The sequence below is a fragment of the Comamonas antarctica genome, assembly GCF_013363755.1.
Lineage (GTDB): Bacteria > Pseudomonadota > Gammaproteobacteria > Burkholderiales > Burkholderiaceae_C > Comamonas > Comamonas antarctica.
Window position 1 is genome coordinate 172,456 of sequence record NZ_CP054841.1, and the last position, 225,991, is coordinate 398,446.

General features: G+C 68.0%; 198 protein-coding genes and 2 pseudogenes (2 of these 200 running past the window's edge). 94 read left to right on the plus strand and 106 right to left on the minus strand.

Annotation, left to right across the window (positions count from 1 at the left end):
* On the plus strand, nucleotides 1-420 hold the 3' portion of the coding sequence (locus tag HUK68_RS20190; protein ID WP_175506048.1) for a Bug family tripartite tricarboxylate transporter substrate binding protein. The gene continues 567 nt to the left of window position 1, outside the view; 420 of the gene's 987 nt are visible here — the last part of the coding sequence; its start codon lies off the left edge, out of view; the stop codon is at nucleotides 418-420.
* A gap of 29 nt (nucleotides 421-449) precedes the next feature.
* Here HUK68_RS20190 and HUK68_RS20195 read toward each other — a convergent pair whose 3' ends face one another.
* Entirely contained in the window at nucleotides 450-1,655 is a 1,206-nt protein-coding gene (locus tag HUK68_RS20195) for a GAF domain-containing sensor histidine kinase (protein ID WP_244146406.1), read from the minus strand.
* A 361-nt stretch (nucleotides 1,656-2,016) separates the two neighbouring features.
* Here HUK68_RS20195 and HUK68_RS20200 point away from each other — a divergent pair, with 361 nt between their 5' ends.
* The 5 genes from HUK68_RS20200 to HUK68_RS20220 all read left to right on the plus strand — a co-directional run bounded on the left by HUK68_RS20200 (nucleotide 2,017) and on the right by HUK68_RS20220 (nucleotide 7,382).
* Nucleotides 2,017-2,829 (plus strand): ABC transporter ATP-binding protein, encoded by an 813-nt coding sequence (locus tag HUK68_RS20200; protein WP_175506050.1) that lies wholly within the window; start codon nucleotides 2,017-2,019, stop codon nucleotides 2,827-2,829.
* Between the two features lie 4 nt (nucleotides 2,830-2,833).
* A complete protein-coding gene (locus HUK68_RS20205; RefSeq protein WP_175506051.1) occupies nucleotides 2,834-3,709 on the plus strand; it encodes an ABC transporter permease in 876 nt (291 codons plus the stop codon).
* Nucleotides 3,710-3,729: 20 nt separating this feature from the next.
* Entirely contained in the window at nucleotides 3,730-4,719 is a 990-nt protein-coding gene (locus HUK68_RS20210) for an ABC transporter substrate-binding protein (protein WP_175506052.1), read from the plus strand.
* A 32-nt stretch (nucleotides 4,720-4,751) separates the two neighbouring features.
* Entirely contained in the window at nucleotides 4,752-6,104 is a 1,353-nt protein-coding gene (locus tag HUK68_RS20215) for an amidase (protein WP_175506053.1), read from the plus strand.
* Between the two features lie 333 nt (nucleotides 6,105-6,437).
* A complete protein-coding gene (locus HUK68_RS20220; protein ID WP_175506054.1) occupies nucleotides 6,438-7,382 on the plus strand; it encodes a SphA family protein in 945 nt (314 codons plus the stop codon).
* A 1-nt stretch (nucleotide 7,383) separates the two neighbouring features.
* Here HUK68_RS20220 and HUK68_RS20225 read toward each other — a convergent pair whose 3' ends face one another.
* A complete protein-coding gene (locus HUK68_RS20225; RefSeq protein WP_244146407.1) occupies nucleotides 7,384-7,878 on the minus strand; it encodes a GAF domain-containing protein in 495 nt (164 codons plus the stop codon).
* An 83-nt stretch (nucleotides 7,879-7,961) separates the two neighbouring features.
* On the minus strand, nucleotides 7,962-8,690 hold the full coding sequence (locus HUK68_RS20230) for an IclR family transcriptional regulator (protein WP_175506056.1): 729 nt from the start codon (nucleotides 8,688-8,690) through the stop codon (nucleotides 7,962-7,964).
* 115 nt (nucleotides 8,691-8,805) lie between these two features.
* Here HUK68_RS20230 and HUK68_RS20235 point away from each other — a divergent pair, with 115 nt between their 5' ends.
* The 5 genes from HUK68_RS20235 to HUK68_RS20255 are packed head-to-tail and all read left to right on the plus strand — an operon-like array spanning nucleotide 8,806 to nucleotide 15,074.
* Entirely contained in the window at nucleotides 8,806-9,597 is a 792-nt protein-coding gene (locus HUK68_RS20235; protein ID WP_175506057.1) for an enoyl-CoA hydratase, read from the plus strand.
* Complete coding sequence (locus HUK68_RS20240) at nucleotides 9,594-11,768, plus strand: acetate--CoA ligase family protein (protein WP_175506058.1); 2,175 nt, start codon at nucleotides 9,594-9,596, stop codon at nucleotides 11,766-11,768. Before HUK68_RS20235 ends, HUK68_RS20240 begins: the two co-directional genes overlap by 4 nt.
* Nucleotides 11,765-12,760 (plus strand): Bug family tripartite tricarboxylate transporter substrate binding protein, encoded by a 996-nt coding sequence (locus tag HUK68_RS20245; RefSeq protein ID WP_244146408.1) that lies wholly within the window; start codon nucleotides 11,765-11,767, stop codon nucleotides 12,758-12,760. Before HUK68_RS20240 ends, HUK68_RS20245 begins: the two co-directional genes overlap by 4 nt.
* Nucleotides 12,761-12,762: 2 nt before the next feature.
* Nucleotides 12,763-13,917 carry an acyl-CoA dehydrogenase family protein gene (locus tag HUK68_RS20250; RefSeq protein WP_175506059.1) on the plus strand — a complete coding sequence of 385 codons (1,155 nt, stop codon included), beginning with the start codon at nucleotides 12,763-12,765 and terminating at the stop codon, nucleotides 13,915-13,917.
* Complete coding sequence (locus HUK68_RS20255; RefSeq protein ID WP_175506060.1) at nucleotides 13,914-15,074, plus strand: acyl-CoA dehydrogenase family protein; 1,161 nt, start codon at nucleotides 13,914-13,916, stop codon at nucleotides 15,072-15,074. Before HUK68_RS20250 ends, HUK68_RS20255 begins: the two co-directional genes overlap by 4 nt.
* A 43-nt stretch (nucleotides 15,075-15,117) precedes the next feature.
* Here HUK68_RS20255 and HUK68_RS20260 read toward each other — a convergent pair whose 3' ends face one another.
* Nucleotides 15,118-17,037 (minus strand): FTR1 family protein, encoded by a 1,920-nt coding sequence (locus HUK68_RS20260; protein WP_434082475.1) that lies wholly within the window; start codon nucleotides 17,035-17,037, stop codon nucleotides 15,118-15,120.
* A 284-nt stretch (nucleotides 17,038-17,321) separates the two neighbouring features.
* Between HUK68_RS20260 and HUK68_RS20265 the strand changes: the two genes are divergently transcribed.
* Nucleotides 17,322-18,671 carry a chloride channel protein gene (locus HUK68_RS20265; protein ID WP_175506061.1) on the plus strand — a complete coding sequence of 450 codons (1,350 nt, stop codon included), beginning with the start codon at nucleotides 17,322-17,324 and terminating at the stop codon, nucleotides 18,669-18,671.
* 23 nt (nucleotides 18,672-18,694) lie between these two features.
* On the opposite strand, the gene HUK68_RS20270 is transcribed toward HUK68_RS20265, so the two are convergent.
* The 6 genes from HUK68_RS20270 to HUK68_RS20295 all read right to left on the minus strand — a co-directional run bounded on the left by HUK68_RS20270 (nucleotide 18,695) and on the right by HUK68_RS20295 (nucleotide 29,222).
* A complete protein-coding gene (locus tag HUK68_RS20270; protein ID WP_175506062.1) occupies nucleotides 18,695-21,439 on the minus strand; it encodes a bifunctional diguanylate cyclase/phosphodiesterase in 2,745 nt (914 codons plus the stop codon).
* 327 nt (nucleotides 21,440-21,766) lie between these two features.
* A complete protein-coding gene (locus tag HUK68_RS20275; protein WP_175506063.1) occupies nucleotides 21,767-22,177 on the minus strand; it encodes a lysozyme inhibitor LprI family protein in 411 nt (136 codons plus the stop codon).
* A gap of 49 nt (nucleotides 22,178-22,226) precedes the next feature.
* On the minus strand, nucleotides 22,227-23,813 hold the full coding sequence (locus HUK68_RS20280; protein ID WP_175506064.1) for a sensor domain-containing diguanylate cyclase: 1,587 nt from the start codon (nucleotides 23,811-23,813) through the stop codon (nucleotides 22,227-22,229).
* 84 nt (nucleotides 23,814-23,897) lie between these two features.
* Nucleotides 23,898-27,317, minus strand: coding sequence for an AAA family ATPase (locus HUK68_RS20285; protein ID WP_175506065.1), 3,420 nt, complete (start codon nucleotides 27,315-27,317; stop codon nucleotides 23,898-23,900).
* Complete coding sequence (gene sbcD, locus HUK68_RS20290) at nucleotides 27,314-28,555, minus strand: exonuclease subunit SbcD (RefSeq protein ID WP_175506066.1); 1,242 nt, start codon at nucleotides 28,553-28,555, stop codon at nucleotides 27,314-27,316. Before sbcD ends, HUK68_RS20285 begins: the two co-directional genes overlap by 4 nt.
* A 130-nt stretch (nucleotides 28,556-28,685) precedes the next feature.
* Nucleotides 28,686-29,222 carry a putative antibiotic biosynthesis monooxygenase gene (locus HUK68_RS20295; protein WP_175506067.1) on the minus strand — a complete coding sequence of 179 codons (537 nt, stop codon included), beginning with the start codon at nucleotides 29,220-29,222 and terminating at the stop codon, nucleotides 28,686-28,688.
* 101 nt (nucleotides 29,223-29,323) lie between these two features.
* Between HUK68_RS20295 and HUK68_RS20300 the strand changes: the two genes are divergently transcribed.
* Nucleotides 29,324-29,710 carry a YkvA family protein gene (locus HUK68_RS20300; protein WP_175506068.1) on the plus strand — a complete coding sequence of 129 codons (387 nt, stop codon included), beginning with the start codon at nucleotides 29,324-29,326 and terminating at the stop codon, nucleotides 29,708-29,710.
* A 31-nt stretch (nucleotides 29,711-29,741) separates the two neighbouring features.
* On the opposite strand, the gene HUK68_RS20305 is transcribed toward HUK68_RS20300, so the two are convergent.
* The gene (locus HUK68_RS20305) at nucleotides 29,742-30,695 is read right to left on the minus strand and encodes a DMT family transporter (protein ID WP_244146409.1); all 954 of its coding nucleotides are present in this window, start codon (nucleotides 30,693-30,695) and stop codon (nucleotides 29,742-29,744) included.
* A 38-nt stretch (nucleotides 30,696-30,733) separates the two neighbouring features.
* Entirely contained in the window at nucleotides 30,734-31,978 is a 1,245-nt protein-coding gene (locus HUK68_RS20310; protein WP_244146410.1) for an MFS transporter, read from the minus strand.
* A 128-nt stretch (nucleotides 31,979-32,106) separates the two neighbouring features.
* Here HUK68_RS20310 and HUK68_RS20315 point away from each other — a divergent pair, with 128 nt between their 5' ends.
* Nucleotides 32,107-32,997: a LysR family transcriptional regulator gene (locus tag HUK68_RS20315; protein WP_244146411.1), complete on the plus strand. Its 891-nt coding sequence runs from the start codon at nucleotides 32,107-32,109 to the stop codon at nucleotides 32,995-32,997.
* 30 nt (nucleotides 32,998-33,027) lie between these two features.
* Here the strand turns inward: HUK68_RS20315 and HUK68_RS20320 are convergent, their stop codons facing one another.
* The 4 genes from HUK68_RS20320 to HUK68_RS20335 all read right to left on the minus strand — a co-directional run bounded on the left by HUK68_RS20320 (nucleotide 33,028) and on the right by HUK68_RS20335 (nucleotide 37,388).
* Nucleotides 33,028-33,819: a YdcF family protein gene (locus HUK68_RS20320; RefSeq protein ID WP_175506070.1), complete on the minus strand. Its 792-nt coding sequence runs from the start codon at nucleotides 33,817-33,819 to the stop codon at nucleotides 33,028-33,030.
* Nucleotides 33,820-34,032: 213 nt separating this feature from the next.
* On the minus strand, nucleotides 34,033-36,618 hold the full coding sequence (locus HUK68_RS20325) for an excinuclease ABC subunit UvrA (RefSeq protein ID WP_175506071.1): 2,586 nt from the start codon (nucleotides 36,616-36,618) through the stop codon (nucleotides 34,033-34,035).
* Nucleotides 36,619-36,715: 97 nt separating this feature from the next.
* On the minus strand, nucleotides 36,716-37,045 hold the full coding sequence (gene mdtI / locus HUK68_RS20330) for a multidrug/spermidine efflux SMR transporter subunit MdtI (protein WP_175506072.1): 330 nt from the start codon (nucleotides 37,043-37,045) through the stop codon (nucleotides 36,716-36,718).
* Nucleotides 37,046-37,049: 4 nt separating this feature from the next.
* The gene (locus tag HUK68_RS20335; protein WP_244146412.1) at nucleotides 37,050-37,388 is read right to left on the minus strand and encodes a DMT family transporter; all 339 of its coding nucleotides are present in this window, start codon (nucleotides 37,386-37,388) and stop codon (nucleotides 37,050-37,052) included.
* Nucleotides 37,389-37,498: 110 nt separating this feature from the next.
* Here HUK68_RS20335 and HUK68_RS20340 point away from each other — a divergent pair, with 110 nt between their 5' ends.
* Together HUK68_RS20340 and HUK68_RS20345 are read left to right on the plus strand one after the other, a co-directional pair.
* Nucleotides 37,499-38,365 (plus strand): LysR family transcriptional regulator, encoded by an 867-nt coding sequence (locus HUK68_RS20340; RefSeq protein ID WP_175506073.1) that lies wholly within the window; start codon nucleotides 37,499-37,501, stop codon nucleotides 38,363-38,365.
* Between the two features lie 73 nt (nucleotides 38,366-38,438).
* Nucleotides 38,439-38,858 carry a hypothetical protein gene (locus HUK68_RS20345; RefSeq protein ID WP_175506074.1) on the plus strand — a complete coding sequence of 140 codons (420 nt, stop codon included), beginning with the start codon at nucleotides 38,439-38,441 and terminating at the stop codon, nucleotides 38,856-38,858.
* A 26-nt stretch (nucleotides 38,859-38,884) separates the two neighbouring features.
* On the opposite strand, the gene HUK68_RS20350 is transcribed toward HUK68_RS20345, so the two are convergent.
* A complete protein-coding gene (locus HUK68_RS20350; protein ID WP_434082476.1) occupies nucleotides 38,885-40,090 on the minus strand; it encodes an MFS transporter in 1,206 nt (401 codons plus the stop codon).
* Nucleotides 40,091-40,241: 151 nt separating this feature from the next.
* Between HUK68_RS20350 and HUK68_RS20355 the strand changes: the two genes are divergently transcribed.
* Entirely contained in the window at nucleotides 40,242-41,036 is a 795-nt protein-coding gene (locus HUK68_RS20355; protein WP_244146413.1) for an AraC family transcriptional regulator, read from the plus strand.
* On the opposite strand, the gene HUK68_RS20360 is transcribed toward HUK68_RS20355, so the two are convergent.
* Nucleotides 41,033-41,287: a calcium-binding protein gene (locus HUK68_RS20360; RefSeq protein ID WP_175506077.1), complete on the minus strand. Its 255-nt coding sequence runs from the start codon at nucleotides 41,285-41,287 to the stop codon at nucleotides 41,033-41,035. The two genes, HUK68_RS20355 and HUK68_RS20360, sit on opposite strands and share 4 nt — an antisense overlap.
* 232 nt (nucleotides 41,288-41,519) lie before the next feature.
* Here HUK68_RS20360 and paoA point away from each other — a divergent pair, with 232 nt between their 5' ends.
* From paoA to HUK68_RS20385, 5 genes are all read left to right on the plus strand, one after another.
* Complete coding sequence (paoA, locus tag HUK68_RS20365) at nucleotides 41,520-42,179, plus strand: aldehyde dehydrogenase iron-sulfur subunit PaoA (protein WP_175506078.1); 660 nt, start codon at nucleotides 41,520-41,522, stop codon at nucleotides 42,177-42,179.
* Nucleotides 42,176-43,132: an FAD binding domain-containing protein gene (locus HUK68_RS20370; RefSeq protein ID WP_175506079.1), complete on the plus strand. Its 957-nt coding sequence runs from the start codon at nucleotides 42,176-42,178 to the stop codon at nucleotides 43,130-43,132. Before paoA ends, HUK68_RS20370 begins: the two co-directional genes overlap by 4 nt.
* Nucleotides 43,129-45,315 carry an aldehyde oxidoreductase molybdenum-binding subunit PaoC gene (paoC, locus tag HUK68_RS20375; protein ID WP_175506080.1) on the plus strand — a complete coding sequence of 729 codons (2,187 nt, stop codon included), beginning with the start codon at nucleotides 43,129-43,131 and terminating at the stop codon, nucleotides 45,313-45,315. The genes HUK68_RS20370 and paoC overlap by 4 nt, the downstream gene beginning before the upstream one ends.
* 287 nt (nucleotides 45,316-45,602) lie before the next feature.
* Complete coding sequence (locus HUK68_RS20380; RefSeq protein WP_175506081.1) at nucleotides 45,603-46,892, plus strand: PQQ-dependent sugar dehydrogenase; 1,290 nt, start codon at nucleotides 45,603-45,605, stop codon at nucleotides 46,890-46,892.
* 41 nt (nucleotides 46,893-46,933) lie between these two features.
* Nucleotides 46,934-48,472, plus strand: a complete 1,539-nt coding sequence (locus HUK68_RS20385; protein ID WP_244146414.1) for a superoxide dismutase family protein — start codon at nucleotides 46,934-46,936, stop codon at nucleotides 48,470-48,472.
* Here HUK68_RS20385 and HUK68_RS20390 read toward each other — a convergent pair.
* Nucleotides 48,469-48,795: a hypothetical protein gene (locus HUK68_RS20390; protein ID WP_175506083.1), complete on the minus strand. Its 327-nt coding sequence runs from the start codon at nucleotides 48,793-48,795 to the stop codon at nucleotides 48,469-48,471. The genes HUK68_RS20385 and HUK68_RS20390 overlap by 4 nt on opposite strands.
* Before the next feature lie 130 nt (nucleotides 48,796-48,925).
* On the opposite strand from HUK68_RS20390, the gene HUK68_RS20395 reads away from it, so the two are divergent.
* Nucleotides 48,926-49,960, plus strand: a complete 1,035-nt coding sequence (locus HUK68_RS20395; protein ID WP_175506084.1) for an SDR family oxidoreductase — start codon at nucleotides 48,926-48,928, stop codon at nucleotides 49,958-49,960.
* 391 nt (nucleotides 49,961-50,351) lie between these two features.
* Here HUK68_RS20395 and HUK68_RS20400 read toward each other — a convergent pair whose 3' ends face one another.
* Nucleotides 50,352-50,825, minus strand: coding sequence for an Lrp/AsnC family transcriptional regulator (locus HUK68_RS20400; protein ID WP_175506085.1), 474 nt, complete (start codon nucleotides 50,823-50,825; stop codon nucleotides 50,352-50,354).
* A 147-nt stretch (nucleotides 50,826-50,972) separates the two neighbouring features.
* Between HUK68_RS20400 and rarD the strand changes: the two genes are divergently transcribed.
* Nucleotides 50,973-51,923 (plus strand): EamA family transporter RarD, encoded by a 951-nt coding sequence (rarD, locus tag HUK68_RS20405; RefSeq protein WP_175506086.1) that lies wholly within the window; start codon nucleotides 50,973-50,975, stop codon nucleotides 51,921-51,923.
* Here rarD and HUK68_RS20410 read toward each other — a convergent pair.
* Complete coding sequence (locus HUK68_RS20410; RefSeq protein ID WP_175506087.1) at nucleotides 51,855-52,163, minus strand: hypothetical protein; 309 nt, start codon at nucleotides 52,161-52,163, stop codon at nucleotides 51,855-51,857. The two genes, rarD and HUK68_RS20410, sit on opposite strands and share 69 nt — an antisense overlap.
* Nucleotides 52,164-52,298: 135 nt before the next feature.
* Here HUK68_RS20410 and ku point away from each other — a divergent pair, with 135 nt between their 5' ends.
* The 3 genes from ku to ligD all read left to right on the plus strand — a co-directional run bounded on the left by ku (nucleotide 52,299) and on the right by ligD (nucleotide 56,088).
* Nucleotides 52,299-53,216: a non-homologous end joining protein Ku gene (ku, locus tag HUK68_RS20415; RefSeq protein ID WP_175506088.1), complete on the plus strand. Its 918-nt coding sequence runs from the start codon at nucleotides 52,299-52,301 to the stop codon at nucleotides 53,214-53,216.
* A gap of 93 nt (nucleotides 53,217-53,309) precedes the next feature.
* On the plus strand, nucleotides 53,310-53,492 hold the full coding sequence (locus tag HUK68_RS20420) for a DUF3606 domain-containing protein (RefSeq protein ID WP_175506089.1): 183 nt from the start codon (nucleotides 53,310-53,312) through the stop codon (nucleotides 53,490-53,492).
* A 13-nt stretch (nucleotides 53,493-53,505) separates the two neighbouring features.
* Nucleotides 53,506-56,088, plus strand: a complete 2,583-nt coding sequence (gene ligD, locus HUK68_RS20425) for a DNA ligase D (protein ID WP_175506090.1) — start codon at nucleotides 53,506-53,508, stop codon at nucleotides 56,086-56,088.
* Here the strand turns inward: ligD and HUK68_RS20430 are convergent.
* Both HUK68_RS20430 and HUK68_RS20435 read right to left on the minus strand, forming a co-directional pair.
* Complete coding sequence (locus HUK68_RS20430) at nucleotides 56,081-57,403, minus strand: flavin monoamine oxidase family protein (protein WP_175506091.1); 1,323 nt, start codon at nucleotides 57,401-57,403, stop codon at nucleotides 56,081-56,083. The two genes, ligD and HUK68_RS20430, sit on opposite strands and share 8 nt — an antisense overlap.
* Before the next feature lie 112 nt (nucleotides 57,404-57,515).
* Nucleotides 57,516-58,439, minus strand: a complete 924-nt coding sequence (locus HUK68_RS20435; RefSeq protein WP_175506092.1) for a LysR family transcriptional regulator — start codon at nucleotides 58,437-58,439, stop codon at nucleotides 57,516-57,518.
* A gap of 129 nt (nucleotides 58,440-58,568) precedes the next feature.
* On the opposite strand from HUK68_RS20435, the gene HUK68_RS20440 reads away from it, so the two are divergent.
* On the plus strand, nucleotides 58,569-59,783 hold the full coding sequence (locus tag HUK68_RS20440) for an ABC transporter substrate-binding protein (RefSeq protein ID WP_175506093.1): 1,215 nt from the start codon (nucleotides 58,569-58,571) through the stop codon (nucleotides 59,781-59,783).
* A 35-nt stretch (nucleotides 59,784-59,818) separates the two neighbouring features.
* Complete coding sequence (locus tag HUK68_RS20445; RefSeq protein WP_175506094.1) at nucleotides 59,819-61,324, plus strand: CoA-acylating methylmalonate-semialdehyde dehydrogenase; 1,506 nt, start codon at nucleotides 59,819-59,821, stop codon at nucleotides 61,322-61,324.
* Nucleotides 61,325-61,336: 12 nt separating this feature from the next.
* Here HUK68_RS20445 and HUK68_RS20450 read toward each other — a convergent pair whose 3' ends face one another.
* Nucleotides 61,337-61,909 (minus strand): DNA-3-methyladenine glycosylase, encoded by a 573-nt coding sequence (locus HUK68_RS20450; protein WP_175506095.1) that lies wholly within the window; start codon nucleotides 61,907-61,909, stop codon nucleotides 61,337-61,339.
* A gap of 54 nt (nucleotides 61,910-61,963) precedes the next feature.
* Nucleotides 61,964-62,854 (minus strand): NAD(P)/FAD-dependent oxidoreductase, encoded by an 891-nt coding sequence (locus HUK68_RS20455; RefSeq protein WP_175506096.1) that lies wholly within the window; start codon nucleotides 62,852-62,854, stop codon nucleotides 61,964-61,966.
* Between the two features lie 99 nt (nucleotides 62,855-62,953).
* On the opposite strand from HUK68_RS20455, the gene HUK68_RS20460 reads away from it, so the two are divergent.
* Both HUK68_RS20460 and HUK68_RS20465 read left to right on the plus strand, forming a co-directional pair.
* Complete coding sequence (locus HUK68_RS20460; protein ID WP_175506097.1) at nucleotides 62,954-63,415, plus strand: Rrf2 family transcriptional regulator; 462 nt, start codon at nucleotides 62,954-62,956, stop codon at nucleotides 63,413-63,415.
* 89 nt (nucleotides 63,416-63,504) lie between these two features.
* Complete coding sequence (locus HUK68_RS20465) at nucleotides 63,505-63,798, plus strand: hypothetical protein (protein ID WP_175506098.1); 294 nt, start codon at nucleotides 63,505-63,507, stop codon at nucleotides 63,796-63,798.
* Here HUK68_RS20465 and HUK68_RS20470 read toward each other — a convergent pair.
* Together HUK68_RS20470 and HUK68_RS20475 are read right to left on the minus strand one after the other, a co-directional pair.
* Entirely contained in the window at nucleotides 63,776-64,999 is a 1,224-nt protein-coding gene (locus HUK68_RS20470; RefSeq protein WP_175506099.1) for an MFS transporter, read from the minus strand. The genes HUK68_RS20465 and HUK68_RS20470 overlap by 23 nt on opposite strands.
* Nucleotides 65,000-65,007: 8 nt before the next feature.
* A complete protein-coding gene (locus HUK68_RS20475) occupies nucleotides 65,008-66,096 on the minus strand; it encodes an alpha/beta hydrolase (protein WP_175506100.1) in 1,089 nt (362 codons plus the stop codon).
* A 102-nt stretch (nucleotides 66,097-66,198) separates the two neighbouring features.
* Between HUK68_RS20475 and HUK68_RS20480 the strand changes: the two genes are divergently transcribed.
* A complete protein-coding gene (locus tag HUK68_RS20480; RefSeq protein ID WP_175506101.1) occupies nucleotides 66,199-67,098 on the plus strand; it encodes a LysR family transcriptional regulator in 900 nt (299 codons plus the stop codon).
* 3 nt (nucleotides 67,099-67,101) lie between these two features.
* Here HUK68_RS20480 and HUK68_RS20485 read toward each other — a convergent pair whose 3' ends face one another.
* Complete coding sequence (locus tag HUK68_RS20485; protein WP_175506102.1) at nucleotides 67,102-67,440, minus strand: hypothetical protein; 339 nt, start codon at nucleotides 67,438-67,440, stop codon at nucleotides 67,102-67,104.
* Between the two features lie 89 nt (nucleotides 67,441-67,529).
* Entirely contained in the window at nucleotides 67,530-68,054 is a 525-nt protein-coding gene (locus HUK68_RS20490; RefSeq protein WP_175506103.1) for a phospholipase D family nuclease, read from the minus strand.
* Nucleotides 68,055-68,290: 236 nt separating this feature from the next.
* Here HUK68_RS20490 and imuA point away from each other — a divergent pair, with 236 nt between their 5' ends.
* From imuA to HUK68_RS20525, 7 genes are all read left to right on the plus strand, one after another.
* A complete protein-coding gene (imuA, locus tag HUK68_RS20495) occupies nucleotides 68,291-69,088 on the plus strand; it encodes a translesion DNA synthesis-associated protein ImuA (RefSeq protein WP_175506104.1) in 798 nt (265 codons plus the stop codon).
* The gene (locus tag HUK68_RS20500; RefSeq protein ID WP_244146415.1) at nucleotides 69,033-70,337 is read left to right on the plus strand and encodes a Y-family DNA polymerase; all 1,305 of its coding nucleotides are present in this window, start codon (nucleotides 69,033-69,035) and stop codon (nucleotides 70,335-70,337) included. The genes imuA and HUK68_RS20500 overlap by 56 nt, the downstream gene beginning before the upstream one ends.
* 9 nt (nucleotides 70,338-70,346) lie before the next feature.
* Nucleotides 70,347-73,460: an error-prone DNA polymerase gene (locus HUK68_RS20505; RefSeq protein WP_175506105.1), complete on the plus strand. Its 3,114-nt coding sequence runs from the start codon at nucleotides 70,347-70,349 to the stop codon at nucleotides 73,458-73,460.
* A 10-nt stretch (nucleotides 73,461-73,470) separates the two neighbouring features.
* Nucleotides 73,471-74,058, plus strand: a complete 588-nt coding sequence (locus tag HUK68_RS20510; RefSeq protein ID WP_175506106.1) for an alpha-ketoglutarate-dependent dioxygenase AlkB — start codon at nucleotides 73,471-73,473, stop codon at nucleotides 74,056-74,058.
* 95 nt (nucleotides 74,059-74,153) lie between these two features.
* Complete coding sequence (locus tag HUK68_RS20515) at nucleotides 74,154-74,612, plus strand: NUDIX hydrolase (RefSeq protein WP_175506435.1); 459 nt, start codon at nucleotides 74,154-74,156, stop codon at nucleotides 74,610-74,612.
* Between the two features lie 162 nt (nucleotides 74,613-74,774).
* Nucleotides 74,775-75,071, plus strand: a complete 297-nt coding sequence (locus HUK68_RS20520) for a helix-turn-helix transcriptional regulator (protein WP_175506107.1) — start codon at nucleotides 74,775-74,777, stop codon at nucleotides 75,069-75,071.
* The gene (locus HUK68_RS20525; RefSeq protein WP_175506108.1) at nucleotides 75,068-76,384 is read left to right on the plus strand and encodes a HipA domain-containing protein; all 1,317 of its coding nucleotides are present in this window, start codon (nucleotides 75,068-75,070) and stop codon (nucleotides 76,382-76,384) included. Before HUK68_RS20520 ends, HUK68_RS20525 begins: the two co-directional genes overlap by 4 nt.
* A 117-nt stretch (nucleotides 76,385-76,501) precedes the next feature.
* Here HUK68_RS20525 and HUK68_RS20530 read toward each other — a convergent pair whose 3' ends face one another.
* Both HUK68_RS20530 and HUK68_RS23455 read right to left on the minus strand, forming a co-directional pair.
* Complete coding sequence (locus HUK68_RS20530) at nucleotides 76,502-76,870, minus strand: GNAT family N-acetyltransferase (RefSeq protein ID WP_244146416.1); 369 nt, start codon at nucleotides 76,868-76,870, stop codon at nucleotides 76,502-76,504.
* Nucleotides 76,871-76,933: 63 nt separating this feature from the next.
* On the minus strand, nucleotides 76,934-77,056 hold the full coding sequence (locus HUK68_RS23455; RefSeq protein WP_279614324.1) for a hypothetical protein: 123 nt from the start codon (nucleotides 77,054-77,056) through the stop codon (nucleotides 76,934-76,936).
* 186 nt (nucleotides 77,057-77,242) lie between these two features.
* Here HUK68_RS23455 and HUK68_RS20535 point away from each other — a divergent pair, with 186 nt between their 5' ends.
* The 3 genes from HUK68_RS20535 (at nucleotide 77,243) to HUK68_RS20545 (ending at nucleotide 79,123) form a co-directional block, all read left to right on the plus strand.
* On the plus strand, nucleotides 77,243-77,395 hold the full coding sequence (locus HUK68_RS20535; protein WP_175506109.1) for a hypothetical protein: 153 nt from the start codon (nucleotides 77,243-77,245) through the stop codon (nucleotides 77,393-77,395).
* Nucleotides 77,396-77,814: 419 nt separating this feature from the next.
* Nucleotides 77,815-78,255: a hypothetical protein gene (locus tag HUK68_RS20540; RefSeq protein ID WP_175506110.1), complete on the plus strand. Its 441-nt coding sequence runs from the start codon at nucleotides 77,815-77,817 to the stop codon at nucleotides 78,253-78,255.
* A gap of 247 nt (nucleotides 78,256-78,502) precedes the next feature.
* On the plus strand, nucleotides 78,503-79,123 hold the full coding sequence (locus HUK68_RS20545; RefSeq protein ID WP_175506111.1) for a flavin reductase family protein: 621 nt from the start codon (nucleotides 78,503-78,505) through the stop codon (nucleotides 79,121-79,123).
* A gap of 93 nt (nucleotides 79,124-79,216) precedes the next feature.
* Here HUK68_RS20545 and HUK68_RS20550 read toward each other — a convergent pair whose 3' ends face one another.
* Nucleotides 79,217-80,446: an FAD-dependent monooxygenase gene (locus tag HUK68_RS20550; protein ID WP_175506112.1), complete on the minus strand. Its 1,230-nt coding sequence runs from the start codon at nucleotides 80,444-80,446 to the stop codon at nucleotides 79,217-79,219.
* A gap of 108 nt (nucleotides 80,447-80,554) precedes the next feature.
* Here HUK68_RS20550 and HUK68_RS20555 point away from each other — a divergent pair, with 108 nt between their 5' ends.
* On the plus strand, nucleotides 80,555-81,496 hold the full coding sequence (locus HUK68_RS20555; RefSeq protein ID WP_175506113.1) for a LysR family transcriptional regulator: 942 nt from the start codon (nucleotides 80,555-80,557) through the stop codon (nucleotides 81,494-81,496).
* 124 nt (nucleotides 81,497-81,620) lie between these two features.
* On the opposite strand, the gene HUK68_RS20560 is transcribed toward HUK68_RS20555, so the two are convergent.
* Nucleotides 81,621-82,088, minus strand: a complete 468-nt coding sequence (locus HUK68_RS20560) for a nuclear transport factor 2 family protein (protein WP_175506114.1) — start codon at nucleotides 82,086-82,088, stop codon at nucleotides 81,621-81,623.
* A gap of 85 nt (nucleotides 82,089-82,173) precedes the next feature.
* On the opposite strand from HUK68_RS20560, the gene HUK68_RS20565 reads away from it, so the two are divergent.
* Both HUK68_RS20565 and HUK68_RS20570 read left to right on the plus strand, forming a co-directional pair.
* Nucleotides 82,174-82,743 (plus strand): TetR/AcrR family transcriptional regulator, encoded by a 570-nt coding sequence (locus tag HUK68_RS20565; protein ID WP_175506115.1) that lies wholly within the window; start codon nucleotides 82,174-82,176, stop codon nucleotides 82,741-82,743.
* Nucleotides 82,744-82,858: 115 nt separating this feature from the next.
* Nucleotides 82,859-83,296, plus strand: a complete 438-nt coding sequence (locus HUK68_RS20570; RefSeq protein ID WP_175506116.1) for an acetyltransferase — start codon at nucleotides 82,859-82,861, stop codon at nucleotides 83,294-83,296.
* 558 nt (nucleotides 83,297-83,854) lie between these two features.
* On the opposite strand, the gene HUK68_RS20575 is transcribed toward HUK68_RS20570, so the two are convergent.
* Nucleotides 83,855-84,886, minus strand: a complete 1,032-nt coding sequence (locus HUK68_RS20575) for a zinc-dependent alcohol dehydrogenase family protein (RefSeq protein ID WP_244146417.1) — start codon at nucleotides 84,884-84,886, stop codon at nucleotides 83,855-83,857.
* Between the two features lie 182 nt (nucleotides 84,887-85,068).
* Nucleotides 85,069-85,833, minus strand: coding sequence for an SDR family NAD(P)-dependent oxidoreductase (locus tag HUK68_RS20580; protein WP_175506117.1), 765 nt, complete (start codon nucleotides 85,831-85,833; stop codon nucleotides 85,069-85,071).
* Between the two features lie 204 nt (nucleotides 85,834-86,037).
* Here HUK68_RS20580 and HUK68_RS20585 point away from each other — a divergent pair, with 204 nt between their 5' ends.
* Entirely contained in the window at nucleotides 86,038-86,925 is an 888-nt protein-coding gene (locus tag HUK68_RS20585; protein WP_175506118.1) for a LysR family transcriptional regulator, read from the plus strand.
* Between the two features lie 73 nt (nucleotides 86,926-86,998).
* Here HUK68_RS20585 and HUK68_RS20590 read toward each other — a convergent pair whose 3' ends face one another.
* Complete coding sequence (locus tag HUK68_RS20590) at nucleotides 86,999-87,892, minus strand: LysR family transcriptional regulator (RefSeq protein ID WP_175506119.1); 894 nt, start codon at nucleotides 87,890-87,892, stop codon at nucleotides 86,999-87,001.
* 171 nt (nucleotides 87,893-88,063) lie between these two features.
* Here HUK68_RS20590 and HUK68_RS20595 point away from each other — a divergent pair, with 171 nt between their 5' ends.
* The 7 genes and pseudogenes from HUK68_RS20595 (at nucleotide 88,064) to HUK68_RS20625 (ending at nucleotide 94,300) form a co-directional block, all read left to right on the plus strand.
* Nucleotides 88,064-89,026 carry a Bug family tripartite tricarboxylate transporter substrate binding protein gene (locus tag HUK68_RS20595; protein ID WP_175506120.1) on the plus strand — a complete coding sequence of 321 codons (963 nt, stop codon included), beginning with the start codon at nucleotides 88,064-88,066 and terminating at the stop codon, nucleotides 89,024-89,026.
* 2 nt (nucleotides 89,027-89,028) lie between these two features.
* Nucleotides 89,029-90,267, plus strand: a complete 1,239-nt coding sequence (locus tag HUK68_RS20600; protein WP_175506121.1) for a CaiB/BaiF CoA transferase family protein — start codon at nucleotides 89,029-89,031, stop codon at nucleotides 90,265-90,267.
* A gap of 13 nt (nucleotides 90,268-90,280) precedes the next feature.
* Entirely contained in the window at nucleotides 90,281-90,691 is a 411-nt protein-coding gene (locus HUK68_RS20605; protein WP_175506122.1) for a cupin domain-containing protein, read from the plus strand.
* Nucleotides 90,688-91,851 (plus strand): acyl-CoA dehydrogenase family protein, encoded by a 1,164-nt coding sequence (locus tag HUK68_RS20610; RefSeq protein WP_175506123.1) that lies wholly within the window; start codon nucleotides 90,688-90,690, stop codon nucleotides 91,849-91,851. The genes HUK68_RS20605 and HUK68_RS20610 overlap by 4 nt, the downstream gene beginning before the upstream one ends.
* A 285-nt stretch (nucleotides 91,852-92,136) precedes the next feature.
* A complete protein-coding gene (locus HUK68_RS20615) occupies nucleotides 92,137-92,934 on the plus strand; it encodes an enoyl-CoA hydratase/isomerase family protein (RefSeq protein ID WP_175506124.1) in 798 nt (265 codons plus the stop codon).
* Between the two features lie 261 nt (nucleotides 92,935-93,195).
* A pseudogene (locus HUK68_RS23530) lies at nucleotides 93,196-93,327 on the plus strand (ATP-binding protein); the annotation flags it as partial.
* Between the two features lie 85 nt (nucleotides 93,328-93,412).
* Complete coding sequence (locus HUK68_RS20625; RefSeq protein WP_175506125.1) at nucleotides 93,413-94,300, plus strand: SDR family oxidoreductase; 888 nt, start codon at nucleotides 93,413-93,415, stop codon at nucleotides 94,298-94,300.
* A gap of 22 nt (nucleotides 94,301-94,322) precedes the next feature.
* On the opposite strand, the gene HUK68_RS20630 is transcribed toward HUK68_RS20625, so the two are convergent.
* From HUK68_RS20630 to HUK68_RS20655, 6 genes are all read right to left on the minus strand, one after another.
* Entirely contained in the window at nucleotides 94,323-94,892 is a 570-nt protein-coding gene (locus tag HUK68_RS20630) for a DUF3299 domain-containing protein (RefSeq protein WP_175506126.1), read from the minus strand.
* 33 nt (nucleotides 94,893-94,925) lie between these two features.
* A complete protein-coding gene (locus HUK68_RS20635; RefSeq protein ID WP_175506127.1) occupies nucleotides 94,926-95,792 on the minus strand; it encodes a tetratricopeptide repeat protein in 867 nt (288 codons plus the stop codon).
* A gap of 75 nt (nucleotides 95,793-95,867) precedes the next feature.
* Nucleotides 95,868-98,240: an MBL fold metallo-hydrolase gene (locus tag HUK68_RS20640; RefSeq protein WP_175506128.1), complete on the minus strand. Its 2,373-nt coding sequence runs from the start codon at nucleotides 98,238-98,240 to the stop codon at nucleotides 95,868-95,870.
* Nucleotides 98,241-98,651: 411 nt separating this feature from the next.
* A complete protein-coding gene (gene fes / locus HUK68_RS20645) occupies nucleotides 98,652-100,334 on the minus strand; it encodes an enterochelin esterase (protein WP_175506129.1) in 1,683 nt (560 codons plus the stop codon).
* A 1-nt stretch (nucleotide 100,335) separates the two neighbouring features.
* Nucleotides 100,336-102,501: a TonB-dependent receptor gene (locus tag HUK68_RS20650; protein WP_175506130.1), complete on the minus strand. Its 2,166-nt coding sequence runs from the start codon at nucleotides 102,499-102,501 to the stop codon at nucleotides 100,336-100,338.
* 101 nt (nucleotides 102,502-102,602) lie between these two features.
* Nucleotides 102,603-103,598, minus strand: a complete 996-nt coding sequence (locus HUK68_RS20655) for an NAD(P)H-quinone oxidoreductase (RefSeq protein WP_175506131.1) — start codon at nucleotides 103,596-103,598, stop codon at nucleotides 102,603-102,605.
* 98 nt (nucleotides 103,599-103,696) lie between these two features.
* On the opposite strand from HUK68_RS20655, the gene HUK68_RS20660 reads away from it, so the two are divergent.
* Nucleotides 103,697-104,572 (plus strand): LysR family transcriptional regulator, encoded by an 876-nt coding sequence (locus tag HUK68_RS20660; RefSeq protein WP_175506132.1) that lies wholly within the window; start codon nucleotides 103,697-103,699, stop codon nucleotides 104,570-104,572.
* A 4-nt stretch (nucleotides 104,573-104,576) separates the two neighbouring features.
* Here the strand turns inward: HUK68_RS20660 and HUK68_RS20665 are convergent, their stop codons facing one another.
* A complete protein-coding gene (locus HUK68_RS20665; protein ID WP_175506133.1) occupies nucleotides 104,577-104,987 on the minus strand; it encodes a ribonuclease HI family protein in 411 nt (136 codons plus the stop codon).
* A gap of 134 nt (nucleotides 104,988-105,121) precedes the next feature.
* Here HUK68_RS20665 and HUK68_RS20670 point away from each other — a divergent pair, with 134 nt between their 5' ends.
* Together HUK68_RS20670 and HUK68_RS20675 are read left to right on the plus strand one after the other, a co-directional pair.
* On the plus strand, nucleotides 105,122-106,114 hold the full coding sequence (locus tag HUK68_RS20670; RefSeq protein WP_175506134.1) for an SDR family oxidoreductase: 993 nt from the start codon (nucleotides 105,122-105,124) through the stop codon (nucleotides 106,112-106,114).
* A gap of 234 nt (nucleotides 106,115-106,348) precedes the next feature.
* Nucleotides 106,349-106,951 (plus strand): TetR/AcrR family transcriptional regulator, encoded by a 603-nt coding sequence (locus tag HUK68_RS20675; RefSeq protein ID WP_175506135.1) that lies wholly within the window; start codon nucleotides 106,349-106,351, stop codon nucleotides 106,949-106,951.
* A gap of 260 nt (nucleotides 106,952-107,211) precedes the next feature.
* Here the strand turns inward: HUK68_RS20675 and HUK68_RS20680 are convergent, their stop codons facing one another.
* From HUK68_RS20680 to HUK68_RS20695, 5 genes are all read right to left on the minus strand, one after another.
* On the minus strand, nucleotides 107,212-108,069 hold the full coding sequence (locus HUK68_RS20680; protein WP_244146418.1) for a GGDEF domain-containing protein: 858 nt from the start codon (nucleotides 108,067-108,069) through the stop codon (nucleotides 107,212-107,214).
* The gene (locus HUK68_RS23340; protein WP_244146419.1) at nucleotides 108,069-108,434 is read right to left on the minus strand and encodes a hypothetical protein; all 366 of its coding nucleotides are present in this window, start codon (nucleotides 108,432-108,434) and stop codon (nucleotides 108,069-108,071) included. Before HUK68_RS23340 ends, HUK68_RS20680 begins: the two co-directional genes overlap by 1 nt.
* 182 nt (nucleotides 108,435-108,616) lie before the next feature.
* Nucleotides 108,617-109,270 (minus strand): hypothetical protein, encoded by a 654-nt coding sequence (locus HUK68_RS20685; RefSeq protein WP_175506136.1) that lies wholly within the window; start codon nucleotides 109,268-109,270, stop codon nucleotides 108,617-108,619.
* A 127-nt stretch (nucleotides 109,271-109,397) separates the two neighbouring features.
* Complete coding sequence (locus HUK68_RS20690; RefSeq protein ID WP_244146420.1) at nucleotides 109,398-109,967, minus strand: hypothetical protein; 570 nt, start codon at nucleotides 109,965-109,967, stop codon at nucleotides 109,398-109,400.
* Nucleotides 109,968-110,023: 56 nt separating this feature from the next.
* Nucleotides 110,024-110,365, minus strand: a complete 342-nt coding sequence (locus HUK68_RS20695) for a hypothetical protein (protein WP_175506137.1) — start codon at nucleotides 110,363-110,365, stop codon at nucleotides 110,024-110,026.
* A 386-nt stretch (nucleotides 110,366-110,751) separates the two neighbouring features.
* Between HUK68_RS20695 and HUK68_RS20700 the strand changes: the two genes are divergently transcribed.
* From HUK68_RS20700 to HUK68_RS20725, 6 genes are all read left to right on the plus strand, one after another.
* Entirely contained in the window at nucleotides 110,752-111,723 is a 972-nt protein-coding gene (locus tag HUK68_RS20700; protein WP_175506138.1) for a Bug family tripartite tricarboxylate transporter substrate binding protein, read from the plus strand.
* Between the two features lie 10 nt (nucleotides 111,724-111,733).
* Nucleotides 111,734-112,486: an SDR family NAD(P)-dependent oxidoreductase gene (locus HUK68_RS20705; RefSeq protein WP_244146421.1), complete on the plus strand. Its 753-nt coding sequence runs from the start codon at nucleotides 111,734-111,736 to the stop codon at nucleotides 112,484-112,486.
* Between the two features lie 20 nt (nucleotides 112,487-112,506).
* Nucleotides 112,507-113,709, plus strand: coding sequence for an acyl-CoA dehydrogenase family protein (locus tag HUK68_RS20710; RefSeq protein WP_175506139.1), 1,203 nt, complete (start codon nucleotides 112,507-112,509; stop codon nucleotides 113,707-113,709).
* 1 nt (nucleotide 113,710) lies between these two features.
* Nucleotides 113,711-114,760: an acyl-CoA dehydrogenase family protein gene (locus HUK68_RS20715; RefSeq protein ID WP_175506140.1), complete on the plus strand. Its 1,050-nt coding sequence runs from the start codon at nucleotides 113,711-113,713 to the stop codon at nucleotides 114,758-114,760.
* Between the two features lie 147 nt (nucleotides 114,761-114,907).
* Complete coding sequence (locus tag HUK68_RS20720) at nucleotides 114,908-117,001, plus strand: acetate--CoA ligase family protein (protein WP_175506141.1); 2,094 nt, start codon at nucleotides 114,908-114,910, stop codon at nucleotides 116,999-117,001.
* Between the two features lie 133 nt (nucleotides 117,002-117,134).
* On the plus strand, nucleotides 117,135-117,680 hold the full coding sequence (locus HUK68_RS20725; RefSeq protein ID WP_175506142.1) for a nuclear transport factor 2 family protein: 546 nt from the start codon (nucleotides 117,135-117,137) through the stop codon (nucleotides 117,678-117,680).
* A gap of 269 nt (nucleotides 117,681-117,949) precedes the next feature.
* On the opposite strand, the gene HUK68_RS20730 is transcribed toward HUK68_RS20725, so the two are convergent.
* The 10 genes from HUK68_RS20730 to HUK68_RS20775 all read right to left on the minus strand — a co-directional run bounded on the left by HUK68_RS20730 (nucleotide 117,950) and on the right by HUK68_RS20775 (nucleotide 128,487).
* Nucleotides 117,950-119,587, minus strand: a complete 1,638-nt coding sequence (locus HUK68_RS20730) for a flavin-containing monooxygenase (RefSeq protein ID WP_175506143.1) — start codon at nucleotides 119,585-119,587, stop codon at nucleotides 117,950-117,952.
* A 35-nt stretch (nucleotides 119,588-119,622) separates the two neighbouring features.
* Entirely contained in the window at nucleotides 119,623-120,420 is a 798-nt protein-coding gene (locus HUK68_RS20735) for an SDR family NAD(P)-dependent oxidoreductase (protein ID WP_244146422.1), read from the minus strand.
* Nucleotides 120,417-121,373, minus strand: coding sequence for a branched-chain amino acid ABC transporter permease (locus tag HUK68_RS20740; protein WP_175506144.1), 957 nt, complete (start codon nucleotides 121,371-121,373; stop codon nucleotides 120,417-120,419). The genes HUK68_RS20735 and HUK68_RS20740 overlap by 4 nt, the downstream gene beginning before the upstream one ends.
* On the minus strand, nucleotides 121,370-122,254 hold the full coding sequence (locus HUK68_RS20745) for a branched-chain amino acid ABC transporter permease (RefSeq protein WP_175506145.1): 885 nt from the start codon (nucleotides 122,252-122,254) through the stop codon (nucleotides 121,370-121,372). The genes HUK68_RS20740 and HUK68_RS20745 overlap by 4 nt, the downstream gene beginning before the upstream one ends.
* A gap of 63 nt (nucleotides 122,255-122,317) precedes the next feature.
* Entirely contained in the window at nucleotides 122,318-123,037 is a 720-nt protein-coding gene (locus HUK68_RS20750) for an ABC transporter ATP-binding protein (RefSeq protein WP_244146423.1), read from the minus strand.
* Nucleotides 123,030-123,782, minus strand: coding sequence for an ABC transporter ATP-binding protein (locus HUK68_RS20755; RefSeq protein ID WP_175506147.1), 753 nt, complete (start codon nucleotides 123,780-123,782; stop codon nucleotides 123,030-123,032). The genes HUK68_RS20750 and HUK68_RS20755 overlap by 8 nt, the downstream gene beginning before the upstream one ends.
* Nucleotides 123,783-123,791: 9 nt before the next feature.
* Nucleotides 123,792-124,544 carry an SDR family NAD(P)-dependent oxidoreductase gene (locus tag HUK68_RS20760; RefSeq protein WP_175506148.1) on the minus strand — a complete coding sequence of 251 codons (753 nt, stop codon included), beginning with the start codon at nucleotides 124,542-124,544 and terminating at the stop codon, nucleotides 123,792-123,794.
* A gap of 35 nt (nucleotides 124,545-124,579) precedes the next feature.
* Nucleotides 124,580-125,458 carry an SMP-30/gluconolactonase/LRE family protein gene (locus tag HUK68_RS20765; protein ID WP_175506149.1) on the minus strand — a complete coding sequence of 293 codons (879 nt, stop codon included), beginning with the start codon at nucleotides 125,456-125,458 and terminating at the stop codon, nucleotides 124,580-124,582.
* A gap of 92 nt (nucleotides 125,459-125,550) precedes the next feature.
* Entirely contained in the window at nucleotides 125,551-126,783 is a 1,233-nt protein-coding gene (locus tag HUK68_RS20770; RefSeq protein WP_175506150.1) for an ABC transporter substrate-binding protein, read from the minus strand.
* Nucleotides 126,784-126,840: 57 nt separating this feature from the next.
* Nucleotides 126,841-128,487, minus strand: a complete 1,647-nt coding sequence (locus HUK68_RS20775; RefSeq protein WP_175506441.1) for a long-chain fatty acid--CoA ligase — start codon at nucleotides 128,485-128,487, stop codon at nucleotides 126,841-126,843.
* 283 nt (nucleotides 128,488-128,770) lie between these two features.
* Here HUK68_RS20775 and HUK68_RS20780 point away from each other — a divergent pair, with 283 nt between their 5' ends.
* Nucleotides 128,771-129,544 (plus strand): enoyl-CoA hydratase/isomerase family protein, encoded by a 774-nt coding sequence (locus HUK68_RS20780; protein WP_175506151.1) that lies wholly within the window; start codon nucleotides 128,771-128,773, stop codon nucleotides 129,542-129,544.
* 1,007 nt (nucleotides 129,545-130,551) lie between these two features.
* On the opposite strand, the gene HUK68_RS20785 is transcribed toward HUK68_RS20780, so the two are convergent.
* From HUK68_RS20785 to HUK68_RS20815, 7 genes and pseudogenes are all read right to left on the minus strand, one after another.
* Entirely contained in the window at nucleotides 130,552-130,791 is a 240-nt protein-coding gene (locus HUK68_RS20785) for a hypothetical protein (RefSeq protein ID WP_175506152.1), read from the minus strand.
* A gap of 712 nt (nucleotides 130,792-131,503) precedes the next feature.
* Nucleotides 131,504-132,721: a porin gene (locus HUK68_RS20790; RefSeq protein WP_175506153.1), complete on the minus strand. Its 1,218-nt coding sequence runs from the start codon at nucleotides 132,719-132,721 to the stop codon at nucleotides 131,504-131,506.
* 231 nt (nucleotides 132,722-132,952) lie between these two features.
* A complete protein-coding gene (locus tag HUK68_RS20795) occupies nucleotides 132,953-134,185 on the minus strand; it encodes an acyl-CoA dehydrogenase family protein (protein ID WP_175506154.1) in 1,233 nt (410 codons plus the stop codon).
* Nucleotides 134,186-134,364: 179 nt separating this feature from the next.
* Nucleotides 134,365-136,782: a zincin-like metallopeptidase domain-containing protein gene (locus HUK68_RS20800; protein ID WP_175506155.1), complete on the minus strand. Its 2,418-nt coding sequence runs from the start codon at nucleotides 136,780-136,782 to the stop codon at nucleotides 134,365-134,367.
* A gap of 100 nt (nucleotides 136,783-136,882) precedes the next feature.
* Nucleotides 136,883-137,095: pseudogene (locus HUK68_RS20805) on the minus strand (hypothetical protein); the annotation flags it as partial.
* 5 nt (nucleotides 137,096-137,100) lie between these two features.
* A complete protein-coding gene (traF, locus tag HUK68_RS20810) occupies nucleotides 137,101-137,787 on the minus strand; it encodes a conjugative transfer signal peptidase TraF (RefSeq protein ID WP_350355245.1) in 687 nt (228 codons plus the stop codon).
* Nucleotides 137,784-139,751, minus strand: a complete 1,968-nt coding sequence (locus HUK68_RS20815) for a type IV secretory system conjugative DNA transfer family protein (protein WP_175506156.1) — start codon at nucleotides 139,749-139,751, stop codon at nucleotides 137,784-137,786. Before HUK68_RS20815 ends, traF begins: the two co-directional genes overlap by 4 nt.
* A 301-nt stretch (nucleotides 139,752-140,052) precedes the next feature.
* On the opposite strand from HUK68_RS20815, the gene HUK68_RS20820 reads away from it, so the two are divergent.
* The 3 genes from HUK68_RS20820 to HUK68_RS20830 all read left to right on the plus strand — a co-directional run bounded on the left by HUK68_RS20820 (nucleotide 140,053) and on the right by HUK68_RS20830 (nucleotide 142,630).
* On the plus strand, nucleotides 140,053-140,778 hold the full coding sequence (locus tag HUK68_RS20820; protein WP_175506157.1) for a nucleotide-binding protein: 726 nt from the start codon (nucleotides 140,053-140,055) through the stop codon (nucleotides 140,776-140,778).
* Complete coding sequence (locus HUK68_RS20825) at nucleotides 140,778-141,224, plus strand: conjugal transfer protein TraM (RefSeq protein ID WP_175506158.1); 447 nt, start codon at nucleotides 140,778-140,780, stop codon at nucleotides 141,222-141,224. The genes HUK68_RS20820 and HUK68_RS20825 overlap by 1 nt, the downstream gene beginning before the upstream one ends.
* A gap of 77 nt (nucleotides 141,225-141,301) precedes the next feature.
* Nucleotides 141,302-142,630 carry an MFS transporter gene (locus HUK68_RS20830; RefSeq protein WP_175506159.1) on the plus strand — a complete coding sequence of 443 codons (1,329 nt, stop codon included), beginning with the start codon at nucleotides 141,302-141,304 and terminating at the stop codon, nucleotides 142,628-142,630.
* Here the strand turns inward: HUK68_RS20830 and HUK68_RS20835 are convergent.
* Together HUK68_RS20835 and HUK68_RS20840 are read right to left on the minus strand one after the other, a co-directional pair.
* On the minus strand, nucleotides 142,627-143,433 hold the full coding sequence (locus HUK68_RS20835; protein WP_175506160.1) for an alpha/beta fold hydrolase: 807 nt from the start codon (nucleotides 143,431-143,433) through the stop codon (nucleotides 142,627-142,629). The two genes, HUK68_RS20830 and HUK68_RS20835, sit on opposite strands and share 4 nt — an antisense overlap.
* Before the next feature lie 113 nt (nucleotides 143,434-143,546).
* Entirely contained in the window at nucleotides 143,547-143,843 is a 297-nt protein-coding gene (locus HUK68_RS20840; protein ID WP_175505912.1) for a hypothetical protein, read from the minus strand.
* A gap of 321 nt (nucleotides 143,844-144,164) precedes the next feature.
* Between HUK68_RS20840 and HUK68_RS20845 the strand changes: the two genes are divergently transcribed.
* The 3 genes from HUK68_RS20845 to HUK68_RS20855 all read left to right on the plus strand — a co-directional run bounded on the left by HUK68_RS20845 (nucleotide 144,165) and on the right by HUK68_RS20855 (nucleotide 147,920).
* Nucleotides 144,165-144,701: a sugar dehydrogenase complex small subunit gene (locus HUK68_RS20845; protein WP_175506161.1), complete on the plus strand. Its 537-nt coding sequence runs from the start codon at nucleotides 144,165-144,167 to the stop codon at nucleotides 144,699-144,701.
* 97 nt (nucleotides 144,702-144,798) lie between these two features.
* On the plus strand, nucleotides 144,799-146,424 hold the full coding sequence (locus HUK68_RS20850; RefSeq protein WP_175506162.1) for a GMC family oxidoreductase: 1,626 nt from the start codon (nucleotides 144,799-144,801) through the stop codon (nucleotides 146,422-146,424).
* 14 nt (nucleotides 146,425-146,438) lie between these two features.
* Complete coding sequence (locus HUK68_RS20855) at nucleotides 146,439-147,920, plus strand: cytochrome c (RefSeq protein WP_175506163.1); 1,482 nt, start codon at nucleotides 146,439-146,441, stop codon at nucleotides 147,918-147,920.
* 46 nt (nucleotides 147,921-147,966) lie between these two features.
* On the opposite strand, the gene HUK68_RS23460 is transcribed toward HUK68_RS20855, so the two are convergent.
* Entirely contained in the window at nucleotides 147,967-149,655 is a 1,689-nt protein-coding gene (locus tag HUK68_RS23460) for a methyl-accepting chemotaxis protein (RefSeq protein ID WP_175506164.1), read from the minus strand.
* A gap of 391 nt (nucleotides 149,656-150,046) precedes the next feature.
* Between HUK68_RS23460 and HUK68_RS20865 the strand changes: the two genes are divergently transcribed.
* The 3 genes from HUK68_RS20865 (at nucleotide 150,047) to HUK68_RS20875 (ending at nucleotide 152,644) form a co-directional block, all read left to right on the plus strand.
* Complete coding sequence (locus HUK68_RS20865; RefSeq protein WP_175506165.1) at nucleotides 150,047-150,403, plus strand: Lrp/AsnC family transcriptional regulator; 357 nt, start codon at nucleotides 150,047-150,049, stop codon at nucleotides 150,401-150,403.
* A 250-nt stretch (nucleotides 150,404-150,653) separates the two neighbouring features.
* Nucleotides 150,654-151,703 carry an ornithine cyclodeaminase gene (gene ocd, locus HUK68_RS20870; RefSeq protein WP_175506166.1) on the plus strand — a complete coding sequence of 350 codons (1,050 nt, stop codon included), beginning with the start codon at nucleotides 150,654-150,656 and terminating at the stop codon, nucleotides 151,701-151,703.
* 11 nt (nucleotides 151,704-151,714) lie between these two features.
* Nucleotides 151,715-152,644, plus strand: coding sequence for an arginase (locus HUK68_RS20875; RefSeq protein WP_175506167.1), 930 nt, complete (start codon nucleotides 151,715-151,717; stop codon nucleotides 152,642-152,644).
* A 22-nt stretch (nucleotides 152,645-152,666) separates the two neighbouring features.
* Here HUK68_RS20875 and HUK68_RS20880 read toward each other — a convergent pair whose 3' ends face one another.
* On the minus strand, nucleotides 152,667-153,098 hold the full coding sequence (locus tag HUK68_RS20880; protein WP_175506168.1) for a DUF4148 domain-containing protein: 432 nt from the start codon (nucleotides 153,096-153,098) through the stop codon (nucleotides 152,667-152,669).
* Nucleotides 153,099-153,263: 165 nt separating this feature from the next.
* Between HUK68_RS20880 and HUK68_RS20885 the strand changes: the two genes are divergently transcribed.
* Nucleotides 153,264-154,202, plus strand: a complete 939-nt coding sequence (locus HUK68_RS20885; protein ID WP_175506169.1) for a LysR family transcriptional regulator — start codon at nucleotides 153,264-153,266, stop codon at nucleotides 154,200-154,202.
* Nucleotides 154,203-154,217: 15 nt separating this feature from the next.
* On the opposite strand, the gene HUK68_RS20890 is transcribed toward HUK68_RS20885, so the two are convergent.
* The gene (locus HUK68_RS20890; RefSeq protein WP_175506170.1) at nucleotides 154,218-154,637 is read right to left on the minus strand and encodes a Cd(II)/Pb(II)-responsive transcriptional regulator; all 420 of its coding nucleotides are present in this window, start codon (nucleotides 154,635-154,637) and stop codon (nucleotides 154,218-154,220) included.
* A gap of 91 nt (nucleotides 154,638-154,728) precedes the next feature.
* Between HUK68_RS20890 and HUK68_RS20895 the strand changes: the two genes are divergently transcribed.
* A complete protein-coding gene (locus HUK68_RS20895; RefSeq protein ID WP_175506171.1) occupies nucleotides 154,729-155,364 on the plus strand; it encodes a cation efflux transmembrane domain-containing protein in 636 nt (211 codons plus the stop codon).
* 7 nt (nucleotides 155,365-155,371) lie between these two features.
* Here HUK68_RS20895 and HUK68_RS20900 read toward each other — a convergent pair whose 3' ends face one another.
* Nucleotides 155,372-157,663: an FdhF/YdeP family oxidoreductase gene (locus HUK68_RS20900; protein WP_175506172.1), complete on the minus strand. Its 2,292-nt coding sequence runs from the start codon at nucleotides 157,661-157,663 to the stop codon at nucleotides 155,372-155,374.
* Nucleotides 157,664-157,941: 278 nt separating this feature from the next.
* On the opposite strand from HUK68_RS20900, the gene HUK68_RS20905 reads away from it, so the two are divergent.
* Complete coding sequence (locus HUK68_RS20905) at nucleotides 157,942-159,054, plus strand: S-(hydroxymethyl)glutathione dehydrogenase/class III alcohol dehydrogenase (RefSeq protein ID WP_175506173.1); 1,113 nt, start codon at nucleotides 157,942-157,944, stop codon at nucleotides 159,052-159,054.
* A gap of 58 nt (nucleotides 159,055-159,112) precedes the next feature.
* Here HUK68_RS20905 and HUK68_RS20910 read toward each other — a convergent pair whose 3' ends face one another.
* Complete coding sequence (locus HUK68_RS20910; RefSeq protein ID WP_175506174.1) at nucleotides 159,113-160,042, minus strand: LysR family transcriptional regulator; 930 nt, start codon at nucleotides 160,040-160,042, stop codon at nucleotides 159,113-159,115.
* Between the two features lie 99 nt (nucleotides 160,043-160,141).
* On the opposite strand from HUK68_RS20910, the gene HUK68_RS20915 reads away from it, so the two are divergent.
* The gene (locus HUK68_RS20915) at nucleotides 160,142-161,158 is read left to right on the plus strand and encodes a zinc-binding alcohol dehydrogenase family protein (protein WP_175506175.1); all 1,017 of its coding nucleotides are present in this window, start codon (nucleotides 160,142-160,144) and stop codon (nucleotides 161,156-161,158) included.
* Nucleotides 161,159-161,234: 76 nt separating this feature from the next.
* Here the strand turns inward: HUK68_RS20915 and HUK68_RS20920 are convergent, their stop codons facing one another.
* From HUK68_RS20920 to HUK68_RS20945, 6 genes are all read right to left on the minus strand, one after another.
* Nucleotides 161,235-161,717 (minus strand): GreA/GreB family elongation factor, encoded by a 483-nt coding sequence (locus HUK68_RS20920; protein ID WP_175506444.1) that lies wholly within the window; start codon nucleotides 161,715-161,717, stop codon nucleotides 161,235-161,237.
* 188 nt (nucleotides 161,718-161,905) lie between these two features.
* Nucleotides 161,906-164,413, minus strand: coding sequence for a TonB-dependent siderophore receptor (locus HUK68_RS20925; RefSeq protein ID WP_175506176.1), 2,508 nt, complete (start codon nucleotides 164,411-164,413; stop codon nucleotides 161,906-161,908).
* A gap of 102 nt (nucleotides 164,414-164,515) precedes the next feature.
* Nucleotides 164,516-165,487 carry a FecR domain-containing protein gene (locus tag HUK68_RS20930; RefSeq protein ID WP_175506177.1) on the minus strand — a complete coding sequence of 324 codons (972 nt, stop codon included), beginning with the start codon at nucleotides 165,485-165,487 and terminating at the stop codon, nucleotides 164,516-164,518.
* A gap of 8 nt (nucleotides 165,488-165,495) precedes the next feature.
* On the minus strand, nucleotides 165,496-166,005 hold the full coding sequence (locus HUK68_RS20935; RefSeq protein WP_175506178.1) for a sigma-70 family RNA polymerase sigma factor: 510 nt from the start codon (nucleotides 166,003-166,005) through the stop codon (nucleotides 165,496-165,498).
* A 118-nt stretch (nucleotides 166,006-166,123) separates the two neighbouring features.
* A complete protein-coding gene (locus tag HUK68_RS20940; RefSeq protein WP_175506179.1) occupies nucleotides 166,124-166,519 on the minus strand; it encodes a DoxX family protein in 396 nt (131 codons plus the stop codon).
* A gap of 85 nt (nucleotides 166,520-166,604) precedes the next feature.
* On the minus strand, nucleotides 166,605-166,835 hold the full coding sequence (locus HUK68_RS20945; protein ID WP_175506180.1) for a hypothetical protein: 231 nt from the start codon (nucleotides 166,833-166,835) through the stop codon (nucleotides 166,605-166,607).
* Nucleotides 166,836-167,003: 168 nt separating this feature from the next.
* Here HUK68_RS20945 and HUK68_RS20950 point away from each other — a divergent pair, with 168 nt between their 5' ends.
* A complete protein-coding gene (locus HUK68_RS20950) occupies nucleotides 167,004-168,386 on the plus strand; it encodes an aminotransferase-like domain-containing protein (protein ID WP_175506181.1) in 1,383 nt (460 codons plus the stop codon).
* A 105-nt stretch (nucleotides 168,387-168,491) separates the two neighbouring features.
* Here HUK68_RS20950 and HUK68_RS20955 read toward each other — a convergent pair whose 3' ends face one another.
* Together HUK68_RS20955 and pdxR are read right to left on the minus strand one after the other, a co-directional pair.
* Nucleotides 168,492-171,962, minus strand: a complete 3,471-nt coding sequence (locus HUK68_RS20955; RefSeq protein ID WP_175506182.1) for an autotransporter outer membrane beta-barrel domain-containing protein — start codon at nucleotides 171,960-171,962, stop codon at nucleotides 168,492-168,494.
* A 364-nt stretch (nucleotides 171,963-172,326) separates the two neighbouring features.
* A complete protein-coding gene (gene pdxR, locus HUK68_RS20960; RefSeq protein WP_175506183.1) occupies nucleotides 172,327-173,808 on the minus strand; it encodes a MocR-like pyridoxine biosynthesis transcription factor PdxR in 1,482 nt (493 codons plus the stop codon).
* A gap of 71 nt (nucleotides 173,809-173,879) precedes the next feature.
* Here pdxR and HUK68_RS20965 point away from each other — a divergent pair, with 71 nt between their 5' ends.
* Complete coding sequence (locus tag HUK68_RS20965; RefSeq protein ID WP_175506184.1) at nucleotides 173,880-174,521, plus strand: FMN-binding negative transcriptional regulator; 642 nt, start codon at nucleotides 173,880-173,882, stop codon at nucleotides 174,519-174,521.
* Here the strand turns inward: HUK68_RS20965 and HUK68_RS20970 are convergent.
* Nucleotides 174,502-174,816: a DMT family transporter gene (locus HUK68_RS20970; RefSeq protein ID WP_175506185.1), complete on the minus strand. Its 315-nt coding sequence runs from the start codon at nucleotides 174,814-174,816 to the stop codon at nucleotides 174,502-174,504. The two genes, HUK68_RS20965 and HUK68_RS20970, sit on opposite strands and share 20 nt — an antisense overlap.
* A 227-nt stretch (nucleotides 174,817-175,043) precedes the next feature.
* Between HUK68_RS20970 and HUK68_RS20975 the strand changes: the two genes are divergently transcribed.
* Together HUK68_RS20975 and HUK68_RS20980 are read left to right on the plus strand one after the other, a co-directional pair.
* Entirely contained in the window at nucleotides 175,044-176,993 is a 1,950-nt protein-coding gene (locus HUK68_RS20975; protein WP_175506186.1) for a S9 family peptidase, read from the plus strand.
* 313 nt (nucleotides 176,994-177,306) lie between these two features.
* Entirely contained in the window at nucleotides 177,307-177,705 is a 399-nt protein-coding gene (locus HUK68_RS20980; RefSeq protein ID WP_175506187.1) for a BLUF domain-containing protein, read from the plus strand.
* A gap of 134 nt (nucleotides 177,706-177,839) precedes the next feature.
* On the opposite strand, the gene pdeM is transcribed toward HUK68_RS20980, so the two are convergent.
* The 8 genes from pdeM to HUK68_RS21020 form a co-directional block, all read right to left on the minus strand.
* Nucleotides 177,840-178,532: a ligase-associated DNA damage response endonuclease PdeM gene (gene pdeM, locus HUK68_RS20985; protein ID WP_175506188.1), complete on the minus strand. Its 693-nt coding sequence runs from the start codon at nucleotides 178,530-178,532 to the stop codon at nucleotides 177,840-177,842.
* Nucleotides 178,529-181,228, minus strand: coding sequence for a ligase-associated DNA damage response DEXH box helicase (locus tag HUK68_RS20990; RefSeq protein ID WP_175506189.1), 2,700 nt, complete (start codon nucleotides 181,226-181,228; stop codon nucleotides 178,529-178,531). The genes pdeM and HUK68_RS20990 overlap by 4 nt, the downstream gene beginning before the upstream one ends.
* Nucleotides 181,228-182,877 carry an ATP-dependent DNA ligase gene (locus HUK68_RS20995; protein ID WP_175506190.1) on the minus strand — a complete coding sequence of 550 codons (1,650 nt, stop codon included), beginning with the start codon at nucleotides 182,875-182,877 and terminating at the stop codon, nucleotides 181,228-181,230. The genes HUK68_RS20990 and HUK68_RS20995 overlap by 1 nt, the downstream gene beginning before the upstream one ends.
* Nucleotides 182,874-183,941, minus strand: coding sequence for a ligase-associated DNA damage response exonuclease (locus HUK68_RS21000; RefSeq protein ID WP_175506191.1), 1,068 nt, complete (start codon nucleotides 183,939-183,941; stop codon nucleotides 182,874-182,876). The genes HUK68_RS20995 and HUK68_RS21000 overlap by 4 nt, the downstream gene beginning before the upstream one ends.
* 97 nt (nucleotides 183,942-184,038) lie before the next feature.
* A complete protein-coding gene (locus HUK68_RS21005) occupies nucleotides 184,039-185,106 on the minus strand; it encodes an NAD(P)-dependent alcohol dehydrogenase (protein WP_175506192.1) in 1,068 nt (355 codons plus the stop codon).
* Nucleotides 185,107-185,241: 135 nt separating this feature from the next.
* Nucleotides 185,242-186,435, minus strand: coding sequence for a GGDEF domain-containing protein (locus tag HUK68_RS21010; RefSeq protein WP_175506193.1), 1,194 nt, complete (start codon nucleotides 186,433-186,435; stop codon nucleotides 185,242-185,244).
* A gap of 287 nt (nucleotides 186,436-186,722) precedes the next feature.
* Entirely contained in the window at nucleotides 186,723-187,526 is an 804-nt protein-coding gene (locus tag HUK68_RS21015; protein ID WP_175506194.1) for a PhzF family phenazine biosynthesis protein, read from the minus strand.
* Nucleotides 187,527-187,619: 93 nt separating this feature from the next.
* Nucleotides 187,620-188,120: a pyridoxamine 5'-phosphate oxidase family protein gene (locus HUK68_RS21020; RefSeq protein ID WP_244146374.1), complete on the minus strand. Its 501-nt coding sequence runs from the start codon at nucleotides 188,118-188,120 to the stop codon at nucleotides 187,620-187,622.
* A 141-nt stretch (nucleotides 188,121-188,261) separates the two neighbouring features.
* Here HUK68_RS21020 and HUK68_RS21025 point away from each other — a divergent pair, with 141 nt between their 5' ends.
* On the plus strand, nucleotides 188,262-190,667 hold the full coding sequence (locus HUK68_RS21025) for a catalase (RefSeq protein ID WP_175506195.1): 2,406 nt from the start codon (nucleotides 188,262-188,264) through the stop codon (nucleotides 190,665-190,667).
* Nucleotides 190,668-190,772: 105 nt separating this feature from the next.
* On the opposite strand, the gene HUK68_RS21030 is transcribed toward HUK68_RS21025, so the two are convergent.
* Genes HUK68_RS21030 through HUK68_RS21040 form a run of 3 tightly spaced genes read right to left on the minus strand, consistent with a single transcriptional unit; the run spans nucleotide 190,773 to nucleotide 194,009 of the window.
* Nucleotides 190,773-191,747, minus strand: coding sequence for a tripartite tricarboxylate transporter substrate binding protein (locus HUK68_RS21030; RefSeq protein ID WP_175506196.1), 975 nt, complete (start codon nucleotides 191,745-191,747; stop codon nucleotides 190,773-190,775).
* A gap of 30 nt (nucleotides 191,748-191,777) precedes the next feature.
* Nucleotides 191,778-192,614, minus strand: a complete 837-nt coding sequence (locus HUK68_RS21035; RefSeq protein ID WP_175506197.1) for a DeoR/GlpR family DNA-binding transcription regulator — start codon at nucleotides 192,612-192,614, stop codon at nucleotides 191,778-191,780.
* A gap of 24 nt (nucleotides 192,615-192,638) precedes the next feature.
* Nucleotides 192,639-194,009 (minus strand): homoserine dehydrogenase, encoded by a 1,371-nt coding sequence (locus tag HUK68_RS21040; protein ID WP_175506198.1) that lies wholly within the window; start codon nucleotides 194,007-194,009, stop codon nucleotides 192,639-192,641.
* Between the two features lie 133 nt (nucleotides 194,010-194,142).
* On the opposite strand from HUK68_RS21040, the gene otnK reads away from it, so the two are divergent.
* A complete protein-coding gene (gene otnK, locus HUK68_RS21045) occupies nucleotides 194,143-195,429 on the plus strand; it encodes a 3-oxo-tetronate kinase (RefSeq protein WP_175506199.1) in 1,287 nt (428 codons plus the stop codon).
* On the plus strand, nucleotides 195,426-196,076 hold the full coding sequence (otnC, locus tag HUK68_RS21050; RefSeq protein WP_175506200.1) for a 3-oxo-tetronate 4-phosphate decarboxylase: 651 nt from the start codon (nucleotides 195,426-195,428) through the stop codon (nucleotides 196,074-196,076). The genes otnK and otnC overlap by 4 nt, the downstream gene beginning before the upstream one ends.
* A gap of 86 nt (nucleotides 196,077-196,162) precedes the next feature.
* Here the strand turns inward: otnC and HUK68_RS21055 are convergent, their stop codons facing one another.
* Together HUK68_RS21055 and HUK68_RS21060 are read right to left on the minus strand one after the other, a co-directional pair.
* On the minus strand, nucleotides 196,163-198,208 hold the full coding sequence (locus HUK68_RS21055; protein WP_175506201.1) for a gamma-glutamyltransferase family protein: 2,046 nt from the start codon (nucleotides 198,206-198,208) through the stop codon (nucleotides 196,163-196,165).
* Nucleotides 198,209-198,432: 224 nt separating this feature from the next.
* Nucleotides 198,433-199,680 (minus strand): Bcr/CflA family efflux MFS transporter, encoded by a 1,248-nt coding sequence (locus HUK68_RS21060; protein WP_175506202.1) that lies wholly within the window; start codon nucleotides 199,678-199,680, stop codon nucleotides 198,433-198,435.
* Nucleotides 199,681-199,873: 193 nt separating this feature from the next.
* Between HUK68_RS21060 and HUK68_RS21065 the strand changes: the two genes are divergently transcribed.
* The 7 genes from HUK68_RS21065 to HUK68_RS21095 all read left to right on the plus strand — a co-directional run bounded on the left by HUK68_RS21065 (nucleotide 199,874) and on the right by HUK68_RS21095 (nucleotide 207,902).
* Nucleotides 199,874-201,199, plus strand: coding sequence for an MATE family efflux transporter (locus HUK68_RS21065; RefSeq protein WP_175506446.1), 1,326 nt, complete (start codon nucleotides 199,874-199,876; stop codon nucleotides 201,197-201,199).
* A gap of 118 nt (nucleotides 201,200-201,317) precedes the next feature.
* Nucleotides 201,318-202,307 carry a TRAP transporter substrate-binding protein gene (locus HUK68_RS21070; RefSeq protein WP_175506203.1) on the plus strand — a complete coding sequence of 330 codons (990 nt, stop codon included), beginning with the start codon at nucleotides 201,318-201,320 and terminating at the stop codon, nucleotides 202,305-202,307.
* A gap of 275 nt (nucleotides 202,308-202,582) precedes the next feature.
* Complete coding sequence (locus HUK68_RS21075; RefSeq protein WP_175506204.1) at nucleotides 202,583-203,605, plus strand: porin; 1,023 nt, start codon at nucleotides 202,583-202,585, stop codon at nucleotides 203,603-203,605.
* Complete coding sequence (locus HUK68_RS21080; RefSeq protein ID WP_175506205.1) at nucleotides 203,605-204,672, plus strand: ABC transporter ATP-binding protein; 1,068 nt, start codon at nucleotides 203,605-203,607, stop codon at nucleotides 204,670-204,672. Before HUK68_RS21075 ends, HUK68_RS21080 begins: the two co-directional genes overlap by 1 nt.
* A gap of 35 nt (nucleotides 204,673-204,707) precedes the next feature.
* Complete coding sequence (locus tag HUK68_RS21085) at nucleotides 204,708-205,676, plus strand: ABC transporter substrate-binding protein (protein WP_175506206.1); 969 nt, start codon at nucleotides 204,708-204,710, stop codon at nucleotides 205,674-205,676.
* Entirely contained in the window at nucleotides 205,676-207,343 is a 1,668-nt protein-coding gene (locus HUK68_RS21090) for an ABC transporter permease (RefSeq protein WP_175506207.1), read from the plus strand. The genes HUK68_RS21085 and HUK68_RS21090 overlap by 1 nt, the downstream gene beginning before the upstream one ends.
* A 109-nt stretch (nucleotides 207,344-207,452) precedes the next feature.
* Nucleotides 207,453-207,902 carry a PaaI family thioesterase gene (locus HUK68_RS21095; protein ID WP_175506208.1) on the plus strand — a complete coding sequence of 150 codons (450 nt, stop codon included), beginning with the start codon at nucleotides 207,453-207,455 and terminating at the stop codon, nucleotides 207,900-207,902.
* A 19-nt stretch (nucleotides 207,903-207,921) separates the two neighbouring features.
* Here HUK68_RS21095 and ppk2 read toward each other — a convergent pair whose 3' ends face one another.
* Nucleotides 207,922-208,764: a polyphosphate kinase 2 gene (ppk2, locus tag HUK68_RS21100; protein WP_175506209.1), complete on the minus strand. Its 843-nt coding sequence runs from the start codon at nucleotides 208,762-208,764 to the stop codon at nucleotides 207,922-207,924.
* A 116-nt stretch (nucleotides 208,765-208,880) separates the two neighbouring features.
* Nucleotides 208,881-209,234: an H-NS histone family protein gene (locus tag HUK68_RS21105; protein ID WP_175506210.1), complete on the minus strand. Its 354-nt coding sequence runs from the start codon at nucleotides 209,232-209,234 to the stop codon at nucleotides 208,881-208,883.
* Between the two features lie 255 nt (nucleotides 209,235-209,489).
* Here HUK68_RS21105 and HUK68_RS21110 point away from each other — a divergent pair, with 255 nt between their 5' ends.
* Nucleotides 209,490-210,698, plus strand: a complete 1,209-nt coding sequence (locus HUK68_RS21110; protein ID WP_175506211.1) for a M20 family metallopeptidase — start codon at nucleotides 209,490-209,492, stop codon at nucleotides 210,696-210,698.
* Nucleotides 210,699-210,737: 39 nt separating this feature from the next.
* Complete coding sequence (locus tag HUK68_RS21115) at nucleotides 210,738-211,745, plus strand: tripartite tricarboxylate transporter substrate binding protein BugE (protein WP_175506212.1); 1,008 nt, start codon at nucleotides 210,738-210,740, stop codon at nucleotides 211,743-211,745.
* Nucleotides 211,746-211,767: 22 nt separating this feature from the next.
* On the opposite strand, the gene HUK68_RS21120 is transcribed toward HUK68_RS21115, so the two are convergent.
* The 5 genes from HUK68_RS21120 to HUK68_RS21140 are packed head-to-tail and all read right to left on the minus strand — an operon-like array spanning nucleotide 211,768 to nucleotide 216,810.
* Nucleotides 211,768-212,763, minus strand: coding sequence for a Bug family tripartite tricarboxylate transporter substrate binding protein (locus HUK68_RS21120; RefSeq protein ID WP_175506213.1), 996 nt, complete (start codon nucleotides 212,761-212,763; stop codon nucleotides 211,768-211,770).
* Nucleotides 212,764-212,795: 32 nt separating this feature from the next.
* The gene (locus tag HUK68_RS21125) at nucleotides 212,796-213,659 is read right to left on the minus strand and encodes an isocitrate lyase/PEP mutase family protein (protein WP_175506214.1); all 864 of its coding nucleotides are present in this window, start codon (nucleotides 213,657-213,659) and stop codon (nucleotides 212,796-212,798) included.
* A gap of 6 nt (nucleotides 213,660-213,665) precedes the next feature.
* Nucleotides 213,666-214,661, minus strand: coding sequence for a tripartite tricarboxylate transporter substrate binding protein (locus HUK68_RS21130; RefSeq protein WP_175506215.1), 996 nt, complete (start codon nucleotides 214,659-214,661; stop codon nucleotides 213,666-213,668).
* Nucleotides 214,662-214,699: 38 nt separating this feature from the next.
* Complete coding sequence (locus HUK68_RS21135; RefSeq protein WP_175506216.1) at nucleotides 214,700-215,614, minus strand: hydroxymethylglutaryl-CoA lyase; 915 nt, start codon at nucleotides 215,612-215,614, stop codon at nucleotides 214,700-214,702.
* On the minus strand, nucleotides 215,611-216,810 hold the full coding sequence (locus tag HUK68_RS21140; protein ID WP_175506217.1) for a CaiB/BaiF CoA transferase family protein: 1,200 nt from the start codon (nucleotides 216,808-216,810) through the stop codon (nucleotides 215,611-215,613). Before HUK68_RS21140 ends, HUK68_RS21135 begins: the two co-directional genes overlap by 4 nt.
* Before the next feature lie 164 nt (nucleotides 216,811-216,974).
* Between HUK68_RS21140 and prpR the strand changes: the two genes are divergently transcribed.
* On the plus strand, nucleotides 216,975-218,918 hold the full coding sequence (prpR, locus tag HUK68_RS21145; protein ID WP_244146375.1) for a propionate catabolism operon regulatory protein PrpR: 1,944 nt from the start codon (nucleotides 216,975-216,977) through the stop codon (nucleotides 218,916-218,918).
* 89 nt (nucleotides 218,919-219,007) lie between these two features.
* Nucleotides 219,008-220,732, plus strand: coding sequence for a tannase/feruloyl esterase family alpha/beta hydrolase (locus tag HUK68_RS21150; RefSeq protein ID WP_175506219.1), 1,725 nt, complete (start codon nucleotides 219,008-219,010; stop codon nucleotides 220,730-220,732).
* A 154-nt stretch (nucleotides 220,733-220,886) separates the two neighbouring features.
* On the opposite strand, the gene HUK68_RS21155 is transcribed toward HUK68_RS21150, so the two are convergent.
* From HUK68_RS21155 to HUK68_RS21175, 5 genes are all read right to left on the minus strand, one after another.
* Nucleotides 220,887-221,765 (minus strand): protein-L-isoaspartate O-methyltransferase family protein, encoded by an 879-nt coding sequence (locus HUK68_RS21155; RefSeq protein ID WP_175506220.1) that lies wholly within the window; start codon nucleotides 221,763-221,765, stop codon nucleotides 220,887-220,889.
* 881 nt (nucleotides 221,766-222,646) lie between these two features.
* Nucleotides 222,647-223,420: an enoyl-CoA hydratase gene (locus tag HUK68_RS21160; RefSeq protein WP_175506221.1), complete on the minus strand. Its 774-nt coding sequence runs from the start codon at nucleotides 223,418-223,420 to the stop codon at nucleotides 222,647-222,649.
* Nucleotides 223,421-223,430: 10 nt separating this feature from the next.
* Nucleotides 223,431-224,408 (minus strand): Bug family tripartite tricarboxylate transporter substrate binding protein, encoded by a 978-nt coding sequence (locus tag HUK68_RS21165; protein ID WP_175506222.1) that lies wholly within the window; start codon nucleotides 224,406-224,408, stop codon nucleotides 223,431-223,433.
* Between the two features lie 71 nt (nucleotides 224,409-224,479).
* Nucleotides 224,480-225,643, minus strand: coding sequence for a CaiB/BaiF CoA transferase family protein (locus tag HUK68_RS21170; RefSeq protein WP_175506223.1), 1,164 nt, complete (start codon nucleotides 225,641-225,643; stop codon nucleotides 224,480-224,482).
* 142 nt (nucleotides 225,644-225,785) lie between these two features.
* Nucleotides 225,786-225,991 carry the 3' portion of a LysR family transcriptional regulator gene (locus HUK68_RS21175; RefSeq protein ID WP_175506224.1) on the minus strand. It continues 712 nt past the right edge of the window, so 206 of the gene's 918 nt are visible here — the last part of the coding sequence; the start codon falls outside the window, past its right edge; its stop codon occupies nucleotides 225,786-225,788.

Consider the following 225,991-nt stretch of genomic DNA (forward strand, 5'->3'; position numbering starts at 1 on the left):
ATGCAGGACCTGATGGGCGGCGCCATCGAGATGGCGGTCGGCACGCTGGGCGTGATGCTGCCCTTCCACCGCAGCGGGCGCATGCATATCGTTGGCGTGGCAACGGCGCAGCGCCTCACGCTCGCTGCCGACATTCCCACCATTGCCGAATCCGCCGAGCTCGCCGCGCCCTTCGAGGCCAGCCTGTGGAATGTGGTGGCCGTGCCGCGCGGCACGCCCGCGGCAGTGAAAAAGGCGCTGGCCGACGCCACGCGCGTGGTGATGGGCACGCCGGCCATGGCCGCCACGCTGGCCGAACAGGGCATCTTTGCCGATCTGCATATCGGCGACGCCGCAGCTTCGGCGTATGTGAAGGCCGAAGCGGCCAAGTGGAAGCCGGTGGTGGCGCAGCTGGGCGGCGCGGGCGCCATCGGGCAGTGAACCAGCCGGGCAGCCCTGCCCTGCCGAGCTCACGCGATGGCCGTCACGCCCTTGCGCACCGGCAGGCGCGCGGTGAAACAGGTGCCGGCCTCGGCGGACGAGCTGACATGCAAGGTGCCGTCGTGCGCTTTCACGATCATCGCGCAGATATGCAGGCCCAGCCCCAGGCCGCCGCCGGGCTTGCTTTCCGCGGGGCGCCAGTAGGGCTCGAAGATTCTCGCCAGGCATGACGGGGCAATGGGGGTGCCGGCATTGCACACCGACAGCTCCAGCCAGTTGCCGTCCACCTTCGCATTCACCGTCACGGCCTGGGCGGGGTCGCCATAAGCCAGGGCGTTGCCCAGCAGATTCGACACCAGTTGCTGCACCCGGCCCAGATCGCACTCCACCGCCTCGCCGACAGCGTAGTTCTCGATGATGTTCCACGCGGCATGGGAGTCCCTGAGCTCTGCGACCACTTCCCTCAACCGGGGCTCGAGATCGGTGAGCGGCACGATGTCGACGCCCATGCCGGAGCCCATGCGGCCGCGCGCCAGATCCAGCACATCGTCGATGAGCCGCGCCATGCGCCGCGCATTGGCGCGCAATCGGGCGCCGTACTTCAGCATCTCCGCGTCCTGGCGCCGCAGCATGGTTTCGCTGATCGCCCGCATGGACGCCACCGGGTTGCGCAGGTCGTGGCCGAGCACGGCAATGAACTGGTCGCGCAGTTCGGTGGCCTGGCGCGAGTCGTGCAAGGCCTTCTCGGTTTCCTCGTGCCGCTGCTCGAGCACCAGCTGCCGCCCGATCAGCTCGGCAAAGTTCTGGAACATGCCTATGGTCTTGGCATCCGACACCATGTTCGGACTGGGATCGATCGCACACAGGTTGCCAAAGTAGCTGCCGTCCGGCCGGATGATGGGCACCGAGATATAGCTCTGGATGTTGTAGATGCGCGGAGTGTGGTGGTCGCGGTAACGCGCGTCCTCGCTGGCATGGTCGAAAGACACGGGCATGCCTGCGGCCCGCGACTCCTTGCACAGCGTGGTGTGCACATCGAGCTGGCCACCTGGCAGCAGGCCGAACGCGATGTGGTCCTCTACCGCGCAGGCCGTCCAGGTGCCATCGGTGACACGCGCCACGGCCGCAAAGCGCATGCCGGTGTTGTCGCAGATGATGCGCAGGATCGAAGGCACGGCACTGATACGGGCCACCGCGGCTACATCGTGCGCAATGGATTCGGGCAAATCATTCACTAAAGCTCCAGGGGCCATCCAAGGCCGGGGTCAGGGTCACAGTCCGGCGGCCCTTCGGCCTGCGTCGGGTTCGCCCCCATGGCTGGACCATGGATGCAGCCAGCCCCCGATCGTAGAGCAATCGGCGCTGTCCTGCACAGTCCCGCGCGCATGGCCGGCAGACCGCCACCAAGCCCGGCTGCCCGGTCTGGTGCCCAGTGCCGCACAAGTGCACCATCGGGGATGTGCCCGAAGCTGCATTTGCGCGCTGTTGGTGCGGCGGCACAGCAGACCGGCGGCATTTATTTGGAAAAAGCTGGCACACCACTTGCTGATACCTGCCCGGAACGATTGTGAATCTGACGTTTATCCGGGAGAGCACATGGAAATTCTGGAGCAGCATCCGGCAGTTGCCGACGCGCAAGTGGCCTTCTCCTTGCAGAAAGTGAAAAAGACTTTCGAAGATGCCGAAGGCAACGAAGTCGAAGTCATCAGGGATATCACCCTGGAAGTCCGCGAAGCGGAATTCATCAGCATCGTCGGGCCCAGCGGCTGCGGCAAAACCACGATGTTCAACATCATCTCCAATCTGCTGGCACCCAGCAGTGGCGAGATCGTCCACCGCAAGATGAACTACAAGCGCGTGGGCACGAATATCGGCTACATGCTGCAGCGCGACCTGCTGTTCCCGTGGCGCACGATTCTGGAGAATGTGGTGCTGGGCCTGGAAATCGAAGGCATACCCAGCGATATCCGCAAGAAGAAGGCGCTCGAATATCTGCACAAATACGGGCTCGCGGATTTCGCCAACGCCTATCCGCATACCTTGTCGGGTGGCATGCGCCAGCGCGTGGCGTTGATTCGGACGCTGATCACCGACCCCGACATCATTTTGCTCGACGAACCGTTTTCGGCACTCGATTACCAGACGCGCCTGGTGCTCGAAGAGGAGATCGTGTCGATATTGCGCGAGTCGGGCAAAACCGTGGTGCTGATCACCCACGATATCGGCGAAGCGATTGCAATGTCGGACCGCGTGGCGGTCATGACCCAGCGCCCGACTTCGGTCAAGAAAATCTACGACATCGGCCTGGCGCGCGAACACGCCTCCTGCCTCAAGGCACGCAACGACCCGCGGTACTCGAAGTTCTTCGATGCCATCTGGGCCGACCTCGATATACAGATTGGACGGTAACGCGATGACAGCAGCCACTCACTCCGCCGCCATTGCCGCAACGACGGCTTCGAGCCAGCCCGTCACAGCCAAGGCACAGGCCGTCAAGCCTCCCGCGAAAAAGCGCCGGCGCTTCCAATGGAAAAGCAGTTTCTGGATCGCCAATCTGCTGCGCATTGCGATGATTGCCGCCATGCTGGCGGCCTGGCAAATCGCCGCCGACCAGGGCGCGATCAACGCGTTTCTGATGGGTTCGCCCGCGGGCATTTACCAGGAGGCCGTGCGCCTGATGGAAACCGGGCAGCTCTGGCAGGACACCTATGCCACCGTCGAGGCCACCTTGATTGGTTTTCTCGTCGGCAGCCTGTCGGGCGCGTTCTGCGGCCTGCTGCTGTGGTGCTTTCCCTATATCGCGCGCATTCTCGATCCGTTCTTTGTCGCGCTCAACGGCCTGCCGAAAATCGCGCTCGCGCCGATGATCATCATCTGGTTCGGCTCGGGCATGCTGTCCAAGGTGGCGCTGGCTTTTGTCGCGACCTTTATCGTGTCGCTGCTGTCGGCCTACCAGGGCACGCACCAGATCGATTCCAGCCTGGTGAATCTGATGCGCTCGCTGGGCGCCACCCAACGCCTGATCTTCCTGAAACTGGTGATTCCCGCCACCCTGCCCTGGATCATTGCCTCCTTCCGCCTGAATATCGGCTTTGCGCTGATTGCCGAGATCGGCGGCGAGTTCATTGCTTCCGACAAGGGGCTGGGCCGCATGATTTTCGTCTCCGGCAATCTGTTCAACCTGAATGCCGTCTGGGTCGGAATCATGATGCTCATGCTCGTGGCCGTGACGCTTTATGCCCTCGTCGCGCGCGTCGAGAAAAACATCCTTCCCTGGAATTCCAAGTAAACAGCACTGAAAGGTTGAAAATGAAAGTTCTTGCCAAGATCGTCGTCAGCAGCTTGATTGCTTTCGGAGTTTCCCAGGCGGCGATGGCGCAGACGGATAAGCCGGCCGACAAGGTGCTCGTGACCGAGGCCTTCCACAGCCTGCTGTATCTCCCGGTCTATGTCGCCAAGCACGAGGGGATTTTCAGGAAATACCACATTGACGTACCGGTGGTGCGCTCCGCGGGCTCGGGCCCGACGGCGCTGGCTTCGGTGCTCGCGGGCGAAGCCCAGTTCTCGGTGCACGGCCCCGAACATGTGGGCTTTGCGCAGGAGCGCGGCGGCAAAGCCAAGGCCGTGAGCGCCGTGGCCAACAGCGCGCCCGTCTGGATCCTGGCGCGCAAGGACGTGGCCTACGAGAAGCCGTCGGACATGAAGGGCAGGAAGATCACCGTGGGCCTGGCCCCCGGCACCTCCAACACGCTGCTCAAGAAGTTCCTGATCGCCAACCAGCTCAAAGACAAGGCCGATGTCACCGTGACCGAAGTCCAGAACGGCTCCGAACTGGGCCCGGTGCTGGCCGGCCAGTCGGACTTCAGCGTCGCCTACCAGCCGCAGGTCGAGCAAGGCATCGCGCAGGGCATGAAGGTGGTCCACGCCTTCACGGCCGAGTACCCTGAGTACGCGTTCTCGACCATCAACACCTCGCAGCAGCTGATCGACAAGAACCCGGCGCTGGTCGGCCGCTTCGTGCAAGCCATCAACGATTCGCTGAAGTTCATGCACGCCAACCCCGACAAGGCCAAGGCCGTGGCGCGCAAGGAGTTCGCCTCGCTCGATGGCGCCGTGGTCAACGCCGCGGTGCAGCGCATGCTCGACAGCAATGTCTATCCGGCCAATGTGCAGATCACCGAGAAGGCGTTCAAGACGGCGATCGACATGCAGAAGTTCGTCGGCAACATCAAGACCGACATGCACTACGCGGACATCGTCCAAGGCACGTTCACGCAAAGCGTGGTCGCCGCGAAGTAAGACTGCAGTGCCATCCACCAAGGACCCGAACCATGACCTCACCCAGCACGCTCACGGCCGCCCGCGCGCTTCTTCAGGAAAAGCGCATCAGCCCTTCGGAACTGCTCGAGGAATACGTGCAGAACATCGCGGCCGCCGAGCCGCAGGTGAAGGCCTGGAAGCGGCTGCGGCTCGAAGACGCCAGGGCCCATGCGCGCGCGCTCGACCAGAAGCTGGGCGCGCTGCGGGAGCTGCCGCCGCTGTTCGGCATTCCCTATGGCGCCAAGGACATCATCTGCACCGCGGGCATCGCCACCGAAGCCGGCTCCAAGGTCCTGCAGGGCCATATCCCGGATGAGGATGCAACGGTCATCAAGACCTTGAAGGCCCACGATGCCATCCTGCTGGGCAAGACCACCACCACCGAGTTTGCCAACCTGGGCAACCCGCCGCCCACGACCAACGCCTGGCACCCGGGCCACACGCCCGGTGGATCGAGCAGCGGCTCGGCCGCGGCCATGGGCGCGCGCATGGCCTTGTTCACGCTGGGCACGCAGACCGCGGGCTCGATCTCGCGGCCCGCGGCCTTCAATGGCGTGAGCGCGCTCAAGGCCACCTACGGCCGCATCAGCAAGACCGGCGTCTATCCCTGCGGCCGCAGCCTGGACCATGTGGGCGCGTTCACGCACAGCGTGGAGGACGCGGCGCTGGTCTACAACGCGCTGTCGGGCCCGGACCCGACGGACGAGGCCACGCGCTATCTGCCGCATCAGCCGCTGAGCATCCGCAGCCAGAACGACTACACCATAGGCATCCTCGAAGACGCCTATTTCGCCGCGGCCGAAAACGCCAGCCTGGCCGCGATGATGCAGGCCCTGGCCGAGCTGCGCGGCGCCGGCGTGCGCGTGGTAAGCGTCAAGGCGCCGCGCGGCTTCGCGGCGTCGGCCCAGGCCCAGCAGCTGACCATGCAGGCCGAAGTCGCGAGCTACCACGCCGAAACCTTCAAGACCCGGGGCGAATTGTTCGATCCCAGCCTGCAGGCGTTCATCGCCGAGGGACTGAAAATCACGGCGGACCAGTATCTGCAGGCCCAGTCGGTGCGCAACGACTACCGCATTGCGTTCGCGCAGGCCTTCGCCGAGGCCGACATCCTTGTCACGCCCACGGCGCTGGGCACCGCTCCCGCGGGCATTGGCGCCACGGGCTCGCCCGTCTTCAATCTGCCGTTCACGCATCTGGGGGTGCCCACGCTGACGGTACCGGTGGGCTTCAGTCCGGACAATGCCCTTCCCCTGGGCATGCAACTGATCGCTCCGCATCTCGAAGAGCAGCGCCTGATCGATGTCGGTTGTCTCTACCAGCAGGCCACCGACTGGCATCTACAGCGGCCCGCTGTGGCGCGCTGAGTCCAGTGCACCCAGGCCGGACTGCAGCAGTCAATGACGCTGTGGAGCCAGGCCCTGGTCGCGTCGGCTGCTGCAATGGCCGCCGGCGCCATATATCAACACTGCAACACATTGTGCGGGGCCCACCGCCGGCGCTGCCCCTCGCACACACAGGGAATGACGGGCCCGCCAGGCGCACCGGCAGGCCCGGGCCGTAGGCGCGCGGCACGGCACTACGTAATTTCGATGTAACAAAAAGCTGCGATACCTGTTACGCTGACGTAGGAGACGACCTACATCCAATAACAAGGGCTTGAAGCCCCCATCCCCATGTCTGCCGCGAAGGAGATCCGCATGAAGCCATGTGCCCGCCTCTGGGGCGCCCTGTTCCTCGGGGCCATGGCCCCGTGTGCCAATGCCAATGAAATCGGCTTGAGCTTCTGGCGGCCGGGGCAGCTGGGCAGCATGGCTGCCGTGGCCAATGCGCCCGGCTGGTCGTTGCCGCTGGTCTATGTGCGTCTCGATGTCGATGCCACGGACGCGCGCGAACCGGCACCGGGCACGCGGCTCACCACGGATGCCAAGGGCGCGACCAATGTGCTGCTTTTCATGCCCACCTACACCTTTGAAACCCGCGTGCTGGGCGCGCGTCCCGCGATCGGGCTGGGCATTGGCGCGGGCCGCTCGCGCTCGAAGATCAATGTCACCTACACGCTGCCCGGGGGCTTGTCGTCATCAGGCTCGCAAAGCGACGCGCGCTCGGGAGCGGCCGATCTCTATCCGAACGCCAACCTCAAATGGAACGACGGCGCGCACAACTACCTGGCGTATGTGTCGGGCGTGCTGCCCACGGGCTCGTACAGCGCCAGCCGGCTCGCCAATGTCGGCGAGAACCGCCGCGGCGTGGACCTGGGCGCCGGGTATACCTATTTCAACGCCCAGCGGCGCCTGGAGTTTTCGCTGGTCGGGGGCGTGACCGAGTATGGCCGCAACCCGGACAAGGATTTCCGCAGCGGCAGGAATGCGCATCTCGACTGGGCCGCGTCGTATCTCGTCACGCCCTATGCGCATGTCGGGCTGGTGGGCTACTTTCACCGCCAGCTCGCGGGCGATTCAGGCAGCGGCGCCTACCTGGGCCACGACAAGTCGCGCATCAACGGCATCGGCCCGCAGGCCGGCAGCTTGTTCGAGCTGGGCGGGCTTCGGTATTACGTGAACGCCAAGATCTACCACGAGTGGGGCGCGCGCAACCGGGCCGAGGGCTGGAACTTCTGGCTGACACTGGCGGCGCTGCTTTGAGCTAGGCCGGGGCGGCCGCCGGCGGCGTGCCCAGCTTGGCCGCCAGCACGTTGGCCGTGCGCCGCAGCAGATCGATATCGGTGTCGGCTTTCACGCCGCGGCTGAAGCAGCACAGCGTGCCATACACCGAACCATCGGCACGCCGCACCGGGGTGCTCAGGTGCGTGCCAATCGCAAAGCCCGGGTCGGGTGCCTGGCCCGAGGCGACAAACGGCGCCGCATCGCGCATGACCTCGGGCAGCCGGCCTTCGACCACAAACTGGCACCAGCTCTTTTCCGCCGGGCCCGACATGCCGGCTTCGAGCTGCGGCGTGAAGCCCGGCATGCTGTCGACGGCCTTGAAGGTGCGCGTACCGTCGGTGATCTCGGAGACGAAGGCCACATCCATGTTCAGCTTGGCACGGATGAGGCGGAGTACCTCGGGCACCGCCGCGGGCAGTTCGGGGTCGGCGGAGTCGCTGGTCGCCACCAGCAACTCGGAGATAGTGACGTCCAAATCTTCAGGGTTGTAGTCCAGCATCATGCGCAGCAGTCTATACGCAGCCGCAGGCGCGCAAGAGGAAGGCGTGTGACAGATGGTTAACAGCCGCCGCTGCCGGCCGACAGCTCACGCGCCAGCAGTGCCGCGAGTTCGGCGCGCCGCGGCGCCTGCATGCGCGGCTGGATCGATGCAATCGAGATCGCCGCGAAGGGCGCGCCTTCGGCGTTGGCAATGGCCATGCCGACCCCGCCCACGCCAGGTGTCACGGTATCGAGCATTTCGGCGCAGCCGCTGCGCCGCGTGCGCGCGATCGTGCGGCGGAACGCGGCGTCGCCCAGGCCCGCGGCATCGAATGCCGCCTGGTGCTGCGCGTGGATGCGCTGCACATCCTCATCGGCCAGGCCCGCCAGGATCGCCATGCCGCCGACGCCCACGCCCAGCACGCGCGCGTCGCCGACCCGGGTGCTGAACACCTTGACCGGGTACGGCCCGTCTTCGCGGTGCAGGCAGATGGTGTAGTCGCCCTGGCGCACCAGCAGGTAGACCGTGTCGCCCGAGGTGCGCGCCAGGCGCTGCATCAGCGGCTGGTAGGAGGCCACCAGCGGTGCGCGCCGCAGCGAGGCCAGGCCCATCTGCATGGCATCGATGCCCAGGCGATAGCGGCGCGTGAGCGGGTCGCGTTCGGCAAAGCGCTCCTCGACCAGGCAGGTCAGCAGCCGGTGCGCGGTGGAGCGCTCGAGCTGCGTCTGGGCAATGACATCGGTGACGCTGATGCCCTCCTCCTGGTGCCGGCCCAGCACGCGCAGCACCAGCAGGGAACGGCGCATGTTCTGCGCCCCCGGAGTTTCACTAGTTTTGCTCACCATATAGGATTTTCCTCAATTTGATCTCGCTCGGTGGACATCTTATCGGGATCATCGTGGCTCCAGACAAAGGATTGCCATGAGTACTTCGAACCTCCTGACCGAGCAGCTCGGCCCGGTCCGCCGCATCACCCTGAACCGCCCCGAGATGCGCAATGCGCAAAGCCAGCAGATGCTCGACGAACTCGATGCGGCCTTCGACAGCGCGCGCCGCGATGCCGCCACGCGGGTGGTGGTGCTGGCCGCCGCGGGCCCGCATTTCTCGGCCGGGCATGACCTCAAGCAGGCCCAGGCCGAGCGCGCCGGGTTCAGCGTCGAGGAGCGCTGGGCCTATGAGGAGCAGCGCTACTTCAGCTACTGCCTGCGCATCTGGGACTTCCCCAAGCCCACCATTGCCCAGGTCCAGGGCGGCTGCATCGCCGCGGGCCTGATGCTGGCCAACATGTGCGATCTGATCGTGGCCTCGGACGATGCGTTTTTCTCCGACCCGGTGACCCACACCATGGGCGCGGCCTCGCTCGAGGTGCTGATCCACCCCTGGGTGCTGGGGCTGCGCCAGGCCAAGGAACTGCTGTTCACGGGCGAGCGCCTCACGGCGCAGCAGGCGCGCGAATACGGCATGGTCAACCGCGTGGTGGCGCGCGAGCGCCTTGCGGCCGACACGCTGGCGCTGGCCGAACGCATTGCCAAGGCGCCACCGTTTGCCATGCAGCTGCTGAAGAAGTCGCTGAACCGTTCGATGGATGTGCAAGGCATGCGCCAGGCGCTGTCGGCGCATTTCGATGTGCACCAGCTGAGCCATGTGAGCGAGGAATACCGCCAGACCAAGGAGGCCGGGCTGGCCACGGCCATCCAGGGAGCCAAGGCATGAACGCCGCATCGACTCACGCCCTCGCGCCGCTGCTGGCGCCGCGCTCGATTGCGCTGATCGGCGCGAGCAGCAACCCGGCGCGCATCGGCGGCATGCCGCTCGATCTGCTGCAGCGCTTTGGCTATGCGGGCGAGGTGTATCCGATCAACCCGAAATACGCCGAAGTGTTCGGCAACCGCTGCTACCGGGATGTCGAGTCGCTGCCCGCCGTGCCCGATCTCGCGGTGCTGGCGATTGCCGCCGACGAAGTGCTGTCCATGCTCGAGCGCTGCCACCGGTGCGGCATCCGCGCGGCCATTGTCTATGCCGCGGGCTTTGCCGAAGCCGGCGCTGCCGGAGCCGCGCTGCAGCGCGAACTCGAGGCCTTCGTGGCGCGCAGCGGCATGGCCGTGGCCGGCCCCAACTGCATGGGCTTTGCGAATCTCAACCTGCAGGCCTATACCGCGTTTGCGTCGATCTTCGTCAACGTGCCGGCGCAGACCGAACCGGGGCGCGTGAGCATCCTGACGCAAAGCGGCAATGTCTGCTCGGCGGTGTTCGGCCTGGTGCGCCGGCGCGGCGTGCCGGTGAGCCACTTCATCAACACCGGCAACGAAGCCACGCTGGAGTACGCGCAATACCTCGAATACCTCGCGCAGGACCCAGGCACCGACTGCGTGCTGGGCTATGTCGAGCAGCTGCGCGACGGCGCGCGCTTCATCGATGCCGCGCTGGCGTTGGCGGCGCAGCGCAAGCCGCTGGTGATCTACAAGGCCGGCGAGACCGAGAAAGGCTCCGAGGCGGTGCAGTCGCACACCTCGGCGCTGGCCGGCGATCTGGCGGTGTACCGCGCGAGCTTCGACCAGCTCAACGTGATCCGCGGCCAGGATTTCGCCCACATGGCCGACCTGGGCTACCTGAGCGGCTTTCGCGCGCGCGCGGGCGGCCGGCGCGTGGCCATCGTCACCATGTCGGGCGCCGTGGGCGCGATCCTCGCCGACAAGCTGACGCTTGCCGGCCTCGAAGTGCCGACACTGCCCGCCGAATTGCAGGCGCTGCTGCGCGCCGGCGTGCCCGACTACGGCATGGTCAGCAATCCCGTCGACGTCACGGGCAACATCGTCAATTCCCCGGGTTTCGTGCGCACCGTGTTCGAGGCGCTGGCGCAATGCGCGGACATCGACACCGTGGTGGTCGCGGCGCCCGGTTATCTGCTCGACCGCATGGCCGACCCGCTGCTCGAGGTCTGCGCACAGCATCCGCGGCTGTTTGTCGCGCTCGACACCGGCGAGGCGCAGTGCCGCGCGCGCCTGAGTGCGGCCGGCGTGCCGGTATTCGACGATCTCGCGCGCTGCACCCAGGCGCTCGCGCCCTTTTGCCTGTGGCTGGCGCGCCAGCAGGCCACCGCCGAGTGGGCCGCGCTGCGCCAGCGCCAGCAGGCACAGCCGCGCGTGGCCGTGCCCGCCCTGCCCGCGCGCCTCAATGAATTCGACACCAAGCAACTGCTCGCGGGTCATGGCGTGCCTTCGCTCACCGGATTGGTGGCGCACGATGCCGAAGGCGCGGTTGCGCGGGCTGCGCAGATCGGCTATCCGGTGGTGCTGAAGATCCTCAGCGCCGACATCGCGCACAAGACCGAGGCCGGCGGCGTGCGCCTGGCGCTCGCCGATGCGGCCGCGGTGCGCAGCGCCGCCACGCAGATCCTGCAATCGGCACGGGAATACGACCCGGATGCGCGCATCGACGGACTGCTGGTGCAGCCCATGGCGACGGGCGGCGTGGCCGAGCTGATCGCGGGCGTCACGCACGACCCGGTGTTCGGCCCGGCGCTCACCGTGGGCCTGGGCGGCGTGCTGACCGAGCTCTACCGCGACGTCGCGCACCGGCTGCTGCCGGTCGATGCGCCCATGGTGCGCGCGATGCTGCAGTCGCTCAAGGCCTGGCCGCTGCTCGATGGCTTCCGTGGCCGGCCGGTGGCCGATGTCGACGCCGCCTGCGCCGCCATTGCCGCGCTGGGCGACGCCGCCTGGGCCTTGCGCGATCAAGTGCAGGACGTCGAGATCAACCCGCTGCAGGTGCGCGCACAGGGCCAGGGCGCCGACGCGCTCGATGCGCTGGTACTGGTGAAGCCGCAAGCCGGCCAGGCCCTGGCGCCGGCCGCACAATTCCAACCCCAAGAGGAGACAGCATGAGCCACCGCCTTTCGATCCGCCGCCGCCTGGTATCTGCGCTGCTTGCCGGCGCCACGCTGGCGACGCTTGCCACGCCCGGCCTGGCCCAGGCCCAGGACTATCCTTCCAAGCCGGTGCGCATGGTGCTGCCCTTCCCGCCGGGCGGCGTCACCGATCTGCTGGCGCGCGCGCTGGCCGAGAAGATGGCCCAACGCCTGGGGCAGCCGGTCATCGTCGACAACCGCCCCGGCGCGGGCACGGTGCTGGCTTCGGACACCGTGGCGCGCGCGCCCGCCGACGGCTACACGCTGCTGCTCGCGGCGTCCTCGGTGGGCACCGCGCCGTTGCTCTATGAAAAGGTCGGCTACGACGCGATCAAGAGCTTCGCGCCCGTGACGCAGGTGGCGTCGGTGGTGCATGTGCTGGCCATCAATCCCAAGCTGCCGGTGAAGAACGTCGGCGAACTGCTGGCCTATGCGCGCCAGAACCCGGGCAAGCTCAACTACGGCTCGACCGGCATGGGCACCTCGACGCACCTGGAGATGGAGCTGTTCAAGAACATGGGCCAGGCCTTCCTGGTGCATATCCCCTACAAGGGCAGCGGCCCGGCGCTGATCGACATGGTCGCGGGCCAGGTCGATGTGATGTTCGATGCCTGGGGCTCGTCGGGCCCGTTCGTCAAAGCCGGCAAGCTGCGCGCGCTGGCCGTGACCACGGCGCGGCGCTCGGCCACCTTGCCCGATCTGCCCACGGTGGCCGAGTCCGGCCTCAAGGGCTATGAAGCCATGCCCTGGCTGGGCCTGATGGCGCCGGCCGGCACGCCGGCGCCGGCCATCAACCGCCTGCATGGCGCGGTCGCCGAGATCCTCAAGGAGCCCGAGATGCAGGAAAAGTTCAAGACCTGGGGCCTGGACATCATCGGCAACACGCCCGCCGAGTTCGCCAGCTTCCTGCGCAAGGACATCGCGCAGTGGGACAAGGTCATCAAGGCCGCCAACATCAAGGCGGACTGAGCATGGACTTTGCCCTGACCGAAGAACAGCAGCTGATCGCCGACAGCGCCAGCGACTGGCTGCGGCACCACTACGACTTCCGCCAGCGCGAAGCCAGCCTGTGGCGCGACGGCGGCAATGCCGCGGTGTGGCAGGCCATGGCCGGACTCGGCTGGCTCGGCCTGGTGCTGCCCGAGGACATGGACGGCATGGCGCTGGGCGCGCTCGAGGCCGGACTCCTCGCGCGCGCGCTGGGCCGGCATCTGGTGGTCGAGCCGTGGATCGATGGCTGCCTGGTGGCGGCGCGGCTGCTGGCCTTGACCGGCTCGCAGGCGCAGCAGCAGGCCTGGCTGCCCGGCGTTGCTGCGGGCACCCACCGCCTGGCGCTGGCCCACGGCACGGCGGCGCTGCGCGCCCGCTCCCAGGCGGCGGGCTGGGTGATCGACGGCTCCCAAAGCTGCGTTGCCTCGGCGTCGGGCGCCGCGCGCTGGCTGGTGTCGGCCACGTTGGAAGATGACAGCCCCGCGCTGTTTCTGGTCGACCCCGGGGCCGCAGGCATCGGGATCGACGCGTATGACACCAGCGATGGCGGCCGCGCGGCCGATCTGCGCTTTGCCGGCGTTCGGCTCGATGCCGCCAGCCGCCTGTCCGAAGGCAATGCAGCGCAGGCGTTGCAGCGCGTGCTGGCCGAGGGCCTGGTGGCGCGCTGCTGGACCGCCACGGGCAGCATGCAGGCCGCGCTCGAACAGACCACGGCCTATGTGCAGCAGCGGCGCCAGTTCGGCCAGCCGCTTGCCGGCTTCCAGGTGGTGCAGCACCGCCTGGCCGAGATGGCCGTCTGCTGCGCCGAGGCCCAGGCCGCGTGCGAGCTGGCAGCGCTGTCGCTGGCATCCGCCAACGCGGCGGACTGCGCATGGCAGGCAGCGCTGCTCAAAACCAAGCTCGCGCGTGCCGCGCGCTATGTGGCGCAGGAATGCGTGCAGCTGCATGGCGCGATGGGCGTCTGCGAGGAGTTGCCGATTGCCAGCAGCTTTCGCAGCCTGATGGCTTTTGCGCAATGGGATGGCGATGGCGCGGCGCACGCGCTGCGCGCCGGCCGCGCCTTGCTGGCCAGCGGCCGATTTGCGCAAAGCCGAACGCTTGGCCCCGGTAATGCCACGATGGAGATGGCCGCATGAATCTGGATTTGAGCCCCGCCGACCAGGCGTTTCGCGCCGAGGTGCGCGCCTTTCTGGCCGAACAGCTGACCCCCGCGCTGATCGCCGGCCAGGCCGCGACCAGCGCGATGTATCCCGAACCCGAGGTCTCGGGCCCGTGGCAGCAGGCGCTGCAAAAGCGCGGCTGGCTGGTGCCGCTGTGGCCGCGCGAATGGGGCGGCACCGGCTGGACGGCGCTGCAGCGCTTCATCTTCGAGACCGAATGCGCGCTTGCCGGCGCGCCCCTGGTGCACCCCATGGGCGCGCGGCTGGTCGGCCCGGTGCTGCTGCGCTACGGCAGCGAGGCGCAAAAGCGTTTCTACCTGCCGCGCATCCTGTCGGGTGCCGACTATTGGTGCCAGGGCTTTTCCGAACCCAATGCCGGCTCGGACCTGGCGGCGCTGCAGCTGCGCGCCGAGCCCGATGGCGAGGATTACGTGCTCAACGGCACGAAGATCTGGACCACCCACGCCCACCATGCCAACCGCATGTTCGCGCTGGTGCGCACCAGCAGCGAGGGCAAGCGCCAGCAGGGCATCAGCTTTTTGCTGATCGACATGGCGCTGCCGGGCATCACGCTGCGGCCGATCGCCACCATCGGCGGCGACCACGATGTCAACGAAGTGCATTTCGAGAACGTGCGCGTGCCCCAGGCCGAGCGTGTCGGCGCGGAGAACGCGGGCTGGGAATGCGCCAAGTACCTGCTCGAGTTCGAACGCGGCGCCGGCATCTTCAGCCCGCGCCTGCGCTCGCAGCTCAAGCGCGTGGCCGATGCGTTGGCCGCGCGCGATGACATCCCGGATGAACTCGCGCGCCGTTTCGGCGAGGTCGTCGCGGATATCGACAGCTTCGAGTGGCTGGAGCTGCGCACCATGGGCGGCCTGGCGCCCGGCGCCAACCCCGGGCCGGTGGCGTCGATCCTCAAGCTGCGCGCCAGCCGCCTCAAGCAGAGCATTGCCGAGCTGGGCGTCGACGCGCTCGGCCAGTCCGGCCTGCGCTGGCGCAGCGACCCCGCGCACAGCGCGCTGCGGCCCAGCGTGCTGGTGCCCGAATACTGCAACAGCCGCGCCTTCACCATCTTTGGCGGCGCGGCCGAAGTGCAGCTGGGACTGATTGCAAAGACCGTGGTGGGGGTCTGACCGCGGCCCGCACCGGCGGCACGTCGCCGCCGGTTGCTGGCTTTCAGCGCGCCAGCGCCTTGCTACCGGCGCGCCGGTTCAGCGCAAAGCCGGCCAGCACGATGGCCAGCACCACGGCCTGGGCCAGCAGCGTCTCCAGCGTCGGGAAGACGCCCAGGATCTCGATGCGCGGCGCGAGTACCGGGTGCACGCCGATCCAGCCGGCTTCCTGCAGCCCGGCCACGCCCTTGCCGATCAGCACCACGGCCAGCACCGCCACCAGCACCGAGGTGATCGAGAAGAACTTGCCGATGGGCATGCGCGCGCTGCTGCGCAGCAGGATCCAGGCAACGACGGCCAGCAGCGCCACGGCAGTGAAGAAGCCGCCCAGCAGCGCGCCGTTGTTGCCGTCGGCCGTGAGCGCCGAGTAAAACAGCACCGTCTCGAAGACTTCGCGGTAGACGGCAATGAACGCCAGCGCAAACAAGGCCCAGGCCGAGCGCTGCGCCACGGCCGCCGACAGCTTCTCGTCGAGATAGGACTGCCAGCGGCCCGCGGCGCTCTTGTTGTGCATCCACATGCCCACGCTCAGCAGCACCACGGCCGCGAACACCGAGCCCACGCCTTCGGTGACCTCGCGGCTCGCGCCGCTGATCTCCACCAGGAAGGTGGCCACCACCCAGGTGAAGGCGCCGGCCACCAGCGCGCTGATCCAGCCCGCATGCACGTAATACAGCACATTGCGGCGCTCGGCCTTCTTCAGGAAGGCAATCATCGCCACCACGATCAGCAGCGCTTCCAGGCCTTCGCGCAGCAGGATGGTCAGCGCGCCGATGAAGGTGGTCAGCGGCGCGGCCTGGGCCGTGCCCAGTTCCTCATCGACCTGCGCGAACAGCTGGTCGAGTTGCGCCGCCGCGGCTTGCGCCTGCTCGGGCGTGCCACCCGACACCTGCGAGCGGTAGTTGAGCATCGCGTCCTCGACCGCCACCAGCAGCGACTTGTTGCGCGCGCCGACCATGGGCTCGATGGGCTCGAAGCCGTCGAGATAGGCCGACAGCGCCAGGCGCGTGGCCTCGCTGCGGTTGCCGGCGTGCAGGGCGGCCAGGCTTTCCTTGAGGCGCTGGCGCGCCAGCGTCAGGCCCGCGGGCTTGCCGGCCTCGGCCGCGTCCGGATGGGCGCGCAGATAGGCGGTGACATCGCGCGCCGCGTCTTTGGACAGGGTTTCGGCGGCCGCGAGTTCGGTCGTGGTGGTCACGGCCGCGAGATCGGGAAAGCCTTGCCTGGTTTTGGCATCCTGCCACAGCTGCGCGCCGCGGCTGCGCATCGCCTCGTCGTACGACAGCGTGCCGGCAAAGAAGGCCAGCGCCCAGAGGTCTTCTTCGGGCAAGGCTGCAAAGCTCGGCATCGACGTGCCTTCGACGCCCTGCGAGATCACCTGGTGCAGCGCCATCAGGCTGCGCGATGCCGCGCGCTCGCGGTCGGTGAAGGCAATCGGGCGCGGGTCCAGGCTGGCGGCCAGCGGTCCGTTGCCATCGCCGGTGGCGCCGTGGCACGACGCGCACTGCTGCGCATACAGCGCCGCGCCGCGCGCCAGATCCGGCAAGGCCTTGGGCGCGACCGGCATGGGATAGGCGGCAATCACCAGCGCATTGGCCGCATGGGCCAGGCGCGCGACCTCGGCCGGCTCGGCCTTGCGCTCGACGGCGGCGCGCAGCGCCTTGATGGCTTCGGCAATTGCCGCGCGCGAGGCATGCGCCGGCAGCTGCTGGATCTGCTGGGCGGCGTTTTCGGTGAAATCCAGCATTTCGGCATACTCGCTTTCGCTCGCCACGGCGCCGTTTTCCACCGCCCCGCCGTAGTCGACGGCCACATAGTCCAGCAACTGCCAGAGCTGGCGCGCGTCCGCGGGCGCGGCCGCGGGTTGCGCATGGAGCAGCCCCGCCGAGAGGAACAGGCCTGCAAGCAGGCACAGAATTTTTCTCACAATGGATCCTTAGCAAACAATACTCATTCACGCCAGCGCCCGGAACCGGGCCTAAGGCGGCCGCCAGCCGTCTGTCTGGCGCGCTGCGGATGGGAGCGACTGTAAGCCCATGGCGCACGCGCTGCGTCGCACCGCCGGGAAAAGCCGGCAAGCTGGCGGTGCCTTGGCAGCGGCGAAGCTGCGGCGGCCCGGGACCCGGCCGCGGCCAGGGTCGCACGCGCCGGCCCTGCGGGCCGCGTCCGCCTCATGCACAATGAGGCGCTTTGACAAGCGGCTGGGCACGGATGCATCAAGAACCGGATTTCCTTCAGAACCTGCACAAAGAACTCCGCGACGGCAGGCGCTGGCTGGACCGCGCCATCGTGCTGGCCTATGCCGTGGCCGCCGGTCTGTGCGTCGTGGCATTCACGCTGATGGCGGATACCGCGTTCGAGCTGTTCCTGCACATCTACGGTTTCCAGGGCGGCTGGCTGGTGCTGTTCTGGATGCCCGCGGTCACGGCGGCGGCCGTCTGGCTGACCCGGCGCTGGGCGCCGGGCGCCGCGGGCTCGGGCATACCGCAGGTGGTCGTCGCGCTCGATCCGGCGCTCGACACCTCGCTGCGCGCGCGCTTCGTGTCGCTGTGGCTGTCGTTTGCCAAGATGACGCTGTCGACGCTGGGCTTTGCCGCCGGGCTGTCGATCGGCCGCGAGGGACCTTCGGTGCAGGTGGCGGCGGGCGTCATGCACCATGCGCGCCGCTGGCTCGGGCCCAAGTCGGGCATCAGCAGCCATGCGCTGCTGGTCGCGGGCGGCGCCGCCGGCATTGCCGCGGCGTTCAACGCACCGCTGGCCGGCGTGGTGTTTGCGATCGAGGAGCTGTCGCGCAAGCTTGAATCGCGCTCCAGCGGCCTGATCATTGCCGCCATCGTGCTGGCCGGCCTGATGGGCGTGTCGGCGTTTGGCAACCTGAGCTATTTCGGCCGCATCCAGGTGCCGAAGCTGTCGTGGGACGCCCTGCTGCCGGGCCTGTGCGTCACGCTGGCCTGCGGCGTGCTCGGCGGCCTGTTTGCCAAGCTGCTGGCCCAATCGCTCACCGCCGCGCCCGAGCGGCTGAACCGCTGGCGCGCGCGCTTTCCCATCCGCTTTGCCGCGGCGGGCGCGCTGGCCGTGGCCGTGATCGGCCTGGCCACCGGCGGCGCGACCTTTGGCGCGGGCTCGGAAGCCGTCAAGCACATGCTGGTCGGCCAGGCCGACGTGCCCGAACTCTATGTCACGCTCAAGTTCATTGCCACCTGGCTGTCGGCCTGGGTCGGCATCCCGGGCGGCATCTTCGCGCCCTCGCTGTCGATCGGCGCGGGCGTGGGCCACAACGTGGCAGAGCTGATGGGCCCGCAGATCGCCCCGGCGCTGATTGCCATGGGCATGGCGGCGTTTCTGGCGGCCGTGACGCAGGCGCCGCTGACGGCCTTCATCATCGTGATGGAGATGGTGGACGGCCACGCCATGGTGCTGAGCCTGATGGCCTCGGCCATGCTGGCGAGCCTGGTCTCGCGCATGCTGGCGCGGCCGCTCTATGAAACGCTGGCAATGTATATGCTGTCCACATTGCCGGCGCCGGCCAAGGAAGTGCGAGAGCAAAAGACCGGCGGCTGAGCGCCTGTGGCCGCCGCCCGCGCTCAGGCCTGCGCTCCGGCGCCGGCCGGGCCCTGCCGCAAAGAGGCCAGGAAATCCGCCTCCGACAGCGGTTTGGCAAACAGGTAGCCCTGGAACAGCCGGCAGCCGCGGCTGCGCAGGAATTCAAGCTGTTCGGGCGTCTCGACCCCTTCGGCGAGCACCTTCAGGCCCAGGCTTTCGCCCAGCGAGATCATGGCCGCCACGATCGATGCATCGAAGCTGTCGGCAATCACGTCGCGCACGAACGACTGGTCGATCTTGAGCTGGTCCAGCGGCAGGCGCTTGAGATAGTTCAGCGACGAATAGCCGGTGCCGAAGTCGTCCAGCGAAAAGCACACGCCCAGCGCCTTGAGGGTCTGCATCTTCTCGGCAATCTGCTCGACGTCCTGCGCAAAGATGCTTTCCGTGAGTTCGAGCTCCAGCCGCTCGGCGTCGATCGCGCTGGACGCCATCAGTGCCAAGGTCTGCGGCACGAAATCCGGGTGGTGGAACTGCTGGGCGCTGACATTGACCGCCAGGCTCAGGCGCGACAGGCGCGCATCCGCGCGCCAGCCCCGCAGCGTCTTGCAGGCCTGCTCCAGCACCCAGTGTCCGAGCTGGCGGATGAAACCGCTTTTCTCGGCAATGTCGATGAAGACCGCGGGCGACACCAGGCCCTTTTGCGGGTGTTGCCAGCGGCACAGGGCCTCGGCGCCGATGACCTGGCCGTGCAGGTCGACCTGGGGCTGGTAGACCAGGTAGAACTCGCCCGTGTCCAGCCCGGTGCGCATGTCCTGCTCGAGCGCGGCGCGCTCGGCCATGACGTTCTTCAGCTCCTGGTCGAAGAAGCGGTAGGTGTTGCGGCCGTCGTTCTTGGCGAGGTACATCGCCGAGTCGGCGCCGCTGATGATTTCATCCATGGACCGGCCGTCGCCGTCGAACAGCGCCACGCCGATGCTGACCGAGGCGTGGTACTCGCGCGCGTCGAAGGCGACCGGATCGGCGATCTGCGCCAGGATGTCCTGGCAGGCCTTTTCGGCGGCCTGCTTGGCCGGCGCGAAGTCCTTGCCCAGATGGTTCAGCACGATCACCAGTTCGTCGCCGCCGAAGCGCGCCACGACATGGCGCGGGTCCAGCGCCGCGCTGGTGCGCGCCGCGACATGCTTGAGCACCTCGTCGCCGCACTGGTGGCCCCAATGGTCGTTGATCATCTTCAGGTGGTCGATGTCGAGCATCAACACCGCGCCATAGCCGTCGCGCGAGGTGTTGTCCTCGATCAGGTGCGGGGCGATGGCCAGGAACTGGCGCCGGTTCGGCAGGCCGGTCAGCACGTCGAAATAGGCCAGCTGGTGCACCTGGCGCTCGGCGCGCGTGCGCTCGGTGATGTCGCGCGACACCACGATGAAGCTCGGCGCCATGCCCACCATGCGCTGCTTGCGCGCCACCGACAGCTCGAAGCAGCGCGGCCCGCCGGCAACATCGGTTTCGAGGCGGTTGCCGGTGCTGCGTCCGAGCACATGCGCCTCCTTGATGGCGTTGTGCAGCACCTGCGCGGCCTTGGGCGGCAGCACGTCCCACACGGTGCGGTTGAGCACCTGGTCCACCGGCAGGTTCAGATTGGCCTGGTTGCTCGTGCGGATCGCCAGATAGCGCCCGTCGAGGTCCATCTCGAACAGCAGGTCGGGAATGGCATCGAGCGTATCGTTGAGATCGGCCGTGGTGTTGCGCAGGCTCGAGGTCATCTCCAGCGCCAGCGCGCGCGCGCGGTCGCGCGACGTCAGCAGCAGGAACAGGCTCAGCCCCAGCGACACGCTCAGCAGCAGGCCGATCGAGGCCACCCAGTGGTGGGTGGATTTGTGTTTGCGCTCGACATAGTCCTCGGTGGGAATGATGCGGAAATGCCATTGCCGGCCCGCGAACGCCAGATAATCCGCTTTCGCGTAGCGCGCGGCCGCGGGATTGGCGGCATTGTCCGCAGCGCCGCTGGGAAATCCGTGCGAGAACAATTGCGCGCCGGTGCTGTCCTTTTCATAGAAAACCAGCTGCAGCCCGGGCTCGAGGGACTCGGCAATCGGCTGCAGCACATCGACCAGGCGAAATGGCAGGTCGACCCAGCCGCGCAGCACTTCGGGCCCGCCGCTATCCTCAGGGTCGGGCGTGTAAACCGCGAGATAAAGCACGAATCCGGCCACGCTGCGTTGGGGCCCGTCCTGCACCAGCGTGATCTTCTCGGTGGCGATCAGATCGCCGGTTTCACTGGCTTGCTCGGCGGAGATTCTGGCCTGCGGCACCGAGAACACGTCGAATCCAATCGATTGCTCATTGCCGTTTCTGGGCTCCATGAAAACAATGGGCGCATAGGCATCGCGCACGCCAGGCGGCCGGATCGCATAGCGGTCACTGCCCTGCTTGGTCTCGAGCAGCTGCCGGGCCCGCGCCGCCGCGTTGTTGCCCGCGACCCAGCGCACATACCCCACGCCCTGCAATCCAGGCGCGATGGTCTGCAGGTTCAGGGAATCGATGAAAACATGGAATTCCTGCGCGGTGACATTTTCCGAGCCGTCGATAAATCCACGCACGCTGCGCGCAATCAGCTCGAATCCATTGAACTGATTTTGCAGCAGGTATTTGATGTCGCTGCTTTCCATGGCCACGGCCGAGCGCAGATCCTGGTCGGCCAGCTGATTGCGCGAGACCCAGTAAATGGCCGGCAGCACGGCCGCCAGCGCGGTGGCCAAAAGCGCGGCCGCCAAGGCCTTGCGGCTCATGGGAGGCCGAAGCTCGGAAATATCTCCGCGATCTCCGCGATCTCCGCGCGCACGCATCCGCCCATGCGGCTGGTTTTCAACGGCTGCAGCGCGAAGTTTCACTAAAGCATCCTTGATGGTCAAAAGAAGGCTTCAACCTCCTGGAGTCACCGGTATTTCCGTTTGTTTGCATATTACGTGAATCGCTCCGGCATGCCGCCTTTTGCCAATCGCTTATCGCTATCGATCATTAGCCGGGCCACGATCCGAATAATAGATCGAACGCCACCCATGCAAATGGCGATTTGCACTGACATGCCGGCGGCGCCCAGTGCCCTTGTGCAGGCTTCAGCGCATCGGCCGCAAATCCGTGAGTTCCTGGGCGCGCTGGGCCGTCATCTGCAACTGGCAGCCTTGCGCGGCAACGCGCGCCAGGCTGCCGCCATCAGGATCGAAATAAAAGCTGCAATTGGCCTCACGGTACTGCAGCCACAGCCGCTGGGCGGACTGCAACTGCTTCTTGCGCTCAGGCGCCAGCTCGACCATGAGCGCACCGTAGGCGGTGTTCAGGCGCTTGTCCTGGCGCCCGAGCTCGCTGACCATGCATTCCACCATGGCCAGGGTGACCCCGCCGGCCTTGTCCATGCAGGCAGCGTGCTGGGGCGAGAGCGCCGTGTCTTGGGCCAGCGTCGGCAGTGCGCAGGCCGCGCTGCCCAGTGCCAGCAGCGCACAGCGCAGCGAAGAGAGGATGAATCGCATGATGGGGACCTCGTTTTCAGGCATATCCTACCTGCGCCGCCCACGCGCTTCATGCCTCGCGGCGGATTTCCGGCATATCGACCTCCACGCGGTTGCGGCCCGCGCGCTTGGCCCGATAGAGCATCTCGTCGGCACGCTTGAATACCTCGGCGGTGCCCTGCGCGTCGCCGGCCCAGTGGGCAATGCCGATGGAAATCGTGACCCGGCCGACCGGCGCCATGTCGGCGCGCTCGACCTGTTGGCGCAGCCGCTCGGCCACCTGCAGCGCGACCTGGGGACTGGTGCGTGGCAACAGCACCAGGAACTCCTCGCCGCCAATGCGGCAGAACACGTCGCGTTCGCGCGCGCAGTCGCGCATGTGCTGCGCCAGCGCGCGCAGCACGCCGTCGCCCACATCGTGGCCGTAGGTGTCGTTGACGTTCTTGAAGAAGTCCACATCCACGCTCATCACCGCGAACGGCGTCTTCTCGCGCTCCCAGGCCGCGAGCGCCTGGTCGAGCGTGCGGCGGTTGCCCAGGCCGGTCAACGCATCGGTCTGCGCATCCTGGCGCAGCCGGTTGATGTTCCTTTGCAGCAGCCCGATGCCCACCAGCATGGCCTGCCGGAGTTCCGCGGCTTCGTAGTACCAGGACCTGACACGCCGGATGTCACCGGCAGTGGCCGGGTCGTCCATGGTGCGCGCGCCGCTGGCAAGCTGCTGGAGCGGGCGCGCAATGCGCCGCGCGCACCACCAGATGAACACCAGCGACAGCGCGGCGACGGGCAGCGCGTGCAGCAGCACCTTGAGCATCAGCGTATCGAGCGCCGCGAGCGTGGCCGTCTTTGGCCTTTGGGCCACGACGCCCCAGCCCGTCGCCGGCACGATGGCATAGCCGGCCAGCATGGCGACATGCTCGCTGTTGGTGACTTCGCGCCGTCCCGCGATGCCGGCGATGACCTCCTCGATGGCCAGGTTGTCCTCCACGGCCGTGCCGACGCGGTTGTTGAGCGGGTGATAGATCAGGCGCCGCTGCTGGTCCACGACATAGAGATAGGAGCCGTCCTGGTAGTAATGCGAGGCCAGCAGGCGGTTGAGGAAGTTCTCGTGCTTGAGGTAGATGGTGCCGGCAATCATGCCCAGATAGTTCCGCTGCGCGTCGAACACCGGCTGCGACACCGAGATCACCAGGTTGCCCGCGGCCGACAGATAGGGCTGGCTGATGAGCGGCTTGCGGTCGGCCAGGGCCTTGCGCACGCCGCGCGTCTCGAGCTTCCTGCCCAGCAATTGCAGCGTCTGCGGCGCATGCGACACGACCTGCGCCTGCCGGTCGATGATGGCAATCGAGTTGAAGCTGTCGGTCTGCAGGAACAGCCGCTCGGACTCGGCCTTGAGGAGCGCCGGGTTGTCGAAGTCCCTGGCCACCACCTGCGCCGCATAGGCCAGCTGCTGCATCATCGAGGCGAAGAAATCATCGGTGCTCGCGGCCAGCTTGCTGGCATAGGCGTGGTTGGTCTCGAGCGCGGCGTCGATCAGTTGCTGGCGCTGCACCTGGTAGCTGGCATGCAGCGTATTGGCCAGCGACACCAGCACGCTGGCAATCGTCAGGGCCAGAATCAGGCGCCCCAGATCCATTTTGGCGATGGACTTGAAATTCATTGGCAATCGGGAAATGGGCCCTGGGTGGTTGGACGGGGACGGCGCGGCACATGCCCGCGCCGCCCGGATTGTCGCAGCGCAGCCCTAGAGCACAAGACGGGAATATCCCACGCCGCCGCCCTTCTCCACGCGGATCTGCGCGGGGATGCGCTGCTTTAGTGCCTCGACGTGGCTGATGATTCCAATCATCTTGCCGCTGGCGTTGAGCGCATCGAGCGCCGACAGCGCGGTCTCCAGCGCATCGCCATCGAGCGTGCCGAAACCTTCGTCGAGGAACAGCGAATCGATCGAGGTCTTGCGGCTCACCAGGTCGGACAGCGCGAGCGCCAGCGCCAGGCTCACCAGGAACGACTCGCCGCCCGAGAGCGTGCGCGTGTCGCGCACCGCATCGCCCTGCCAGCTGTCGGCGATATCGAGCTCGAGCACGCCGCTGGGCTTGCGCAGCAGCCGGTAGCGGCCGTGCAGGCGCAGCAGGTGGCGGTTGGCCAGATGCAGCAGATGGTCCAGCGTCAGCCCCTGCGCGAACTTGCGGAACTTGTCGCCCTTGGCCGAGCCGATCAGGCCATCGAGGTGCTGCCACAGCTCGCAGTCGCGCGCCTGCTGCGCGATGCGCTCGAGCAGGGCCTGCTGGCCGCTGCGGCGCCGGGCATCGTCTTGCAGGCGCGCGCCGGCCGCGCCGCGCTGCGCACCCAGCTCGGCACGCTGCTCGTCGAGCGACTGCAGCCGCGCGCCGAGTTCCGCGGGCGGGGTATCGGTCAACGCCTGCGCCACCAATTGCCGGTGGCGCGCCTGCGCCGACGCCTGCAAGGCGCGCTGCTGCTGGGCCTCGCCCTGCAGCTGCTGCTGCAGCGCTGCCAGGCGCTCGCGCTCGAGCGGCGCCAGCACGGCCTGCAGATAAGCCTGCTCATCGCTCCAGGGACTGGCCGCGAGCGCCTGCTGCCAGGCGGCTTCGCGCTGCGCGCCAGCCGCGCACTGCCGCGCCAGCGTCGCCTGCGCCTGCAGCGCCTGGCCCTGCTGGCTGGCCAACTGCGCCTCGCCCTGCTCGATCGCGCGCGCGCAGTGCGCCAGATCAGCGGCCGGCTCCGGCGCCGCGCCGCTGGCCTCATGCGCGCAGGCGTGCCAGCGCGCGGCCCACTGCTGCGCCTCGGCCTGCGCCGTGTCGCAGGCCGGCTCCAGCCGGGCCAGCGCCTGGGCCAGCTGCTGCTGGCGCGCTTGCGCGGCCTGCCATTGCTGCCATGCGGCCTGGCGCGCCTGCAGCCACCGATCCGCGTCCTCCGGTGCGGGCAGCGGACCCTGGCCGGCCTCGGCCAGCCCGGCCTGCAGCTGCGCCACGAGCGCCGCGTCCTCGGCGGCCAGCGCCTGCAGCGCCGCCGCGGCCGACTGCACGCGCGTGTCCAGCTCCTGCGCCGCCTGGCGTGCCAGCGCATCGGCGCTTTGCGCGGCCAGCAGCGCGCGCTCGCATGCGTGCGCCTGGTCCTGCGCGGCGCGCAGCCGCTGCTCGCCCTGCTCCGCCGCCTGCAAGGCCTGGCCCAATGCGCCCAGCGCCTGCGTGCATTGCGCCTGGGCCAGGGCCAGGCGCTGCGGCTGCTGCCAGTCGTCCAGGTCCGGCGCCTGCGCGGGCGGCAACTGCGCGCGCAGCGCCTGCCAGGCGGGCTGCCAGCGCGTGGCCAGATCCTGCTCCAGCGCCTGCTGCTGCAATTGCACGGCGCGCTGCGTGCTTTCGGCGCGCGCGAGTTCGCTGGCTGCGGCCTCGCCCTGCTGGCGCAGCGCATCGAGTTCGGCCCGGCGTTGCGCCAGCAGCGCGCGCGTGGCAGAGACATCGAGCGCCTGGTAGCTGGCAATGGCCGGGTGCTCGAGCGCGCCGCACAGCGGGCAGGCCTCGCCCGGCTGCAGCGCGCGGCGGTGTTCATCCAGCCCCTGGATCAGCTGCTCGCGCTCGAGCAGCAGCTGCTGGCTGGCCACCAGGTCCTTCATCAGCTTCCATTGCCCGAGCAGCTGCTGGCGTTCGGCGCTGCGCGCCTGCTGCGCCTGCGCGGCCTCCTGCTGCGCCTGCACCAGGCCCTGCAGCTGCTGCGCGAGCTGCTGGCGCTCGTGCGCGCGCTCAAGCAGGTTTTGCCAGCCATGCGCCTGCGCCTGCTGCTGCTGCCAGCGCGTGCGCAGCGCCGCGCTGCCTTCGGCGGGCAGCGCGGCCTCGGCGGCGCGCACCGCGGCTTGGGCATCATCCCGGGCCAGCACGGCGGGCGCGATGCGCGCGGCCGTGGCCTCGGCCGTGCGCTGCGCCTGCGCGGCCTGCAGCCCGAGCGCCTGCACATCCTGCTGCTGCGTGCGCGCGCGGCGCTGCAGCTCGCCGCGCCGGCGCAGCTGCTCGCGCCAGCCGCCGAGCTGCTCACCGAGCGCCGCCTGGGCGGCATGGACTTCGAGATACTGCTGCAGCGATTGCTGCTGCGTGGCCAGCTCCTCGCGTTGCTGGCGCAGCGCAGCCGCGGCCTGGGCCGCGAGTTCGGCGGCCTGCCGGTGGCGGTGCGCCTGCGCCGCGCGCTGCTCGTGCTGCTCGGCGGCCAGTTGCGCGCAGCGCGCCTGGCTCTCGGCCTGCGCTGCCTGCGCCTGCTGCCAGGCCTGGTGCACGGGCTGCAATGCCTGCGCCGGCGCATCCAGCGCCAGGCGCTGCAGTTGCGGCGCGGCGGCCGCCAGCGCCTGATCCGCCTGCTCCCGGCCGCGGCCCGCGGCCCGCAGCGCCTCCTCGGCCTGCGCGAGCTGCTGCTGCCACTGCAGCTGGGCCTGGATCTGCGCATGCGCCTGCTGCACTTCTGCGAGCGCGGCCTGCAGCCGCGCGTCCTCGGCCTGCAGCGCCGCGCGCTCCTCCTCGGACAGCAATTGCACGCCATCTGCCTGGGCCTGGTGCTGCTGCAGCTGCTGGCGCGCGGCGCGCGCCTGCTCGAACACCGCCACCGAGATGTCGCCGTAGATCTCCGACCCCGTCAGTTCCTCGAGCAGCTCGGCGCGCTCGTTGGCGCTGGCGCTGAGAAAGGCCGCGAAGCCGCCCTGGGCCAGCAGCATGGATTTGGTGAAGCGTGCGAAGTCCAGCCCGGTGATCGCGGCCACGCGCTGGCGCTTGTCCTGGATCTGGTTGCTCAGGATCTGGCCGTCGCGCGTGGCAAGTTCGACCTTGGGCGCCTGCAGCGCGCCATCGGCCCGGTCGCGCGCGCGCCGCTGGCTCCAGAACGCGCGGTAATGCCGGCCCTGGACCTCGAACTCGACCTCGGCCAGGCAGTCGCTGGTATGGCGCGTCATCAGTTCGTTGGCCGTGCCCGTGAGCGCGCCCAGGCGCGGCGTCTCGTGGTACAGCGCCAGGCAGATCGCATCGAGCAGCGTCGACTTGCCCGCGCCCGTCGGGCCGGTGATGGCAAACAGGCTGCTGTCGGTGAACGGCGCCTGGGTGAAATCAATTGCCCACTCGCCCTTGAGCGAGTTGAGGTTCTTGAAGCGCAGCCGGGTAATCCTCATGCGCCATGCCCCTCGGCCGCGGCGCGGACCTGCGCCAGCACGCCGCGGTAGCGCTCGCCCAGCGCGGCCTCGAGCTCGGGCGCGAGCGTCTCCGCGGCCAGGCGGCGCGCGAACACCTCCTCGGGCGTCAGTGCGTCCAGCGACTCATGCGCCGCGCCCGCCAGCTGCGCCGCCGCCGCGCCGCGCTGGCGCCGGATGCGCAGCAACTCCAGCGGCAGGTCCTGCAGCAGCGCCTCGACGCGGACCGCGAGATCCTGCAGGTAGTCATCGCCCTGCACCGTCACTTCCAGCCATACCGGGCGCTGCGGCGTGCCCGCCTGCGCCGCGGCGGCCAGCAGCGGCGGCAGGTCCGCCAGCGTGGCAGCGACCGCCGCCAGCGGCTGGAACCGTGGCACCGGCAAGGGTGTGACGGCTTCGAGGCCCGCGGGTCCGACATCGACCAGCAGCACCTGCTTGGCCTGGCGCGCCTCGTCGAAACCCAGCGCGATCGGCGAGCCGCTGTAGCGGATGTGCTCCAGGCCGCCGACTTTCTGCGGCTTGTGGATATGGCCCAGCGCGATGTAGTGCGCCGCGGGAAAGGCATTGGTCGGGAATGCCTCGAGCGCGCCGACATAGATCTCGCGCACCGATTCGTTGCTGCTCGCGCCCACCGTGGTGAGGTGGCCCGTGGCAATGATGGGCAGCAGCCGCCCGGTGGCTTCGTGCAGCTGCGCCTGGCGCGCCTGGGCCTGCGCATAGACCGCCTGGTAGGTGGCCTGGATCGCGGCCTGCAGCGCCTGCTGCTTGTCCTCGGCGCTTTGCCCGGCCTGGCTTTGCACGACATCGCGGGCGCGCATGAACGGCAACGCGCAGACGATGCACCCGGGCGCGCCGCCGCGCTCGGGCAGCGTCACCACATGCGCCTGCGCCGCACCCACGGCGGCGATCACCGTGGTCTGCAGGCAGGCCAGCAGCGCGCGGCTGTCATCGAGCACGCTGACCGCATCGTGGTTGCCGCCGAGCAGCAGCAGCGCCACGCCGGCCGCGTGCAGCCGCGCCACGAACTGGCTGTAGAGCGCACGCGCATAGCTCGGCGGCGCGCCGGTGTCGAAGATGTCGCCGGCAATCAGCACCGCATCGACCGCCCCGGCCTCGACCTGCACCAGCAGCCAGTCGATCAGCGCCTGGTGTTCGGCCTCGCGGCTTTTGCCCATGAAATGCTGGCCCAGATGCCAGTCGGAAGTGTGAAGAATGCGCATGGATGGGAATGGAGGGACGGTGCCGGCAGTGGATTGCGGCCATCGCGCTATTGTGCAGCGGCGCGCGAAGCGGCCGCAGCGCTTCGATCGGAACGGTCGCTGACGCGGCACGGTGCAAGCCGCGATCGGGCTAGTTGCGGCGCAGCCACCACGCCATCCAGGCCACCAGCCTGGGCATCACCACATACGACATCAGCGACACCACCAGCACGGTCACGACAAAGATCCGCGCCAGGAAAGGCCACGACTGCAGCAGCGGGCCCAGCACGCCCAGGCTCAGCGACACCAGCGGAAAGATGCCCAGCCAGCTGACCACCGTGAGCTTCCACTTGGGCGGCACCATCACCGGCACCGGCGGCGCCGACCAGGTCTGCAGGCCTTCGACCGGACCGCAGTCGAGCACTGCTGCCACCTGCTCCAGGCGTGCGTGCCATTGCGCCCATTCGGGCGCCGCACGCGCGCGCGCCAGATCCGCGGCCGCCGCAAAACGCTGCACCAGCTGATGCGGACCCTGCGGTGAGGCGGGAGGCACCAGCCCGGCAAACACGCAGCCCGGCAACTGGCTCGAGGCGCCGAGTAGCTGCTGCAGCAGCGCCTGGCATTGCGGCGCACAGCCCGGCTTGGCGTGGCAATGCAGGATGCGCGCCACGGAATTGACTTCATTCAACTTGCACTCCGTCTTCAGCAAGCGCGTGATTCTAGGCCCGCGGCCCGGAGCCTGCTGCCGCCTTCAGCATGCACGCTGCGCGGTGGCGGACAATGCCGCCCATGAATCTCAACGACCGCATCAAGTCCTGGGCCAGGCGCATCAAACGCGATGGCGTGACGCTGTGGTTTGCCGCAAGGCATCCCGGCACGCCCTGGCATGCGAAGGCCCTGGGATTGTTCGTGGTGGCGTATGCGCTCAGTCCTATCGATCTGATTCCGGATTTCATTCCGGTGCTGGGCTATCTCGACGATGTCCTGCTGCTGCCCGCGCTGATCTGGCTGGCGGTGAAGCTGTTGCCCGCGCCGGTGCTGGCGCAGTGCCGGGTGCAGGCGGATGCGTGGATGGCGGAAAAAGGCGCCAAGCCCCGCAGCCTGGCCGGCGCCGCCCTGGTCGTCATGCTGTGGCTGGGCCTGGGCGTGGCCGCCTGGCGCTGGTGGATGGCGTAGGCACGCCGTGTCGCCCGCCGCTGCGGCGCGCTCAGGCCTGGGCCGCCACCGCCGCGCGCCGCGGCCAGCCATAGCGCGCGAAATGCATGGTCGCCATGCCCGCCACGGCAATGCTGCCGCCGATCAGCAGCGAGGCATGCAGCGCCTCGCCCAGCCACAGGCTGGAAAACAGAATGCCGAACACCGGCACCAGCGAGATATAGCCCGCGGCCGCGCCCGCGCCCAATACCTTCACGCCTTCGAAGAACCAGGCGTAGGCCAGGGCCGTCGCGCCCAGGGCCAGCGCCGCGAGGCAGGCCCAGGACGTCCAGGGCGCTGCGGCCAGCGGGCTCCAGCCCCACGTTCCTTCCAGCGCCAGGCTCAAGCCGCCGAGCATGGCGGCACCGAGCATCGAGGTGGCGGTGGTGGTGGTCAGCGCATCCAGGCCCTTCATCACGAAGCGGCCCATGAGGGTATAGGTCACCCAGCTGGCAACGCAGCCGAGCAGCAGCAGTTCGCCGCGGCCGGTGTGCTCGAGCCAGCTGCCGATAGAGCCCCCGCCCGAAATCGCGATCCAGGCGCCGCCCACGGCCAGCGCCATGCCCAGCAGGATGCACGCATTGAGCCGCTCGCGAAACAGCAGCGCCGCCAGCAGCAGGGTCGCCGCGGGATTGAGCGTCACGACGATCGAGGCCTTGCCGGCCGGCACCAACTGCACGCCCAGCATGAAAAACGTCGAATAGCCCAGCACGCCGGCCGCCGCCGCGCAGGCGAGGCCCAGCCATTGCTGCGGGCGCAGCTGCCGCAGCGGCTGCAGCCCGCCGCGCCAGTGCATCCACAGCAGCAGCGCCAGGCTGGCAATGATGAAACGCAGGCTGGCCGCGGCCAGCGGCGGCATGGTCTGGGCGATCACGCGGCCCCAGGGCCAGGACGCGCCCCAGAGCGCGGCCATGCCCCACAGGCGCAGATGGGTGGAACGGGTCGAGAGCGTGGTGGAAGAAGTCATGAGGAGCCCATGCCGGCGATTGCCGACGCGGCGCAAGGTTAAGGCTTTTCGCCGCGCACCGACGTCAGGCGCTGAAATCTCCGGATCATCCAGGGCCCAAGCAGCGACCCGGCGCCGGCCGTCGACCAGGCCAGAACCCAGGCCTGGCCGGGCAGCGCATAGTGCGCCTGGCCCCAGTCCAGCGCCAGGCCGAACACCCAGGGGCTGATCGCACCGGCGCCGAATCCCAGCACCGAACGCACGGAAAACGCCGCGCCCAGGCGCTCGGCCGGCACCACATCGGCCAGCGCCGTGGAATAGACCGAGGAGTCGGCAATCGCCAGCAGGCTGTAGAGCGCGCCCATCGCGGCCACGGCCCAGACCGGGGCGGCCCACATCCAGCCGAACGCAAACCCGCAGGCCAGGCTGGCGCAACTGGCCGCCAGCATGACCTGCGCACGGCCGTATCGGTCCGATGCCGCGCCGCCCAGCAGGCTGCCCGCGACGCTCACCAGGTGCGCCAGCGCCGCCAGCGCCACGCCCTGGGCCAATGACAGCCCGCCGCCTTGCGCCGCAAAGGCCAGATAGGCGGGCAGCCAGGCCCACAAGGCCATCAGCTCCCAGCAATGCGCGGCATAGGCCAGGCTGCCAGCCATGGCCGGCTTGTCCTTGAGCGTCCGCGCGAGGGCCGCGCGCAGGCAAACGTCGGCCACCAGTGCGGGCGGCGCATCGGGGCGCAGGCGCGCCAGCGCGAAACCCGTTGCCGCCGCACCCAGCGCCACCAGCAGCGCAATCAGTGCCAGCAGCCAGCGCCAGTGCAGCGCATCCGAGAGCGCGGCCACCAGCACCAGCGACACGCCGTAGCCCAAGGAGCCCGCGCCAATGAACATGCCCATGGACCGGCCGCGCGCCGCCGGCGCGGCATTGCGCGCCAGCAGCTGCAGGCCCGGGCTGTAGCAGCCGCCGGCGCACAGGCCGGCCAGGCCGTAGAGCAGCGCCGCGGACACCGGTCCTTGCGCGCCCCAGGCAAACAGCCCCGCCGCGAGCGCCGTGAGCAGGCTGCAGAGCCCGAACACCCGGCGCGGGCCGACCCGGTCGGCAATGAAGCCGACGCAAAACAGCGAAACCATGTACCCGGCATGCCAGGCGCTTTGCACCAGCCCGGCCTGCGCCGCGCGCAGCTCCCAGTCCTGCATCACCAGCGGCATGATGCCGGCCCAGGCCGTGGGCAGGGTCGCCTGCAAGACACGGGTGAGACACAGCAGGGGCAGCCAGCCAGAGCGGGGAAACGAAGTATCGGACACAAGCAAACGGCTCTTGCGGGAGCATGGGGCATTGCGTGGCGACGGTGCACGCATTCAGGCGCCGAATCTTGACAGCGGCCGCTCAATAATGGAATCTTGCGCAGCTTCTACACTGCATAAGAAAATCTTTGACTTCATTCTTCTCGCTCGAACAGCTGCAGGCCCTGGTGCTGGTGGTGGACCGGGGCAGCTTTTCCGCTGCGGCCGACATGCTGGGCATCAGCCAGCCCGCGGTGAGCCAGCAGGTGCGCGAACTCGAGCGCCGCCTGGGCACGCGCCTGCTCGAACGCGTCGGCCGCAAGGTCGCGCCCACGCCCGCGGGCGGCGCGCTGCTGGGCCATGCGCGCAGCATCCTGGAGCTGGCGCGGCAGGCCTCGGATGCGGTGCGCGCGCACGATGACGGCATCCAGGGCAGCGTGCGCCTGGGCACGGGCGCGACCGCCTGCCTGCACCTGCTGCCGCCGGTGCTGCGCCATGTGCGCGCCCACTATCCGGCCGTGCAGGTGCTGGTGACGACCGGCAACACCGAGGACTTCGTGCGCCGCGTGGAGCAGAACACGCTGGACTTCGCGCTGGTGACGCTGCCGGTGTCGAGCCGCGCGCTCAGCGTGGTGCCGGTGCTCGAGGACCCCTATGTGCTGATCGGCCCGCCGGGCGCGCCCCGGCTGCCCAAGGCGGTGGCGCCGCGGGCGCTGTCCGCGCTGCCGCTGATCCTGTTCGAGCCCGGGGCCAACACGCGCACGCTGGTCGATGCCTGGCTGCTGGCCGGCGGCGTCAAGCTGCGGCCCACCATGGAGCTGGGCAGCATCGAGGCGATCAAGGAAATGGTGGCCGAGGGGCTGGGCTACAGCATCATTCCGCGCATGGCGCTGCCCACCGGCAGCGCGGCACGCTTTCAGGTGCGCGCGCTGCAGCCGCCGCTGGCGCGGGAACTGGGGCTGATCATGCGCCAGGACAAGCCCGTGACGCGGGCCATGGGGGTGGTGGCCGAGGCCATCGTGCAAGGCAGGCGGCCGTGATCCGGCACCACGGCGCGCGTTGCTGCCGCCCTAGGCCCCGGCAGCGTCGCTGTGGGCCGCGCTGGCGGCTTCGCCCGGGCGCGGGCGCGCCAGTTCGCCGGTGGCGATGCGTGCGCGGTAGCGCGCCATGTCGATGTATTCATGCAGTGCGGCGTCGGTCGCCATGAAGTTGTGCGCCAGCGGCAGCGGCGATTTCACGGCGTTCAGGTAACCCGCGCGCGCCTGCAGGGCATCGATGCCGAAGTGCGCGAAATACAGCTGGCTGCGGCGCAGGTGCACGCCCGATGACACCAGCACCACCCGGTCGGGCGCGAAGTGCTGCAGCACATCGCTGGCGAAGCGCGCATGCTGCCAGGTGCTGGTGCTGTAAGGCTCGATCAGCACGTCGTCGCCCGCCAGGCCCAGCGCCAGCAAGGCCTGTCGGTAGACCGCGGCGTCCGGGCTGCCATGTTGGCGCGCATCGCCGCCGCTGAGCAGGATCTTGCAGTGCGGGCTGTGCGCGCGGCAGTCGCGCTGCAGCGCCGCCGCCTCGGCGATGCGCGCATGCGCGGCCGCACCGGGCTCGATGCGGCCGGTCGCGCCGATCTTCTCGGTGCCGCCGCCCAGCACCACGATGGCGTTGCGCTGCGCCCAGGCCGGCGCCGGCTTGGCATCGTAGGCGGTCTGCAGCGGGTCCAGCAGCCAGCCGGGAACATAGCCGCAACCGATACCCAGGAACAGCAGCGCCGCCAGCGCATAAAGCGCCTTGCCCGCGCCGCACCAGCGCAGCGCGCTGCAGGCGGCGGCCAGCAGCGCAATGAGAAGCAACAGGCCGAACGTCATGCCAGCCTCGGGCGCGCGGCGCCGGGCAGACCGGCAGCGGCGCGAACAGGACCGGCGCTGGCCGGGCGGAAGCACAGAATTTGCATGGACGACTCCTGGCGATTGCGAAAAGACAGTGACTGGATGACGCAGCAGAGAATAGTTAATTTAAATTAACAAATCAATCACGATTAACCATTACAACATGCTTTTTCCTGCTTGCCAAAGGCCGCATCACCCTCCCGCCAGGCCGGCGGCCAGGTATGGCGCGGTGCGCGATGCAGCCTCGCGCGCCACCTCTTCGGGCGTGCCGCTGGCCACGATGCTGCCGCCCTGGGCGCCCGCGCCCGGCCCCAGGTCGATGACCCAGTCGCTGCGCGCGACGAAATGCATGTCGTGTTCGACCACCACCACGGTGTTGCCGGCCTGCACGAACGCGTCGAGCTGCAGCAGCAGGCGGTCGATATCGGCGGGATGCAGCCCGGTCGTGGGCTCGTCCAGCACATACAGCGTGTGCCCGTGCTGCGTGCGCTGCAGCTCGGTGGCCAGCTTGATGCGCTGCGCCTCGCCGCCCGACAGTTCAGTGGCCGGCTGCCCCAGGCGCAGATAACCCAGGCCGATCTCGCGCAGCACTTGCAGCGGCCGCAGCACCCCGGGCTCGCCCGCAAAGGCCTCGCAGGCGGCCTCCACGGTGAGATGCAGTACATCGGCAATCGTCATGCCGTTCCAGGTGACGGCCAGCGTCTCGGAGTTGTAGCGCGCGCCATGGCAGGTCGGGCACGGCGCATAGGCCATGGGCAGGAAGGCCAGCTCCACCTTCACGAAGCCTTCGCCTTCGCAGGTCGGGCAGCGGCCCTTGGCGATGTTGAAGGAGAAGCGGCCGGCGTCGAAGTGCCTGGCGCGCGCCGCGGGCGTGGCCGCAAACAGCTTGCGCACGCCGTCGAACAAGCCGGTATAGGTGGCGAGGTTGGAGCGCGGCGTGCGGCCGATGGGCTTCTGGTCGACCAGCACCAGGCGCCGGATCTGCCGCACGGCTCCCGCCAGCGTGCCGCGCGTGGCGCCGGCATCGTCCTGGGCCGACGCGGCAGCGCCCGGGTCGTCGTCGCCGGCGGTGGCGTCGGGCGGCAGTTCGGCGCCGCCCTCTTCTTCGGCTTGCGGCGCCCGCTGGCCCAGGTGCGCGCTGACCAGCTCCAGCAGGGCCTGGCTCACCAGGCTCGACTTGCCCGACCCCGACACGCCCGTGACCGAAGTCAGGCAGCCGATGGGAAACGCCGCATCGATGCCGCGCAGGTTGTTGCGCTGCACGCCGAGCAGCTGCAGCCAGTCGCGCGGCGTGCGCCGCGTGCGCTGCGGCCGGGAGTCGCTGCCGAACAGATAGCGGCGCGTGTGCGAGGCCTCGACCTCGGCCAGGCCCGCGGGCGCGCCGCTGTAGAGCACCCGGCCGCCGCGCTCGCCCGCATCCGGCCCGACATCGACCAGCCAGTCGGCGCGGCGGATGGTGGCCAGGTCGTGCTCCACGACAAAGATCGAATTGCCCGCAGCCTTGAGCCGGTCCAGCGCCGCCAGCAAGGCCTCGCTGTCGGCGGGATGCAAGCCGGCCGAGGGCTCGTCAAGCACATAGACCACGCCAAACAACTGCGAGGACAGCTGCGTCGCGAGCCGCAGGCGCTGCAGCTCGCCCGGCGACAGCGTGGGCGTTGCGCGGTCGAGCGACAGGTAGCCCAGGCCCAGCCCCGTCAGCGCGCCAATGCGCCCCAGCAGCTCCTGCGCGATGCGCTGGGCCACGAGCTGCTTTTCCGCGGAGAGCCGCGACGGCGCGCCGTCCGCGCCGGCATCGGCATCGGCGCCTGCCGCAAACGGCGCCAGCAGCGCGGCCAGGTCATCGAGTGGCAGGTGCGTGAAATCGGCAATGTCCAGACCTGCAAATGTCACCGCCAGCGCCTGCGGCTTGAGCCGCTTGCCCTGGCACACCGGACAGGGCGTGCCGACCAGGAACTGCGCCGCCTTGCGCTTCATCATCGCGCTCTGGCTCGCGGCAAAGGTCTGCAGCACATAGCGCCGCGCGCTGATGAAAGTGCCCATGTAGCTCGGCGGCTGCTCGGTGCGCAGCAGCCTCTGCACCTCGCGCAACGGCAGCCCGGCGTATACCGGCACCTGCGGCTGCTCGTCGGTGAACAGGATCCAGTCGCGGGTTTTCTTGGGCAGCTTGCGCCAGGGCACGTCGATGTCATGGCCCAGGCTGGTGAGGATGTCGCGCAGGTTCTGCGCCTGCCAGGCGCCGGGCCAGGCGGCCACGGCGCGTTCGCGCAGCGTCAGCGCATCGTCGGGCACCAGCGTTGCTTCGTCGACATCATAGAGGCGCCCCAGTCCGTGGCAGTGCGGGCACGCGCCCTGGGGCATGTTGGGCGAGAACTCGGTCGCCGCCAGCAGCGGCTGGCCGGGCGGATAGCTGCCGGTGCGCGAATACAGCATGCGCACCAGGCTGGAGATGGTGGTGACGCTGCCCACCGAGGAGCGCGCCGTGGCCGCGCCGCGCTGCTGCTGCAGGGCGACTGCGGGCGGCAGGCCGGTGATGCGCTCGACCTGGGGCACGCCGACCTGGTCGATGAGCCGGCGCGCGTAGGGCGCGACCGACTCGAAGTAGCGGCGCTGGGCCTCGGCATAGATGGTGCCGAAGGCCAGCGAGGACTTGCCCGAGCCCGAGACGCCGGTGAAAACCACCAGCTGGTTGCGTGGAATATCGACATCCACATCCTTGAGGTTGTGCTCGCGCGCACCGCGGACCTCGATGAAATCGTGCTTCGGGTGGGGTGTTTTCATCAGCGTGACTGCCGGTTGCCAGGGACCCAGGCAGTATGGCCAGGCTGCACGGCGCCGCCCTGTAGGCGGGGGCCTGTTGTGCGCCCGAGCGCCGAACTCAAGCCAGCTTGAGCAGCAGCACGCCCAGCACGATCAAGGCGATGCCGGCGCAGCCGCGGCGCGCCAGCGCCTGGCGAAACAACAGCCAGCCGGCGGCCGAGGTCAGCACGATGCCCATGCCGCCCCACAGCGCATACGCCACCGACAGCTCGATGCCCTTCACGGCCTGGGACAGCGCGGTGAACGAGGCCAGCACGCAGGCGATGCCCAGCACGCCCCAGTGCTTGCGGCGCCAGCCCTGCGAGGACTTGATGAAGATATTGGCCGCGACTTCAAGCAAGATCGCGACGGCCATATAGGCAAAATGGATGAATTGGGCGTTTTGCATGGCTTCACTCCGGCTGGGCGTGGCCGCCGGAATTGACCAGCACGACCCCGGCCACCAGCACCGCCATGCCCAGCAGCTTGAGCGGTCCGAGGCTTTCGCCAAAGAAGCGCCAGCCGATGAAGGCCACGGCCATCAGGCCCAGCGTTTCCCAGGTGGCATAGGTGACTGCCATCGGGATATGCTCCATCGCCGTGGCCAGCAGGAAGAACGACAGTCCGATCATCGCGTACATGAACAGCAATGCCGTCCAGGCGCCTTGCTGTGCAAGCATTTTCATCACGCCGACACCCACGATCTCGGCAGCCACCGCAGCCAGCAGATAAGTCCAGGGGCGCAAGTTCATGGAAATCCTTGGTGTTAGGTCGGCGCGACAGGCGCCGTTGCAGCGATTGTCCAAAGGTCTTTTGAATTGAAAAAGTCAACATCCATCTAATAAATTGATATAGCAACACCATGCAATGGACTTTGGAACAGCTGCGGCAATTCGTGCTGACCGCCGACAGCGGCTCGTTCAGCGAGGCGGCGCGCCGGCTCGGCCGGGCGCAGTCGGCCGTGAGCACCGCCATCGGGATCCTCGAAGCCGACCTGGGCCTCGAACTGTTCGACCGCTCGCGGCGCAATGCGCAGCCCACCGACGCGGGCGCTCTGCTGCTGCTCGAAGCCCGGGAACTGCTGCGCCAGGCGCAGTCGCTCGACCAGCGCGCGCTGTCGCTGAGCGCCGGCAACGAGGCCAGGCTGGCCCTGGCGCTGGACGAGGCGCTGCCGTATTCGGCGGTCAACACGCTGGTGCGCGAGATCGGCGAGCGCTACCCCGATCTCGAGCTGACGCTGCTCAACGGCACGGCCACCGAGGTGGCCGAATATGTCGAACAGCAGCGCGCGCAGATGGCCATCCACTTCGTGCGCGGGCCGATCTCGGCGCGCTTCGACCAGCGCCATATCGGCACCGTGGCCCAGGGCCTGTTCGCGCCTGGCGGCCATGCGCTGACCCAGTGCCACCCGGTGCAGCGCACCGACCTGGCGCGCTTTCGCCAGCTGATCCTGCATGCCGACGACATCGATGAAACCGCGTTCAGCCCCAAGGTATGGCGTTCGGACAGCTTCTACAGCCTGGCGCAGATGGTGGCCGACGACCTGGGCTGGGCCATCTTGCCGGTCCACATCGCCACCGAGGAAAGCTACCGCCAGCCGCTGCAGCAACTGGACTGCCCGGCGCTGGGCCTGCCGCGGCTGTCGGTGCGCGTGCTGTGGTGCCAGGGCTGGCAGCCCGGCGCCACGGCGCAGTGGGTGCTGGCGCGTTTCACGCAGCTGCTGCGCTAGTTGCAGGCCGCGGGGAACTCGACGCTGGCCGGCGTCACTCAAGCAGGCCTAGCAACTTCGAGGACCCGCCACCATGCGCATCAATGCCAACCCTCCCGTCACCGCCCTGCCCGACAGCCTGGCCTCGAGTCAGGCAACCGCTGGCCGCGCGCCGGACATTGCCGGCACGCTGGATGCCAAGCTGGCCCGCTTCTGGGACGGCATGCAAGACACCATGGAGGAGCGCAGCGGCATCGAGGCCATCGAGCATGAGCGCGAACGGGACAGCGGGTTTCTGGCGGCCAAGGCAGGCGCCCTGCGCGCCGAGATCGACAAGATGCCCGACAGCCCGAACAAGCAGTCGGCGCTGGACAAGCTCGAGCGCTTTGTCGAGAGCCACAGCAAGCGCATCGAGCGCGACTATCGGCGCGCGATGACGGTGGAAACCGGCGGCGGCGTCATCCTCGACCAAAGCGCGTTTGCTACCAAGCTCCGCAAAAAAAGCATGATGTAGGGCTGGCGCGGCGCCGGCCCGGGCGCTCAGCGCCGCGCCGCGCCGGTGCGCGGCAGCAAGGCCGTGACCAGCCCGAGCAGCGGCAGGTAGGCGCACTGCGCGTAGACCCAGGTGATGCCATGCTGGTCGGCCAGCTGGCCGAGGCCGGCCGCCGCCATGCCCGCAATGCCGAACATCAGCCCGAACATGATGCCCGACACCATGCCCACGCGGCCCGGCACCGCCTCCTGGGCATAGACCACCAGCGCCGCGAAGGCCGAGGACATCACCAGGCCGATGGCCACCGCCAGCACGGCCGTCCAGAACAGGTTGGCATGCGGCAGCGCCAGGGCAAACGGCGCCACGCCCAGGAACGACACCCAGATCACCGCCTTGCGGCCGATGCGGTCGCCGACCGGCCCGCCGGCAAACGTGCCCAGCGCCACCGCGGCCAGGAACACAAACAGGTAGAGCTGGCTTTCGCGCACCGTCGTGCCGAAGCGCTCGATCAGATAGAAGGTGAAGTAGTTGGTGAAGGCCGAGATGTAGACGAACTTGGCGAACATCAGGATGGCAATGACCACCATCGCACGGATCACCTGGGGCCGCGCCAGTCCGGGCGCCGGCTCGCGCGCCATGCTCCTGGCCTGCGCCCGGCCGTGGCGCAGCGTCCAGCCGGTGATGCGCCACAGCACCCAGATGGCCAGCAGCGCCACCAGCATGAACCAGGCAATGGCTTTTTGCCCGAACGGCACGACAATCGCCGCGGCCAGCAGCGGCCCGATCGCCGAGCCGGTGTTGCCGCCCACCTGGAAGGTCGATTGCGCGGTGCCGAAACGCCCGCCCGAAGCCAGCCGCGCCACGCGCGACGCTTCCGGGTGGAAAGTCGCCGAGCCGACGCCGACGACGCAGGCGGCAAGCAGCAGCATGGCGTAGCTGCCGGCGCTCGCCAGCAGCGCAATGCCGAGCAGCGTCACCGCCATGCCCGCGGGCAGCAGATAGGGCTTGGGATGCTTGTCGGTGTACAGGCCGATCCAGGGCTGCAGCAGCGAGGCCGTGATCTGATAGGCCAGCGCGATCCAGCCGATCTGCGCGAAGCTCAGCGCGAAGTCGGTCTTGAGCATCGGATAGATCGAGGGCAGCAGCGCCTGGATCAGGTCGTTGAGCAGGTGCGCAAACGCGGCGGCGCCGACGATGCGATAGGCGAAGCCCGCGGGCGGCAAGTGGGGCTGGGGCTGCGTCTGGGCAGCCATGCTGGCAGTGGCAAGTGACATCGGTAAGACCTGGCTGATGCGTCCCGGCCCGGCGCGAAATGCCGGGCCCGGGGCACGCAAGTGGCCGATTCTAGAAATGCGGCTACAGTCTGTCTTGCGCCATTTGGTGCACAACATTTGCAAAACGGACATGCTGCATACGCCCCAGACGACACCCCATCCGCAGGAGTTGGCCCAGGTCGAGAACAGCGACGCGCTGGTCGCATGCCGCGCCACCGACTATCCCGCGGGCTGGGAGATACCGCCGCATCTGCACACCAAGCACCAGTTGCTGCATGCGCTGCAGGGCGTGATGGTGGTGCAGGCCGAAGCCGGCCAGTGGGTGCTGCCGCCCAGCCGCGGCCTGTGGATGCCGGCGGGCATGACCCATGCGCTGCGCTGCATTGGCGAAGTGCAGATGCGCAGCCTGTATGTGCAGCCCGATGCCACGCCGCAGCGGTTTGCCGGCTGCCAGGTGGTGGGCATCTCGCCGCTGCTGCGCGAGCTGATCCGCGCGGCCGTCGATGTGCGGCCGCCGACCGCGCCCGATTCGCGCGATGCGCGCCTGCTGCGCTTGCTGCTCGACGAACTGCACGCGCTGCCGGTGCTGCCGCTGCACCTGCCGATGCCCACCGACGCGCGCGTGCTGGCGCTGTGCCGGCGGCTGCTGCAGCGGCTGGACGACAGCTCGACGCTGGCCGACTGGGCGCAGCAGCTCGGCGTCGACGGCAAGACCATCCAGCGCCTGCTCACGGCGCAGACCGGCATGACCTTCGGGCGCTGGCGCCAGCAGGCGCGGCTGCTGCGCGCGCTCGAACTGCTGGCCGGGGGCGCCAAGGTGATCGACGTGGCGCTGGCGCTGGGCTACGACAGCCCGGGCGCGTTCACGACCATGTTCCGCAAGCACTTCGGCCAGGCGCCCAGCCAGTTCTTCGACGACCGCTAGGCCTTGGGCACGGCGCTTGCGGGCCGCATCTGCCACAGCCGGCCGTCGGCGAAGCGCACCTCGTCGGCGATATAGCCGCCGGCGGCATTCTTGCGGAAGTAGTCGTGGACGGTGACGGTCTGCGCGCTGCCGCGCAGCTGCAGCAGCAGATGGTCGCCATGGCGGCGGGCCACGATTTCACTGGCGGCCACTGCGCTGCCCCAGGGGACCTCCGCCGCGCCGTCCAGTCGCTTGTGCTCTGCATTCTCCATTGGCTGTCCCTCCCTGCGCGGCGTGCCGGCGCCTGTCTTAAATCGCGCAATTTTCCTATCGAATATCAGCCATCAAAAGTTAAGCACTATCAAATTTCCAGATGGATGGCACCGGGGCGACGGGCGGCATGACGCGTCCCTCTCCGACGCGGCGCGCCAGATCCGGCCCTTAGGATGAATCCACAACGTGCCAGACCGCCCCCCGGCAAGGCCGCACCAAGGACCCACGCCCATGAATTCTCCCGATGCCTTCACCCTGTCGCGCCGCGGCCTGCTGCAGACCGGCGCCGCCTCGCTGGCGCTGCCGGCGCAGCTGGCCACTGCCGACGCGCCCGCTGCCGCAGCGTCCGCGGCCAGCGCACCCGCGCCGCGCGCCGGCGTGCCGATGCCCGTCAATCTCAAGGTCAATGGCAAGGCGCAGCAGCTCGCGCTTGATCCGCGCACCACGCTGCTCGACGCGCTGCGCGAGCACCTGCACCTGACCGGCAGCAAGAAAGGCTGCGACCATGGCCAGTGCGGCGCCTGCACCGTCATTGTCGACGGCCGCCGCCTCAACGCCTGCCTCACGCTGGCCGTCATGCACGAAGGCGCCGAGGTCACGACCATCGAGGGCCTGGGCCAGCCCGGCCAGCTGCATCCATTGCAGGCGGCCTTCGTCAAGCACGACGGCTACCAGTGCGGCTACTGCACGCCCGGCCAGATCTGCTCGGCCGCAGCCGTGCTCGAGGAAGTCCGGCAAGGCATTCCCAGCCATGTGACCGGCGACCTCACGGCCCAGCCACTGCTGTCGGCCGCCGAGCTGCGCGAGCGCATGAGCGGCAATATCTGCCGCTGCGGTGCCTACAGCAACATCATCGACGCGGTCGCAGAAGTCGGCGGGGTGAAAGCATGAAAGCCTTCAGCTACGAACGCGCGGCCTCGCCCGCCGAGGCGCTGGCCGCGGCCGCGCGCACGCCCGGCGCGCGCTTCATTGCCGGCGGCACCAACCTGCTCGATCTGATGAAGCTCGAGATCGAGACGCCGCCGCACCTGATCGACGTCAACCATCTGGGCCTCGACCAGATCGAAGCCACGCCCGAAGGCGGCCTGCGCATTGGCGCGCTGGTGCGCAACACCGACCTGGCCGCCGATGCGCGCGTGCGCCGCGACTACGGCGTGCTGGCGCGCGCGCTGCTGGCCGGCGCATCGGGGCAATTGCGCAACCAGGCGACCACCGCCGGCAATCTGCTGCAGCGCACGCGCTGCGCGTATTTCTACGATACCGCCCAGCCCTGCAACAAGCGCCAGCCCGGCAGCGGCTGCGCGGCGCTGCGCGGCATCAGCCGCCAGCATGCGGTGGTCGGGTCGAGCGAGCACTGCATCGCCACCCACCCCAGCGACATGGCGGTGGCAATGCGCGTGCTCGATGCCAGCGTCGAGACGCAGCAGGCGGATGGCGCGCGGCGCAGCATTCCCATTGCCGATTTCCACCGGCTGCCGGGCAACACGCCGCAGATCGAGACCGCGCTCGCGCCCGGCGAACTGATCACCGCGGTGACGCTGCCCGCGCCCGTGGGCGGGCGGCATGTCTATCAAAAGGTGCGCGACCGCGCGTCCTATGCCTTCGCGCTGGTGTCGGTGGCAGCCATCGTGCAGCCCGACGGCTCGGGCCGCGTGGCGCTGGGCGGCGTCGCGCACAAGCCCTGGCGCATGCCAGCCGCCGATGCGGCGCTGGCCCAGGGCGCGCAGGCCGCGAGCCGCGTGCTGCTGGCCGATGCCCGGCCCACCGAACACAACGCCTTCAAGATCCCGCTGGCCGAACGCACGCTGGCCGCGGTGCTCGACGCTGCAAGGAGCCGCGCATGAAATTCGACACCCCCGCGACCACCAATCCCATCGACCAGCTGAAGGTCGTCGGCCAGCCCGTGGACCGCATCGACGGCCCGCTCAAGACCACGGGCACCGCACCCTATGCCTACGAGCGCCATGCCGCCGCGCCCGATGCGGCCTACGGCTATGTCGTCGGCGCGACGATTGCCAAGGGCCGCATCCTGGGCATCGACCAGCGCGCGGCCGAGGCCGCGCCGGGCGTGCTGGCCATCGTCACCGCGAAGAACGCCGGCAAGCTGGGCAAGGGCGAGAAGAACATCGCCCGGCTGCTGGCCGGCCCGAACGTCGAGCATTACCACCAGGCGGTGGCGCTGGTCGTCGCCGAGACCTTCGAGCAGGCCCGCAGCGCGGCCCAGTTGCTCCAAGTGCGCTATGAGAGCGCCGAAGGCAAGTTCGACTTGGCCAAGGCGCGCGAAGCGGGCGCCAAGACCATCGACAAGGACCAGAAGGTCGGCGATTTCGCCAGCGGCTACGCCGCCGCGCAGGTGCAGCACGACCAGACCTATAGCACGCCCGACCAGTCGCACGCGATGATGGAGCCGCATGCGACCACGGCCGCCTGGCGCGGCGAGCGGCTCACGCTCTGGACCTCGAGCCAGATGGTCGACTGGGCCGTGAGCGACCTGGCCAAGACGCTGGGCATTCCCAAGGAGCGCGTGCATCTGATGTCGCCCTATATCGGCGGCGGCTTTGGCGGCAAGCTGTTCCTGCGCGCCGACGCGCTGCTTGCCGCGCTGGGCGCGCGCCTGGCGCAACGCCCGGTCAAGGTCGCGCTGCAGCGCCCGCTGATGGCCAACAACACCGTGCACCGCCCGGCCACCATCCAGCGCATCCGGCTTGGCGCCAAGGCCAGCGGCGAGCTCACGGCCATCGCGCATGAAAGCTGGTCCGGCAACCTGCCCGGCGGCGACCCCGAGGAGGCCACGCAGCAGACGCAGTTCCTCTATGCGGGCGCGCACCGGCTCACCGGCACGCGGCTTGCAGTGCTCGACCTGCCCGAGGGCAATTCGATGCGCGCGCCGGGCGAGGCGCCGGGCATGATGGCGCTGGAGATTGCGATGGACGAGATGGCCGAGCGCCTGAAGATGGATCCGATCGAGTTCCGCGTCATCAACGACACCCAGGTCGATCCGGCCAAGCCCGAGCGCCGCTTTTCCACGCGCCGCCTGGTCGAATGCCTGCGCACCGGCGCCGAGCGCTTTGGCTGGGCCGAGCGCAGCGCCCAGCCCGCGAGCCGGCGCGAGGGCAACGCCTGGATCGGCATCGGCATGGCCGCGGCCTTTCGCAACAACCTGGTGATGAAGTCCGGCGCGCGCGTGCTGCTCGACGGCCGCGGCAGCGTCACGGTGCAGACCGACATGACCGACATCGGCACCGGCAGCTACACCATCATTGCCCAGACCGCGGCGGAAATGATGGGCGTGCCGCTGGAACGCGTGAAGGTCGAGCTCGGCGACTCGAGTTTCCCGGTGTCCGCGGGCTCGGGCGGCCAATGGGGCGCCAACAGCTCCACGGCCGGTGTCTACGCGGCCTGCGTCAAGCTGCGCGAGGCGGTGGTGCAGCGCGCGGGCCTGCCCGCCGATGCCGAGTTTGCCGATGGCATGGTGCGCGCCGGCGGCAAGAGCCTGTCGCTGGCGGAAATTGCCGGCGACAAGGGTTTCTCGGTGGCCGACAGCATCGAGTTCGGCGACCTCGACAAGCGCTACCAGCAGTCGACCTTTGGCGCGCACTTCGTCGAAGTCGCCGTCGATGCCTACACCGCCGAGGTGCGCGTGCGCCGCATGCTGGCCGTGTGCGCCGCGGGCCGCATCCTGAACCCCAAGTCGGCGCGCAGCCAGGTGCTGGGCGCGATGACCATGGGCGTGGGCGGCGCGCTGATGGAGCATCTCGAAGTCGACAAGCGCCGCGGCTTCTTTGTCAACCACGACCTCGCGGGCTACGAGGTGCCGGTGCATGCCGACATTCCGCACCTGGAAGTGATGTTCCTCGATGAAACCGATCCGGTCTCGTCGCCGATGAAAGCCAAGGGCGTGGGCGAGCTGGGCCTGTGCGGCGTCGGCGCGGCGGTGGCGAATGCGATCTACAACGCCACCGGCGTGCGGGTGCGCGACTATCCGATCACGCTGGACAAGCTGATCGCGCAGATGCCGCGGGTGTGAAGTTGTCGGCTGCGATACGTCCAGCGCTTCTCTCCTGAGTGCTGGCCGTCCATCCTTGCTCAGGATCGGCATGAGCGGATTGGTGGCACGCGAGGGTCCAACCACCGGTCGCTGGGCGCGTCCGTCGCCGGGCGTTTTCAGGGCGTAGCCTTTGCCAAGCACGGATTGCCCGTCGGCGTCCTACATCCGCTTACGGGCTGCACCTGCCCCCAACCCTTGGTGCATGCGGAGGATAGAGCGCTGTAGCAAAAACTGCAGCCCTCCACCCCTCACCTCCTCCGTAGCCCATGACACACCGCCCCCCCACCCCGCAATTCCACGGCCTGCGCACTGGCACTGCCGGCCTGCTTCTGGCGGCTTTTGCCGCGGCCGCGAGCGCCCAGCTTCCGCCCGGCGACGGCCCGGTACAGGTCCGCGCCGGGGTCGTCGAGCCCACGCCGGTGCCGTTCAACGACCGCCTGCTGAACCAGCTGCGCGTGCCCGCGGGCTTCAGCATCTCGGTGTTTGCCAAGGACTTGAAGAACGTGCGCTGGCTGGCCGTGGCGCCCAATGGCGATGTCTATGCAAGCCGGCGCGAACAGGGCGATGTGCTGCTGCTGCGCGACACCAACGGCGACGGCCAGGCCGATGAACAGAAGGTCGTGCTGCAGAACGCCAAGTACGCGCATGGCCTGGCGCTGCGCGATGGCAAGCTGTATCTGGTCACCGACAAGAAGCTGCTGGTGGCCGATGTGCAGCCCGACGGCACGCTGTCGCCGGCGAAGACGCTGCTCGACGATCTGCCCGATGCCGGCCAGCACCCGAACCGCACGCTGGCCTTCGGGCCTGACGGCTGGCTCTATGTCTCGGTGGGCTCGACCTGCAACAACTGCCGCGAGCCCAATCCCGAATCCGCGACGCTGCTGCGCATGCGCCCCGACGGCTCGGCGCGCGAAGTCTATGCCTCGGGCCTGCGCAACACGATCGGCTTTGGCTGGCACCCGGCCAGCGGCCAGCTCTATGGTTTCGACCATGGCTCGGACTACCAGGGCGACGACGAGCCGCCCGAGGAACTCAACGCCATCCACGCCAACAAGCACTACGGCTGGCCGTTCTGCTGGGGTGAGCGCAAGGTCACCACGACGCAATTCAACGAGCCGCCGCATACCACCAAGGCCGATTTCTGCCCGACCACCGAGGCACCGGTGCTGCACTACACCGCGCATGCCGCGCCGCTGGGCCTGGTGTTCTACACCGGCGAACAGTTCCCGCGCGAATTCCGCGGCGACGCATTTGTCGCCTTCCGCGGTTCGTGGAACCGTTCCCAGCCCAGCGGCTACAGCGTGGTGCGCGTGCGCTTCGACGCCAGCGGCAAGCCCCAGGCCACCGAGGACTTCGCCACCGGCTGGCTGATGCAGCAGCTGCCGCCGGGCTTGAATGCGCCTGGCGCGGCGCCCGCGCCGGCCGAGCAGGCCAAGGCCCGGCGCCCGGCGCAATTCGGCCGCCTGGCCGGCCTGGCCCAGGCGCGCGACGGCTCGCTGCTGCTGGCCGAGGACCAGAACGGCGTGATCTACCGCATCCGTTACAGCGGCCGGTAACTGCCATGCCCCATCAACGCAATTTCCAGGAATCCGCCGCCATGAACCCACGTCCTTTCGTCCCCGCCAGCACCGCCGTGCTGTCCGCGCTGGCGCTGCTGCTCACCGGCTGCGCCGCCACCCGCAACTACGACATGCCTGCCGCGGGCAGCCATGCGCCCGCGGCCGGCGCCCCCATGGCCGCAGCGCCGCCACAAGCCGCTGCCCAACCCCAACCCCAGCCCCAGGCCCGCGTGGCGCTGGTGACGCCCACGGGCCAGCCCGCGGGCAGTGCCACGCTGCGCGAGCTGCCTGGCGGCGCGGGCGTGGAAATCGCGATTGAAGTGCGCGACATGGCGCCCGGCGCGCATGGCTTCCATATCCATGCCAACGGCGCCTGCGCGCCCGGCCCCGATGCCGCCAGCGGACAGATCGTCGCCTTCGGCGCGGCGGGCGGCCATTTCGACCCGTACCAGACGCGCAACCACGGCCGCCCCGGCCAGTCGGCGCATGAGGCCCATGCGGGCGAGGCGCCGAACATCGCGGTCGGCGCCGACCGCCGCGGCACGCTGCGCTTCACCAATCCACATGTCACGCTGCAGCCCGGCAAGACCACCATCCTGGGCCGCACGCTGATCGTGCACGAGCGCGAAGACGACTACGCCAGCGACCCGGCCGGCAACTCGGGCGGGCGCATTGCCTGCGGCATCATCGAGTCCACGGCGCCGGGCATGGTGCAGGGCCGCGCCATCTTCCAGGGCGCGAATGTGTTCCCCGAAGGCATTGCGGTCGACGGCCGCAGCGGCACGGCCTATGTCGGCTCGAGCAGCGACGGCCATATCTACCGCATTGCCGCGGGCGCCGACAAGGCCGAGATGCTGCAGATGGGCGGCTCGCCCGGGCGCCAGGCAGCCTTCGGCATGAAGGTCGATGCCGCGGGCCGGCTGTGGGTCGCGGGCGGCCCGGGCAACACCGTGGCCGTGGTCGATCCGCAGCGCGCGACCACCCTGGCCGTGGTGCAGGGCCCCAAGGAGGGCCAAGGCTTTCTCAACGACCTGGTGCTGACGTCCAGCCATGCCTATGTCACCGATTCGTTCCGCCCGGTGCTGTGGCGCATTGCCACCGCGCCCGGCGCGCCGATGCTGCTCGAACCCTGGTTGGACCTGCGCAACACGCCGGTGCGCTATGTCCCCAACCAGATCAACTTCAACGGCATCGTCGCCTCGCCCGACGGGCGCTGGCTGCTGGCCATCCAGCTGGCCACGGGCCAGCTGTGGCGCATCGACACCGGCTCGCGCGCAGTGAGCGAAGTGCGTGTCGAGGGCGGCTCGCTGGTCAATGGCGACGGCCTGGTGCTGGACGGCACAAACCGTCTCTTTGTGGTGCGCAATGCCGACAACGAGCTGGTGCAGCTGGCGCTGGCCGATGGCTGGGGCAGCGCGCGCGTCGAGCAGCGCCTGCACGATGCGCGGCTGAAGTACCCCACGACCGCGGCCAAGGCCGGCAACGCGCTGCTGGTGGTCAACGGCCAGCTCAACAAGCAAAAGGACCCGCCGCCCTTCCTGCCCTTCGACGTGCTGCGCGTCGGCCTGCCGCGTTAAACGTCCCCGCCCTGGGCCTGTGCATACCACGGCGCATAGGGCGTGTTGCGCGCCAGGTGGCGGTTGAAATCCGGCGCGCCATCCGTCCACCAGGGCGCGCCGCGCTCGCCCAGCCCGAGCTTGGCCTGGTGCACGGCGGCGCGCGCCGCGGCCAGGCGCGTGGCATCGCCCTGCGCCAGCGCCGCCTTGACGCCGCGCCGCGCGGCGGACAGGTCGTGGACCAGCGCCGCGCGCTGCGCTTCGGGCAGCTGCGGATTGCTGGCGCGCCACAGGCGCCCGCGCACCACGATGTAGCGGCCGTCGGGCGTGGTCAGTACGGACATGCTTCTCCTCGGGTGGCGGCCGGTTCCGCCGCCGTCCTACATGGCGGCGCGGGCGTGCCGCATACAACACTTTAAACGCCGCAGCGCCCCACTGGCGCCGCGCGGCATCCTCTTTCCTATCGGACGTTTCATGGTCACTTCAGACAACACCTCCTCCCGCCCACCTGTCAGCGCGCGCTCCACCCCGCCCCGGGACCAGGTGGTCGTGATCACCGGCGCCTCGAGCGGCATCGGCCACGCCACCGCGCTGGCATTCGCCCGCCGCGGCGCGCGCCTGGTGCTCGCGGCGCGCGACACCGACACGTTGGCCCCGGTGGTCGCGGCCTGCCGCGAGGCCGGCGCGGCCGCGGCGCTGGCGGTGCCCACCGATGTCACCGATGCCGAAGCCGTCGGGAAACTGGCCCAGGCCGCGCTGGGCGCGCACGGGCAGATCGATGTGTGGATCAATGGCGTGGGCGTCGGCGCCGTGGGCCGCTTCGACGAAACGCCGCTGGCCGCGCACCGCCGCGTGGTCGAGGCCAATCTCATCGGCCACCTGCACGGCGCGCATGCCGCGCTGCGCCACTTCCGCGAGCGCGGGCGCGGCACGCTGATCAACCTGATCTCGATTGGCGGCTGGGTGCCCGCGCCCTACGCGGCAGCCTACACCGCGAGCAAGTTCGGGCTGCGCGGCTTGTCGCAGGCGCTGCGCGCCGAGGTGTTCGACCTGCCCAAGGTGCATGTCTGCGATGTCGCGCCCACCTTTGTCGACTCGCCGGGCCTGTCGCATGGCGCCAACTACACCGGCAGCAACATCCGCCCGCCGATCCCCATGGTCGATCCGCGCCGCGTGGCACGCTCTATCGTGGCGCTCGTGGACCGCCCGCGCGCCATCACCTGGGTCGGCGCGGCCGCGGCCCCGGGCCGGCTGGCCCAGGCCATCGCGCCGCAGTGGCTCGGCGGCGCCATGCAGCGCCTCACGCGCTGGGCGCTCCGGCGCGCCCAGCCCGCGCCGCGCACCGACGGCAATCTGTTCGCGCCCTCGCAGGGCACGCAGATCGACGGCGGCCAGCGCCAGGCCAACCAGCATGCGCTGGGGACCGTGGTGGCGGCAGGGGTGCTGGGGCTGGCGATCGGCATCTGGGCCGGCGGCCGCCGCAAGCCCGCACGCCATCCGGTGGAGTGAAGGGCGGGTTCGCGCCCTGTACGGCGGGATTGCGCAAGATGGAGGGCGGGACGTCCATCCTTCGACCGGGCTCAGGACGAACGGAAACACCGCTCATCCTGAGGCTGTCGTCCCCACCACTTACCCTGAGCTTGTCTCCCCACCACTTACCCTCAGCTTGTCTCCCCACCGCTCACCCTGAGCCTGGCGCCCACTCCGCTCACCCTGAGTCTGGCGCCCACTCCGCTCACCCTGAGCTTGGCGCCCACTCCGCTCACCCTGAGCCTGTCGAAGGGTGGGATTCAAGCGTTCCAGATGAAAGCGTGGGCCCATCCATCCTTCGATCCTTCGACAAGCTCAGGATCAGGACGAACGGAACCACCTTTTGACCTGAACCTGTCGCCTCCGCGTCTCACCCCAAATCCACCGGTACCCCCATGCCGGTCTTCACCCGGTCCATTGCCACCAGGGTCTTGAACGCCTTTACATTGCCGCTGTCTTGGAACAGCGCGCGCGTCAGCGCCACATACTGCTCCATGTCGCGCACCAGGAACACCAGCACGAAATCGCACTCGCCCGCGACGTAGTAGCACTGCTGCACCTGCGGACACGCGTTGAAGCTCTTTTGCAGCGCATCGAGCAGGTCGCTGCGCTCGTTTTCGACCATGACCTCGGTGATCACCGTCAGCCCATAGCCCAGCGCCTTGGGGTTCAGGCGCGCGCTGTAGCCCTCGATGACGCCGGCCTCGGACAGCAGCCGCAGGCGCCGGTTCACGGCCGCCGTGGACAGGTGCGCGCGCTCGCCGAGTTCGCTTTGCGGCAGGCGCGCATCGCGCTGGATCTCCGCCAGCAGCGCACGGTCGTAGGCATCGAGCTTCACTGACATGGGTGCTTTCCTCAAAATCCGGGCCAAAAGGTGAACGTTATTCCACTTATCCCGGTGAAATCGAGATAAAAAACCAGGCAGGCGAAATATTATTCACTACTGCACCGCCCATCCTGGCGCGCGCCTGTCTTCTCCGCTTCGGTTCCCATGTCCACCTCCCCCTCCAACACGCCGTCCGGCGTGGCCTTCAATGTGCTGGCCTCGGTCCTGTTTGCGCTGATGTATGCCTATGGCAGCCTGCTGACGCCGCTCACCGGCGAGCAGGTCTTCGGCTGGCGCATCCTGCTGACGCTGCCTTGCCTCACGCTGCTGGTACTGGCCACGGGGTACGGCCCGGCAGTGCGCGCGCTCGCCCGGCGCATCCGCTACGAGCGGCATTTCTGGACCACGCGGCTGTTGTCGGCGCTGCTGCTGGGCGTGCAGCTGTGGCTGTTCATGTGGGCGCCGATCAACGGCCGTGGGCTCGATGTGTCGCTGGGCTATTTCCTGCTGCCGATCTCCATGGTGCTGCTGGGGCGCGTGGCGTTTGGCGAACGCCTGAGCCGGCCGCAGTTGCTGGCCTGCGTTCTGGCGCTGATCGGTATCGCTTGCCAGCTCGTGCTGGCGCAGACGCTGTCCTGGCCGGCGCTGCTGGTGTGCCTGGGCTATCCGGTCTATTTCTGGCTGCGCCGGCGCACCGATACCAACCATCTGGCCGCGACCTGGCTCGACATGGCGCTGGCCCTGCCCGCCAGCCTGTTTTTCCTGCTGCAAGGCGGTGAACTGTTGCCGCACGATGCCTCGGCCGCCCTGCCCTGGCTGATCCTCGGCCTGGGCGCGCTCAGCGCGCTGGCGCTGGGCTGTCAGGCGCTGTCGATGCCGCGCTTGAATGTGACGCTGTTCGGCCTGCTGATCTATGTCGAGCCGGTGCTGCTGGTCGTGGCCGCAGTGCTGCTGGGCGAAACGATCGAGCGCGCGCAATGGCCGACCTATGCCGCGATCTGGCTGGCGGTGCTGGTGCTGGTGGCCGAGGGCGCGCTGGCGCTGGTGTCAGCGCGCCGGGCCAAAGCCAAAGAAGCCGGGCTTGGGCGCGCGCGTGGGGTGCCGCGGCGCGTCTGAGCGCGGCGGCGCCGGCTGCGGCCCGGCGGGGCTGCGCGGCCCGATCTCGAGATCGTCGATCATGGCCTCCAGCGCCATCAGGCCCTCGGCCATGGCCTGGCGGTAGCTCGAGACGGGCTGCGGCGCGCGCCGCAGTTGCGACCATGCGCCCTCGCTGCCCCGCTCGCTCAGCAGCCAGCGGAACTGGCCCGCCACGGGTTCTTCCACCGATACGGCAATGGGACGAAGCAGGGTACGCATGGCGCCAGCATAGGGCGCGAGCCGGCGCGGGCGAAGGTATGCACGCCTACTGGTCATGCAAGCAAAGACCTACAGCGCGGCCTCAGGAGCAACCGCACACTTCGAGCAAGCGGTTCATGAAGGAGCAAGATCGATATGGCCACTGGAAGTCGCACCCTCTGGAAAGGCGCCATCAGCTTCGGGCTGGTGCATATCCCGGTGGGCCTGCACAGCGCCGCCTCGGAGCAAGGCGTGGATTTCGACTGGCTCGACAAGCGCAGCATGGACCCGGTCGGCTACAAGCGCATCAACAAGCGCACCGGCCGCGAGATCGACCGCGAGAACATCGTCAAGGGCGTGGAATACGAAGACGGCAAGTATGTGCTGGTCAGCCCCGAGGAAGTCGAGGCGGTGTTCCCCAAGACCACGCAGACCATAGAAATCGAGCGTTTCATCGACGCCAGCGAGCTGCCCTTCATCTTTCTCGAACGGCCGTATTACGTCGCGCCGATCAACAAGAGCGACAAGGTCTACGCGCTGCTGCGCGAGGCGCTGCTGGCCACGGGCAAGATCGCGCTGGCCAAGGTGGTCATCTCGACCAAGCAGCATCTCGCGGCGCTCGTGCCCTCGGGCCCGGCGCTGGTGCTGAACCTGCTGCGCTGGGGCGATGAGGTCAAGACGCTGGAATCGCTGGAGCTGCCGGCCGAGGGCAGCAAGGGCGTGGGCGCGGCCGAGCTGAAGATGGCCAAGCAACTGATCGCGGAAATGTCGGGCGCCTGGGACCCCGATGATTTCCAGGACGAATTCCGCCACCAGATCATGAAGCTGGTGGAAAAGAAGGCCAAGGCCGGCGACAGCCACACCGTGGTCGAGCCCGAAGAGGAGACGCCGTCTTCGGGTGGCGAAGTCATTGATCTGACGGCGCTGCTGCAGCGCAGCTTGCGCGGCGGCAAGGCGCCCGCCGGCAAGGCGCCGGCCAAGAAGGCAGCCGCCAAGAAGGCCGCCGCGAAAAAGGCGCCGGCGAAGAAAACCGCGAGCCGCAGTTCGGCGGCAACGCACAAAAAGGCCGCCTGAGCTTCGGCTGTCCGGGCTGCGTGCGCACCGTACACGGCTTCGCGGGCGGCAGGCACGGCTTTTCCAACGATTTTTTCACTCCAGGAGCAAAGCATGGCAGACGACAAGACCCAGACCGGCGGCCAGGACCGCAAGCGCATCAGCCTCAGCGAGGACTATGAAGTGCGCGACTGGTCGAAGAAGTTCAATGTGACGCCCGAGCAGCTCAAGGACGCGGTGCAGGCCGTGGGTAACGACGCCGAGGCCGTCGAGAAGCACCTGCGCGCGCGCGGCTGAAGCCGTCTGCAGCATGGCCCGCAAGCCTGGGTCCGCCCGTGCGGCAGCAGCGGCCACGGCGCCGGCCGCGGCGCCGGCCGTAGCGCCGCTGGCGCGCTACAACGCCAAGCGCGATTTCGCCAAGACCGCCGAACCCGCAGGCACGCTCGCGCCAGGCGGCGAGCGGCTGCAGTTCGTCATCCAGAAACACTGGGCGTCGCACCTGCATTACGACTTCCGGCTCGAACTCGACGGCGTCATGCTCAGCTGGGCCGTGCCCAAGGGGCCCTCGTTCGATCCGGCGGTGAAGTCGCTGGCCCTGCAGGTCGAGGACCATCCCGTGAGCTACAACCGCTTCGAGGGCGAGATTCCCAAGGGGCAGTATGGCGGCGGCACGGTGATCATCTGGGACCGCGGCCACTGGAGCCCGCAGGGCGATGCGCGCGCCGGCCTGGCCAAGGGCAAACTGGTGTTCTCGCTCGACGGGGAAAAGCTGGCCGGTCTCTGGGAACTGGTGCGCATCGCCAAGCCCGGCGACAAGCGGCAGAACCAGTGGCTGCTGTTCAAGAAGCGCGACGCCTGGGCGCGGCCGCGCAGCGAATACGACGTGCTCACGGCGCTGCCCGACAGCGTGGTGCAAAAGCCGCTGGGCCAGGCCGCGCAGCGCGCGGGCCGGGCAGCGTCCGAGGCGCCGCCCGAAGCCGGCGCGCGCCGGGCCGCATTGCCGGCGACGCTGGCGCCGCAACTCGCGACGCTGGTCGACAGCGTGCCCGATGGCCACTGGATCGTCGAAAGCAAGTTCGACGGCTACCGCGTGCTGGTGCGCATCGAGGGCGACGACATCCGCATCTTCACGCGCAATGGCAACGACTGGACGGACAAGCTCAAGCCGCTGGCCGAAGCCGTTGCCGCGCTGGGCGTGAACTGCGCCTGGCTCGACGGCGAGATCGTCGTGCTCGATGACGCCGGCGTGCCCAACGTGCACCGGCTGCAAAACGCCATCGACCACCGCACGCGCAACAAGGACATCGTGCTGTTTGCCTTCGACCTGCCGTTCCTCGGCGACAGCGACCTGCGCGCCCTGCCGCTGCAGGCGCGGCGCGGCCTGCTGCAGCAACTGCTCGAAGGCCGCGAAAGCGCGCGCCTGCGTTTCAGCCCGGCGCTCGAGGCCCCGCCCGGCGAGCTGCTGAGCGCGGCCTGCAAGCTGGGCCTCGAAGGCGTCATGGTCAAGCAGGCCGATGCGCCCTATGTCTCGGGCCGCACCGAAACCTGGCTCAAGCTCAAGTGCCAGCTGCGCCAGGAGTTTGCCGTCATCGGCTTCACGCTGCGCAGCGGCGCGACGCGCCAGATCGGCAGCCTGCTGCTGGGCTATCACGAAGATGGCGAACTGCGCGCCGCGGGCGCCGTCGGCACGGGCTGGGATTCAGCCACTTCACGCGCGCTGCATGCGCTGCTCGCGCCACTGGAGATCAAGCGCTCGCCCGCCGTGGCCGCCAAGGCCGGCTCGGGCCGCTGGGCCAGGCGCAAGGCCGGCAGCGAGCATTGGGTCAAGCCCGAGGTCGTGGTCGAGGTGGCGTTCGGCGACTGGACCCCGGACCAGCAGATCCGCCATGCGGTCTTTCGCGGTGTGCGCACCGACAAGCCGGCCGCAGAGATCGTGCGCGAACATGCCAAGCAGCCGGCGTCGGCCGCGCCGGCGCCCAAGCCGGCGCGCAAGGCCGCGGCGCCCGCATCCAAGGCCGATCCCGGCCTGATGAAGGTCACCAACGCCCAGCGCGTCATCGATCCGTCGACGGGCCTGCGCAAGATCGACCTGGTGCGCTACTACGAAAGCGTGGCCGAATGGATACTGCCGCACCTGCAGCAGCGGCCGGTGTCGCTGGTGCGCGCGCCCGAGGGCATCACCGGCGAGCTGTTCTTCCAGAAGCATGCCGAGCGCAGCATTGCCGGTGTCACCGAACTCGACGCGGCGCTGTGGCCCGAGCATGCGCCGCTGCTGGCCGTCAACACGCCGCAGGCGCTGCTGGGCGCGGCGCAGATGAACGTCATCGAGTTCCACACCTGGAACTCCAGGGTCAAAAGCATCGAACGGCCCGACCGCATCATTTTCGACCTCGATCCCGGCGAAGGCGTGACCTGGCCCGCACTGCTCGAGGCCGCGGAACTGATGCGCGTGATGCTCGTCGAGCTGGGCCTGCAGAGCTGGCCCAAGACCAGCGGCGGCAAGGGCCTGCATGTCGTCGTGCCGATCACGCCGCGGCGCGACTACGCGCAGATCAAGGCCTTTGCGCAGGCCGTGGCCCAGCACATGGCGCGCGTCATCCCGGCGAAATTCGTCGCCGTCATGGGCCCGAAGCACCGCGTCGGCAAGATCTTCATCGACTACCTGCGCAACGGCCAGGGCCAGACCGCGGTCGCGGCCTTCTCGGCGCGCGCGCGTCCGGGCATGGGCGTGTCCATGCCCGTGGCCTGGGAGCAGCTGCCCGAACTCAGCGGCGGCGCGCACTGGACCGTCGCCACGGCGCGCGATTACCTGAGCCTGCGCAAGGACGATCCCTGGAGCGATTACTGGGGCACGAAGCAGACCATCACGCAGGGCCTGCGTATGCTCAAGTGAGCGCCAGACAGGCATGGATGCTCGCGGCCGCGCGCAGGCCGCTCAGATAGGCCCCGCCACAGGTCTGCGCCAGCACGCCGGCCGTGGCCTCGCCCGCAAAATGCAGGCGCGCGCCGCCAGCCTGCGCCAGGGCCGCGCGCGCCGCGCCGCCGCCGGTGCGCAGATAGGCATAGCTGCCCTGGAACAGCGGATTGCGCGCCCAATCCGTCGTGGCGCCAGCGCGCAGGCGGCGCCCGTCCAGGCCGCCCAGGCAGTCGCGCAGCCGCGCCAGCACTTGCTGCTGCGCCTCGCGTGCCGGCGCACATGCCAGTTGCCGGCCGAACTGCCCGCCCGCCATGGCAATCACCAGGTTCGAGGCAAAGGGATGCACCAGAAACGCCAGTGCGCGCCGCGGCGGGAAACTGCGCCCTTCATAAAGCCAGGCGCCGGGCGTGAAACCGCGCAGCGGAGCGTCGAGCTCCAGGATCACCTTGTTGAAGTGCCCCATCGGCAGCGCCTCGAGCGCCGCCAGCGCCGCCGCGCCCAGCCCCGGCGTGAAGCGGATGGCTTCGGCGCGCAGCACGCCCGTCGATACCGTCACCACGCAATGCGCGGCCGTGATGACGCTGTCGGCAGTGCGCACCTGCACGCTCGCGGCGCGCTGCGCGATCGACACCACGCGCTGGCCCAGCGCGACATGCACGCCCTGCGCCAGCGACTCGACCACGCGCCCCAGGCCCTGGCGCACCAGCCAATTGGGCGCGCTGCCGCCCTGCGCCCGCAGGCCCAGCACCGAGATGTCTTCGGCCGCGCCGCCCGCATCGAGTTCGCCCAGTTCACTGATCGCGCGTTGCAGGGCCGCATCGCGCGGGCCGGCCATCGACGCCAGCGCGGCATCGTCCGCGCCCACGCCTTGCATGGCGTGCACCAGCCGCTGCCGGGCCATGGCAATGGCCGTGCGCTGCACGCTGCCCAGCGCCCGTCCCGCATCGAGGAAATGCTCGGACGCGCCGTCATGCGCGCGCAGCGTGAAGCCCAGCGCGCGCGCGATCGGCGTGAGCGGATTGCGGTCGGCCTGGTGCAGCCAGCTGCAGCCCAGGTCGACGGGCGCGCCAAAGGAATGCCGGTCCGTGAAGGCGCGCCCGCCAATGCGCTGCGCGGCTTCGAGCACCAGCACACGGTGCCCCTGGGCCTGCAGCTGCCGCGCCGCGGCCAGGCCGGCCACGCCCGCGCCGACGATCACCACATCGACCTGGGTAGCAGCCGATGCACGCAGCGGCAAGGCAGCGGCGCCCCGCGCCAGCAGGCGCCGCCGTGACAGCAGGGGTGAGGACATCTGCGCCACTATCGTGCGAGCGCGGCGCCGTGGGTTGCTCCATAACCCCTGGCGCGGTTGCCCGACCGCAGTGCCGCGGCGCGGTTGACGGACCGCCGCGCCTCGGCGCGGCTCAGGGCAGCCAGGCCATCTCGCTGCTGCGCCCCATGAGGAAATCCCGGTTCAGCTCCACCACTTGGCGCAGATAGTCCCAAAGCGCCTTGATGCGCGCCAACTCGCGCCGCTCGGCCGGCGCCACGAGCCAGAAGCTGCGCGTGAGGTCGACCGCATCGGGCAGCACCGCAACCAGGTCTTGCTGCGCGCTGGCCATGAAGCACGGCAGCACGGCAATGCCCAGGCCCGAGCGCACCGCCTGCATCTGCGCGATTACGCTGGTGCTGCGCAGGAAGGGACGCGCCGCAGGCAGCCATTGCCGCAGGCTGACCTGCTGATCGGCAAACAGCTGGTCATCGACATAGTCCACCCAGCGGTGGCTGGCCAGATCGGACACGCGCTCGATTACCGGCTGCTGCTGCAGGTAGGCCGCGCTCGCATAGGGCAGCAGCCGGTATTCGGCCAGCTTGCTGGTGACGAAGCTGTCGGTGGTCGGGCGGTCGATGGTGATCGAGGCATCGGCCTCGCGCTTGGAAAGATTCACATGCCGCGGCATCGGCAGCAGATCGACCGTGATGGCCGGGTGGCGGGTGCAGAAATGCGCCAGGTGCGGGGCCAGGAAGAAGCTGCCGAAGCCTTCGGTGCTGCCCAGGCGGATGTCGCCGGTCAGCGCCATGTCGTCGCCGAACACCTCCGACTCCACGGCCGCCAGCGTGCTCTCGAGCTGCTCCACGTATTCCAGCAGCCGGTGGCCGGCGCTGGTCAGGTAATGGCCTTGCGAGCTGCGGTGGAACAGCTTGGCGCCGATGTCCTCTTCCAGGCGGTGCAGGCGCCGCGAAATGGTCGATTGGTTCAAGCCCAGCGCCGACGAGGCCTCGAGCGCGGAGCGGGCCCTGGCCACCGCCAGGAAGACACGCAGGTTATCCCAGTCGAATGGGTTCAATGCCGGCTCTCAGTTATGCAAATTTGCATACCAATATAGCCGATATTACAAAACACAATGCAGAAAAGCGCGCTTAGGATAGGCCTTCGGTGTCTGGAAAACCGATTTCTAATAATCAGGAGACATGACATGGCATACAAGCTTTTTCCCTTGGCGGCGCTTTCCCTGTGCCTGGCAGGCACGCTGCAGGCGCAGACCGGCATCTCCGACAACGTGGTGAAGATCGGCGTCCTCACCGACATGTCGGGCCCCTACTCCGGCTTTGGCGGCAAGGGCTCGGTGGTGGCCACCAAGCTCGCCATCGAGGATTGCCTCAAGGCCGAATGCCAGGGCATGAAGATCGAATTGCTGTCGGCGGACCACCAGAACAAGGCGGACATCGCCTCGTCCAAGGCACGTGAGTGGCTCGACCGTGAGCAGGTCGACGCCATTGCCGATCTGACCAACTCCGCCGCGGCGCTGTCGGTGCAGAAGCTGCTCAAGGAAAAAGGCGCGGTGGGCCTGTTCACCGGTGCGGCCACCACCCGGCTGACCAACGAGGACTGCGCGCCCAACAGCTTCCACTGGATGTTCGACACCTACTCGGCCTCGGCCGGCGCCGCGGCGGCGCTGACCCGCGCCGGCGGCAAGACCTGGTACTTCCTCACGGTGGACTACGCCTTCGGCCATTCGCTGGAGAAAGACGCCTCGGAGATGGTCAAGGCCAACGGCGGCACGGTGCTCGGCGCCGTGCGCCACCCGCTCAACGCCAGCGATTTCTCCTCGTTCGTGATGCAGGCGCAGAACTCCAAGGCGCAGATCATCGGCATGGCCAACGCCACGCAGGACGCGATCAACACCATCAAGGCCGCGCGCGAGTTCGGCGTCGGCGAAAAGGGACAGAAGCTGGCGGCCCTGATGCTGCAGGTGACCGACGTGCATGCCATGGGGTTGCGCGTGGCGCAGGGCCTGGTGGCGTCCGAAGGCTTTTACTGGAACCTCGACGACCAGACCCGCGGCTTCGCCGCGCGCTTCGAGAAGGAGCACAAGGTCAAGCCCAACCAGGTGCATGCCGGCGTGTACTCCAGCGTGCTGCACTACCTGAAGTCGGTGGCCGCCGCGAAGAGCGACAACGCCGACGTGGTGGCCGCCAAGATGCGCGAGCTGCCGATCAAGGACGCCGTGATGCGCAACGCCAGCATCCGCCCCGACGGTCGCGTGATCCACGACATGTTGCTGGTCGAGGTCAAGACCCCCGCCCAGTCCAAGGGCGCCTGGGACTACTACAACGTCATCGGCACCATCCCTGCCCAGCAGGCCTTCATGCCGCTGGCGCAATCCCAGTGCCCGCTGGTCAAGAAGTGACCGGCTTTCCGTTCCCATTGTTTCCAAGGCCTACCATGACCCTCAGCATCGGACATTTCATTGCCGGCCAGGCCGAGCCCGGAACGGGCGAGCGCAGCGGCCCGGTCTTCAATCCTTCCACCGGCGAGGAGATCGCGCGCTGCCCCTATGCCAGCCGCGCAACGCTGGACCGCGCCGTGGCGGCGGCCGGCGAAGCCGCCCGGCAATGGGGCCGCGCCTCGCATGCCACGCGCCAGGCCGTGATTTTCAAGCTGCGCGAACTGGTCATTGCCAACACCGACCTGCTGGCCGAAACCATAGGCCGCGAACACGGCAAGACCCTGGCCGATGCCAAGGGCGAGATCGGCCGGGCGGTGGAAGGCATCGAATTCGCCGTCAACGCCCCGCAGGTCACCAAGGGCGAATTCGCCGCCAACGTGGGCGGCGACATCGATGTGTTCTCGCTGCGCGTGCCGATTGGCGTGGTGGGCGCCATCACCCCGTTCAACTTTCCCATCATGGTGCCGGCGGTAATGATGACCATGGCCGTATCGGTGGGCAATGCCATTGTCTGGAAGCCTTCGGAGAAGGTGCCGAGCACGGCGCTGATCTTCGCGCGCCTGTGGCAGCAGGCCGGCCTGCCCGATGGCGTGTTCAATGTGGTGCAGGGCGACAAGGACATGGTCGATGCGATGCTCGAGCATCCGGGCATTGCCGGCGTGAGCTTTGTCGGCTCCACCGCCGTAGGCGAATATGTGTACCAGAAGGGCACTTCGCACAACAAGCGCGTGGCGGCCTTCACCGGCGGCAAGAACCATATGCTCGTGATGCCCGATGCCGACCTGGAAAGCGCCGCCAGCGCCTTTGTGTCGGCCGGCTTCGGCTCGGCCAGCCAGCGCTGCATGGCGGTCTCGCTGCTGCTGCCGGTGGGCGAGGAAACCGCCGACCGCCTGCGCGAACTGGTGCTGCAAAAGACCCGGGCGCTGCACATCGGCGCCTACAACGATCCGCGCGCCGACTTCGGTGCCGTGGTTTCGCTGCAATCGAAGCAGGCCGTGGAGCGCGCCATCGGCACCTGCATCGAGCAAGGCGGCGAACTGCTGCTCGACGGGCGCGGTCTGCGCGTGCCCGGCCATGAGAATGGCTACTACATCGGACCGACGCTGTTCGACCGCGTGACGACCGGTATGGAGCTGTACCAGCAGGAGATCTTCGGCCCGGTGCGCGGCATCATGCGCCCGGCCAGCTTCGACGAAGCGCTGGCCATCACCAACGCGCATGAATACGGCAATGGCGCGGTCATCTTCACGCGCGACGGCAAGTCCGCGCACCGCTTCATGCATGAAATCGAGTCCGGCATGATTGGCGTGAACGTGCCGGTGCCGTTGCCCGCAGGCTTCTTCAACTTCGGCGGCCTGCGCCGCTCGAAGTTCGGCGAAGGCCACCTCTACGGCCCCGACGCGGCGCGCTTCTATACCAAGATCAAGACCGTGTCGCAGCGCTGGCCCGAGCCCGACCAGCAGGCGGCGCCGGTGTCGCTGGCGTTCAATCCCAAGGGCTGAACATCGGGCGCGCTAGGGCGCCGCCACGAACCCGCGGCTCAGAAAGCGCGAGCCCTTGAGCCCGAAGCGCCAGGGCACATCCACCGCCTTGGAGATGCCGATGCGCGGCCCGGTCACCACTTCGACCGGCGCCGCCGCGTCGCGCGCCAGCAGCTCGAATGGCGGCAGCGCCAGCGGCTGCGCATTGAGCCGCGCATCGATGCCCAGCGCCTGCGCCAGCCGCCCCGGCCCGGCGCACAGCAGGCGCAGCTCGTGCAGGCCCCGGCGTTCACGCATGGTCTCGATGCCTTGCGTGGGCTCGATGGCGCGCAGCAGCACCCCCGCGCCATGGCCGGCCTCGCGGCACACGGTGTTGAAGCACCAGTGCAGCCCGTAGGAGCGGTAGACATAGGCGTGGCCCGGCGGCCCGAACATCGCGCCATTGCGCGCGGTCTGCCCGGTATAGGTATGCGAGGCTGGATCGGTCTGGTCATAGGCCTCGGTCTCGACGATGGTCCCGCCCACGCCATCGATTAGCAAGGTGACGCCGATCAACTGGCGCGCGACTTCATGGGCGGGGGCGGAAAAGTCAATCGAGGCAAGCATGCAAGGCGGCAGGAGTGGTCGGGCCGGCCATCTTCTTCGACCAGGCGGCGGCGGTCAATGCGCGGCAAATACCAGCGAGCGGTGCGCGGCCAGCCCGGCCATCGTGCCGTCGCCCACGGCCAGCGGCACCGAGCCGCCAAAACGCGCGGCATCGCCGCAGGCAAATACGTGGGCCACCGAGGTGGCCTTGAGCGCGTCGGTCTGGAGCACGACGCCCATCGGGCCTTCGGCCATCTCGCAGCCCAGCGCCCGCGCGACCGGACTTTCAACGCTCGAGCGCGGCGCGGTGAACAGGCCGTCGAATGCCAGCACCCGGCCGTCTGCCAACACCGCATCGGCATGACCGGCGATTTCACGCACCGCGCCGGCCTCGATCTGCACGCCGCGCGCCTGCAATTGCGCCAGCTGCTGCGCGTCGGGCGTGAAACAGCCGTTGAGCAGCAGCGTGGTCGGGCCCCAGTCGGGCAGCAGCAGCGCCTGGTGCATGGCCAGCTCCGACGTCGCCAGCACGCCAATGCGGCCTTGCTGCAATTCATAGCCATGGCAATACGGGCAATGGAACACCTGCCGGCCCCAGCGCTGCGGCAGGCCCGGCACGTCGGGCAGCGTATCGACCACGCCCGATGCCAGGATCAGCCGCTTTGCCCTGCGCGTCGCGCCGCCTTCGATGTCGATGGCAAATCCTTCTTCTGTGGGCCGCGCGCCCGTGGCACGGGCGTCCAGCCATTGCACCGTGTCGTAAGCCAGGATCTGTGCGCGCGCCACGGCCGCGATGTCGGCGGCCCGGCTGCCGTCCTGGGTCAGAAAGCCATGCGAATGCTCGGCAAAGCGGTTGCGGCGCTGGCCCGCGTCGATGACCAGCAGCTGGCGGCGCGCGCGCGCCAGCGGCAATGCCGCAGCCAGGCCGGCGTAGCTGCCGCCGATGATGATGACGTCGTAAAGCATGGGAACACCTTTCAAGAAACTTTTGAAGTTCCATGATAGGTAGATTGCGAATTTCATGCAATTTATAATGATTCATGAATTTCGCCAGGAGCCCGAACCATGAGAAGCGATAGCCGCCTGTCGCGCATGCTGCATGTGCTGCTGCACATGGCGCGCCAGGACGCGCCCTTCACTTCCGAGCAGCTGGCGCAGATGCTGGCCACCAATCCCGTGGTCGTGCGCCGCACCATGGCCGGTCTGAAAAAAGCCGGCTACGTGCAATCGGAAAAAGGCCATGGCGGCGGCTGGACGCTGTCGTGCGACCTCGCCGCAGTGTCGCTGCTCGACATCCATCAAGCCGTGGGCGGGCCGCGCATCTTTGCGATCGGCAGCGCCACCGAGAATCCCGAGTGCGGCGTCGAGCAGGTGGTCAACGCGGCGCTCGACGGCGCGCTGGCCCAGGCCCAGGCCCTGCTGGTGCAGCGCCTGGCCGCGGTGAAGCTCAGCGATCTGGCGCAGGAATTCGATGCACTGTGCCAAGCCCGGCCAGCGCACGCGCAGCGCCGGCAGCACGCGCATTAGCCGGGCCTCGGGGCCTTGGAGCCCCATCGTGCGTTGACGGCCGCTCTTCAATGCCTGAGCATGGGGTGCTTGCCAACCAGGAGATCTGCATGAAAAAGTTTGCGTGGCCCATGTCCTTGGCCCTGCTTGCGGGCTGCGCCAGCCCCGGCATGCAGCTGCAATCCCAGCGGCCCGCAGCCGCCCCCACCGAAGCCGGCGCCGCGGCCACCGAAGCCTGCAAGAGCGCGCTGGCCTTGCGCACCGGCACCAATGCCGTGTATGTGCTGCCCCTCTCGCACGCCCCCTATGGCCAAGGCCAGGAAGTCTTCCTGAGCCTGAACCAGGCGCAATGGCTGTGCACCACGGACGCGCGCGGCAACGTCAACCGGCTCGAGCGCCGCTGACGCTGCTGCGCGCCGTGGCCCAGGCCAGCAGGCCGGCCAGCACCAGCAGCGCCGCACTGCTGCCAAACGTCGCGCCATAGCCGCTGGCGTCAAGCAGCCATCCGCCCAGCGTCGAGCCCAGCGCAATGCTCAGCTGGACCACCGCGACCATCAGCCCGCCGCCGGCCTCGGCTTCCTGCGGCAGTACCTGGGCCAGCCAGGACCACCAGCCCACGGGCGCGGCCGTGGCCATCAAGCCCCACAGGCCCAGCAGTGCAAAGGCCAGGGCCAGCGCGCCGCCCCAGGCGTTGAGCGCCAGCGCAATCGCCGCCATGCCCAGCGGGAGCAGCACCAGCGTGCGGTACAGCCCATGCGCCAGCACGCGGCCGATCAGCGCCGTGCCGACAAACCCGGCCACGCCAATCGCCAGCAGCACCAGAGACAGCGTGCCGACATCGACGCGCGTGACCGTCTCCAGGAACGGCCGCACATAGGTGAACAGTGCGAACTGGCCCATGAAGAAGGCGCCGGCCGCAGCCATGCCCCAGGCCACCACGGGCCGCTTGAGCAGCGCGAGAACCGAGCCGCCGGCCGCAGCCCGCGCAGTGGCGGGCATCGACGGCAGGCTGATCCATTGCCAAGCCAGCGCCAGCAGCGCAATCGGCAATAGGCACACAAACGCGCCGCGCCAGCCCAGGATGCCGCCCAGATAGCTGCCCAGTGGCGCCGCCACCACCGTGGCCAGCGCATTGCCGCCATTGAAGATCGCCAGCGCCCGGGGCACGCGCGCGGCGGGCACCAGCCGCATGGCCACCGCCACCGACATCGACCAGAACCCGCCGATGACCACGCCAATCAGCGCGCGGCCCAGCATGTAGACGCCGTAGTTGGGCGCCAGCGCCACGATCAGCCCGGACACGCCCATCAGTCCAGTCAGCAGCAGCAGCAAGGTCTTGCGGTCCATGGCACCCGCCAGCCGCGCAATGCCCAGGCTGGTCAGCACCGCAAAAGCACCCGAGATCGCAATGCCATAGCCAACCCAGCCCTCGCTCACGCGCAGCGCGGCGGCCATGGGCGTGAGCAGGCTCACGGGCATGAACTCGGAGGCAATCAGCACGAAGACGCACAGCGTCATAGCCAGCACGCCGCTCCAGTGCGCGCGCGGTTCGGCCGTGTCGGCAGACCCCTGGCCTGCAGGATTCAAGGAAACCATTGTCGACATGGAACCCCTTACGCCAGGTGCTGCGTGAAGAACGCCGCCAGCCGGTCCCAGGGAATCAGCGTCACGCGGTCATAGAGATCGACATGGCCGGCGCCCGGCACCCACAGCAGTTCCTTGGGGCCAGCGGCGCGCCGGTAGGCGTCCTCGCTGAATTCGCGCGAATGCGCCTGGTCGCCGCTGATGAACAGCAGCGGCCGCGGCGCGATGCTCTCGATGTCGTTGAACGGATAGAAGTTCATGAAGCGCACTTCGCTCGACAAGCGGCGGTTTTGCGTGCGCTCCAGCGGCACGCCCGCCGGCAGGTGCATGCCGCGCGGCGTGCGGTAAAAGTCGTGGAACTCGCGCGTCACCGCATCGGCATCGGGCGGCAGTTGCAGCGGCAGGTAGTCCAGCCACTGCGGCGTGCCGCTGGCAAGTTCCTGCGCGCGCTGCTGCTGCGCCTTGGCCAGCAGCGCCTGGCGCTGGGCCGGTGTCTGCGCCCGGTTCAGGCCATTGCGCGTGACCGCGCCCATGTCGTACATGCTCACAGTGGCTATTGCCTTGAGGCGCGGATCGAGCTTCGCCGCGCTGATGGCAAAGCCGCCGCTGCCGCAGATGCCCAGCACGCCAATGCGCTCGGGCGCGATGAAATCCTGCGCGGCCAGGTAGTCGGCGGCGGCGCTGAAGGCATCGGCATAGGTGTCGGGCGCCACCAGGCTGCGTGGCAGGCCTTCGCTTTCGCCCCAGTAGGGCAGGTCGATGGCCAGCGTCACGAAGCCCTGTTCGGCGAGCTTTTGGGCATAGAGCATGGCGCTTTGCTCCTTGGTCGCGCCCATCGGATGGCCGACGATGATCGCTGGCGCGCGGCGGTCCCGGGCCAGGTTTTTGGGCAGCACCAGATTGCCCGCGATCTGCAGCTGGTACTGGCTCGGGAAGCGCACTTTCTGTACCGTCACACGGCGGCTGCGGTAGAAGTTGTCCGCGCCTTCGGGAATGGATTGCGGCGCATCGGCGGCCATGGTCTGGCGCAGTGCGCCCAGCGCCGCGAGGCCCAGGCCGGCGGTCTTGACGAAATCGCGGCGCGTAGGCGCGGCGCTGGTGTTGGCGGGAAAAGTCATGCGTGTGCCCCGTGGGGAAAATCGGAAAGCCCGATGGTGCAGGAGCCATGCGGATTTGATTAGCCACCGCAATCTTGATGCGCCTGTGAGAAAATCTCAGCAATGGCCACCCCCAAAGTCAATGACCTCCAGGCCTTCCTGGCCGTCGCGCGCAAGCAGAGCTTCACCAAGGCCGCGGCACGGCTGGGCGTCACGCCCTCGGCGCTGAGCCATACGCTGCGCGCGCTCGAGGAGCGCCTGGGCCTGCGCCTGCTGGCGCGCACCACGCGCAATGTCGCGCCCACCGCGGCCGGCGAACGGCTGATGCAGGCCATCGCGCCCTTGTTCGAGCAGATTGCCGCCGAAGTCGAGGCGCTGGGGGCGCTGCGCGACAAGCCCAGCGGCAGCCTGCGCATCACCTGCACCGACGACCAGATCGAGCTGTGCCTGCGGCCGCTACTGGCGCAATTCCTCGAGGACTATCCCGATATCCGGCTGGAGCTGTATGTCGACTACGGCTTCACCAATGTGGTCGAGGAGCGCTTCGACGCCGGCATCCGCCTGGGCGAGGCCATCAGCAAGGACATGATCGCGGTGCGCATCGGCCCCGACTGGCGCCTGGTCGTGGTCGCCTCGCCCGGCTACTTCGCGCGCCACGCGCCGCCGCAGACCCCGCATGGCCTGACCCAGCACCGCTGCATCAATATCCGCCACCGCCCTTCGGGCGCGATCTATGCCTGGGAATTTGAAAACGCGGGCCAGGCCTTTACCGTCAAGGGCGAAGGCCCGCTGGTCTTCAACAGCATCATGCATGTGCTCAACGCCGCGCTCGACGGCCTGGGCGTGGGCTATGTGCCCGAGCAGCTCGCGGCGCCGCATATCGCCGCCGGCCGGCTGCAATGCGTGCTGCAGGAGTGGAGCCCGCGCTTCCAGGGCTACCACCTCTACTACCCCAACCGGCGCCAGGCCTCGCCGGCCTTCCAGGCGTTTGTCGAGGCGGTCAGGTACCGCGGGGAGCAATAGCCGTCATCGCCGCCGCGTGCAAATCCGGTAGAGCCAATACACACAGGCCAAGCCGATGACGGCCCAGGGAAGATACCGGGACAGCGAGACAAAGCGCCAGAGCGCGCCTTCCCCCACGTAGGCCGGCGAGTGAAGAAGGGACAGGTGCAGCCACAGCGAGGCCGCGGTCGCGGCCGCCATGCTGGCAAACAGCGCTTTTTCCGCCCAGGGCTTGAGCGCGTAGTGCAGGGCAATCACGGCAAAGGCCAGGTAGCAGGCCAGGGAGAACCATGCCACCGCATCGAATGGCGCACTCCCTGCGGGAGTGAGCGCATGGGCCCAGGACTTGAGGGCTGTAATCATTTCGCTGAAGCTCGAGACCATGTGGGGGTTTTCATTGAAGCGGAATCCGTCATTGTCCTGATGCAGTGGCGGCGAAGCTGCCGCCAGGCTCAAGGCGCTGCGCCATAGGGCTGCCCCAACTCCCAGCGCGACTGCCAGTGCGCCGCATATTGCGCCGTGACCGCGGGCATGTCGTGCATGACCACCACGTTCTCCGAGTTCAGCGTCTCGGCCGAGGCGGCGTAGTTGAACGAGCCGGTCTGGACCGCATTGCCGTCGACGATCATGGCCTTGTCGTGGTGGATATGGAAATGCGCGTTGATGCGCAGTTCCACGCCCTGGCGCACCACAAAGTCCATGGCCTGGCGGCTGGCCCGGCCCAGATTGCGCTGCTTGTCGACCACGACACGCACCTCGACACCGCGCTGCTTCGCCGCGACCAGCGCCTGCATGATGTCCGGCGCCTGGAACGCGTAAGCCAGCATCTGGATGCTGTGGCGCGCGCTGCCAATGGTCTCGAGCACCAGCGCGCGCGCCGAGCCCTCGGGAGAGAAGCCGACTTGGACGCGCGGCTCGGCATGGCTGAGGCTGGCCAGGGCCAGCAGCAGCGCGGCGGTGATGCGGGGGAATGTCATATCGGTCCTCTGCTGCTGATTCTGGCGTTTGAAAAATTCCACTTTTCGGTTTTTGGGCGGAATTTTCATTACTTTTGCCAGGAAAAAATACTTTGCGCTGTTTTCACGGGATTTTTTCCACTTTAGCCGCGCGCAAAAAGCGTTTTCCGGCGCTGCCCGGCTTGCCCCATCCAGCGCAGCACTGGATACAAACCCGAAACTGGTCGATATACTGTGGTTAAATACAGTATCCGACCATGAACGCTACTGCCCACACCCTGCCCCCCTCCTCCAGCGGCTTTGACCGCTGGCAGTTGCCTGCGCATGTGGCGCAGGCCGTCTGGCGCGGCACGGAGGTCGGCGGGCCGGCCGGGCGCGCGTTGTCCACGGGTTTCGCGGCGCTGGACGCGGCGCTGCCCGGAGGCGGCTGGCCCACGCAGGGCCTGAGCGAAGTGCTGCTGGCGCAGGCCGCGCTGTGCGAATGGCGGCTGCTCGCGCCCGCGCTGCCGGCGCTGCTGGCCGACCGCCACAGCCGCATCTACCTGGTGGCGCCGCCCAAGGCCCCGCATGCGATGGGCCTGGCGCAGCTGGGCGTGGCGCCGGAACAGCTCACCTGGATAGATGCACAGGGTCCGGCCGACAGCCTCTGGGCCACCGAGCAATTGATCAAGTCCGAAGCTTCGGGCGCGGTGCTGGCCTGGCTGCCGCAGGCGCGGCCCGAGCAGTTGCGGCGGCTGCAGGTGCAGGCGCTGCATTGCGATGCGCCGGTGTTCCTGTTTCGCCCCGAGTCGGCCCTGCGCGATGCCTCGCCCGCGCCGCTGCGGCTGTCGGTGGGCCTGGGCGAAAGCTGGGGCCTCGAGGTGCGCATCCGCAAGCGCCGCGGCGCCAGCATCGACGCCGTGCTGCAGCTCGACGCCATGCCTGGCAACCTGCATTCCATCATTCCCCCGCGGCTGCACGCGTTGCCGGCATTCGGGGTGCAGCCACAGGAGGTGTTCCATGCATTGGGCCGCCCTGCTACCCCTGCCCTGCCCCGACAGCGCATCACCCATTGAGCCGCCCGCGCTCGCGCTCTGGGCACTGCAGTTCACGCCGCGCGTGGCCGCGGTCGAAGAAGCGGTGCTGCTGGAAGTCGAAGCCAGCCTGCGCCTGTTTGGCGGCGCCGAGCAGCTGCAGGCACGGGTCGGCGCGGGCGCACGCGAACTCGGCGCGCTCGTGGCCTGGGCGCCCACCGGCCTGGCGGCGCTGGCGCTGGCGCGCCAGCGCGTCGAGAACGGCTTTGCCGGCCCGCTGCAGCAGATGCTCGACGGCCTGCCGCTCGAACACCTGAGCGCCGTCGCGCGCCACCAGGCGACGCTGGCGCGCGTCGGCTGCCGCACGCTGGGCCAGGTGCGCGCGCTGCCGCGCGGCGGCATGGCGCGGCGCTTCGATGCCGCGCTGCTCACGGCGCTGGACCAGGCCTATGGCCTGCGCCCCGAAACCTATGACTGGATCCGCCTGCCCGAAACTTTTCAGGCGCGGCTGGAGCTGATGGCGCGCGTCGAGAATGCGCCCGAACTGCTGTTCGGCGCGCGCCGCCTGCTGCTGCTGATGTCGGGCTGGCTGGCCGCGCGCCAGCTCGGCGCCACGGCCTTCACGCTGCGCTGGTGCCACGATTCCATGCGCTCGCGCGCCGCGGGCACGGGCGGCGAGCTGACCATACGCACCGCCGAGCCGACGCAGAACGCCGAGCATTTCTCGCGCCTGCTGGGCGAGCATCTGGACCAGCTTGAGCTGCTTGCGCCCGCGGGCGAGCTGGAGCTGCTGGCCAGCGCCGTCGAGCCGATCGCGCAGCAGAACCGGTCGCTGATTCCCGATGCCGCGCACCAGGGCGCGTCGACGCGGCTCGCGCTCGAGCGCATCCAGGCGCGGCTGGGCGAGGACTGCATCCGCCGGCCGCAGCTCACCGCCGACCACCGCCTCGAATGGATGCAGCAGTGGACGGCCGCCGAGCCGCGCCGCGGCGCCAGGCCGCCGCCGCAGCATGGGCTGCCGCTGCCGACCTGGGTGCTGGACGAACCGCTGCGCCTGATCGAGCGCGACCACCGCCCGATCTACCAGGGCAAGCTGCAACTGCTGCTGGGCCCCGACCGCGTCGAAGGCGGCTGGTGGCACCGCGGCGAGCAAGATGGCCGTGAAGTCACGCGCAATGTGCAGCGCGACTACTGGCTCGCGCGCAGCGAGCATGCGGGGCTGTTGTGGGTCTTCCAGGCGCGGCTCGCGGGCGACGAGACCGCGTGGTTCCTGCACGGTCATTACGCTTGAAAGCGCGCCATGGACCTGGTCCTGCCCGAATACGCCGAGCTGCGCTGCATCTCCAACTTCACCTTCCTGCGCGGCGCGAGCCAGCCCGATGAGCTGGTCACGCGCGCCAAGGCGCTGGGCTACCGCGCGATTGCGCTCACCGACGAATGCTCGCTGGCCGGCATCGTGCGCGCGCATGTCGCGGCCAAGCAGGCCGGCATCACGCTGCTGGTCGGCGCGCAGTTCTGCATCGCGCCGCGCCATGAGCGCGAAGCGCCGTTCACGCTGGTGGTGCTGGCGCGCAACCTCAACGGCTATGGCAACCTGTGCCAGTTCATCACCAAGCTGCGCCGCGCCTCGGAAAAAGGCACGTACGCGCTGAACCTGGGCCAGATCCGCGGCAAGGAGCTGCAAGACTGCGTGGTGCTGCTGTGCCCCGAGCGCCAGGCGACCGATGTCCAGCTCGAGGCCATGGGCCGCTGGACGCTGAACCAGTTCACGGGCCGCTGCTGGATCGGCGTGGACCTGGTGCGCCGGCTCGACGATGAGCTCTGGCTGCACCGCATGCGCGAACTCTCGGCGCTCACGGCGCTGCCGCTGGTGGCCGTGGGCGATGTGCACATGCATGTGCGCTCGCGCAAGCCGCTGCAGGACGTGCTCACCGCCACGCGCATCGGCAAGCCGCTGACCGAGTGCGGCTATGCGCTGCTGCGCAGCGCCGAGCGCCACCTGCGCAGCCGGCTGCGGCTGGCGCAGACCTTTCCGCCCGAGCTGCTGGCGCAGACGCTGCAGGTCGCGGCGCGCTGCAGCTTCAGCCTCGACGAGCTGCGCTACCAGTACCCCGACGAGGTCGTGCCCGCGGGCCACAGCGCCGCGAGCTACCTGCGCCAGGCGACCTACGAAGGCGCGGGCCGGCGCTGGCCGCGCGGCATTCCCGAGAAGGTGCAGGAAAAGATCGAACACGAACTGGAGCTGATCTGCGAGCTCAAGTACGAGCCCTACTTCCTGACCGTCTACGACATCGTGCTGTTCGCGCGCTCGCGCAATATCCTGTGCCAGGGCCGCGGCTCGGCCGCCAACTCGGTGGTCTGTTACTGCCTGGGCGTGACCGAGGTCGACCCGGCGCGCATGTCGGTGCTGTTCGAGCGCTTCATCTCCAAGGAGCGCAACGAGCCGCCCGACATCGACATCGACTTCGAGCACCAGCGCCGCGAGGAGGTCATCCAGTACCTCTACGGCAAATACGGCCGCGACCGCGCCGCGCTGGCCGCGGCCGTGACCAGCTACCGCCCGCGCTCGGCGATCCGCGACGTCGGCAAGGCGCTGGGCTTCGATCTGGACACGCTCGATGCCATTGCCAAGGGCCAGCAGTGGTTCGACGGCAACAGCATCCGGCTCGAGCGTTTCGAGGAGCTGGGCATCGCCACCGGCACGCTGGCCGTGCAGCAGCTGATCCGGCTGACCGAGCAGCTGATCGGCTTCCCGCGCCACCTGTCGCAGCACACCGGCGGTTTCGTGCTGACCCGCGGCCTGCTGTGCCGCATGGTGCCCGTGGAGAACGCCTCGATGGCCGAGCGCACCGTCATTGAATGGGACAAGGACGACCTCGACGCCGCCGGCCTGCTGAAAGTCGATGTGCTGGCTTTAGGCATGCTCTCGGCCATCCGCCGCGCATTGGACTTCATCAGCCGGCGCCGCGGCTTTGACTTCAGCCTGCAGGACATCCCCGCCGAGGACCCTGAAACCTACGCGATGATCAGCCGCGCCGACACCATTGGCGTGTTCCAGATCGAAAGCCGCGCGCAGATGAGCATGCTGCCGCGCCTGCGCCCGGAAAAGTTCTACGACCTGGTGGTCGAGGTCGCCATCGTGCGGCCCGGCCCGATCCAGGGCGGCATGGTCCACCCCTATCTGCGCCGGCGCCAGGGCCTGGAGCCCGTGACCTATCCCAACGATGACCTGAAGGACGCGCTGGGCCGCACGCTGGGCGTGCCGGTGTTCCAGGAGCAGGTGATGCAGATCGCGATGATCGCCGCGGGCTTCACGCCCGGCGAGGCCGACGGCCTGCGCCGCGCCATGGCCGCCTGGAAGCGCAAGGGCGGGCTGGAGAAATACCATGACAAGCTGGTCGGCGGCATGCGGGAGCGCGGTTACGAACAAAGCTTTGCCGAGCAGATCTTCGAGCAGATCAAGGGCTTCTCGGAATACGGCTTCCCCGAAAGCCATGCGGCGAGCTTCGCGCTGCTGGTCTACGCCTCGAGCTGGATCAAGCGCCACGAACCCGCGGCCTTCCTGGCCGCGCTGCTCAACAGCCAGCCCATGGGCTTTTATTCCGCGAGCCAGCTGACTCAGGACGCGCGCCGCCATGGCGTGCCGGTGCGCCCCATCGACGTGATGCACAGCGACGCCGACTGCACGCTCGAAGACATCGACCACCAGCCCGCCGTGCGCCTGGGCCTGCGCATGGTGGCCAGCCTGCGCAGCAGCAGCGCCCGGGCCATCGAACAGGAACGCCACAAGGCCCCGTTCGACAGCGCCCAGGAACTCGCGCTGCGCTGCGGCCTCGACCAACCCGAAATGAAGGCCCTGGCCGCCGCCGGCGCCCTCGCCACGCTCTCCGGCCACCGCCGCCAGCAGGTCTGGGACGCCGCCGCGCTGCATGCCGCGCCGCAACTGCTCAAGCCAGCGCAGATCGACGAAGCCCCACTCGACCTGCCCGAGGCCCCCGAAGGCGAGGAAGTGCTCTGGGACTACGCCGCCACCGGCCTCACGCTGCGCTCCCACCCGATGCAACTGCTGCGCCCGAGGCTCGACCGCTACAAGCTCAAGACCTCGCAGCAACTGCGCCGTATCCCCGACGGCCGCGTGGTCCGCACCGCGGGCATCGTCACCCTGCGCCAGCAGCCGCCCACGGCCAAGGGCACGCTGTTCATCACGCTCGAAGACGAGCATGGCGTCACCCAGCTCATCGTCTGGAAGGACATCCGCGAAACCCAGCGCGAGCTGCTGCTGGGCGCACGCCTGCTGGCCGTCGAAGGCCGCTGGCAACGCGAAGGCCTGGTCTGCAACCTGATCGCCAAGCGCTTCGCCGACCTGTCCCACCTGCTGGGCCGCCTGCGCACCGAAAGCCGCAATTTCAAATAGGACCGCGCCCATGAACCAATCGAGCCTGTTTGGCGACGAAGAAGTCCGCGCCTCGATTCCCGGCCTGGTCTACCAGCCCGAATTCCTGAGCCAGACTGAAGAGCAGGAGCTGATCGCCATCATTCGCAGCCTGCCCCTGCATGCCGCCAAATACAAGCAATACCTCGCGCGCCGGCGCGTGGCGAGTTTTGGCGGGTCTTATGACTTCGACACCAACCAGCTGCTGCCCGCGCGTGCGCTTGACGAGCGGCTCTTGCCACTGCGTGATCGTGTCGCTGCCTGGCAAAGGGTGCCGGCCGATTCGCTGGTGCATGCCCTGGTCGCCGAATACGCGCCCGGCACGCCCCTGGGCTGGCACCGCGATGTGCCGAATTTCGAGCGGATCATCGGCATTTCACTGGGCAGCGAGGCCACGCTGCGGTTTCGGCCTTATCCCTACGAGCCCGGGTTGCTGCGGCAGGTGGTGGAGCTTGCGGTACAGCCGCGCTCCATCTATGTGATGCAGGGCGAGGCACGCTGGGGGTGGCAGCATTGCGTGGAGGAGACGCCGGGCTTGCGGTGGTCGGTGACTTTCCGGGATGGGCGTGTCGGCGGATAGCGCCCGCCATGGAGCTCACTTTCACAGGCCAGAGGCACCGAAGCCTTTATGCACGAGAATGCGCAGCCCAAAAACACGAATACGAAAGCCTTGCCATGACCCCCTGGAGACCCCCGCAGCACGTCAAAGTCAAAGCCATCGGCCTGCACTGGCGCGACGGCAAGCTGCTCGCGGCAGAAGTCTATGACGACCACGGCCAACTCAAAGGCGTGCGCCCGCTGGGCGGCGGCGTCGAGTTTGGTGAACCCTGGCAAGCGGCCTTGCAGCGCGAGTTCAAGGAAGAGCTGGGTGTGGAGATTGAAGTGCTGGGTCCGCCCCATGTGATGGAGAACATCTACACCCACCATGGCGCCCTGGGCCATGAGGTGCTGTTCATTGGCGAGGTGCGGTTCAGCAGCGGGGCCTTTGCGGGGCAGGACCTTATTGAATTCCTTGAAGACAGCGGGGTGCCGTGTACGGCGCGGTGGTTTGACTTGTCGGAGCTCGATCTACTGCAAGGTCCTGCGCTTTTCCCCAATGGATTGAAGCAACTGCTAGCGGACACAGTGAAGTAGCAGAAAACCACCTCAGCCATCACTATCCAGGATTTTTAATCTATACAAATGCATAGATTTTCTGCAGTTTCGTGCAAAGCCGGACGAAATCCATGCGCTCGCATAGAAAACTTGCCTGCATTTCAATTTTGATCAAAAATCTATTCAATCAAATAGATTTTCATGAAGAAACCCATCAAAACCGTTGCCGACCTCGGCCTGGTGCTGCGCGGCGTGCGCAAGAGCCAGGCGTTGCGCCAGGATGATCTCGCTGCCATTTCCGGTGTAGGACCAGTGTTTGCCAGCGAGGTCGAGCGTGGCAAGGAATCCGTGCATCTGGGCAAGGTGCTCAAGCTGCTTGAAGAGGCCGGCATCCAGCTCGTCGCGGAGTATGCGGACAGCGCAAAAAGCAGCGTCGAGGAGCAGTTTGCCAAGGGCATCAAACCGGTGAAGCCACGGTCAAGCAAGGTGGCTCAATGACTGTACGGCGTGAACTGAAGATCTGGATCAACCACCAACAGGTAGGCACTTTGGCGTCGCAGAACGATATCTGGCGGTTTCAGTATGCGCCTCAATGGCTGAGCCATGAAAAGCGCTTTGCCTTGGCGCCGGCATTCGAGTTGCGTACAGAAGAATTTGTGGATGGCTCCGACACCCGTCCGGTGCAATGGTACTTCGACAACCTGTTGCCCGAGGAACAGCTGCGAAGCGTTCTGGCCAAGGAAGCGAACATTGCCGAGGCCGATGCTTTTGGTCTGCTCAGCTACTACGGCGCCGAGTCCGCGGGCTCGCTGGTGCTGAGCGCCAGCGACGCCGCATCGGAACAAGGCTGGCTGGAGCTCCCCCTCCACAAGCTCAATGACCGGATCGTGAACTTGCCGAGAGCCACGCTCAACCAGTCGGCGCCCAAACGGATGTCATTGGCCGGTGCGCAGCACAAGATGGTGGTCGGATATAGCGAAGGGAAACTGTATGAGCCCCTGTCAGGCACAGCTTCGACCCACATCCTGAAGCCCGAAAGCCCATCGCCGCACTACCCCCACTCGGTGATCAATGAGTTCTTCTGCATGTCTCTCGCAAAGCGTGTGGGGCTTGAGGTGCCGAATGTTCACCTGCTATACGTTCCCAGTCCTGTCTATGTAGTGGACCGCTTTGACCGCGTGACGCACGGACAGGCCCCAACCCAGCGCCTGCACATCATTGATGCCTGCCAACTGCTCAACAAGTCCAGGGCGTTCAAATACGATCAGGCCACGGTCGATACGCTGGCGCAGGCCATCGAGTTGAGCAAGCAGAAAGCCGCTGACCGTATTCGCCTGTTCGACTGGCTGGTCTTCAACTTCCTGATCGGCAATGGAGACAATCACCTGAAGAACCTGTCCTTCCAAGTGGACCATGACGGTGTGCGTATTGCCCCTGCCTATGACCTGCTTTGCACTGCTGTCTACGAGACCCAGGCATTCAACGAGACTCCCATTTGGCCACGCACCCAGTTGGCAATGAGCATCTGCGGGGTGCATCACTTCAATGAAGTCAACAGCGACGCAATGCTGCAGGCAGCCCAGGCAATTGGCGTGCCGGCCCCCATTGCCAAGCGCCAGATGGCCAAACTCCTGAAGAGCATGGTTCCTGCCGCTGATGAACTGATCGAACAGCTCGAGGGACGCAAGAACCTGGGAGTTCTGATAGCGGACCCAGATACCGCAAAACGCGCCTGGGCCGGCGAATCCCGATTGCTGCGCGCCATCCGGCATAACGTGCTTGCTCAGACGGTTCAGCAATTGATGAACTGATTGACTCAGTTGCTTTCGTGAATGCCAGCCCGTGCAATTGAAGTTTCGCGTAGAGCAGCGCAAGGTGTTGCTCGGCTTCAGGCGGCTGGCCGTCAATATCCAGGGCGTGCCAAGAGACTAGCCTTCAACGGATGACGCAGCCGAGGCGGGCAGAACTTCCCGCCACATATGCAGCTTGGACTTGAAGCCCTGCTGCGCGGCAATGGCCAAAGGCTCCACGCCAAACACCTTGAAGCCGCAAGCTTCGTACAAGCCAATGGCCGCGGCATTTCCTTCTGTGATCGTCAACGTCATGACCCGCAGGCTCGGGCGCTCGGATGCCATGCCAATGGCTGCCTGCACCAACGTCCGGCCCGCCCCGCAACCACGCGCTGCCGGCGATACGAACATGCCGATCAAATGCGCCTTGTGCCGCATCTTCGGCTTGGCGCTGAACTCCAGCGTCACCGTGCCCACCAGCGCATCACCGAGAAACGCGCCGAACACATGGCTGAGGCCCTTGGGGACAGCGATCCGCGCGATCCACCACGCCTGCGACTCGGCCGCACGTTACTGCGCGGCGGAAGTAAAAGCATCCGTTTCGGCCTGGTAGGCGTACAGCATCAGGGCCCGATAGCTGGCCGCATGTTCCGCGTCGAGCTTGGCAATGCGCACGCGCTGCGGTGCATTCATGCAGCCCGATTTTTCCAACCCGAATTCAGCCATGAAGTGGTAGTTTCCTATGCAGTGCAAAGATACCCCGCGCACCGGTTCACGGAAGATCAACCGGAAATCGGCCTTGGCTGACTTATCGGATAACAGCCGTGGAGCCGACAGAGTCTACGATGTCTGATCCATGGCATTCATACAGGAGCAGCTATGAGCAAGCAGCCCAAGGCCCCGCAAACGCAACAGCAGCTCAATCATCGCGCGGATGCGCTGAACAAGAACACGGGTACCAGCGGCACCAATCCCGTGAACGCGAAAGCCCAGGGCAATCGCGGCAAACAACTGAATCCGAACCAGCGGTGATTTGTGCTTGGCGTGGAGACAACGCTGGCCTGAGCGTCTTCGCGAAAAGGCCGCCATCGCGGTGCAGATCGAATAGCGCTTTGTTTAACTAGAGTGTTGTCGATACTCGCTCGAAAGAGTGGGTCGAGGACATGGCTGTGGCGCAGTTTTGGCGCAGTTTTGGCGCAGTTTTGGCGCAGTTTTGGCGCAGTTTTGGCGCAGTTTTGGCGCAGTTTAACAAACTGCGCCACTTGACCCGAGCCTTGCTTGTCGCCCATTTTCGTCCCAGCTGTGATTAGCCGCGAATGCTGCCATTTGCGCTGTGGAGCTGTCAGCGTCTACGCTGCCTCACCGTGCCTTCAGGCAAAATCCCGAAGATCTGGGCAAGCCTGGCGTCGGGTCTGCCGGGGAGCCCCAACTGGAAGAATGGAACAGCATCAATGGCACTCACGAAGAAGGGCAAGTTCTGGTACGGGACCACGTCTGGCGACACCCAAGCCGAACTGCGCAGCTACAGCATTGCGAATCGGCATGAGGCCGTCCGGTTTGCCGCGTCCAAATGCGATTGCGGGTGCCGAACTTTTGCGCTGCAGACCGATGAAGAAGCCGGCGTGGCAATCCGCACCTGCACCGACTGCGGGCAGGAGCACCTGATGGGCGACAGCGCGGAACATATTGCAAAGGCCGCACCCGAGGCGCACGAGTGCGTGTGCGAGAACGAGGCGTTTGAGTTGATGTCCGGCGTCTGCGTGCACCAGGGCACACACAACGTGCGCTGGTACTACATTGCTTGCCACTGCGTGGAATGCAATCTGGTGGGGGTCTTCGCAGACTGGAAGTGTGAAGCGGGTGATGCGGCGGCCTTCCTCGCCAAAGTATGAGCGCGTGCCTCTCGCAGCGCGCCTGCGCGCAGGCGCGACGGCGCAACAACGCACCATCACACGCCCAGCGTTGTTGTTGAAGCGCCAGCACCTGCCCAGTGCCAGTCGGCCATGGTCACAGGTCAAAGCTCAGGCTGGGTGGAACCCACCTGCAGCCTGACTTCCTCATCACGCCCTTAGACTTGCACCAGCGCCCACGAATGCGGTTGGGCATTCTCAGACCGACCAGATGCCAGAACAAGCAGCGATGAAAACCGACCCGCATACCTACGAGCCCCGCAAAGGGCACGGACTGCCGCATGATCCCTTCAATGCCATCGTCGGCCCGCGGCCGATCGGGTGGATTTCCAGCCGGAGCGCGAGCGGGCAGGTCAATCTGGCGCCCTACAGTTTCTTCAACGCCTTCAACTACGTCCCGCCCATCATTGGTTTTTCCAGCATCGGTTGGAAAGACACGGTGCGCAATATCCAGGAGACCGGCGAGTTCGCCTGGAATCTGGCCACGCGTGAGCTTGCCGATGCCATGAACCAGACCTGTGCCGCCGCTGCGCCGGAGGTGAATGAGTTCGAGCTGGCGGGGCTGGAAGCCGTGGATTCGGAGTTGATACGGGTGCCCCGAGTCGCCCGGAGTCCGGTGAGCTTCGAATGCCGATTGACCGACATCCACCAGTTGCGCACCGCTGGCCATGAAGCAATTCCGTCGTGGCTGGTGCTGGGCGAGGTGGTCAAGGTCTATATCGATCAGCGGCTGCTCAAGGACGGGGTGTTCGACACGGCCAATGCCGGGGTGATTCTGCGCGCCGGGGGGCCGGCAGACTATTTCTCGATTGGCGAGGAGCAGCGCTTCCGTATGTATCGTCCCCGGTAACCGAGGGCATCCGCCCAAACGGCACAGCCAGCCCGAGGCGAAGAGACGCCGCCGTTGGGGTCTCCATAACCCTTCCACGAACGCCCGCCCACGTCATTCCATGCGATAAAGGCTGCCCAAGCCCTCTCCCGCTTCTGACGCGCTGTCAGCGCCACCCGGCATCGGCAGGCCCTCGCCCCATCCAGCGGCCAGAGCCTGCACGTCGCGCACGGGATCGGAGGCCTTGGCCCGTTCGTTACGGATGCGGCAGCTTTGCGGGTCGGTGGCGAACAACCCGCGTGCGAAGACCCGGCCCTGTTCCGCCAGCCTGGCGGTCTTGGGGACGCGAATCTTTGCAAATGCCTGGAAGATCTCTTCCAGGCTTCCACCTGCACCATCATCCATGCACCTCGCCAGATGCCACGCATCCTCCAGCGCCTGGCAGGCGCCTTGTCCCGACGTCGGCAACGGCGCATGTGCGGCATCGCCAATCAGCAGTACATTCGCGCGGCTCCAGGCAGGCAGCGGCTCCAGGTCATGCACCGCAATCAGCCGGATGGCATTTGCGGGCGTGGCACGGATGATGCGCGCGACCGGTTCAGGCCATTGCGCGAACAGCTTCTCGAGTTCCTCGTGCATATCAGCGGTGGATTTGGCCTCGTTCAGCGGCCGGGCCTGCGCCGCGGCCCAGTACACCCGTTCGGGCCGAATCGGCACGCAACCAAAGCGCAAGCCCGCGCCCCAGAAGTCCTGGATCGCCATATCGTCCACCAGCGCATGCGGCGCCTGCGCCACGCCGATCCAGTTCACAAAGCCTTGATAGACAGGGGTGTTGTCCCCCGCGACAAACCGGCGCGCCACCGACTCCATGCGGCCATCGGCGCCAAGGAGCAGATCCGGGCGAATGCTCGCGCCATGGTCGAAATGGGCCACGGCTTTGCCCTGCGCATCCAGCTCGATGGCCGCTGCCCGGCGCCCGAACTCCACCGCAATGCCTGCCCGTTCCGCATGCTCCAGCAACACCTGCTGCAAGTGCCTGCGCAGCACCGTGTGGGTGGGGTATCCCATTGTCCGGTCCAGCAAGCCAATATCGAGGCCTCCCAAGGCGTTTCCCATCGCATCCTGGCGGCGCATGGCCAGCGGCCGGCCGCCAAGGGCTGCGATGTCTTGCAGCAGCCCCAGTTGGTTCAGCACAAAGCCGGCATTGGGCCAGAGCGTCACGCCGGCCCCCATGGTGGCCGGCGCCGCACGGCGCTCATAGACCCGAGGGTTGTGGCCCTGCTTGCGCAATGCCAGTGCCGCGCTCAAGCCCGCAATGCCGCCGCCCAGTATTCCAATGTCCACGCTGAAGCTCTCCTGGTTGATTCGGTTAAAAGGGCATCTTAGATTCCGCCACCACAGAGAACTAGCATGCAAAAATGGGAGGTTTTCATACCTCGAACGGGATAATCCATGCGCGCTGCGCTCGACCTGAATGCGGTCCGTGTCTATGCGGCAGTCGTCGATGAGCAAAGCTTTGCGGGCGCATCGCGTCTGTTGGCCATGCCTTCGTCCAACGTCAGCCGCCACGTTGCCGCGCTGGAGCGCAGGCTCGGCACCCGCCTGCTCGAGCGCAGCACCCGCCATCTGCGCATGACGGAAGCCGGCCGGCTGCTCTATGAACGGGCCAAGCCCTTGCTCGACACCCTGCTTGCCACGCAGGAGGAGCTGGGCGCGGTGCAGCGCGAACTGCGCGGGCCGCTGAGGATGTGCATGCCCGGGGAGGCACCCCGGCTGCTGGCGCCCATCCTTGCTGAATTCTGCAGCCTGCATCCTGGCATCGAGCTCGAATGCGATACCCGGATGACCGGCCTGGAAGCACTGCGGGAGGACGTCGACCTTTGCATCGTCTTCCACCGGGGCCATCAGGAAGACAGTGCGTTCATCACCCGCGAACTCGCCACACTGCCCAGCATCGTGGTCGCGGCCCCCTCCTTGCTGGCCAGGACCGGCATGCCGCGCCAGGTGCGCGAACTGAAGTCTCTGCCCTGCATCACCACCCTCAGTGCGCTCAAGGGCCAGCCCTGGCAATTCCAGGATGCTGCGGGAGAAATCGTCAAGGTGCCGGTCAAAAGCCGCTACCGCGTCAACAGCGGAGAACTGGCCGTGGCCGGCGCCCGGCAAGGCATAGGCTTCGCAATCGTCGCCGCCCATCCCTGCCAGGAAGACCTCGCCACGGGACGCTTGCAGGAGGTCCCACTGGACCTGTGTCCCGCGCCGCTGCAATTGCTCGGCGCATACAGCCATCGCCATTCCGTGACGGCGCGTGTGCGGGCGCTGCTGGAGTTGATCCAGATGCGGCTGGCCGCAGCTGGGACCCCCATGGAACACACACGCTCTGTGCCCCGCCAATGAAACTGCGCAATGTAGGCGGGACATAAGCCGAATGCCAAACCCTGGGTCAATCGTGGACCGCGTACGCCTCAGGCAAGCATGGCATACGCGGTGAACTGCGCGCGCAACACGCCGGGTGATTGCCTCACAGACCCAGCTCGGACAACCCGGGATGGTCATCGGGCCGGCGGCCCAGCGGCCAGTGGAATTTGCGCTCCGATTCCTGGATGGGCAGGTCATTGATGCAGGCATAGCGGCGGCGCATCAGGCCGTCGGCCTCGAACTCCCAGTTCTCGTTGCCATACGAGCGAAACCAGTGGCCTGCCGCGTCGTGCCATTCATAGGCATACCGCACCGCAATCCGGTTGCCCGCATGCAGCCAGAGCTCCTTGATGAGTCGGTAGTCAAGCTCCTTGTGCCATTTGCGCTCGAGAAAAGCCTGGGCCTCGGCGCGGTTGTGGGCGAATTCGGCGCGATTGCGCCACTGCGTGTCGAGGGTATATGCCAGCGCGACCTTGGCGGCATCGCGCGTGTTCCAGCTGTCTTCGGCAAGCCGGACTTTTTGCACCGCGGTTTCCAGCGTGAACGGCGGCAGAGGTGGGCGAGTTTGCATGATGTGACCTCATAAAAATATGTAGAACGATCTGTCTACATGCCAAATGCTAGCGGAGGTAGAACGATCTGTCTACAATCTCCTCATGAAATCTGCAGAACCCCCTCTTGACGCGCTGCCGCCACGCGAGCGCATTCTGGTCGCCGCCCATGCGCTGTTCTATCGCGAGGGCATCCGGGCGGCGGGTATCGACAGGATCATTGAGCAATCGTCGGTCAGCAAGGTCACCTTCTACCGCCAATACGCGAGCAAGGATGCGCTGATCCGCGCGTATCTCGATTACCGGCATGGCAAGTGGATTTCCTGGTTCGAATCCAGCTTGGCGCAAGCCACAAGCGAGGGCTTGCCGGCAACCGAGGCGCTGGTTGCGACGCTGAGGGCCTGGTTCAGCAGCCCGGACTTTCGCGGCTGCGCCTTTCTCAATGCGGCGGTGGAGCTGGGCTCGTCGGACCCCGAGATCCTGGAAGTGGTACGCCGGCACAAGCAGGACATGGCAGCGGTATTGGACCGCCTGTTTGCAACTGATACCGTGTCTGCCGGACGCAGGCTGGCGCTGCTCATCGATGGCGCCATCGTCCATGCCCAGATGGGCCAGGCAGTCGATGCAGTGATGGAGAACTTCCAAGCATCGGTGGACGCGATTGTGCGCCAATGAGCTGGCGTCGACGCGTCACGACAGCCATTGCCGTTGCGTGACTGCGCGTTAGCGACGAGCTGGCGGAATGCGCCAGCCATAATTCACGCAAATCCGAACCGTTTTGCCACTTGCCATGTACACACTGCGCACCTCACGCCCTGAAGATGGCGCCGCTCTCGTCGACCTTTGGCGGCGCTCCGTGGACGCCACCCACGACTTTCTCAGCGCCGCAGACCGCGAGGCCATCGATGCCGAAGTGTGCGGTTTCCTGCCGCATGCGCCAGTAACGGTTGCTGTCGATGAAAACGACGAGCCGCACGGCTTCATGCTGATCGATGGGACCCATATGGAGGCGCTCTTTGTCGATCCCGATGTCCGCGGGACCGGTATCGGCCGGCAGTTGTTGCAGCATGGCTTGGCGCTGCATGGCGGGTTGAGCACCGACGTCAACCTGCAGAATCCCCAGGCGCTGGGCTTCTACCAGCGCATGGGGTTCATTGAAACGGGCCGCTCGGAAGTGGATTCACAGGGGCGGCCTTACCCACTGATCCATCTGCGTCATCAGGGCTAGCGGGAAGCCGACCGCCGCCGCGGCAAGGCCACGCAACAGAGCCGATAGCGCTTGGCCCCCGTCGCGGGTTGTGGCTGGCCTGATCTTTTTTCTGTGGTGCGCGCTTCGGTAGACGAGGACTGCATTCGACGACGAATTCAACCGGTCATCGCAATAGTGTTTTTAAGCAGGAGTCACGGGTCGCCCCGCAACGCCCGGCCTAGCTGCCGGTTGTCCAGCGACAGTAAGTTCCGGTCGAGCACCTGCACAAAGCAGGCACACCTGCGGGTAGCTCTCCAGCACCCGCTAACGCCGGCCGCAGCGTCAGCCCGCACTGGCAGGTGCGGCCGGCAAGCACCTCGTGTCAGATCGACGACCCTCAGCTGTCTGCACTACTCACGGCAGGGACTGGGGACCAGGCCGATGCCTGATGCGACGGCGATGGGTGCGCATCTCCTATTGAAGCCTATCGGATGGCGGGGGTGGGTCCGGAGGGATGTCTATTTGGCCGCTGTCCGGAATCCACTCCGCGGGTGTGACAGTTGGGCTCAGGCCGCGCCACCACCGGACGAAACAACATTACGCCGCGATCAGCACTTTCAACGCTTCACGGCGATCCATCGCCCGATAGCCTTCGGCGGCATCACTCAAGCTGATGGTTCGATCAAACACGCGCCCCGGCTGGATTCGGCCCTCCAGCACATCCGGCAGCAGCTCTTCGATGTAGGCACGCACGGGCGCAGGACCGCCGCCCACAATCACGTTCTTGACGAAGGTCTGGCCAGCGGGGATGGACTGGTAATGCGGAACACCGACGCGGCCAATGGCGCCACCGGCGCGAACGATGTTCAATGCGCTGACCATCGAATCTTCAGTGCCTACGCACTCCAGCACCGAATGCGCACCCTGGCCCGCAGTCAGTTCCATCAAACGCGAAACGGCTTCATCGCCTCTCTCGGCCACGATGTCGGTCGCACCAAACTCGCGACCGAGCACGGTGCGGGTCGGATGTCGGCCCAGCAGGATGATGCGTTCAGCGCCCAGCCGCTTTGCGGCGATCACTGCGCACAGGCCCACCGCACCATCGCCGATGACCGCGACCGTGCGGCCAGGCGCAACGCGTGCGATATGCGCAGCATGATGACCCGTACCCATCACGTCCGACAAGCTCAGGATCGACGGCCACAGCGCCTTGTCGATCTTTGCGTGCAAAGGGAACAAGGTGCCGTCCGCATAGGGAATTCGCAAGGCCTCAGCCTGCGCGCCATTCAAGCCACCGTAGCCAAAGAAGCTCCCATGCATGCACGCAGTGTGCAGCCCCTCGGCGCAGAAGTCGCAACTTCCGTCGGAGTAGGCGAACGGCATGATGACGGTATCGCCGACACGGACTTTTGTCACCTCCTTGCCTACCGCCTCGACGACCCCTACCGCTTCGTGGCCCATGCTTTGGCCCTCATCCGTAGCAGCCATGTCACGGTAAGGCCACAAATCACTTCCGCAGATGCACGATTGGGTGACGCGCACGATGGCGTCGGTCGGATGGATCAGAGTGGGATCGGGGGCATTGACGACGCGCACATCGCCTGCGCCATACATTACAGTGGCTAACATGGGTTTTCCTTCGTGCTGCCGTTGCAGCAAGATTCAAATGAGTGTTCGTTCACCGGCAGACCGTTGGTCTAACGGCAAGCCTGGCAGGCGGAGATTGACGGCCGCCGTCTGAATGCGAGATCAGCAGTTACTCCGCATAGGGCCTGAATGTTCAGATGGGCCCATCAACGGCGTACTGCGTGTCAGCGCATCACATATCCGCCGTCCACTGAGATCGCTTGACCCGTCACATAGCTGGACGCAGAACTGCACAGCCACAACACCGCATTGGCGATTTCCTCGGCTCGACCGTGTCGGCGCATCGGGATGAAGTCCACCATGGACTCCATGGCTTGCTTCTGCCCATTCGCAATCATCTGTTCCACCATGGGCGTCCAAATCAGGCCTGGGCAGACGGCGTTGACGCGGATGTTGCGCGTGGCGTATTCCAGCGCTGCGCTCTTGGTGAGGCCGTGGATACCGTGCTTGGCGCCGTGGTAGCTCGCCCGTTCCGCGGCACCGACCAAACCACCCAAGGAAGAGCAGTTCACAATCGCGCCACTGCCTTGCTGGCGCATGTATTGCAGTTCGTGCTTCATGCAGGCCCAGACGCCACGGTAGTTGACCGAAGTCACGCGATCAAAGTCTTCAGCCGTCGTGTCGGCGGTTTCAGCCAGGATGTTCTGAATGCCAGCGTTGTTGAACGCCGCATCCAGTCGGCCGAAGGCGGAGACGGTCTGCTTGACCATTGCTTCGACATCGTTCATGTCCGAGACGTCGCAGCGGATGCCGACGGCTTGGAACCCTGCCGCCTTCAGTTCATCCGCAGCGGTTCTGGCCGCCTCACCGTTTACGTCAGCCAGTGCCACGGCGGCGCCGGCCTGTGCGAAAGCCTTGGCAGTTGCCAGCCCGATGCCGGATGCCGCGCCGGTGACCAGGGCCACTTGGTTTTCAAAAGAGATGTTCATAGTTGCTGTGCTTTCTTCTGCAAGGAATGTGGATCAACGCTGTGGCAAGGGCCTCGTTGAATTGCGGGTCTCTGCCCGCTCGCCCCTGGCATGAATGTTATTGAGAAACGGCTCATAAAATTGCCTTCATTTCGCTAGCGTCCATGAGTACAATTAATAAATCGCAGCGATCTCTCCATACTTCATAGCCATTGATCTAGTCCTATGCCGCGCGAAAATCTAAATGATCTGCTTGTCTTCTTTGCCGTCGCGCAAGATCGCAGCTTCACGCGTGCGGCGGCGCGGTTAGGTGTTTCGCAGTCGGCGTTGAGTCACACCATTCGCGGGCTGGAAGAACGGATGGGCGTGCGACTCCTCTCGCGGACGACGCGCAGCATGTCGCCCACCGACGCAGGCGAGCGGCTATTGCAGAGGGTCGCACCCCGCTTGGACGAGATCGAACGGGAACTCGCTGCGGTTCGGGACATGGGCGAACGACCGTCCGGAAACATCCGTATTACGGCCATCGACTACGTGCTGGACACGGTGGTGTGGCCCCGACTGGCGCCGGTGCTGTCCCGGTATCCTGATGTCCGGGTCGAATTCAATATGGACTACCGCCTGGTCGATATCGCCGCAGACCGGTTCGATATCGGCGTGCGCTTCGGCGACCAGGTCGACAAGGACATGGTCGCAGTGCGACTGACGCCGGATGTGCAACAGACCATCGTGGCAGCACCCGACTATTTCAAAAGCCATTCGCTGCCAACGCAAGTACAAGACCTGGCACGGCATAACTGCATTCCGATGAAGCTGCACGGCGGCGGTATCTACGCCTGGGAACTGCTCGATGGCGGGCGTCCTGTCGAAGTTCGCATAGACGGCCAAGTCACGTTCAACGGTGCTTTCCAGATGCTGAATGCTGCGCTCGACGGCTACGGTCTTGCCTTCCTCCCGGAAGAGCTGACAAGGCTACACATCGAAGCAGGTCGTCTTGTGAGCGTGATGGCGGCTTGCTGCCCCAAGTTTCCTGGGCTGCATGCTTACTACGCCAGCCAGAGGCATTCGTCACGCGCTCTGCGCCTTGTCATCGACGCATTGCGGATGACTTGATAAACCCTTCGGCATCTGCCCCCAACGCTAATCACACCGGTGTCTTCGGCACGTCCAGGAAGCCTGCCCCGCTTCAAGCGCCACTGCCCGCCAACACCCTCCGCGCACAGCCAATGAAACTCCGCAAGGTCGGCGGACAATACGCCGGATTCCACACCAGCATGGCCGGCGCCAGCACCTGCTCGCCCTTGATGCCCACGAAGCGCACCCCATGCACCCGCGAGCGCGCAAGAGAGCGCGGCACCACCGAAATCCCCAGGCCATTGGCCACCATGGCAATGATGGTCAGCCATTGGCGCGCGGCGTGGGCCACCCGCGGGTGGATGCCGGCGCGGGAGAAGATCGCAATGACGTTGTCGTAGTTCGCGGGCGCGACGACGCGCGAGAACATCACGAAAAGCTCATGCTCCAGTTGCTTGAGCTCCACCGATTCGCAGTGGGCCTTGGGGTGGTCTTCGGGCAGGCACAGCAGGAACTCGTCCTCGGCCATGGGCAGGAATTCCAGCTGCGGCGGCACGGCGGCGGCGTTCACGAAACCGGCATGGATCTGGCCGCGCAGCAGTTGGTCGATCTGCTCGGCGCTGGACATTTCATTGAGCACCACGTTCACGTCCGGCATCTGCGCGTGGAACTGCTGGATGATGCCCGGCACCTCGCGGTAGATCTGCGAGCCGGTCATGCCGATTTCCAGCCGGCCGCGCATGCCGCGCGCGACACTTTTGGCCACGTTCGAGGCGCGCGCCACCTGCTCCAGGATCTGGCGGGCTTCCTCGAGGAAGGCTTCGCCGGCCTGGGTGAGTTCCACGTGCTTGCTGTCGCGGATCAGCAGTTGCACCTCCAATTCCTCCTCCAGTGACTTGATGGCGCTGCTCAGCGGTGGCTGGGTGATGGCGAGCCGGCTCGCGGCGCGGCCGAAGTGCAGTTCCTCGGCGAGAACGACGAAGTAGCGCAGGAAGTGAAGCTTCATAGGGGCGGATGGGGACCGTTGACAGCCCCATTGTGCTGCAACGATTCGCAAAAAGAATCGCACCAGCCAAATTGTGGATTGGACGCGAATGGTCATGCCATGGAAGATGGTCACACACCGCCCGCCACAAGCCACGACGGTGCGGATTCCAACGACAACAGGAGACAAAGCATGAAATCCATTCCCCGCGTATTGGCCCTCGCGGCCGGGCTGCTGGCGGCTTCGGCGGCGTTCAGCCAGAGCTATCCCTCGATGCCGGTCACCATGGTCGTGCCGTTCGCGGCCGGCAGCGGCACCGATGCCGTGGCGCGCGTCGTCGCCAAGAAGCTCGGCGAGCGCCTCAAGCAGCCGGTGCTGGTCGACAACCGCGCCGGCGCGAATGCGCAGATCGCGGCCCAGGCCGTGGCCAAGGCCAAGCCCGACGGCTACACGCTGTTCATGACGACCAATACCTCGCACTCTGCCAACCCGAGCCTGATCCTCAATCTCAAGTACGACCCGATCAAGGATTTCACGCCCGTGGCGCGCGTGGGCGAGCTGCCGTTCGCGCTGGTGGTGAACAAGGACGACCCGGCGCGCACGCTGCGCGAGTGGATCGACAACACCAAGGCCCAGCCCGGCAAGCTGTCGTACGCCACGCCCAACAGCACCTCGCTGGTGGCGTCCGAGACCATCAAGCGCATTGCGCGCCTGGATGTGCTGTCCGTGCCCTACAAGTCGAGCCCGCAGGCGCTCACCGACCTGATCGGCGGCACGGTGCAGATGTATGTGGTCGATGTGGGTTCGGGCATGGGCATGATCCAGTCGGGCAGCGTGCGCGTGCTGGGCGTGACCACCAAGGAGCCGCTCAAGTCGATGCCCAATGTGGTGCCCATCGTCAAGGAGGTGCCGGGCTTTGACCTGACCTCGTGGAACGGCATTTTCGGGCCCGCGGGCATGCCCAAGCCCATCGTCGACAAGATCAACGCCGAGCTGCAGCAAGCGCTGGCCGACAAGGAGGTGCAGAAGTCGCTGGCCCAGCTGGGCTTCGAGATCTGGCCGACCAAGACGCCCGAGGAGTTTGCGAAGTATGTGGGCGACCAGCTCGCGCACTGGAACACGCTGGTCAAGCAGGCCGGCATTCGCGCGCAGTGAACATGGACGCCACGAATCCCGCAGACCCCCGCACTCCCGCCGGCCCGCTCGCGGGCGTCAAGGTGCTGGACCTGACGTCCGTCGTGATGGGGCCGTTTGCCACGCAGATCCTGGCCCAGCTGGGCGCCGAGGTGATCAAGGTGGAGACACCCGAGGGCGACAACATGCGCCATGTCGGGCCGATGCGCCACGCCGGCATGGGGCCGATCTTCCTGCATGCGAACGCGGGCAAGAAAAGCATCGTGCTTGACCTCAAGCACCCCGAAGGCCGCGAGGCCGCGCTGACCCTGGCCGAAAGCTGCGACGTGTTCATCAGCAACGTGCGGCCGCAGGCGCTGACGCGGCTGGGGCTGGATTACGACGCGGTGCGCGCACGCAACCCGCGCATCATCCATGTGAGCTGCTGCGGCTTCGACCAGGACGGGCCCGACGCCGCCAAGCCCGCCTATGACGACCTGATCCAGGGCGCGACCGGCGTGCCCTGGCTGATGGGGCAATACGGCGCGCCCGAGCCCGCCTACATGCCAACCACGCTGGCCGACCGCGTCACGGGCCTGCACACGGTGTATGCGGTCACCGCCGCGCTCTATGCGCGCACGCAGTCGGGCACCGGCCAGGCGGTGGTGGTGCCGATGTTCGAGGCGATGGCGCAGTTCATCCTGGGCGACCACATGGCGGGCCTGAGCTTCGAGCCGCCGATGGGCGGCGCCGGCTACGCGCGGCTGCTGACGCCGCACCGCAAGCCCTATCTCACCAGCGACGGCATGCTGTGCGTGCTGATCTACAACGACAAGCACTGGAAGGGCTTTTTCGACGCCATTGGCGAGAGCGAAGGCCTGGCGCACGACCCGCGCTTTGCCACGCACAGCGCGCGCGCAGCGAACATCGACGCGGTGTATGCCGAAGTCGCGCGGCTGATGCGCACGCGCAGCACGGCGCAATGGCGCGCGCTGCTCGATGCCGCCGACGTGCCCAACATGCCGATGAACAGCCCGCAAGACCTGCTGGACAACCCGCAGCTGCGCGCCACGGGCTTTGTCAGCGACACGGTGCATCCCACCGAGGGGCCGATGCACACGCTGGCGCATCCCACCAAATGGTCGGCCACGCCGCCCGCGCGCCATTTCGCGCCCGCGCCGCAGCTGGGCGAGCACACGCGTGAGCTGCTCGAAGACGCCGGCTACGCCCCCGACCGCATCGATGCACTGCTGGCGCAAGGCGCCTGCCGCGCCGCCTCCTGAAAGAAAAATTGCCATGAACCCACGTTATCTGGTCCGCACCGCGGATGTTCCAAGCTACCAGCCCGCCAACCACCACCACACCTTCAACCAGCGCCTGATCGGCCCCGAGACCGTGGGCGCGCAGCAGATGGAAGTGCTGCTGGGCACCCTGCACAAGGGCGGCGGCGCCCTGCCCCATGCGCACCCGGGCATCGAGCAGGCCTGCCATCTGCTCGAAGGCACGGCACATGTCGAGGTGGCCGGCGAGGCCTTCGACATGGTGCCGGGCGACACCTGCTTCTTTCCCGCCGACGAAATGCATGTGTTCACCGTCACCAGCGAGACGCCGGTGAAGCTGCTGGTGATCTACAGCCCGCCCTATGGCGAGTCGCCCGACAAGGTGATCCGCCCTGCACAAGCCACCGCCCAGGAGTCCGCCGCATGAATTTCGCCCTGACTCCCGACCAGGAACAGATCCGCGACGCCATCGAGCGCGTCTGCGCGCCCTTCGATGCCGATTACTGGCTGCGCAAGGACCAGCAAGGCGGCTTTCCCGAGGACTTCCACCAGGCGCTGGCGGCCTCGGGCTGGCTGGGCATTGCCATGCCCGAGGCCTATGGCGGCGCGGGCCTGGGCATCAGCGAAGCCGCGCTGATGATGCACACCATCGCGGCCACGGGGGCCGGCCTGTCCGGCGCCTCGGCGGTGCACATGAACATCTTCGGCCTGCACCCGGTGGTGGTGTTCGGCACCGACGAACAAAAGCAGCGCTGGCTGCCGCCGCTGATCGCGGGCACAGACCGCGCCTGCTTTGGCGTGACCGAGCCCAACACCGGCCTCAACACGCTCAAGCTCAAGACGCGCGCGGTGCGCGATGGCAACCACTACGTGGTGCATGGCCAGAAGGTCTGGATCAGCACCGCGCAGGTCGCCAACAAGATGCTGCTGCTGGCGCGCACGACGCCCATCGAGGAATGCAAAGGCACGGAAGGCCTGAGCCTGTTCTATACCGACATGGACCGCAGCAAGATCGAGGTGCACGAGATCGAGAAGCTGGGCCGCAAGTGCGTGGACTCGAACCAGGTGTTCATCGACGGCCTGCGCATTCCCGTCGAGGACCGCGTGGGCGAGGAAGGCAAGGGCTTCAGCTACATCCTGCACGGCCTGAACCCCGAGCGCATCCTGATCGCCAGCGAAGCCGTGGGCCTGGGCCGCGCGGCGCTGCAGCGCGCGGCCGGCTATGCGAACGAACGCGAAGTCTTTGGCCGGCCCATCGGCAAGAACCAGGGCATCCAGCACCCGCTGGCCAAATCGTGGATGGAACTCGAGGCCGCGCATCTGATGGTGCAAAAAGCCGCGTGGCTCTATGACCAGCATCTGCCCTGTGCGGCCGAGGCCAACAGCGCCAAATACCTGGCGGCGGAGGCCTGCTACCACGCCTGCGAGAACGCGATCTTCACGCATGGCGGCATGGGCTATGCGAAGGAATACCACGTCGAGCGCTATCTGCGCGAGTCCTGGATTCCGCGGCTCGCGCCGGTGAGTCCGCAGCTGATTCTGTGCTTCATCGCGGAGAAGGTGCTGGGGCTGCCGAAGTCGTATTGAACTTCCCGTTCGCCCTGCGCTTGCCTGGGCGGCCCCGCCGAAGAATGGGATCAGCCCGTTCCGCTTTCCCCGTTCTCCGTTCGCCCTGAGCCCGTCGAAGGGTGAACCCAGAGCGTTTGCTGAAGCGAGATTCTTTTGGCGGCGCGGACATGGCACACAGATCACGCCCAGAACCGCCCTTCGGCAGGCTCAGGGCGAACGGTATCTATTTGCCTAGCGGCTTCGACTCAGGCGCATCTGTCATCGCTCAACAGAAATTGCCTCACGAAAAATCTGGAGACCAGCATGCCTTTTCACAACCTCGAAATCGAAACCCAGGGCCCCACCGCCACCGTCTGGCTCAATCGCCCCGAGGTCCGCAACGCGCTCGATGAAGTGCTGCTCGCGGAAATCACCCAGGCGGTGAACCAGCTGGAGCGCGACGACCGCATCCGCGTGCTGGTGATCGCCGGCCGTGGCAAGGCGTTTTGCGCCGGCGCGGACCTGAACTGGATGAAGCGCATGGCCAGCTACAGCGAGGCGCAGAACCACGCCGATGCGATGGGCCTGGCGACCATGCTCAAGACGCTGCACGGCGTGCGCAAGCCGACGATTGCGCGCGTGCATGGCGCGGCGTTTGCGGGCGGCATGGGCCTGGCCGCCGCCTGCGATGTGGTGGTGGCCGAGCCCACGGTCGAGTTCTGTCTGTCCGAGGTGCGCATCGGCCTGATTCCCTCGACCATCTCGCCCTATATCCTCCAGGCCCTGGGCACGCAGGCCGCCAAGCGCTACATGCTCACCGCGGAACGCCTCGGCGCCCAGGAAGCGCACCGGCTGGGGTTTGTGCAGGCCTTGTCGGAGCCCGGCGGTATCGACCACAGCGTCGCGCAGATTGCCCAGGCCTTGATTGCCGGCGGCCCGAGCGCGCTGGCCCGCACCAAGGCGCTGATCGATGCGGTGGCCAACCGCGCGCTGGACGATGAGCTGGTCACCGAGACCGCTGGCTTGATTGCCAGCGTGAGAGCCTCCAGCGAAGGCCGCGAAGGCGTGGCCTCGTTTCTGGAGAAGCGCCGGCCGGCGTGGCTCGGGTCCGCGCGCGGCTGACGCTGGCTCATCAAACAAGGGGATCGCCCACGCCATGAACACCCGCACCTGCAGCGGCAGGTGCGCGCGGGCGGGATACATCAGCGTCAGGGAAATCGTGCCCCAGTCCACCGCCTCCAGCACCGGAACCAGCGTGCACGCGGGCAATGCCGACCGGCGCCCGGTGGAGTGTTGCGCTGGGGCGCGAATGGCTGGCGCAGCTTCATACCGGCGAGATCCAGGCGGTGGCCGATTACGCCCGCTGCGCCGGGCGGCTGCGTGCTGCGCGCACGCAATGCTTCGGGAGAGCATCCGTTCGAGACGTCGGATGCGCAGTTCGACTTGATCAGCAGCTATTTCGTCGCGCCGGCTGATGACGAAGGGTTCGACGTGGTGCGCCATCGGACACCGTGACGCACGCCGACAGGCCCGGCGCGAATGGGGGCGGCATTAAGCGCTATGCTTGGCCTCCCCTCACTCTCCGGACTCTTGCGCACCCATGCCGACATCGAAGCCCGCCGTACTGGTCACCGCAGCCACCGGCCGCATTGGCGGCAGTGTCGTGCGCAGCCTCGCAGAGGACGATTCCATCTCCCTGGTTGCGGGCGTGCGTTCGGCGGCGAAGGCGCAAGCCCTTGCCGACCAGGGCATACGCAGCGTGCTGCTGGACTTCGACAAGCCGCAAACCCTGGGCCCGGCGCTGGCAGGAATCGACCGCGTGTTTCTTGCCACCGGCTACAGCGTGGACATGCTGCGCCAGAGCAAGGAATTCCTCGATGCGGCCAAAAAGGCCGGCGTGCGGCATGTGGCGCATCTGGGCGCCTGCGGCCCGGACGACACCAGCGTCGCCCACTGGGCCTGGCATCAGCTCGTGGAGCGCTATATCGAGTGGAGCGGCTTCTCGTTCACGCATCTGCGGCCCGAAGCCTTCATGCAGAACCTTTTGCACTACGACGGCACCCAGGCCACACACCGGGGCGTGGTCCGGCAGTTCATCGGCGACGCGCGCATCAGCTGGGTCGATGGCGACGACGTGGCGCTGGTGGCCAGCCGCGCCTTGCTGCAGCCGCAGTTGCACGCCGGGCAGACCTACCGGCTGGGCTACGATGCCAAGTCCTATGCCGAGGTCGCGGCCATCATGACCGCCGTGCTGGGCCAGCCGTTCCGCTACGAAGCGCAGCCGCCCGAAGTCTTCCTGGAGGAGATGCGCGCCGCGGGCGCCGAGATGGCCTATATGGCCTGCGTCTACGACAGCTTCAAGCGCACCGCCAGCGGCGCGATTCCGGGTGTCGACCAGACCTTCGACAACTTCGCGGCGATCACCGGCAGGCAACCCGTGAAGTGGGAAGAATTCGTGCGCAAGCACCGCACGGCACTGGCTTACTGAGAGCGCCGGCGCGGCGCCCGGGTCAGCGCCGCTTGTCCGAATAAAGCTCCAGCCCATTCGCCTGCATCCGATACCCGCTCTGCCCCATCTCGGTCTTTTCGCGCCCGGTGCGCAGCACGCCGGTGAGCCAGACCGCATCCATGGATTTGGCCAGCCGCGAGGGCTTGTCCAGCCTCACATGGATGATCTGGTTCGCGGGCGGCGGCGGCGTGTGGATGCAGGCGCCGAAATACGGCACCAGCAGGAATTCGCGCAGGCCTTCGCGGCCCTCCTCCAGCGGCACCACATAGCCGGGCAGGCGCACGGCGCGGCCGTTCATGGCCTGGTTGACGGGCGCTTCGTCCCAGCGCTGGCGCAGGCGCGCCAGCAGTTGCTGGGCGCGCGGGTCGGAGTCGGACAACTGGTCCGGATTCACGCCTTCGAGGCCGGCGGCGGGGTCCCAGCCGGCAGGGACCAGGGCGTCCCAGGAGATGGTTTCGGGCGCCGGCTTGGCGGGCGCGGCGCGGCCGGCGCCAGCCAGCGGTGCGGCGAAGGCCAGCGCCAGCCACTGGCAGGCCAGTCGCCGGGACGTGGATGGGAGGGTGCGAACCATGGAGGCTCCTGGTAACTGCGTGGCCGGAATTTTTTAGCGGCTAAAAGGCGAGGCCGCCATGCGCGGCCCGGAGAAGCTGCGCGTTTCATGTTCATGGTCGTCGTGCGGCGCCACGCCCTCGCGCGAGCGCCGCAGCCAGACCTGGGCCAGCGTCGCGTCCTGGGGCACGCCGTAGCCGCGCGCGTAGTTCTGTCCCAGCGCCTTCTGCGCCGACGGGTTGCCGGCCAGTGCCGCCTCCTGCAGCCAGCGCAGCGCTGCGGGCAGGTCGCGGCGCACGCCGTGGCCGGCCTCGTACAAGCGGTAGAGCTCGTATTGGCTCTTGGACGCGCAGGGCGCATCGGCATGCGCCGTCTTGGCGTACCAGGCGTGCGCCTGCTTGCCGTCCTTGGCCACGCCGCCCGTGCCATCGCGGTAGAAATCGCCGACCATGCATTGCGCGGTGACCGAGCCCGCCGCAGCGGCCTGGCGGAACCAGCGCAACGCGGTGGCCAGGTCGCGCGGCGCTGCTCTGCTGCCGTTGAGATAGGCAAACGCCAGCTCGAGCTGCGCCGGAACATGCCCCTTGGCCGCCGCTTGCTGCAGCAGGCCCAGCGCGCGCGGCAGGTCCGCGGCGGCGCCGGTCTGGCCGCGGTAGTGGCGGCTGAGCGCATGCAGGGCCGCGGCATGGCCGCTGGCCGCGGCCTGTTCGTAGAGCTGCAGGCTGCGCTCGCGGTCCAGCGCGACGCCGCTGCCCTGGCTGTAGCGGTTGGCCAGTGTATAGCGCGCGCTGGCCGAGCCTTGCAGTGCCTGGCGCTGCAGCTGATCGAGGTCCGGGCTGCTGGCGGCGGCGCTGGCGCAGGCCAGGGCCAGCAGCAGCGCGGCAGGGCGCAGCCGCTTGCGGGGGGACGGGAGAGTGTCCATGGTCGTCATCCTGGGCAGGGAGCAAGAATGCGATCCCCGCGGCCGCGTTGCACGGCCGCGGGGATCCGCGCTGCATCAGCGGAAGGTCTGCGCCGGGTTGCCCGCGGGCACCACGATTTCGCTGGCCGGCGTGAGCGAGATCGTCACCGTATTGCCGCTGGTGATGCGCGCCAGGATCTGCTGGGCCTCCTCCAGCGTCGCCACGCGCTGCGTGCGCAGCACCTCGGGCGGATGGAACGTGCCCTTGGCGGCATGCACCGACTCCACCGGGCCGCCGCTATAGGTCACGCTGCGACCCAGGCCCGGGCTGTTCTGCACGAAGCCATCCGGGATATAGCCCTTGTACCCGGGGTCCTGCACATCGATCGAGACCTGCACGAAGTAGCCGTCCGGATCATTGGTGTAGCGGTCGGTGGCGGTGACGATGCCCTCGGCCAGCAGCGGCAGCGCGGGGTTCTTGTTCTGCGCGCCGACAAAGCCCTGGATGATCTTGCCGCCATCGAGCAGCCTGGCCGACACGTTCGTCAAGCCGTTCTCGCGCCCGGGCTTGAACGGGCCCGAGGTCTCGATGCTCTTGTAGGTCGCGTTGTTGGCGTCGCTGGCCTTGTACGAAGCCACCGAGCGGCGCTTTTCCAGCTGGTTGGAGAACTCGCCGGTGAGCTTCTGGCCGTTGACCAGCGGCGAGTCATGGACCTTGCGGTTCATGGCGTCGAACATGGTCAGCTGCCTGGACACATTCGCCGGGTCGCGGTTGTAGGCCTTGAGCGCCTGGAACACTTCGACGATGGGGAACTGGTTCGTGTGCTGGGGCGAGACGAAATCCACATCGAGGTTGTTTTGCAGGTAGCTGAAGCCATGCTGGAACGACAGGCGCAGCCAGCCGTTGGCGGGCGTCGGGCTGTTGAGCCCGTTGAAGCCATAGCCGCCGTGGTAGCCAAAGGTATAGAACTGGTTGTCGGCCGGGTTCTTGACCTTGAACAGCATGTTGGTGGTGCCGGGCGTATGGCCGGGCGACCAGATCACCTTGATCTGCACATTGCCGTAGTCATACCACTTGTCGTACTCGTAGAAGTTGCTGGTGCGCGCGCGGATCACGGTTTCCGAGGCGGGCAGCGCGCCGGCAATGTTCCAGGTGTTGCCCTGCAGGTCGCTCTTGACGCCTTCGACGTCCTCGCGCGAGGCCCAGAGCTTGATGGGCTTGCCGGCGTTGTCCATCATCTTCAGCTGCTCGACCACCGTGCCGTAGTGGTCGCCATGGCCGTGCGTGAGCCAGATGTCGGTGACCGAGCGCGGGTCCACGCCCATCAACTCCATGTTCTTCCAGTACTGGTAGCCGCTGTTGGGCCAGCCGGCATCGATCTTGATGACCTTGTCGTCGGACGGATCATTGGGCGTGCCCATGTCGGCCTTGAGGATGTACGAGGCCACTTCGTTGTCGCCCACGTAGTACATGGTGTTCTTCACCATCTCGAAGGGCTCGGTGCTGCGCGTGTAGGGCGCGGCCGTGACGCCGGTGGCGTTGATGCTCATGAAGGGCTGGCCGGAGACCGGGTCGCTGCCCTTGTCCGCCAGCATCGGGCTTTGCGACGGCACTTCCCAGACCGGCTTGCCGTCCGAAGTGGACTGCGGCGTGAAATACCAGACGGCCTTGACCTTGGCATTGTCGGCGCCTTCGTAGTTGTCGTCGAACAGCACATAAACCGCCTGGCGCGCGGTGGTCGCATAGTCGTAGTTCGCGGTCACGGGCAGGTCGGCCAGCGACGAGACCCGGCTCTTGCTGTAGTCCGAGGTGTCGACGTTGTAGATCTTCGCGTCGGCCGCGAGCGTATAGGTTTCCTCGTAGCGGCGGATCGGCTGCGCATAGGCGCGGCCGGCCTGGTCGGCACTCACGCTGGTGCCGTCGCCCACGGTGATGGTGCTGTCGGTCTTGTGGTAGACCCAGCCCGCGGCCACCATGCGGCCCGGCGTGCCGTCATGGCGCGTCACGGCCGCACCGTATTTCTTCAGGTTGAACTGGGCATTGGCCGACTTGCCCTTTTGCAGGATCACATTGAAGGTCTGCGCCGCGTCCGCTGCGAGTGCCACGCGCGCGCCCGCGCCGGGGATCCAGTCGATCAGATTGCCTTCGACGAGATTGGCCTGCAGCGCCGTGGCCACTTCGGACGACACCGACGGCGTGCGCAGGTACTCGACGCCGCTGGCGGTGAGCACCGGCACGCTGACCACCTGGCCGCCCGCGGCGTCGGAGGTGACGGCGGCGGCGCCATAGACCAGACCGGCATCGCGGAAGTTCTTCACCACCGGCACCGTGGGCTCGGGAGTGGGCGCGGGACCCGGGCCGGGGCCTGCACTGCCGCCGCTGCCGCCATCGCTGCCGCCGCAGGCGACCAGCGCCGCCGTGGCCAGCGCCACCGGCAGCATCTTCCATTTGAATTGAACCATCTGCATGTTGTCTCCTTGTTTGCTGGCACGAAATACCGGGGCTTGCACTGCAGGCAGCGCATGCGCGCGAAAAAAACCCGGCGTGTGGCCGGGTGAAACGCCTTGCAGCGCTTATGGGGCGGCAATGCCGGAAGCAACCGTGTGGGATGTTGACATGGGGTCTCCGGCGGGCGTATGGTGAACTAAAAGATAACGTTACCATTTACGGTTTCGGCAATTGTTAACGTTATCTTCATGAATTTATCCCGGGCAAACCCGCAGATGGCCCAGTGAATGGCGTGTACAGCACAGCCTGCGCACGGCGTTGAGGGAGCGCGGGATCGGCGCCGGCGCTGCAGATTGCCGCTGCGGCGGGCGCGGGCGCGGGAAGCGCGATGGGCGTCCCAACAGGCCGCCGGAAGGACCGGCGCTCTCCTTCTACGGCGTGCCCGCGCCCACGCAGCCTTGCAGCGCCGGATCCCGCATGTCATAGCGCGCGGGTGCCAGCAGCGCCACCAGGCCGCAGCCCAGCGCGCCCTGCCAGTGCAGATAGTCATGCCCGCTGGCATTTTCGCGCTGCGTCACGGCCAGGCCGCGCGCGCGCAGGATATCGGCGAGTTCGCGGTTGGTTTCAAGAATGCCTTCGCGGCCGCCGCGGCCGCTTTCAAACCAGCCGGCGTCGAGGTAAAAGCGCACCGCGGGCACGGGCGCGGGCAGCCCCTGCCAGGCGCGCTGCATCCAGCCGGGCTTTCCTTCTGCCGGAGCCCACCAGTACGAGCCCGACAGGCTCAGCACATTGCCGAACAGCTCGGGATGGGTCAGCCCCAGATAGGACGACACCAGTCCGCCATAGCTGCTGCCCGCGACCACGGTGCGGCGCGCGGTCTGCGCCAGGCCCTGGCGCTTGGCCCAGGGCATCAGCTCCTCGGCCATGAAGCGCGCGAACTGCGGATTCGGCGGCAGCTCGGTGCCGCGCGCCTCAGGGCTGGCGTTGCCGACGATCAGCGCCGCCATGGGCGGCAGCAGGCCGTCGGCCACCAGGTTGTCGAGGATGCGCGGCGTGGGCACGTCATGCACATAGGATTGGGCGTCGAACAGCACCAGCAGCGCCTGTGGATCGGCGCCCGCGGGGACGTAGGTCCAGACATCGCGATGGTTGCCGAGAATGGCGCTGTCGATGCTGTGGCGCGTCAGCGTGCCCTGCGCCACGCCGGCGCGCGCCTTGACCCAGGGCTGGGGCGGCGCCTTGGAGAGCACCAGGCTCGAGCGCCCCTGGAAACGGTCCTGCGCGCCGCTCCACGACGAGGCGGGAAAGGGCTGGCGGTTGAGCGGATCGCGCTGCATGGTCGCCAGGATCATGCGCCGCTGCTGCGCCGCCTGGGCCGCGGGCAGTTGCGGCACGTCGGGAGCAAAGGCATAGCTCAGGCGCGTGCGCGGATCGAGCACCGCCGAAGTCCACCAGACATCGCTGCCCGCCAGGCGCTGCAGCGGGTCGTGATTGCCGCTCGGGTTGCCGAACAAACGCACATTGGTATTGCCCTGGTCGCGCCAGACAAACGTCACCAGCAGCTTGCCATCGCTCCAGGGCTCGACCCAGGGCGTGCCACGCTGCTGCGCTTCGCGCCAGAAGGCGGCACTCGCTGCTTCGCCCTCGCCTCGGGCCAGCGCCTGCTGCAAGGCTTGCAGGCGCGGACCCATCTGCGCCGGGGCCGCGGGCAGTGGCTGGGGACCGTCGCTGGGCCAGCCTCCGAGCAGCTTCAGCGCGTAGCTCTGCGACGTGGCCGAGGGCGCGGCTGGCGTGACCCAGAGTTGCTCCTGCTGCGCACCCTGGCTGTACCAGGTGGCGGTCTGCACGCCGCGGCCGTTTTCCGCCAGGCGGCGCAGATGGCGGCCCTGCGCATCGCGCAGGTCCAGGTTCACGCCCGCGCCTTCGAACTGGATCTGCACCACATGCCTTGCCGGCAACTCCAGCGCCAGCGCACGCGGCTGCATCTGCACTTCGCCCTGCACTGCCGGCCAGGCGGGTGCCGCGGCGGCGGCTTCGGCGGCGCCAACCCATTGGCAGGTCAGGGCCAGCACGGCCGCGGCGGCCCCGTGAGCGGACCAGGAAATATTGGTCATATCAGAAGTCCACGGTCGCCGACAGCAGCAGCGTACGCGGCGCGCCCACGGTCATGAAGTTGTCGTTGAAGGCGCCCGCCCAGTACTTGCGGCCAAAGGCGTTTTCCAGGTTGGCGCGCCAGGTCACGGCGTGGTTGGAGAGGCGTGTGGCATAGCGCACGCCGGCATCGAAACGCGTCCAGGCCGGGGCTTGCAGGGTGTTGCTGGAGTTGACCTGCTGGGCGCCGGTGTAGACCATGCGGCCCGACAGCGCCAGCCCGGGCACGGCAGGCACGGACCACTGCGCGCCCAGGTTGGCGGTCCAGCGCGGCACGCCATAGACATCGTTGCCGTCCTTGAGGCCGCCCTGGGTCTTGGTCTGCTTGGCTTGGGTGTAGGAGATGCCGCCCAGCACGCTCCAAGCCGGCGCCAGCTGGCCCGACACGGTCCATTCCACGCCGCGGTTGCGCTGCTCGCCGTCTTCGACCAGTGTCGGCAGGCTCGCGCCCGCGCTGGTGACCGAGATCGCCGAGGGCTTGGTGATCTGGAACAGCGAGAAGGTATGCATCCAGCCCGTGCCCTGCCACTTCACGCCGGTCTCGAGCTGGCGTGTCTTGTAGGGCTTGAGCGTCTCGCCCGCATTGGCATAGCCCGCGGCGACCGTGGTGCCGGCGCTCAGGCCTTCGATGTAGTTGGCGTAGAGAGCGAGGTTCGGGCTCCAGGGCTTGGCGACGATGCCCAGCATGGGCGTGACCGCCTGCTCGTCGTAGCCGGCCATCTTCTGCTGGACCTGCTGCAGGCGCGCGCCGGCCGTCACCGCGAGCGTGTCGCCCGCAAAACGCAGCGTGTCGGCCAGCGCATAGCTGGTGATGACGTTGTCGCGCTCCTGCTTGTAGGCCGTGGGCTGGTTGGCGATGACGGTGTCCAGCGTCGGGTGGTAGAGGTCGCTGACATAGCTCGCGGTGGGGATGCCGCCCTTGGCATTGAGCGCGCGGCCGCCTTCCTGGCGCAACTGGTTCATCGACAGCACCACCTCATGCGCGACCGCGCCGGTGCGCAGCCGCCCGCGCAGGCCGGCGTCGCCGGTCCAGCTGCGCGTGAAGCCGTATTGCTGGTAGTTCTGCGTGTCGAGCGTGTGGCCGTCGGTGCGCAGGATGCCGCGTGTGCCGTTGAGCATGCCGGTGTAGGAATGCTCGGCCCAGCCCAGGCTGGCGTAGGCCGTCCAGTCCTCGGACAGATCCACGCTGCCGCGCAGCAGCGCGCCGTCGCTTTGCTGCTCGGCATTCATGCCGCGGAACTGGTTCAGGTTCGCGGCAGGCGCGGCCACCATGCGGCCCACGGTGGCAAAACCCACCATCAGCGGGCTGCCGTTGGCGATGTGCGAGCGGTAGCTGTAGGCATCGAGGCCCAGCGACCAGCGGTCGCCCTGGTAGTCGAGCGCCAGCGCGCCCAGGCGCTTGCGGCGCTTCTGGTCATCGATATCGGTTTCGCCGCTGGCCATGCTGCCGTTCACGCGGATGCCCAGGCGGCGCTCCGGGCCGAAGCGGCGCGACACGTCGGCCTGCACGCCCAGCTGCGCGTCCGAGGCATACGACGTGATGACCTGGGTGCGGTCATCGGCCGTGGGGCGCTTGGTGACGACGTTGACCACGCCGCCCACAGCGCCGCCGGGCGTCATGCCATTGAGCAGCGCGCCCGGGCCCTTGAGCACTTCGACGCGCTCGAGCATCTCGGTAGGAATGTGCGCATCGGGCGCGAGGCCGTACAGGCCGTTGAAGCCGACTTCGGTGGCGTTCACCTCCAGGCCGCGGATGCTGAAGTTCTCGTAGGCGTGGCCGGTATTGGTCGTGAAGCGCACCGATGGGTCGTTTTCCAGCACCCCGGCGACGGTGGCGCTTTGCTGGTCGGCCATCAGCTGCTGGGTATACGACGTGATGTTGAACGGAGTATCGAGCGCCTCGCGCTGGCCCAGCAGGCCCAGCCCCGCGCCCTTGGCGACCTGCCCGCCCGGCGCCGGCGCCGGCAGGGCCTGCGCATCGGGCTGCGCCTGGACCTGGATTTCTTCGAGCGTGGCCTGGGCCAGGGCGCTGGTGGCGCCGAGCCCCAGGACGCCGGCCATGGCCAGCACGTGGGGAGACAGCAGACCGCGCGGCAGCAGCGGTTGCGAATGACGGAAAGGGAAACGCATGCAGACGGGACAGCCGGTGGCGGCCGTCAAAATATTAAATGGGAATCATTATTATTCCATATTTGCAAGGGTTAACCCTTGAAAGCGGGTCTGCTGCTGCCTCAGCCCTTGCCCGCCTCCGGCAGCAACAGGATCTTGCCCACGTTCCGGCCCGATTCCATGCGCCGGTGTGCCGCGGCCGCATCGGCCAGCGCGTAGGTGCTGTCGATCACCGGACGGATCGTGCCGTCGGCCAGCGCGCCAAGCCAGCGCTGGGCAAAGCGCTGCACCATGGCCTGCTTGACCTCGGGCGGGCGCGACTTCATCACCGTGCCGAAGATCTGCAGGTGGCGGTACAGCAGCACATCAAGCGGCATGGGCGCGGGCGCCGGGCCGCCCAGCAGGCCCACGACCACCATGCGCCCGCCCACGGCCAGCGAGCGCACATTGCGCTCCAGATAGCTCGGACCGATGAAATCGATCACCACATCCACGCCCTTGCCCGCGGTCTGCTCGGCCACCACGGCCTGGAAATCCTGGCTGCGGTAGTCGATGCACACATCCGCGCCGCAGCCGCGCACCGCGTCGTGCTTGTCGGCGCTGGCCGTGGCAAACACGCGTGCGCCCGCGGCATGCGCGAGCTGCACCGCGGCCGAGCCGACGCCGCCGCCGGCCGCGTGGATCAGCACCGATTCGCCGGGCTGCAGCCGCGCCAGATGGAACATTGCCTCATGGGCGGTGACGAACACCTCGGCAATCGCGCCGGCCTCGATCAGCGTCAACTGGTCAGGCACCTTCATCGCCATGCGGTGGTCGATGCGCGACAGCTCGGCATACGAGCCGCCGCCGACGATGCCCATCACCCGGTCGCCGACGGCAAAGCCCTGCACCTGCGCGCCCACGGCCTCGACCGTGCCCGCGATCTCCAGGCCCATCAGCTCCGAATCGCCGAAATTCGCGCGCCCGAACGCGCCCTTGCGCTGCAGGATGTCGGCGCGATTGACGCCAATGGCCGCATTGCGCACCAGCAGGTCATGCGGGCGCAGCTGCGGCGCCGCGACTTCGCACGCCACCAGCACCTCGGGGCCGCCGAACTCATCCATGTCGATTGCTTGCATCGTGTCTTCCTCAAATTGCAGATAGGTGCCGAGCTTAATCGCTGCAAACGCAGCAGTTTCGCTCTACAGTGATGCAAATCTGCATCACCCTCAGCACCATGAACTGGGACGACACGCGCATTTTCCTGGCCCTCACGCGCACGCCTTCGCTGCGCGCGGCGGCGCGCAGCCTGGGCATCGACCAGGCCACCGTGGGCCGGCGCCTCGCGGCGCTGGAAACCCAGCTCGGCGCCAAGCTGTTCCTGCGCGCCAGCCAGGGCTATCTGCTCACGGCCGCGGGCGAGGCCGCGCTCGATGCCGCGCAGCGCATGGAGCACGCAGCAATGGAGTTGCGCAGCCGCATCGAGGGGCATGATGAAACGCCGGGCGGCCTGGTGCGCGTCACCAGCACCGACTCGATCGCCACCGAATTCCTGCTGCCCGCGATCGAGCGCCTGCAGCAGCGCTGGCCGCAAATCCGCGTCGACCTGGAGGTCTCGACGCAGATGCTGAGCCTGGGGCGCCGGCAGTCGGATATCGCGTTTCGCAACCAGCGCCCCGACTCCCCCGAGCTGGTGGTGCGCCGCGTGGTGGCCTGGCCCGTGGGCCTGTTTGCCAGCGCCGCCTATGTCCAGCGCTTTGGCACGCCCGTGCCCGACGACGGGCTGCGCGGCCACCATCTCGTTGCCTACGCGCCGCACCTGGCGCAAAAGTCCTTTGCCACCTTGCTCGACGTGCCCGCGCGCCAGGCGCGCATTGCGCTGGCCGCGAACTCCAGCCTGCTGGTGCGCAAGGCAGTGGCTGCCGGCATCGGCATCGGCGAGATGCCGGTGCCGCTGGGCGAGCGCGAAGGCCTGCTGCGCCTGTGGCCGCAGCAGCGCCGCAGCAAAGACTACGAGGTCTGGCAGGTGCTGCATCCCGACCTGCAGCGCACGGCGCGGGTGCGCGTCACGGCCGAGTTCCTGGGCGCCGCGCTGGCGGCGTCAAGCGCGTGAGCGTTTAGCTGCCAGCGGGCGCCGCGCCGCGGGCCAGCGCATCGGCCGTCGCGTTCTTGTGGCGCGGAATCCATTGCACCTGCACCTCGTCGAACTGCGCCAGCAGCGTGCGCGCCTGTGCGTAGACCGCGGCCAGGCGTTCGATGCGCTTGGGCTGGGCCCGCCCGAGCTGCTCGGCAAGAATGCTGTTGTCGGTGTGCAGCAGCACCTGCTGCGCATGCTGCGCCTGCAGCCACTGCAGCGCGTGGATGGCGGCCAGCGCTTCGGCTTCGTTGTTGCAGCCGTGCGCGGCCAGCGCCTGGCTGAAGCGGTGCGCGCTGCCGTCGGGCGCATAGGCAATGCCGCCAATCTGCATCCGACCCGGATTGGGAAAGGCGCTGCCGTCGATATAGACCGTCCATTGCTGCGAATCCATGCGGCCAGCTTACACGCGAATGCCAGGCTGCATGGCGCGGCAAAGCCGCCATGCGGATGACCGCTGTTTTCCTACAGCCTCGCCCCCCGGGCCGCCACTACAGTGGTTCTTTGACTTGACAAGGACCCCTGGCCATGAAGAAAACCGACAAGAAACCCACTGCCGCCGTCGAGAAAACCGTGGCCAAGCAAAAGGACATCCAGGCCAAGCAGGATGCTGCGGACAAGAAGCCGAAGAAAGCCAAGTCCGCCGCGGCCGCTCCCGGCCCACACCGCGCCGAGCCCACCGCGCCCATGAGCCGCCAGCATCTGGAAAAGCCCGGCAAGGAAGGCCAGATGCAGCAGCCGCCGCGCTACGAGGCTCCCGGTTACCAGGGCAGCGGCAAGCTCAAGGGCATGAATGCGCTGATCACCGGCGGCGACTCGGGCATCGGCCGCGCGGTGGCGGTGCTGTTCGCGCGCGAAGGCGCGAATGTCGCGATTGCCTATCTCAGCGAGCATGAAGACGCGCAAAAGACCTGCGCGCTGATCGAGGCCGAAGGCGCGAAGAGTTTCGCCATCTCCGGTGACGTCAAGGACGCGCAGTTCTGCCGGCAGGCGGTGCAGCAGGTGGTCGAGCAGTTCGGCGGCCTGAACATACTGGTCAACAATGCCGCCTTCCAGGAGCATGCCGAGTCGCTCGAAGACCTGACCGAAGAACGCATCGACGAGACCTTCCGCACCAATATCTTTGGCTACATGCTGATGGCCAAGGCCGCGCTGCCGCACCTGTCGAGCGGCGACTGCATCATCAACACCGGCTCGGTCACCGGCCTGAGCGGCAGCAAGAACCTGCTCGATTACTCGGCCACCAAGGGCGCGATACATGCCTTCACCAAGGCGCTGGCCTCGAACCTGGTGGACCAGGGCATCCGCGTCAACGCCGTTGCGCCCGGCCCGGTCTGGACCCCGCTCAACCCGGCCGACAAGAGCGGCGACGAACTCGCGAAGTTCGGCGCCGACACCGACCTGGGCCGCGCCGCCCAGCCCGAGGAACTGTCGCCGGCCTATGTATTCCTGGCCGCGCCCTGCTGCTCGAGCTACATCACCGGCATCGTGCTGCCGGTCACGGGCAGCGTCGGCGCCTGACGCGCGCCGTGACACTTCCACGCTACACTTACCTGTCGAACGGTCAGCACAATGGCTTTGGCGGGTAACAACCCTTGTCAAAGCCGGTCGTGCCCGCCACGCTATGGCGGCAGCGGCCGGCGCCCGCAGCCGGCTTGCAGGTGAAGCGTGGGGGTCACCTATACTTTTCCCTCCAATAAAACCAATGGGAGCACGATGGCTACTCGTCGTCCAAAAGAAGACACAGCCGCAGCAGTGGAGGAATTCCGCCCGCGCGTCGACAACCGCCCCGAGCAGATCATCGGCATTGCGTGCCGGCTGTTCGCGCGCCGCGGCTACGAGGGCACGTCCCTGCGCGACATCGCCGAAGAAGCCAAGATCACCAAGGCCGCGCTCTACTACCACTTCCCCAACAAGGAAGCGCTGTTCCACCGCATCGTGCTGGGCTCGCTGCGCACGCTGATCGACGTGGTGCGCGCCGCCGTCGAGGCCGCGCCCACGCCGCTGGAGAAGGTGCGCCAGTACATGCTGGTGTCGGCCGACTTCATGGATGCCGACCGCGACTCCTGGATGGCCGGCTCGAACGCGTTCTGGATGGGCGCCGAAAGCGAGCAGCGCACGCTGACCATCGCACTGCGCAATGAGTACGAGACCCTGCTGCGCACCTGCATCGAGGAAGCGATTGCTGCGGGTGAATTCAAGCCGCACAACGTCGCGCTGACCGGGCGCTTCCTGCTCTCGTCGCTCAACCAGATGACGCGCTGGCACAACCCCAAGGGCAAGCTGTCGACGCGCGAGGTCATCGAGGAATATCTGGATATGGCGCTCAATGGCTTGAAGGCCACAGAGCGCAGTTAAGCGTCGGCGGGGCCGCTCGCGCCATGCGGCCAGCCACCAGCGGGGACGCTTCCGTATGCTGCTTTCCTTGAAGTTCTTCGCCAAAGGGGATGGGTGCGCGCACGCCCCTGCGGGCGCAGCGACCTGCGCCGAGCCCCGCTGCGACGAGGCGTCGAAGAATTCTGCCTTGCCTGAAGCCAAATAGCGGTCCATCCCTCTGCGAGCAGTGGGGGCCGTACACCCGCTGCACAGGCGCTCGAGCCCTCATTGAAACTTCATCCCTACCCGGCCACTGCCACCTGGTTGCGGCCGGAGCGCTTGGCGTCGTACAGGGCGCGGTCGGCCATGTCGACCAGCGTGGCGCAGGCGTAGTCGGGCGCGCAGTGGATGGCGCTGGCAATGCCGATGCTCACGGTGATGCGCACCGCGCCGGTATGCTCGTTGCCCAGCGCCATGGCCGCCACCTGCTGGCGCAGGAACTCCGCGAGCCTGGCGGCGCTCGCGGCATCGGTTTCGGGCAGCAGGATGGCGAATTCCTCGCCGCCATAGCGCGCCACCAGGCTGCCGGGGCGCTGCACCACATGCGTCAGCACCGTGGCAAAGCTCTTGAGCACTTCATCGCCAAACGGATGGCCAAAGGCATCGTTGACCTGCTTGAAATGGTCGACGTCCAGCATCAGCAGCGCCAGCATGGTCTCGGACTGCCGGTACGCGCGGCATTGGGCCTCGAGCACCTCGTCGAAGCGCCGGCGGTTGGCCAGGCCGGTCAGGGCATCCTTGCCCGCGAGCGAAGCCAGGTGCCGGGTCATCTTGCGCAGCTCGTCCTGCTGGCGGCGCGCGGCGGTGACATCGACATGCGAGAAAAAGCTGCTGCCGTTGGCCTGGGTGCCGCGCAGCTCGAGAATGCGCACCCAGCGGTTGTGCGGCAGCGCCAGCACATAGGGCGCACCGGAAAAACGCTGGCGCTCGGTGAGGATGGCGACGCCGCGCGCATAGTCCGCCGACGGCTCGGCGCCGCGCCAGGCCTGGGCGTAGATCTCTTCGAAGCGGCACGCACCCAGGCTCTCGATGTCCGGCTGGCCGTACAGCACCAGGAACGCATGGTTGGCCCACACCGCCCGGTCCTGGTCATCGACCATCAGAATGCCGTCGGCGAGGCTTTCCAGCGCGCGCGCGCGGTATCGGCCGAAATCCGTGCCGGCAGCTGCACCAGGCGCGGGTTGATGCGGTCCTGCATGCCCGTCAGCAGCGGCGCGGTCTTGCGCCACAGCCGCACGCGCCCGAGCGGCCCCAGCGATACCGAGGCCGCGCGCACGCGGTAGCCATGGTGGTCGAACTCGAAGGCGCGCTGCTGCAAATGGTGGCGCTGAATGCCTTCCTCGATGTAGCGCTCCATCGAGGGCAGCTCCTGCGCGCTGAGCCGGGCCAGATAGAAGCGCCGCAGGTTCTCGCGGTAGTCCTCGCCCTCGTGCACATGCCCCGCGTGCTCGGGAAAGAACTGCAAGAAGGTCTCGTTCCAGAGAAGCGTCCTGTGGCGGGCATCGAAGACGCACATTGCCACTTCGAGCTGGTCAAGGGCCAAGGCCACCAAACGCAGGATGGAGATCAACGGTATTCAGAAAAGATAAGCAACCCGGCGATTATCGGTGAACTTGCCGCGCAGGCGGCCTGGTCCAGCGCTGGCGATCAGCTGCCGAAACCAAAAAACGACGCCGCCGATTGGGTTTCGGGCAGCACATAGATGACCCCTGCCTGCTTGCCCCACACCGGCGCGATATTGCGGTTGTAGAACGCCCTTGGCACGTTCACGCAGCCATAGGAGATGCGGTTGTCGGCGACGGTGGCGCTGGCCAGGCGCTGCAGCCGGCGCTCGGCGGCGTTGCCGGTGCGCACGCGGTGCAGCGATACGGCCACGTCGTAGTCGATCCAGACGATGTCCTCGCCTTGCAGATTCTGCCCCGGCTCGGAGACAAAACGACCGGCCGGCGTGGTGCGCTCGTGCGGCGCGATGGCGGATATCGGCCGCTCGCCGATGCCGGGCACCGAATGGTCGCCGCGCGCCGCGCCCAGCAGCACCGGCGACGAGTCCTGCAGCCGGCCCGCGGCGTCGAACACATGCACGCGCGCGGCGCGCTTGTCGATCAGCAGATACGGCAGGCGCTGGTTGTCTTGCGTGCGGTGGATCCACTGCGCGACCTGCCCGGCTTCGGCACTGAGTTCCGCCGTGGCCGCGGCGCTGGCCGGCGGCGCCGCATGCAGCCCGGGCGCAGCACCCAGGCACAGCGCCGACGCGCTGGCAACGCGCGCCAGCAGGCGCGTCAAAGGCAGTGAAAACAGCATGGCAACAAAACTTCAAAAGCAGGGACTGGGGACGCCAAAAGAAATGGGGACGCCAAAAGCCAGGCGGCCATCTCCGCAGAAATGGCCGCCTGGCAAGCTTGCGCCATCGGCGTCAGGCTAGGTCAGCTCAGCGGTAGACATGCTCGCCGCGATTTTGCTTCCACTGGTCTTCCAGATACAGCGCATCTTCCTCGTTCTTGGCGCGCATGCCCATCAGGATGCCGCCTTGCTTGATGCCTTCTTCGTAGTGCTTGACGCGCTCTTCGGGAATGTTCCAGCCGATCAGCGCGCCAATCACGCCGCCGCCCGCAGCGCCGGCACCGGCGCCGGCCAGGGCTGCGGCCAGCGGGCCGGCGACGACCAGGCCGATGCCGGGCAGTGCCAGCGTCGTGCCGACGGCGGCGACAGCCGCGACGATCGCGCCGACCGTGCCGCCAATCGCGCCGCCGATACCGGCGCCTTCGGCGGCCTTGTTGCCCAGTTCGGTCTCGACATTCTCGTTGGCGAAGTGGCGGCTGCGCGTTTCATCCGACATCACCAGGTTCACGTCATCCTTGGAATAGCCGCGGGACGAGGCGGCGTTGTATGCCGCTTCTGCGCTGTCGCGGTCACGGAACAGGCCGGTGACCAGGGGACCGCCCGAGGTGGTGGTGGCGGCGGTGGCGTTGTAGGGACGGGTATTGGTGTTGTCGATCATGAGAAATCCTTTTTCTGATGGTAGGGAGAGAGGCTCAACAGTTCCTGCAGGGCCGCTTAGTTGCGGTCGGCGCGGGCGCGGCGCGGCATGGTGCCGGTAGTCGTGCCGTCATTGGTGGTGTTGTTCATGGTGCTGGGCATGGAGTTGTTCTGCGCCCGGTTGGCGGCATCGCGCGCCTGCTCGGCGGCGGTGGCGTCGGTGCGCACCAGCGTGCCGGTGTCGGAGCGTTGCACCGCCCGCTGGTTGGCTTGATTGGCCTCCTGCGGCGACACGCCCACCGTGGCCGGCGTCTGGGTGCTGTTGACAGTGCTGTTGTTGGTCGTCTGCGCAAAGGCGCCGGTGGCAGCGAATGCCAGTGCCGCGCCCAGAGAAAGCGTCGTGAGGGATTTCTTCAGCATGGTCTATCTCCTGGTTGGATAACGAAGAAAAGCATTTGCGGATTCGCCCCATGCTCCGTTTCTGGAGCGGTGCCAAGCTGCAAGGCTTTTGCTTCGAAGGGAGCCTCAGTGTGGACTTGGCTAAGACCCGCAGGAAAGAAAAAACCACCCGTGTGCATGTAGGTGGTTGCCCCGAGCGCAGGTCGAAAACGCAGCCGCAGCGCGGTTTGTGACACGCGCTTTCAAGCCACCGGTTGGCGCAATGCTGCGCCCCACCGGCTAGGGTTAGCCCCCATTCTTCCACTTACCTGCCGAACGGTAGAATTATTTTCACCAGGAAGGTCCAGGCCCTTGCCGGGGCATGCGCAAGGCATGTCCCCAGCCCATTCAAAAAGGATTGCCGCAGCATGTTGATTCGCCATTTACGCCTCGGTCTCGCCGCCCTTTTCTGCGCCGCCTCGGCGCAGGCGCAGCCGGTGCAGAACTTCCCGACCAAGCCGGTGCAGATCATCGTGCCTTATGCCGCCGGGGGCGTGACGGACATCCTGGCGCGCATCGTCGCGCAGCGGCTGTCGGAGCGCTGGAAGCAGCCGGTGATCGTCGACAACCGCCCTGGCGCGGGCACGGTGATCGGCACGGCCGCCGCGGCCAAGGCGCCGGGCGACGGCCATACGCTGCTGATCACGGCGTTTGGCTTCACCGCCAACCAGGTGCTGGTGCCCAACCTGCCCTACAAGCCCGAGGCGCTCGCGCCGCTGGCGATGCTGGCCGACTCGTACAGCTACCTCTATGTCAATGCCGCGGTGCCGGCCAACAACATTCCCGAACTGATTGCCTATGCCAAGGCGCATCCGGGCATGACGTTTGCCTCGTCGGGCAACGGCTCGAGCCCGCATATCGCGGCCGAGGGCTTTGCCGCGCGCACCGGCATCGACATCGTGCATGTGCCCTACAAGGGCAACGGCCCGGCCATCAACGACCTGGTCGGCGGCCAGGTGCAGGCGCTGTTCGACAGCTCGGCGACCATGAGCTTCGTGCAGACCGGCAAGCTCAAGGTGCTGGGCATAGGCAGCCGCGAGCCCATCAAGCGCGCGCCCGAGCTGGTGCCGATCGCCAGGTCCGGCGTGCCGGCGCTCGCCGACTTCACGGCCAGCGGCTGGTTCGGCATGTTCGTGCCCGCCTCGACGCCGCCGGCGCTGCAAAAGAAGATCTACGCCGATGTGCAGGCCGTGCTGGAAACCAAGGACATGCACGACGCGATCTACAAGACCGGCCTCGAGCCCGCGCTGATGACGCAGCAGGGCTTTGACGACTACCTGAAGAAGACGCTCGCCACCTGGGCGCCGGTGATCCGCGAACGCAAGATCCGCCTCGACTGAGCAGGACCCCATGACACCTACCACCACTTCCATTCCCGAGATGCCCGCGCTGGGCCGCCTGGCCGGCCGCCGCATCGTCGTCACGGGCGCGGCCTCGGGCATTGGCGCGGCCATTGCCGAGCTGTTTGTCGCCGAGGGCGCGCAGCTTGCCGCGCTCGATCGCCATGCCGAGGGCATCCGGCACGGCACGGCCCTCACGGCCGATGTCTCCGACGAGGCTTCGGTGGCCCAGGCCATCGAACAAGCGGCCCGCGCCATGGGCGGCATCGACGGCCTGGTCAACGCCGCCGGCATCGCCAATGGCGAACTGCTCAGCGAAGTCAGCCTTGAAGACTGGCGCCGCGTGATCGATGTCAATCTCACGGGCAGCTTCCTGATGGCGCGCGCCTGCTATCCCCATCTGCGCGCGGTCCAGGACAGCACCATCGTCAACTTCTCCTCGGGCCAGGGCCTGCAGCCCTTCCTGCGCCGCGGCGCGTATGCGGCATCGAAGGCCGGCGTGATCTCGCTGTCGAAGTCGCTGGCCATGGAATGGGCGCCGATCCGCGTCAACACCATTTGCCCCGGCGCGGTCGACACGCCGATGGTGCGCAACGGCTACGACCCCGAGGTGCTGCGCACCCAGGTCGGGGCGCGCTATGCGCTCGGCCGCGTTGCCGAGGCCGTGGAAATCGCGCGTGCCGCGCTCTACCTCACGGGCGGCGAATCCTCGTTCATCACCGGCGTCGCGCTGGCGGTCGATGGCGGCCGCAGCTACCACTGAATCCTTCTCCCTCTGCTTCCATGACACAGAACCCTCCCCTCTCCGCCGCCGATCCCTACGCCGCCTTCCGCGCGGAACTGCTCGCGTTCACGCAGCAGCCCGAGCTCGCGCCACTCAAGGAAAAAGTGCGCAGCAACCAGAAGATGACGCGCGCCGAATACAGCGCCTGGCAGCAAGCCCTGCATGCGCGCGGCTGGGGCGCGCCCAACTGGCCCGTCGAGTACGGCGGCACGGGCTGGGACCTGCAGCAGCGCTACCTGTTCGAGGAAATCACCGCCCAGGCCGATTGCCCGCCGGCCTACCACCATGGCATCGGCCATATCGGGCCGGTGATCATGCATTTCGGCAGCGACGCGGTAAAGCAGCGCTTCCTGCCGCGCATCCTCGACGGCAGCGAACACTGGTGCCAGGGCTACTCCGAGCCCGGCGCCGGCTCCGACCTGGCCTCGCTCAAGACCACGGCGGTGCGCGACGGCGACCACTATGTGCTCAATGGCCAGAAGATCTGGACCTCGCACGCGCATGAAGCCGACATGATGTACACGCTGGTGCGCACCTCGACCGAGGGCCGCAAGCAAGCCGGCATCTCGCTGCTGCTGGTGCCACTCGACACGCCGGGCATCGAGATCCGCGAGATCCGCACCATCGACCAGTGGCACCATGTCAACGAGGTGTTCCTCAACGATGTGCGCGTGCCCGTCGCCAACCTGGTGGGCGTCGAGGGCGAAGGCTGGAAGTGCGCGAAGTTCCTGCTCGACCGCGAGCGCCTGTCGCCGGCCACGGTGCCGCGCCTGGCGCGCCAGCTCGAGCAGGTGGCCGAACTGCTGGCGCAGAAGATGCAGGCCCGGCCCAATCTGCCCAGCATCCATGCGCTGCAGGAGCGTTTGTTCCTGGCCCAGGCCTCGGCCAAGGGCGCGCGCCAGATGCTGCTGAGCGCGATCCAGGAGGAAATGCGCGGCACGCTGGCCTCGTCGAAGTCCTCGGCGCTGAAGCTGCATACCTCCGAGCTGTCGCAGCAGATCGTCGGCATTGCCTTCGATATCGCCGGCCCCGAATACGCGGCGCGGCTGGAGCCCGAGGTGGAGGCGCCCGATGGCAGCGACGAGCTCGACCTCGAACGCCAGCTGACCCATACCTACCTGTTCTACCGCTCGCGCACGATTGCCGGCGGCACCAGCGAGGTGCAGAAGAACGTGATTGCCCGCGACCTGTTTGGAGCCTGAGATGACTTTCCAAGTGACCCCGATGTTTCCCGGCGACCTGTATGACTCCACCGACCGCATGGCCGGCGCGGGCGCGGCCGACTGGAGCCAGATCCTGGCGCTGGGCTGGCAAGGCGTGCTGGTGGACGAGAACCATGGCGGCGTGGGCGCCTCGCTCAGCGAGTTCTCGGCGATTGCCGAAGCCGCGGGCCGGCATGCGCTGGCGCTGCCGCTGATCGCGCGCTGCGTGGTCGCGCCCATGCTGCTGGCCGCGGCCGGGGCGTCGGCGCCAGCGCGCGCACTGCTTGAACAGCTGGCGGCGGGCGCGGCGTCGGTCTGCCCGGTGCTGGGCAGCGACGTCCAGGCCACGCCCGAGGGCGCGGGCCGCGTGCGCCTGCAAGGGCAGCTGCGCGGCGCGGACCTGAGCGCCGACGCCAGCCATCTGCTGTTCGATACGCCGACGCAGCTGGTGCTGGTCGAGGCCGCGGCGCTGCCCGCGGCGCGCTATTACACCGGGCTCGACGGCCGGCGCAGCGCGGATATTGCGCTCGATGGCGTGACCGTCGACGCGAGCCAGCTGCTGCTGCAGGGCGAAGCCGTCGCGGCCGCGGTCAAGGTCGCGACCGACACCGCGGCCGTGATGACGTGCGCGCAGACCGTGGGCGCGCTTGGCGCGATGGTCGAGCAGACCATTGACTACCTGTCGACACGCACCCAGTTCGGCGTGCAGCTGTCGACCTTCCAGGCGCTGCGCCACCGGCTCGTCGAGATGTACGTGGCCTATGAAAGCGCGCGCGGCCTGGTCAAGGACGTGACCGAGGCGCTGTCCGCCGATCCCACGGGCCAGTCGCGCGATGCGGCGCTGACCAAGCTGTACCTGGCCAGCGTCGGCCGGACTGTGGCAGAGTCCGCGATCCAGTTGCATGGCGGCATGGGCATGACCACCGAAATGCCCGCCGCGCGCCTGGCCATGCATACGCTGATGTGCAACCTGCAGTATGGCGACCGCTTCCACTACCTTGATGCGCTGTCGGCGCAGATGGCTGAGGATGTGGCAGCCCTGCCGGCTTGATACCTGTTGACCCGGTCCGTTCGGGCTGAGCCTGTCGAAAACCGCACTTCGACAGGCTCGGTGCGAACGGTTTTGACCTTTCGCCCGCCGCCAACCCAAGGCTCGGGATCAAAGGTTGGTATGACCTTTCTTCGCAACGCCTTTCCCATGCAAACCATCCATTCCCTCTTCTTTCCCGAATCGGTTGCCCTGATTGGCGCCTCCTCCGACCCGGAGCGCATTGGCGGGCGCGTCTTGCGCTTCATGCGCGAAGGCGGCTTCCAGGGCACCATCTATCCGATCAACAAGGGCGAGGCGCTGGTGCAGGGGCTGCCGGCGTACAAGAGCATCTCCGATGTGCCCGGCCCGGTCGACCAGGCGGTGATCATCATTCCCGCGGCCGGCGTCGAGACCGCGCTGCGCGAGGCCGTGGCCAAGGGCGTGAAGTCGGTGCAGATCCTCACCGCGGGCTTTGCCGAGATCGATGAGGCCGGCAAGGCGCTGCAGCAAAAGCTGGTCGATATCTGCCGCGCCGCCGAGGTGCGCATGCTGGGCCCGAACTCGCTGGGCTTGCTGAACCTGTCCAACCAGTATTCGGCGACGTTCTCGACGGCGCTCAACGGCCTGCGCCCGGTCAAGGGCCATATCGCGCTGGCCACGCAAAGCGGCGCGTTTGGCTCGGCCACCTATGGCATGGCCTCGCTGCGCGGGCTGGGTTTCTCGAAGATCATTGCCACCGGCAACGAGGCCGATGTCGATGTCGCCGAATGCATCGACTACCTCGCCGATGACGCCGAAACCCGCGTCATCTGCGCGGCGGTGGAGTCGTGCAAGGACGGCACGCGCCTGCGCCAGGCGCTGCTCAAGGCGGCCCGGGCCGGCAAGCCGGTGCTGATCATGAAGGCCGGCCGCACCGAGGTCGGCGCCTCGGCCGCGGCCACGCATACCGGCTCGCTCGCGGGCAACGACACGGTCTACGACACGGTGTTTGCCGAGTGCGGCGCCTACCGGCCGCAGTCGATCGAGGAGATGCTCGACATCGCCTATGTCTGCGCCGTGACGGGCCACCTGCCAGCCAATGACGATGTCGCCATCCTCACCGGCTCGGGCGGCATCGGCATCCTGATGGCCGACCACGCGAGCGACCACGGCCTGGCGCTGCCGCCGCTGTCGGCCGGCGCCAGCGCCGCGGTGCGCGAGGTGCTGCCGTTTGCGGTCGCGGCCAACCCGCTCGACACCACGGCCCAGGTCACGGCCGTGGCCAGCGGCGTCACGCGCACGCTCGAGGCGCTGCTCACGCATTCGGCCTACGGCACGGTGTTTGCCTATCTGGCGCATGTGGGCCTGTCCCCCACGCGCTTTCAGTCGACCAGCGACGAGCTGATCGCGCTGAAACAGAAATTCCCCGAGCGCGGCCTGGTGATGGTGATGCTGGCCACGCCCGAAGTTGCCGCGGCGCTGGACGCGCATGGCATCCCGACCTTTGCCGACCCGTCGCGCGCGGTGCTGGCCATCGCCGGCGCGCGCCAGCTCGCGCGCCGCCAGGCCGCGCTCTACACGCCGTCTTCGGGCCAGCGCTCGGCGCCGGCGCTGGGCGATGTCTCGACCGAGGCCGCGGCCAAGAAGGTGCTGGCCGAGGCCGGCCTGCCGATGCTGCCGGAAAAGGTCTGCACCAGCGCCGAGGAGGCGGCCACCACGGCCGCCCGCTATGGCTTCCCGGCGGTGGCCAAGATCTCCTCGCCCGATATCGCGCACAAGACCGAGATCGGCGGGGTGCTGCTGAACCTGCAGGACGCCGAGGCCGTGCGCCAGGCGCATGGCGAGCTGCTGCGCCGCGCCCGGGCGGCTGCGCCGCAGGCACGCATCGACGGCGTGCTGATCACGCCCATGCTCAAAGGCGGCGTCGAGACCATCCTGGGCCTCCATATGGACCCGACCTTCGGCCCGATGCTGATGTTTGGCTCGGGCGGCACGGCCGTGGAGCTGTTCAAGGATGTGGCGTTTGCCTCGGCCCCGGTCGATGCGGCGCGCGCGCGCCAGCTGGTCGACGCGGTGCAGTCCTCGCGCCTGCTGCGCCAGTGGCGCGGCGGCCCGCAGTACGACGAGGCGGCGCTGGTCGATGCGATCTGCAAGCTGTCGGCATTTGCCGAGACCCATGCCGCGCAGCTGCAGAGCATCGACCTGAATCCGCTGGTGGTGCGCGAAAAGGGCGCGGTCTGCCTGGATGCGGTGATTACACTGCGCGAAGCCAGCGCGATCTGACTTCAGGGGCGGCAAACGCCCCTCGACAGGCTCAGGGCGAACGGCGGTGGGGTTTGCGTTCGCCCCGCGCCTGCCTGCGCGGCCCGGTCGAAGGACAAGCGGCCTGCCCGACAAGAACTTGCATGAACACCTTATGTCCCCCCACCTAGAATCCCAGCTCCAAGCCCTGCTCGACCGCGAAGCCATTCGCGAAGTGATGTACGCCTACTGCCGCGGCATAGACCGCGGCGACGAAGCCGCGCTGCGCTCGGCCTATTGGGAAGACGCTACGGACCGGCATGGCGCCTACCACGGCAGCGCCAGCGGCTTCATTGAAAAGGCGCTCAAGTCGCGCAGCAGCGGACTGCGCATGATCCACCAGGTCAGCAATATCTCCATCGTGCTGGAAGGCCGGCATGCGGCCGTCGAAAGCTACTTCCAGGCGTTCCAGTACGACACCGACCCGGCCACGGGCCGGCTGCGCGAGACCTTTCTGTGCGGCCGCTATGCCGACCGCTTCGAGAAACGCGCTGGCGAATGGCGCGTCGCGGCGCGCACCGTGATCTATGACTGGCTGAAGGAAGCGCCCGCGCCCGAAGGCGACGAGGCCACGCGCTTTGGCGTGCGCGCGCCCCAGGGGCAGATGAAGCCCGACGATGCCTGGTACGCCTTGCTTGCGCAGGCGCCGTTTGCGCAGTAGACGGCTGCGCTACCCTCGATTTGAGGACAGGCCGTTCATCCTTCGACAAGCTCAGGACGAACGGGTTAGCGCATCTCTCTCAGGTTCAAGCCCCCCAACGACCGTTCGCCCTGGGCTTGCCTACGCGGCCCGGCCGAAGGGCCTTCAAGGCGTGGTCTACACGCTCCCCCTTGCCAATACCGTCTCTTTTTTAGCCGCTAAAAAAGCGGGCCTGGTCTCCCAGCCCCGCATCAAACGGCAACCCGAAGGCCGCCTCCCTGCCACAGGTGTCAGGCTTCCACTGACTCCCGCGTACGTTCGAACACAAAGCCCCGGTAGCCGTCGCGCACGGCGGCGGAAGTGAGTTCGCGGTACTTCGCGAAACCGCCGGTGAACAGCGTCAGGCCCAGCGGCTTGTCCTTGACGTTGGCGCCGACATACCAGGTCTTGGCCTTGGTCAGCAGCGTGCGCTGCGACAGCTCGTAGACCAGGTCCATCCAGCCCTGCTCGGCCTCGGCCGTGGGCTCGATGCTCGCCAGGCCTTCTTGCTCCATGTGCACCATGGCCGCGGCAATCCAGTCGACGTCATGCTCGCTGATGCGGATGATGTTGGCCAGCGCCGCCGGGCCGTTCGGTCCCGTGGTCATGAACAGGTTCGGGAAACCTTCCATCATCAGCCCCAGATAGGAGCGCGCGCCGTCCTGCCATTTGTCGTTGACCCTGCGGCCGTCCTTGCCGACCACATCAAAGGCCAGCAGAGCGCCGGTGAGGCCGTCGTAGCCGGTGGCGAAGATCAGCACGTCGAGTTGGATCTCGCCGGACTCGGTGCGCACGCCCTTTTCGGTGATCTCGACGATCGGGTCGGTGAGGCAGTCGACCAGGTGCACGTTGGGGCGGTTGTAGGTCTCGTAATAGCTGCTGTCGAGGCAGGGCCGGCGCGCGAAGATCGGGTAGCCGCGCGGCTTGAGCGCCTCGGCCGTGGCCGGATCCTCGACCATTTCGCCGATCTTGCCGCGCACGAATTCCGCGACATGCTCGTTGGCCTCGGGGTTGCTCATCAGGTCGGAGAAGGTGCCGAGCATCGCCAGGCCGCCGTTCTTCCACGCGTCTTCGAGCAGCTGCTGGCGCTGGCGCGGCGTGACGCTGAAGAACGCGCGCGTCGACTGCGGCCGCACGCCGCCCACGGCGCTGTTGCGCGCCGATTCGCGGATGCCCGCGTAGTGGCGCTTGACCTCGGCCACGTATTCGGGCTCGAGCTGCTCGTTGCGCATCGGCATGGTGAAGCTGGGCGTGCGCTGGTAGACAAACAGTTCGCCGGCCTCCTTGCCGACTTCCTGCACGATCTGGATGCCGGTCGAGCCGGTGCCGATCACGCCCACGCGCTTGCCGGCAAAGCTCACGGGCTGATGCGGCCAGCGCGCGGCGCGCAGCAGCTGGCCCTGGAAGCGCGCGATGCCGGGAATCTCCGGGTCCTTGGGCACGGACAGCGGGCCCGTGGCCATGATGCAATAGGTGGCTTCGAGCGTCTCGCCCTGGTCGGTCTTCACGCTCCAGAGCTTGCGCGCCTCGTCCCAGACCGCGCTGGTGACGCGCGTGTTGAACTGGAAGTGTTGGCGCAGGTCCAGGCGCCGGGCAACGAAGTCGATATACGCCAGCAGCTCGGGCTGGGCCGCGAACTGCTCCGACCAGCTCCACTCCTGCTCGACCTCGGGCGAGAACGAGAAGCTGTAGTCGATGCTGGGCAGGTCGACGCGCGCGCCGGGATAGCGGTTCCAGTACCAGACGCCGCCCAGGTCGCCGCCGGCCTCGAAGCTCTGGATCCTCAGCCCCATCTCGCGGAACTTGTAGGTGGCGTACATGCCGCCGAAGCCGCCGCCAACGATGACGACATCAAGGCGGCGCGGGGGTGTTGGAGGGTTGTTTTGCATGTTGTCTCCTGCATTTTCTTGAAAAACGATTCGGCCTAAACCGCCAGCGTGCCGCCATCGACGGGCAGCGTCACGCCATTGATATACGACGCCAGCGCCGACGCCAGGAACACCGCCGCGCCCGCGAGCTCCTGCGGCTGGCCGACGCGGCCCGCGGGAATGCGCGCCATGAAGCGCGCCAGGCGCTCGGGGTTGGCGCGCGTCACGTCGGTCATCGGGGTCTCGATCACGCCGGGCGCGAGCGCGTTGACGCGGATACCGTCGGCGCCGAGATCGGCGGCCATCGATTGCGTGAGCATCTTCACCGCGCCCTTGGAGGCCGAGTAGCCGAGCGCGCCGGCCTGGGCAATGAAGGCCGCGCCCGAGGCGATATTGAGGATGCAGCCGCGCGTCGCGCGCAGCGCCGGCAGCCAGGCGTGGATCACATTGAAGGTGCCCAGCAGGTTGACGTCGACCACGCGCCGGATGTTGGCGTGCGCGCGCGGGCTGTCGAGGCCTTCGCGCAGGATCACGCCGGCGTTGTTGACGACGATGTCCACCGCGCCGATGTCTTCGCCCACGATCCCGGCCAGCGCCGCCGCGGCATCGGCATCGGTCACATCCAGCGCATACGCCCAGCCCTCGCCGCCCGCGGCGCGGATCTGCGCCAGCGTGTCTTCGCAGCGCGCGGCGCTGATATCGGTGGCAATGACGCGCGCGCCTGCATGGGCAAAACCCACGGCAATCGCCTGGCCGATGCCGCTGGCCGCACCGGTGACCAGCGCCAACCGGCCTTCGAGCAGGCGCGCGCGCTGCAAGGCGGCCATCACGGCCTCACGCGATGCGGCGCTCATGGCTGCTCCTTGCCGCGCAGCGCACGGCGCTCGAGCCAGGCATAGAGTTCGCCGATCAGCCCCTTGCGGAAGGACAGCACAACCACCACGAACACCAGGCCCTGGATCATCAGCACCCACTCGGCATACGAGGCGAGGTAGTGCGACATCGAGACGATCAGCACCGCGCCCGCGATCGGCCCGAGCAGCGTCTGCATGCCGCCCAGGATGCAGATCAGCAGCGCCTCGCCCGAGGTCACCCAGGTCAGGTCGTTGAGCGTCACCACCTGGAAGGCCACGGCCTTCACCGCGCCGGCCAGGCCCGCGAGCGATGCCGACAGGATGAACACCACCAGCTTGTAGCGGTTGGCGCGCAGGCCCAGCGAAATCGCACGCGGCTCGTTGTCGCGGATGGCGCGCAGGATCTGGCCGAACGGCGAGTTGACGATGCGGTAGATCGCAAAGAAGCCAAACCCGACCAGCGCGAACACCGTGAAATACATCACCAGGTTGTTGCTCAGGTCGATGATGCCAAACATGGCGCGCCGCGGCACGTCCTGCAGGCCGTCCTCGCCGCCGGTGAAGGGCATGCGCAGCGCGAGAAAGTAGATCAGCTGCGAGAAGGCCAGCGTGATCATCGAGAAGTAGATGCCCTGGCGCCGGATGGCCAGCGCGCCGGTCAGCACGCCGATCAGCGCCGCCACGGCCACGCCGCACAGGATGCCCAGCGCCGGGTCCAGCCCCCAGACCTTGATGGCCTGCGCCGTGACATAGCCCGAGGCGCCGAAGAACATTGCATGGCCGAAGGACAGCAGTCCGCAGTAGCTGACCAGCAGGTTGAGCGCGGCCGCGAGCAGCGCAAAGCACATGATCTCGATCAGGAACTGCGGGTAGAGCACGAAGGGCGCGACCAGCAGCAAGGCGACGAAGGCCGCCAGCAGCAGGCGCTGCGTGCCGGGAGAGAAGTGTTTCATCGGGCCTCCTGGCCAAACAGGCCGTTGGGACGGATTGCCAGCGTGATGATCATCACGATGAAGATGACGACGCCCGCGGCGTCGGGGTAGACCAGCTTGGTCAGGCCCTCGACCACGCCCAGGCCGAAGCCGGTGATGATCGCGCCGATGATCGAGCCCATGCCGCCGATCACCACCACCGCGAACACCACCACGATCAGGCTGTTGCCCATCAGCGGGTTGACCTGGTAGATGGGCGCGGCCATGGCGCCGCTGAAGCCGGCCAGCGCCACGCCCAGGCCGTAGGTCAGCATCAGCATGCGCGGCACGTTGATGCCGAAGGTGCGCACCAGCGCCGCGTTCTCGTTGGCCGCGCGCAGGTAGGCGCCGAGCTTGGTGCGCTCGATCACCAGCCAGGTGCCCAGGCACAGCACCAGCGAGGCCGCGATCACCCAGACGCGGTAGGCCGGGATGTAGCTCACGCCGACATCGAAGCCGCCCGCAATCGGGTTCGGGTAGGGCTGGCCCGTGGCGCCGAACTTCCAGCGGAACGCGCCTTCCATCAGCATCGCCAGGCCAAAGGTCAGCAGCAGCGCGTAGACATGGTCCACGCGGTAGAGCCGGCGCAGCATCAGCCGCTCGATCAGCAGCCCCACGCCGCCGACCACGACCGGCGTGATGAGCAGCGCCCACCAGTAGCTGATGCCGAAGTACTCGAGCAGGCCCCAGGCGACAAACGCGCCCAGCATGTACTGCGCGCCATGCGCGAAGTTCACGACATGCAGCAGGCCGAAGATGATCGCCAGCCCCAGGCTCATCAAGGCGTAGAACGAGCCGTTGATCAGCCCGATGACCAGCTGCCCGACCAGGGCCGACATTGGAATGCCGAAGATTTCATCCATGGTGGACTCTCCCGTGCCACGCGGCGCCGCGGCGCGCGTGGGTGTTTGTTGTGCGCTTGAGCTTCATAGTCCCAGCAGTCCCTCGATGCGTGCCAGATCGCTGGCGATGTCCTCGCGGCGGAACTCGTCGACCACCACGCCCTCGTCGATCACATAGAACCGGTCCGCAACCTTGGACGCAAAGCGGAAGTTCTGCTCGACCATCAGCACCGTGAAGCCGCGCTCCTTGAGCAGGCGAATGGTCTGGCCGATCTTCGCCACGATCACCGGCGCCAGGCCCTCGGTGCATTCGTCGAGCAGCAGGAACTTGGCGCCGGTGCGCAGGATGCGCGCGATGGCCAGCATCTGCTGCTCGCCGCCCGAGAGCTTGGTGCCCTGGCTGTGGCGCCGTTCCTTGAGATTCGGAAACAGCGTGTAGATCTCGTCGACGCTCAGGCCGCCCGGGCGCAGCACCGGCGGCAGCAGCAGGTTTTCCTCGGTGCTCAGGCTGGCGAAGATGCCGCGCTCCTCGGGGCAGTAGGCGACGCCGAGCCGCGCTATCGCCTCGGGCAGCATGGCAATCGTCTGCTGGCCGTGGATCTCGATGCTGCCGCGGCGCTTTTCCAGCAGGCCGACCACGGCGCGCAGCGTGGTGGTCTTGCCCGCGCCATTGCGGCCCAGCAGGCACACCACCTCGCCGGCGCGCACTTCGAGGTCAATGCCGTTGAGCGCCAGGTTCTCGCCGTAATGGCCGACCAGCCCCTTGACCGACAGGCACAGCGGCTTTGGCATGGCTTCAGTCATTGGCGCCTCCCACATAGGCCTCGATCACCGCCGGGTCGCGCGAGACCTCGTCATAGCTGCCCTCGGCCAGGATCTGGCCCGACTGCAGCACCGTGACGCGGTCGCACAGCTCGGCAATGACCTTCATGTTGTGCTCGACCATCAAGATGGTGCGGCCCTTGGCCACGCTGCGGATGATCTCCATCACCGGGGCGATGTCCTCGTGGCCCAGGCCGGCCATGGGCTCGTCGAGCAGGATCATCTCGGGCTCAAGCGCAATCGTCGTGGCGAGTTCAAGCACGCGCTTGCGGCCATAGGACAGCTCCACCGCCGGCGTGTGCAGCCAGCGCGTGAGGCCGACCATCGCGATCAGTTCGAGCGCGCGCGCATCGAGCACCTTGAGCGCGCGGTCGCGGCGCCAGAAGGCCCAGGTCATGCCGGCCTTTTGCTGCAGCGCCACGCGCACGTTCTCCAGCACCGTCATCTGGCCGAACACCGCCGAGATCTGGAACGAGCGCACCAGGCCCATCGACGACACCGTGGCCGGGTCGCTGGCCGAGATCTCGCGGTCGTTGAACTGGATGCTGCCCGTGGTCGGGCGCAAGAAGGTCGTCAGCAGGTTGAAGCAGGTGGTCTTGCCCGCGCCGTTCGGGCCGATCAGCGCATGGATGCTGTGGCGGCGCACGCGCAGGTTCACGTCCTTGACGGCGTAGAAGCCGCGGAACTGCTTGCTCAGGCCCGTGGCCTGCAGGATGTAGGACTCCATGGCGCGGCCTCAGAGCATGGCGTGCGTCACGCCGCCATCGACCAGGATCGAGGTGCCCGTGACCCAGCTGCTGTCGGCCGAGGCCAGGAACATCGCGGCATTGGCGATGTCCTCGACCTCGCCCAGCCGGCGCAGCGGCGTGCGCGCGATGCGCACCGCGATCTTGTCGGGGTCGACATTGCCCTTCATGCCTTCGGTCGGCACCGAGCCCGGGCAGACCGCGTTGACGCGGATGCCGCGTGGCCCCAGGTCCACGGCCGAGGAGCGCGTGAGGCCCAGCACGCCGGCCTTGATGCCGCCATAGACCATGGCCTCGGGCACGCCCAGGAAGGCCGCGGCCGAGGCGATGTTGATGATGCTGCCGCCCTGGTCCATGGCTTCGGCGCCGACCTGAATGCCCCAGACCACGGAGTTGAAGCCGGTGCCGACCATGCGCGCCAGCATCTCGGGCGTGATTGCCGAGATCGCGCCGTAGCGCACCCAGATCGCGTTGTTCACCAGGATGTCGAAGCGGCCGTGCGCCTGCTTCATTGCCTGCACCGCCTGGGCGAAGGTCTCGCGCTCGGCGACGTTGCCGCCAAAGGCCATCGCCTGGCCGCCCTGCGCGCGGATCTCCTCGGCCGCGGCCTGGGCCAGGTCCTCGCGCAGATCGAGCACGCCGACCACGGCGCCGGCCTCGGCCATCGCATTGGCAATCGCCCGGCCAATGCCGCGCGCGCCGCCCGTGACCAGCGCCACTTTGCCTTCGAGTTTCTTGTTCATGGCTGTCTCCTTGCTTTCTTGCTCTCTTGGTTCATTCAGGCCTGGTCGGCAAAGCGCACTTCGCGCAGCCCGCGCACGCCCGTGCCATGCACGGCAAACAGCGCGCCCGCGTCGGGGTGCTCGTCTTTCAGGGCATTGCCGCTGTGGCTGATGCTGGTGACGTAAAGCACATCGAGATCGGGGCCGCCAAAGCACGGGCAGGTCACATGGCGCACCGGCATGTCGATCAGCCGGTCGAGCCGGCCGTCGGGCAGGAAGCGCGCCATCTGGCCGGTCTCGACCAGCGCGGTCCAGAGGCCGCCTTCGCGGTCCACGGTGGCACCATCGGCGGCCGAGTTCAGCGCCGCGGTGTCGACCCAGACCGTGGGCGTGCCGACGCGGCCCGTGGCCAGGTCATAGGGGTAGCGGCGGATCTTGCGCGTGCGGCTGTCGGTGAAATAAAGCCACTGGCCGTCGGGACTGAAGCAGGTGGCGTTGGCAATGGCAATGCCCTGCTCCAGCACCTGCACGCGGCCGCGCGCATCCACCTGGTAGAGCGCGCCCAGCGGTTCGTTGCGGCCCAGCACCAGCGAGCCCGCAACAAAGCGCCCGGCGCGGTCGCAGCGGCCGTCGTTGAGGCGGATGCGCTCGGCGGCGTGCGTGACACCGGCCAGCGGCGTGACGGCGCCCGAGTCCAGATCGAGATAGCTGAAGCCGTCGGCCAGCGCCGCCAGCAGCCGGCCGCTTTCGCACAGCGCAATCGAGCCGATGGCCGTGGGCAGCTGCCATTCGCGCAAGGCACCGCTTTCGGGCTCGAGCCGGCGCACCAACTGGGCATGCGAGTCAATCCAGTACAAGGCCTGGGCCTGGTCGTCCCAGAGCGGGCATTCGCCCAGCTGGTCACGCACGGGGGTGACGATTTCAATACGGGTCATGGCAAAAACCTGGAGGCAATGGCGCGGGCCGGCGCAAGGCCGCCGCGCCGAAAGGACAGCCCCGGACCGGGCCGGGATACAGACAGGGCGGCTTACTTCTTCACGAAGTCGCAGCCGCCTTCGGCCAGCGGGCGGAACACCTTGTCGCCCGGGATTTCCTCGAGCACCTTGTAGAGGTCGTTCTTGCCCTTGGACTCGGCCGGCGTCTTGACCTGGATCGCATAGGTCGGACGGATCAGCTGGCCGTCCTCGCGGATCATGGCGTTCTTCATCGAGAAGTCGTTGACCGGCGTGGCTTTCATCTTGGCCATCACCGCCACGCCCTCGTCCGTGCCCGCGGCCTGCACCGCCTTGAGGTAGTGCAGCGTGGCGCTGTAGGCGCCGGCATGGATGTAGGTCGGCACGACGCCCTTGTTCTTGTCCATGAAGCGCTTGGCCCAGGCGCGCGACTCGTCGTTGCGGTCCCAGTAGTAGGGCGCGGTGATCTGCAGGCCCTGCGCCACCTCCAGCCCCATGGCCGAGACGCTGTTGATGGTCATGCCGAACACGCCGACCTTCTGGCCGTTGCGCGCGAGCTTGTACTCCGCGGCCTGCTTGAGCGCATTGGTCAGGTCCAGGCCCGCATTGAGCACGACAATGGCCTGGGCCTTGCTGGCCTGGGCCTGCAGCAGGTACGACGAATAATCGGACGCGCCCAGCGGGTGGCGCACCGAGCCCACCACCTTGCCGCCGCCGGCCTCGATGAACTTGGTGGCATCGGCCTGCATGGCCGCGCCGAACGCGTAGTCGACGGTGATGAAGAAGAAGCTCTTGACGCCCTGCTTGAGCAGCGCCGTGACGCCGGCGTTGGCCAGCTGGTAGGTGTCGACGATGAACTGCACGGTCATCGGCGAGCACATCTTGCCGGTGAGATCGGACGACACCGTGCCGGCGATCAGATACGGCTTTTTCTTTTCCTTCATCATGCTCGAGACGCCAAACGCGATCGACGAGGCCGAGCCGCCGAGGATGGTGTCGAACTTCTCGTTTTCTATCCACTGGCGCGCCATGTTGATGCCGACATTGGGCTTGTTCTGGTCGTCGGCGGTAGTGACCTCGATCGGCTTGCCCAGCACCTTGCCGCCGAAGTCCTCGACGGCCATGCGCACCGCCAGCGACGAGCCCGGGCCGCCATTGCCCGAATAGGTACCGGTCTGGTCGGCCATCACGCCGATGCGCACCACGTCATCGCTGATCTGCGCCTGCGCCGGCAACGCGGCCAGCAGGGTGCTGCCGGCCAGCAAGGCCAGGCGCGACAGCGGGGAAATCGAAGGAAATGCGTTCATGTCTGTCTCCTGGTAGTTATGGAATGCGCTGACTGTCTTCAAACCCGTGTGGACCATTCAGGCGGGGTCGGTGCTGAGCCGGTGCCCCTTGAACTGCTCGCGCAGCTGCGTCTTGAGCAGCTTGCCGGTGGCGGTGTGCGGCAGGCCGTCGACGAACACCACGTCGTCGGGCAGCCACCAGCGCGCCACGCGGTCCTTCATGAACTCGGTCATCTCGGCGGCGGTGAGGCTCTGGCCCGACTTGGGCACGACGATCAGAAGCGGCCGTTCCTGCCACTTGCTGTGCGCGACGCCGATCACCGCGGCTTCCTGCACCTTGGGATGGCCGACGGCGACGTTCTCCAGGTCGATGGACGAAATCCACTCCCCGCCCGACTTGATCACGTCCTTGGTGCGGTCGGTGATCTGCACGAAACCCTCGGTGTCGATCAGGGCCACATCGCCGGTGGCAAACCAGCCGTCCGCGCCGAGCGCCGCGCCGGCCTGGCTGCCGTAGTAGGCCGACACCACCCACGGCCCGCGCACCTTGATCTCGCCCACGCTCTTGCCGTCATGCGGCAGGCGCTGGCCGTCGGGGCTGAAGATGCCGACCTCGATGCCGAACACCGCGCGGCCCTGGCGCGCCTGGATGTCATAGCGCTGCGCCGCCGGCAGCGCCTGCTGCGCGGGCAGCAGGTTGCCAATCGTCGCCAGCGGGCTGGTCTCGGTCATGCCCCAGGCCTGGATCACGAAGGTGCCGAGCAGCGTGCCGAACTTCTCGATCATGGCGCGCGGCGCGGCCGAGCCGCCGACCACGACGCGCTTGAGCTTGAGCCGCGAGAGGTCGAGTGACTCGCGCTGGCTCTCGAGGTACTGGAAGAAACCGAGCCACACGGTGGGCACGCCCAGCGAGAAGGTGCAGCCCTCATTGACCATGTGCGCATACAGCCGCTCGCCGCTCACGCCCGGGCCGGGCAGCACCAGCTTGGCGCCGCACATCGCTGCCGCATAGGGAATGCCCCAGGCGTTGACATGGAACATCGGCACCGCGAGCAGCACGCTGTCGCTGGTCGACAGGCCCAGGCCGTCGACGGTGCAGGCGGTCCAGGCATGCAGCACCGTCGAGCGGTGGCTGTAGAGCACGCCCTTGGGGTTGCCCGTGGTGCCCGAGGTGTAGCACAGCGACGAGGCGGTGTTCTCGTCGAATTCCGGCCAGTTGAAATCGGGCGAACCTTGGTCGATCAGGTCCTCGTAGCACAGCAGATGGGGCAGCGCCAATGCCGGCAGTTCGCTGCGCTCGCACAGCGCGACAAAGCCTTTGACGGTGGGCAGCTGCGACGCCAGCGCCACCAGCTGGTCGGCGAATCCCAGGTCGAAGAACACATATTCATCGGCCGCGTGGTTGATGATGTAGCTGATCTGCTCGGCAAACAGCCGCGGGTTGACGGTGTGCGAGATCGCGCCCATACCGGCCACCGCGTAATACAGCTCGAGATGGCGGTGCGTGTTCCAGGCCAGCGTTGCAATGCGCTGGCCGGGCTGCACGCCCAGCGCGGTCAACGCGCTCGCCAGGCGCTTGGCACGCGTGCGCAGCTGGCCCCAGTTCGAGCGATAGACCTGGCGCTCGGATACATGGGAAACAATCTCCACCTGCGCATGGTGCGTTGCCGCATGCTCCAGCAATTGCGAGATCAGCAAGTCCTGCTGCTGCATCAGTCCCGACATCGTCATCAACGCGCTCCTTGGCTCGAATTTGTGTGCTTACATGCCGACAGGTAAGTAAAACCAAGGATAGCAGCGCGCCCGATGCCAAGACCTAGGGACAAATCTGCTTGCCCGCCGCATTCTTTGCGGGTATTTGCGCGCCGCGCAGCGCAATTTTCGGCCTGCACCAGGTGCCGCCAAGGTGACTTGCAGGGGGCGCGCGCCGCGGTTAGGATGGCTCAGAATTTACCGTTCGGCAGGTAAGTTCAGCCGCAACGACGGCACCCATCACCAGGAGACTTTCATGGAATTCAACACCCTCACCGTGGCCATCGACGCAGGCGTGGCCGTCGTCACGCTCAACCGCCCGCCGGTCAATGCGCAGAACATCGAACTGCGCGAGGAGATCACGCGCGCCTTCGACCTGCTGTCCGACCACGACGACGTGGCCTGCATCGTGCTGACCGGCGCGGGCAAGGCATTCTCGGCCGGCGCCGACATCCGCGAGCGCCCCAACCTCGCGGGCGTGGCCGGCGCCTATGGCGCACACAACCGCCGCGTGCGCGAGTCCTACTATGCCGTGGTCGAATGCTCCAAGCCCATCATTGCCGCGATCAACGGCCCGGCGCTGGGCGCGGGCTTCGGCCTGGTGATGGCCTCGGACATCTGGGTCGCGTCCGAGGACGCCTATGTCTCCATGCCCGAGATCAATGTCGGCCTGGCCGGCGGCGTGACCTTCCTGCAAAAGGTCTTCAGCCAGTCGCGCGCGCGCCGCATGTTCTACACCGGCATGAAGGTCTCCGCACAGGAGCTGTACCGCCTGGGCCTGGTCGAGGCCTGCCTGCCCGCCGACCAGCTCATGCCCTACTGCATGGAGATCGCGCGCGACATCGCCTCCAAGAGCCCGATTGCCATGCGCCTGGCCAAGGAAGCCGCGCGCATGACACTGCTCATGCCGCCGCGCGATGCCTACCGCTATGAGCAGGGCAATACCGTGGCGCTGTCCAAGACCGAGGACTCCAAGGAAGCGCAACGCGCCTTCCTGGAAAAGCGCGCGCCGGTCTACACCGGGCGCTGAGGCCGGGCCACGCTTTGCAGGCGCGGCGCCCAACTAAACGTTCGTCCTGAGCCTGCCTTGCCGGCCGCGTCGAAGGATGAACGTCCTCACGTTTGGACAACTGGCCGTCAAGGTCCGACATGGATGCCCCGCGCCAGGCTCACAACGAACGGTTTTCAAGGCGCGGCGCATCATCAACCGTTCGTCCTGAGCCGCATCGAAGGATGAAGGTCCTGCCCTCACGATTAGGCAACTGGCCGTCCATGGTTCGACAGGATGCCCTGCGCCAGGCTCACCACGAACGGGTTTTTAAGACGCGGCGCATCACCAACCGTTCGAGCCGCGTCGAAGGATGAACGTCCCGCCTTCACGTTTAGACAACTGGCCGTCCATGGTTCGACAGGCTCACCACGAACGGTATTTTTAGAACGCAGCGCTCAATCACCCGTTCGTCCTGAGCCACGTCGAAGGATGAAGGTCCTGCCGTCACGTTTGGACATCTGGCCGTGCATGGTTCGACATGGATGCCCTGCGCCAGGCTCATCACAAACGGTTTTTTTAAGGCGCGGCGCCCCACCAACCGTTCGGCCTGAGCCACGTCAAAGGATGAAGGTCCCGCCCACACGATAGACACTGGCCGTCCATGGTTCGACATGGATGCCCTGCGCCAAACGCACCACGAACGGTATTTTTGGAACGTGGCGCCTCATCCACCGTTCGTTCTGAGCCGCGTCGAAGGATGAACGTCCCGCCCTCACGTTTAGACAACTGGCCGTCCATGGTTCAACATGGATGCCCTGCGCCAAGCTCACCACGAACGGATTTTTAAGACGCAACGCCCCACCAACCGTTCGTCCTGAGCCGCGTCGAAGGATGAACGTCCCGCCTTCACGTTTAGACAACTGGCCGTCCATGGTTCGATAGGATGCCCTGCGCCAGGCTCACCACGAACGGATTATTTAAGGCGCAGCGCATCATCAAACGTTCGTCCTGAGCCACGTCGAAGGATGAAGGTCCTCTCCTGACGTTTAGACAACTGGCCGTCCATGGTTCGACAGGATGCCCTGCGCCAGGCTCACCATGACCGGATTATTTAAGGCGCGGCGCATCATCAACCGTTCGTCCTGAGCTACGTCGAAGGATGAAGGTCCCACCCTCATGTTTAGACAACTGGCCGTCCATGGTTCGACATGGATGCCCTGCGCCCAGCTCACCACGAACGGGATTTTTAAGACGCAGCGCCCCACCAACCGTTCGTCCTGAGCCATGTCGAAGGATGAAGGTCCCACCCTCATGTTTAGACAACTGGCCGTTCATGGTTCGACAGGATGCCCTGCGCCAGGCTCACCACGAACGGACTTTTTAAGGCGCGGGTCCGAAGTAACCGTTCGTCCTGAGCCACATCGAAGGATGAAGGTCCTGCCCTCACGTTGGACAACTGGCCGTCCATGGTTCGACAGGATGCCCTGCGCCAGGCTCACCACGAACGGATTTTTTAAGGCGCGGGTCCGAAGTAACCGTTCGTCCTGAGCCACGTCGAAGGATGAAGGTCCTGCCCTCACGTTGGACATCTGGCCGTGCATGGTTCGACATGGATGCCCTGCGCCAAGCTCACCACGAACGGATTTTTTAAGGCCCGGCGCATCACCAACTGTTCGTCCTGAACCACGTCGAAGGATGAAGGTCCCGCCCTCACGTTCGGACCACTGGCCGTCCATGGTTCGACAGGATGCCCTGCGCCAAGCTCACCACGAACGGATTTTTAAGGCGCAGCGCATCACCAACCGTTCGTCCTGAGCCACGTCGAAGGATGAAGGTCCCGCCCTCACGTTTAGGCAACTGGCCATCCATGGTTCGATATGGATGCCCCATGCCAAGCTCGCCATAACGCTTGAGCGGGCTTCATGCGGCCACGGCCGGCCCAGCGGACAGAAAAAAGCCGGGGACTCGGTCCCCGGCTCCCGTGGCAAGCCGTCCCGATCAGAACGCGTGGCGAATGCCCAGATGCAGTGCGTCGCTGTTGCCATTGCTGCCCGGCGCTGCCTGGCTGGTGGCGCCGGTGAGCGCGTAGGCCGCGCCATTGCGGTTTTTCACGCGGCCGTAGTCGGCATAGAGGCTGGTGCGCTTGGACAGCGCGTGGATATAGGCCACGCCGAACTGGGTCGCATCGCGGTTGAGCGGGCCGCGGTCGTCGACGTGGATTGCCTGGGCCAGCAGGGTGTTGCGGCCGAATGGAATGGCCACGCCCAGCGAGGCGCTGCGGTCGTCCTGGCCGGCGTAGTAGCCCACCGTGGGGAAGCCGGCAAAGCCCTGGTTGTTGTCGGCCGCGGCCTGGGTCGCGGGCGTGATGGCGGCGCTGGGGTTCTTGAAGGTCGCAAACGAGCCGAAGACCTTGGCGACGCCGAAGTCATAGGCCAGGCTGGAGTTGAACCACTTGACGCTGCTGTCGTCGACGATGTGCTTGAACACCGTGTACGACATCGCGCCGCTGAGCTTGCCACTTGCATAGAACAGCGCGGCGGCGGTGCTCGAGCCGGCGCTCGAGCTCAGGCCGCTGCCGGGCGCGGGCGAGGTTTCGCCCGGTGCATAGGCCAGCTTGCCGATGAAGCCGCCGATCGATGGCGTCTGGTACCAGATGGTGTTGTTGACGCGTCCCGAGGCGGGCTGGATGCCCTGCAGGTTGCCGCCGCCGCCCAGGCCGAAGGCGTCGCCCACGGCCTGCACTTCCGAGCTGACCGCGGTCACGGTGCGGCCCAGGCGGATCTCGCCGAAGCTGCCCGTGAGGCTGACCAGCGCGCCGCGGCCAAAGCCCTTGGCGCCCGCGCCCTGGTTCTGGCCCAGCGTGCCGGCGTCGCTGTTGAGGCCCATCTCCAGCAGGAAGTTGGCGCGCAGGCCGCCGCCGAGGTCCTCGCTGCCCTTGAAGCCCAGGCGCGAGCCGTTCATGTGGCCGCTGTCGACGCGCCACAGCCGGCCGCCAGGGCTCGTCACATAGCCAATGCTGGTGTCGATCAGGCCATAGATGCTGACGCTGCTCGACGGCGTGGCGGCGAGTCCGCCCGCCGGGGTCGTGATCTGGCGCAGCTCTTCCTTTTGTGCCTGCTGGGCCAGTGCCGGCAGACCGGCGCACAGGCAAGCCGCGGCAACGGCGATGGAAAAGGACGATGGGCGCGATACGCGCTGGGGGTTCGGTTGCAACAAGACTGTCTCCTCGTATGTGTCTACGTTTTGGCGGCACCTGCGGACGCAGGATCCGGGCTTCGCCGATCCACTTGTCGGCCGGCAAGTAATGATAGAAAGCAAATACTTACCGGCCGACAGGGAAAACACGCGTGAACGGCACACAACGCTGGCTGCGGCTGTTGCGGGACCAAAAAAAAACCCTCCGCGAGGAGGGTTCGTGAGGAGCAGCGCGGGGCTGCGCAAGCTGGGTCAGCGCTGGGCCGCCGCCTTGCGCTTGGCCAGCTCGAGCTTGGCAATGGCGTTGCGGTGGACTTCGTCCGGGCCGTCGACGATGCGCACCGTGCGCTGGTGCGCATAGGCTTCGGCCAGCCAGAAATCCTGGCTCACGCCAGCCGCGCCATGCGCCTGGATCGCCCAGTCGACCACCTTGCATGACATGTTGGGCGCGACCACCTTGATCATGGCAATCTCGGCGCGCGCCTCCTTGTTGCCCACGGTATCCATCTTGTGGGCGGCGTTGAGCGTGAGCAGGCGCGCCTGGTCGATCATGCAGCGCGACTCGGCAATGCGCTCATGCCACACCGACTGCTCGGACAAGGGGCGGCCGAAGGCCACGCGTGCGCTCAGGCGGTCGCACATCATCTCCAGCGCGCGCTCGGCGGCGCCGATCGAGCGCATGCAGTGGTGGATGCGGCCGGGGCCCAGGCGCCCTTGCGCGATCTCGAAGCCGCGCCCTTCGCCCAGCAGGATGTTGGCCACCGGCACGCGCACGTTCTCCAGCTGCACTTCCATGTGGCCATGCGGCGCGTCGTCATAGCCGAACACCGACAGGTGGCGCAGCACGGTCACGCCGGGCGTGTCGCGCGGCACCAGCACCATCGACTGCTGTGCATGGCGCGGCGCCTCGGGGTCGGTCTTGCCCATGACGATGAAGATCTGGCAGTGCGGGCTGCCCGCGCCCGACGAGAACCACTTGGTGCCGTTGATCACGTATTCGTCGCCTTCGCGCGTGATCGTGCACTGGATATTGGTCGCATCGGACGAGGCCACGGCCGGCTCGGTCATCAGGAAGCCCGAACGGATCTCGCCGCGCAGCAGCGGCTCGAGCCACTGCTCCTTTTGCGCCTCGGTGCCGTAGCGTTCGATGGTTTCCATGTTGCCGGTATCGGGCGCCGAGCAGTTGAACACCTCGGCCGACCACATGACACGGCCCATCACTTCGCACAGCGGCGCGTAGTCGAGGTTGGAGATGCCGGGCACGCCGCGGTGCTCGTGCGGCAGGAACATGTTCCACAGGCCGGCCGCGCGCGCCAGCGGCTTGAGCTCCTCGATCAGCGGCGAAATCTGCCAGGCATTGCCGGCGCGGCGGAATTCATCCATCTCGCGTAGATAGCGTTCCTCGTTGGGATAGATATGCTCGTCAAAGAACGCGTTCAGGCGCTGCAGCAGGTCGCGGGTTTTCTCGGAGGGTTCTGCAAACATGGGCTTCCTTGTGGGATGGCGGGCGACCCACCCGAGCCGCCCTGATGAAAAATATTGGAGCATTGCCGCGCGGCAAACACCGTCCCGCACGTGACGGAAGCCGCCGCGCACCGCATTGCGCTGTGCGCGGCATGGCCTTCAGCGCGGGCGTGCGCCAGCGCGCGCCGTTGGCGCCCCCTTCAGCCGACGCGCAGGCCGGCGCCGCGCGCAGGCTTTGGCGCCTGGCGCACGGCATCGCCTTGCGGCGCGCGCTGCAGCCGGCGTTTCTCGATCGCATCCTGCACCGCCGGTCGCACCTGGCGATCGAGCCCTTGCCGGCCCAATGCGCTGCGCTGCGCCAGGTCATTGAAGTCGGTCATGCCCTGCATCTGCGCCAGCGCCGCAAGTTGCTCGGCGGCCAGCCCGTTGCCGGTGCGCAGGTGCTCGCGGTAGTTCTGCGGCGTGATCGGCGGCAGTCCGGCCGGATAGCGGTTCTCGCCCACCGCGAAGACCGGCAGCAGCACCGTGCCGCCGGTGCTTCTGGCCGCCTCCCTGGCCTTGGCCCGCCCCGGGTTGATGCCCTGGGTCAGCTCGAGGTGGCGGTCGTCGTCGGCGGCAATGACCACCGGTTTGCCGGGAAAGCGTGCATGCAGGGCCTTGGCCACGGCCGGCAGGTTGCCGGGCTCGAAGGCCGCCACCGTGGCAAAGCCCAGCGACTGCGACAGGCTGCTGGCGGTGGCATAGCCCTCGCCAATGACCAGCGCCGGCGCGCGGGCCAGCGCATCGAGGCCGCCGACCGCATGGAAGCAGCCATCGCGGCGCCCATCCTGGGCAAAGCGGCGCGCGCCGTTCTCCTCGATGTATTGCATCGACCACTGCCGGCCCCCGGCATCGACCATCGGCACGCAAGTGCGCTTGCCCTCGCCATCGGTGAACACCCCGGCTTGCGGCGCGATGCCCTTGGCTTGCATGTAGGGCGTGGGCTGGGCCGCGGGCAGCAGCTCGCCCATCTGCAGGCGCACGCGCTCCGCCGCCTGCTCCTGCATTTGCAGCAGCGCATCGGCACGTGCGCGCAGCTTGCTGCCGGCCTCGGCCAGCATGCGCTGCTTTTCGCCGGGCTCGAGCCGATAGCCCTTGGCCTTCCACTGCATGTCGATGCCGGTCTGCGGGTTCTTGATGTAGCCACTGGAGCGCGCGGCCAGGTGGCCGATGTAGAAGGCCTCGCCCCCGGCCTCGCCGTTGCCCGCTCCCGCGCCTTCGACCGCGATGCGGTGCTTCTTGCCGTCCATGACCGGATGCTCGCCGCTGACCACGCAGCCCATGGCGCGCAGCGCCTGCGCAAACTCCTCCTGCGGGCGCATGGCCGGGCCTTGTTCGGCGCCAAGGCTGCCGGGCTGCCAGCGCGTGAGCTTTTGCACGTCGGCATCGGGGCCGACAAACCAGGACCGCGCAGCAGGGTCCCAGGCCGCGCCCGCGGCCTTGGCCACCTTGCGTTCGCCATAGGGCACGGCCAGGTAGGCGCGATCGGGCTGCAACGCGCGCTCCTGTGCGGGGGACGTGCGCACCGGGTGCGTCCACTGCGAGAACGGCGCGGCATCGACGCCCGCAGGTACGAACCAGGCCTGCGCCTGGCGGTGCCAGCGCGCGCCCAGCGCCTTGGCTTCTTCCTTGTGCTCGAAGGGCACATGCAGGAAGACGGCGCGCTGCGCCTGCGGGACGCGCTGCGCTGGCGACTGCGCCAACGCCGGCGCTGCCGGCCCGGCCTGCTGCGCCTGGTCATGGTGCTGCTCCAGCCCGCGCACATAGCCCTGGATCTTCTCGGCATCGGCCGCGGCGCGAAAGACTTCCAGCGGATCATTGCGCAGCAGCGTGATCCAGTTGCCGACATAGGCGGCATGCTGGCCGGGGTCGTGCCCAATGCCCAGCTCTTCGCCCAGCATCATGCTGGCGATCTCGGCGCGCAGTTCCTCCTGGGCATAGCCCACGCTGGCATAGGGATGCGACTGGTCGCGGTCGAGGCGCGACGCATGGCCGCTCCAGTGGCCCAGCTCGTGCAGCGCGATGGCGTAATACTCGGCCGGCGTGGCGAACTGCGTGCGCGCCGGCAGGTGGATGGTGTCGGTGTCGGGCCGGTAGAACGCGCGGTTGGACTCGCCGTGCTCGATGCGCGCGCCCGAGGCCTGCAGCAACTGCTCGGCGCGCTCCACCGGGTTCCAGTCCGGCGCGCGCAGCGCCAGCGGCGGCAGCCCGTCGATCTGCTCGGCGTTGAAGACCGTGGCAAAGAACACGCGCGGGCGCTCCAGCCGCACGGTCTGCCCCTGCGGCTGGTCCTCGGTGAATTTCCAGTACTGGATCGAGGTGCCGGCCTCGCCCGGGCGCACCCGGGCGCCCGCGGCCTCGGCCTGCTTATAGGTCATCCAGCGCGGATCGGCATGTCCGCGGCTCGCCAGCTGAATGGCATTGATGCCTTTGTAGCGCCGGCCGGTCGCGGGATTCATCGGCAGCGGCGCCGGCGGCCCGCCCGCGCGCCAGGGCTTTTGCCAGGGCGCCGTGCCGGCCTCGAGCTGCTCGATCAATCTTTCGGCCACGGTGGCATAAAACGGCTTTTGCGATTCCATGTCTGTCTCCTGTTCGCGGCTCTGCGGCCGCATGGCGGTGCGGCGCGCCATGGCGCCGTGCAGTGCGCGCGCGAGGCGCGGCTCAGGCCTGGGCGTCCCTCAGGTCGTCGCTGCTGTCCAGTGCATCCTGTTCATCGAGCGCGTCCTCGGTGAACGCGCCGACGCGGTCGGCTTCCTCGGGGTCGAACTCGGCCTGGAAACCAGGTGTGAGCGCATCCAGCAGCTTCTCGTCGACCATTGCTATGCCGTCATGCGGATCGTCGGCCGGTGCCACCGGCGTATCGATCTGCCAGGGCGTTTTCAGTGGGTTCATGGCTATCACTCCTTTTCATGGGTGGGGCGCGGCGCGGCATGCGCGCCGCGCCAGGGGTTTGCCGGCGCGGCCGCCGCGCGCGCGTCCGCCGGCCGGCAAATGCTTTGGTCCGTTTGCCCGCCGGGCGGCCAGGTCAGCAGGGGCACGATCACGCTTTTGACCTGGGCCTGCGCCACCGGCCCGAAGTAGCGCGCATCGAATGCCTGCGGGCGCGCCGGCGACATCAGCAGCAGCTCGCCCGCAGCCAGCGTCAGTGCCCGCGGCGCGGTGCGCGGCAGGGGCCGGCCGGCCAGGTCCGCGGCCAAGGGGGCGCTGCCGACCAGCAGCCGGCCGTTGACGGACACCCCGCGCGCGGCAAAATCCACCTGGTCGCCCGGCAAGGCCAGCACCTGCTTCATCAGATAGCCGTAGCCGCCCGCGCAGAACCCCGCGCCCAGGTAGCCGCGAGCGCGCGCCAGCGCAAAGACCGGCGTGGGCGGCGGACACAGGAGCACGCAGGCGCCGCGCACCACGGGCGCAGCGCTCACGCGGTACAGGCCCGGCGGAATGCTCGGGCTGGTGTTGACGCGCAGGCCCGCCAGGCCGCCGGCCGCGGCGCACAGCAGCCAGGCCGCGCCGGCCCAGGCAACGACCTGGTGCGCTGGCCGCCCGCGCGCGCGCCGCAGACGCAGTGCATGCCGGGGCAGCTTCACAGCGTGATCTCCCTGCCGGCTGCGGGCGCCAGCGCGCGCAAGACATCGCTGGCCGCGGGTTCGGGCACGGCCGCGCGCGCAGCAAACACCGGATCCTGGAAGTACAGCGGCTGGCGCCCGTAGATCGCCGGGAAGCCGGCGACATACACCACCATGTCGCCGGCTTCGGTGATCTGGCCCTGCGCGTCCTTTTTCGGGCCCGGCATGCGCAGGCATTCGTCGGGCGTGAGCAGCGGGCGCTGCGTCTCCTGCGTGGTGCGCGAGACCTGGCCCAGGATGGCGCTGGTGCGGCGGCCGCTGGTGGTGATCTGCTGCTTGACCACCGTGGTCTGGCCGGTCAGCTTCGACAGGTGCTCCGCGGTCTCGATGCGGTTGGGCGGGTAGGCATTCTGGATATGGCAGTTCGAGGTGATGGTCTCGTCGGGGCCGTAGCCGGCCTCCTTGCTCTTGAGCTGGTTCACGTCCTGGCAGATCAGGTAGAACTTGATGCCGTAGCTGGCCACGAAGGCCAGCGACTCCTGCAATATCTCGAGCCGGCCCAGGCTGGGGAATTCGTCGAGCAGGCCCAGCAGCCGGTGTTGGTAGCCCTGGCGCGCGCGCAGCACCAGCGTCGGCGCCGCACGGCGCGCACGCCCCCAGCGCCGCGGCGGCGCCATCGGCACGCGCTCGAATTCCATGCGGTCGGCCAGCAGCCGCACGATCATGTTGACCATGATGCGCACCAGCGGCCGCAGCCGCGCCTTGTCGTTGGGCTGGGTGATGATGTAGAGACTCACCGGACTTTCGTGGTGCATCAGGTCCTTGAGGCGGAACTGCGAGCGGCTGACGTTGTGCGCCACCACCGGGTCGCGGTACAGCGCGAGATAGGACTTGGCCGTGGACAGCACCGACCCGGCCTCTTCGGGCGGACGGTCCAGCATGTCGCGCGCCGCCGCTGCCACCGCCGGGTGCGCCTGCCCCGCGCAGTGCGGATAGCGCGTCATTTCGTCCCACAGCGCGCTGGAGTCGCGCGCGGGATCGGCAAGCATCGCATCGACTCCGGGCAGCGTCGCGCAGCCGCCTTCGGCGCGCGCCTTGTAGAGCGCATGCAGGATCACCCCGACCAGCAGCGCCTGGCTGGTCTTTTGCCAGTGGCTTTCCAGCCCCTTGCCGTCGGGGTCGACAATCAGCGTTGCGAGGTTCTGCACATCGCCGACCTCGTACTCGCTGGCCACGCGGATCTCGTCGAGTGGGTTCCAGCCCAGGCTGGCATCGGGCGACGCCGGCTCGAAGCGCAGCACCTTGTTGTGCGCATGCAATTGCCGCCAGCCGGCCGTCATGACCCAGAGTTCGCCCTTGAGATCGGTGACCACCGTGCTGTGCGGCCACGACAGCAGCGTCGGCACCACCAGCCCCACGCCTTTACCCGAGCGCGTCGGCGCATAGGTCAGCACATGCTCGGGGCCGTTGTGGCGCAGGTAGTGGATGGTGCCCGATCTGTCGGCCCACGCGCCAACGTAGACGCCCGCGCCGGCTGCAGCCGGCTTGCCGCGCAGCCGCTCGTGCCAGCTGCGCGCCGGCGGCAGCAGGCCGGCGCGCTCGATGTCGTGCCGATCGGCCCAGCGCGCCGAACCATGCAGATAGGCATTGGGCCGGCCCGAGTGGGCTTGCAACATGCGCGCCACCGCCAATGCCAGCAGCGCCGCGCCGGCAAGCGTCGTGCCCACGCCCGCCGCGCGCACAAAGACATCGGGATACGCGCCGTACCACTGCATGGCCCAGCGCACGCCGTCCCAGGGCAGGTACAGCCGCTGCCAATGTCCGCCCAAAGCCGCCTGGTAGTGCAGCGCATGCGCGAGAAACTGCGTTGCCGCCTGCAGCCCGGCCAGCAACGCCAGCAGTGCCAGAGCCGGCACCAGCCGGCGCGCGCGTGGCCGGCCCGCCCTGACCTGGGGTCCCACTGCGTTGTTGAAGCGCTCGCTCATCTTGGCAGCCTCCGGCATGGCCCGGCACGGGCATCGGCACGCGTTGACAGGTTCTCCCGGCACCATGCCGGGCCCGTCTGCGGCGGGAGTATAGCCACGGCAATTCGTTATAACGAATTATTTACAAGGCATGCCCTCGCCTGAAACATTGGATTTATCGAAGGCAAAAGTTTTTTTAGCCGCTAAAAAATCGGCGCTGCCGTCTGTGCAGGCTACCGCTTTCGCCTGACAGGACAACGCATATATCGAATCTTGTGCCGCTTTTCCCTACAATCCAGGCCCGGACTCGCGGAGATATCGCATGACCCAAGTGCATTGCGTGCTGCACGCCAAAGGGGGTGTCGGCAAGTCGCTGGTGGCCGCGCTGCTGGCGCAGTATCTGGTGCACGCCGGCGCCGAACCGCTGTGCATCGATGCCGATCCGCTGCACGCCACGCTGGCGCGTTACGCCGGCCTGGCGGTGCACCCGCTGCCCTGGCATGCGGGCAATGCGCTCGATGCCCGCGCCTTCGACACGCTGCTGCAATGGGCTGGCGAGGCGACGCAGCCGGTGGTGATCGACACCAGCGCCAGCATCCATCTGCCGCTGCGGCACTATCTCGCCAGCGCCCGCGCGCAGCCGAGGCTGGCACGCATGCGCCACGGCTGGGTGCTGCATACGGTGGTCCCCGGCGGCCCGGCCTTTCTCGAGAGCGTCAACGGCCTGACGCAGCTGCTGGCCGATTGGCCCGAGGGCACGCGCTGCGTGCTCTGGCTGAACCCATACTGGGGCGCGCTGGCCCACGCGGGCCAGGGAATCGAGGCGCTTGCCGCCTACCGCGCGCAGCGCCAGCGCATCGCCGCGCTGCTGCACCTGCCCGCGCTGCGGCCGCAAACCGACGGCCGGGCGCTGGCGGCCCTGCTGGCGCGGCATATGACCTTTGCCCAAGCGCTGGCCACGCCGGCGTTCGGCATCCTGGAGCGGCAACGCCTGCGGCAGCTGCAGCGCGCGCTGTTTGCCCAGCTCGACATGGCGATGGTGCGGTGATGGAGCACCGCTTCACCTCCATCGAAGCGCTGCTCGAGGAGATCGCGGCCGAGAACCACCTGGACCTGGCGCGCGACGATCCGATCCTGGTGCTGCACACCATCCACCGGCGCGTGCTGCAGGACGGCCTCGAAGCCCAGCAGGCCCAACTCGACCAGTACCAGCAGGTGCTTGAAAGCCTCAGCCTGCGCTGGAGCGAGGACGCGCGCGACAAGGCCGAGCGCAGCCTCAATGCCGCGCTGGCCGCGGCCAGGGGCCTGCTCGCGCAGGCCGCGCACGAGCATGCCGCGGCCGGCGCCGTGGCGCTGCGGGCGCAACTCGATGCGGCGCTCGCGCGCCTGGATGCCTCGCTGGCCCAGGCGCAGCGCCACGCCTGGCTCCACCTGCTGGCTGCCGGCATCACGCTGTGCGCGGCCGCCGTCGCGGCCTGGGGGCTGCGGGCATAGGCCGAGCGCGCGCAGGTCGGCGATGATAGGCAGCTGCGCGCGCTGCCCGGCGCCGCGCCCGTCCATTGCCACGCCCCATGAAATCTTCTGCGCCCGCTTCCTTCATCACCGTCGAACAAGGCCTGCGCGCCGCTGGAGTCGGCAAATTCCAGTACCGGCTGTTCGTGATCTTCGGCCTGGTCTGGCTGGCTGACGCCATGCAGGTGCTGTCGATCGGCTTCAGCGCGCCGTCGATTGCCAAGAGCTTCGGCATCACCCTGCCCCAGGCCTTGAACACCGGCACGCTGTTCTTTGTCGGCATGCTGGTCGGCGCGTTTGCATTCGGCCGCCTGGCCGACCGCATCGGCCGGCGCCCAGTGCTGCTGCTGGCCGTGCTGCTCGACGCCTGCGCGGGCGTGGCCTCGGCGTTTGCGCCCGATCTGGCCTGGCTGCTCGTGCTGCGCTTCATCACCGGCGTCGGCGTCGGCGGCACGCTGCCCGTCGACTACACCTTGATGGCCGAGTTCCTGCCCAGCCAGCGCCGCGGCCGCTGGCTGGTGCTGCTGGAATCGTTCTGGGCCGTGGGCACCATTCTTCTCGCCGTGCTGTCGCTGGCGGCGGCCGCCTGGGGCGACGACGCCTGGCGCGTGATCTTCTTCGTCACCGGCATTCCCGCGCTGATCGGCGTGGTGCTGCGCTGGTACATTCCCGAGTCGCCGCTGTTTCTCAGCCGCAATGGCAAGCCGCAGCAGGCGCAGGCCGTGCTGCAGCGCGTGGCCGACACCAATGGCAGCGCGGCCGTGATCGGCGCGCTGCAGCCCGAGGCGCAGCAGCGCCGCTCGGCCCTTGCGCTGTTTGCGGGCGAACTGCGCCGGCGCAGCATCGGCTTGCTGCTGGCCTGGGCGCTGATCTCGATGGCTTATTACGGCGTGTTTGTCTACCTGCCCATCCAGCTGTCCGGCGCAGGCTTTGGCTTCATGCGCGGCCAGGAGTTCCTGGTGCTGCTGGCGCTGGTGCAACTGCCGGGCTTTGCGCTGTCGGCCCATGGTGTCGAGCGCTGGGGGCGCAAGCCGACGCTGATCGGCTTCCTGCTGCTGAGCGCCGCGGGCTGCCTGCTCTACAGCCTGGGCAGTACCACGCCGGTGGTGGTCGGCGCGACGCTGCTGCTGAGCTTTGCGCTGCTGGGCACCTGGGGCGCGCTCTATGCGTTCACGCCCGAGGTCTACCCCACCCCGCTGCGCGCCAGCGGCATGGGCCTGGCCGGCGCGGTGGCGCGCTTTGGCGGACTGTTTGCGCCGGCCATCATCGCGCCCCTCATGGCCACGCATTTCACGCTGTCGCTGTTCGTGCTGGCCGGCATGCTGCTCGCGGGCGCGCTGGCCATCGCCGCCGTCGACGTCGAATCACGCAACCGGGTGCTGGACTAGCTGTCGGCGCGGCACTGCGCCACGAACGACTGCACCCGTTCGAGCACCTGCGCCGCGCACTCGCGGTGCGGCACATGCCCGCAGGGCAGCGTTTGCACACCGACCGGGCCCGCGGCCAGCGCCGCAATGCGTTCGGGCTGGCGCGCCGAGCCGAATTCATCGTTGGCGCCCTGGAATGCCAGCACCGGGCAGCGCACCCGCGGCAGCACCGTATCCAGGCTCCAGCCGCGGAACTGCGGCGACAGCCAGGTATCGACCCAGGCGCCGAGCACCCAGCGTGCCTTGCCCGGGTGGTATTTCTCCAGCCGCTCGATCTGCCCCGGCGCCGCAAAGGAATCGCGCGCCGCGCGAATGCCATCCAGGGTCAGCGCTTCCACGAAGGACTGCGCCGACTCGGTGACGACCGCCACACAGCGTTCGGGATAGGCCGCGGCAATCGACAACGCCATGCCGCCGCCAACGCTATGGCCCAGCAGCAGGAAGCGATCGACGGCGGACGCCTCGAGTACGGCGGCAAAGCTGCCTTGCGCTTCGGTGCCGACGAAATCGGCGGCAAGCACACCGGGATGGGGAGCGGAGCGGCCAAAGCCCAGCCGGTCATAGCTGATGACCGGATGCCCCGTGGCCCGCGCCAGCTCGGCCGGAAAACCCCGCCACAGTTCGGTGCAGCCCAGCGAGTCATGCAGCAGCACGATGGGCGGGAGGGCGTCGCGCCCGGCAGGCGCCCAGCGCTGCGCATGCAGTGGGCCAGCGTCCGTGGACACGCGAATTTCCTGCACGGCCAGATCCCCGGATGCACTCATGCATGACCCCGCGTGGCGTTCGGAACTGGCGCAAGCTGGCATGGCTGACCCATCTTCATCTCCGTGGTGGTGAAGCTCGATGGTAAGCGCTGCCCGGTCGTGCGCCGTGCGCTTCAGTGCAGGGATTCCCCGCAGTAGGCGCTGCCCTTGCCCCAGGCGGCCTGCCCCGCGGCATCACTGGCCAGCGGGAAACGCGCATAGACTTTTTTCTCGCCGCGCGCGTGCCGGCCGGCCAGGCACTGCACCCCGCCCGGTGTCCATGCCGCACCGGGCAGGGCCGCATGCCGGGCGCGCGCGCTGATCCGGGTCGCATCGGGAAAGCGCTGCATGGCATCGGCGACGGCTTCACAGGTGCTGGGAGAGAACGCGGTGTAGCAAAACCCGCCGACATTGATGACGCAAAACCGCATGGAACTCCTGGAGTGCATTTGTATTCACCCTGTCTATCGGCAGGTCTGTGTCAAAATGAAACAAAAGATGCGATCTTCGTAGGTCCTGACAGATCCAAGACCGCGAAAAGCCGCGATCCGCCCGGCTATCTCGGGCGTTCGGCGCACAGCGCCCGCCAGGGACGGTGCGCCATTCCCGCGCGTAGGGCCATGCGTGAAAAATTCCCTGCGCCGCGCTGCGAAGAAACTAGAATCCGCGGGTTTACCCTGATTGCCACGCCACAGCCACCCGATGGCCGTCATGGCGATGTTTCCCACGTTCTCGATCCAGCAGCTCCCCCGATGTTCCCCCCCGATTCCCTTTCCCGCCGGCAAGCCCTGCTTGGCGCGGCGGCCGCCGTGCTGACGGCGTATGCCGGCCCGCTGCAGTCTTCCGCCCTGGCCGGCAGCGCTGCCGGGCCCGCGGCCGCCGCGGGCGCCTCGCCTTTCATGGCCTTGTCGCAGCTTCTGGTCAACCATGGCTTGAACGCCGCTGCCGGCGCCAAGATGGAAGCCTACGCGCGCGCGCACTTCCAGAATTTCGCCGACAGTTCCGCCGCCATCCTGCAGCTCGCGCAGCAGCGCCAGGCCACGGCCGTCGAGGATTTCTACGACGACATTCCCGAAGGTCCGCAGCGCGAACTCGCGCAGTGGATCATCTTTGCCTGGTACAGCGGCATGGCCGGCGCCGGCAACAAAGATGCCCTGTTCACCTACGAGCATGCGCTGACCTTCCAGGTCACGCGCGATGTGGTGCCGATTCCGTCGTATGGCTTCACCGCGCCGAATGCGTGGCAGGAGCTTGACAACGCGCCGCTGCTGCCGATTCCGCAATTCTGACAAGCGCGTGCCGACGGCGCGCGCCGGTACTGCCGGCGCGCGCGGGATGCCGTGCCTGCACGCCGGCGGCACGCCTGCGCAAAAAAACATTTCCACCATGAACCAGAATATTTCCGCCGACGTGGTCATCGTCGGCACGGGCGTCGTCGGCCTGACGATTGCCGAGCAAATGATCGATGCCGGCATCAGCGTGCTGATGCTCGAGGCCGGCCCGCGCGTCTACCGCAACGAGATCGTCGAGAACTTCCGCAACATGCCGCTGTCGAACAAGGGCAGCGCCAACTCGATCTACCCGCCGCGCCCCTGGGCGCCGCACCCCATGCCGGGCGACGACTATCTGCAGCTCTCGGGCCCGGACAGCTACGACCAGACCTATATCCGCTACGCCGGCGGATCGACCTGGCATTGGGCCGGCACCAGCTGGCGCCTGACGCCCGAGGACATGCGCCTGCACTCGCTCTATGGCGTGGGCCGCGACTGGGCTTTTGGCTACGACGTGCTCGAGCCCTACTACGTGCGCGCCGAACACGCCATCGGCATCTGCGGCCCATCGGACCCCGAGCAGCAATGGCCGCGCCTGCCGCGCTCCGCGCCCTACCCCATGCCGGCGCTGCCGCTGTCGCCGGGCGAGCAGAAGTTCACCGAAGTCGTCAAGGCGCAGCTGGGCCTGTCGAACATCCACGTCTCGCAGGCGCGCAACAGCGGCATGCCCTACCACGGCCGCCCGGCGTGCTGCGCCAACAACAACTGCGTGCCGGTCTGCCCGATCGGCGCCAAGTACGACGGCGAGACCGCCTTGCTGCGCCTGGAGCGCAAGGGCGTGAAGATCCTCTACGATGCCGTCGCCTACAAGATCGAATCGGGCGAAGGCAACCGCATCACCGCCGTGCACTACCTGGACCCGAACAAGCAGAGCCACCGCGTCACCGGCGGCCACTTCGTCACGGCCTGCAACGGCATCGAGACGCCCAAGCTGCTGCTGACGTCGGCCGACGCACGCAACCCCCGGGGCATTGCCAACAACAGCTCCGACCAGGTCGGCCGCAACATGATGGACCACCCGCAAAAGGGCTTCACCATCACCACCACCGAACCCTACTGGACCGGTGCCGGCCCGGTGGTGAACTCCGGCATCATGGAAACCTCGCAGGGCGACTTCCGCTCGCGCCATGCGGGCGCCTATTTCCGCCTCAACAACTTCGGCCGCAACCGCTTCGTCACCTTCAATGCGCTCAAGACCGGCAAGGTCGGCCGTGCGCTCGACGAGGAGATCCGCCGCCAGGCCGGCTGCACCACCAACGTGGTGATCGCGTTCGAGACCCTGGCCAATCCCGAGAACCGCCTGACCCTGTCGGACAAGAAGGACTGGCTGGGCCTGGCCAAGCCGGCCGTCCATTACGACGTGGGCGACTACACGCGCCGCTCGGCCGACGAATATGGCGTGCCGCTGCTGCACCGGATCGCCAAGGCCATGGGCGCAATCAAGGTGCAGGAGCCCAAGGGCTTCGCGCAAAGCAAGCACATCATGGGCGGCACCATCATGGGCAACGACGCCGCCACCTCCGTGGTGGATGCCGACTGCCGTGCGCACGACCACGCCAACCTGTTCATCCCGGGCGGCGGCGCCATGGCCAGCACGGCCTGCGGCAACTCGACCATCACCATGGTCGCCCTGGCCCTCAAGGCCGCCGATGCCTTGCAAGCGCAAGTGCGCAAAGCCTGAGCGCGGGAGACAACATGCTGCGAAACACCATCTCCCTCCTGTCCCGCCTGTCCCGCCTGTCCCGCCTTTCCCGCTTGCGGGCCGCGCGCCATGCCGGCGTGCTGGCGCTGGGCACCCTGGCCGCGGCCGGTGCCGCGCTGGCGCAGAACTACTCGCCCGAGCTGATTGAAAAGGGCCGCTACCTGGCCACGGCCTCGGACTGCATTGCCTGCCACACGGCCAGCAAGGCCCAGCCCATGGCCGGCGGGCATGCGATCTCGTCTCCGGTGGGCGAGATCGTGGCCACCAACATCACGCCCTCGAAGTCCCACGGCATCGGCAACTACAGCGAGCAGCAATTCGCCGACGCGCTGCGCAAGGGCGTGCGCGCCGACGGTGCGCGCCTGTACCCGGCCATGCCCTATACCGCGTTCGCGCGCTTCACCAACGAGGATGTGCACGCGCTCTACGCCTATTTCATGGAAGGCGTGGCACCCGTCGATGCGGCGCCCAAGGCCAGCACCGCGCTGCCGTTCCCGATGAACGTGCGCGCCTCGATGATCGGCTGGAACCTGCTGTTTGCCGATGGCAAGCCCTTCGAGCCCGACCCGGCGCAGACGCCGGAATGGAACCGCGGCGCCTATCTGGCCCAGGGCGCGGGCCACTGCGCGACCTGCCACACCCCGCGTGGCGCGCTGATGCAGGAGCTGGCCAGCCAGAGCCTGAGCGGCGCGCAGATCGGTGCCTGGTGGGCGCCCGACATCACCAACAGCCGCACGCATGGCATCGGCAGCTGGTCGGTGGACGATTTGACGCGGTATCTGGCCACCGGCCATTTGCCGGGCAAAGCCCAGGCCGCGGGCCCGATGGCCGAGGCGATCACGCACAGCTTCAGCCGCCTGCATGAGAGCGACCTGCGCGCGATCTCCCGCTATATCCTGTCGGTCTCGAGCCACCAGCCCGAAGACAGCGCCCAGCGCAACCGCTTTGGCTTCGGCCAGGCCACGGATGCCACCGCCGGCTTCCGCGGCACGTCCTTCGCCGAAGGCATGAAGCAAAGCGGCGTGGCGCTGGGCGCGCAGGTGTTCACCGCCAACTGCGCCTCGTGCCACGGCGCATCGGGCCAGGGCACGCAGGACGGCTACTACCCGGCGCTGTTCGGCAAGTCGATCACCGGCGAAGCCAATCCGTCCAACCTGATTGCGGCCATTCTCAACGGCGTCGACCGTGAGACGCCGCAAGGCGGCCATGTGTTCATGCCGCCGTTTGGCGACCAGGTCAATGCGATGGTGCCGCTGAAGAACGAAGAGGTGGCTGCGGTCTCGAACTTCCTGCTGACCAGCTATGGCAACCCCGCGGTTTCGGTCACGGCCGATCAGGTGCAGGTGATCCGCGAAGGCGGCGCGAAGTCCGGTCTGATCCTGCTGGCGCGCATCGGCATGGCGCTGGGCGCGGTCGTGGTGCTGGGGCTGGTGATGCTGGCGACCAAGCGCCGCCGCGCACGCCTGGAGCGTTAAGCCAGGCAGCCAAGAAAAAGCGCCGGGGCGGGCCCGGCGCTGTGGCTTAGAAACTTTCCCAGTCGCTCGCGCCGGCATCAGGCTTGCGGCTGGCGGCTTCGAGGCGTGCAGGCGGCGTGGCCGGGCGCTTGCCCGCGGCATGGGCCGGCGTGCGCAAGGCGGCCACGGGCGTGCCAGCCGCGTTGCCGGACTGGCCCGCGCCCAGCGTGAACACCGCCATGGCCTTGACCAGCTCGCCGGCCTGCACATTGAGCGCGCTCGCGGCCGCGGCCATTTCCTCGACCAGCGCCGCATTCTGCTGCGTGGCCTGGTCCATCTGTGTGACGGCCTCGCCAACCTGGCCCACGCCCGCGCTCTGCTCGCTGCTGGCGGCGCTGATCTCGCCCATGATGTCGGTCACGTTGCGGATCGCCTTGACCACTTGCGTCATCGTCGCGCCGGCCTTGTCCACCAGCGCGCTGCCCTGCTCGACGCGCTCGACGCTCGCGGTGATCAGGCCCTTGATCTCCTTGGCCGCCTCGGCGCTGCGGTGCGCCAGGCTGCGCACTTCGCCGGCTACCACCGCAAAGCCGCGGCCCTGCTCGCCCGCGCGCGCCGCCTCGACGGCGGCGTTGAGCGCGAGGATGTTGGTCTGGAAGGCAATGCCGTCGATCACCGAGATGATGTCGGCAATGCGTGCGCTGCTGGCGTTGATGCTCTTCATGGTGTCGACGACCTCGGCCACCACCTCCCCGCCTTGCGCGGCCACCGTCGATGCCTGCACCGCCAGTTCGTTGGCGGTGCGCGCATGCTCGGCGTTCTGGCGCACGGTCGAGCCCAGTTCCTCCATCGAGGAAGCGGTCTGCTCCAGCGCCGCGGCCTGCTCTTCGGTGCGTGCCGACAGGTCGTTGTTGCCCGAGGCAATCTGCACGCTGGCCGAGGCCACGCCTTCGGCATTGCGCCGCACCAGGCCGACCGTGGCGGCCAGGCTGCTTTGCATCTGCTGCATGGCACGCAGCAGCTGTCCGGTTTCGTCCTGGGAATGGACCTCGATCTCGGCGCTCAGATCGCCGCCGGCAATGCGCTCGCAGACCGCCACCGCGCGCCGCAGCGGGCCGATGATGGAGCCGATGATGCCCAGCGCCAGCACGATGGCCGCCAGCACCGCGACGACGGCAGCGATCAGGATGTCGCGCTGCAGCGCCGCGCCGCTGGCCTCGGCACGCTCGCCGGCCTGCTTGGCCAGGCCTTCCTGCAGCGCCAGCTCTTCCTGGATGTCGCCATGGTAGGCGCGCTGCGCCGTGCGGTAGCTGTCCTCGAGCAGCACCATGGCCTCATCGCGGCGCCCCTGCTGCAGCAATGCCAGGTATTGGTCACCCGCAGCCACGAAGGCCGCGCGCGAGGCTTTCATCTTTGCCAGCATGGCCTGGCCTTCGCGCGTGTCGACCAGGGTGTCAATGGTCTTGAACTGCTCCTCGACCTGGCGCTTGCCCGCGGCAATGCGCTCGAGCCAGGACTGCTGCGTGGCGCTGGAGCTGAACAGCGCCAGGTTGCGCACCAGGATGGCTTCTTCGTTGACCTGGTCGAAAACGATGTTCAGGGATTTGCTCAGCACGGCCCGGCGCTGCAGCACATCGGTGAGCTCGGCGCGCTGCTGCGCGGAGCGCCACAGGCCGATGCCGGCCAGCGCGATGAGCAGCAGCACCATGATGCTGAACGCCACGATCAGGCGTGACGAAATTTTGAATCGGTTCATGGGTGGGGGTCCTAAGGAGGGGAGGCGCAGGCGCGCGGCGCATGGCGCAGCGCGGCCGGCAGCGGCCGGCTTATGGCCGCCGGCAATGAAACGGGTACTCGAATGACAGGCTTGTTGGCGGCCACGACCGGGCAAAGGTCGGAGCTGCTGCGCCCATGCGAAGGTTTAGATACGAGTAACTGATTGCACTGAAAATTTCCACAAAATAACAACTGTTACAAGTCTAAAGCACGCATCTAGGCCCACGTTGGAACGCGATAGTCATTCCTGTAGGATGGCGCCGCGAACAAGGGTCGGCGCGCCCTAGCCACATATCTGTGCAGTGCTTTGCGCCGCCGGCGCCGCGGCTGCTAAGCTGGCAGCGGGCCTACAAGCTGCATGGAGGGCGACAATGCCACCTGACCCGACCGACTATCGGATCCTCGCGCACCTGCAAGCACATGGCCGTGCCAGCGCGCGCGCGGTCGCGGAAATCGTCAACCTGTCGCCGCGCGCGACGCTGGCGCGCATCCGTGCGCTGGAAAAGCACGGCCACCTGCGCGGCTACCACGCCGTGCTCGACCGGGCGCTGCTGGGCGCGCATGTCGCGGTGTTCGCGGAAGTGGCGCTCAAGGACCAGCGGCCCGAGGCCGTGCGCCTGTTCGAGCGGCACGCGGCGGCCTGCCCCGAGGTGCTGGCCTGCCATCTGGTCAGCGGGCGCTTTGACTACCTGCTGCGGTTTTGCTGCCGCGACCTGGCGCATTACTAGGCACTGACCAATGCCTGGCTCGAGCACCCGCAGCTGGGCATAGAGAAGATCGTCACCAGCACCGAACTCAAGACGGTGAAGGAGTTCAGCGGCTTTCCGCTGCCGCCCGCAGCGCGCCGAAGGGGCTGAGCCCGGCCATGCTTTCAGCCGTTTCGGCGGCGCAGGTGGCGCATTTGCGCGTTTGCCGCATGCGCCCGCGCCATAGACTGGGGTGTGGCCGCGGCGCGGCATACGACACGGAGGGCATGACATGACCAAGTACCTGGGCGTGGCCGAGCTGCAGCGCATGCTGGCCGAGATCGGCGCCGAGACCATGCTGGCGCAGATGGCCGGTTTCATCCGCGAGGACTTCCTGCGCTGGAACCATTACGAGAAGTGCGCGCGCAGCGCCCACCACTCGCGCGTGGGTGTCATCGAGCTGATGCCGGTTTCGGATGAAAAGCTGTTTGCGTTCAAGTATGTCAACGGCCATCCGCGCAATCCGCTGCGCCGGCTGCCCACCGTCATGGCCTTTGGCATGCTCGCCGAGGTCGCCACCGGCTATCCCCTGCTGCTCAGCGAGCTGACCATCACCACCGCACTGCGCACCGCCGCGACTTCGGTCGTGGCGGCGCGCTGCTTGGCGCGCCCCGGCAGCCGCCGCATGGCGCTGATCGGCAATGGCGCGCAAAGCGAGTTCCAGGCCATTGCCTTCATGGCGGCGCTGGGCATCGACGAAATCCGCGCCTTCGACGTCGACCGCAAGGCCACCGAACGCCTGCAGGCCAATCTGGCGCCGTACATTCAGGCGCGCCGCGTGCAGGTGCGTGCCATGGCCTCGGTGCGCGAAGCCGTGGCCGGCGCCGATATCGTCACCACCATCACGGCCGACAAGGCGCGGGCGCAGGTTCTTGACGACGACATGGTGCAGCCGGGCATGCATCTCAACGCCGTGGGCGGCGACTGCCCGGGCAAGACCGAGCTCGATGCGCGCATCCTGGAGCGCGCCACGGTGGTGGTCGAGTATGCGCCGCAGACGCGCATCGAAGGCGAGCTTCAGCAGATGCCCGCGGATTTTCCGGTGCAGGAGCTGTGGCAGCTGCTGCAGCACGGCGGCGGCCGGACTGGCGACGGCGACATCACGCTGTTTGATTCGGTGGGCTTTGCGCTCGAGGACCTGTCGGCGCTGCGCTACCTGCAGCAGCTGGCCGACACGCTGGAGCTGGGACAGCAACTCGACCTCGTGCCGCGCCTGCGCGACCCCAAGGACTTGTATGGCTGCGCGCTGGGCCGCCCCGCGGCGTTCGCGCTGGCCGATTGAGGAGGCATGCCATGCTGCACACACCCCGGCCGGTCGAGATCGTCAGCGCCGCGATTGGCGAGGGCGCGCGCGACGGCGGCTGCAAATACGGCGCCAGCGCGCTGCTGGCCGCGGGCCTGGCGCAGGCGCTGAGCGATTCGGGCTGCGAAGTCGGCGCCCGCACCATGGTCACTTCCGATCCACTGCAGGCCACCGACCGCATGGACACCGTGGCGCGCTTCAACCAGGCGCTGGCCGAAGCGGTGGCGCCGCTGGCGCTGACCGGCGCACAGCTGCTGGTGCTGGGCGGCGACCATTCCTGCGCGGTGGGCAGCTGGAGCGGCATGGCGCAGGCGCTGCGCCCGCATGGCCGGCTTGGGCTGATCTGGGTCGACGCGCACCTCGACGCCCACACGCCCGAGTCCTCCGAGTCCAATGCCCCGCACGGCATGCCGCTGGCGGCGCTGCTGGGCCATGGCAGCGCCGCGTTGACGCAATTGTTTGGCTGGAGCGGCAAGATCCGCCCGGAAAACCTGGCCATCATTGGCGCGCGCAGCTATGAAAGCGCCGAGCGCCAATTGCTCGAATCGCTGGGCGTGCAGGTGATCTATATGGAGGAAGTGGCGCGGCGCGGCTTCGAGGACTGCTTTGCGCAGGCCCGGGCCGCGGTGACGGCCGGCTGCGCGGGCTGGGGCGTGAGCCTCGACATCGACGGGCTCGATCCGGGCGATGCGCCGGCCACGGGCACGCCGGTCGCGCATGGCATTGCGCTGGCCGAGGCCATGGCCGCGCTGCGCAGCTGCCACGGCGATCCGCGCTTGGTCGGCCTGGAGATCGTTGAATACAACCCGCTGCACGACTTCGGCGGCCAGACCGCGCGCGCCGTGATCGCGCTGGCGGTGGCCGGCCTGGGCGTGCCAGCCACGGCGGCCAGCGCGGCCCTGGCGGCGCGGCCGGCGTGAGCCAACCCCTGCCAGCGCGCGCTCAGATGCTTTCGTGCACCGGCACCACGCCACTGCGCATGGCCGCGGCCAGTTCGGCCTGCACCTGGTCGCGGCTCAAGCCCGCCGCCGCCGGCTGCGCGGGGTAGTTGCCGGGTGCGAGCTGGTTGGCTTTGAGGCCGCTCACGCCATCGACGGGAATCTCGCCCAGGCGCTGGGCTTCGGCCAGCTCGGCAATGACCTGGGCGCGTGTCTTGCCGGCCACGGCCTGGGCGGGATAGTTGCCCGGCGCGACGTCCCTGGCCTTGAGGCCGGATTCCTGGTTGGCCAGCAGCTCGCCATTGCGCTGCGCCTGGGCCAGTTCGGCGTTGACCTGCGCGCGCGTCAGCGGCGCCTGGGTGTCGGCGGCCATTGCCGAGCCCGCGGTCCAGGCGGCGAAAGTGATGGCGAGAACGGACATTGCAGTGCTTTTCATGATCTGGGTTCCTTGTGCTTTGTTGTTGGAGGTGGATGGACAGCTGCTGCTGCCCCGTCCATGGAGTGAACTTTAAAATTTCCCCGATCAAAGATAAACAGCGCAAAAGGAATTCGTGTGTTTCCAAAAATGGAATAATCCCGGCTTTATCTACCGGGAGTGAACATGGACCGTCTGCTGTCAATGCGGGTGTTCGAGCGCGTGGTCAACGAAGGCGGCTTTGCCGCGGCGGCACGCTCCCTGGACCTGTCGGCGCCCGTGGTCACGCGGCTCGTGGCCGATCTCGAGGACCACCTGGGCACGCGCCTGCTGCAGCGCTCGACGCGCCGGCTGGCGCTGACCGAGGCCGGCCAGAGCTATCTGAGCCGCGTGCGCAACATCCTGCAGGACATCGACGAAGCCGACGCCGTGACGCGCTCGCAGAGCACCGAGCTCGAAGGCCTGCTGCGCGTGCACGCGCCGCCGGTGCTGGCCAGCTATGTGCTCGGGCCGCTGCTGGCCGGCTTTCGCCAGCGCTATCCGAAGATCGCGTTCGACATCGAGGTCGAGTCAAGCAACGAACCGCCGTTCGAGGAGTTCGACATCACGCTGATGGGCGCCGATGAAAGCTTCAATGGCGAGATCGTGGCGCGCAAGGTGATTGAAACCGAGGCCATCCTGGTGGCGTCGCCCGGCTACCTGCAGCGCCGCGGCACGCCGGCGCAGCCCGAGGACTTGCTGCAGCACGACTGCCTGCGCCTCAAGCCAGCCACCGGCCGTGTGCGCGCCTGGCGCATGTGGCGTGAGAGCGACCCGGCCACGCTGCGCGAGATTGCCGTGACGCCGGTGATTGCCGCCAACCACACCGACACGCTGCTGCGCGCGGCGCTCGATGGCGCGGGCATCACCTCGGTGGCCATGGACACCGTCGTGCCCTGGCTGGCGCGCGGCGAACTGGTGCGCGTGCTCAGTCCCTGGATCACGGGCCGGCTGATGATGTATGCGGCCCTGCCCAGCCGCAAGTTCATCCCGCAGCGCACGCGCGTGTTTCTCGACTACCTGGTCGAGCAGGCGCGCGAGCAGGCCAGCAGCGCCTTGCAGGCCTGCGCGGCGCGCGGCTGCTGAGGCCCGCGACCGGCGTCAATGGCAGACGCAGGCCTCGCCATGCGCGGCAGCCACCAGTTCCTTGAGAATGCCGCAGCCCTGGTGCGCATGCTCACCGCTGCAGGCACTGCGCAGCTGCAGCAATTGCCGCTCCAGCGCCTGCATGCTTTGCAGCCGCGCGCGCACGCGCGCCAGCTGCGCGTCGACCAGTTCCTCCACATCGACGCAGGCCGCGCGCGGTGCATCGATGGCTTCGAGCAGGCGGCGCACATCAGGCAGCGGGATGTCAAGCGCGCGGCAGTGGCGGATGAAGGCCAGCCGCTCCAGATGCAGCGGCGCGTAGTCGCGGTAGCCGTTCGCCAGCCGCGCCGGCTCGGGCCACAGGCCCTGCTTTTCGTAGAAGCGGATGGTTTCGACATCGACGCCGGTGGCGCGCGCGAGTTGCTTGATCTGCATGGCAGCGGTCTTTGAAGTCGATTTGCAATGGAGGCTTGACACTGTAGCAGCTACAGGGTTTTGAATAGCGCCATTCACTTCAGGAGAACCCATGTCCAGCCACTGCTGCAGCCACGAAACCCCGCAACCCGACCGCGTACAAAACCTGGGCCGCATGCGCCGCGTGCTCTGGATTGCGCTGCTGGTCAACGCCGCGATGTTCTTTGTCGAGATCGCCAGCAGCCTCGGCGCGGGCTCGCTGTCGCTGTTTGCCGATGCCATCGATTTTGGCGGCGATGCGCTGAACTACGGCGTGTCGCTCGCGGTGCTGGCCTCGGCGCTGGCCTGGCGCGCGCGTGCCGCGCTGCTCAAGGCGCTGTGCATGCTGGGCTTTGGTGTCTACATCCTCGCCAGCGCGCTGTGGACGCTCTACAGCGGCGGCGTGCCGCATGCCGCGACCATGGGCGTGGTCGCGCTGCTGGGCCTGCTGGCCAATCTGGCTGTCGCCTGGATGCTGTATGCGTTTCGTGAGGGCGACGCCAACATGCGCAGCGTCTGGCTGTGCTCGCGCAACGACGCCATCGGCAACCTGGCCGTGCTGCTGGCCGCGCTGGGCGTGTTCGGCACCGGCAGCGCCTGGCCGGATCTGCTGGTCGCCAGCCTGATGGCGGCGCTGGCGCTGCACGGCGGCTGGAGCGTGCTGCGGCAGGCGCGCGCCGAGCTGCGCGCCCCGGTCCGCGCGCACTGAGTCGCTGTCAGCCGACGATGCCGGTATGCGCGCGCAGTGTCACGGGCACGGCCTTGGAGGTCGGCGTGCCCGCGCCGATGGCCGTGGCCGCGAGCGGCACCAGCGGATTGGTCTCGGGGTAGTAGGCCCCGATATTGCCGCGCGGAATGTCATAGGCGACGAGCCGGAAGCGCTCGATGCGGCGCTCCTGGCCATCGTCCCAGGCCGAGAGCAGATCGACCCAGTCGCCATCCTTGCAGCCCAGCGCCCGGATATCGTCGGCGTGGATGAACACCACGCGGCGCTGGCCAAACACGCCGCGGTAGCGGTCGTCCATGCCGTAGACGGTGGTGTTGTACTGGTCATGCGAGCGCATGGTCATCAGCGAGAACACCTGCTGGCCGGGCAGCCGCGCCGTGGCGCGGTGCACCGGCGTGTCGCGCGGCACGGCATGCGCCATGAAGCCAGCCTTGCCGCTGGCGGTGTTCCAGACGCGTTCGCTGGCGGTATTGCGCAGCCGAAAGCCGCCGCGCGTGGCCACGCGCGCATTGAAATCGTGGAAGTCGTCGAACACCTGCGCAATCAGATCGCGGATGCGCGCGTAATCCTCGATCAGCCAGAGCCAGCGCGTGCGGCTGGCCGGCAGCGTGGCCGCGGCCAGGCGCGCGACGATGGCCGGCTCGGACAGCAGCAGCTCGGAGGCCGGCGGGTTGATGCCGCCCGACAGGTGCACCATGCTCATCGAATCCTCGACCGACACGCTTTGCGGCCCGCCGGCCTGCGAGTCGATCTCGGTGCGGCCCAGGCAGGGCAGGATCAAGGCCTCGCGCCCGTGCACCAGATGGCTGCGATTGAGCTTGGTCGCCACATGCACCGTGAGATCGCACTGGCGCAGCGCGCGCCACGTGGCGTCGGAGTCGGGCGCGGCGGCGGCGAAATTGCCGCCCAGCGCAAAGAACACGCGGCCCTGGCCCGACAGCATCAGCCGGATGGCTTCGACGGTATCGGCGCCAGGCGCGCGCGGCGGCGCGAAGCCGAACACCTGCTCCAGCCGGTCGAGCAGCGCGGCCGGCGGCTTTTCCCAGATGCCCATGCTGCGGTCGCCCTGCACATTGCTGTGGCCGCGCACCGGGCAGGCGCCCGCGCCGGGCCGGCCCAGATTGCCGCGCAGCAGCAGCAGGTTGACCAGCATCTGCACCGTGGCCACCGAATGCATGTGCTGGGTGATGCCCATGCCCCAGCAGACGATGCTGCTGCCCGCGCCGATATAGACCTCGCCCGCGGCGCGCATCTGCGCCTCGCTCAGGCCCGATTCCTGCGCCAGCAGCGCCCAGTCCTCGGCCTGCAGGTCGGCGGCCAGCGCCTCGAAGCCCGTGGTGTGCTCGGCGATGAAGGCGTGGTCGAGCACGCCGCCGCGCGCGGCCTCCTGCTCGAGCACATGCTTCATCATGCCCTTGACGGCCGCCAGGTCGCCGCCCGCGCGCACCTGGAAGTAATGCGTGCTGATCGGCGTGGCGCCCAGCGTTGCCATCTCGAGCTTGCTTTGCGGGTCCTGGAAGCGCTCGAGGCCACGCTCGTGCAGCGGGTTGAAGCTGACGATGCGCGCGCCGCGCTTGTGCGCCGCGCGCAGCTCGCCGAGCATGCGCGGGTGGTTGGTGCCGGGGTTCTGGCCGAAGATGAAGATCGCGTCGGCCTGCTCGAAATCATCGAGCGTCACGGTGCCCTTGCCCACGCCGATCTGCGCGCGCATGCCGTTGCCGCTGGCCTCGTGGCACATGTTCGAGCAGTCGGGGAAGTTGTTGGTGCCGTATTCGCGCACGAACAGCTGGTAGAGGAACGCGGCTTCGTTGCTGGCGCGCCCCGAGGTATAGAAGATCGCCTGGTTCGGATCGGGCAGCGCCTGCAACTGCTGCGCGATCAGCGCGAAGGCCTGGTCCCATTCCAGCGGCAGATAGCGGTCGCTGGCGGCGTCATAGCGCAGCGGATGGGTGAGCCGGCCCTGGTCCTCGAGCCAGAAGTCGCTTTGCGCCAGCATCTCGGTGACGCTGTGGCGCGCAAAGAACTCGGGGCCGGCGCGGCGCGCGGTGGCTTCGGCGGCCACGGCCTTGGCGCCGTTCTCGCAGAACTCGAAGCTCGAGGCATGGTTGCGGTCGGGCCAGGCGCAGCCCGGGCAGTCGAAGCCGCCCGGCTGGTTGGCCGACAGCAGCGTCTTGGCGCCCTTGAGGGCGATGTCGTGGTGCAGCAGGGTGTTCTTCACGCTGCGCAGCGCGCCCCAGCCGCCCGCGGGGCCAGGATAGAACTCGATTTTTTGCTTGTCCATAGGTTTCTTGTCTGGCGGTGATCGCCGGCGTCTGCCGCACAGTATCTGGCACAAATATGCCTTTTGCCGGAAAAGGCGGCAAAGGCCTGGGCGTGGATGGCCCGCCAGCCAGTGCCGATTACCAGAAAACAGGCCATTCATGGTTCGACAGGCTCGGCACGAACGGTTTTTAGCGTTCGGCGCCCCAGCACAGATGGGAAAATGCTGCATCCCGTGCAGCGCGGTGGCATCCGCGCCGCCTGCCCGCTTTCTCTTCCCGCCATTCCAAGGAACACACCATGAAATCACGCGCCGCCGTTGCCTTTGCCGCTGGCCAGCCCTTGCAGATCGTCGAGATCGATGTCGAGCCGCCGCGCAAGGGCGAAGTGCTGGTCAGGATCACGCACACCGGCGTCTGCCACACCGATGCGTTCACGCTGTCGGGCGACGATCCCGAAGGCATCTTCCCCGCCGTGCTCGGCCATGAAGGCGCGGGCATCGTGGTCGAGGTCGGCGAAGGCGTGACCAGCGTCAAGCCCGGCGACCATGTGATTCCGCTCTACACCGCCGAGTGCAAGGAATGCCTGTTCTGCAAGTCGGGCAAGACCAATCTGTGCGTTGCCGTGCGCGCCACGCAGGGCAAGGGCCTGATGCCCGACGGCACCACGCGCTTCTCGTATGAAGGCCAGCCGATCTACCACTACATGGGCTGCTCGACCTTCAGCGAATACACCGTGGTGGCCGAGGTCTCGCTGGCCAAGATCAACCCCGATGCGAATCCCGAGCAGGTCTGCCTGCTGGGCTGCGGCGTGACCACGGGCCTGGGCGCGGTGAAGAACACCGCCAAGGTCCAGCCCGGCGACAGCGTGGCCGTGTTCGGCCTGGGCGGCATTGGCCTGGCCGTGCTGCAGGGTGCGAAGCAGGCGCAGGCCGGCCGCATCATCGCCATCGACACCAACCCCTCGAAGTTCGAGCTGGCGCGCACCTTTGGCGCGACCGACTGCATCAACCCCAAGGACTACGACAAGCCAATCCAGCAGGTCATCGTCGAGATGACGGGCTGGGGCGTGGACCATTCGTTCGAATGCATCGGCAACGTCAACGTGATGCGCGCGGCGCTGGAGTGCGCGCACCGCGGCTGGGGCCAGTCGGTGATCATCGGCGTCGCCGGCGCGGGCCAGGAAATCTCCACCCGCCCCTTCCAACTGGTCACGGGCCGGCGCTGGCTGGGCACGGCGTTCGGCGGCGTCAAGGGCCGCTCCGAGCTGCCGGGCATGGTCGAGGAAGCAATGCGCGGCGACATCCAGCTCGAGCCCTTTGTCACCCACACCATGCCGCTGACCGAGATCAACGAAGCCTTCGACCTGATGCACGAAGGCAAGTCGATCCGCACGGTGGTGAACTTCGCGTAAGACGCGCGGCTGCGGCTGCTGAAACCGCCCGTGGCGCCTGGCGCCCGGGCGGTTTTTTTTACGGTTGCACGGCGCTCGGGCCGGGCGGCTGGGGCATGGCGGCGCAGCATTCGTGCAGGAACCCGCGCAGGCGCTGCACCGCGGGGCTCAACAGGCGGCGGTCGGGCGAGACCAGATGCAGCGGAAATGCCTCGCCGCGCCAGGCGCGGCACAGCACATGCAGATGGCCCGCGCCCACATCCTGCGCCACGTCCAGCCAGGACTTGTAGGCAATGCCCGCGCCCAGCAACGCCCAGCGCCGCACGGCGTCGCCATCGTCGCTGACCCGGTCACCCTGGACTTCGATGGCGCTTGGCGTGCCGTCTGGCGCGGTGAAGCGCCATTGCGCATCTAGTTCATCGGACAACAGGAAGCGCAGGCAGTTGTGGCCGATCAGCTCGGCGGGGGCCGCAGGCGCCCCATGGCGTGCCAGATAGCCCGGCGCCGCCACCAGCACCCGGCGGTTGTGCGGCGCCAGCGGCAGGGCGACCAGCGAGGATTCGGGCGGCGGGCCGTAACGCAGTGCAATGTCGATGGGCTGGCGGTGGACATCCGCCACGCGGTCGGAGAGTTGCAGCCGCAGCCGCAATTGCGGATGCTGGCGCTGGAACGTGTCCAGCCAGCCCAGCAGCACGCTGCGGCCCAGGTCGGACGGGGCGGAGATGCGCAATTCGCCGCGCAATTCGCCGCGCTCGCCCTGCAGGGCCTGCGTACCTTCGTCCAGGCTGCGCAGCGCTTCGCCGGCATAGGCGAGAAAGCCTGCGCCGGCGCTGGTCAGGCGCAGGCTGCGCGTGGAGCGCACGAACAGCTGCGTGTCGAGTTCGCCTTCCAGTCGCTTGAGCGCGGCGCTGGCCACGGCCGGGCTGATGTCGAGCAGGCGCGCGGCCGCCGACAGGCTGCCGGTTTCGGCCGTGCGCACAAAGAGACGGAGATCGGCAAGCGCCTTCATTTTCAAAGTTTGATTGAAAGTAAATCTGCGAGGAGCGGCTTTTTCATTATTTTGCGGCATTGGATACTGCAGCCATCAAATACATCACAGGAGTTGCCCATGAAAGCCATTGCCTACTACGCCCCCGGCGCCATCGACCGCGCCGACGCGCTGCTCGACATCGACCTGCCCGACCCCGTCCCCGGCGCGCGCGACCTGCTGGTCGAGGTGCGCGCGATCTCGGTCAATCCGGTTGACACCAAGCTGCGCGCGAGTGCCCAGCCCGCCGCGGGCGAAGCCAAGGTGCTGGGCTGGGACGTGGCCGGCGTGGTGCGGGCCGTGGGCAGCGCCGTGACGCTGTTCCAGCCCGGCGACGAAGTGTTCTATGCGGGCTCGATCACCCGCCCCGGCGCCAACAGCGAACTGCATGTGGTCGATGAACGCATCGTCGGCCACAAGCCGGCAACGCTGGACTTCGCCCAGGCCGCGGCGCTGCCGCTCACGGCCATCACCGCCTGGGAACTGCTGTTCGACCGGCTGGGCGTGGCGCGCGGCGGCGGCGCGGGCCAAGCGCTGCTGGTGGTCGGCGCGGCCGGCGGCGTCGGCTCCATCCTGGTGCAGTTGGCGCGCCAGCTGACCGCGCTGAAGGTCATTGCCACGGCCTCGCGCGCCGACACCGCGCAGTGGGTGCGCGATCTGGGCGCGCACGAGGTCATCGACCACAGCCAGCCGCTGGCCGCCGAGCTCAAGCGCATTGGCGTGGCCGAGGTGGACCTGATTGCCAGCCTCACGCACACCGACGCCCACTTCGACCAGCTGGTCGAGGCCATCGCGCCGCAAGGCCGGCTGGGCCTGATCGATGATCCCGCCGTCCTCGACGCCAAGCCGCTCAAGCGCAAGAGCGCCTCGCTGCATTGGGAGTTCATGTTCGCGCGCTCGATGTTCGAGACCGCCGACATGCAGCAGCAGCATGCCTTGCTGGAGGAAGTCGCGGCGTTGGTCGATTCGGGGATCTTGCGCAGCACGCTGGGCGAGAACTTCGGCACGATCAACGCCGCCAATCTGCGCCGCGCGCATGCGCTGCTCGAAAGTGCCAAAGCCAAGGGCAAGATCGTGCTCGAAGGCTTTGGCGGCTGATCTTCCGGCGTGCGTGCCGCTGGCCTTCGCGCCAGGCTTTTCGGCCGGGGCGCGTAGGCGTGAAGGTGCTTGCCTCTCAATCGACCCGCAGCACCTCGAACCGCTGCTGCGTGGGATCGACCGGTATCGATACCTCGTCACCTTCGCACTTGCCCAGCATGGCCCTGCCCAAGGGGGCGGTGCTGCTGATGACCTGAACGCGTTCGGCGCCGCTGACCAGCTTCATGCTGCCCCCGACCGGACCGAGAAAGATCTGCTGCTGCCGGTCGTCGGCATCCACCAGGCAGACCAGCGCGCCCAGCTGTATGCCCTGGCTCGCGTCGTAGGGGCGCGGGCAGAACTGGCGCCATCGGGCCAACGCCTGGCGGATGGCGTCGGCGCGCCGCGCCTGGCCGGTGGCCAGGTAGGCGGCCTCTAGGCCCAAGGTGTCGTATTTGTTTTCGGCGATGTTTTCTTCATGGATCGCCGTTTCATGGGCCGCCCGCGCTGCCTGCTCGGCTTGCAGAAGGTCCTCGGCGAGCCGTTCCAATACCTGCTGCTGCAGCCACAATTTATCCATAATCAAAGCCAGGCATTTCAAACCAGTGGAACCAACGGCCGATTATGAACGCCGCCACGCGCCGCCAGGCCAAGCGGCGCGAGGCAGCGCGCTGCGGGCCATCCTTGAACAGGTGCCCTGCGCCAGGATGCCCTGCGCCAGGATGCCCTGCGCCAGGATGCCCTGCGCCAGGATGCCCTGCGCCCGCCTTAGAACTTCCCGCGCAGCGTCAGCATGGCGTTGCGCGGCAAGCCCTGCATGTTGCCGTTGAAGACCGTGCCCACGGTCTGGTAGTAGCGCTTGTCGAGCACGTTGTTGACGTTGAGGCTCAGGCTCCAGCGCGGATCGATCTGGTACTGGGCCATCAGGTCCCAGACCGCATGGCCCGGCTGCGTGAAGTCATAGGCCTGCGACGTGCCGTTCGTGCCCGTGATCGTGCCGGAAACGAATTGCGCGCTCTGGATGCGGCCGGTGCCGCCCACGCGCCAGCGCGACCACTCGCCGGGCAGCGTGTAGGCTGTGGCCAGCTTGAACAGATGGCGTGGCGTGATGCTGCTGAAGACCTTGTTCTCGGTCTTGTCGCGCGTCTCGTTGAAGGTATAGCCGGCGGCGATCTGCCAGCCCGCGGCGATCTGCCCGCCCAGCTCCACATCGAAGCCCTGGCTGGTGACCTTGCCCTGGGGCAGGTAACAGCAGGCCGCGCCCCAGAGGCTGGGCGTGGCGGTGTAGCGCGTGTCCAGCACCGCCGTCCCGGTGCGCTCGACGTTGAAGATGCTGAAGGTGGCGTTCAGCTTGCCGTCCATCAACTCGCCCTTGACACCGGCCTCGTAGCTGCGGCCCTTGATCGGATCGAGCGGCGTGCCCGGCAGCGGCCCGGACATGCTCAGCGCCTGCGGCTTGAAGATCGAGGAATAGCTGACGTAGGCCGACCAATGCGCATCGAGATCGTAGATCACGCCGCCATAGGGCGTGACCTTGGCGCTTTCCTCGAAGGATTTGGCCGAGCGCGGAGTGGTCGTGCCCGCGGTGTCGAGGATGTTGGAAATGGTCTGCGTGAACTCGTAGCGGCTCACGCGCGCGCCGGCGATCACATGCAGCCGGTCCGTCGGATTGAGCCGCAGCACGCCATAGCCGCCGACCTGCTCCTGGCCCCAGGGCGCATAGCGCTCGCTCAGCGCCAGGTTGTACTGGCCGAACTGCGGCGTCCAGGGCTGGATGTCGAACACATTGCCGCCCACGCGGGCGCTGTCGGCAAAGCTCAGGTTCTGCCAGTGGCTGCGCACGCGCTGCCAGTCCAGGCCCAGCAGCAGTTCATGCTTGCGGCCCAGCGCGCTGAACGGGCCGCTCAGGTGGAGGTCCACGACGTCCTGCGTGTTCGACGAGTCGAGCGCGCCGCCGCGCCACAGCGGCCCGGCCAGCGTCTGGGCATTGACCGCCCCGGACAGACTGCTCCACAGCCGGTTCTGATCGGTCTGGGTATGCGAGGCATTGAACTTGAGCTGCCAGTGGTTGTCGAAGCGCTGCGCGAGCTGGGCGAACACCTCCTGGTTCTTGTAGTGGAAGAACGACCAGGGGTTGGAGAAGGTGGTATTGCCCGGCAGGCCCAGACTGCGGCCATCGGTGAAGCGCGGCAGGCCGCCATAGTCGCCGGTCTGCTTGACCTTGCCATAGGAAGCGCCAACGGTCAGCAGCGTGTCGGGCGTGAGATCGGCCTCGAGCACGCCGTACAGCGAGGGCTTCTCGATGCCGATGTAGTCAAAATACGAGTCCGCGTCCTGGTAGGCGAGTACCGCGCGGCCGCGCACGCTGCGTTCGGCATTCAGCGGGCCGGTGGCATCGATCTCGCTGCGCAGGTTGCTCCAGCTGCCGGCCGACAGCGTCACGTCGATCTGCGGCTGCGCCAGCGGCTTCTTGCGCACCAGGTTGATGATGCCGCCGGGATCACCGACGCCGCCGAGCAGGCCCGAGGCGCCGCGCATGACCTCGACGCGGTCGTAGAAAGCCATTTCCTGCTGCGGCTGGTAGGTGTAGGCACCGAGCGCCAGTGGCGCGCCTCCGTCCATCTGCATGCTGGTGATCTGAAAGCCGCGCGAGAAGTAACGGCCCGAGTTGTCGGCGACGATCACGCCGGGCGTGAGCGCCAGCGCCTGCTCGACATCGACGACCTTGCGATCGTCCAGCAGCTGGCGCGTGACCACCGACACCGACTGCGGTATCTCGCGAAACGACTGGTCGGTCTTGGAGGCAATGCTAGTAATCTGGTTGGTGTAGGAGCCCGTGCCTTCGGTGGTGCCGCTGGCGGCGCGGCGCGCCTGTACGCGGATCTCGGCCAGCGACAGTGTGGCGGCCGCGGGCTGCGCCTGGAAGACGTAGACGCCATTGGGCTGCTGCAGCGCGCGGATGCCGCTGCCGGCCAGCAGCAGCGCCAGGCCGTCGCGCGCGCCATGCCGGCCCTGCAGGCCGGGGCTGGTGCGCCCCGCCATCAGCTCCGGCGGGAACACCAGCACCAGGCCAGCTTCCTGGCCGAAGCGGTTCAGCGCATCCTCAAGCGGACCTGCGGGAATCTGGAAGCTGCGGCTGTCGGCGGCCTGGGCGAATGCGGCGCCGGGCGCGGCCAGCAGCGTGGCGCTGCCGAGCTGCGCCATGACGAGGGCAAAGGCGCTGGGAACGAGCAAATGGGGGAGCGTGCGGCAGTGCCGCGCCGGACGATGGGCCATGGTGTCTTTCTGGAAGGTAATGCAGGAGCAGCAAGATTTCTGCTCTCTCCGACTACCTGTCGCACGACGCGCGGAAACAGCTCAACGCCGAGTGACTTTTTTTCAGGCCTTGGCCACCAGACGCACCTGCACCACCTGGCGGCCCCAGAAGCGGGTCTCGGTCTCGATCTCCAGTTGCAGCGTGGCGGCCAGCGATTCGAGGATCAGCGGAATCTGCGTGACCGGATAGGTGCCGGAGACGCGCAGCCCGGCCACGGCGGCGCTGCAGCCGATGGGATGCGGGCTGTAGCGGCTGAGCTGCGCCAGCAGATCGGCCAGGCGCTGGCCCTTGGCGATCAGCGTGCCCTGCACCCAGGCGCGGTCGGCCGGGCCCACGGGGTGTGCCGGGTCTACGCCCTGGACGGTGAAGCGCGCGCCCTGCCCGGCTTCGAGCACCCGCGGCGTGGCAGCCGCACCGGCCGGCGTGAGCCGCACCGCGCCGGCGAAGACCTGCACCCCATCGCGCGCCTCGTCCGTGTGCGCACTGAACTCCGTACCCAGCGCTTCGGCCAGGCCCTGCGGCATCTCGACCAGGAAGCGGCGCGCCGGGTCGGACGCGGTGGCGACGAAGATCTGGCCGCGCAGCAGCACCAGGTGGCGTTCGCCGGCGCTGAAACGCACATCCACGGCGCTATCGGTGTCGAGCACCAGCCGCGTGCCATCGGCCAGTTGGATGTGGCGCTGCTCGCCCGGTCGGGTGCGGTGGTCGGCGGCCCACTGGCGCCAGGGCGTGCGCTCCTGCAGCGCGTAGCCGGCGCCGCCGCAGACCATCAGCACCAGCAGCGCCTTGGCGGCACGCCGGCGCGGATGGGGCGCGGCCAAGGTGGCATGCGCCACCGACGTCATGCCGGATAGGCCACCCAGGCGGCGCTGCAGGCCTTCGACGCGCTGCCAGGCGAGTTCATGCGAGGCATGCTGTGCACGCCATTCGCGCAAGGCCTGCGCTGCGGCGGGCGAAGGCCCGGATTGCAGTTCCAGCATCCACTCCACCGCGCGGCGCGCGACATCGCGCGGAATCTCCTGGGGGTTTTGCATGACCGCCATCAGGGCTCCAGCGCCAACAGGCAATGCATGCCGGCCTTGACCAGATGGCGCTTCACCGTGGCCAGCGAGATGCCCAGCCGCTCGGCGATCTCGGCCTGCTTGAGACCGTCCAGCTGGCTCATCAGGAACGCGCGCCGCACCACCACCGGGAGGCCGTCGAGCAAACGGTCGATCTCGACCAGCGTTTCCAGCACGATGGCGCGCTCCTCGGGCGACATGGCCAGCGCCGGGGCGCAGTGGCGCAATGCCTCCAGATACGCGCGCTCGAGTTGCTGGCGCCGGTAATGGCTGAACAGCATGCGTTGGGCGACGGTGGTGAGAAACGCGCGCGGCTCGCGCGCATCCACCGGCTCCTCACGCGCCAGCAGTCGCACGAAGATGTCATGGCACAGGTCGGCGGCCTGGTGCGAATCGCCCAGCCGCTGGCGCAACCAGCTGCTCAGCCAGCGCTGGTGCGCGCTGTACAGTCCGGCGACTTCGCGCCTGGCAGGGTCCACGGTGGCGGGCATGAAAAAAGGGCCTGAGGCCCATGCTAATGATAATCGTTCTTATTCTAGCCCGGACGGCCGCGCCTTCGCACGCGTCTGTGGCGTGCATCGTACGCGGCCCACATGCCATTCCTTGGAACTACGGTCTGGCGGGCCGCGCCGTGCTCCAGACAATCAGCGCCAGCAAGGCCAGCTGCAGCGGCAGCCGCGCCACCAGCAGCCAATACGGCACGGACGGGAAATCGGCGGCCTGCTGCAGCATGAAGACATTGGCCGGCGTCACGGCCAGCGTCAGCAGCGCCAGCCCCCAGCCGGCCGCGCGGCGCGTGCGCTGCCAGGCAATGCCGAAAGCGCCCAGCAGCTCCAGCACGCCGGTCAGCAGCACCGCCGCGCGCGGCCATGGCACCCAGGGCGGAACGATGCGCATCTCGGTCTCGGTGGCCGCGAAGTGCGCGATACCGCCGATGAAGAACCAGAAAAAGACAAAAGCCAGGCCGGCCTTGCGGCCCGCACTCAGAGGGGCTGTCGGATCCATGGCGGCATGTTCTCGAAGTGGCGAGGCTGCCAGTGTGCGGCAAACGGCGGCCTGGCGGTCGGCGCCGCCCGATCCTGGCCGGGCATCAGGGCAGGCGCAAGTCCAAACCAAACATGTTCGCCAGCGCGTAGGCAAACAGCCCCACGCCCAGCAGCACCAGCATGAAGATGCCGGCCACCTTGCCGCCGGCGCGCAGCACCGCGTACTTGTCTGCCTTCCTGCCCTGGTCGTAATGCCACTTGATGGCAAAGAACATGCAGATGCTGAGGACGATGGCCTTGAAGGCCACGAAGATGACGGGGACCCAATCGATCATTTGAGAATTTCCAGCCTGAGACTTGACGTCGCGTGCCCTGAGAAACACGACTTACGGGAGGCAAAAACGCCAGCGCCGGCCCTGCAGGACAGGCGGGGCGGCACGTTCGGGGACATACTAACGGGAAGCAATTTCCATACATCGCCCCCCTTCCCCGCGTTGAAAACCATGCAAGCTGAACCATTGCCGCCCTGGTTGCCGCGCCTGGCCGCGCGGCGCGGACCGCGTTTCCTGCAGATCGCGGATGCGTTGCAGGCCGCGCTGGCCGACGGCGCGCTCCAGCCCGGAGACCGCCTGCCGCCCCAGCGCCAGCTGGCCGCGCAGCTGGGTGTCGACCTGACGACGGTGACGCGCGCCTACGACGAAGCCCGGCGCCGCCATCTGCTCGAGGGCCGCGGCGCGCGCGGCACCTATGTCGCGGCGCCCAAGGTCGAACTGGACGCCATGCTCGACCTGGGCATGAACACCCCGCCGCCGCCCGCGGGCGTGGACTTCGACGACCTGCTCAGGCAGGGATTGTCCCAAGTATTGATGCGCGCCGACACGGCATTGCTGATGACCTACCACCTGGGAGGGGGAAGCGACAGCGACCGCGCGGCGGCAGCCCGCTGGCTGGCGCCGATGCTGGGCGCGCTCGATCCGCGCGAGGTGCTGGTCTGTCCCGGGGCGCAGGCGGCGATTGCCGCGCTGATCCTGGCGCTGACCGAGCCGGGCGCCGTGATTCTCGCCGAGCCGGCCAGCTATCCCGGCTTGCGGGCCGCGGCAAACCAGTTGGGCCGGCGCATCGTTGCGGTGGCAGCCGACGCGCAAGGCATGGTGCCCGAGCTGCTGGAACAAGCCTGCCGCCAGCACCAGCCGGCGCTGCTCTACCTCAATCCGACCTTGCAGAACCCGACCGCGATCACCATGGGAAAACGCCGGCGCCAGCAGCTCGCCCGCATTGCCCAGCGCTGCCAGCTGCGCATCGTCGAGGACGACCCCTACTGGCTGCTGGCCGATGCCCCGCCGGCGCCCATCGCGCGCGGGTCGCCGGAGCAGGTGTACTACATTTCGACGCTGTCGAAATGCCTCACGCCCGGCTTGCGCGTGGCCTTCGTTCGCATGTGCGACCCGCACGAACGCGCGCGTTTCCTGGTCGCGCTGCGCTCCTTCGCGCTGATGGCCGCGCCGGTGACGGCCGCACTGGCCACGCAGTGGATCTTCGACGGCTCGGCCGACCGCCTGCTGCAAGGCGTGCGCGAGGAGGCGCGCCTGCGCCACCGCCTGGCCCGGGACGTGCTGGCCGGGCGCTATAGCGGCGCGGGCGACGGCCTGCATATCTGGCTCGAACTGCCCGGTTACTGGAGCCCCTCGCAGCTGGCGCGCGCTGCCGAGCGCGAAGGCCTCAGCGTCATGCCCGCCGAGGCCTTCGCGATGAACGGCACGGCCGCGAATGCCATCCGCATCTCCCTGGGCAGCATCCAGGAGCGCGCGCGCTTGCAACACGGCTTGCAACGGCTGTCGCAGCTGCTGGCGCAGCAGCCCGAGGCGGTCCGCGCAGCGGTGGTTTGACGCGATTCAAGCACTGGCATCAGCTCCCGTGGAGGAAAGCACCAGCGGGCAGTGGGCGAATCGGCTGGCTCGCGCGGCAGCTGGATGTCAAAGCGGCTGTCGGCCCTACCAGTTGTACTTTGCCCCGACACGCAAGCTCGTGGCCCGGAAGTTTTGATCGCCCCACTGGTAACCCACGTTGCCCCAGGCTGTCCAGCCTTTGCTGAGGTCCGCGTTCAATCCGAGTTTGGCTTCATACCGCTCGCGCGGATACAAGTCATTGACTTCGATGGCATTGAAGGCCATCTGGTTGTGCATCTTGTCATGCCACCAGTTCAGCGTGAGATAGGGCTGCGTTTTACGCCCTGATTCACTGACCCAGGTACGGTGCAGCCGAACGCCAAGCCGGGCAATCCAGCCGCTGCCGCGGCTACCGCTGACCTTGGTACCGTTGGGCTCGGCAATCTCGTCTTCGCTGTATTTGACATAGATGACTTGCGCTTGCGGCTCCACCACCCAGTCGTTGCGCAGTTTGGCGGCATAACCGGCTTCACCTGAAAGGCTCAGCGAATCGGCGTTGTATTTCACCTCGGGCAAGGTGTCGCCGCGCACCGCGTTCTTGTACCAGCCATACAAGCCCCAGACATCGGTATACCAGCCCAGTTTGTCTTCATCGTTCTGGTACCAGGTGCCGTAAAGCCCCACGCTCCAGCCCTTGGTTTCGCCTTGGGCACGGGCGGGATTCAAAGCCGCGCTGGCGTCGCTCGTGGTCGTGCCATAGCCGATCATCCCGCCGAGATGATAACGGCCATGTGCGTCCCCGGTACGCCATTGCGCCAGGTCGCCGCCGCCCTGGATCAGCGTGCTGCGGGTGTCCACATCGAAATTGCCGTCCTTGCTGGTGGAGCCGCCTTTCTTGCCGACCACACGCAGCCAGGCGGAACGCCGTTTGGGGTCCTGGCTTTCAATCGTCTGGCCCTCGATGTATTGCGGCTCGCCCAGGCGGTCATGCAGGCTGTGCACGAACATGCCGGCCGCTTGCCGCTGGTTGGACAGATAGGCGCTGACTTCGGGCCGAAACAGCGGCTTGGGGTCTGGCGGCGGCGGGGGCGGAGGAGCAGGCGTGGGCGGCGCGGGCGGCGTGGGAGGACCAGGGGGATCGGGCGGCGCCGGTGGTTCCACGGCCTCGGAACGCAGATACCAGCCTTGCGGGTCGCTGGCGTCGGCTGTTCCGCGAAACAGCTGGTACTCATACGGTCCTTGCACCACGCGGTGGTTGAGTACGAATGCCGACGCAGCAGTCGACGCACCATTCACGGTGCCGACCACCTGGATACCGTTGGCCACGGTGAGGGCGCCGGAGCCACCGGCATTGGTGATACGCAAGCTGGTGAGGCCGCTGGCGGCGCCCCCCTCGATGACCAATCGGTCGGAGGGCGAACCGTCAGCACCCAGGTAGGTGTTCAAGCCGATGGCTGCGCCGTTCTGGCCTGCGTAGTTGCCCACGGTGAGCGTCTTGAAGGCACCCGCTGTCGGCGGACTGAACCAGATGGCGCTGGCGTCGTTGCCGAGGCTGCTGAGGTTGGAGCTGCCCGTCATGTCCCACCGGCTGCCATTCGCAAGATTCAGCGTGGACTGGCTGCCCGCCTCGGTCAGCGCAGAGCCGGTCAGCGTCGAAGCGTCGGCATTGAGAGTCGCCACGCCGGGCGACGAGACGCCGCCGTTGGTGAGCCCCTGCACCTGAAAGGCGACGACCCCGCTGATGGCGGAGCGGTTCAACGCAATCGTCGCATTCGGACCCAGGACCCGGATGGCGGAGCCCGCGTCAGACACGACGGAACTGCTGTTGAGCGTGACGGCCTCGGTGCCGCCCGACGGTTCGGCCAGCGACGGGACCGTTGCCATCGCCGCCGCAACGCCCGGGCTGCCATCTTCGTTGGCCGGAGCGTCGGGCGCGGTTCCGACACTCCCGCTGGCAATCGCATTGGCCGTCGCGCTGTCCGTGACGCCGAACAGGTACAGCCCGGCGGCATTGGCGCCGCGCGCGCGCAGGCTGGCGTTGGTCGCATCCAGGCGCCCGCTGGCGCCGATGACCGCCGCATTCGCGCTGGCGCCGCCCGTGGTGACGCCGACGCCCGCACCCTGGGCATTGGACTTCAGCTCGACCGAGGCGTTGGTGATGTACAAACCATGCGCATTTGCTGCGGCGCCCGTGTCGATCTGCCCGCCCGCGAGGGTCGTTGCGCTTTTCTGCCAGGCATAGAGTCCGATGCCACCGCCCGTGGTTGCAATGTCGAAGTCACTGCCGGTGTATGCGGCGGTGCCGCCTTCGAAGACCGCGCCGTGCGCCCCCGCGCCCGACGTACGCACCGTCAGGCCCGAGATGTCGGCAGAAGCGAGACCGACCAACCGGATGCCGTAGCCGTTCTGGCCGGCGGTGTTGACACTCAGCCGGCGTGCCTGGAGGGTGCCCCCGGTATAGGCGTAGACGCCATAGTTGCTGCTTGCCGTCGTGTTCACCGTCACATCGGTCAGATCGAGGTTCGACCCGGCCGACTGCACGCCGCGTGTCGCCGCGGCGCCGGCGGTGAAGCTGGTGCCGTTGGCGGCAAACGTCGCCCCGTCCTGGATGAAGGCGGCATAGGAGCCACCCGATACGGAGCCGCGCGAAAGATTCACTTGCGTTCCCAGCGACCAGACCCCGACGCCCAATGCGCTGGCAATGGCCGTATCGGTCGCGCTGAAGGCGCCGCCGCTGGCCACGTAGGCAGCGTGCGCGCTGGCCTTGGTGGTGGTCAGCGCGCCGCCGGTCATCGTCAGCGACGAGCCGGCTCCCATGACATAGGCCGCGATGGCGCCCTGCCCTTGCGTGGCAATGCTGCTTTGCTGGGTCACCGCCGTGGCGGCACCACTCAGAAAGATGCCATGCCCGCTGGCGCCTGTCGTGCTGACCGTCGAATGGGTGAGCGTGGCGGCGGCCTTGTCCCACAAGCGGATCCCGTGGCCAGCGCTCGCGCCCGTAGCCACCAGCGTCGAATCGGTCACGGCGGCATTGGAATACACCCCGTAGCCACGAATCGCATTGGCGTCCTGCCCGTCGGCCGACAGGTACATGCGCGCGCCCACGAAAATGGAAGGGCCGGTCTCGCCGGGGATGTAGATGCCGTGCACCGTCTGCCCGTGTCCCATGGCGTAGGTGATTCGCGCTGGGTCGGCGCTGCCCAGGACCGTCAGCGTGCCATTGGCCACGTACAGCGCATCGTTGGGGGCCCCCAAGCGGTAGTCCGACTGGATCACAATGTCGCCGGGTTGGGGGCCGAGGTCTGGGTTCAGCTGGGCCGAGCCGCCGCCTGCGACGGACAATCCCGCGCCTCCGGCGCCGAATGGATACGGGATTTTCGGATAGATGGTCGTGCCGCCCTGTATCACGCCATGGGTGCCGAAGAACTGGAACGCATCGGTGAAGGCGCCCGGCCCGTAGGTGCCCGATGGAGTGACATAGGTTTGGGCCTGAACGCAACCGGCATAGGCCAGACCCGTGGCAACCCGTGCCAGGGTGGCCCGGGGGGTCCACGCACCACGCTGCAGCAAAGACATCTCGCTCCTCCTCTTCGGCCTTGCAAGGTATCTGGCTCGGCACTCCCACCGACAGCACCGAGGCAGCAGCCAGACGGCGGAACGCGACTTTGAACCAGTTTCCGTGGCAGTGTATGCGGTTGGAAAAACTTGCACCCTTGGGCTAAGGGCCAATAGCTCGACGGCAAAAAATGGCTTGCCGGGTCGAATATCTGGAGTTGGCCGCTGGCGTGCGTTCATCGAACGCCCCGGCCGCACGCGTTCAAATTCGACGCGGAACATCGCTCGCGAGACCGCGGCATTGGCGAGGTGCTGGCCAGCCACGGCGATGGCGGCAGCGCGCATCCGCCGGGCGGCCGGCGCGTGCCGGCCTCAAGCCAGCGCCTCAGGCGCCGGTCACATCGGCAATGGCGCGTGCCAGCCGCTCGATGCCTTCGTCGATCTGCGCCAGCGTCAGGCTCGCATAGCCGAGGATCAGGCCCGCGGGCCGCGGTGCCATGGCGCCTGGCGGGCGCACGAACAGCGGCGATACCGGATAGACGCCGATACCCTCGCCGCGCGCCGCAGCCACCAGCCGCGGCTCGTCAGCGGGGCGCAGGAACGGCAGCCACAGCACGACATGCAGGCCCGCGGCGCTGCCCGACACGCGGGCGTCGGCGGGCAGGTGGCGCTCGATGGCGCCAAGCAGCGCGCTGCGCCGGCGCTCGTTCTCGCGGCGCAGGCGGCGCACATGGCGTTCATAGGCGCCGCTGTCGAGCAGCGCGGCCAGCACGCGCTGCTCGAGCACCGGCGCATGGCGCATGGCCAGGCGCTGGGCCTTGGCAAACAGCGGCACCAGGCTGGGCGGCAGCACCATGTAGCCCAGGCGCAGCTGCGGCGACAGCGCCTTGGAGAAGCTGCCCAGATAGATCACCCGGCCCTCGGTGTCGATGGCCTGCAGCGCGTCGATCGGGCGTTGGCCATAGCGGAATTCCCCATCGTAGTCGTCCTCGATGATCCAGCTGCGCTGCTGCTGCGCCCATTGCAGCAGCTGCTGGCGCCGGCCCATGGGCAGTACGCCGCCGAGCGGGAACTGGTGCGAGGGCGTGGCATAGGCCAGCCGCAGCTGCGCATCGGCCGGCAAGGCGCCGGTCTCCAGGCCCAGCGCATCGACGGGCACGGGCACCAGCCGCGCGCCGCTGGCTTCAAGGCCATGGCGTGCCATCGCATAGCCCGGGTCCTCGAACGCAAACGCGTTGCCGGGCTCCAGCAGCAGCCGTGCGCACAGGTCGATGGCCTGTTGCGTGCCCTGCACCACGAGGATCTGCGCCGCCGTGCAGTTCAGGCCGCGCGCGCGGCGCAGGTAGCCCGGCAGCGCCTGGCGCAAGGCGGCCTCGCCCTCGGGCGCGGCGTAGTACAGGTGCGGCTGCTGGCGCAGCAGCTCGGCCTGGTAGGCGCGCTTCCAGGCCAGCGTGGGAAAGTCGCGCGCGGCTACGGCGCCGTAGCGGAAATCAATGCGTGCCGCTGGCGCGGCCGGCGCGGGCGGCAACGCCATCTGCGCGACGCGCCGCCCAAATGCCGACAGGCGCGCGGCATCGAGCGGCCGGGCGCGGGCAGCGCTGCGCGCTGCGGTGACCAGCGGCGCGGCCACGCGCGCTGCGCGGCCCCGCGCGGTGTCGAGAAAACCTTCGGCCGCAAGCTGCTCATAGGCCACGCTCACGGTATTGCGCGCCACCCCGAGGTCGGCCGCGAGCGCGCGCGTCGAAGGCAGCCGCGCGCCGGCGGCGAGCGTGCCATCGGCCAGCTGGGCGCGCAGCAGCGCATAGACACGCCGGCCGCCGCCGTTGGCACCCGGACTGCGGCCCGGCTTGGAATGCAACTGGCCCATAGGAATTCTGCGCAAGTGGAGCTTTGCATTGTGCCGCAGGCCGGTCAAAGTAGCTGCTTTCCGGAGGCCGCATGTATATTCCCCCGCATTTTTCCGAAACCCGCCCCGCGGAACTGGCGCGCCTGATCGCGCAGCACCCGCTGGGCGCGCTGGTCACGCAGCGCCCGCAAGGGCTCGATGCCGAGCACCTGCCCTTTGTGTTCGACGCGCACGCGGGCGCCTGCGGCCGGCTCACGGCGCATGTGGCGCGCGCCAATCCGCTGTGGCAGGAGTGCGCGCCGGGCACGCCGGCGCTGGTGATCTTCCGCGCGGCCGAGGGCTATGTCTCGCCCGGCTGGTATCCCAGCAAGCACGAGGCGCACCGCCAGGTGCCGACCTGGAACTACGAAGTGGTGCACGCCCACGGCCGGCTGACCATCCGCGATGACGAGCGCTTCGTGCGCGCCCTGGTCGGCCGGCTGACCAAGCGCCATGAGGCCGCGCAGCCGCAGCCATGGAAGATGGCGGATTCGGCGCCGGAGTTCATCGACGAGCTGCTGGGCGCGATTGTCGGCATCGAGATCGAAGTCAGCGCGCTGGTCGGCAAGCGCAAGCTGGGCCAGAACAAGGCGCCGCGGGACCGCCTGGGCGCGGCCGAGGCGCTGGCCGCGCAGGGCAATGCGGCGCTGGCGCAGGCGATGCGCGCCGCTGGGCTCAGCTCGACGTCTTCATGATCACCAGGCCGGTGACGATCAGCACCGCGGCCAGGATGCGCATCGGGCTTGCGGCCTCGCCGAGCGCCACGATGCCCGCCACGAAGGCGCCGACGGCGCCAATGCCGGTCCAGATGGTGTAGGCGGTGCCCAGCGGCAGCGTGCGCATGGCCAGTGACAGCAGGCCGAAGCTGATGACCATGGCAATCAGGGTGATGGCCGAGTAGCCGAGCTTGGTGAAGCCTTCCGAGAGCTTCATGGTGAACGCCCAGACGATTTCAAACAGTCCTGCCACCACGAGATAGATCCAAGCCATATGGCCTCCTGAAAAAGCCGGGTCGTCCCGGGCAAGATAAGTGGGCCAGCAATGGCTGAGGTCGTCCTCAACGGATGATTCTAGCGGCCTCCCGCACGGCGTGTTGTCCGACTGCCCGGGCCGTGACAGGGGCGTAGTTTCTACCGTCGGTACCTCCGGTTCCCTGCGTGGGCCGGAAGGCGCCGATTCGGGTCGACAAGAACCTCATCAACACAGGAACGCCGCACATGCCCCAAGCTTTCGAAGCCTCCGATCTGCTCCAGCACCGACACATCACCGACATCAGTTGTTCCTGGGACCAAAGCTTCGTGGCCTGCTGCCTCGGCGCGGTGAACCAGGCCGCCGACAGCGCCACCAGCACGCTATGGATCTACCCCACCAACGGCGAGGCCCCGTGGCCGTTGACCAGCGGCAGCTCGTACGACAACCACCCGCGCTGGTCGCCCGACGGCCGGCAGCTGGGCTTCATTTCCGACCGCGCCAATCCGCCGCAGCTGTTCGTGATCGCGCGCGATGGCGGCGAGGCGCGCCAGCTCGGCACGCTGCCGGGATCGGCCACGGGCTTCGAATGGAGCCCCGATGGCCGCAGCCTGCTGGTCGTGGTCTCGCTGCGCGTCGACCCGGCGCTGCGCGGCGCCCGCCCCGCCCCGGATGCCGGCGAGCCGCCCAAGGACGGACCGCAGGTGGTCTGGAAGCTGCCCTTCAAGAGCGATGGCGTGGGCTACAAGCTCGACCATGAACACCATTTGTTCGTGATCGACGCCGAAAGCGGCCAGGCCACGCAACTCACCGACGGCCCGTTCCATGTGCTCACCGCGCACCATTCGCCCGACGGCCAGCGCATCGTCTATACGCGCTCGCGCGAAGGCGACGCATCGCACCGCAGCGATATCTGGATCATGAACGCCGATGGCAGCCACCCGCAGCAGGTGACGACCGAGCAGGCGCAGGTGCTGTTTCCCGCCTGGTCGCCCGACGGCCGCTGGCTGGTGTTCTCCGGCACGCTGGAGGAAGGCGATGCGCAGGTGCGGCTGTGGCGCGTGGAACTGGCCTCGGGCAAGGTCGAGCCGCTGGGCGATGATTCCCTAGAAATCGGCTCCGAAGCCCCGTGCGTGAAGTTCCCGCGCAACGACAGCACGCGCGTGCGCGGCCTGGTCGCCCGCCGCGGCGTGCATGCCATTGCCGAGATCACGGTGCCCGAGGGCCAGGTCCGTTACCTGCTGGAAGGCGAGCGCCAGCTGTCGCAGCTGTCGTTCTCGCGCGAGTTCATGGTCTACACCGCCGAGACCGCGGTGCAGCCCATGGAGTTGTACCGCTGCCGCACCGACGGCTCCCAGGAGCAATGCCTCAGCGACCTGAACCCCTGGTGGCGCGAGCGCCGCCAGGCCCGCGTCGAGCGGCGCCAGTTCGAGGTGCCCGATGGCAACGGCGGCACCGAGACCATTGACGGCTGGCTGATCCGCCCCGAGGGTGCCCAGGGCGCGACCCCGCTGCTGGTCGATGTGCATGGCGGCCCGGCGAGCTTCACGCTGTTCTCCTTCGCGCCCTCGGCCTACTGGGCCATGCTGTGGTCCCAAGGCTGGTCGATCCTGGCACTCAACGCCGTCGGCTCATCGAGCTACGGCCGCGCGTTCAGCGCACGGCTGCGCGGGCGCTGGGGCGAGATCGACCTGCCCCAGCATCTGGCCGCGGTGCAGGCACTGCAGCAGCAGGGACTGGCCAGCGAGCAGGTGGCGATTGCCGGCAAGTCCTACGGCGGTTTCATGTCCGCCTGGGCCGTCGGGCACACCGATGTGTTCAAGGCGGCCGTGCCGATGGCGGCGCTGACGCAGCTCGATGCGCATTGGGGCACCTCGGACAGCGGCTATTACACCGACTGCTATGCGATGCAGGGCGAAGACGCCGAGGCGCGCGAACGCATGCGCGCGCATTCGCCCATCGAGTTCCTGCGCGGCGCGACCACGCCGACGCTGCTGCTGCATGGCGCCGACGACGAGCGCTGCCCGCGCGGCCAGGCCGAAGCCGCGTTCACCGCGCTGCGCCGCGGCGGCAACCAAGACAGCGAACTGGTGCTGTACCCGACCGAAGGCCACAAGTTCACCAGCAACGGCAAACCCAGCTTCCGCGTCGATGTGATGCGGCGGCTCGTGGACTGGGTCACGCGATACGCCGGATAGCAGCGCCTGCGTGCGGCCTTGCCATTGCGGCTGGCTGCACGCATAGCATGCCGCCCAGCCCCGCCGCACCAAGTCACGCGGGTTTTTTGTAATTTATTTGTACAAATATCCAGTCCTGTAGGTCAAACACCTACAATGGACCCAGGTTACAACCTCCATCGACCGCCCGACGCCCTCGCGTCCCGCGCCGGTCCAGGCTGAACATGCCGCTGCAGGGCACTGCGGCGGTTTCGCCACGGATTTCAAGCGGTCCAGGCGGCAAGTCCCCGGGCAATCCGGGCTCGTGCGCACACCTAGCCCCGATCGGTTGCCTTTGAACTCCAATCTCCACTGCATTCTCTACCACAGCAAATTAGGTCCCGACGCCCCGCTCAGTTGCATCTCCGACATCATCAAGGTTGCGCGCAGCTTCAATGCCGCGCACGGTCTCACCGGCGTGCTGGTCTTCGATGGCCAGCATTTCCTGCAATACCTCGAAGGCCCCAAGCAGCCGCTGTGGGACCTGCTGGTGCGCATTGCGCAAGACCCGCGGCATGTGAATTTCACGCTGCAGCACCAGGGCCCGAGCGGCAGCGAACGCGTGTTCCGCAACTGGTCGATGGGCTATGCGCTGGTCGACGATGCCGATCCGCTGGCCGATCTGGGCGAGCTGCTGGGCGAGGAGGCGCTGGCAAAGCTGCATGCGATGGTGCCCACACTGGATATTGCCTGAGGCTCCGGCTAGGCGCCCCCGGCTAGGCGCCCCCGGCTAGGCGCCCCCGGCTAGGCGCCCCCGGCTAGGCGCCCCCGGCTAGGCGCCCCCGGCTAGGCGCCCCCGGCTGGGCGCCCCCGGCCAGGCGCCTCCCTTCAGCGCCGGCCTCCATTCCACGGCAGCGCCGTGACCGTGCCGTCGCCCGTGGCGTAGCAGCACAGCGTCTGCGCCGGCAGCTGCAGCGTGGTGCCCGTGAACGCGCCAAATGCCGGCAGGATCAGCATGCCCGGTGCCTCGCAAAAGCAGGGCAGGCGTGCGTGGTCGTAGGCGCGGCCGCGCAGCTGCACCGCGGGGTGCAGATGGCCGGCCAGCACCTGGGCGCCGGCCACCTGCTGCGGGTGGTGGCAGGCGGCAAACGGGCCGATGCGAAACGGCTCGTCGACGATGTCGAAGCGCAGCGCGGGCGGCGGGTCGCCCGCATGGCTGTCGTGGTTGCCGCGCACCAGCACGCAGCGCAGCGCGGCATGGCGTTCGCGCCACGCGCACACCGGCTCGATCACCTGCGCCTGCTGCGCGGTGGCCGCATGCAGGAAGTCGCCCAGCACCACCAGGCTGCGCGCCCCCAGGCCGTCGATCAGCTGGCTCAGGCGCTCGAGATTGTCGCGCGTGGTGCCCGAGGGCACGGGCTGGCCCAGCGCGCGAAAGCTCGCCGCCTTGCCCAGGTGCACGTCGGCGACAAACAGCGCGCGCTCGCGCGGCCACCACAGCGCACGCTCGGGCAGCAGCGCCACGGCTTCGCCGGCCAGTGCCAGCTCCAGCGCACCGGGTGGCGGCTCGAAGATTCTCATCGGGAAGTTCCTGGAGTACGGCGGCTGCGCGCGGCACGGCGCCCCGACCGGGCGTTGGTTTCGCCGCGGGTTTCCAGCGCCAGCGCGGCATCGATGGCCCATTCGGGCGATTCGCGCTCGGCAAACACCTGCTGCGCGGGCGCATGCGCGGTGCCGACGGCCTCGCCGCCGGCGCTGCGCTCGAGCTCGGCGACCATGCGCGCAATGCGCGCGGCCAGCGGCTCGTTGCTGAGCTTCTCGCGAAAGCGCTCGACCATCAGCGGAAAGGCCAGCGGCGAGGGCTTGCGCAGCGCATGCAGCTGCAATGTCTGGCCCTGGATGCGCTCGAGCGCGGCGGCAAGCTGGCGCACATCGAGCTCCTGGGTCAGCAGTTCCTGCTCGGCCTGGGCCAGCAGGCCGTTGCGCGGGTCGTAGCGCTGGAAGACTTCGTAGAACAGCGAGGCCGAGGCCTGCAGCTGGCGGTTGCTGCGGCGCTCGCCCGGGTGGCTCTGGAAGATCAGCCCGGCAATGCGCGCGATCTCGCGAAAGCGCCGGCGCGCCAGTTCGGTGGCATTGAGGCTGCCCAGCACCTCGGCCAGCAGCTGCTCGGGCGGCGGCAGCGCCAGCAGCGCCGGCAGGCGCTCGGCCCAGTCGATGGGCTTGGCGCTGAGCAGCTCGAAGCCATAGTCGTTGAGGGCGATCGAGAAGGTGCCGGTCTCGGGCTGCGCGGCACGCCAGGCCAGCAGGCTGGCCAGCCCCAGATGCACCTGGCGGCCCGCGAACGGATAGACAAACAGATGCCAGCCCTCGCGCGACTTGAGCGTCTCGGCCACCAGCCGCTGCGGCGTGGGCACGCCCGACCACTGCTTCTGGATCGTGATCAGCGGCTGCACGCAGCGCATCTCCGGGCTGTCGAACCGCCCTTCATCGGCCGCCTGCAGCTCCAGCAGCACGGCATCGGCCAGCGTGTTCGACAGCGGCATGCGCCCGCCATTCCAGCGCGGCAGCGCGGCGCGCCCGGCCGTGGCCTTGCGCACGAAGGCCGTCATCTGCTCGACGCGCACCAGCTCCAGCAGCCGGCCGCTGAACATGAAGGCATCGCCGGGCTTGAGGCGCGCGACAAAGCTTTCCTCGACCGAGCCGAGCTTGGCGCCGCCGAGGAACTGCACGCTGATCGAGGCGTCGCTGACGATGGTGCCGATGTTCACGCGGTGGCGGCGCGCGAGCCGCGCGTCGGGCACGCGCCATACGCCCTCCGCGTCGGGCACGACGCGGTGGTAGTCGGGATAGGCCGCCAGCGACGGCCCGCCCTGGCGCACGAAGTCCAGGCACCACTGCCAGTTCTCGTCGCTCAGGCTCTCATAGGCCACGGTGCCGCGCACCTCGGCCAGCAGCGCCTCGGGCCGAAAGCCCCCGCCCAGCGCCACCGTGACCAGGTGCTGCACCAATGCATCGAGCGGCGCGCGCGGGCTGTGGCGGGCCTCGATCTGGCCCGCCTGCACGGCCGCGCGCGCGGCCGCGGCCTCGACCAGTTCGAGGCTGTGCGTGGGCACCAGCGTGATGCGCGATGGCCGGCCCGGCGCATGGCCGGCGCGGCCCGCGCGCTGCACCAGCCGCGCCACGCCCTTGGCCGAGCCGATCTGCAGCACGCGGTCCACGGGCAGGAAATCGACACCCAGGTCCAGGCTCGAAGTGCAGACCGCGGCCTTGATGCGCCCTTCCTTGAGCCCCACTTCGACCCATTCGCGCACGCCGCGGTCCAGCGAGCCATGGTGCAGCGCCAGCACGCCGGCCCAGTCGGGCCGGGCTTCGAGCAGCGCGCGGTACCAGCGTTCGGCCTGCGAGCGCATGTTGGTGAACACCAGGCAGCTGGCGCTTTCCTCGATGGCCTGGACCACCTGCGGCAGCATGCGCAAGCCCATGTGGCCGGCCCAGGCGAAGCGCTCGGCGGCCGCGGGCAGCAGCGTATCGATGAGCAGCGTCTTGTCGGTCTCGCCCTGCACCATCACCGGCGCCCGGTCGGCCGGCGCGCTCGCGCTGCCCAGCAGCGTGCGCAGCGCTTCGTTCAGATTGCCCAGCGTCGCCGACAGGCCCCAGGTCATCAGCGCCGGCTGGAACGTGCGCAGCCGCGCCAGCGCCAGCTGCGCCTGCACGCCGCGCTTGTTGCCCATCAGCTCGTGCCATTCATCGACCACGGCCACGCGCACGTGCTGCAGCAGCTCCTGCGCATCGGCGCGCGCCAGCAGCAGCGTGAGGCTTTCAGGGGTCGTGACCAGCACCGTGGGCAGGCGCCGGTCCTGCGCGGCGCGCTGCGCGGAACTGGTGTCGCCGCTGCGCAGCCCCGCGCTCCAGTCGGGTGCCAGCGCCTGCAGCGGCGCTTCGAGCGAGCGCAGCGTGTCGGCGGCCAAGGCGCGCATCGGCGTGATCCACAGCACGGCCAGCGGCGGCGGCTTGCCCTTGGCGCCTGGCGCCACTTGATGGCGCAGCGCGCCCAGCGCGCCGAGCCAGACGGCGAGCGTCTTGCCGCTGCCGGTGCTCGAGTGCAGCATGCCGCTGCGCCCGCGCGCCATCTCGGCCCAGACCTGGCGCTGGAACGCGAAGGACTTCCAGCCGCGCTCGGTGATCCAGGCTTCGAGCGCCGGATCGGAGGCCGGCTTTCCGGCAGCCGGGGCTGCGGCAGCCGGTGCCGCAGCGGCCGCGCGCTTGCGGGCCGCCATCAGCTGCCGCCGGCCAGCAGCGCCTGCAAGGTGGCCAGCGTGTCGGCTTCTTCGATGGGTTTGTCTTCGCGCCGGCGCAGCATGCGCGGAAAGCGCACCGCAATGCCGCTCTTGTGCCGGCTGCTCTTGGCAATGCCTTCGAAGCCCAGCTCGAACACCATTGTCGGCGTGACGCTGCGCACCGGGCCGAAGGTTTCCTGCGTGGTCTTGCGGATCACGGCATCGACGGCGCGGATCTCGGCGTCGGTCAGGCCCGAATAGGCCTTGGCAAACGGCACCAGCTGGCGCGCGGGATCGTCCTGCGGGCCATTCCACACGGCAAAGGTGTAGTCGCTGTAGAGGCTTGCGCGCCGGCCGCTGCCGCGCTGCGCGTAGATCAGCACCGCATCGACGGACAGCGGGTCGATCTTCCACTTCCACCAGACGCCCACGTCCTTGGTGCGGCCGACGCCATACTGCGCATCGAGGCGCTTGAGCATCATGCCCTCGACGCCCAGCGCGCGCGCCTGCTCGCGCTCGCGGGCGAGGTCCTGCCAGTCGGCGCCCTGCAGCAGCGGGCTCAGCTCCAGTTGCGGGTGCGGATGGGCGGCCACCAGCTGCTCGAGCCGCAGCCGGCGTTCGTGCTGCGGCATGGCGCGCAGATCGGCGCCGCCCTGCTCCAGCAGGTCGTAGACGCACAGCACCACGGGCAGCTCGCGCAGCAGCTTGGGGCCGAGCGTCTTGCGGCCGATGCGCTGCTGCAGCTCGGCAAACGGCTGGGCGCGGCCGTCGCGCCAGACCAGGATCTCGCCATCGAGCACGGTGCCGTCGGGCAGATGCAAGCCCATGGCCTGGAGTTCGGGGTAGCGGTCGCTGACCAGCTCCTCGCCGCGCGTCCAGACCGCGACCTGGCCATCGCGCTTGACCAGCTGGGCGCGGATGCCGTCCCACTTCCACTCGACGAGCCAGCCATCGGCCGGGCCCAGCGTGGCGTCGAACTGCGCCACAGGCAGGTTGAACGGGTGCGCGAGGAAAAACGGATAGGGCTGGCCGCCCTGCGCGCCCGGGCCCTCGGCATCGACCGGCGCGACCAGCGCGGCGTAATCCTCTGCGGTGGGCTGGGCGCCAATGTGCGTATAGCCCATGAGCCGCTGCGCAATCCGCTTGGCATCGACGCCGCTCACCGCCGCCAGCGCCTGCGTGACCTGCAGCCGCGACACGCCGACGCGGAAGGCGCCCGTGATCAGCTTGAAATACACCAGCCGCTGCGCGGGCGCGAGCATGCGCCACTGCGCCTGCAGCAGCTGCGTCAGCACTTCGGGCGGCTTGCCGCGCAGCGGCAGCAAGTGCTGCTGCATCCAGTCGGCCAGCGCCAGCTGCCGCTCCTGCTCGGGTTCGGGCAGCAGCAGCGAGATGGTCTCGGCCAGGTCGCCGACAGCGTGGTAGCTTTCGTCAAACAGCCATTCGGGCAGGCCGGCGGCGAGCCGCGCCTGTTCGCGCAGCAGCCGCGCGGGCACCAGCTGGCGCGGCTTGCCGCCGGCCAGGAAATACACCGCCCAGGCCGCATCGCGCGCGGGCGCGGCACGCAGGTAGCGCTGCAGCGCGGCCTGCTTGGCCAGGCTGGCCGTCGAGGCGTCCAATTCGCGGTAGAGATCGGCAAAGGCTTTCATGCGGACTCGGCGGCCTCGGGTGCATCGGTGGCATCGTCGGCGCGCGGCGAGGCATCGTCGGCTTCGTCATGGTCGCCGTATTCGGTGCTGAAGCCCTGGGCCTGCAGGCCCTGCTCGCAGAGCCAGCGCACCATCACGGCAACGCTGCCATGGGTGACGAAGACGCGCTCGGCGCCCGTGGCCAGGATCGCCGACTGCAGCCCGGGCCAGTCCGCATGGTCGGAGACGACAAAGCCGCGGTCGACGCCGCGCCGGCGCCGCGTGCCGCGCAGCTTCATCCAGCCGCTGGCAAACGCGTCCGACGGGTTGGGAAAGCGCCGCATCCAGCTGGTGCGCCCGGCCGAGGGCGGCGCAATGACCAGCGCCCGGCCCAGCGTCGCCTTGTCGAGCGCCGGGTCGCTGGCGTAATGCGTGGGCGGCAGCGCCACGCCGGCCGCGCGGTAGATCGCATTGATCGGCTCGACGGCGCCATGCGCGACGATCGGCCCGATCGACGCATCGACGCCAAACTGCAGCCGCTGCGCCTTGCCCAGCGCATACGCATAGAGCACCGAGGCGCGGCCGGCGTCGGCATTGGCGCGCCACCAGGCGTTGATGTCGGCAAACAGTTCGGGCTGCGTCGGCCAGCGGTAGATCGGCAGGCCAAAGGTCGACTCGGTGATGAAGGTGTCGCAGCGCACCGGCTCGAACGGTGCGCAGGTGCCGTCGTTTTCGAGCTTGTAGTCGCCCGAGGCCACCCACACGCGCCCGCCATGCTCGAGCCGCACCTGGGCCGAGCCCAGCACATGCCCGGCCGGGTGCAGCGACAGCCGCACGCCATGGTGCTCTATGGTCTCGCCATAGGCCAGGGTCTGCAGCGTGATGTCCGCGCCCAGGCGCCGGCGCAGGATGGGCGCGCTGTCGTGGTGCGCGAGGTAATGCGCGCTGCCATAGCGCGCGTGGTCGCTGTGCGCATGGGTGATGACCGCGCGCTCCACCGGCCGCCAGGGGTCGATGTAGAAATCGCCGGGCGGGCAGTAAAGCCCTTCGGGGCGGGCAATGATCAGGTCCGCTTCAGCACGCATGCAGAGGATGCTATGCGGGCCCCGCAGCGCGGGCTGTAGGACGGCGGCACGAAGCTGGGGGCCGGGAGGTTTCAGCCGGTTGCGGGAACTGTGCGACCTACGCCGCCACCGCTTGCCCCAGCGTAGACATATCCACCACAAACCGGTATTTCACATCGCTGCGCAGCATGCGTTCATAGGCCTCGTTGATCTGCTCCATGGCGATGACCTCGATGTCCGAGACGATGCCGTGCTGGGCGCAGAAGTCGAGCATTTCCTGGGTCTCGGCAATGCCGCCGATCAGCGAGCCGGCCAGGCGCCGGCGCTTGAGGATCAGGCCGAACACGTTCGGGCTCTTGTGCGGCGTGGCCGGTGCGCCGACCAGCGTCATGGTGCCGTCGCGCTTGAGCAGCGCGATGAACGGGTCGAGGTCGTGCGAGGCGGCCACGGTGTTCAGGATGAAATCAAAACTGTTGGCATGCGCGGCCATCTGCGCCGGGTCCTTCGACACCACGACCTCCTTGGCGCCCAGGCGCAGCGCATCCGCGGTCTTGCCGGGCGAGGTGGTGAACAGCACCACCTGCGCGCCCATGGCGGCGGCGAGCTTCACGCCCATGTGGCCCAGCCCGCCCAGGCCGACGATGCCGACCTTCTGGCCCGGGCCGACCTGCCATTGGCGCAGCGGCGAGTAGGTGGTGATGCCTGCGCACAGCAGCGGCGCCACGGCGGCCAGATCCGATTCGGCATGCGAGATGCGCAGCACGAATTTCTCGTGCACCACGATATGGTCGGAGTAGCCGCCCAGCGTGTTCTCGCGCGAGATCTGCTCGGGACTGTCATAGGTGCCGGTGAAGCCGTTTTCGCAGTACTGCTCCAGGCCCTCGGCGCAGGACGCGCAGTGCTGGCAGCTGTCGACCATGCAGCCCACGCCGACGATATCGCCGACCTTGAATTTCGAGACGCCATTGCCGATGGCGCGCACCCGGCCGACGATCTCGTGGCCGGGCACGCACGGGTACTTGGCCGGGCCCCACTCGCTGCGCGCGGTGTGCAGGTCGGAGTGGCAGACGCCGCAGTGCAGGATGTCGATGGCGACATCGCGCTGCAGCGGTGCGCGCCGCTCGAAGCTGAAGGGCGCGAGCGGCGTGGTCGCGGACTGGGCGGCGTAGGCGTGCGTGAGGGTCATGGTCGTTAGCCTTCTGGTGGAGGGGGCCCGCCGCACTGCGCAGCCGGCTGCGCCATGGTACGCCGGCCGCGGATGGCCGCCGGCAAAGACCTCCTGGCCGCGCGGCCCACCCTTGGGCCCCGGCCCCGCTGCCGGCTATGGCCCGCCATCCGGCGCTGGCACGCCGGCCTGGCGCGCGCTGGCTTCAATCCGGTTGCGCCCCGCGTCCTTGCCGCGGTACAGCGCCGCGTCGGCCTGGCGCATGGCGTCGTCCAGGCTCGCGGTGCCGGTGAAAGGCGCGGAAATCCCGATGGTGGCAGTGCAGCGCAGCGGCGCGCGCGCGCCGGGAATTTCCATGCTGCGGCTTTCCATGCCGGCGCGCAGGCGCTCGGCAACCTGCATGGCGCCGGCGCGGTCGGTGTCCAGGCAGACCGCCGCGAACTCCTCGCCGCCCACGCGGCCCGTGAGGTCGCCGCGGCGCACCGCACGGCGCAGGACCTCGGCCACCTGGCACAGCACAGCGTCGCCCGCCTGGTGGCCATGGCTGTCGTTGATGCGCTTGAAATGATCGACATCCAGCAGCAGCAGATAGGCCGGCGCGGCATCGCGGGTGTTGAAATGCGCCTCGAGCGCCTGCGCCAGGCCGCGCCGGTTGAGCAATCCCGTCAGCGGATCACGGGCCGCCATGCCGCGCAGTTCGTCCGTGAGGCGCCGCAGCACCAGCCAGATGATGGCCGGCGGCAACAGCGTCGCCAGCGACGACATGTAGATATAGAACACCATCTGGAAGGTATGGTCCATGCGCAGCATGTCCAGCCCGCCGGTGGCCAGCCGCACGAACTTGATGGCGTTGAGCACGCCGATGCCGGTGATCAGCAGCGCGAAGAAGAACATCTCCCAGCGCAGGTCCCGCGCAAAGGTGCGCACGCCATAGACCACGGTCCAGGCCATGACGAAGAACATCGTGGAGGACATGGCCGCCAGCATGGCGTAGCGGGCCACGGCGCCCATGCTCCACTGCACCAGCACCTGTGCGCCGGCATAGGCCAGCGAGAACACGACCACCGGACGCCATAGCGGCACCTCCTGGCCAAAGAAGCGCATCGCGCCGAGCCAGTAGGCGATCGGCGACGCCAGCGCCAGCGTGTGGTTGACCACGCTCATCGCGCTCCAGGCCGGCCCGCCTTCGGCCAGCTGCAGCACATAGGCCAGGCCCAGCAGCAGATTGCCGGTGGCGAAGTAATGCATGCCCATCTTGTTGCCCTGCAGGCGCTGGCTGATGAGCAGGAACATGGCCGAGAAGCACAGCAGGTGTGCGCACAGCATGCCGACGAGAATGGTTGCAACCATGGGAGCTTTGAAAGGGGAACAGGACGTCCGCGCCGGCCGGGGGCTTCAGGGCCTTGCGGCCCGGGCGCTCGCCCAGGCGCGCGTGGTATGCGCTCACATGGGGCAGCTGCAAGCGCGCCCGCGCCGGAGCGGCGCGCGGGTACGGCAGCTGCGCGCCACACGGGTGGGCGCGCCAGCTCCACAGCAGCATGCGCCCAGAGATCGACGCCGCCTTGCCCGGGATGCGAAGCACCCCGTCCCGCTGTCGCGCAGTCTGCGAATCCATGGCCGGCGTCAGGAAGGCAGGCTCAGACCGTGATCGTGCCGCGCAGATAGCGCACGCAGTGTCCGGCCACTTCGACGCCCGCGTCGGTCACGGTGCAAAACAGCGTGCCGCTGCGCTGCGATGCCTGCAGCGCCACGAGCTGGTCTTTGCCCAGGCGCTGGGCCCAGTACGGCGCGAGCGCCGCATGGATCGAGCCCGTGACCGGGTCCTCGTCGCCGCCATTGGCCGGCCAGAAATAGCGGCTCACGAAGTCGTGGGCAGCGCCCGCATCGCCGGGTGCGGTGACGGCCACGTCCAGCGGACCGAGCGCCTTGAGCTGCTCCAGGTCCGGCTGCACGGCGCGCACTTCGGCCTCCGAGGCATATACCGCCAGATAGGCCTGCTGGTTCACCAGCCAGGCCGTTGGCGCGAGGCCCAGTCCCGCGCGCAATGCGGCCGGGGGCTCGGCCAGGGGCGTGGCGTCGCGGCGCGGGAATTGCATGCGGATGCGGCCGCCCGGCTCGCGCGTGGCGCTGACATGGCCCACGGCTGCGGCCCAGAAGGTGACGCTTTGCAGTCCGGGATCGGCGTCGAGAAGCACATAGGCGCTGGCCAGCGTCGCGTGGCCGCAGAACGCGATTTCGGTGAGCGGCGAGAACCAGCGGATCTCGAACGCCGCGCGCTCGGCACTCCAGATGACGAACGCGGTTTCGGACAGGTTGTTCTCGGCGGAGATTGACTGCAGCAGCGGCGCGGGCAGCCAGGCATCGAGCAGCACCACGGCGGCCGGGTTGCCGTGGAAGCGCTGCGCGGTGAAGGCGTCAATGATGTGCAGGGGAAGTTGCATGGCAGCCAGCGAGATCGGAACAGGTTTGTATACAGCGGCAGAATACCAGAAACATTCTGTAACCAACCCTGCGGTTCACCGCTTGGCAGCAGGTCAATCCACGGGCCCGCGCACCCCATAGCTGCGATAGGCGCCCTCGATCTGCGACTGCAGCGTGGTCTCTTGCGGGTAGAGCCAATAGCTGGGCGCAAGAATCGGCGCCGCGGACCGGGCCCGCACCACGAACACGCTGCGCAGTGCAAAACGCGGCCCGGCTTTTTCCAGCACGGGCGCGGCCCAGTGCGCGAACTCGGGCGCATCGGCGGCGATATCGCGTGCGCTGCCGGTGAGCTTGAAGCCCTTTTGCGCAAACACATCGACAAAGCTCACACAGACCTGCGGGTTGGCCGCGATGTTCGCGGCGCTGCACGGCGAGGCGATATTGGCAATGACCAGGTGCCGGTCATCGAACACCGCGAAGATTTCCTTGGGCGAGACATTGGGGCAGCCGTGCGCATCGGCCGTCGCCAGCCAGCACAGCACGCTGCGGCGGCTGGATTCAAGAATGTCGGGCGTGAGCATGGGCCTGAAGAGATGGGGGATGCCTTGCAGCATGCCACATCCCGCGCGCAAGCCTGTCGTTACGTCTGGATTCAAAGGGGACCGCGCTCGACGCCCCAACGCGCGCTCGTCCTACGGACAAATGACGCGGCGAACTTAGGCTTGGGAATCCCCTACCCTCCCACGAAAGATCCCATGACGAAAGACAGCAAAAGCACTGGTGCGCGCAATGCTGCGGCCGACAAGGCCGCGGCCCGCAATACCGACAGCGGCCCGTCCGCAATGGGCTCCGGCGACGGCGACGCACTGGCCGTGCAGGCCGTCGAGACCAATGCACTGGCCGCGGGCTGCCCCTACAACCCCAACAAGGCGGGCGAGCATGGCTTCGACAATGGCCTGGCACCCGCTCCTGGCGCCACCACCGAGCCGGCTTCGCGCCTGCCCACGGCCAGCACGCTGTCCGAAGGCAACGCCAGCGACAAGACCGGCGGCGTGGCACCCGAGGGTGTCAATGCGACGATTGCGCCGCTCGACCGCGTGCGCGTCGACTCCTCGGGCCAGGTGCTGACCACCAACCAGGGCGTGCCGATTGCCGACAACCAGAATTCGCTCAAATACGGCGTGCGCGGCCCGGCGCTGCTCGAAGACTTCATCCTGCGCGAGAAGATCACGCATTTCGACCATGAGCGCATTCCCGAACGCATCGTGCATGCGCGCGGCTCGGGCGCGCATGGCTTCTTCGAGGCCTATGAGTCGCTGAGCGATCTCACGCGCGCCGCGCCCTTCCAGGAAGCCGGCAAGATCACGCCGGTGTTCGTGCGCTTTTCCACCGTGGCCGGCGAGCGCGGCTCCAAGGACACGGCGCGCGACGTGCGCGGCTTTGCCGTCAAGTTCTATTCCGACGAAGGCAACTGGGACCTGGTCGGCAACAACATGCCGGTGTTCTTCATCCAGGATGCAATGAAGTTCCCGGACCTGGTGCATGCCGTCAAGCCCGAGCCGCACCACCAGATGCCCCAGGCCGCGAGCGCGCACGACACCTTCTGGGACTTCGTCTCGCTGATGCCCGAGTCCACGCACATGCTGATGTGGCAGATGTCGGACCGCGCCATTCCGCGCAGCTACGCGACCATGCAGGGCTTTGGCGTGCATACCTTCCGCTTCGTCAACGCCGCGGGCGAGTCGGTGTTCGTCAAGTTCCACTGGAATCCCAAGGCCGGCACGCATTCGCTGGTCTGGGACGAGGCCGTGAAGATCTCGGGCGCCGATCCGGACTACCACCGCCGCGACCTGTGGGAGCGCATCGAAGCCGGCGCCTACCCCGAGTACGAACTGGGCGTGCAGGTGTTCACCGAGGAGCAGGCCGAGCAGTTCAGCTTCGACATCCTCGACGCCACCAAGATCGTTCCCGAGGAACTGATCCCGGTGCGTCCCATCGGCCGCATGGTGCTCAACCGCAACCCGGACAATTTCTTTGCCGAGACCGAGCAGGTCGCGTTCTGCGCCGCGCATGTGATCCCCGGCATCGACTTCTCCAACGACCCGCTGCTTGCCGGCCGCATCCACTCCTATGTGGACACGCAGATCTCGCGCCTGGGCGGGCCCAACTTCCACGAGATCCCGATCAACGCGCCCGTGGCGCCGGTGCACAACAACCAGCGCGACGGCATGCACCGCCAGGCCATCCACCGCGGCCGCGTGTCGTACGAGCCCAATTCGCTGGCCGGCGGCTGCCCGTTCCAGGCCGGCGCGGCGCAGGGCTTCGTCTCGGTGCCGGCGCGCATCGAGGCCAAGGAAGCGCAGGGCAAGGTGCGGGCCAAGCCGGAGAAGTTTGCCGACCACTACACCCAGGCCACGCTGTTCTTCGAGAGCCAGACGGCCGTCGAGCAGGCGCACATTGCCGCGGGCTTCCGCTTCGAGCTGAGCAAGGTCACGGTGCCGGCGATCCGCGAACGCATGGTGGCTTCGCTGCGCAATGCCTCCGAGGAACTGGCGGCGCAGGTGGCCGCGGGCCTGGGCATGGAGCTGCCCGATCCGATGCCGCGCGCGCTGCCCAAGCCGCCGGCCCCCGAGGTCGACAAGTCGCCCGCGCTGTCGCTGTTCGCGCGCCCCGGTGATGGCTCGATCATGGGCCGCAAGATCGCCATCCTGGTGGCCGATGGTATCGAAGGCGCGAGCGCCGTGGCGCTGCAGGAGGCGCTGGTGGCGCAAGGCGCGGTGGCGCGCTTTGTCGCGCCGCGCATCGGTGCCGTGAAGACCGCCGACAAGGTGGCGATCGATGCCGACGCCTCGCTGGAAAACGAGCCCGGCTTCCTGTTCGATGCGCTGGCCCTGCCCGATGGCGAAGCCGGCGTGCAGACACTGGGCGCCGACGGCCACAGCCTGGAGTTCATCAAGGACCACTACCGCCACTGCAAGGCGATCCTGGTGATGCCGGCGTCGACGGCGCTGATGCAAAAGGCCCAGGTGCCGCCGACGCTGCCGTCGGGCGAGGACGATCCCGGGCTGTTCGTCGGCGGCGCCGAGCAGTTCGATGCCTTCATCGCCGGCATTGCCAAGCACCGCCACCCCGAGCGCGAAACCGATCCGCCAGCGGTGTAAGTGCCGAGGGCGCACGGGCAGCAGCCGGTGCGCCCTCCACGGCGAAAACGGCGCCGCCACGTCTTCTGCGGCGCGATCCGGCGCTCAGGCGCCGTGGTTTCGCGCTTATTCGGCGCGGATATTACCGTCGCGCATCACCTTGCCCATGCGCTGGGCCTGCAGGTCGATGAACTTCTTCACCTCGGCGGTGCCACCGGTGAACGGCTCGCCGCCGACACTGGTGATGCGCTCCTTGACGTCGGGCGCCTCGAGCGCGGTCTTGAGCGCGGCCGTGAGCTTGGCGGCCACCGCGGGCGGCACGCCGGCGGGCATGAACATGCCATTCCACTCATAGGCTTCGGCGTGGGCCACGCCGGCTTCGGCCAGCGTCGGCACGTCGGGCAGCAGCGGCGAGCGCCTGGCCGCCATCACCGCCAGCGGGCGCAGCTTGCCGGCCTTCATGTTGGGCAGCGACGAGCCGATGTTGGCGACATAGACCGGCACATGGCCGCCCATCACGTCGGCCATGGCCGGGCTGCCGCCCTTGTAGGGAATGTGCACCATCTTCACCTTGGCCTGCTGCAGGAACTGCTCGGTGGCCAGGTGCTGGGTCGAGCCCGTGCCCGGCGAGGCATACGACACCGCATCGGGCGCGGCGCGCGCGGCCTGCACCAGCTCGGCCGTGGTTTTCGCGCTGTAGGTCGGCGATGTCGTCAGCACCAGCGGGAACACGCCCAGGATGCCGACCGGCGCGAAGGCCTTGGCCGGGTCGTAGGGCAGCTTGGGGAACAGCGTCGGGTTGATCGCATAGCCGCCGCCGTCGACCAGCAGGGTGTAGCCATCGGCCCGGGCCTGGGCCACATAGCCCGCGCCGATCTGGCCCGCGGCGCCGCCGCGGTTTTCAATCACGACGGGCTGGCCGAGGACCGCCGACATCTTCGGCGCGACCAGGCGCGCGAGCATGTCGGCCGCGCCGCCCGCGGGATAGGCGACCACGATGGTGACCGGCTTGGCCGGCCATTGGGGCTGGGCCAGTGCCGCGAGCGGCACGGCGCCCAGGGCCGCAAGGGCCAGTGCGGAAATCTTGATGCTGAAAGCCATGGTGCTATCTCCCATTTTCTAGAAAAGTAATCAGTGCGGCTCTGCGGCCGCATCGGGCTGGGCGGTGGCGACTTCCAGCGCCAGTCCGGCTTCGCGCATGCGCTGCACGGCGGCTTCGGACAGCGTGTCGTCGGTGACCACCAGATCGAATTCATCGAGGCCGGCAACGCGGTAGGTGCCGTAGGTGCCGTATTTGGCGCTGGTCGCCAGCAGCACGCGCTGCGAGGCAATGGCCATCGCCGCGCGCTTGACCTCGACCTTGGGCGCCGAGGGCGTCGTGACGCCGCGCTCCAGGTCCCAGGCGCTGGTCGAGAGAAAGGCCACATCGGCCACCAGCTCGCGCAGCGTGGCCGCGGCCAGCGGCCCGACGCTCGAGCCGTTGCGGTGGTCGAGCATGCCGCCGGTGTGCAGCACCGTGACCTGCGGCGCGTCGGACAGCGCCAGCGCGACGTGGAAGTCATTGGTGATCACCGTCATGTCGGCCAGCGCCACGATCTGCGGAATCAGGCAGGCGGTGGTGGTGCCGGCATCGAGGTAGACCGTCATGCCCGGCTTGAGCAGCGGCGCGACCTGCGCCGCGATGCCGCGCTTTTGCGGCAGCTCGGTCACCGACTTGGCCTGGTGGCTGGGCTCGACCAGCTGGTGGCTGGCGATGCGCACCCCGCCAGGCACGGCATAGACCCGGCCCTTCTCCTCGAGCGCCGCGACATCGCGGCGCACCGTCATGTGCGAGCAGCCCAGCAGTTCCGTGAGCTGGTGCAGGCTCAGCACCTGGTGCTTGTGCAGCTGCCGCACGATCATCTCGCGCCGCTGCTCCGGGATCAGTCCCGCGGCCCGGCCGCTGCTGTTGTCGCTGGTGTCGTTCATGGCGTCCCGCTCCCTGGTTTGCGCTCAGTCCTGCAGGCCCGCGCGCCAGGCGGCGCGCAGCGCGGGATCGTCACCCCGGATGTCGTCCAGCGTGATCAGTTCGCCGGCGCGGATGTCGCGCGCCGTCGTGGCGTGCGCGGCCAGGTACAGCGGCGCGACCTCGGCGGGGGCTTCGGCGCGCGCCAGCAGCACCGGCTTGACGCCGGTCACGTCGTGGTGGTGCCCGCCCATGCGCAGCACGGTGCCGGCGGGGATGTCCTCGATGGCGCGGCCCGCAAGAATCGCGTGCTGGGCTGGCTGGTCGCTGCCCGAGGCGCGGCCATGCAGCACCGCATTGAGCAGGCTGATTGGCGTTTCGACGCCCATGAAGTGGTAGGGCAGGTACATGCAGGCATAGCGGCCGTTGCGGCTCACGACATGGCCCTTTTGCGCCAGCAGCTGCCAGGTCGGGCCGTCGCCGGTGCGCACGATCACGAACACGCCGCCGCCAAAGCTGGCTTCGTCCGGCAGGCGCAGCACGTTGAACACATCGATCACGCCGGGACGCTGGAGAATGCCGCCGTCTTCGCGCAGCGCGTAGATGTCGGCCAGCTCGGCCACGCGCGCCACGGGGTAATGCATGGCTTCGACATCGGCGACGAAGCCGGTGTTCGAGGCCACCACGGCCATCTCGCAGTAGTCGGCGGTGGCGCTGGTCTTCCAGCCCTGGAGCGCGGCGCGGCGCGCGGCCAGCGTCGCGGGAATGTCGTCGCCCAGCGCCAGCAGGTGCGCCAGCTCGGGGATGGAGCGCGTCTCATCGAGCTGCTGCAGCTGGCCGCTGCGCGGGTCGAACACCAGGTCGTATTCGCTGGACTTGCCCGCGGCGACGATCTCCAGGCCCAGCGTGCGCGCCCAGCTCACGAGGCCGATCAGGTTGGCCGGCTGGTCGCCGTCGGCCGTGGTGTAGACCACGCCCTTGGCCTTGGCCAGGCGCGACATGGCGATGCCGGCGACGGTGTCGACCTCCTTGCTGACCATGGCTACATGGCGGCCGGCCTCGATGGCCTCGCAGGCCACGCGGTAGCCGACCTTGGGATTGCCCGTGGCCTCGACCAGGATGTCATGCGGCACGTCGCGCAGCAGGCCGGCGTCCTGCACCAGGGCGATGGCATCGCCCGGCAGCGCGGCCACTTCGGCGGCGCTGTGGCATTCGCGCAGCTGCTGCGCGGAAAATCCCAGTTCTTCACACATCGCGCGCAGTCCTGGCACATCCAGGTCGCACAGCGCGGCGGGCACCAGGCGCGGCATCAGCCGCGTCTGCGCCAGCAGCGTGCGGGCGAAGCCGCCCTTCGCGCCGGTGAGGGTGTAGCGCACTTTGCGCTCGGGTTGGTCGGCGAACAGGAGTTCAAAATTCATAAGGGATCCATTGGCAGTGAAGGCAGCGCGTCTGTGTATTATTCACAAAACCTCACACGAAATCACAGGGATTCCCCTTGATTGTTCAAATTTGTGAAGTCGCGTACCATTTATTCACACTTTCACGACTGCTATGAACAAGCTTCCTCCCCTGCTGGGTTGCATCGCCGACGATTTCACCGGCGCCACCGACCTGGCCAACATCCTCGTGCGCGGCGGCATGCGCACGGTGCAGACGATTGGCGTGCCCCCGGCCGGATTGGCGGCGTCGCTCGATGCCGACGCCATCGTCATTGCGCTGAAATCGCGCACCGCGCCCGTGGAAGATGCCGTGGCGCAGAGCCTGCAGGCGCTGCGCTGGCTGCAGGCCCAGGGCTGCACCCAGTTCTTCTTCAAGTACTGCTCGACATTCGACTCCACGGCCGCGGGCAATATCGGCCCCGTGGCCGAAGCGCTGCTGGCCGCGCTGGCCTGCGACTTCGCCATTGCCTGCCCGGCCTTCCCCGGCGCGGGCCGCACCGTGTACCAGGGCCATCTGTTCGTGAACCAGCGCCTGCTGAATGAATCGGGCATGGAAAACCACCCGCTGACGCCGATGCGCGACCCCGATCTGGTGCGCGTGCTGCAATCGCAAAGCCAGGCCAAGGTCGGCTTGATTGCCCAGCCGGCTGTGGCCCAGGGCGCGGCCGGCGTGCGCGAACGCATCGCCGCGCTGCGCGCCGGGGGCGTGCGCCTGGCGATTGCCGATGCCATCAGCGATGCCGACCTGGTGACGCTGGGCGAGGCCTGCGCCGACGCGCTGCTGGTCACCGGCGGCTCGGGCGTGGCCCAGGGCCTGCCGGCCAACTTCCGCCGCCGGGGCCAGCTGCGCGGCAGCGACGCCGCGCAATTGCCGCGCATCGACGGCCCGGCCGTCGTGCTGTCGGGCAGCGCGTCGAAGGCCACCAACGGCCAGGTCGCGGCCTGGCTGGCCAGCGGCCGCCCGGCCTTTCGCATCGACCCGCTGGCGCTGGCGCGCGGCGAGGACGTGGTGGGCGCCGCGCTGGCCATGGCCGCTGCCGGCGAGACTGCGCTGGTCTACGCCACCAGCAGCCCCGAGGAAGTGCGCCGCGTGCAGGCCGAGCTCGGCGTCGCGCGCGCGGGCGAATTGATCGAACAGGCGCTGGGCGAGATCGCGGCGCGCTTGCGCGAGCGCGGCACGCGCCGCTTCGTCGTCGCCGGCGGCGAGACCTCGGGCGCGGTGATCCAGGCGCTGCAATTGCAGGCGCTGCGCATCGGCCGGCAGATCGACCCGGGCGTGCCCGCCACCCAGTCGCTGGGCGACGGCCCGGCGCTGGCCGTGGTGCTCAAGTCGGGCAACTTCGGCAGCGAGGACTTCTTCGACAAGGCCTTGCAGCACCTGGATGGAGCCGGCGCATGACGGCAGCGCATGGCGACGAAGCGCGGCTGCGCGACGAGATCTGCGCCGTGGGCGCGAGCCTGCACGCGCGCGGCTACACCACCGGCACCGCGGGCAACATCAGCGCGCGCCTGGCCGACGGCTGGCTGATCACGCCCACCGACGCCTGTCTGGGCAGCCTCGATCCGGCACGCCTGGCCAAGGTGAATGCGCAGCAGGAGTGGATCTCGGGCGACAAGCCGTCCAAGACGCTGGCATTGCACCGCGGCATCTACGCGCGCAACGAGCAGGCGCGCTGCGTGCTGCATACGCATTCGACGCACCTGGTGGCGCTGACGCTGGCCGGCGTGGCGTCGGCCGAGGCGGTGCTGCCGCCGATCACGCCCTACCAGGTGATGAAGATCGGCCGCGTGCCCTTGATTCCCTATGCGCGCCCGGGTGCGCCCCGCGTCGCCGAGCAGGTGGCCGCGCTGGCCGCCGAGGTGCGCGGGGTGCTGCTCGAACGCCTGGGCCCGGTGGTCTGGGCCCCGGGCGTGACCCAGGCCTGCCATGCGCTCGAGGAACTCGAGGAAACCGCGCGGCTGTGGCTGCTGCTCAATCCGCGCCCTGCCCCGCTTTCCGAGGAGCAGGTGGCGGAACTGGAAAGCGCGTTCGGCGTGCGCTGGTGACGCTTTGCTGACCATGGCGCCATGAAAAACGCCGGCCGCGAGAGCATCGCGGCCGGCGTTTTTGCTTTCAGCCCTGGCGGGCCGGATCAGGGCTGGAAGCTATCGCCCAGCACCACGCCTTCACGGCGCGGGTCGGCGCCGCCTTGCAGCACGCTCTGGCCATTGCGCTGCACGCGCATGATGGTGCTGATGCCGCTGGACTGCGCGCTGGTGGACACCGTGTGGCCCAAGGCACGCAGGCCGGTGATCAGCGGGTCGTCGGCACCGCCGTTGGCGGTGTTGATGCTCGGATGCTCGCCGCCCAGCGAGGTGGTGGCGCTGTTGCTGGCGCCAAAGTCCACCAGCGACGTGGCCTGCTGCGCGTCCAGGCCCCAGTCCAGTGCGCCGACCACGGTCTTGACGACGTACTGGATGATGGTGCCGCCGCCGGGCGAGCCCGTGCCCATCAGGAACTCGCCCAGGCTGCCGTCGGCGGCCTTGTGGAACACCAGGGTCGGCGCCATCGAGCTGCGCGGACGCTTGCCGGCTTCGACGCGGTTGGCCACCGGTGCGCCGGTGCCGTCCGTGGGCGTGGCCGAGAAGTCGGTCAGCTGGTTGTTCAGCAGAAAGCCCTGGGTCATGTGGAAGGAGCCCATGCCGGCCTCCACCGTGGTAGTCATCACCACCGCGTTGCCCTGCTTGTCGACGATGGTGAAGTGCGTGGTGCCGCGTTCGTTGAGCGCCGTGACGCCCAGGGCCGGCGTGCCGAAGTTGCCGGCGCTGGCCGTGCCCATGCTGCGCGTGCTGCTGATCAGCGCGGCGCGGTTGCGCAGATAGGTCTTGTCCAGCATCATCGCCGGCGAGCCGCCGGGCAGCGGCACGAAGTCGGTGTCGGCCACGTACTTGTCGCGGTCGGCATAGGCCAGGCGCTCGGCTTCGCTCACCAGGTGCACGCCCATCACCGTGGGCTTGCCGCCCTCGATGTCGATGGCCGTGGGCTTGTGGCTGGCCAGGTCGAAGTTCTCCAGGATGCCCAGCGCCGAGGCCACGGCAATGCCGCCGGACGACGGCGGCGACATGCCGCAGACCCAGTAGGCGCGGTAGGTGGTGCAGACCGGCTCGCGGCGCTTCGCCTGGTAGTTGGCCAGATCGCTCATCTCGGTCAGGCCGGGCGTGATCGCCACGGCGGGCGTGCCGCCGCTGCTGGCCTTGATCTTGTCGACGATGCCCTGCGCCACCGCGCCGGTGTAGAACGCGTTCGCGCCGCCGTCGGCGATGGTCTTGAGCGTGGCCGCATAGGCCGGGTTCTTGATGGTCGTGCCCAGCGCCTTGGGGCTGCCGTCGGCATTGAAGAAATAGGCCACGGCTTCGGGGTCGCGCGACAGCCCGGTGGTGGCGCCGGCAATGGCGCTGGCCATGCGGCCACTGATCGGGAAGCCGTCGGACGCGAGCTTTTCGGCAGAGCCGAACAGGCCCTTCCAGGCCAGCTTGCCGTGGTCCTGGTGGGCGAGCTCCAGCATGCGCACCGCGCCCGGCGTGCCGATGGATCGGCCGCTGGCGCGCGCGCCGCCGGGCTGGGGCGGCGTGCGGTCGGTATCGCTGACCCAGCGCAGGTAGTTCTCGGTGGCCGCGGCCGGCGCGGTCTCGCGGCCGTCATAGGCCTGCACTTTCTTTTGCGTGGCGTCGTAGTGCAGCATGAAGGCGCCGCCGCCCAGGCCCGACGATTGCGGCTCGACCAGGCCCAGCACCATCTGCACCGCCACCGCGGCATCGACGGCCGAGCCGCCCTCCTTCAGCACTTCGCAGCCGGCGCGCGAGGCCAGCGGATTGGCTGTGGACACCATGTACTGCTTGGCATGCACCGCGGTCTTGCCCAGGCGGTAGCCCGATGCGGGTTCGGGCGCCGCCGGGTCGCCCGGCAGGCCCGAGCCCACGACCACCGAGCCGGTGTTGCTCACCACCTCGCAGGCGGTATCGGGCGCGGTCACCACGGGCGGCGTCACGACCGGCGGCGTCACCACGGGCGGCGTCCCGCTGCCGTTGTCGGCCGTATCGGTGCCGTTGCCGCCGCAGGCGGACAGCAGCAGCAAGGTGGCCGCCAGCGTCGCGGTGGGGCGCCAGGCGGGGCGCAAGAAGGGAATGGCATGGTTCATGGCGAGACCTTTGTGGACTTTTGGAGGGAAGGCACGTGCCGTTGTCATCCGCGGCGGCTCCAGCATAGGCAGCCAACGGCTGCGCGGGTGGTGTGCTTGAGACACCTTGGCGACACATGCATGGAACCGATCGCGGATTTGCGCCACTTCGCGCGCGCGACGGCAACGGCGTGTGGCGGCATGCAAGAACCAAGCCATGCGGCCGCTGCCGCCCCGCGCCCCGCTCAGTGCGCGGCGGGCGCCGGGCCGCGCAGCACGAAAATGCCCAGCGCCAGCGTGAGGCTGGTGCACAGGATCAGGCCCAGGGCCGCCTGCGCCGACCCATCCAGGGCGGCCCCCAGGAAGACCGCTGCGGCGGCGCAGCCCATCTGCAAGAAGCCCAGCAGGGCCGAAGCGGCGCCGGCCTGCGCACCAAAAGGCTGCAAGGCACAGGCCGTGGCCAAGGGGTTCACCAGCCCCATGCCCAGCAAGAAACCCGTCAGCGCGGCGCAGAAGAACCCGGCCTGGGCGGGCCCGGCCAGCAGCGCGATGCCGGATGCCAAGGCCAGCGCGAGGCCGGCCCGCGCCGCGCGCGCCAGGCCCCAGCGCTGCGCCAGCCGCGGCGCCATCAGGCCCGCGCCAAAGACCACGAACACCGTGGCCGCAAACAAGCACCCCAGCTCCAGCGGCGAGAAGCCGAATCCCGCCATCAGAATGGCCGGGGCCATGGCGAAAAATGCGTACAGCGCGCCGATGACCAGGCTGGCCGACAGCGCGGGCGCGATGAAGCGCCGGTCGCGCAGCAACTGCCGGTAGGTGCGCGCCGTGGCCGCAAAGGACAGCGCGCCACGCCGGTCGGCGGCGTGCGTCTCGCCCAGCCGCAGCAGATAGTGGACGGCCAGCAGCAGCGCCAGCAGCGCCACCAGCGCAAACGTCGCGCGCCAGCCCAGCCAGCGCGTGATCGCGGTGCCCAGCAGGGGCGAGAAGCCGGGCGCGGCCGCCATTGCCACCATGATCAGCGAGAGCGCGCGCGCCAGCGCCGCGCCGTCGAACAGGTCACGCGCAATCGCCCGCGACAAGACCGCCGTCGCACAGACGCCAAGCGCCTGTATCACCCGCCCGCACACCAGTTGCGGCAGCGTCGCGGCCGCGGCGCACAGCGCGCTGCCGGCCACGAACACCAGCACGCCCGCGAGCACCAGCGGCCGGCGGCCAAAGCGGTCCGACAGCGGTCCGACCACCAGTTGCCCGAGCGCAAACGCCAGGAAGAAGCTGCCCAGCGTGGCCCCCAGTTGCGCGACCGATGCGCCCACGTCGGCGCCGATCGCGGGAAAGGCCGGCAAGATGATGTTGGTGGCGAGCGCGCCCAGCGCCGCCAGCCCTGCCAGCAGCAGCAGCAACTCGCGCGACAAAGGGTCTTGCGCACGGGCGGCGCTGGCGGGCTGCAGTCCGGCATGGCGGCTGCGCCCGGGCAATCGGTGGCTGGTTTTCATGTGCTACATTGTAGCTACAACTATTGCATATACAACAATTTAAAAGGAAGCGGCCCATGCTTGCCCACCATGCGGAAAAACCTTGCGGCACCGCCGCGCTGCCCGCACCGGAGGGCTTGCGGTGCCCCTGAACCCATCCACTCCGGGTGCGCCTGCTCCCACCCTGCCAGCGCCCGGCAGCCGCGTGCGCGCCATGCTGCACGATCCGGTTTTGCCCACCCTCTTGCGCATGGCCTGGCCGAATCTGCTGATGATGCTGGCCCAGGCGTCGACCGGGCTGATCGAGATGTGGTTCCTGGCCAAGCTCGGCACCGAGGTGCTGGCCGGTGTCGCGGTCGTGGTGCCGGTGCTGATGCTGATGCAGAACATGTCGCAGGGCGCGCTGGGCGGCGGCATCTCGGCGGCGGTGGCGCGCGCGCTGGGCGCGGGCGACGCGGCGCTGGCCGATGCGCTCGCGCGCCACGCGCTCGTGCTGAGCGCGGCGGTGGGCCTGGCCTTCACGCTGGCGCTGCTCGGCTTCGGCAGCGCGCTGTTTCATCTGCTGGGCGCGCGCGGCGGCGCGCTGGCCGTGGCCCGCGACTATGGGCAGGTGGTGTTTGCCGCGCTGGTGCTGATGTGGGTCATGAACGCGCTGGCCAGCGTGGTCCGCGGCACGGGCAACATGCTGCTGCCCGGCGCCGTCATCTGTGGCGGCGCGCTGTTGTTGATTCCGCTGTGCCCGCTGCTGATCTTTGGTTTCGGGCCGGTTCCGGCGCTGGGCGTGGCGGGTGGCGCGTGGGCCCTGGTGGCCTATTACGCCGTCGGCAGCCTGGTGCTGGCCGCCTATTGCGCCAGCGGCCGCAACGCGGCGCGGCTGCGTGCCGGGCCCGTGCATTGGGCGCCGATGCGCAGCATTCTGACCGTGGGCGGCCTGGCCTGCATCAATCCCTTGCTGACCAATGGCTTGATTGCTGCCACGGCCGCCCTCGTCGGCGCGCAGGCCGGGTCGGCGGCGCTGGCCGGCTATGCCACGGCAGCGCGGCTCGAGTACCTGCTGATCCCGATTGCCTTTGGCCTGGGCGCGCCCATGGTGGCGCTGGTCGGCGCCAACCTGGGCGCGGGCCAGCCGCAGCGCGCGCGCCACATCGCGCTGGTCGGCGGCGCCATCGCGTTTGCCATTGGCGAGAGCGTGGGGCTCGCGGCGGCGCTCTGGCCCGAGGCCTGGCTGCGGCTGTTTGGCAGCGATGAGCGCCTGCTGGCCACGGGCGCGCATTACCTGCGCATTGCCGGCCCGTTCTACGGCTTCTTCGCCATGGGCATCGCGCTGTACTTTGCCTCGCAGGGCGCCGGCCGGCTGAAGTGGCCGCTGCTCGCCGGCGCCGGGCGCTTGCTGCTGTACGCGGGACTGGGCTGGGCGGTGCTGGCCGCGACCGGATCACTGAGCGCCTTCTTTGCGCTCGGGGCGGTGGCGATGGTGCTCTACGGCCTGCTGATTCTGTGGTCGGTGGCCTCGGGCAGCTGGTTTGCGCCGCCGCGCTGAAATAAATCGCCGCCAAAGGGTTCTTTCCCGCCGCTGGCTGGTTTATCTTCCGGGGGCACCGCAGACCACAGGGCTGCGCGCATCTGCGCAGCATGCGACCCATAACCAGGAGACTTCGATGAGCTTTACCCGCCGTACCTGCATGACCCTTGCCGCCGCAGCCGCCGGCCTGGCCCTTGGCGGCCCCGCCAGCGCGCAGCAGCCGCGCGAAATCAAGATCGGCTACGCGCTGGCGCAGAACTCGCATTTCGGCGCGGGCGCGCTGGCCTGGGCCGAATCGGTCGAGAAGTCCACCAGCAATGCCTTCAAGTTCAAGCATTTCGCCTCCAGCGCGCTGGGCGGCGAGCGCGAGCTGATCGAAGGCCTGACGCTGGGCACCGTCGAGGCGGTGGTGGTGTCGAATGGCGCGGTGAGCAACTTCGTGCCCGATGCCGGCGTGATGGACGTGCCCTTCCTGTTCCGCGACACCACGCATGCGCGCGCCGTGCTCGACGGCAAGATCGGCGAGGACCTGCTGGCCAAGTTCCGCGCGCGCGGCCTGATCGCGCTGGCCTGGGGCGAGCAGGGCTTTCGCCACCTGAGCAACAACAAGCGCCCGGTGGTCAAGCCCGCGGACGCGCAGGGCCTGAAGATCCGCGTGACCGAGAACCAGACGCACATCACCGCCTTCCGCCAGCTGGGCATGTCGCCCACGCCCATGTCCTGGCCCGAAGTCATCGGCGCGCTGCAGCAGGGCACCATCGACGGCCAGGAAAACCCGATCTCGGTGTTCACCTCGGCCAAGCTGTGGCAGGTGCAGAAGTACCTGTCGCTGACCAGCCATGTCTACGCGCCCATGGTGCTGATCGTCTCGCCCTCGGTGTGGTCGGGCCTGAGCGATGCGCAGAAAAAGGCCTTTGCCGAGGGCGCGCGCGCCGGCGGCCTGGCCTCGCGCAAGTTCGTCGACGAGGTGGAAAAAAGCGGCGTCGAGGAAATCAAGCGCCATGGCGTGCAGATCGTGACCGAAGTCGACCAGGCGGCGTTCCGCGCCGCGCTCGCGCCGAGCTACAAGCAGTTCGCCACCAAGTTCGGCCAGAAGACGCTCGACGCGATCGCGGCCGTCAAGTAAGCCGGCGCCATCCATCGCGGCAAGGGCGCTTTTTAGCGGCTAAAAAGCGCCCGCCTCTTCTGTCGGACAGTGACACTGTCACGGTATCGAAACATTCCCCTCGTAATCTTCGCTCCGGCCGCAGGAGTGTAGGACAAGTCTGACTTTCACTCCGCGCAGCGCTGGCGACCTGCCACCGCGCCGCGGTCGTGAAAATCAAACATAACGATTCAGTTCGAGGGATTTCGGTAATGCAAGCAAAAGCAGCAGCCATCTTGGCAGGCGCAGTCGCGTCCGTGGCATTCGCAGGTCAGGCACGGGCCCAGTCCAACGTCTCCATCTACGGTATTGCCGACAACGGCGTTGAAGTCATCAACAATGCGTCGTCCGCGCTTGGCGCCGACCGCACGCTGGCACGCCTGAGTTCGGGCAACCTGTCGGGTTCGCGCCTGGGCTTTCGCGGCAACGAGGACCTGGGCGGCGGCCTGAAGGCGGTCTTCATCCTGGAAGCCGGCATCGGCCTGGACACCGGCAACTCGCTGCAGGGCGGGCGCATGTTCGGCCGCCAGGCGCTGGTCGGCCTGCAAGGCGGCTTTGGCGAGCTGTACCTGGGCCGCCAGAACAGCATGATGCTGGAGTGGATGAGCAAGTACAACACCATGGACAACGCCACGTGGTCCGCCAAGGTGCATGACGGCGCGTTCTCCGACCGCATGGACAACGCCATCAAGTACAAGAAGAAGTTCGGCGCGGTCGAGATGGCCACCTACTACAGCAGCCATTACAACGGCCAGGAGATTTCCGGCGCCGCCAAGGCTGGCCGCCAGTATGGCCTGGGCGTGCAGTACCGTGCCAACGGCTTGAGCATGGCGGTGCTGTACGACCAGAAGCAGGGCACCACGGCCGCCACCATGAACAACGCCGACAAGCACCTGACCCTGGGCGCGCGCTACCAGTTCGGCAAGACCGAAGTGCTGGGTGGCTACCTGACGCGGCGCCAGGAAGTGGCCGGCGCCGCCGACGTGCGCACCGATCTGGCCTGGATCGGCGCCGCCTACCAGGTCAGCGCGCCGCTGCAGCTGAGCGCGTCGATCTACCACACCGACCGCAAGAACTCGGACCAGGATCCGACCTCGATCATCGCCATGGCCAAGTACGCGCTGTCCAAGCGCACCGACCTGTACCTGATCGGCTCCTATGCCTGGAACAAGGACAGCGCCACGCCGGCCCAGACCCTGGGCGTGAACGGCTTCAACGCCGACGTCGCCGCCGGCCGGAACCAGCTGGGCGTGATGGCTGGCGTGCGCCACACGTTCTGATGCGCATCGGCGAAACCCATGCGCCCCAGGGCACTTCGATTGCGGTCGAAGGCCTGACGCAGCGCTTCGGCGGCAACACCGTGCTCGACCGCATCGACCTGCGGCTCGCGCCCGGCCAGGTGCTGGCCTTGCTCGGCCCCTCGGGCTGCGGCAAGACCACGCTGCTGAAACTGCTCGCCGGGCTCACGCCCGTGGCCCCGGGCCACGGCCGCATCCGCTTCGGCGAGACGCTGGTGGCCGGCGACGGACAGTTCGTTCCGCCCGAGCAGCGCGGCCTGGGCATGGTATTCCAGGACTATGCGCTGTGGCCGCACATGACGGTGGGCCGCAACGTGGCGTTCGCGCTCGAGATGCGCGGCGTGCCGCGCAGCGAGCGCGCCGAACGCGTGGCCGGCGCGCTGGAGATCGTCGGCCTCAAGGGCTATGCCGAACGCCAGCCGTCGAGCCTGTCAGGCGGGCAGCAGCAGCGCGTGGCCCTGGCCCGCGCCATCGTCGCCAAGCCGCAGGTGCTGCTGTTCGACGAGCCCCTGTCCAACCTCGACCGGGAACTGCGCGAAAGCCTGTGCCACGAGATGGGACTGCTGCTGCGCGCCATGGGCACGACCGCGGTGTATGTCACGCATGACCAGGAAGAAGCCTTCGCGCTGGCCGACAGCGTGGCGGTGATGCACGGCGGGCGCATCCAGCAGCTGTCGAGCCCCGAGCAGCTGATGCAGGCACCGGCCAGCGCGCTGGTGGCGGACTTCCTGAAGCTGGGCAACGTGCTGCATGCCGATGACATCCCGCCGGCCTGGCGCGTGGCCGCCCAGGCGCTGGCGCGCGACGACCGGCACCAGCACCTGTTCATTCCGCAAGGCGCGCTGCAGCTGGGCACCGACATGCGCGCGGCAATGCGGGCCCAGGTGGTCGCGCAGCGCTGGCGCCATGGCCGCTTCATCACGCAGGTCAAGACCGGCGCCGGATGCAAGGGCCTGAGCTTCACGACCGCGCAGCGCCTGGGCGCAGATGCCATCGTCGACCTGGCGCTGGACTGGCCGGCGCTGCGCTGGCTGCCGCAGGCCGCCTGAGGCGGCACCCTCCACAAAACCCATACCAACATCCAATGACAACTGCTCGCACCCTGAGCGCCCTGGCCCTGGCCGCGGCCTCGCTTTTCGCGCTGCCCGCGCAGGCCCTGACCGTATACAGCGCTGGCCCCGGCAAGCTGATTGAAACCCTGGCCGCCGACTTCAAGGCCAAGACCGGCGTGCCGGTCGACGTATTCCAGGCGGACACCGGCAAGGTGATGGCGCGGCTGCAGGCCGAAGCCACCAATCCGCGCGCCGACGTCGTGATCTCGGCCTCGTGGGACAGCGCCCAGGACCTGGACCGCCGCGGCATGCTGGTGGCGCACGGCAGCGCCAACGCGCAGAAGGTCGCGCCCCAATACCGCCAGCCCAATTACGTTGCCCAGGGTCTGTCGGTGCTGTCCATTGTCTGGAACACCAGGAGCGGCACGCCCCGTCCCGCGGACTGGAACGATCTCACCGCGCCCGCCTTCAAGGACAAGGTGACCATGCCCGACCCCGCGCAGTCGGGGGCCTCGCTTGACTTGCTGTCGGCGCTGCAGCAGCGCCAGAGCGACAAGGCCTGGGAGCTGTTCGGCCGCCTCAAGGCCAACGGCATGGTGATCTCCGGCCCGAACGCGCAGGCCATGAACCCGGTGCTGCAGGGCGCCAAGGCCGCGGTATTCGGCGCCGTCGATTACGTCGCGCTGGGCAGCCAGGCCAAGGGCGAGAGCATCGAGGTGATCTTCCCGAAAAGCGGCACCGTGGTCGCGCCGCGGCCGATGATGGTGCTCAAGTCGTCCAAGGCCCAGGACGATGCGCGCCGGTTCATCGACTTCGTGCTGTCGCCCGAAGGCCAGGCGCGCGTCGCCGATGCCTACCTGATTCCGGCGCGCGCCGACGCCGCCGCCAGGCGCACCGCGATCAAGGACATCCAGCTGCTGCCCGAGCCGCAGGGCAATGAGAACTACGCATCGCGCGCGGCGCTGCTGCACCGCTTCTCGACCCTGTTCGGCCGCCGCTGATGGCTGCCCACCGTCTTCGCGTGGGTCCGTCGGCGATTGCCGCCGGCACCACCGCGGCGCTGCTCGGGCTGGTGGCGCTGCCGCTGGCCTTCGTGCTGCTGCAGGCCCTCTTTCCCGGGCTGGCCGAGGGCTCGCTGGCCGCGCCGCTGTCGCATCTGCGCGCGCTGCTGGGCGACGACGCGCTGCTGGAGCTCACGCTCAACACGCTGCGCCTGGGCGCCTGCGTGGTGCTGCTGAGCGCGCTGATCGGCATTCCGCTGGGCGCCGTGCGCGGCCTGTTCCGCCTGCCCGGCGCCGCGCTGTGGGACCTCATGTTCCTGATCCCGTTCATGATTCCGCCCTATATCGCGGCGCTGGGCTGGATCATGACGCTGCAGCCCAAGGGCTACGCCGAGCAGCTGCTGGGCCTGCATGCGGCGCCCTTCCTGTTCTCATTCCCGGGCGTGGTGTTCGTGATGACGCTGAACGTGTTCCCGGTGGTCTATTTCGCCGTGTCGCGCACGCTGGCCGGCACCGGTTCGCGCCTGGCCGACGTCGGCCGGGTCTGCGGCGGCGGGCCCTGGCAGTGCTTTTTCCGCATCACCCTGCCGCTGGCGCTGCCCGCCATTGCCGCCAGCTTGCTGCTGGTGTTTGCCATGGCCATCGAGGAATACGGCACGCCCGCGGCGCTGGCCGCGCATGCCGGCTTCTTCGTGCTGGTGACGGGCATCGAACGGCGCTTCTCCGACTGGCCCATCGACCTGCCCGGCGCCTCGACGCTGTCCGTGGTGCTGGTGCTGCTGGCGATGCTGGCGTTCTGGCTGCAGCGCCGGCTGCTGGGCGCGCAGGTGTTCGAGACCACGACCGGCAAGCCGAACGACACCGCGCGGCGCGCACTGGGCCGCTGGCAGTGGCCGGTAACGGCGCTGTTTGCGGGCGTGGCGCTGATTGCCACCGCCACGCCGCTGGCCGCCATCATCGTCACCGCCTGCCTCAAGACGCTGTCGGGCGGCCTGGCGCCGGGCAACCTGGGGCTGGGCCACTTCGCCGCGATCTTCACCGAAGGCGAAGCCGCCTTGCGCGCGCTGACGACCAGCGCCGCGCTGGGCCTGGGCACCGCGGTGGTGACCGGCATCCTGGGCCTGCTGGTCGCGTATTGCGTGGTGAAGACGCGCATGCGCGGGCGCGTGCTGCTCGATGCGCTGTCGGTCATGCCCAACACGCTGCCCGGGATCGTCGTCGCGGTCGGCCTGATCCTGGCCTGGAACCAGCCGTTCTGGCCGGCCACGCCCTACAACAGCTGGCTGATCCTGCTGCTGGCCTACTGCTGCCTGCTGATCCCCTACCCGGTGCGCTATGCGACGGCCGCGCTGGCGCAGATCGGCGACAACATGGAAGCCGCGGCGCGCGTGCATGGCGCCAGCCTGCTGCAGATGCTGCTGCGCATCCTGCTGCCCTTGCTGGCGCCCAGCCTGCTGGCGTCGATGCTGCTGGTGTTTGCCGTGGCCTCGCGCGAGTTGGTGGCTTCGCTGCTGCTGGCGCCCACCGGCATCCAGACCACCTCGCTGTTCATCTGGCGCCAGTTCGAACAGGGCTCGGTCGGCCAGGGCATGGCGATGAGCGTGGTGACCATCCTGATGACGACCACGCTGATGGTCGGCGTCACGGCGTGGCAGGCGCGGCGCTAGCGCCGCCACCGGGAATGCCTTCTCGACGACAATGGCGCGCATTGAGCCCCGGCGCACACCGATAGCCCTTCCCGCCGCCTTCGCGCCCGGGACGCCCGAAAGGAAAGACTTGCCCTCCGCCCCGACTCCCGACTCCCGCGAACTGCCCCCCGGTTTCCTGCCCTCCCCCGCCCTCAGCCCGTTCATGGCGCTGTGGGGCCAGGTCTATCTGCGCATCGACAGCCCGCAGTCGCGCGTGCTGGGCCTGTGGGTGCAGGAGCAGCACTTGAACCACCAGGAGGCGATGCATGGCGGCATGGTCGCAAGCCTCGCCGACAACGCGATGGGCTCGCTGTCGGCGCATGCCAGCGGCGGCCCGATCGCCACCGTGCACCTGTCCGTCGACTACCTGGCGCGCGTGCCGCAGGGGCGCTGGCTCGAAGTGCACAGCAGACTCGACAAGCTGGGCGGCAAGATGCTGTTCACCTCCTGCGAGGGGCGCATCGACGCGGAACTGGTGTTCAAGGCCAGCGCCGTCTTTGCGCCGATCCGGCGCGCGGCGCCCGCGCCCGCGCCCTGAGGCCGGCGCGCGGCGCGCGTCAGTGGGCGATGCGCCCGTCCGTCAACGCCGCCGCCGCGAACTCGAACACGATGTCGGGGTCCGGCTGGACCAGGCGCTGGTCCTTGCCGGCGTAATCGAGCCGCCAAAGGATGTCGCGTATCAGGTTCAGCCGCGCCAGGCGCTTGTTGTCAGCGCGCACGATGTGCCAGGGCGCGGCAATCGAGTGCGTCTGCAGCAGCATCTCGTCGCGCGCCGCCGAGTAAGCCTTCCAGTTCTTGATCGCCACCGCGTCGATGGCGCCGATCTTCCACTGCTTGAGCGGGTCGCGGCGCCGGTCTTCGAGGCGCTGCTTTTGCTCGGGCTTGCTGATGTCGAGGTAGTACTTGAGCAGCTTGATGCCCGAATTGACCAGCATCTCCTCGAACGGCACCACCGACTGCAAAAACTCGGCGTGCTGGGCCTTGGTGCAAAAGCCCATCACCTTCTCGACCCCGGCGCGGTTGTACCAGCTGCGGTTGAAGAGCACGAACTCCTGCGCCGTCGGCAGGTGCGCGACATAGCGCTGGAAATACCAGGCGCTGCGCTCGCGGTCCGAGGGCGCGCTCAGCGCCACCACGCGCGTCTCGCGCGGGCTCAGGTGCTCGGTGATGCGCTTGATGCTGCCATCCTTGCCGGCCGCGTCGCGCCCCTCCAGCAGTACCAGGATCTTGTCGCCGCAGTCGATGAAGTGCCGCTGCAGCTTGACCAGCTCGATCTGCAACTGCTGCAGCTGCTCCTCGTAGTCCTGCTCCGAGAGGGGGGCGTCCTGCCGCGCCGGCGCGCTGGCTTGCACCTCGGGGGCTTTGGGTCTGGCGGATTTCTTCGGGTCTTTTTTTCCCATGGGATTCCCTGTGTGCGTGGTGGGCAGAAAGGCCAGGACACGGCATGGCCGTGCGCGCCACTATGACACGCTTCAGGGCCGCGGCCGGCAACCGGCACGGGCCGGCGCTGGCCGGCTCAGCGCGAGCGGTCGTTGGCGGCGCGCGCCGCCATCTGCGCCAGATAGGGTCCGTCCTGCTGCGGCTTTTCCGCCGGCTGTTCGATCAGAAACTGTTCGCGGTCCTTACCCGCGATCCAGGCGGGCGGCTTGCCGCGGCCGCTCCAGGTCGCGCCGGAATTGGGATCGAGGTACTTGCTTGGCACATGCGCCTTGGCCGGCTTCCAGGGAAACACCTGCTGGGCCGTGAAGCCGAACTCGGCAATCAGCGCATGCACCTGGCGCAGCGCCTGGGCGGCGGCGGTTTTCTTTTCTTCGGCGATCGCGGCTTCAAGCGCTGCCTTCTCGGCAAGCAATTCGTTCAAACTCTTCATAGGGGATCGGGAGGTTCCAACGGTGGAGGGGAAATCGGATCACGGATCGCGCGTACTGCTGCGATTGTCCACCCTAACGGCGGCCCGGGCGGTTTGCCGCAGTGCAATATGCACGCATCGCTGCGCCGCGTGGGCGCCGCGCAAAGGCGCAAAGCGCAGACCCAGCGCCAATTGCGCATTCGCACCATAGGGAATTTCCCGGGCGGAGGTGCGCAAACCGGAAATAATAGCGCCCTTCCGTCAGATCCCGCCCCTATGAGTTTCGTGCAACCACCCGGTCCCGCGTCCCTGGCTTCGGCCGACGCTGGGGCTCTTTCCCCCACCGCCCAGACGGTGCTCGACTGGCTGGCTGCGCAGCAGCCGGCCATGACCGCGCTGCTGGCGCAGATCGTCAACATCGACAGCGGCAGCGGCCATGAGGACGGCACGCGCGCGGTCGCGGCGCTGCTGCGCGCGCGCCTGGAGTCGGCCGGCATTGCGGTGCAGACGCTGCCCGAGCCCGGCTGGGGCGACTGCCTGCTGGCGCGCGTGCCGGGCAGCGACGCCGCCGCCCGCGGGCATCTGCAGCTGATGGGCCATATGGATACCGTGTTCCCGCTGGGCACGGCCGCGCAGCGGCCCTGGCGCGTCGAGGACGGCAAGGCCTATGGCCCGGGCGTGGCCGACATGAAGTCCGGCCTGGTCATGAACGTGTTCGTGGCCGAGGCCCTGGCGCGCTTCGGCGGCAACGCCAGCCCGGTGCACCTGCTGTTCACCTGCGACGAGGAAGTCGGCTCGCCCGCCTGCCGCCATGTGATCCGTCAGCATGTGCAGGGCGCGCGCGCCGTGCTCAATGCCGAGCCGGGCCGCATCAGCGGCAACGTGGTCAACGAGCGCAAGGGTTCGTACCGCATTGATTTCGAAGTGCACGGCGTGGCCGCGCACGCGGGCATCAATCCCGCGCAGGGCGCGAGCGCCATCGACGCGCTGGCGCGCAAGATCCTGGCGCTGCATGCGCTGACCGGCTGCGAGCTCGGCATCACCGTGAACGTCGGCTTCGTGCAGGGCGGCATGGCGTCGAACGTCGTCGCGCCGCTGGCCAGCGCGCATGCCGACCTGCGCTACACCGCCGAGAACGACCTGCAGGCGGTGCTGGCACGCATCCAGGCCATCATCGAGGAAGAATCGCTGCCGCGCACCCGCGGCCGGATCATCGAGTCGCGCGGCGCGCTGCCGATGGCGCGCACGCCCGATGACATCCTGGAGTGCTACCAGCGCAGCGCCGCGCTGGCCGGCTTTGCCGTCGAAGCCGAAAGCACCGGCGGCGCCGCCGACAGCGGCATCACCTCCGACATGGGCATTCCCAGCCTGTGCGCGCTGGGCCCCGTCGGCGGCTACCCGCACAGCGAACGCGAGTTCTGCGACCTCTCCACCTTCGTGCCGCGCGCCCAGGCGCTGGCGCTGACCCTCATGGCGCTGCGTTGAAGCGCCGCGCCCCCGTTGTCTTCTTTTCCCATGCCTGCCATGTCCCACTTTGATCTGACCTCTCCCACCCCCTCGCGCCGCACGCTGCTGGCCAGCGCGCTGGGCCTGGCCGGCGCCGCCGCGCTGCCGGCGCTGGCCGCCGACAAGTACCCCAGCCGCCCGATCACGCTGGTCGTGCCCTTCCCGCCTGGCGGCTCCGTCGACATCATGGCGCGCCAGTACACCGAATCGCTGGGCCGCCTCCTGGGCGTGCCGCTGGTCGTCGAGAACCGCCCCGGCGCGGGCGGCTCGGTCGGCGCCCAGTTCGTCGCGCGCGCCAAACCCGATGGCTACACGCTGGTCGCCTCGTCGCAGAGCAGCCACCTGGCCAATCCGCTGGTGCAGCCCAACCTGGGCTACGACCCGGTCAAGGACTTCGAGAACATCGCCATCCTGGGCCGCCAGCCCAACGTGCTGGTGGTGCACCCCAGCGTGCCGGTGAAGACCTTTGCCGAGTTCGTCAGCTACCTCAAGGAGCGCCCCGGCCAGGTCAACTTCGGCTCGGCCGGCGCGGGCAGCATGGGCCAGCTCAATGCCGAGGCCCTGCTGCTGGCCACCCAGACCAAGGCGGTGCATGTGCCCTACCGCGGCGGCTCGCAGTACGTGACGGCGGTGCTGGCCAACGAAGTGCAGTTCGCGCTCGACAACCTGGTGGTGTTCTTCCAGCACATCCAGGCCGGCAAGATGCGCCCGCTGGCCGTGGCCTCGGCGACCCGCGTGGCCCAGCTGCCCGACGTGCCGACGTTTGCCGAACTCGGCTTCCCGGCGCTGAACCAGACCTCCTGGACCGGCATTGCCGCGCCCGCGGGCACGCCCGCAGCCATCGTCACGGCGCTGCACCAGGCGATCCGCAAGGCCGCGACCGAGCCGGCCATGGTGGAGAGCCTCAAGGCGCGCGGCGTGATCCCCCCCGAGGAAATGGCGCCCGCGGCCTTCGAGAAGATGATGGCCGAGCGCCTGGTCTCCTACGGCGAAGTGGTGCGCAAGGCCGGCATCAAGCCGGAATAAGCCGCTGCAGGCGCGGCGGGCGTCATTCGATCTTGATGCCCGCGTCCTTGACCACCTGCGCGTATTTCTTCAGGTCGGCCTGGATCTGCTGGGTGAACTCCGCGGGCGTGCTGCCCACGGCGCTGATGCCCAGCTTGGCCAGGCGCTCCCTGACCGCAGGCTCGTTGACGACCGCATGCAGCTCGCGCTGGATGCGCTCGACAATCGGCTTGGGCGTCTTCGCGGGCGCGAGCAGCCCGATCCACGAACTCACCTCGAAGCCAGGCACGGTTTCGGCGACCGTTGGCACCTCCGGCAGCGAGGCCAGGCGCTGCGCGCTGGAGATCGCGATGGCGCGCACCTGGCCGCGCTCGATGAAGGGCAGCGCGCCGGCCACGGCGGTGTAGAGCATCGGCAGCTGGCCGCCGACGACATCGGCCAGCGCCTGGCCGCCGCCCTTGTAGGGCACATGCACGAACTTCGCGCCGGTCTTGACCTTGAGCATCTCGGCGGCGATGTGCGGCGTGCCGCCCGTGCCGGAGCTGCCGTACGACAGCCCGCCGCCCAGGCTCTTCGAATAGGCAATCAGCTCGGGCAGGGTCTTGGCCGGCACCGAGGGATGGGTGACGATGACCAGCGCCGTGTCGCCGATCTTGCTGATGGGCACGAAGTCCCGCAGCGTGTCGAACGGTACCTTGGCAAACACATGCGGATTGATGACCAGCGTGCCGTCGAAGCCCAGCACCAGCGTGTGGCCGTCGGGCGCGGCGCCGGCGACCGCCTGCGTGCCGATGTTGCCCGAGGCGCCGGGGCGGTTGTCGACCACGACCTGCTGGCCCAGCCGCGCGCCCAGGCGCTCGGCAACGACGCGCGCGCCGGTGTCGGTCACGCCGCCCGGTGTGAAGGGCACGACCAGGCGGATGGGTTTGGAAGGAAAGTCCTGCGCCTGCGCCGGCGTGGCGCCAAGGCCGGCCAGCAAGGCGCTGGCGCCGGCCAGCGCCAGCAGGCGGCGGCGCGGGGCGTGGTAGCGATTCGTCATGGGCTTGTCTCCGTCTTTTAGGTTTTGAATGCTCAGCGTGCCCAGCGCTGGTCGAAATCCCAGACTTCCTGGAAGCCGATCAGGCCACAGAACTCCTGGAAATCAAACAGCGGCACGTCGGGCCCCGGGCCCACGCCGGTGGCCTTGAGCTGGGTCAGCGCGCGTTCCATGGCCGCGGCCGCGGCCAGGCTGGTCAGCGAGGGATAGATCGCCAATGCAAAGCCGATTTCCTCGAGCACTTTTGCCGGCAGGATGGGCGTCTTGCCGCCATCGGCCATGTTGGCCAGCATCGGCGTGTCGAACGCGGCGCAGGCCCGGCGCATCTCCTCCTCGGACTGGGGCGCCTCGAAGAACAGGATGTCGGCGCCGGCCTCGGCATAGGCCTCGAGCCGTCGCATGGCCTCGTCGACGCCCAGCGACGCGCGCGCATCGGTGCGCGCGATGATCAGGAAGTTCTCCTGGTCTTCGCGCGCGGCGGCGGCCACCTTGATCTTGTCGACCATGTCCTGCATGGGCACGCAGCGCTTGTTCGGCGTGTGGCCGCATTTCTTCGGAAACTCCTGGTCCTCGAGCTGGATGGCGGTGACGCCCGCGGCCTCGTAGCCGCGCACCGTGTGGTGTACGTTGAGCAGGCCGCCGTAGCCGGTGTCGGCGTCGGCAATGACCGCGCCCTGGCTGGTGCGCACCAGCGTCGCCATGCGGTCGAGCATCTGCGTGTAGGTCGCAATGCCCGCGTCGGGCAGGCCCAGGCTCGAGGCGGTGAGCCAGTAGCCGGTGCCGTAGACGATGTCGAAGCCAACCTTGTTGGCGACGCTGGCGGCAATCATGTCATGCAGGCCGGGCGCGACGATGAATTCGCCGCGCTCGAGCTTTTGCCGCAGGATGGGGTTGGCCATGGCGGCCTACTCCGCCTTGATGCCGCCGCGCTGCGCGACCTGCGCCCACTTCTTCGTCTCGCTGGCGAGGAAGCTGCGGAATTCGGCCGGCGGCGTGAGCATGATGTCGGCGCCCTGGTCGTGCATCTGCTTTTGCAGCGCCGGGTCGGCGGTGATCTTCTTCAGGTCCTGGTTGAGCTGCGCGACGATGGGCGCGGGCACGCCGGCCGGGCCGAACAGGCCATACCAGCTCAGCGACTCGACCCCTTCGAGGCCCGCTTCCTTGAAGGTCATGGCCTCGGGGAACAGCGCCATGCGGCGCTCGCCCGCGACGCCCACCACGCGCAGCGCACCCGAGCGCACATGCGGCAGCGCCGTGAGCACGCTGGTCACGCCCATCGGCAGGTGACCGCCAATGATATCGACCATGATCGGCGCGCCGCCCTTGTAGGGCACGCCCGTGAGCTTCAAATTGCCGGCCTGGCGGATCAGCTCGCCGGTCAGGCGCGTGAGGCCCTCGGAATAGCCGCAGCCCAGTTCCTCCTTGCGCGCCGCGGCCAGCAGCTCGGGCAGCGTCTTGTAGGGGCCATTGGCCTGCACCACCAGCACCGAGGGCGAACTCGCGATGTTGGTGATCGGCGTGAAGGCCTTGTCGGTGTCGTAAGGCAGCGACTTCATCAGCACCGGGTTGATCGCGTGCGACCCCACCACCAGCATCAGCGTGTGGCCGTCGGGCGCGGCGCGCGCCACGCTGCTCGAGCCGATCACGCCGTTGGCGCCGCTGCGGTTTTCCACCACCATCGACTGGCCCCAGAGCTCGGTGAGGCGCTGCGCGACCAGGCGCCCGACGATGTCGGTGCCGCCGCCGGCCGAGTACGGCACGACCAGCGTCACGGGCTTGGCCGGGTATCTGGCCGGCCCCTGGGCCCAGGCGCTTGCGCTGGCGCCGGCGGCGGCCATCGACGCGAGTCCGGCCAGCAGCTCGCGCCGGTTGGGATGGGAAAGGTTGAAGTGCGTTGCCATGCTTGTCTCCGGTTTATGTGTTCTATGGCGGGGGAATATCAGCTGCGCGGGCGGCGCAGCCAGGTGATGGCGCGTCCGCCCAGCGGCCGCTGCAATCGGTCCTGCGCGAAATCGACGGCCGCAACCAGGCCCGGCAGCGAGATGCCGGTGGCGAAGCCGCTGAGCTCGGCCATCAGCACCAGGTCCTCGGTGGCCACATTGCCGGCGGCGCCGGGCGCGAACGGGCAGCCGCCGATGCCGCCGACGCTGGCATCGAAGCGGCGCACGCCGGCTTCGAGCGCGGCCCAGGCATTGGCCACGCCCATGCCGCGCGTGTCGTGGAAATGCACCGCCAAGCGCTCGACCGGCACCACGCCGCGCAGCGCGCCCAGGCGCTGCTTGACCTGGCCCGGCGCGGCCGAGCCGATGGTGTCGGCAATGACGATCTCGTCGGCCGCCGCGGCATGCATGCGCGCCGCCAGGCGCAGCACGGCATCGAGCGGCGTCGCGCCCTCGAACGGGCAGTCGAAGGCCACGGCGACATAGGCGCGCGTGCGCAAGCCCAGCGCGCGCGCCGCGGCCAGGGTCTGTTCGCTGACCTCGCAGGCCTGGTCCAGCCCCATATTGATGTTCTTGCGGTTCATGGTCTCGGACGCCGAGAGCACGACGGCAATCTCCCGCGCGCCGGCCGCGTGCGCGCGCTCCAGCCCCTTGAGATTGGGCACCAGCACCGAGGTGCGCAGCGCGGGAAAGCGCGATTGCACCTGCGGCAGCAGCTCGGCGGCATCGGCCATCTGCGGCACCGCCTTGGGCGAGACGAAGCTGGCCGCCTCGATGCTGGCGACACCGGCATCGACCAGCAATTCAATCAGCCGCAGCTTGTCGGCGGTGGCCAGATGGATGGCCTGGTTCTGCAGGCCGTCGCGCGGCGCGACATCGGTGATGTGGATCTGCTCCTGTAACTGCGCGCTCATGCAATGGCCCCTTCGGCCTGCAGCGCTTCGAGCTGCGCTGGCGTATAGCCGACGAACTCGCCCAGCACCTGGCGCGTGTTCTCGCCCAGCGCCGGCGGGCGGGTGAAGGCGCGGCCCTTGTCCGCGCCCGAGAGCTTGATCGGGTTGCCCGGCATGCGCACGCTGGCGCCGCTCTTGAGCGGGACCTCGACCACCATGTCGCGTGCCAGCACCTGCGCGTCGTTGAGGGCCTGCTCGAAGTTGTTGACCGGGCCGCAGGGAATGCGCGCCTCGCGCAGGCGCTCGAGCCAGTGCGCGGTCGGCTGCTGGCGCAGCGCCGCGCTGACCAGCGCATCGATCTCGGCCTTGGCCGCCAGGCGCACCGGCTGCTGGCGGTACTCGGGCTTGCGCAGCGCCGGCAGGTCGATGAAGTCGACGAAGCGCTCGAAGAACGGGTCGCCGATGCAGGCGATGATCACGTGGCCGTCGGCCGTGGGATAGCTGTTGTAGGGCACGTGCACGAAGTGGCCGTTGCCTATGCCCTCGGGCACATGGCCCGACAGCAGGTGCATGGTGGCCATGTAGTTGAGCAGGGAGATCTGCGCGTCGAGCATCGAGATGTCGACATGCTGGCCGCGGCCGGTGTGGTCGCGCTCGACGATCGCGGCCAGCACGCCCATCGCGCCGAACACGCCGCCGCCCAGGTCGCCAATCGGAATGCCGCTGCGCGTCGGGCCGGTTTCGGGCGTGCCGGTGATCGACATGCCGCCGCCCATGGCCTGCACCACCTGGTCGAAGGCCGGGCGCTGGGTCTGCGGCCCGGTCTGGCCGAAACCGGTGACCGAGCAGGTGATGATGCGCGGGTTGACGGCCGACAGCGCGGCGTAGTCGATGCCCAGCCGCTCGGTCACGCCAACGCTGAAGTTGTCGAACACCACGTCGGCCTTGCGCACCAGGTCGAGAAACACCGCCTTGCCGGCGGCGCTCTTCAGGTCGACGCAGACGCTTTGCTTGTTGCGGTTGAGCGTGAGGTAGTACGCGCCCATGCCGTCGCGCGAGTAATGCGGGTCGTTTTCCAGCAGCCGGCGCGTGCCTTCGCCGCTGCCCGGCGGCTCGACCTTGATGGTGCGCGCGCCCAGGTCGGCGAGCAGCATGGTGCCATAGGGGCCCGACAGCATGTGCGTCAAATCCAGCACGGTGATGTGTTCGAGTGCCACGTTCAATCTCTTTCGAAGTTTCGCCAATGCTGGTTCTTTGCAAGAGCCGGGCCAGGCCGTCGAATGCGTGCAAGTGCTTGATTTTCCATGGATCGGCAGTCCAGCGGTGAACGCAGGGCGTCGCACTGCGACAGCGCTGAAACAAGAATATGTTTCAATGCAACATGTCCAGCCAACGCCCTGCCCCGTTTTTCCCGGCCTCCGCGCGCAGCGGCGGCCTGCCGCGCCTGTGCTTCGTGAGCTACCGGCAGATCCGCGGCTTTGCCATGCCAGTCGTTGCCGAATACACCGGCCGCGCCGAGATCGAGGTGCTGGATGGCACTTTTGGCGATGCGCTGGCGATTGCGCGCGACCGGCTCGAGCGCGGCCTGGTCGATGCCTTCGTCAGCGCCGGCTCGAACGCGAGCATCCTGCGCGCCGGCCTGCAGGCGCCCGTGGCCACCATTCAGCTCACGGGCTTCGATCTGCTGCAGGCGCTGATCCAGGCGCGGCGCATCTCCAGCCGCGTCGGCGTGGTGATGTACGGCCAGACGATTCCCGAGCTCGATGAGGTCAAGGACCTGCTCAACATCGAGGTCATGCAGCATGCCTACCGCACGCCCGACGATGCGCGCCAGCGCTTCGAACAGCTGCGGCGCGCGGGCTTCGAGGTGATCGTCGGATCGAGCCTGGTGGTCGAACTCGCCGAGCAGGCCGGCCTGCATGGGCTGCTGGCCTATTCGCTGGCCAGCGTGCGCAAGGGTTTCGAGGACGCGCTCGAACTCGCGCGCGTCGCGCGCCTGGAAGCCGGGCGCTACGAACAGCTCAACAGCGTGCTGCACAACCTGCAGGAGGCGGTGCTGGCCGTCGACCGCGACAACCGCGTGATCGCCGTCAACCCGCCGATGCAGCAGCTGCTCGGGCCCGCGCATGCGCGGCCGATCGGCGAGTGGCTCGAGCGCATCGAGCCCGAGCTGTCGCTGCAGGCCACGCTCGACAGCGGCCAGGTCGAGCGCGCCGTCGTGCAGCGCTTCGCGCAGCGCGACTGGGTGGTCAACCGCACGCCGATCCGCGAACACGGCGAGATCGTCGGCGCCGCGCTCACGCTGTACGACGCGCGCGCGATCCAGGAAGCCGACACGCGGCTGCGCATCCAGCAGGGCCGGCGCCAGAACGCCGCGCGCCACCGCTTTGGCGACCTGATCGGCCAGAGCCCGGCCTTCCTGCGTGCCGTGCAAACCGGCCGGCGCTTTGCGCGCACCGATCTCACGGTGCTGATCGTCGGCGAGAGCGGCGTCGGCAAGGAGCTGTTTGCGCAGTCGATCCACAACGACAGCCTGCGCGCGGGACGGCCGTTCGTGGCTGTCAACTGCGCGGCGTTTCCCGAAGCGCTGCTCGAGAGCGAACTGTTCGGCTACGAGGAAGGCGCGTTCACCGGCTCGCGGCGCGGCGGCAAGCGCGGGCTGTTCGAGGCCGCGCATACCGGCACGCTGTTTCTCGACGAGATCGGCGACATGCCGCTGCAGCTGCAGACGCGGCTATTGCGCGTGCTGCAGGAGCGCGAGATCACGCGCCTGGGCGCGACCGGCGCGATTCCAGTCGACGTGCGCGTGATTGCCGCCACGCACCAGCCGCTGCCGGGCATGATTGCCGAGCGGCGCTTTCGCCAGGACCTGTTCTACCGCCTCAACACGCTGCGCCTGCCGCTGCCGCCGCTGCGCGAGCGCCGCGAGGACATCGCGCCGCTGGCCCTGGCGCAGGTCGCGCGCTGCCTGCAGCGCCTGGGCACGCCGCTCGACGCGGCGCGCGCGCTCGCGCCCTTGCTGGCGCGGCTGCGCGCCTACGACTGGCCGGGCAATATCCGCGAGTTGGAGAATCTGGGCGAGCGCATCGCGGTGTTCCTGATGCAGTTCGAGCGCCTTGACGACATCCGCTACGACGAATTGGCGCATGACCTGCCGGAGCTGTTTGCCGACGCCAATGCCGAACCGGCCGGTGGCGGCGCATTGAACGCGGCGCGCGTGGCCGCGGCGCTCGCGGCCCAGGGCGGCAACCGCCAGGCCGCGGCGCGGCAGCTGGGCGTGAGCCGCTCGACGCTGTGGCGCTGGCAGCGCGAACACGGCGCGTGAGCTACCAAATAGGTAGGGACAAACGTGGATGGACCACGCCAGGCCGCTTGCCGACACTGTGCTGCAGTTGAGCAACCGAAGGAGACGATATGCGACCCATTGCGCGCGTTCCCGGACCCCTGGCCTGGTGGCTGTCCTTGTCGGCCACGGCCGTGCTTGTGGGCTGCGGCGGCAGTGGCGGCAGCGACCCGGCCCCGCCCCCCGCGCCCCAGCCCAAGGCCTGCGCCGACCTCAACGGCATGGCGATTGCGGCCGCCGATATCGGTTTGCCCACCACGGGGGCGCTGGTCACGGCCGCCACCACGGTGGCCGCGGCCGGCAGCGGTGCCACGGCCACGCCCGAGTTCTGCCGCGTGAGCGCGGCGATCTCGCCGGTCGACCCGGCGGCGCCGAAGATCCTGCTGCAGGTGGCGCTGCCCACCACCTGGAACAACAAGGCGCTGATGTTCGGCGGCGGCGGCTACAACGGATTGATTCCGGCCGTCACCGGCAACGTGCCTGCCGGCCCCACCGCCCAGGCCACGCCGCTGGGCCGCGGCTATGCGACCTTCGCCAGCGACTCCGGCCACCAGGCCGGCGCGCTGGGCAGCCAGGACGGATCGTTTGGCGTCAACGACGAGGCCGTGAGGAATTTCTCCGGCGAGGCGCTGAAGAAGACGCGCGACACGGCCGTGGCGATCATCAAGGCGCGCTACGCCGCGGGCGCGCCATCAAAAGCCTATTTTGCCGGCGGCTCGACGGGCGGGCGCGAGGCGCTGGCCGTGGCGCAGAAGTGGCCGCAGGACTGGGACGGCGTGATTTCGCTGTACCCCGCGGGCGCGGCCGCGAGCCTCGACCTGCAGTTCGGCCGCATCACGCGCGCGCTGGCGCAGCCCGGCGCCTATGCCAACCCGGCCAAGCGCAAGCAGCTCTATGACGCGGCAATGCAGGCCTGCGATGCGCTCGACGGCGTGGCCGACGGGCTGATCAGCGACATCCGCTCCTGCAACGCGGTCTTCAACCCGGCGACCGCGAGCGTCAACGGCGCGCCGCTGCGCTGCGCCGGCGGCGCGGACACCGGCGACAGCTGCCTGTCCGACGCGCAGATCGCGGCGTTCAACGTCATCAACACGCCGATCACGTTCGGCTACCCGCTGGCCAGCGGCGAAACCCAGTACCCGGGCTTCAACACCTGGGGCACGGACTTCGGCATTCCCAACGCCAGCCCGCTGCAGACCACCGTCACTTTCCTGTCCATGGGCACGCTCCAGCCGGCGAGCCCGATGCCGGTCGGCGCGCCCTACGGCAGCATCTTCTGGGACCAGTGGGTGCGCTTTTTCGTGACGCGCGACGCGAGCTTCAATGCGCTGACGCTGGACCCGCAAAACCCTGGCCCGTGGCAGGCGCGCATCAGCGAACTCAGCGGCCTGCAGGACGTCAACAAGACCGACCTGTCGGCCTTCCAGGCCAAGGGCGGCAAGATGCTGATCGCGCATGGCACGGGCGATGCGCTGGTCAGCACGCGCGCCACCGCGCAATACGTCGACCGCGTGCGCGCAGCCATGGGCCAGGCGCGCGCCGACAGCTTCCTGCGCTACTACGAGATCCCGGGCTATGGGCATGCGGTCAGCACCGTCTTCAATGCCTCCTGGGACTCGCTGTCGACGCTGGAGAACTGGGTCGAGAAAAGCACGCTGCCACCGAACCAGACCGTGACTGATACGGTGGGCGTGCCCGGCCGTACCCGGCCGCTGTGCGACTACCCGGGCTACCCGCGCTACAACGGCAGCGGCGACGTCAACCTGGCGGCCAGCTTCAGCTGCTCGACGCAGTAGCGGCCATCCGCCACCACGCAGCCCGCGGGCAGGGAATCCCAGACACCGCCGCACAGGACCATTTCACCGTTCTTGCGCTTTCGCGCCAGTCAGAATGGGGTAGTGGTTCCGCCCGGCGGCGCGCCGCGAGCCTGCCGGATGCCGCGAACGCTGCCTAAGCCGGTTCGTCGAATGACAGCGCCCAGTCTTGGCCCTCAAACCAGGCGGAGCCGCTCGCATTTTTCCGCCAGATCAGGCTGCGAATGCGACGGTCCTGCCCGGTTGCGAGACTCTTGCGCAGTGCGTCAATGTCCGCATCAGGTCGCGGCAATCCATGTGCAAACAGGAACGACGCCTCGCCCAGGGACATTGCCGCGAAACCGGTATTCTTTCGCGTGACCATCAAGCCGATACCATGCCTGACGACGCGTACCCGCAAAGTGGCATGCATCTGCGGTACACCGAGCGGCAAAACCAGCCGCCCCGCCGGCCTGAGATTTTCAAGCCAGCGGCCAGCAGGGCGAGCCACGCCGTAATTGACGTAAACAGCATCGACGGGACATTCCGGCTGCGAAGCGCCATCGGCGCGAATGACCTCGATATTGGCAGCAGCAGCGAGATTGATTTCCAGCCGGGCAGCCAGCTTTTCATCGCATTCCACCGCCAGCACCTTGCCCGTGGGGCCGACGAGCTGCGCCAGAATGGACGTGTAGTAGCCCGCCCCCGCTCCAATGTGAGCCACAATTTCGCCCGCCTTCGGCTGCATGGCATTCATCCATCGCGCATGGAGCACGGGACTGCCATTGTTGACCCCACGCTCTGGGTCAAGACCAATGACGACATCCTGATAGATCAATGCGGGATCATTCTCCTGCAGCGCCGTATAGCCATTCCATGGCGTAAGAATTTGCCATTGATCTGCGCCCAGGAATCGCTCGCGCGCAATGCTTGCAAAGGCCTGCTCCAGGCGTTTGTTTTCCGACGCATTGGCCAGCGCCAGGATTTGCCTGGCGAAGACTGCGCGGACAGCGTCGAGTTGCGAAAATGGAAGCATCGAAGCCTGTGCCTCTATCCGGAAAGCAAGTGTCGAGTATTTCTTCCCATTTCTTGCGCCGCAAGGTTCCGCTCAGGCATGGGTTGATTGGAATCAAGTCGGTTGATTTCGCGCAGTATCCATTGGACCTTACGCAACGACATAATCAATATTGACTCAAGACCAGGCCATCCTGAAGCTTCCCTTAAGCAGCCACCATGAGCTTGTGTTTTTCTCTTTCCAGACTTCTGGCTTCACTCCCAGCCATCCAGTCTTCGAGACACTTTCGATGTTCAGGATACTTTGAAGTCAGATACTGCCTGGCAGACGCCCAGTCGTTGCATTGCAACCAGTTTTGTAACTTCTACAGATCGCCAAAGGGAATGCTCAACGCCATATGCAACTCGACAACTGTATCCTTTTCTGGGGTTGCATAATCGGTATTTATGCTGAAATTCAGTACATGTTGTCCCATTTTAGTGCCTCCACAAAAATTATCAAATAGCGCCAATAACGCTACAAACAATGGCACACACTCGGCAAATTGTCCTTCTCTTGATTACAGAAAAATATAAGACGAAGTCTTCAATCACATCGGCATAGAGATATTGCGCCATTCAAACCTTTCCGGGGCCAACTTGCTTGAGCGCCCCTGCTGTCTTCGCGTGAAAATCCAGCAACAAGGCGTTGCCACGCAGCTGTAAATGGCAAATACATTACTCTGCTCTGCATTGGTGCTTGATGACCATGCCAGCTGGGCGGAAAGATGCAGTTCAGCGCCTGCGAGGGCGGCATCGACGGCGCGCCGACATTGAAGGCCAGCGCCGTCTTCTCACCCATCGGGCGCCCGCCTGCCGCCGCCTGGTCCCGCGCGGCTGCGGGCGATGGCCGCCCCAGGCTCGTCAGCGGTTCCGGGCTGCGGCCTGCTTGCGCTGCAAAAAGGCCTGCATGTGGTGCTGCGGCTCGCCGGTGTCGAACGCCGCGCCGAACTCGGCAATGCTGTCATCGACGGCCGCATCGAGCGCCATGCGTTCCCAGCGGCGCAGCAGGCGTTTTTGCTGGCGCAGCACGACCGGCCCGATCTGCGCCAGCCCGGCCGCCACTTCCAGGATGCGGGCATCGAGCTGATCCGCGGGCACGCATTCGTTGATCAGGCCCCATTGCTGCGCCTGGGTGGCGGCAATGTTCTCGCCCGTGAGCAGCAGCCAGGCCGCGCGCGTGGTGCCGATCTGCGCCGGCATCATCGCCGCATGGATCACCGAGGGAATGCCGACCTTGACCTCCGGCATGCCGACCACCGCGGTGTCGGCCGCGATGCGCAGGTCGCCGGCCATGGCCAGCTCCAGGCCGCCGCCCAGCGTATGCCCTTCGAGGCGCACGATGACCGGCACCGGGAAGTGGCGCACGGCGTTGCACAGGTCGCGCAGCGCGCCGATGAAGCGGCGCCCGCTGGCCGCGGTCAAGCTCGCCAGTTCCTTGATGTCGGCGCCGGCAATGAAGGCGCGCGCGCCCGAGCCGCGCAGCACCAGGCAATGCAGCTGCGGGTTTTGCGCGAGCTCGCCCAGCGTCTGGATCAGGCTCTGGATCACCGGCGTGCCCAGCACATTGAGCACGCCGGCATCGGTGATGGTCAGCACCGCCGTGGTGGGAGTGGGATAGCTGATCTGCGAATGCATGGCGCTTCCTTCAGAGTTTTTCAAAGCCGATGTCCTTGATGAGACGCGCCCAGGCCTGGTTGGACTTTTCCACCGTGGCGCGGAACTGCTGCGGCGTCTGGTAGTCCACCAGCGCGCCCTGCTGCTCTATGGTCTTGACCAGCGCCGGGTTTTCCAGCGCCGTCTTGGCGGCCGCGGCCAGTTTCTTCAGCACCACGGGGTCGAGCCCCGCGGGCGCGCCCAGGCCGTACCACGACATGTCGTTCATGGGTTTGAGCCCCACTTCCGCATAGGTCGGCACCTGCGGCAACTGGGCCAGGCGCTGGGGGCTGGACACGGCCAGCGCGCGCAACTGCCTGCCCGCGATCAGCGCGCCCGACGAGGGCATGTTGTCGAACACCACATCGATCTGGCCGGCCATCAGGTCGTTGAGCGCCGGGCCCAGGCCCTTGTAGGGCACATGCGTGAGCTGCGTCTTGGTGGTGCTGCCGAACAGCGCGCCGCTCAGGTGGCTCAGCCCGCCATTGCCCGACGATCCATAGTTCAGCCTGGCTGGATTTGCGCGTGCCGCCTCGATCACCTCCTGGGCGGTCTTGAACGGCGCGGCGGCGTTCACCACCATCACGCCGGGCACATTGGCGATGTTGGTGATCGGCGTGAAATCCTTGACCGGATCGTAGGGCGGCTTGGCATACACATTCGGGTTCACCGCGTGCGAGCTCTCGACCATCATCACCAGCGTGTAGCCATCGGCGGGCTGCTTGGACGCATATTGCGAGCCGGTGCTGCCGCCCGCGCCAGGGCGGTTCTCGACCACGATGGACTGGCCCACGGCCTCGCCCAGATAGCGCGCCATCACGCGGCCGATCACATCGGTGGCGCCGCCCACCGCATAGGGCACGATCAGCCGGATCGGCCGCTCGGGATAGGACGCGCTGCCCTGGGCGTGCGCCGTGGGCAGCGCCGCGGCGCACAGCGCCAGCGACAACAGGGATTTCAAACGCTTCATTCCAGTCTCCTTTTAAAGTTCTTTTTGCCGCGCCGCGCGATGGCCGCGGCGCAGCCGGGCGCTTCGCGGTTTCAGGCGGGCCGCAGCTCGGCCAGCGCGGCCGGCCCGAGCGTGGGCGGCGGCGCCACCGGCTTGTGCGTGCCCGGCGCCAGCATCGGGTTGCGCACCAGGCGCAGGCTGCCCAGATCCGGGTGCGCGACGGTCTGCAGCATCTGCCGGTGCTGGACCTGCGGATGCTGGAACACCTGCTCCAGCGTGTGGATGTTTCCCCAGGAGATGCCGTTCGCATCGAGCGCCGCGCCCAGTTCGGCCACGGCCCGCGGCGCGAGCGCGGCGCGCAGCAGCGGCCGCAGCTCGCGCAGGTGCGTCAGGCGGGCGGCATTGGTGGCGAACTCGGGCCGCAGATGCCAGTCCGACTGCACCAGCGTGCAGAAGGCGGCGAACTGCCGGTCATTGCCGATCGCCAGGATGATGTGGCCGTCCGCGCACTCAAACACCTCGTAGGGCGCGAGATTGGGGTGGGTGTTGCCGATGCGGCCCGGGTTCTCCCCCGACACCAGATAGTTCGCGGCCTGGTTGGCATTCATCGCCACGGCCACATCGAGCAAGGCGATGTCGAGATGCTGGCCGCGGCCGGTGCGCGCGCGCTGCACCAGCGCCGCCAGCACGGCGCTGGTCGCATACATGCCGGTCATCAGGTCCACCACCGCCACGCCGGTGCGCATCGGCCCGGCGCCGGCCTCGCCCGGCGCGATGCCGGTATAGCCCATCAGCCCGCCCATGCCCTGGAAGATGTAGTCGTACCCGGGCTTGTGCGCGAACGGGCCGCTCTGGCCAAAGCCGGTGATCGACAGATAGATCAGCCGGGGATTGAGCTGCGCCAGGCTCGCGTAGTCCAGGCCATGGCGCGCCAGCGTGCCGACCTTGTAGTTCTCGACCAGCACGTCCGCATCCTGGATCTGGCGCAGCAGCCATGCGCGCTGCGCCGCCTGGGCGAAGTCCAGCGTCACGGACTGCTTGCCGCGGTTGCAGGCGAGGAAATAGGCCGCGACCTTCTCGCCCTGCGCGCCCTCGACGAAGGGCGGGCCCCAGCTGCGCGTGTCGTCGCCGGTCTGCGGGCGTTCCACCTTGAGTACATCGGCGCCCAGATCGGCGAGATTCTGGGTACACCACGGCCCCGCCAGGATTCGCGACAAATCCACGACCCGGACCCCTTCCAGCGCATCAGCAAGCATTGCATCTCCAAAACATGGCTGCATTCTTGGAGCGCGCGCACAGGGGGTCAATTGGCGATATTTGCAGGCCGCGTTCGTGGAAATTGGACGCACGCGGCGAGCGGCCGTGCGGCTAGCGGCCACGCGGCCCGGCGCCGCGGCGCTACGGCGGCGGCGCGCGGGTCGCGGCGACCACCGGGTCGTCCAGCAGGAATTTCAGGCAGGCGTCGATGAAGTTCGGAAACCGCGCATCCGCGCGCACCGCCAGGTGGAGCTTGCGCAGCGCCCAGGGCTCGTCCAGCTCGACGACCTGCACCTGCTGCGCCTGCTGGCGGTGCGCGAGCACGCTGCTGGGCACCAGCGCCACCC

Coding starts and splice junctions, on each gene's coding strand:
- HUK68_RS20200 (WP_175506050.1), top strand. CDS start 2,017: ATGGAAATTCTGGAGCAGCATCCGGCAGTTGCCGACGCGCAAGTGGCC.
- HUK68_RS20205 (WP_175506051.1), top strand. CDS start 2,834: ATGACAGCAGCCACTCACTCCGCCGCCATTGCCGCAACGACGGCTTCG.
- HUK68_RS20210 (WP_175506052.1), top strand. CDS start 3,730: ATGAAAGTTCTTGCCAAGATCGTCGTCAGCAGCTTGATTGCTTTCGGA.
- HUK68_RS20215 (WP_175506053.1), top strand. CDS start 4,752: ATGACCTCACCCAGCACGCTCACGGCCGCCCGCGCGCTTCTTCAGGAA.
- HUK68_RS20220 (WP_175506054.1), top strand. CDS start 6,438: ATGAAGCCATGTGCCCGCCTCTGGGGCGCCCTGTTCCTCGGGGCCATG.
- HUK68_RS20230 (WP_175506056.1), bottom strand. CDS start 8,690: ATGCGCCGTTCCCTGCTGGTGCTGCGCGTGCTGGGCCGGCACCAGGAG.
- HUK68_RS20235 (WP_175506057.1), top strand. CDS start 8,806: ATGAGTACTTCGAACCTCCTGACCGAGCAGCTCGGCCCGGTCCGCCGC.
- HUK68_RS20240 (WP_175506058.1), top strand. CDS start 9,594: ATGAACGCCGCATCGACTCACGCCCTCGCGCCGCTGCTGGCGCCGCGC.
- HUK68_RS20245 (WP_244146408.1), top strand. CDS start 11,765: ATGAGCCACCGCCTTTCGATCCGCCGCCGCCTGGTATCTGCGCTGCTT.
- HUK68_RS20250 (WP_175506059.1), top strand. CDS start 12,763: ATGGACTTTGCCCTGACCGAAGAACAGCAGCTGATCGCCGACAGCGCC.
- HUK68_RS20255 (WP_175506060.1), top strand. CDS start 13,914: ATGAATCTGGATTTGAGCCCCGCCGACCAGGCGTTTCGCGCCGAGGTG.
- HUK68_RS20265 (WP_175506061.1), top strand. CDS start 17,322: ATGCATCAAGAACCGGATTTCCTTCAGAACCTGCACAAAGAACTCCGC.
- HUK68_RS20270 (WP_175506062.1), bottom strand. CDS start 21,439: ATGAGCCGCAAGGCCTTGGCGGCCGCGCTTTTGGCCACCGCGCTGGCG.
- HUK68_RS20275 (WP_175506063.1), bottom strand. CDS start 22,177: ATGCGATTCATCCTCTCTTCGCTGCGCTGTGCGCTGCTGGCACTGGGC.
- HUK68_RS20280 (WP_175506064.1), bottom strand. CDS start 23,813: ATGAATTTCAAGTCCATCGCCAAAATGGATCTGGGGCGCCTGATTCTG.
- HUK68_RS20285 (WP_175506065.1), bottom strand. CDS start 27,317: ATGAGGATTACCCGGCTGCGCTTCAAGAACCTCAACTCGCTCAAGGGC.
- sbcD (WP_175506066.1), bottom strand. CDS start 28,555: ATGCGCATTCTTCACACTTCCGACTGGCATCTGGGCCAGCATTTCATG.
- HUK68_RS20300 (WP_175506068.1), top strand. CDS start 29,324: ATGAATCTCAACGACCGCATCAAGTCCTGGGCCAGGCGCATCAAACGC.
- HUK68_RS20305 (WP_244146409.1), bottom strand. CDS start 30,695: ATGACTTCTTCCACCACGCTCTCGACCCGTTCCACCCATCTGCGCCTG.
- HUK68_RS20320 (WP_175506070.1), bottom strand. CDS start 33,819: ATGACGTTCGGCCTGTTGCTTCTCATTGCGCTGCTGGCCGCCGCCTGC.
- HUK68_RS20325 (WP_175506071.1), bottom strand. CDS start 36,618: ATGAAAACACCCCACCCGAAGCACGATTTCATCGAGGTCCGCGGTGCG.
- mdtI (WP_175506072.1), bottom strand. CDS start 37,045: ATGCAAAACGCCCAATTCATCCATTTTGCCTATATGGCCGTCGCGATC.
- HUK68_RS20335 (WP_244146412.1), bottom strand. CDS start 37,388: ATGAACTTGCGCCCCTGGACTTATCTGCTGGCTGCGGTGGCTGCCGAG.
- HUK68_RS20340 (WP_175506073.1), top strand. CDS start 37,499: ATGCAATGGACTTTGGAACAGCTGCGGCAATTCGTGCTGACCGCCGAC.
- HUK68_RS20345 (WP_175506074.1), top strand. CDS start 38,439: ATGCGCATCAATGCCAACCCTCCCGTCACCGCCCTGCCCGACAGCCTG.
- HUK68_RS20350 (WP_434082476.1), bottom strand. CDS start 40,090: ATGGCTGCCCAGACGCAGCCCCAGCCCCACTTGCCGCCCGCGGGCTTC.
- HUK68_RS20355 (WP_244146413.1), top strand. CDS start 40,242: ATGCTGCATACGCCCCAGACGACACCCCATCCGCAGGAGTTGGCCCAG.
- HUK68_RS20360 (WP_175506077.1), bottom strand. CDS start 41,287: ATGGAGAATGCAGAGCACAAGCGACTGGACGGCGCGGCGGAGGTCCCC.
- paoA (WP_175506078.1), top strand. CDS start 41,520: ATGAATTCTCCCGATGCCTTCACCCTGTCGCGCCGCGGCCTGCTGCAG.
- HUK68_RS20370 (WP_175506079.1), top strand. CDS start 42,176: ATGAAAGCCTTCAGCTACGAACGCGCGGCCTCGCCCGCCGAGGCGCTG.
- paoC (WP_175506080.1), top strand. CDS start 43,129: ATGAAATTCGACACCCCCGCGACCACCAATCCCATCGACCAGCTGAAG.
- HUK68_RS20380 (WP_175506081.1), top strand. CDS start 45,603: ATGACACACCGCCCCCCCACCCCGCAATTCCACGGCCTGCGCACTGGC.
- HUK68_RS20385 (WP_244146414.1), top strand. CDS start 46,934: ATGAACCCACGTCCTTTCGTCCCCGCCAGCACCGCCGTGCTGTCCGCG.
- HUK68_RS20390 (WP_175506083.1), bottom strand. CDS start 48,795: ATGTCCGTACTGACCACGCCCGACGGCCGCTACATCGTGGTGCGCGGG.
- HUK68_RS20395 (WP_175506084.1), top strand. CDS start 48,926: ATGGTCACTTCAGACAACACCTCCTCCCGCCCACCTGTCAGCGCGCGC.
- HUK68_RS20400 (WP_175506085.1), bottom strand. CDS start 50,825: ATGTCAGTGAAGCTCGATGCCTACGACCGTGCGCTGCTGGCGGAGATC.
- rarD (WP_175506086.1), top strand. CDS start 50,973: ATGTCCACCTCCCCCTCCAACACGCCGTCCGGCGTGGCCTTCAATGTG.
- HUK68_RS20410 (WP_175506087.1), bottom strand. CDS start 52,163: ATGCGTACCCTGCTTCGTCCCATTGCCGTATCGGTGGAAGAACCCGTG.
- ku (WP_175506088.1), top strand. CDS start 52,299: ATGGCCACTGGAAGTCGCACCCTCTGGAAAGGCGCCATCAGCTTCGGG.
- HUK68_RS20420 (WP_175506089.1), top strand. CDS start 53,310: ATGGCAGACGACAAGACCCAGACCGGCGGCCAGGACCGCAAGCGCATC.
- ligD (WP_175506090.1), top strand. CDS start 53,506: ATGGCCCGCAAGCCTGGGTCCGCCCGTGCGGCAGCAGCGGCCACGGCG.
- HUK68_RS20430 (WP_175506091.1), bottom strand. CDS start 57,403: ATGTCCTCACCCCTGCTGTCACGGCGGCGCCTGCTGGCGCGGGGCGCC.
- HUK68_RS20440 (WP_175506093.1), top strand. CDS start 58,569: ATGGCATACAAGCTTTTTCCCTTGGCGGCGCTTTCCCTGTGCCTGGCA.
- HUK68_RS20445 (WP_175506094.1), top strand. CDS start 59,819: ATGACCCTCAGCATCGGACATTTCATTGCCGGCCAGGCCGAGCCCGGA.
- HUK68_RS20450 (WP_175506095.1), bottom strand. CDS start 61,909: ATGCTTGCCTCGATTGACTTTTCCGCCCCCGCCCATGAAGTCGCGCGC.
- HUK68_RS20455 (WP_175506096.1), bottom strand. CDS start 62,854: ATGCTTTACGACGTCATCATCATCGGCGGCAGCTACGCCGGCCTGGCT.
- HUK68_RS20460 (WP_175506097.1), top strand. CDS start 62,954: ATGAGAAGCGATAGCCGCCTGTCGCGCATGCTGCATGTGCTGCTGCAC.
- HUK68_RS20465 (WP_175506098.1), top strand. CDS start 63,505: ATGAAAAAGTTTGCGTGGCCCATGTCCTTGGCCCTGCTTGCGGGCTGC.
- HUK68_RS20470 (WP_175506099.1), bottom strand. CDS start 64,999: ATGTCGACAATGGTTTCCTTGAATCCTGCAGGCCAGGGGTCTGCCGAC.
- HUK68_RS20475 (WP_175506100.1), bottom strand. CDS start 66,096: ATGACTTTTCCCGCCAACACCAGCGCCGCGCCTACGCGCCGCGATTTC.
- HUK68_RS20480 (WP_175506101.1), top strand. CDS start 66,199: ATGGCCACCCCCAAAGTCAATGACCTCCAGGCCTTCCTGGCCGTCGCG.
- HUK68_RS20485 (WP_175506102.1), bottom strand. CDS start 67,440: ATGATTACAGCCCTCAAGTCCTGGGCCCATGCGCTCACTCCCGCAGGG.
- HUK68_RS20490 (WP_175506103.1), bottom strand. CDS start 68,054: ATGACATTCCCCCGCATCACCGCCGCGCTGCTGCTGGCCCTGGCCAGC.
- imuA (WP_175506104.1), top strand. CDS start 68,291: ATGAACGCTACTGCCCACACCCTGCCCCCCTCCTCCAGCGGCTTTGAC.
- HUK68_RS20500 (WP_244146415.1), top strand. CDS start 69,033: ATGCATTGGGCCGCCCTGCTACCCCTGCCCTGCCCCGACAGCGCATCA.
- HUK68_RS20505 (WP_175506105.1), top strand. CDS start 70,347: ATGGACCTGGTCCTGCCCGAATACGCCGAGCTGCGCTGCATCTCCAAC.
- HUK68_RS20510 (WP_175506106.1), top strand. CDS start 73,471: ATGAACCAATCGAGCCTGTTTGGCGACGAAGAAGTCCGCGCCTCGATT.
- HUK68_RS20515 (WP_175506435.1), top strand. CDS start 74,154: ATGACCCCCTGGAGACCCCCGCAGCACGTCAAAGTCAAAGCCATCGGC.
- HUK68_RS20520 (WP_175506107.1), top strand. CDS start 74,775: ATGAAGAAACCCATCAAAACCGTTGCCGACCTCGGCCTGGTGCTGCGC.
- HUK68_RS20525 (WP_175506108.1), top strand. CDS start 75,068: ATGACTGTACGGCGTGAACTGAAGATCTGGATCAACCACCAACAGGTA.
- HUK68_RS23455 (WP_279614324.1), bottom strand. CDS start 77,056: ATGAATGCACCGCAGCGCGTGCGCATTGCCAAGCTCGACGCGGAACAT.
- HUK68_RS20535 (WP_175506109.1), top strand. CDS start 77,243: ATGAGCAAGCAGCCCAAGGCCCCGCAAACGCAACAGCAGCTCAATCAT.
- HUK68_RS20540 (WP_175506110.1), top strand. CDS start 77,815: ATGGCACTCACGAAGAAGGGCAAGTTCTGGTACGGGACCACGTCTGGC.
- HUK68_RS20545 (WP_175506111.1), top strand. CDS start 78,503: ATGAAAACCGACCCGCATACCTACGAGCCCCGCAAAGGGCACGGACTG.
- HUK68_RS20555 (WP_175506113.1), top strand. CDS start 80,555: ATGCGCGCTGCGCTCGACCTGAATGCGGTCCGTGTCTATGCGGCAGTC.
- HUK68_RS20560 (WP_175506114.1), bottom strand. CDS start 82,088: ATGCAAACTCGCCCACCTCTGCCGCCGTTCACGCTGGAAACCGCGGTG.
- HUK68_RS20565 (WP_175506115.1), top strand. CDS start 82,174: ATGAAATCTGCAGAACCCCCTCTTGACGCGCTGCCGCCACGCGAGCGC.
- HUK68_RS20570 (WP_175506116.1), top strand. CDS start 82,859: ATGTACACACTGCGCACCTCACGCCCTGAAGATGGCGCCGCTCTCGTC.
- HUK68_RS20575 (WP_244146417.1), bottom strand. CDS start 84,886: ATGTTAGCCACTGTAATGTATGGCGCAGGCGATGTGCGCGTCGTCAAT.
- HUK68_RS20580 (WP_175506117.1), bottom strand. CDS start 85,833: ATGAACATCTCTTTTGAAAACCAAGTGGCCCTGGTCACCGGCGCGGCA.
- HUK68_RS20585 (WP_175506118.1), top strand. CDS start 86,038: ATGCCGCGCGAAAATCTAAATGATCTGCTTGTCTTCTTTGCCGTCGCG.
- HUK68_RS20590 (WP_175506119.1), bottom strand. CDS start 87,892: ATGAAGCTTCACTTCCTGCGCTACTTCGTCGTTCTCGCCGAGGAACTG.
- HUK68_RS20595 (WP_175506120.1), top strand. CDS start 88,064: ATGAAATCCATTCCCCGCGTATTGGCCCTCGCGGCCGGGCTGCTGGCG.
- HUK68_RS20600 (WP_175506121.1), top strand. CDS start 89,029: ATGGACGCCACGAATCCCGCAGACCCCCGCACTCCCGCCGGCCCGCTC.
- HUK68_RS20605 (WP_175506122.1), top strand. CDS start 90,281: ATGAACCCACGTTATCTGGTCCGCACCGCGGATGTTCCAAGCTACCAG.
- HUK68_RS20610 (WP_175506123.1), top strand. CDS start 90,688: ATGAATTTCGCCCTGACTCCCGACCAGGAACAGATCCGCGACGCCATC.
- HUK68_RS20615 (WP_175506124.1), top strand. CDS start 92,137: ATGCCTTTTCACAACCTCGAAATCGAAACCCAGGGCCCCACCGCCACC.
- HUK68_RS20625 (WP_175506125.1), top strand. CDS start 93,413: ATGCCGACATCGAAGCCCGCCGTACTGGTCACCGCAGCCACCGGCCGC.
- HUK68_RS20630 (WP_175506126.1), bottom strand. CDS start 94,892: ATGGTTCGCACCCTCCCATCCACGTCCCGGCGACTGGCCTGCCAGTGG.
- HUK68_RS20635 (WP_175506127.1), bottom strand. CDS start 95,792: ATGGACACTCTCCCGTCCCCCCGCAAGCGGCTGCGCCCTGCCGCGCTG.
- HUK68_RS20640 (WP_175506128.1), bottom strand. CDS start 98,240: ATGCAGATGGTTCAATTCAAATGGAAGATGCTGCCGGTGGCGCTGGCC.
- fes (WP_175506129.1), bottom strand. CDS start 100,334: ATGACCAATATTTCCTGGTCCGCTCACGGGGCCGCCGCGGCCGTGCTG.
- HUK68_RS20650 (WP_175506130.1), bottom strand. CDS start 102,501: ATGCGTTTCCCTTTCCGTCATTCGCAACCGCTGCTGCCGCGCGGTCTG.
- HUK68_RS20655 (WP_175506131.1), bottom strand. CDS start 103,598: ATGCAAGCAATCGACATGGATGAGTTCGGCGGCCCCGAGGTGCTGGTG.
- HUK68_RS20660 (WP_175506132.1), top strand. CDS start 103,697: ATGAACTGGGACGACACGCGCATTTTCCTGGCCCTCACGCGCACGCCT.
- HUK68_RS20665 (WP_175506133.1), bottom strand. CDS start 104,987: ATGGATTCGCAGCAATGGACGGTCTATATCGACGGCAGCGCCTTTCCC.
- HUK68_RS20670 (WP_175506134.1), top strand. CDS start 105,122: ATGAAGAAAACCGACAAGAAACCCACTGCCGCCGTCGAGAAAACCGTG.
- HUK68_RS20680 (WP_244146418.1), bottom strand. CDS start 108,069: ATGGTCGATGACCAGGACCGGGCGGTGTGGGCCAACCATGCGTTCCTG.
- HUK68_RS20685 (WP_175506136.1), bottom strand. CDS start 109,270: ATGCTGTTTTCACTGCCTTTGACGCGCCTGCTGGCGCGCGTTGCCAGC.
- HUK68_RS20690 (WP_244146420.1), bottom strand. CDS start 109,967: ATGATCGACAACACCAATACCCGTCCCTACAACGCCACCGCCGCCACC.
- HUK68_RS20695 (WP_175506137.1), bottom strand. CDS start 110,365: ATGCTGAAGAAATCCCTCACGACGCTTTCTCTGGGCGCGGCACTGGCA.
- HUK68_RS20700 (WP_175506138.1), top strand. CDS start 110,752: ATGTTGATTCGCCATTTACGCCTCGGTCTCGCCGCCCTTTTCTGCGCC.
- HUK68_RS20705 (WP_244146421.1), top strand. CDS start 111,734: ATGACACCTACCACCACTTCCATTCCCGAGATGCCCGCGCTGGGCCGC.
- HUK68_RS20710 (WP_175506139.1), top strand. CDS start 112,507: ATGACACAGAACCCTCCCCTCTCCGCCGCCGATCCCTACGCCGCCTTC.
- HUK68_RS20715 (WP_175506140.1), top strand. CDS start 113,711: ATGACTTTCCAAGTGACCCCGATGTTTCCCGGCGACCTGTATGACTCC.
- HUK68_RS20720 (WP_175506141.1), top strand. CDS start 114,908: ATGCAAACCATCCATTCCCTCTTCTTTCCCGAATCGGTTGCCCTGATT.
- HUK68_RS20725 (WP_175506142.1), top strand. CDS start 117,135: ATGTCCCCCCACCTAGAATCCCAGCTCCAAGCCCTGCTCGACCGCGAA.
- HUK68_RS20730 (WP_175506143.1), bottom strand. CDS start 119,587: ATGCAAAACAACCCTCCAACACCCCCGCGCCGCCTTGATGTCGTCATC.
- HUK68_RS20735 (WP_244146422.1), bottom strand. CDS start 120,420: ATGAGCGCCGCATCGCGTGAGGCCGTGATGGCCGCCTTGCAGCGCGCG.
- HUK68_RS20740 (WP_175506144.1), bottom strand. CDS start 121,373: ATGAAACACTTCTCTCCCGGCACGCAGCGCCTGCTGCTGGCGGCCTTC.
- HUK68_RS20745 (WP_175506145.1), bottom strand. CDS start 122,254: ATGGATGAAATCTTCGGCATTCCAATGTCGGCCCTGGTCGGGCAGCTG.
- HUK68_RS20750 (WP_244146423.1), bottom strand. CDS start 123,037: ATGACTGAAGCCATGCCAAAGCCGCTGTGCCTGTCGGTCAAGGGGCTG.
- HUK68_RS20755 (WP_175506147.1), bottom strand. CDS start 123,782: ATGGAGTCCTACATCCTGCAGGCCACGGGCCTGAGCAAGCAGTTCCGC.
- HUK68_RS20760 (WP_175506148.1), bottom strand. CDS start 124,544: ATGAACAAGAAACTCGAAGGCAAAGTGGCGCTGGTCACGGGCGGCGCG.
- HUK68_RS20765 (WP_175506149.1), bottom strand. CDS start 125,458: ATGACCCGTATTGAAATCGTCACCCCCGTGCGTGACCAGCTGGGCGAA.
- HUK68_RS20770 (WP_175506150.1), bottom strand. CDS start 126,783: ATGAACGCATTTCCTTCGATTTCCCCGCTGTCGCGCCTGGCCTTGCTG.
- HUK68_RS20775 (WP_175506441.1), bottom strand. CDS start 128,487: ATGTCGGGACTGATGCAGCAGCAGGACTTGCTGATCTCGCAATTGCTG.
- HUK68_RS20780 (WP_175506151.1), top strand. CDS start 128,771: ATGGAATTCAACACCCTCACCGTGGCCATCGACGCAGGCGTGGCCGTC.
- HUK68_RS20785 (WP_175506152.1), bottom strand. CDS start 130,791: ATGGCTCAGGACGAACGGTTGGTGGGGCGCTGCGTCTTAAAAATCCCG.
- HUK68_RS20795 (WP_175506154.1), bottom strand. CDS start 134,185: ATGTTTGCAGAACCCTCCGAGAAAACCCGCGACCTGCTGCAGCGCCTG.
- HUK68_RS20800 (WP_175506155.1), bottom strand. CDS start 136,782: ATGGAATCGCAAAAGCCGTTTTATGCCACCGTGGCCGAAAGATTGATC.
- HUK68_RS20815 (WP_175506156.1), bottom strand. CDS start 139,751: ATGAGCGAGCGCTTCAACAACGCAGTGGGACCCCAGGTCAGGGCGGGC.
- HUK68_RS20820 (WP_175506157.1), top strand. CDS start 140,053: ATGACCCAAGTGCATTGCGTGCTGCACGCCAAAGGGGGTGTCGGCAAG.
- HUK68_RS20825 (WP_175506158.1), top strand. CDS start 140,778: ATGGAGCACCGCTTCACCTCCATCGAAGCGCTGCTCGAGGAGATCGCG.
- HUK68_RS20830 (WP_175506159.1), top strand. CDS start 141,302: ATGAAATCTTCTGCGCCCGCTTCCTTCATCACCGTCGAACAAGGCCTG.
- HUK68_RS20835 (WP_175506160.1), bottom strand. CDS start 143,433: ATGAGTGCATCCGGGGATCTGGCCGTGCAGGAAATTCGCGTGTCCACG.
- HUK68_RS20840 (WP_175505912.1), bottom strand. CDS start 143,843: ATGCGGTTTTGCGTCATCAATGTCGGCGGGTTTTGCTACACCGCGTTC.
- HUK68_RS20845 (WP_175506161.1), top strand. CDS start 144,165: ATGTTCCCCCCCGATTCCCTTTCCCGCCGGCAAGCCCTGCTTGGCGCG.
- HUK68_RS20850 (WP_175506162.1), top strand. CDS start 144,799: ATGAACCAGAATATTTCCGCCGACGTGGTCATCGTCGGCACGGGCGTC.
- HUK68_RS20855 (WP_175506163.1), top strand. CDS start 146,439: ATGCTGCGAAACACCATCTCCCTCCTGTCCCGCCTGTCCCGCCTGTCC.
- HUK68_RS23460 (WP_175506164.1), bottom strand. CDS start 149,655: ATGAACCGATTCAAAATTTCGTCACGCCTGATCGTGGCGTTCAGCATC.
- HUK68_RS20865 (WP_175506165.1), top strand. CDS start 150,047: ATGCCACCTGACCCGACCGACTATCGGATCCTCGCGCACCTGCAAGCA.
- ocd (WP_175506166.1), top strand. CDS start 150,654: ATGACCAAGTACCTGGGCGTGGCCGAGCTGCAGCGCATGCTGGCCGAG.
- HUK68_RS20875 (WP_175506167.1), top strand. CDS start 151,715: ATGCTGCACACACCCCGGCCGGTCGAGATCGTCAGCGCCGCGATTGGC.
- HUK68_RS20880 (WP_175506168.1), bottom strand. CDS start 153,098: ATGAAAAGCACTGCAATGTCCGTTCTCGCCATCACTTTCGCCGCCTGG.
- HUK68_RS20885 (WP_175506169.1), top strand. CDS start 153,264: ATGGACCGTCTGCTGTCAATGCGGGTGTTCGAGCGCGTGGTCAACGAA.
- HUK68_RS20890 (WP_175506170.1), bottom strand. CDS start 154,637: ATGCAGATCAAGCAACTCGCGCGCGCCACCGGCGTCGATGTCGAAACC.
- HUK68_RS20895 (WP_175506171.1), top strand. CDS start 154,729: ATGTCCAGCCACTGCTGCAGCCACGAAACCCCGCAACCCGACCGCGTA.
- HUK68_RS20900 (WP_175506172.1), bottom strand. CDS start 157,663: ATGGACAAGCAAAAAATCGAGTTCTATCCTGGCCCCGCGGGCGGCTGG.
- HUK68_RS20905 (WP_175506173.1), top strand. CDS start 157,942: ATGAAATCACGCGCCGCCGTTGCCTTTGCCGCTGGCCAGCCCTTGCAG.
- HUK68_RS20910 (WP_175506174.1), bottom strand. CDS start 160,042: ATGAAGGCGCTTGCCGATCTCCGTCTCTTTGTGCGCACGGCCGAAACC.
- HUK68_RS20915 (WP_175506175.1), top strand. CDS start 160,142: ATGAAAGCCATTGCCTACTACGCCCCCGGCGCCATCGACCGCGCCGAC.
- HUK68_RS20920 (WP_175506444.1), bottom strand. CDS start 161,717: ATGGATAAATTGTGGCTGCAGCAGCAGGTATTGGAACGGCTCGCCGAG.
- HUK68_RS20925 (WP_175506176.1), bottom strand. CDS start 164,413: ATGGCCCATCGTCCGGCGCGGCACTGCCGCACGCTCCCCCATTTGCTC.
- HUK68_RS20930 (WP_175506177.1), bottom strand. CDS start 165,487: ATGCAAAACCCCCAGGAGATTCCGCGCGATGTCGCGCGCCGCGCGGTG.
- HUK68_RS20935 (WP_175506178.1), bottom strand. CDS start 166,005: ATGCCCGCCACCGTGGACCCTGCCAGGCGCGAAGTCGCCGGACTGTAC.
- HUK68_RS20940 (WP_175506179.1), bottom strand. CDS start 166,519: ATGGATCCGACAGCCCCTCTGAGTGCGGGCCGCAAGGCCGGCCTGGCT.
- HUK68_RS20945 (WP_175506180.1), bottom strand. CDS start 166,835: ATGATCGATTGGGTCCCCGTCATCTTCGTGGCCTTCAAGGCCATCGTC.
- HUK68_RS20950 (WP_175506181.1), top strand. CDS start 167,004: ATGCAAGCTGAACCATTGCCGCCCTGGTTGCCGCGCCTGGCCGCGCGG.
- HUK68_RS20955 (WP_175506182.1), bottom strand. CDS start 171,962: ATGTCTTTGCTGCAGCGTGGTGCGTGGACCCCCCGGGCCACCCTGGCA.
- pdxR (WP_175506183.1), bottom strand. CDS start 173,808: ATGGGCCAGTTGCATTCCAAGCCGGGCCGCAGTCCGGGTGCCAACGGC.
- HUK68_RS20965 (WP_175506184.1), top strand. CDS start 173,880: ATGTATATTCCCCCGCATTTTTCCGAAACCCGCCCCGCGGAACTGGCG.
- HUK68_RS20970 (WP_175506185.1), bottom strand. CDS start 174,816: ATGGCTTGGATCTATCTCGTGGTGGCAGGACTGTTTGAAATCGTCTGG.
- HUK68_RS20975 (WP_175506186.1), top strand. CDS start 175,044: ATGCCCCAAGCTTTCGAAGCCTCCGATCTGCTCCAGCACCGACACATC.
- pdeM (WP_175506188.1), bottom strand. CDS start 178,532: ATGAGAATCTTCGAGCCGCCACCCGGTGCGCTGGAGCTGGCACTGGCC.
- HUK68_RS20990 (WP_175506189.1), bottom strand. CDS start 181,228: ATGGCGGCCCGCAAGCGCGCGGCCGCTGCGGCACCGGCTGCCGCAGCC.
- HUK68_RS20995 (WP_175506190.1), bottom strand. CDS start 182,877: ATGAAAGCCTTTGCCGATCTCTACCGCGAATTGGACGCCTCGACGGCC.
- HUK68_RS21000 (WP_175506191.1), bottom strand. CDS start 183,941: ATGCGTGCTGAAGCGGACCTGATCATTGCCCGCCCCGAAGGGCTTTAC.
- HUK68_RS21005 (WP_175506192.1), bottom strand. CDS start 185,106: ATGACCCTCACGCACGCCTACGCCGCCCAGTCCGCGACCACGCCGCTC.
- HUK68_RS21010 (WP_175506193.1), bottom strand. CDS start 186,435: ATGGTTGCAACCATTCTCGTCGGCATGCTGTGCGCACACCTGCTGTGC.
- HUK68_RS21015 (WP_175506194.1), bottom strand. CDS start 187,526: ATGCAACTTCCCCTGCACATCATTGACGCCTTCACCGCGCAGCGCTTC.
- HUK68_RS21020 (WP_244146374.1), bottom strand. CDS start 188,120: ATGCTGCAAGGCATCCCCCATCTCTTCAGGCCCATGCTCACGCCCGAC.
- HUK68_RS21025 (WP_175506195.1), top strand. CDS start 188,262: ATGACGAAAGACAGCAAAAGCACTGGTGCGCGCAATGCTGCGGCCGAC.
- HUK68_RS21030 (WP_175506196.1), bottom strand. CDS start 191,747: ATGGCTTTCAGCATCAAGATTTCCGCACTGGCCCTTGCGGCCCTGGGC.
- HUK68_RS21035 (WP_175506197.1), bottom strand. CDS start 192,614: ATGAACGACACCAGCGACAACAGCAGCGGCCGGGCCGCGGGACTGATC.
- HUK68_RS21040 (WP_175506198.1), bottom strand. CDS start 194,009: ATGAATTTTGAACTCCTGTTCGCCGACCAACCCGAGCGCAAAGTGCGC.
- otnK (WP_175506199.1), top strand. CDS start 194,143: ATGAACAAGCTTCCTCCCCTGCTGGGTTGCATCGCCGACGATTTCACC.
- otnC (WP_175506200.1), top strand. CDS start 195,426: ATGACGGCAGCGCATGGCGACGAAGCGCGGCTGCGCGACGAGATCTGC.
- HUK68_RS21055 (WP_175506201.1), bottom strand. CDS start 198,208: ATGAACCATGCCATTCCCTTCTTGCGCCCCGCCTGGCGCCCCACCGCG.
- HUK68_RS21060 (WP_175506202.1), bottom strand. CDS start 199,680: ATGAAAACCAGCCACCGATTGCCCGGGCGCAGCCGCCATGCCGGACTG.
- HUK68_RS21065 (WP_175506446.1), top strand. CDS start 199,874: ATGCTGCACGATCCGGTTTTGCCCACCCTCTTGCGCATGGCCTGGCCG.
- HUK68_RS21070 (WP_175506203.1), top strand. CDS start 201,318: ATGAGCTTTACCCGCCGTACCTGCATGACCCTTGCCGCCGCAGCCGCC.
- HUK68_RS21080 (WP_175506205.1), top strand. CDS start 203,605: ATGCGCATCGGCGAAACCCATGCGCCCCAGGGCACTTCGATTGCGGTC.
- HUK68_RS21085 (WP_175506206.1), top strand. CDS start 204,708: ATGACAACTGCTCGCACCCTGAGCGCCCTGGCCCTGGCCGCGGCCTCG.
- HUK68_RS21090 (WP_175506207.1), top strand. CDS start 205,676: ATGGCTGCCCACCGTCTTCGCGTGGGTCCGTCGGCGATTGCCGCCGGC.
- ppk2 (WP_175506209.1), bottom strand. CDS start 208,764: ATGGGAAAAAAAGACCCGAAGAAATCCGCCAGACCCAAAGCCCCCGAG.
- HUK68_RS21105 (WP_175506210.1), bottom strand. CDS start 209,234: ATGAAGAGTTTGAACGAATTGCTTGCCGAGAAGGCAGCGCTTGAAGCC.
- HUK68_RS21110 (WP_175506211.1), top strand. CDS start 209,490: ATGAGTTTCGTGCAACCACCCGGTCCCGCGTCCCTGGCTTCGGCCGAC.
- HUK68_RS21115 (WP_175506212.1), top strand. CDS start 210,738: ATGTCCCACTTTGATCTGACCTCTCCCACCCCCTCGCGCCGCACGCTG.
- HUK68_RS21120 (WP_175506213.1), bottom strand. CDS start 212,763: ATGACGAATCGCTACCACGCCCCGCGCCGCCGCCTGCTGGCGCTGGCC.
- HUK68_RS21125 (WP_175506214.1), bottom strand. CDS start 213,659: ATGGCCAACCCCATCCTGCGGCAAAAGCTCGAGCGCGGCGAATTCATC.
- HUK68_RS21130 (WP_175506215.1), bottom strand. CDS start 214,661: ATGGCAACGCACTTCAACCTTTCCCATCCCAACCGGCGCGAGCTGCTG.
- HUK68_RS21135 (WP_175506216.1), bottom strand. CDS start 215,614: ATGAGCGCGCAGTTACAGGAGCAGATCCACATCACCGATGTCGCGCCG.
- prpR (WP_244146375.1), top strand. CDS start 216,975: ATGTCCAGCCAACGCCCTGCCCCGTTTTTCCCGGCCTCCGCGCGCAGC.
- HUK68_RS21150 (WP_175506219.1), top strand. CDS start 219,008: ATGCGACCCATTGCGCGCGTTCCCGGACCCCTGGCCTGGTGGCTGTCC.
- HUK68_RS21155 (WP_175506220.1), bottom strand. CDS start 221,765: ATGCTTCCATTTTCGCAACTCGACGCTGTCCGCGCAGTCTTCGCCAGG.
- HUK68_RS21160 (WP_175506221.1), bottom strand. CDS start 223,420: ATGCATTCGCAGATCAGCTATCCCACTCCCACCACGGCGGTGCTGACC.
- HUK68_RS21165 (WP_175506222.1), bottom strand. CDS start 224,408: ATGAAGCGTTTGAAATCCCTGTTGTCGCTGGCGCTGTGCGCCGCGGCG.
- HUK68_RS21170 (WP_175506223.1), bottom strand. CDS start 225,643: ATGCTTGCTGATGCGCTGGAAGGGGTCCGGGTCGTGGATTTGTCGCGA.